The organism is Nocardia sp. Tas62D01 (genome assembly GCF_055232035.1).
Genome location: NZ_JBUYUZ010000001.1, coordinates 5,653,931 through 5,881,725, shown reverse-complemented (window position 1 = coordinate 5,881,725; position 227,795 = coordinate 5,653,931). Strand labels below are relative to the sequence as shown.

General features: G+C 66.1%; 210 protein-coding genes and 22 pseudogenes (2 of these 232 running past the window's edge). 90 read left to right on the top strand and 142 right to left on the bottom strand.

Annotation, left to right across the window (positions count from 1 at the left end; all coding sequences use genetic code 11):
* Positions 1-172 carry the 3' portion of a DUF2631 domain-containing protein gene (locus ACV7NQ_RS27935; RefSeq protein ID WP_463362339.1) on the top strand. It extends 98 nt beyond the left edge of the window, so 172 of the gene's 270 nt are visible here — the last part of the coding sequence; its start codon lies beyond the left edge, outside the window; the stop codon is at positions 170-172.
* 152 nt (positions 173-324) lie between these two features.
* Here ACV7NQ_RS27935 and ACV7NQ_RS27930 read toward each other — a convergent pair whose 3' ends face one another.
* A complete protein-coding gene (locus tag ACV7NQ_RS27930) occupies positions 325-1,251 on the bottom strand; it encodes a LysR family transcriptional regulator (RefSeq protein ID WP_463362338.1) in 927 nt (308 codons plus the stop codon).
* A gap of 126 nt (positions 1,252-1,377) precedes the next feature.
* Between ACV7NQ_RS27930 and ACV7NQ_RS27925 the strand changes: the two genes are divergently transcribed.
* Positions 1,378-1,791, top strand: a complete 414-nt coding sequence (locus tag ACV7NQ_RS27925) for a DUF5997 family protein (RefSeq protein ID WP_463362337.1) — start codon at positions 1,378-1,380, stop codon at positions 1,789-1,791.
* On the opposite strand, the gene ACV7NQ_RS27920 is transcribed toward ACV7NQ_RS27925, so the two are convergent.
* The gene (locus ACV7NQ_RS27920) at positions 1,730-2,035 is read right to left on the bottom strand and encodes an alpha/beta fold hydrolase (RefSeq protein ID WP_463362336.1); all 306 of its coding nucleotides are present in this window, start codon (positions 2,033-2,035) and stop codon (positions 1,730-1,732) included. The genes ACV7NQ_RS27925 and ACV7NQ_RS27920 overlap by 62 nt on opposite strands.
* A 22-nt stretch (positions 2,036-2,057) precedes the next feature.
* Positions 2,058-2,915 (bottom strand): SDR family NAD(P)-dependent oxidoreductase, encoded by an 858-nt coding sequence (locus tag ACV7NQ_RS27915; protein ID WP_463362335.1) that lies wholly within the window; start codon positions 2,913-2,915, stop codon positions 2,058-2,060.
* A 219-nt stretch (positions 2,916-3,134) separates the two neighbouring features.
* Here ACV7NQ_RS27915 and ACV7NQ_RS27910 point away from each other — a divergent pair, with 219 nt between their 5' ends.
* Positions 3,135-3,989 carry a helix-turn-helix transcriptional regulator gene (locus ACV7NQ_RS27910; RefSeq protein WP_463362334.1) on the top strand — a complete coding sequence of 285 codons (855 nt, stop codon included), beginning with the start codon at positions 3,135-3,137 and terminating at the stop codon, positions 3,987-3,989.
* Between the two features lie 68 nt (positions 3,990-4,057).
* On the opposite strand, the gene ACV7NQ_RS27905 is transcribed toward ACV7NQ_RS27910, so the two are convergent.
* Both ACV7NQ_RS27905 and ACV7NQ_RS27900 read right to left on the bottom strand, forming a co-directional pair.
* Positions 4,058-5,023, bottom strand: a complete 966-nt coding sequence (locus ACV7NQ_RS27905) for a sigma-70 family RNA polymerase sigma factor (protein ID WP_463362333.1) — start codon at positions 5,021-5,023, stop codon at positions 4,058-4,060.
* Between the two features lie 49 nt (positions 5,024-5,072).
* Positions 5,073-5,813, bottom strand: coding sequence for an SDR family oxidoreductase (locus tag ACV7NQ_RS27900; protein ID WP_463362332.1), 741 nt, complete (start codon positions 5,811-5,813; stop codon positions 5,073-5,075).
* Between the two features lie 185 nt (positions 5,814-5,998).
* On the opposite strand from ACV7NQ_RS27900, the gene ACV7NQ_RS27895 reads away from it, so the two are divergent.
* Positions 5,999-6,457: an SRPBCC family protein gene (locus tag ACV7NQ_RS27895; protein WP_463362331.1), complete on the top strand. Its 459-nt coding sequence runs from the start codon at positions 5,999-6,001 to the stop codon at positions 6,455-6,457.
* Positions 6,458-6,546: 89 nt separating this feature from the next.
* On the opposite strand, the gene ptsP is transcribed toward ACV7NQ_RS27895, so the two are convergent.
* From ptsP to ACV7NQ_RS27875, 4 genes are read right to left on the bottom strand one after another with little or no spacing between them, the layout of a single operon-like run.
* Complete coding sequence (gene ptsP, locus ACV7NQ_RS27890; protein ID WP_463362330.1) at positions 6,547-9,021, bottom strand: phosphoenolpyruvate--protein phosphotransferase; 2,475 nt, start codon at positions 9,019-9,021, stop codon at positions 6,547-6,549.
* Positions 9,018-9,638: a dihydroxyacetone kinase subunit DhaL gene (dhaL, locus tag ACV7NQ_RS27885; RefSeq protein ID WP_463362329.1), complete on the bottom strand. Its 621-nt coding sequence runs from the start codon at positions 9,636-9,638 to the stop codon at positions 9,018-9,020. The genes ptsP and dhaL overlap by 4 nt, the downstream gene beginning before the upstream one ends.
* A 2-nt stretch (positions 9,639-9,640) precedes the next feature.
* Positions 9,641-10,642: a dihydroxyacetone kinase subunit DhaK gene (gene dhaK, locus ACV7NQ_RS27880; protein ID WP_463362328.1), complete on the bottom strand. Its 1,002-nt coding sequence runs from the start codon at positions 10,640-10,642 to the stop codon at positions 9,641-9,643.
* A gap of 9 nt (positions 10,643-10,651) precedes the next feature.
* Positions 10,652-11,398: an MIP/aquaporin family protein gene (locus tag ACV7NQ_RS27875; protein ID WP_463362327.1), complete on the bottom strand. Its 747-nt coding sequence runs from the start codon at positions 11,396-11,398 to the stop codon at positions 10,652-10,654.
* A 112-nt stretch (positions 11,399-11,510) separates the two neighbouring features.
* On the opposite strand from ACV7NQ_RS27875, the gene ACV7NQ_RS27870 reads away from it, so the two are divergent.
* Complete coding sequence (locus tag ACV7NQ_RS27870) at positions 11,511-12,266, top strand: IclR family transcriptional regulator (RefSeq protein WP_463362326.1); 756 nt, start codon at positions 11,511-11,513, stop codon at positions 12,264-12,266.
* A gap of 496 nt (positions 12,267-12,762) precedes the next feature.
* Here ACV7NQ_RS27870 and ACV7NQ_RS27865 read toward each other — a convergent pair whose 3' ends face one another.
* Entirely contained in the window at positions 12,763-13,590 is an 828-nt protein-coding gene (locus tag ACV7NQ_RS27865) for a class I SAM-dependent methyltransferase (RefSeq protein WP_463362325.1), read from the bottom strand.
* A 73-nt stretch (positions 13,591-13,663) separates the two neighbouring features.
* Here ACV7NQ_RS27865 and ACV7NQ_RS27860 point away from each other — a divergent pair, with 73 nt between their 5' ends.
* Both ACV7NQ_RS27860 and ACV7NQ_RS27855 read left to right on the top strand, forming a co-directional pair.
* Positions 13,664-14,266: a TetR/AcrR family transcriptional regulator gene (locus ACV7NQ_RS27860; RefSeq protein ID WP_463362324.1), complete on the top strand. Its 603-nt coding sequence runs from the start codon at positions 13,664-13,666 to the stop codon at positions 14,264-14,266.
* 82 nt (positions 14,267-14,348) lie between these two features.
* On the top strand, positions 14,349-14,966 hold the full coding sequence (locus ACV7NQ_RS27855) for a recombinase family protein (RefSeq protein WP_463362323.1): 618 nt from the start codon (positions 14,349-14,351) through the stop codon (positions 14,964-14,966).
* Positions 14,967-15,016: 50 nt separating this feature from the next.
* Here ACV7NQ_RS27855 and ACV7NQ_RS27850 read toward each other — a convergent pair whose 3' ends face one another.
* The 3 genes and pseudogenes from ACV7NQ_RS27850 to ACV7NQ_RS27840 form a co-directional block, all read right to left on the bottom strand.
* Entirely contained in the window at positions 15,017-16,432 is a 1,416-nt protein-coding gene (locus ACV7NQ_RS27850; RefSeq protein WP_463362322.1) for a hypothetical protein, read from the bottom strand.
* Between the two features lie 101 nt (positions 16,433-16,533).
* A complete protein-coding gene (locus ACV7NQ_RS27845; protein ID WP_463362321.1) occupies positions 16,534-16,872 on the bottom strand; it encodes a helix-turn-helix domain-containing protein in 339 nt (112 codons plus the stop codon).
* Positions 16,869-17,098 (bottom strand): annotated as a pseudogene (locus ACV7NQ_RS27840) (tyrosine-type recombinase/integrase); the annotation flags it as partial. The gene ACV7NQ_RS27845 and the pseudogene ACV7NQ_RS27840, both read right to left, overlap by 4 nt.
* 23 nt (positions 17,099-17,121) lie before the next feature.
* Between ACV7NQ_RS27840 and ACV7NQ_RS27835 the strand changes: the two are divergent.
* From ACV7NQ_RS27835 to ACV7NQ_RS27825, 3 genes are all read left to right on the top strand, one after another.
* Positions 17,122-17,406, top strand: coding sequence for a tyrosine-type recombinase/integrase (locus ACV7NQ_RS27835; RefSeq protein ID WP_463362320.1), 285 nt, complete (start codon positions 17,122-17,124; stop codon positions 17,404-17,406).
* Positions 17,407-18,450: 1,044 nt separating this feature from the next.
* Positions 18,451-19,044, top strand: a complete 594-nt coding sequence (locus tag ACV7NQ_RS27830) for a transposase (RefSeq protein WP_463362319.1) — start codon at positions 18,451-18,453, stop codon at positions 19,042-19,044.
* The gene (locus tag ACV7NQ_RS27825) at positions 19,041-19,397 is read left to right on the top strand and encodes a hypothetical protein (protein WP_463362318.1); all 357 of its coding nucleotides are present in this window, start codon (positions 19,041-19,043) and stop codon (positions 19,395-19,397) included. The genes ACV7NQ_RS27830 and ACV7NQ_RS27825 overlap by 4 nt, the downstream gene beginning before the upstream one ends.
* A 256-nt stretch (positions 19,398-19,653) precedes the next feature.
* On the opposite strand, the gene ACV7NQ_RS27820 is transcribed toward ACV7NQ_RS27825, so the two are convergent.
* Entirely contained in the window at positions 19,654-20,274 is a 621-nt protein-coding gene (locus tag ACV7NQ_RS27820; protein WP_463362317.1) for an NADPH-dependent FMN reductase, read from the bottom strand.
* A 130-nt stretch (positions 20,275-20,404) separates the two neighbouring features.
* On the opposite strand from ACV7NQ_RS27820, the gene ACV7NQ_RS27815 reads away from it, so the two are divergent.
* Positions 20,405-21,292: a helix-turn-helix transcriptional regulator gene (locus tag ACV7NQ_RS27815; protein ID WP_463362316.1), complete on the top strand. Its 888-nt coding sequence runs from the start codon at positions 20,405-20,407 to the stop codon at positions 21,290-21,292.
* A gap of 189 nt (positions 21,293-21,481) precedes the next feature.
* Here ACV7NQ_RS27815 and ACV7NQ_RS27810 read toward each other — a convergent pair whose 3' ends face one another.
* From ACV7NQ_RS27810 to ACV7NQ_RS27755, 12 genes are all read right to left on the bottom strand, one after another.
* A complete protein-coding gene (locus tag ACV7NQ_RS27810) occupies positions 21,482-21,697 on the bottom strand; it encodes a hypothetical protein (protein ID WP_463362315.1) in 216 nt (71 codons plus the stop codon).
* Entirely contained in the window at positions 21,687-22,145 is a 459-nt protein-coding gene (locus ACV7NQ_RS27805) for a hypothetical protein (protein ID WP_463362314.1), read from the bottom strand. Before ACV7NQ_RS27805 ends, ACV7NQ_RS27810 begins: the two co-directional genes overlap by 11 nt.
* Before the next feature lie 524 nt (positions 22,146-22,669).
* Positions 22,670-24,421: a glyoxylate carboligase gene (gcl, locus tag ACV7NQ_RS27800; RefSeq protein WP_463362313.1), complete on the bottom strand. Its 1,752-nt coding sequence runs from the start codon at positions 24,419-24,421 to the stop codon at positions 22,670-22,672.
* Positions 24,418-25,305 carry an NAD(P)-dependent oxidoreductase gene (locus ACV7NQ_RS27795; RefSeq protein ID WP_463362312.1) on the bottom strand — a complete coding sequence of 296 codons (888 nt, stop codon included), beginning with the start codon at positions 25,303-25,305 and terminating at the stop codon, positions 24,418-24,420. The genes gcl and ACV7NQ_RS27795 overlap by 4 nt, the downstream gene beginning before the upstream one ends.
* Positions 25,302-25,589, bottom strand: coding sequence for a TIM barrel protein (locus ACV7NQ_RS27790; RefSeq protein WP_463362311.1), 288 nt, complete (start codon positions 25,587-25,589; stop codon positions 25,302-25,304). Before ACV7NQ_RS27790 ends, ACV7NQ_RS27795 begins: the two co-directional genes overlap by 4 nt.
* The gene (locus tag ACV7NQ_RS27785) at positions 25,586-26,380 is read right to left on the bottom strand and encodes a hypothetical protein (protein WP_463362310.1); all 795 of its coding nucleotides are present in this window, start codon (positions 26,378-26,380) and stop codon (positions 25,586-25,588) included. Before ACV7NQ_RS27785 ends, ACV7NQ_RS27790 begins: the two co-directional genes overlap by 4 nt.
* Positions 26,381-26,502: 122 nt before the next feature.
* A complete protein-coding gene (locus ACV7NQ_RS27780; protein ID WP_463362309.1) occupies positions 26,503-27,837 on the bottom strand; it encodes an MFS transporter in 1,335 nt (444 codons plus the stop codon).
* A gap of 67 nt (positions 27,838-27,904) precedes the next feature.
* On the bottom strand, positions 27,905-29,017 hold the full coding sequence (locus ACV7NQ_RS27775) for an acyl-CoA dehydrogenase family protein (protein WP_463362308.1): 1,113 nt from the start codon (positions 29,015-29,017) through the stop codon (positions 27,905-27,907).
* 13 nt (positions 29,018-29,030) lie between these two features.
* A complete protein-coding gene (locus ACV7NQ_RS27770) occupies positions 29,031-29,243 on the bottom strand; it encodes a formate dehydrogenase subunit delta (RefSeq protein WP_463362307.1) in 213 nt (70 codons plus the stop codon).
* A gap of 1 nt (position 29,244) precedes the next feature.
* On the bottom strand, positions 29,245-32,097 hold the full coding sequence (gene fdhF / locus ACV7NQ_RS27765; protein WP_463362306.1) for a formate dehydrogenase subunit alpha: 2,853 nt from the start codon (positions 32,095-32,097) through the stop codon (positions 29,245-29,247).
* Positions 32,094-33,695 carry a formate dehydrogenase beta subunit gene (locus ACV7NQ_RS27760; protein WP_463362305.1) on the bottom strand — a complete coding sequence of 534 codons (1,602 nt, stop codon included), beginning with the start codon at positions 33,693-33,695 and terminating at the stop codon, positions 32,094-32,096. The genes fdhF and ACV7NQ_RS27760 overlap by 4 nt, the downstream gene beginning before the upstream one ends.
* Positions 33,692-34,180 (bottom strand): formate dehydrogenase subunit gamma, encoded by a 489-nt coding sequence (locus ACV7NQ_RS27755; RefSeq protein ID WP_463362304.1) that lies wholly within the window; start codon positions 34,178-34,180, stop codon positions 33,692-33,694. Before ACV7NQ_RS27755 ends, ACV7NQ_RS27760 begins: the two co-directional genes overlap by 4 nt.
* Positions 34,181-34,424: 244 nt before the next feature.
* On the opposite strand from ACV7NQ_RS27755, the gene ACV7NQ_RS27750 reads away from it, so the two are divergent.
* Positions 34,425-35,177, top strand: a complete 753-nt coding sequence (locus tag ACV7NQ_RS27750) for a GntR family transcriptional regulator (protein WP_463362303.1) — start codon at positions 34,425-34,427, stop codon at positions 35,175-35,177.
* A gap of 515 nt (positions 35,178-35,692) precedes the next feature.
* A pseudogene (gene istA, locus ACV7NQ_RS27745) lies at positions 35,693-36,676 on the top strand (IS21 family transposase); the annotation flags it as partial.
* A 263-nt stretch (positions 36,677-36,939) separates the two neighbouring features.
* Here the strand turns inward: istA and ACV7NQ_RS27740 are convergent.
* The 6 genes and pseudogenes from ACV7NQ_RS27740 to ACV7NQ_RS27715 form a co-directional block, all read right to left on the bottom strand.
* On the bottom strand, positions 36,940-38,319 hold the full coding sequence (locus ACV7NQ_RS27740; protein WP_463362302.1) for an OFA family MFS transporter: 1,380 nt from the start codon (positions 38,317-38,319) through the stop codon (positions 36,940-36,942).
* 435 nt (positions 38,320-38,754) lie between these two features.
* Positions 38,755-39,021 (bottom strand): annotated as a pseudogene (locus tag ACV7NQ_RS27735) (hypothetical protein); the annotation flags it as partial.
* Positions 39,022-39,462: 441 nt separating this feature from the next.
* Positions 39,463-40,692 (bottom strand): formyl-CoA transferase, encoded by a 1,230-nt coding sequence (frc, locus tag ACV7NQ_RS27730; RefSeq protein ID WP_463362301.1) that lies wholly within the window; start codon positions 40,690-40,692, stop codon positions 39,463-39,465.
* Between the two features lie 128 nt (positions 40,693-40,820).
* Positions 40,821-41,678 carry a formate dehydrogenase accessory sulfurtransferase FdhD gene (gene fdhD / locus ACV7NQ_RS27725; RefSeq protein WP_463362300.1) on the bottom strand — a complete coding sequence of 286 codons (858 nt, stop codon included), beginning with the start codon at positions 41,676-41,678 and terminating at the stop codon, positions 40,821-40,823.
* A 79-nt stretch (positions 41,679-41,757) separates the two neighbouring features.
* A pseudogene (locus ACV7NQ_RS27720) lies at positions 41,758-41,889 on the bottom strand (pyruvate kinase); the annotation flags it as partial.
* Positions 41,886-42,884, bottom strand: coding sequence for a 2-dehydropantoate 2-reductase (locus ACV7NQ_RS27715; RefSeq protein WP_463362299.1), 999 nt, complete (start codon positions 42,882-42,884; stop codon positions 41,886-41,888). The pseudogene ACV7NQ_RS27720 and the gene ACV7NQ_RS27715, both read right to left, overlap by 4 nt.
* Positions 42,885-43,138: 254 nt before the next feature.
* On the opposite strand from ACV7NQ_RS27715, the gene ACV7NQ_RS27710 reads away from it, so the two are divergent.
* From ACV7NQ_RS27710 to ACV7NQ_RS27700, 3 genes are read left to right on the top strand one after another with little or no spacing between them, the layout of a single operon-like run.
* Entirely contained in the window at positions 43,139-44,230 is a 1,092-nt protein-coding gene (locus tag ACV7NQ_RS27710; RefSeq protein WP_463362298.1) for a Re/Si-specific NAD(P)(+) transhydrogenase subunit alpha, read from the top strand.
* Positions 44,227-44,562: an NAD(P) transhydrogenase subunit alpha part 2 gene (locus tag ACV7NQ_RS27705; protein WP_463362297.1), complete on the top strand. Its 336-nt coding sequence runs from the start codon at positions 44,227-44,229 to the stop codon at positions 44,560-44,562. The genes ACV7NQ_RS27710 and ACV7NQ_RS27705 overlap by 4 nt, the downstream gene beginning before the upstream one ends.
* Positions 44,559-45,947 carry an NAD(P)(+) transhydrogenase (Re/Si-specific) subunit beta gene (locus ACV7NQ_RS27700; protein ID WP_463362296.1) on the top strand — a complete coding sequence of 463 codons (1,389 nt, stop codon included), beginning with the start codon at positions 44,559-44,561 and terminating at the stop codon, positions 45,945-45,947. The genes ACV7NQ_RS27705 and ACV7NQ_RS27700 overlap by 4 nt, the downstream gene beginning before the upstream one ends.
* 52 nt (positions 45,948-45,999) lie before the next feature.
* On the opposite strand, the gene ACV7NQ_RS27695 is transcribed toward ACV7NQ_RS27700, so the two are convergent.
* Complete coding sequence (locus ACV7NQ_RS27695; protein ID WP_463362295.1) at positions 46,000-46,449, bottom strand: PAS domain-containing protein; 450 nt, start codon at positions 46,447-46,449, stop codon at positions 46,000-46,002.
* Between the two features lie 57 nt (positions 46,450-46,506).
* Here ACV7NQ_RS27695 and ACV7NQ_RS27690 point away from each other — a divergent pair, with 57 nt between their 5' ends.
* The 3 genes from ACV7NQ_RS27690 to frc (ACV7NQ_RS27680) all read left to right on the top strand — a co-directional run bounded on the left by ACV7NQ_RS27690 (position 46,507) and on the right by frc (ACV7NQ_RS27680) (position 50,613).
* The gene (locus ACV7NQ_RS27690; RefSeq protein ID WP_463362294.1) at positions 46,507-47,454 is read left to right on the top strand and encodes a LysR family transcriptional regulator; all 948 of its coding nucleotides are present in this window, start codon (positions 46,507-46,509) and stop codon (positions 47,452-47,454) included.
* Positions 47,455-47,561: 107 nt separating this feature from the next.
* Positions 47,562-49,295, top strand: coding sequence for an oxalyl-CoA decarboxylase (gene oxc / locus ACV7NQ_RS27685; RefSeq protein ID WP_463362293.1), 1,734 nt, complete (start codon positions 47,562-47,564; stop codon positions 49,293-49,295).
* A gap of 61 nt (positions 49,296-49,356) precedes the next feature.
* Entirely contained in the window at positions 49,357-50,613 is a 1,257-nt protein-coding gene (frc, locus tag ACV7NQ_RS27680) for a formyl-CoA transferase (protein ID WP_463362292.1), read from the top strand.
* A 423-nt stretch (positions 50,614-51,036) separates the two neighbouring features.
* On the opposite strand, the pseudogene ACV7NQ_RS27675 reads toward frc (ACV7NQ_RS27680), so the two are convergent.
* Positions 51,037-51,603 (bottom strand): annotated as a pseudogene (locus ACV7NQ_RS27675) (radical SAM protein); the annotation flags it as partial.
* A 138-nt stretch (positions 51,604-51,741) separates the two neighbouring features.
* On the opposite strand from ACV7NQ_RS27675, the gene ACV7NQ_RS27670 reads away from it, so the two are divergent.
* Positions 51,742-53,154, top strand: a complete 1,413-nt coding sequence (locus tag ACV7NQ_RS27670) for an ATP-binding protein (RefSeq protein WP_463362291.1) — start codon at positions 51,742-51,744, stop codon at positions 53,152-53,154.
* Positions 53,155-53,266: 112 nt separating this feature from the next.
* On the opposite strand, the gene ACV7NQ_RS27665 is transcribed toward ACV7NQ_RS27670, so the two are convergent.
* The 3 genes from ACV7NQ_RS27665 to rlmN all read right to left on the bottom strand — a co-directional run bounded on the left by ACV7NQ_RS27665 (position 53,267) and on the right by rlmN (position 56,500).
* The gene (locus ACV7NQ_RS27665) at positions 53,267-53,566 is read right to left on the bottom strand and encodes an AAA domain-containing protein (RefSeq protein WP_463365840.1); all 300 of its coding nucleotides are present in this window, start codon (positions 53,564-53,566) and stop codon (positions 53,267-53,269) included.
* 175 nt (positions 53,567-53,741) lie between these two features.
* The gene (locus ACV7NQ_RS27660; protein ID WP_463362290.1) at positions 53,742-54,638 is read right to left on the bottom strand and encodes an AAA domain-containing protein; all 897 of its coding nucleotides are present in this window, start codon (positions 54,636-54,638) and stop codon (positions 53,742-53,744) included.
* 743 nt (positions 54,639-55,381) lie between these two features.
* A complete protein-coding gene (gene rlmN / locus ACV7NQ_RS27655; RefSeq protein ID WP_463362289.1) occupies positions 55,382-56,500 on the bottom strand; it encodes a dual-specificity RNA methyltransferase RlmN in 1,119 nt (372 codons plus the stop codon).
* Positions 56,501-56,676: 176 nt separating this feature from the next.
* Here rlmN and ACV7NQ_RS27650 point away from each other — a divergent pair, with 176 nt between their 5' ends.
* Complete coding sequence (locus tag ACV7NQ_RS27650) at positions 56,677-57,009, top strand: LapA family protein (RefSeq protein WP_463362288.1); 333 nt, start codon at positions 56,677-56,679, stop codon at positions 57,007-57,009.
* A 5-nt stretch (positions 57,010-57,014) separates the two neighbouring features.
* Here the strand turns inward: ACV7NQ_RS27650 and ACV7NQ_RS27645 are convergent, their stop codons facing one another.
* The 5 genes from ACV7NQ_RS27645 to rpsB all read right to left on the bottom strand — a co-directional run bounded on the left by ACV7NQ_RS27645 (position 57,015) and on the right by rpsB (position 61,416).
* Positions 57,015-57,977, bottom strand: coding sequence for a phosphatidate cytidylyltransferase (locus ACV7NQ_RS27645; RefSeq protein ID WP_463365839.1), 963 nt, complete (start codon positions 57,975-57,977; stop codon positions 57,015-57,017).
* Between the two features lie 124 nt (positions 57,978-58,101).
* Positions 58,102-58,659: a ribosome recycling factor gene (gene frr / locus ACV7NQ_RS27640; RefSeq protein WP_463362287.1), complete on the bottom strand. Its 558-nt coding sequence runs from the start codon at positions 58,657-58,659 to the stop codon at positions 58,102-58,104.
* Positions 58,660-58,709: 50 nt separating this feature from the next.
* Positions 58,710-59,438 (bottom strand): UMP kinase, encoded by a 729-nt coding sequence (pyrH, locus tag ACV7NQ_RS27635; protein ID WP_463362286.1) that lies wholly within the window; start codon positions 59,436-59,438, stop codon positions 58,710-58,712.
* Between the two features lie 184 nt (positions 59,439-59,622).
* A complete protein-coding gene (gene tsf / locus ACV7NQ_RS27630; protein ID WP_463362285.1) occupies positions 59,623-60,447 on the bottom strand; it encodes a translation elongation factor Ts in 825 nt (274 codons plus the stop codon).
* A gap of 102 nt (positions 60,448-60,549) precedes the next feature.
* Positions 60,550-61,416, bottom strand: coding sequence for a 30S ribosomal protein S2 (gene rpsB, locus ACV7NQ_RS27625; protein ID WP_463362284.1), 867 nt, complete (start codon positions 61,414-61,416; stop codon positions 60,550-60,552).
* Between the two features lie 399 nt (positions 61,417-61,815).
* Here rpsB and ACV7NQ_RS27620 point away from each other — a divergent pair, with 399 nt between their 5' ends.
* The 3 genes from ACV7NQ_RS27620 to ACV7NQ_RS27610 all read left to right on the top strand — a co-directional run bounded on the left by ACV7NQ_RS27620 (position 61,816) and on the right by ACV7NQ_RS27610 (position 63,364).
* Positions 61,816-62,232 carry a hypothetical protein gene (locus tag ACV7NQ_RS27620; protein WP_463362283.1) on the top strand — a complete coding sequence of 139 codons (417 nt, stop codon included), beginning with the start codon at positions 61,816-61,818 and terminating at the stop codon, positions 62,230-62,232.
* A gap of 6 nt (positions 62,233-62,238) precedes the next feature.
* The gene (locus tag ACV7NQ_RS27615) at positions 62,239-62,769 is read left to right on the top strand and encodes a M23 family metallopeptidase (RefSeq protein ID WP_463362282.1); all 531 of its coding nucleotides are present in this window, start codon (positions 62,239-62,241) and stop codon (positions 62,767-62,769) included.
* A gap of 76 nt (positions 62,770-62,845) precedes the next feature.
* Positions 62,846-63,364 (top strand): DUF1990 family protein, encoded by a 519-nt coding sequence (locus ACV7NQ_RS27610; RefSeq protein ID WP_463362281.1) that lies wholly within the window; start codon positions 62,846-62,848, stop codon positions 63,362-63,364.
* 239 nt (positions 63,365-63,603) lie between these two features.
* Here ACV7NQ_RS27610 and ACV7NQ_RS27605 read toward each other — a convergent pair whose 3' ends face one another.
* The 7 genes from ACV7NQ_RS27605 to ACV7NQ_RS27575 form a co-directional block, all read right to left on the bottom strand.
* Positions 63,604-63,969: a GatB/YqeY domain-containing protein gene (locus tag ACV7NQ_RS27605; RefSeq protein WP_463362280.1), complete on the bottom strand. Its 366-nt coding sequence runs from the start codon at positions 63,967-63,969 to the stop codon at positions 63,604-63,606.
* Positions 63,970-64,122: 153 nt separating this feature from the next.
* Positions 64,123-66,024 carry an alkyl/aryl-sulfatase gene (locus ACV7NQ_RS27600; protein ID WP_463362279.1) on the bottom strand — a complete coding sequence of 634 codons (1,902 nt, stop codon included), beginning with the start codon at positions 66,022-66,024 and terminating at the stop codon, positions 64,123-64,125.
* Between the two features lie 47 nt (positions 66,025-66,071).
* On the bottom strand, positions 66,072-66,380 hold the full coding sequence (locus tag ACV7NQ_RS27595; RefSeq protein ID WP_463362278.1) for a DUF202 domain-containing protein: 309 nt from the start codon (positions 66,378-66,380) through the stop codon (positions 66,072-66,074).
* Entirely contained in the window at positions 66,377-66,742 is a 366-nt protein-coding gene (locus tag ACV7NQ_RS27590) for a YidH family protein (protein WP_463362277.1), read from the bottom strand. The genes ACV7NQ_RS27595 and ACV7NQ_RS27590 overlap by 4 nt, the downstream gene beginning before the upstream one ends.
* 523 nt (positions 66,743-67,265) lie before the next feature.
* Positions 67,266-68,186: a tyrosine recombinase XerC gene (locus tag ACV7NQ_RS27585; RefSeq protein WP_463362276.1), complete on the bottom strand. Its 921-nt coding sequence runs from the start codon at positions 68,184-68,186 to the stop codon at positions 67,266-67,268.
* 208 nt (positions 68,187-68,394) lie between these two features.
* On the bottom strand, positions 68,395-69,570 hold the full coding sequence (dprA, locus tag ACV7NQ_RS27580; protein WP_463362275.1) for a DNA-processing protein DprA: 1,176 nt from the start codon (positions 69,568-69,570) through the stop codon (positions 68,395-68,397).
* A 380-nt stretch (positions 69,571-69,950) separates the two neighbouring features.
* Complete coding sequence (locus ACV7NQ_RS27575) at positions 69,951-70,730, bottom strand: ATP-binding protein (protein WP_463365838.1); 780 nt, start codon at positions 70,728-70,730, stop codon at positions 69,951-69,953.
* On the opposite strand from ACV7NQ_RS27575, the gene ACV7NQ_RS27570 reads away from it, so the two are divergent.
* The gene (locus ACV7NQ_RS27570; RefSeq protein WP_463362274.1) at positions 70,716-71,981 is read left to right on the top strand and encodes a tyrosine-type recombinase/integrase; all 1,266 of its coding nucleotides are present in this window, start codon (positions 70,716-70,718) and stop codon (positions 71,979-71,981) included. The two genes, ACV7NQ_RS27575 and ACV7NQ_RS27570, sit on opposite strands and share 15 nt — an antisense overlap.
* A 506-nt stretch (positions 71,982-72,487) precedes the next feature.
* On the opposite strand, the gene ACV7NQ_RS27565 is transcribed toward ACV7NQ_RS27570, so the two are convergent.
* The gene (locus ACV7NQ_RS27565) at positions 72,488-73,009 is read right to left on the bottom strand and encodes a hypothetical protein (RefSeq protein ID WP_463362273.1); all 522 of its coding nucleotides are present in this window, start codon (positions 73,007-73,009) and stop codon (positions 72,488-72,490) included.
* Between the two features lie 216 nt (positions 73,010-73,225).
* Here ACV7NQ_RS27565 and ACV7NQ_RS27560 point away from each other — a divergent pair, with 216 nt between their 5' ends.
* The 6 genes and pseudogenes from ACV7NQ_RS27560 (at position 73,226) to ACV7NQ_RS27535 (ending at position 78,173) form a co-directional block, all read left to right on the top strand.
* Positions 73,226-74,482, top strand: coding sequence for a tyrosine-type recombinase/integrase (locus tag ACV7NQ_RS27560; RefSeq protein WP_463362272.1), 1,257 nt, complete (start codon positions 73,226-73,228; stop codon positions 74,480-74,482).
* A gap of 1 nt (position 74,483) precedes the next feature.
* On the top strand, positions 74,484-74,684 hold the full coding sequence (locus tag ACV7NQ_RS27555) for a hypothetical protein (protein WP_463362271.1): 201 nt from the start codon (positions 74,484-74,486) through the stop codon (positions 74,682-74,684).
* A gap of 81 nt (positions 74,685-74,765) precedes the next feature.
* Positions 74,766-74,975, top strand: coding sequence for a hypothetical protein (locus ACV7NQ_RS27550; protein ID WP_463362270.1), 210 nt, complete (start codon positions 74,766-74,768; stop codon positions 74,973-74,975).
* 532 nt (positions 74,976-75,507) lie between these two features.
* Positions 75,508-76,591, top strand: a pseudogene (locus tag ACV7NQ_RS27545) (tyrosine-type recombinase/integrase).
* Complete coding sequence (locus ACV7NQ_RS27540; protein WP_463362269.1) at positions 76,588-76,914, top strand: helix-turn-helix domain-containing protein; 327 nt, start codon at positions 76,588-76,590, stop codon at positions 76,912-76,914. Before ACV7NQ_RS27545 ends, ACV7NQ_RS27540 begins: the two are co-directional and overlap by 4 nt.
* A 620-nt stretch (positions 76,915-77,534) precedes the next feature.
* On the top strand, positions 77,535-78,173 hold the full coding sequence (locus tag ACV7NQ_RS27535; protein ID WP_463362268.1) for an integrase: 639 nt from the start codon (positions 77,535-77,537) through the stop codon (positions 78,171-78,173).
* Between the two features lie 408 nt (positions 78,174-78,581).
* Here the strand turns inward: ACV7NQ_RS27535 and ACV7NQ_RS27530 are convergent, their stop codons facing one another.
* Entirely contained in the window at positions 78,582-78,794 is a 213-nt protein-coding gene (locus ACV7NQ_RS27530; RefSeq protein ID WP_463362267.1) for a hypothetical protein, read from the bottom strand.
* Between the two features lie 18 nt (positions 78,795-78,812).
* Here ACV7NQ_RS27530 and ACV7NQ_RS27525 point away from each other — a divergent pair, with 18 nt between their 5' ends.
* Positions 78,813-79,073 carry a tetratricopeptide repeat protein gene (locus ACV7NQ_RS27525; protein WP_463362266.1) on the top strand — a complete coding sequence of 87 codons (261 nt, stop codon included), beginning with the start codon at positions 78,813-78,815 and terminating at the stop codon, positions 79,071-79,073.
* 100 nt (positions 79,074-79,173) lie between these two features.
* Here ACV7NQ_RS27525 and ACV7NQ_RS27520 read toward each other — a convergent pair.
* Positions 79,174-79,497: pseudogene (locus tag ACV7NQ_RS27520) on the bottom strand (helix-turn-helix domain-containing protein); the annotation flags it as partial.
* Positions 79,498-80,213: 716 nt separating this feature from the next.
* Between ACV7NQ_RS27520 and ACV7NQ_RS27515 the strand changes: the two are divergent.
* The 3 genes and pseudogenes from ACV7NQ_RS27515 (at position 80,214) to ACV7NQ_RS27505 (ending at position 82,299) form a co-directional block, all read left to right on the top strand.
* A pseudogene (locus tag ACV7NQ_RS27515) lies at positions 80,214-81,631 on the top strand (IS3 family transposase).
* A 23-nt stretch (positions 81,632-81,654) separates the two neighbouring features.
* Positions 81,655-82,104 carry a hypothetical protein gene (locus ACV7NQ_RS27510; RefSeq protein ID WP_463362265.1) on the top strand — a complete coding sequence of 150 codons (450 nt, stop codon included), beginning with the start codon at positions 81,655-81,657 and terminating at the stop codon, positions 82,102-82,104.
* A 36-nt stretch (positions 82,105-82,140) separates the two neighbouring features.
* Positions 82,141-82,299 (top strand): hypothetical protein, encoded by a 159-nt coding sequence (locus ACV7NQ_RS27505; protein ID WP_463366119.1) that lies wholly within the window; start codon positions 82,141-82,143, stop codon positions 82,297-82,299.
* Between the two features lie 26 nt (positions 82,300-82,325).
* Here the strand turns inward: ACV7NQ_RS27505 and ACV7NQ_RS27500 are convergent, their stop codons facing one another.
* A complete protein-coding gene (locus ACV7NQ_RS27500) occupies positions 82,326-82,814 on the bottom strand; it encodes a hypothetical protein (protein WP_463362264.1) in 489 nt (162 codons plus the stop codon).
* Complete coding sequence (locus ACV7NQ_RS27495; protein ID WP_463362263.1) at positions 82,811-83,287, bottom strand: hypothetical protein; 477 nt, start codon at positions 83,285-83,287, stop codon at positions 82,811-82,813. Before ACV7NQ_RS27495 ends, ACV7NQ_RS27500 begins: the two co-directional genes overlap by 4 nt.
* A gap of 752 nt (positions 83,288-84,039) precedes the next feature.
* Here ACV7NQ_RS27495 and ACV7NQ_RS27490 point away from each other — a divergent pair.
* The 3 genes and pseudogenes from ACV7NQ_RS27490 to ACV7NQ_RS27480 all read left to right on the top strand — a co-directional run bounded on the left by ACV7NQ_RS27490 (position 84,040) and on the right by ACV7NQ_RS27480 (position 86,308).
* Positions 84,040-84,324 (top strand): helix-turn-helix domain-containing protein, encoded by a 285-nt coding sequence (locus ACV7NQ_RS27490; RefSeq protein WP_463362262.1) that lies wholly within the window; start codon positions 84,040-84,042, stop codon positions 84,322-84,324.
* 143 nt (positions 84,325-84,467) lie between these two features.
* Positions 84,468-84,626: pseudogene (locus tag ACV7NQ_RS27485) on the top strand (IS256 family transposase); the annotation flags it as partial.
* 452 nt (positions 84,627-85,078) lie between these two features.
* Complete coding sequence (locus tag ACV7NQ_RS27480) at positions 85,079-86,308, top strand: IS110 family RNA-guided transposase (RefSeq protein ID WP_463365473.1); 1,230 nt, start codon at positions 85,079-85,081, stop codon at positions 86,306-86,308.
* Between the two features lie 705 nt (positions 86,309-87,013).
* On the opposite strand, the gene ACV7NQ_RS27475 is transcribed toward ACV7NQ_RS27480, so the two are convergent.
* From ACV7NQ_RS27475 to ACV7NQ_RS27435, 9 genes are all read right to left on the bottom strand, one after another.
* Positions 87,014-87,544, bottom strand: a complete 531-nt coding sequence (locus tag ACV7NQ_RS27475) for a YbaB/EbfC family nucleoid-associated protein (protein ID WP_463362261.1) — start codon at positions 87,542-87,544, stop codon at positions 87,014-87,016.
* A gap of 13 nt (positions 87,545-87,557) precedes the next feature.
* Positions 87,558-88,034 carry a DUF3558 family protein gene (locus ACV7NQ_RS27470; protein ID WP_463362260.1) on the bottom strand — a complete coding sequence of 159 codons (477 nt, stop codon included), beginning with the start codon at positions 88,032-88,034 and terminating at the stop codon, positions 87,558-87,560.
* Positions 88,035-88,074: 40 nt separating this feature from the next.
* On the bottom strand, positions 88,075-90,603 hold the full coding sequence (locus ACV7NQ_RS27465; RefSeq protein WP_463362259.1) for a TPR repeat domain-containing protein: 2,529 nt from the start codon (positions 90,601-90,603) through the stop codon (positions 88,075-88,077).
* Positions 90,600-90,887 (bottom strand): hypothetical protein, encoded by a 288-nt coding sequence (locus tag ACV7NQ_RS27460; RefSeq protein ID WP_463365837.1) that lies wholly within the window; start codon positions 90,885-90,887, stop codon positions 90,600-90,602. Before ACV7NQ_RS27460 ends, ACV7NQ_RS27465 begins: the two co-directional genes overlap by 4 nt.
* Before the next feature lie 153 nt (positions 90,888-91,040).
* Complete coding sequence (locus ACV7NQ_RS27455) at positions 91,041-91,748, bottom strand: ESX secretion-associated protein EspG (RefSeq protein ID WP_463362258.1); 708 nt, start codon at positions 91,746-91,748, stop codon at positions 91,041-91,043.
* Between the two features lie 8 nt (positions 91,749-91,756).
* Positions 91,757-93,010, bottom strand: a complete 1,254-nt coding sequence (locus tag ACV7NQ_RS27450) for a WXG100 family type VII secretion target (protein WP_463362257.1) — start codon at positions 93,008-93,010, stop codon at positions 91,757-91,759.
* Between the two features lie 80 nt (positions 93,011-93,090).
* Positions 93,091-93,771 (bottom strand): DUF3558 domain-containing protein, encoded by a 681-nt coding sequence (locus ACV7NQ_RS27445; RefSeq protein WP_463362256.1) that lies wholly within the window; start codon positions 93,769-93,771, stop codon positions 93,091-93,093.
* On the bottom strand, positions 93,768-94,151 hold the full coding sequence (locus ACV7NQ_RS27440) for a hypothetical protein (RefSeq protein ID WP_463362255.1): 384 nt from the start codon (positions 94,149-94,151) through the stop codon (positions 93,768-93,770). Before ACV7NQ_RS27440 ends, ACV7NQ_RS27445 begins: the two co-directional genes overlap by 4 nt.
* Positions 94,152-94,287: 136 nt before the next feature.
* Complete coding sequence (locus ACV7NQ_RS27435; protein WP_463362254.1) at positions 94,288-94,779, bottom strand: DUF3558 domain-containing protein; 492 nt, start codon at positions 94,777-94,779, stop codon at positions 94,288-94,290.
* Between the two features lie 176 nt (positions 94,780-94,955).
* On the opposite strand from ACV7NQ_RS27435, the gene ACV7NQ_RS27430 reads away from it, so the two are divergent.
* Positions 94,956-95,252, top strand: a complete 297-nt coding sequence (locus ACV7NQ_RS27430; protein WP_463362253.1) for a helix-turn-helix domain-containing protein — start codon at positions 94,956-94,958, stop codon at positions 95,250-95,252.
* 235 nt (positions 95,253-95,487) lie between these two features.
* Here ACV7NQ_RS27430 and ACV7NQ_RS27425 read toward each other — a convergent pair whose 3' ends face one another.
* The 4 genes from ACV7NQ_RS27425 to ACV7NQ_RS27410 form a co-directional block, all read right to left on the bottom strand.
* Positions 95,488-95,769, bottom strand: a complete 282-nt coding sequence (locus ACV7NQ_RS27425) for a hypothetical protein (RefSeq protein ID WP_463362252.1) — start codon at positions 95,767-95,769, stop codon at positions 95,488-95,490.
* A gap of 341 nt (positions 95,770-96,110) precedes the next feature.
* Positions 96,111-97,013 (bottom strand): alpha/beta hydrolase, encoded by a 903-nt coding sequence (locus tag ACV7NQ_RS27420; RefSeq protein ID WP_463362251.1) that lies wholly within the window; start codon positions 97,011-97,013, stop codon positions 96,111-96,113.
* 41 nt (positions 97,014-97,054) lie between these two features.
* Positions 97,055-97,915, bottom strand: a complete 861-nt coding sequence (locus ACV7NQ_RS27415) for an SDR family NAD(P)-dependent oxidoreductase (protein WP_463362250.1) — start codon at positions 97,913-97,915, stop codon at positions 97,055-97,057.
* 61 nt (positions 97,916-97,976) lie between these two features.
* Positions 97,977-98,726, bottom strand: a complete 750-nt coding sequence (locus ACV7NQ_RS27410) for an SDR family oxidoreductase (RefSeq protein WP_463362249.1) — start codon at positions 98,724-98,726, stop codon at positions 97,977-97,979.
* A gap of 994 nt (positions 98,727-99,720) precedes the next feature.
* Between ACV7NQ_RS27410 and ACV7NQ_RS27405 the strand changes: the two genes are divergently transcribed.
* A complete protein-coding gene (locus ACV7NQ_RS27405) occupies positions 99,721-100,044 on the top strand; it encodes a DUF3761 domain-containing protein (protein WP_463362248.1) in 324 nt (107 codons plus the stop codon).
* A gap of 125 nt (positions 100,045-100,169) precedes the next feature.
* Complete coding sequence (locus ACV7NQ_RS27400; protein WP_463362247.1) at positions 100,170-100,511, top strand: DUF732 domain-containing protein; 342 nt, start codon at positions 100,170-100,172, stop codon at positions 100,509-100,511.
* Positions 100,512-100,986: 475 nt separating this feature from the next.
* Here the strand turns inward: ACV7NQ_RS27400 and fxsT are convergent, their stop codons facing one another.
* Positions 100,987-103,200 (bottom strand): FxSxx-COOH system tetratricopeptide repeat protein, encoded by a 2,214-nt coding sequence (gene fxsT, locus ACV7NQ_RS27395; protein WP_463362246.1) that lies wholly within the window; start codon positions 103,198-103,200, stop codon positions 100,987-100,989.
* Between the two features lie 47 nt (positions 103,201-103,247).
* On the bottom strand, positions 103,248-103,736 hold the full coding sequence (locus ACV7NQ_RS27390) for a hypothetical protein (RefSeq protein WP_463362245.1): 489 nt from the start codon (positions 103,734-103,736) through the stop codon (positions 103,248-103,250).
* Positions 103,737-104,401: 665 nt separating this feature from the next.
* Here ACV7NQ_RS27390 and ACV7NQ_RS27385 point away from each other — a divergent pair.
* The 3 genes from ACV7NQ_RS27385 to ACV7NQ_RS27375 all read left to right on the top strand — a co-directional run bounded on the left by ACV7NQ_RS27385 (position 104,402) and on the right by ACV7NQ_RS27375 (position 107,052).
* A complete protein-coding gene (locus tag ACV7NQ_RS27385; RefSeq protein WP_463362244.1) occupies positions 104,402-104,911 on the top strand; it encodes an Ltp family lipoprotein in 510 nt (169 codons plus the stop codon).
* A gap of 729 nt (positions 104,912-105,640) precedes the next feature.
* Positions 105,641-105,934: a hypothetical protein gene (locus ACV7NQ_RS27380; protein ID WP_463362243.1), complete on the top strand. Its 294-nt coding sequence runs from the start codon at positions 105,641-105,643 to the stop codon at positions 105,932-105,934.
* A gap of 587 nt (positions 105,935-106,521) precedes the next feature.
* Positions 106,522-107,052 carry a DUF2510 domain-containing protein gene (locus tag ACV7NQ_RS27375; protein WP_463362242.1) on the top strand — a complete coding sequence of 177 codons (531 nt, stop codon included), beginning with the start codon at positions 106,522-106,524 and terminating at the stop codon, positions 107,050-107,052.
* A gap of 326 nt (positions 107,053-107,378) precedes the next feature.
* On the opposite strand, the gene ACV7NQ_RS27370 is transcribed toward ACV7NQ_RS27375, so the two are convergent.
* Positions 107,379-108,185 carry an SDR family NAD(P)-dependent oxidoreductase gene (locus ACV7NQ_RS27370; RefSeq protein WP_463362241.1) on the bottom strand — a complete coding sequence of 269 codons (807 nt, stop codon included), beginning with the start codon at positions 108,183-108,185 and terminating at the stop codon, positions 107,379-107,381.
* An 84-nt stretch (positions 108,186-108,269) separates the two neighbouring features.
* On the bottom strand, positions 108,270-108,773 hold the full coding sequence (locus tag ACV7NQ_RS27365) for an SRPBCC family protein (RefSeq protein ID WP_463362240.1): 504 nt from the start codon (positions 108,771-108,773) through the stop codon (positions 108,270-108,272).
* 136 nt (positions 108,774-108,909) lie between these two features.
* On the opposite strand from ACV7NQ_RS27365, the gene ACV7NQ_RS27360 reads away from it, so the two are divergent.
* From ACV7NQ_RS27360 to ACV7NQ_RS27335, 6 genes are all read left to right on the top strand, one after another.
* Positions 108,910-109,935, top strand: coding sequence for an RNA polymerase subunit sigma-70 (locus ACV7NQ_RS27360; RefSeq protein ID WP_463362239.1), 1,026 nt, complete (start codon positions 108,910-108,912; stop codon positions 109,933-109,935).
* 172 nt (positions 109,936-110,107) lie between these two features.
* Positions 110,108-111,160: a tyrosine-type recombinase/integrase gene (locus ACV7NQ_RS27355; RefSeq protein ID WP_463361954.1), complete on the top strand. Its 1,053-nt coding sequence runs from the start codon at positions 110,108-110,110 to the stop codon at positions 111,158-111,160.
* An 87-nt stretch (positions 111,161-111,247) separates the two neighbouring features.
* A complete protein-coding gene (locus tag ACV7NQ_RS27350; protein WP_463358528.1) occupies positions 111,248-112,084 on the top strand; it encodes a transposase family protein in 837 nt (278 codons plus the stop codon).
* Between the two features lie 71 nt (positions 112,085-112,155).
* Positions 112,156-112,482: a helix-turn-helix domain-containing protein gene (locus tag ACV7NQ_RS27345; RefSeq protein ID WP_463358449.1), complete on the top strand. Its 327-nt coding sequence runs from the start codon at positions 112,156-112,158 to the stop codon at positions 112,480-112,482.
* A gap of 161 nt (positions 112,483-112,643) precedes the next feature.
* The gene (locus ACV7NQ_RS27340) at positions 112,644-114,065 is read left to right on the top strand and encodes a hypothetical protein (protein ID WP_463358450.1); all 1,422 of its coding nucleotides are present in this window, start codon (positions 112,644-112,646) and stop codon (positions 114,063-114,065) included.
* Positions 114,066-114,514: 449 nt separating this feature from the next.
* Positions 114,515-115,045 carry a recombinase family protein gene (locus tag ACV7NQ_RS27335; RefSeq protein WP_463362238.1) on the top strand — a complete coding sequence of 177 codons (531 nt, stop codon included), beginning with the start codon at positions 114,515-114,517 and terminating at the stop codon, positions 115,043-115,045.
* 63 nt (positions 115,046-115,108) lie between these two features.
* Here ACV7NQ_RS27335 and ACV7NQ_RS27330 read toward each other — a convergent pair whose 3' ends face one another.
* Positions 115,109-115,504: an RICIN domain-containing protein gene (locus ACV7NQ_RS27330; RefSeq protein ID WP_463362237.1), complete on the bottom strand. Its 396-nt coding sequence runs from the start codon at positions 115,502-115,504 to the stop codon at positions 115,109-115,111.
* Positions 115,505-116,269: 765 nt separating this feature from the next.
* Positions 116,270-116,938 (bottom strand): hypothetical protein, encoded by a 669-nt coding sequence (locus ACV7NQ_RS27325; protein WP_463362236.1) that lies wholly within the window; start codon positions 116,936-116,938, stop codon positions 116,270-116,272.
* Positions 116,939-117,140: 202 nt separating this feature from the next.
* Between ACV7NQ_RS27325 and ACV7NQ_RS27320 the strand changes: the two genes are divergently transcribed.
* Positions 117,141-117,326, top strand: coding sequence for a hypothetical protein (locus ACV7NQ_RS27320; protein WP_463362235.1), 186 nt, complete (start codon positions 117,141-117,143; stop codon positions 117,324-117,326).
* 55 nt (positions 117,327-117,381) lie between these two features.
* On the opposite strand, the gene ACV7NQ_RS27315 is transcribed toward ACV7NQ_RS27320, so the two are convergent.
* The 3 genes from ACV7NQ_RS27315 to ACV7NQ_RS27305 form a co-directional block, all read right to left on the bottom strand.
* On the bottom strand, positions 117,382-117,618 hold the full coding sequence (locus ACV7NQ_RS27315; RefSeq protein WP_463362234.1) for a hypothetical protein: 237 nt from the start codon (positions 117,616-117,618) through the stop codon (positions 117,382-117,384).
* Positions 117,615-118,418 carry a hypothetical protein gene (locus ACV7NQ_RS27310; RefSeq protein ID WP_463362233.1) on the bottom strand — a complete coding sequence of 268 codons (804 nt, stop codon included), beginning with the start codon at positions 118,416-118,418 and terminating at the stop codon, positions 117,615-117,617. Before ACV7NQ_RS27310 ends, ACV7NQ_RS27315 begins: the two co-directional genes overlap by 4 nt.
* A gap of 496 nt (positions 118,419-118,914) precedes the next feature.
* A complete protein-coding gene (locus ACV7NQ_RS27305; RefSeq protein WP_463362232.1) occupies positions 118,915-119,088 on the bottom strand; it encodes a hypothetical protein in 174 nt (57 codons plus the stop codon).
* A 166-nt stretch (positions 119,089-119,254) separates the two neighbouring features.
* On the opposite strand from ACV7NQ_RS27305, the pseudogene ACV7NQ_RS27300 reads away from it, so the two are divergent.
* A pseudogene (locus ACV7NQ_RS27300) lies at positions 119,255-119,581 on the top strand (serine hydrolase domain-containing protein); the annotation flags it as partial.
* A gap of 504 nt (positions 119,582-120,085) precedes the next feature.
* Here the strand turns inward: ACV7NQ_RS27300 and ACV7NQ_RS27295 are convergent.
* Positions 120,086-120,313, bottom strand: a complete 228-nt coding sequence (locus ACV7NQ_RS27295) for an FCD domain-containing protein (protein ID WP_463362231.1) — start codon at positions 120,311-120,313, stop codon at positions 120,086-120,088.
* Positions 120,314-120,536: 223 nt separating this feature from the next.
* Between ACV7NQ_RS27295 and ACV7NQ_RS27290 the strand changes: the two genes are divergently transcribed.
* From ACV7NQ_RS27290 to ACV7NQ_RS27255, 8 genes are all read left to right on the top strand, one after another.
* A complete protein-coding gene (locus ACV7NQ_RS27290; protein ID WP_463362230.1) occupies positions 120,537-121,097 on the top strand; it encodes a hypothetical protein in 561 nt (186 codons plus the stop codon).
* Positions 121,098-121,655: 558 nt separating this feature from the next.
* A complete protein-coding gene (locus ACV7NQ_RS27285) occupies positions 121,656-126,815 on the top strand; it encodes a DEAD/DEAH box helicase (protein ID WP_463362229.1) in 5,160 nt (1,719 codons plus the stop codon).
* Positions 126,812-129,673 (top strand): helicase-related protein, encoded by a 2,862-nt coding sequence (locus ACV7NQ_RS27280; RefSeq protein ID WP_463362228.1) that lies wholly within the window; start codon positions 126,812-126,814, stop codon positions 129,671-129,673. Before ACV7NQ_RS27285 ends, ACV7NQ_RS27280 begins: the two co-directional genes overlap by 4 nt.
* Positions 129,670-133,761 (top strand): Eco57I restriction-modification methylase domain-containing protein, encoded by a 4,092-nt coding sequence (locus ACV7NQ_RS27275; protein WP_463362227.1) that lies wholly within the window; start codon positions 129,670-129,672, stop codon positions 133,759-133,761. The genes ACV7NQ_RS27280 and ACV7NQ_RS27275 overlap by 4 nt, the downstream gene beginning before the upstream one ends.
* A 310-nt stretch (positions 133,762-134,071) precedes the next feature.
* Positions 134,072-134,422 carry an ATP dependent DNA ligase gene (locus tag ACV7NQ_RS27270; RefSeq protein ID WP_463362226.1) on the top strand — a complete coding sequence of 117 codons (351 nt, stop codon included), beginning with the start codon at positions 134,072-134,074 and terminating at the stop codon, positions 134,420-134,422.
* Between the two features lie 66 nt (positions 134,423-134,488).
* A complete protein-coding gene (locus ACV7NQ_RS27265) occupies positions 134,489-134,872 on the top strand; it encodes a hypothetical protein (RefSeq protein WP_463362225.1) in 384 nt (127 codons plus the stop codon).
* Positions 134,873-134,875: 3 nt separating this feature from the next.
* Positions 134,876-137,338 (top strand): ATP-binding protein, encoded by a 2,463-nt coding sequence (locus ACV7NQ_RS27260; RefSeq protein ID WP_463362224.1) that lies wholly within the window; start codon positions 134,876-134,878, stop codon positions 137,336-137,338.
* A gap of 68 nt (positions 137,339-137,406) precedes the next feature.
* On the top strand, positions 137,407-137,682 hold the full coding sequence (locus ACV7NQ_RS27255; protein ID WP_463362223.1) for a hypothetical protein: 276 nt from the start codon (positions 137,407-137,409) through the stop codon (positions 137,680-137,682).
* An 82-nt stretch (positions 137,683-137,764) separates the two neighbouring features.
* On the opposite strand, the gene ACV7NQ_RS27250 is transcribed toward ACV7NQ_RS27255, so the two are convergent.
* A complete protein-coding gene (locus tag ACV7NQ_RS27250) occupies positions 137,765-137,965 on the bottom strand; it encodes a hypothetical protein (protein WP_463362222.1) in 201 nt (66 codons plus the stop codon).
* Between the two features lie 349 nt (positions 137,966-138,314).
* On the opposite strand from ACV7NQ_RS27250, the gene ACV7NQ_RS27245 reads away from it, so the two are divergent.
* The 3 genes and pseudogenes from ACV7NQ_RS27245 to ACV7NQ_RS27235 all read left to right on the top strand — a co-directional run bounded on the left by ACV7NQ_RS27245 (position 138,315) and on the right by ACV7NQ_RS27235 (position 140,730).
* The gene (locus ACV7NQ_RS27245; RefSeq protein ID WP_463362221.1) at positions 138,315-139,796 is read left to right on the top strand and encodes a DUF4158 domain-containing protein; all 1,482 of its coding nucleotides are present in this window, start codon (positions 138,315-138,317) and stop codon (positions 139,794-139,796) included.
* 266 nt (positions 139,797-140,062) lie between these two features.
* Positions 140,063-140,224: pseudogene (locus tag ACV7NQ_RS27240) on the top strand (recombinase family protein); the annotation flags it as partial.
* A gap of 122 nt (positions 140,225-140,346) precedes the next feature.
* Positions 140,347-140,730 carry a recombinase family protein gene (locus ACV7NQ_RS27235; protein WP_463362220.1) on the top strand — a complete coding sequence of 128 codons (384 nt, stop codon included), beginning with the start codon at positions 140,347-140,349 and terminating at the stop codon, positions 140,728-140,730.
* 211 nt (positions 140,731-140,941) lie between these two features.
* Here the strand turns inward: ACV7NQ_RS27235 and ACV7NQ_RS27230 are convergent, their stop codons facing one another.
* The 4 genes and pseudogenes from ACV7NQ_RS27230 to ACV7NQ_RS27215 all read right to left on the bottom strand — a co-directional run bounded on the left by ACV7NQ_RS27230 (position 140,942) and on the right by ACV7NQ_RS27215 (position 142,893).
* The gene (locus ACV7NQ_RS27230) at positions 140,942-141,235 is read right to left on the bottom strand and encodes a hypothetical protein (protein WP_463362219.1); all 294 of its coding nucleotides are present in this window, start codon (positions 141,233-141,235) and stop codon (positions 140,942-140,944) included.
* A 97-nt stretch (positions 141,236-141,332) separates the two neighbouring features.
* Positions 141,333-141,814 (bottom strand): annotated as a pseudogene (locus ACV7NQ_RS27225) (transposase); the annotation flags it as partial.
* A 226-nt stretch (positions 141,815-142,040) separates the two neighbouring features.
* Entirely contained in the window at positions 142,041-142,700 is a 660-nt protein-coding gene (locus tag ACV7NQ_RS27220) for a hypothetical protein (protein WP_463362218.1), read from the bottom strand.
* Positions 142,672-142,893, bottom strand: coding sequence for a hypothetical protein (locus ACV7NQ_RS27215; RefSeq protein WP_463362217.1), 222 nt, complete (start codon positions 142,891-142,893; stop codon positions 142,672-142,674). The genes ACV7NQ_RS27220 and ACV7NQ_RS27215 overlap by 29 nt, the downstream gene beginning before the upstream one ends.
* A 389-nt stretch (positions 142,894-143,282) precedes the next feature.
* Here ACV7NQ_RS27215 and ACV7NQ_RS27210 point away from each other — a divergent pair.
* From ACV7NQ_RS27210 to ACV7NQ_RS27190, 5 genes and pseudogenes are all read left to right on the top strand, one after another.
* Positions 143,283-143,552: pseudogene (locus ACV7NQ_RS27210) on the top strand (ParA family protein); the annotation flags it as partial.
* Complete coding sequence (locus ACV7NQ_RS27205; protein ID WP_463365836.1) at positions 143,546-144,103, top strand: ParA family protein; 558 nt, start codon at positions 143,546-143,548, stop codon at positions 144,101-144,103. The pseudogene ACV7NQ_RS27210 and the gene ACV7NQ_RS27205, both read left to right, overlap by 7 nt.
* Before the next feature lie 114 nt (positions 144,104-144,217).
* Positions 144,218-144,532, top strand: a complete 315-nt coding sequence (locus ACV7NQ_RS27200; RefSeq protein ID WP_463362216.1) for a hypothetical protein — start codon at positions 144,218-144,220, stop codon at positions 144,530-144,532.
* Between the two features lie 256 nt (positions 144,533-144,788).
* Positions 144,789-144,938 (top strand): hypothetical protein, encoded by a 150-nt coding sequence (locus ACV7NQ_RS27195; protein ID WP_463362215.1) that lies wholly within the window; start codon positions 144,789-144,791, stop codon positions 144,936-144,938.
* 42 nt (positions 144,939-144,980) lie between these two features.
* On the top strand, positions 144,981-145,142 hold the full coding sequence (locus ACV7NQ_RS27190) for a hypothetical protein (RefSeq protein ID WP_463362214.1): 162 nt from the start codon (positions 144,981-144,983) through the stop codon (positions 145,140-145,142).
* Between the two features lie 73 nt (positions 145,143-145,215).
* Here ACV7NQ_RS27190 and ACV7NQ_RS27185 read toward each other — a convergent pair whose 3' ends face one another.
* The 14 genes and pseudogenes from ACV7NQ_RS27185 to ACV7NQ_RS27120 all read right to left on the bottom strand — a co-directional run bounded on the left by ACV7NQ_RS27185 (position 145,216) and on the right by ACV7NQ_RS27120 (position 159,226).
* The gene (locus ACV7NQ_RS27185) at positions 145,216-145,749 is read right to left on the bottom strand and encodes a hypothetical protein (protein ID WP_463362213.1); all 534 of its coding nucleotides are present in this window, start codon (positions 145,747-145,749) and stop codon (positions 145,216-145,218) included.
* Between the two features lie 89 nt (positions 145,750-145,838).
* The gene (cas6e, locus tag ACV7NQ_RS27180; protein WP_463362212.1) at positions 145,839-146,819 is read right to left on the bottom strand and encodes a type I-E CRISPR-associated protein Cas6/Cse3/CasE; all 981 of its coding nucleotides are present in this window, start codon (positions 146,817-146,819) and stop codon (positions 145,839-145,841) included.
* Between the two features lie 6 nt (positions 146,820-146,825).
* A complete protein-coding gene (gene cas5e / locus ACV7NQ_RS27175) occupies positions 146,826-147,677 on the bottom strand; it encodes a type I-E CRISPR-associated protein Cas5/CasD (RefSeq protein WP_463362211.1) in 852 nt (283 codons plus the stop codon).
* Between the two features lie 59 nt (positions 147,678-147,736).
* Positions 147,737-147,919, bottom strand: a complete 183-nt coding sequence (locus ACV7NQ_RS27170; protein ID WP_463362210.1) for a hypothetical protein — start codon at positions 147,917-147,919, stop codon at positions 147,737-147,739.
* 377 nt (positions 147,920-148,296) lie between these two features.
* Positions 148,297-149,109 (bottom strand): annotated as a pseudogene (locus tag ACV7NQ_RS27165) (magnesium chelatase domain-containing protein); the annotation flags it as partial.
* The gene (locus ACV7NQ_RS27160; RefSeq protein WP_463365835.1) at positions 149,109-149,492 is read right to left on the bottom strand and encodes a YraN family protein; all 384 of its coding nucleotides are present in this window, start codon (positions 149,490-149,492) and stop codon (positions 149,109-149,111) included. The gene ACV7NQ_RS27160 and the pseudogene ACV7NQ_RS27165, both read right to left, overlap by 1 nt.
* A 117-nt stretch (positions 149,493-149,609) precedes the next feature.
* Positions 149,610-149,915: a DUF2469 domain-containing protein gene (locus ACV7NQ_RS27155; RefSeq protein WP_011210678.1), complete on the bottom strand. Its 306-nt coding sequence runs from the start codon at positions 149,913-149,915 to the stop codon at positions 149,610-149,612.
* A 43-nt stretch (positions 149,916-149,958) separates the two neighbouring features.
* A complete protein-coding gene (locus ACV7NQ_RS27150) occupies positions 149,959-150,768 on the bottom strand; it encodes a ribonuclease HII (RefSeq protein ID WP_463362209.1) in 810 nt (269 codons plus the stop codon).
* 42 nt (positions 150,769-150,810) lie between these two features.
* Positions 150,811-151,596 (bottom strand): signal peptidase I, encoded by a 786-nt coding sequence (gene lepB, locus ACV7NQ_RS27145; protein WP_463362208.1) that lies wholly within the window; start codon positions 151,594-151,596, stop codon positions 150,811-150,813.
* An 88-nt stretch (positions 151,597-151,684) separates the two neighbouring features.
* The gene (gene rplS / locus ACV7NQ_RS27140) at positions 151,685-152,026 is read right to left on the bottom strand and encodes a 50S ribosomal protein L19 (RefSeq protein ID WP_029893064.1); all 342 of its coding nucleotides are present in this window, start codon (positions 152,024-152,026) and stop codon (positions 151,685-151,687) included.
* 368 nt (positions 152,027-152,394) lie between these two features.
* Positions 152,395-153,264, bottom strand: coding sequence for a hypothetical protein (locus tag ACV7NQ_RS27135; RefSeq protein ID WP_463362207.1), 870 nt, complete (start codon positions 153,262-153,264; stop codon positions 152,395-152,397).
* A 31-nt stretch (positions 153,265-153,295) separates the two neighbouring features.
* Positions 153,296-155,734, bottom strand: coding sequence for a Tex family protein (locus tag ACV7NQ_RS27130; RefSeq protein WP_463365834.1), 2,439 nt, complete (start codon positions 155,732-155,734; stop codon positions 153,296-153,298).
* A gap of 139 nt (positions 155,735-155,873) precedes the next feature.
* A complete protein-coding gene (locus ACV7NQ_RS27125) occupies positions 155,874-157,520 on the bottom strand; it encodes an AMP-binding protein (protein ID WP_463362206.1) in 1,647 nt (548 codons plus the stop codon).
* Positions 157,520-159,226, bottom strand: coding sequence for an AMP-binding protein (locus ACV7NQ_RS27120; protein WP_463362205.1), 1,707 nt, complete (start codon positions 159,224-159,226; stop codon positions 157,520-157,522). The genes ACV7NQ_RS27125 and ACV7NQ_RS27120 overlap by 1 nt, the downstream gene beginning before the upstream one ends.
* 90 nt (positions 159,227-159,316) lie before the next feature.
* Here ACV7NQ_RS27120 and ACV7NQ_RS27115 point away from each other — a divergent pair.
* Positions 159,317-159,704: pseudogene (locus ACV7NQ_RS27115) on the top strand (helix-turn-helix transcriptional regulator); the annotation flags it as partial.
* A gap of 28 nt (positions 159,705-159,732) precedes the next feature.
* On the opposite strand, the gene trmD reads toward ACV7NQ_RS27115, so the two are convergent.
* The 12 genes from trmD to ftsY form a co-directional block, all read right to left on the bottom strand.
* Positions 159,733-160,425: a tRNA (guanosine(37)-N1)-methyltransferase TrmD gene (trmD, locus tag ACV7NQ_RS27110; protein ID WP_463362204.1), complete on the bottom strand. Its 693-nt coding sequence runs from the start codon at positions 160,423-160,425 to the stop codon at positions 159,733-159,735.
* 7 nt (positions 160,426-160,432) lie between these two features.
* Complete coding sequence (rimM, locus tag ACV7NQ_RS27105) at positions 160,433-160,957, bottom strand: ribosome maturation factor RimM (protein ID WP_463362203.1); 525 nt, start codon at positions 160,955-160,957, stop codon at positions 160,433-160,435.
* Positions 160,957-161,199 carry an RNA-binding protein gene (locus ACV7NQ_RS27100; protein WP_463362202.1) on the bottom strand — a complete coding sequence of 81 codons (243 nt, stop codon included), beginning with the start codon at positions 161,197-161,199 and terminating at the stop codon, positions 160,957-160,959. The genes rimM and ACV7NQ_RS27100 overlap by 1 nt, the downstream gene beginning before the upstream one ends.
* Positions 161,199-161,636, bottom strand: a complete 438-nt coding sequence (rpsP, locus tag ACV7NQ_RS27095; RefSeq protein WP_463362201.1) for a 30S ribosomal protein S16 — start codon at positions 161,634-161,636, stop codon at positions 161,199-161,201. The genes ACV7NQ_RS27100 and rpsP overlap by 1 nt, the downstream gene beginning before the upstream one ends.
* 354 nt (positions 161,637-161,990) lie before the next feature.
* A complete protein-coding gene (locus ACV7NQ_RS27090) occupies positions 161,991-162,974 on the bottom strand; it encodes an LLM class F420-dependent oxidoreductase (protein WP_463362200.1) in 984 nt (327 codons plus the stop codon).
* Between the two features lie 141 nt (positions 162,975-163,115).
* The gene (locus tag ACV7NQ_RS27085; protein ID WP_463362199.1) at positions 163,116-164,210 is read right to left on the bottom strand and encodes an amidohydrolase family protein; all 1,095 of its coding nucleotides are present in this window, start codon (positions 164,208-164,210) and stop codon (positions 163,116-163,118) included.
* A 288-nt stretch (positions 164,211-164,498) separates the two neighbouring features.
* Positions 164,499-166,073 carry a signal recognition particle protein gene (gene ffh, locus ACV7NQ_RS27080; protein WP_463362198.1) on the bottom strand — a complete coding sequence of 525 codons (1,575 nt, stop codon included), beginning with the start codon at positions 166,071-166,073 and terminating at the stop codon, positions 164,499-164,501.
* 113 nt (positions 166,074-166,186) lie between these two features.
* The gene (locus ACV7NQ_RS27075) at positions 166,187-166,519 is read right to left on the bottom strand and encodes a hypothetical protein (RefSeq protein WP_463362197.1); all 333 of its coding nucleotides are present in this window, start codon (positions 166,517-166,519) and stop codon (positions 166,187-166,189) included.
* A 118-nt stretch (positions 166,520-166,637) separates the two neighbouring features.
* Positions 166,638-169,100: a [protein-PII] uridylyltransferase gene (locus tag ACV7NQ_RS27070; protein WP_463362196.1), complete on the bottom strand. Its 2,463-nt coding sequence runs from the start codon at positions 169,098-169,100 to the stop codon at positions 166,638-166,640.
* 73 nt (positions 169,101-169,173) lie between these two features.
* Positions 169,174-169,512: a P-II family nitrogen regulator gene (locus tag ACV7NQ_RS27065; protein ID WP_039799550.1), complete on the bottom strand. Its 339-nt coding sequence runs from the start codon at positions 169,510-169,512 to the stop codon at positions 169,174-169,176.
* Positions 169,513-169,517: 5 nt separating this feature from the next.
* On the bottom strand, positions 169,518-170,900 hold the full coding sequence (locus tag ACV7NQ_RS27060; protein WP_463362195.1) for an ammonium transporter: 1,383 nt from the start codon (positions 170,898-170,900) through the stop codon (positions 169,518-169,520).
* 428 nt (positions 170,901-171,328) lie between these two features.
* Positions 171,329-172,888 carry a signal recognition particle-docking protein FtsY gene (ftsY, locus tag ACV7NQ_RS27055; protein ID WP_463362194.1) on the bottom strand — a complete coding sequence of 520 codons (1,560 nt, stop codon included), beginning with the start codon at positions 172,886-172,888 and terminating at the stop codon, positions 171,329-171,331.
* Between the two features lie 111 nt (positions 172,889-172,999).
* Here ftsY and ACV7NQ_RS27050 point away from each other — a divergent pair, with 111 nt between their 5' ends.
* The gene (locus tag ACV7NQ_RS27050) at positions 173,000-173,389 is read left to right on the top strand and encodes a DUF2237 family protein (RefSeq protein ID WP_364498746.1); all 390 of its coding nucleotides are present in this window, start codon (positions 173,000-173,002) and stop codon (positions 173,387-173,389) included.
* 366 nt (positions 173,390-173,755) lie between these two features.
* Here the strand turns inward: ACV7NQ_RS27050 and ACV7NQ_RS27045 are convergent, their stop codons facing one another.
* Positions 173,756-174,559, bottom strand: a complete 804-nt coding sequence (locus ACV7NQ_RS27045; protein WP_463362193.1) for a TetR/AcrR family transcriptional regulator — start codon at positions 174,557-174,559, stop codon at positions 173,756-173,758.
* Between the two features lie 118 nt (positions 174,560-174,677).
* Between ACV7NQ_RS27045 and ACV7NQ_RS27040 the strand changes: the two genes are divergently transcribed.
* Positions 174,678-175,595, top strand: a complete 918-nt coding sequence (locus ACV7NQ_RS27040) for an NmrA family NAD(P)-binding protein (RefSeq protein WP_463362192.1) — start codon at positions 174,678-174,680, stop codon at positions 175,593-175,595.
* Positions 175,596-175,811: 216 nt separating this feature from the next.
* On the opposite strand, the gene ACV7NQ_RS27035 is transcribed toward ACV7NQ_RS27040, so the two are convergent.
* The 4 genes from ACV7NQ_RS27035 to ACV7NQ_RS27020 all read right to left on the bottom strand — a co-directional run bounded on the left by ACV7NQ_RS27035 (position 175,812) and on the right by ACV7NQ_RS27020 (position 182,278).
* A complete protein-coding gene (locus ACV7NQ_RS27035; RefSeq protein ID WP_463362191.1) occupies positions 175,812-176,612 on the bottom strand; it encodes a hypothetical protein in 801 nt (266 codons plus the stop codon).
* Positions 176,613-176,740: 128 nt separating this feature from the next.
* On the bottom strand, positions 176,741-180,352 hold the full coding sequence (gene smc, locus ACV7NQ_RS27030) for a chromosome segregation protein SMC (protein WP_463362190.1): 3,612 nt from the start codon (positions 180,350-180,352) through the stop codon (positions 176,741-176,743).
* 372 nt (positions 180,353-180,724) lie between these two features.
* Positions 180,725-181,333 (bottom strand): hypothetical protein, encoded by a 609-nt coding sequence (locus tag ACV7NQ_RS27025; protein ID WP_463362189.1) that lies wholly within the window; start codon positions 181,331-181,333, stop codon positions 180,725-180,727.
* A gap of 339 nt (positions 181,334-181,672) precedes the next feature.
* Positions 181,673-182,278, bottom strand: coding sequence for a hypothetical protein (locus ACV7NQ_RS27020; RefSeq protein ID WP_463362188.1), 606 nt, complete (start codon positions 182,276-182,278; stop codon positions 181,673-181,675).
* A gap of 187 nt (positions 182,279-182,465) precedes the next feature.
* On the opposite strand from ACV7NQ_RS27020, the gene ACV7NQ_RS27015 reads away from it, so the two are divergent.
* Positions 182,466-183,551, top strand: coding sequence for an S-(hydroxymethyl)mycothiol dehydrogenase (locus tag ACV7NQ_RS27015; protein ID WP_463362187.1), 1,086 nt, complete (start codon positions 182,466-182,468; stop codon positions 183,549-183,551).
* 55 nt (positions 183,552-183,606) lie between these two features.
* Positions 183,607-184,233: an MBL fold metallo-hydrolase gene (locus tag ACV7NQ_RS27010; RefSeq protein WP_463362186.1), complete on the top strand. Its 627-nt coding sequence runs from the start codon at positions 183,607-183,609 to the stop codon at positions 184,231-184,233.
* Positions 184,234-184,510: 277 nt separating this feature from the next.
* Here the strand turns inward: ACV7NQ_RS27010 and ACV7NQ_RS27005 are convergent, their stop codons facing one another.
* The 8 genes and pseudogenes from ACV7NQ_RS27005 to ACV7NQ_RS26970 all read right to left on the bottom strand — a co-directional run bounded on the left by ACV7NQ_RS27005 (position 184,511) and on the right by ACV7NQ_RS26970 (position 192,357).
* Complete coding sequence (locus ACV7NQ_RS27005) at positions 184,511-184,960, bottom strand: DUF350 domain-containing protein (protein WP_463365833.1); 450 nt, start codon at positions 184,958-184,960, stop codon at positions 184,511-184,513.
* 50 nt (positions 184,961-185,010) lie between these two features.
* Positions 185,011-186,174 (bottom strand): annotated as a pseudogene (locus tag ACV7NQ_RS27000) (glutathionylspermidine synthase family protein).
* A complete protein-coding gene (locus ACV7NQ_RS26995) occupies positions 186,174-186,689 on the bottom strand; it encodes a hypothetical protein (RefSeq protein WP_463362185.1) in 516 nt (171 codons plus the stop codon). The pseudogene ACV7NQ_RS27000 and the gene ACV7NQ_RS26995 overlap by 1 nt, the downstream one beginning before the upstream one ends.
* Before the next feature lie 727 nt (positions 186,690-187,416).
* Complete coding sequence (locus ACV7NQ_RS26990) at positions 187,417-187,722, bottom strand: acylphosphatase (RefSeq protein WP_463362184.1); 306 nt, start codon at positions 187,720-187,722, stop codon at positions 187,417-187,419.
* A 232-nt stretch (positions 187,723-187,954) separates the two neighbouring features.
* Positions 187,955-188,422, bottom strand: coding sequence for an OsmC family protein (locus tag ACV7NQ_RS26985; protein WP_463362183.1), 468 nt, complete (start codon positions 188,420-188,422; stop codon positions 187,955-187,957).
* 98 nt (positions 188,423-188,520) lie between these two features.
* Positions 188,521-189,228: a response regulator gene (locus tag ACV7NQ_RS26980; RefSeq protein WP_463362182.1), complete on the bottom strand. Its 708-nt coding sequence runs from the start codon at positions 189,226-189,228 to the stop codon at positions 188,521-188,523.
* A gap of 55 nt (positions 189,229-189,283) precedes the next feature.
* On the bottom strand, positions 189,284-192,118 hold the full coding sequence (locus ACV7NQ_RS26975; protein ID WP_463362181.1) for a sensor histidine kinase: 2,835 nt from the start codon (positions 192,116-192,118) through the stop codon (positions 189,284-189,286).
* Between the two features lie 74 nt (positions 192,119-192,192).
* On the bottom strand, positions 192,193-192,357 hold the full coding sequence (locus ACV7NQ_RS26970; protein ID WP_463362180.1) for a hypothetical protein: 165 nt from the start codon (positions 192,355-192,357) through the stop codon (positions 192,193-192,195).
* Between the two features lie 380 nt (positions 192,358-192,737).
* Between ACV7NQ_RS26970 and ACV7NQ_RS26965 the strand changes: the two genes are divergently transcribed.
* The 4 genes from ACV7NQ_RS26965 to ACV7NQ_RS26950 are packed head-to-tail and all read left to right on the top strand — an operon-like array spanning position 192,738 to position 197,560.
* Positions 192,738-192,824: a potassium-transporting ATPase subunit F gene (locus ACV7NQ_RS26965; RefSeq protein ID WP_463365832.1), complete on the top strand. Its 87-nt coding sequence runs from the start codon at positions 192,738-192,740 to the stop codon at positions 192,822-192,824.
* A complete protein-coding gene (kdpA, locus tag ACV7NQ_RS26960) occupies positions 192,825-194,495 on the top strand; it encodes a potassium-transporting ATPase subunit KdpA (RefSeq protein ID WP_463362179.1) in 1,671 nt (556 codons plus the stop codon).
* 1 nt (position 194,496) lies between these two features.
* Entirely contained in the window at positions 194,497-196,668 is a 2,172-nt protein-coding gene (gene kdpB, locus ACV7NQ_RS26955; RefSeq protein WP_463362178.1) for a potassium-transporting ATPase subunit KdpB, read from the top strand.
* 1 nt (position 196,669) lies between these two features.
* Positions 196,670-197,560, top strand: a complete 891-nt coding sequence (locus ACV7NQ_RS26950) for a potassium-transporting ATPase subunit C (RefSeq protein ID WP_463362177.1) — start codon at positions 196,670-196,672, stop codon at positions 197,558-197,560.
* 188 nt (positions 197,561-197,748) lie between these two features.
* Here ACV7NQ_RS26950 and ACV7NQ_RS26945 read toward each other — a convergent pair whose 3' ends face one another.
* The 6 genes from ACV7NQ_RS26945 to ACV7NQ_RS26920 are packed head-to-tail and all read right to left on the bottom strand — an operon-like array spanning position 197,749 to position 205,732.
* Positions 197,749-198,420: a response regulator gene (locus ACV7NQ_RS26945; RefSeq protein ID WP_463362176.1), complete on the bottom strand. Its 672-nt coding sequence runs from the start codon at positions 198,418-198,420 to the stop codon at positions 197,749-197,751.
* Between the two features lies 1 nt (position 198,421).
* On the bottom strand, positions 198,422-200,956 hold the full coding sequence (locus tag ACV7NQ_RS26940; protein ID WP_463362175.1) for an ATP-binding protein: 2,535 nt from the start codon (positions 200,954-200,956) through the stop codon (positions 198,422-198,424).
* A 6-nt stretch (positions 200,957-200,962) separates the two neighbouring features.
* A complete protein-coding gene (gene kdpA / locus ACV7NQ_RS26935) occupies positions 200,963-202,612 on the bottom strand; it encodes a potassium-transporting ATPase subunit KdpA (protein ID WP_463362174.1) in 1,650 nt (549 codons plus the stop codon).
* A 2-nt stretch (positions 202,613-202,614) separates the two neighbouring features.
* The gene (locus ACV7NQ_RS26930) at positions 202,615-203,487 is read right to left on the bottom strand and encodes a potassium-transporting ATPase subunit C (RefSeq protein ID WP_463362173.1); all 873 of its coding nucleotides are present in this window, start codon (positions 203,485-203,487) and stop codon (positions 202,615-202,617) included.
* A 2-nt stretch (positions 203,488-203,489) separates the two neighbouring features.
* Positions 203,490-205,631 carry a potassium-transporting ATPase subunit KdpB gene (gene kdpB / locus ACV7NQ_RS26925; protein WP_463362172.1) on the bottom strand — a complete coding sequence of 714 codons (2,142 nt, stop codon included), beginning with the start codon at positions 205,629-205,631 and terminating at the stop codon, positions 203,490-203,492.
* Positions 205,631-205,732 (bottom strand): potassium-transporting ATPase subunit F, encoded by a 102-nt coding sequence (locus tag ACV7NQ_RS26920; RefSeq protein WP_463362171.1) that lies wholly within the window; start codon positions 205,730-205,732, stop codon positions 205,631-205,633. The genes kdpB (ACV7NQ_RS26925) and ACV7NQ_RS26920 overlap by 1 nt, the downstream gene beginning before the upstream one ends.
* A 408-nt stretch (positions 205,733-206,140) precedes the next feature.
* Between ACV7NQ_RS26920 and ACV7NQ_RS26915 the strand changes: the two genes are divergently transcribed.
* Complete coding sequence (locus ACV7NQ_RS26915; protein ID WP_463365831.1) at positions 206,141-206,539, top strand: D-aminoacyl-tRNA deacylase; 399 nt, start codon at positions 206,141-206,143, stop codon at positions 206,537-206,539.
* Positions 206,540-207,985: 1,446 nt separating this feature from the next.
* Here ACV7NQ_RS26915 and ACV7NQ_RS26910 read toward each other — a convergent pair.
* From ACV7NQ_RS26910 to ACV7NQ_RS26900, 3 genes and pseudogenes are all read right to left on the bottom strand, one after another.
* Positions 207,986-208,396, bottom strand: a pseudogene (locus tag ACV7NQ_RS26910) (WXG100-like domain-containing protein); the annotation flags it as partial.
* A 20-nt stretch (positions 208,397-208,416) separates the two neighbouring features.
* The gene (locus ACV7NQ_RS26905; RefSeq protein WP_463362170.1) at positions 208,417-208,737 is read right to left on the bottom strand and encodes a hypothetical protein; all 321 of its coding nucleotides are present in this window, start codon (positions 208,735-208,737) and stop codon (positions 208,417-208,419) included.
* A gap of 238 nt (positions 208,738-208,975) precedes the next feature.
* On the bottom strand, positions 208,976-209,242 hold the full coding sequence (locus ACV7NQ_RS26900) for a hypothetical protein (protein WP_463362169.1): 267 nt from the start codon (positions 209,240-209,242) through the stop codon (positions 208,976-208,978).
* Positions 209,243-209,318: 76 nt separating this feature from the next.
* On the opposite strand from ACV7NQ_RS26900, the gene ACV7NQ_RS26895 reads away from it, so the two are divergent.
* The 3 genes from ACV7NQ_RS26895 to ACV7NQ_RS26885 all read left to right on the top strand — a co-directional run bounded on the left by ACV7NQ_RS26895 (position 209,319) and on the right by ACV7NQ_RS26885 (position 210,554).
* Positions 209,319-209,453, top strand: coding sequence for a hypothetical protein (locus tag ACV7NQ_RS26895; protein ID WP_463362168.1), 135 nt, complete (start codon positions 209,319-209,321; stop codon positions 209,451-209,453).
* Between the two features lie 170 nt (positions 209,454-209,623).
* Positions 209,624-210,442, top strand: a complete 819-nt coding sequence (locus tag ACV7NQ_RS26890; RefSeq protein ID WP_463362167.1) for an SDR family NAD(P)-dependent oxidoreductase — start codon at positions 209,624-209,626, stop codon at positions 210,440-210,442.
* 34 nt (positions 210,443-210,476) lie between these two features.
* Positions 210,477-210,554 carry a 50S ribosomal protein bL37 gene (locus tag ACV7NQ_RS26885; RefSeq protein WP_463365830.1) on the top strand — a complete coding sequence of 26 codons (78 nt, stop codon included), beginning with the start codon at positions 210,477-210,479 and terminating at the stop codon, positions 210,552-210,554.
* 127 nt (positions 210,555-210,681) lie between these two features.
* Here the strand turns inward: ACV7NQ_RS26885 and ACV7NQ_RS26880 are convergent.
* The 5 genes and pseudogenes from ACV7NQ_RS26880 to ACV7NQ_RS26860 all read right to left on the bottom strand — a co-directional run.
* Positions 210,682-211,279: pseudogene (locus ACV7NQ_RS26880) on the bottom strand (DNA-binding protein); the annotation flags it as partial.
* A 45-nt stretch (positions 211,280-211,324) separates the two neighbouring features.
* Positions 211,325-212,767 (bottom strand): hypothetical protein, encoded by a 1,443-nt coding sequence (locus ACV7NQ_RS26875; protein ID WP_463362166.1) that lies wholly within the window; start codon positions 212,765-212,767, stop codon positions 211,325-211,327.
* A 26-nt stretch (positions 212,768-212,793) separates the two neighbouring features.
* Positions 212,794-215,001, bottom strand: a complete 2,208-nt coding sequence (locus ACV7NQ_RS26870; RefSeq protein WP_463362165.1) for a tetratricopeptide repeat protein — start codon at positions 214,999-215,001, stop codon at positions 212,794-212,796.
* Between the two features lie 171 nt (positions 215,002-215,172).
* Positions 215,173-215,307, bottom strand: a complete 135-nt coding sequence (locus ACV7NQ_RS26865; protein ID WP_463362164.1) for an ATP-binding protein — start codon at positions 215,305-215,307, stop codon at positions 215,173-215,175.
* 31 nt (positions 215,308-215,338) lie between these two features.
* Positions 215,339-215,674, bottom strand: a pseudogene (locus tag ACV7NQ_RS26860) (alpha/beta fold hydrolase); the annotation flags it as partial.
* Between the two features lie 241 nt (positions 215,675-215,915).
* Here ACV7NQ_RS26860 and ACV7NQ_RS26855 point away from each other — a divergent pair.
* The 6 genes and pseudogenes from ACV7NQ_RS26855 to ACV7NQ_RS26830 form a co-directional block, all read left to right on the top strand.
* Positions 215,916-216,092 (top strand): hypothetical protein, encoded by a 177-nt coding sequence (locus ACV7NQ_RS26855; RefSeq protein ID WP_463362163.1) that lies wholly within the window; start codon positions 215,916-215,918, stop codon positions 216,090-216,092.
* Between the two features lie 180 nt (positions 216,093-216,272).
* Positions 216,273-216,371 (top strand): potassium-transporting ATPase, encoded by a 99-nt coding sequence (locus tag ACV7NQ_RS26850; protein ID WP_463362162.1) that lies wholly within the window; start codon positions 216,273-216,275, stop codon positions 216,369-216,371.
* A complete protein-coding gene (locus tag ACV7NQ_RS26845) occupies positions 216,368-216,454 on the top strand; it encodes a potassium-transporting ATPase subunit F (protein WP_463365829.1) in 87 nt (28 codons plus the stop codon). Before ACV7NQ_RS26850 ends, ACV7NQ_RS26845 begins: the two co-directional genes overlap by 4 nt.
* Positions 216,455-218,125 (top strand): potassium-transporting ATPase subunit KdpA, encoded by a 1,671-nt coding sequence (gene kdpA, locus ACV7NQ_RS26840; RefSeq protein ID WP_463362161.1) that lies wholly within the window; start codon positions 216,455-216,457, stop codon positions 218,123-218,125.
* Between the two features lies 1 nt (position 218,126).
* A pseudogene (locus tag ACV7NQ_RS26835) lies at positions 218,127-218,818 on the top strand (P-type ATPase actuator domain-containing protein); the annotation flags it as partial.
* A 2-nt stretch (positions 218,819-218,820) separates the two neighbouring features.
* Positions 218,821-219,195, top strand: a pseudogene (locus ACV7NQ_RS26830) (potassium-transporting ATPase subunit C); the annotation flags it as partial.
* An 84-nt stretch (positions 219,196-219,279) separates the two neighbouring features.
* Here the strand turns inward: ACV7NQ_RS26830 and ACV7NQ_RS26825 are convergent.
* Entirely contained in the window at positions 219,280-219,615 is a 336-nt protein-coding gene (locus ACV7NQ_RS26825) for a winged helix-turn-helix transcriptional regulator (RefSeq protein WP_463362160.1), read from the bottom strand.
* A 193-nt stretch (positions 219,616-219,808) separates the two neighbouring features.
* On the opposite strand from ACV7NQ_RS26825, the gene ACV7NQ_RS26820 reads away from it, so the two are divergent.
* A complete protein-coding gene (locus tag ACV7NQ_RS26820; RefSeq protein WP_463362159.1) occupies positions 219,809-221,806 on the top strand; it encodes an APC family permease in 1,998 nt (665 codons plus the stop codon).
* Between the two features lie 108 nt (positions 221,807-221,914).
* Complete coding sequence (locus tag ACV7NQ_RS26815) at positions 221,915-222,196, top strand: hypothetical protein (RefSeq protein WP_463362158.1); 282 nt, start codon at positions 221,915-221,917, stop codon at positions 222,194-222,196.
* A gap of 16 nt (positions 222,197-222,212) precedes the next feature.
* On the opposite strand, the gene ACV7NQ_RS26810 is transcribed toward ACV7NQ_RS26815, so the two are convergent.
* Positions 222,213-222,641 carry an ATP-binding protein gene (locus tag ACV7NQ_RS26810; RefSeq protein WP_463362157.1) on the bottom strand — a complete coding sequence of 143 codons (429 nt, stop codon included), beginning with the start codon at positions 222,639-222,641 and terminating at the stop codon, positions 222,213-222,215.
* 128 nt (positions 222,642-222,769) lie between these two features.
* Entirely contained in the window at positions 222,770-223,006 is a 237-nt protein-coding gene (mbp1, locus tag ACV7NQ_RS26805) for a microaggregate-binding protein 1 (protein WP_463362156.1), read from the bottom strand.
* Between the two features lie 81 nt (positions 223,007-223,087).
* Here mbp1 and ACV7NQ_RS26800 point away from each other — a divergent pair.
* Positions 223,088-223,483: pseudogene (locus ACV7NQ_RS26800) on the top strand (STAS domain-containing protein); the annotation flags it as partial.
* A 32-nt stretch (positions 223,484-223,515) separates the two neighbouring features.
* Here the strand turns inward: ACV7NQ_RS26800 and ACV7NQ_RS26795 are convergent.
* The 4 genes from ACV7NQ_RS26795 to ACV7NQ_RS26780 form a co-directional block, all read right to left on the bottom strand.
* Positions 223,516-223,704, bottom strand: coding sequence for a hypothetical protein (locus tag ACV7NQ_RS26795; protein WP_463362155.1), 189 nt, complete (start codon positions 223,702-223,704; stop codon positions 223,516-223,518).
* Positions 223,705-223,814: 110 nt separating this feature from the next.
* Positions 223,815-226,007 (bottom strand): amylo-alpha-1,6-glucosidase, encoded by a 2,193-nt coding sequence (locus ACV7NQ_RS26790; protein WP_463362154.1) that lies wholly within the window; start codon positions 226,005-226,007, stop codon positions 223,815-223,817.
* Positions 226,004-227,104 carry a glycosyltransferase family 4 protein gene (locus ACV7NQ_RS26785; RefSeq protein ID WP_463365828.1) on the bottom strand — a complete coding sequence of 367 codons (1,101 nt, stop codon included), beginning with the start codon at positions 227,102-227,104 and terminating at the stop codon, positions 226,004-226,006. The genes ACV7NQ_RS26790 and ACV7NQ_RS26785 overlap by 4 nt, the downstream gene beginning before the upstream one ends.
* 495 nt (positions 227,105-227,599) lie before the next feature.
* Positions 227,600-227,795 carry the 3' end of a PstS family phosphate ABC transporter substrate-binding protein gene (locus tag ACV7NQ_RS26780; protein WP_463362153.1) on the bottom strand. 1,331 nt of this gene lie beyond the right edge of the window, so 196 of the gene's 1,527 nt are visible here — the last part of the coding sequence; its start codon lies off the right edge, out of view; it ends in the stop codon at positions 227,600-227,602.

Here is a 227,795-nt window from a genome sequence, read left to right as displayed (position 1 = left end):
CGAATCCCGCCGGACCTTCCGTGTCGCGGGCTGGGTCGTCGTGGTGATCCTGCTGGCCATGACGATCGGCAACCAGAAGGGTCACGTCGAAGACGTCTTCCTGGTCGGCTTCGCCCTCGCGATCGCGGGCATCCTCATCCGCGATTCGATCCTGCGCCGCAAGCCGCGCTAGCAGCGGCTCGCCCGTTCCGGCATCACTCCTTGTCAGCGGTGGTCAGCTGACAGTGGCCGTCGACACAAGTATGAGAGGGGCGAACGCGACGAAAGGATTCGCCGATCGTCGTCGATAGTTGAAGCCATCGCCACCTGGCCGACCGGCTCGGATCAGCGCCCTCGGCGCTTGGCGGGCTTCTGCTTGGCAGGGTTCGAACGGCCGCCAACCCGTTTGGCCGGGGTCTTGTCGGGCTGCTGCGGGGTTTTGGTGCGGACGGCCGGTGATCGGGAGCTGTGTTCCGAGCGGCCGCGTACCACTCCGACGAATTCTTCGACCAGGTCGGTGGTTTGCTCGTTCGGCCACGCCAAGGCGATCTCGGTGCTCGGCACGTCGGTGACGGTGCGGTAGACGAGGTCGCGACGGGCATGTAGGCGGGCGATCGAGTGCGGCACGATGGCGACGCCGACGCCAGCGGCGACGAGCTCGATGGTGCCCGCGATCGCGTCGATGTCGTCGGAATCCTGCATTCGCTCGTCCGCCAGTTCCGCCGTGCTCACCTGCTCGAACACCGAGATCGGGTGGTCCTTGGGCACCACGACGACGGGCAGCTCGCGATAGAGCGGGATCGCGCTCATGCCGTCGCGATCGAACGGCAGGCGGACGAAGCAGAGGTCGACACGGCCGTCGCGCAGCGCCGCCGACTGGTCTGCGGCCGGGACCGCGATCACTTCGAGCGGAGTCTCAGGGAACCGTTCACCCCAGATACGAGTCCATTTCGAAACGGTGACGCCGGGGACGAAACCGATACGGAGGGTGGTGGTTTCGGACGTAGCCGGCTCGGCCGGACGCTGATCGGCGCGGGCGATGATCTCGCGCGCCTCGCGCAGCAGTTCGTCTCCGTCCTCGGTCAACTGTGTCGGCTGCGCGCCCGGCACGAAGAGTTTCGTGTCGAGTTCGTTCTCCAGATCGATGACCGTGTGGCTCAGCTTCTGGCGCGAGATATTCAGCGATTTAGCCGCGCGCGCGAAATGCAGTTCCTCGGCAACGGCAACAAACCAGCGAAGGCGAGTGACGTCGATGGACTCGAACCGGCTCATTCGGTCAAGGGTATTGCCCGGCGTGATCAAGACCCGCGACGGGCCAGATAAGCGGTGGCCGAGGCTTCGCTCGTCCAAGCGCGGGGCTACGGAAGGACTCCGGCCACTGTGCCATAGGGTGTATCGGTGAGCCCGGACAAGAAACCGCAGACGATGAAGCCGCTGACGGCGGCGAACAAGCTCGGCATCTACCTCCCGGCAGCGCCCGAGGAGTTCCGTAACTCACCGATCTCCCGCGCCGACCTCGACGGGCTGCAGGCGAATCCTCCGGCCTGGCTGACCGAACTGCGCAAGAACGGCCCCTTCCCCCGTGACGTGGTGGCCCGCAAACTCGGAGTTTCCAACTCCGGCCTGGCCCGCGCCGAGGTCTCCGACTCCCTCACCGCCGACGAGATCGCCAACCTCCTGGCCGAGCAGCCGGACTGGCTGGTCCGTGAGCGCGAGAACTACGCCGCGGTGCTGCAGGAGAACGAGCGCATCAAGACCCAGCAGGCCGAGCGCCGCGCGGCAACGAACAGGCCCGCGAAGAATCGCCCCTAGCCGATTTCCTGGCCGCGGATGTCCAGGTGGAACGGCCCTGCCCGCGTAGTTCGACGGCGTAGACCTGGAATCGGTCGGCGAGCAGCCGCATCGCGTCCTCGTAGCCCCACCACGATTCGGTCTGCGCGGGGATGAGCAGTAGTGCGGGGTTGGACGCGTCGCCGGTCACGGCGTAGTTCATGCGGATTTCGCCCAGGTCGACGGTCTGCTCGGGCGAAGGCGTGCGGGACGAAGATACCGGCATGGTCGCTCGACTTCCAGGTAGCTCATCGGCCGACGCTGGTCAGTGCGGCGGTCGCCCGCCACAGGTTTGCGGCCTTGGCTTGGTCGAGGCCGGCCTTGCCGGGCTTGCGGACAGTGGGGTCGCCTTTGATGCTGCCGAAACCGTCCGGGCCGATGTAGGCGTTGCCGGGGACGTTCTGCGTCGCGGCGTACAGGGTGGGCAGGGCTCCGTGTTCGGGGTCGTTGATCAGGAACGTGAATCGGTTGACGACCTTCGCCGACGAGTGTGCGGCCAGCGAGGTCGCCGCGATGCCGGGGTGGGCCAGCACCGACAGGACCGGGCTGCCCGATGCGGTCAGTCGCCGCTGCAGTTCCAGGGAGAACAACACGATGGCGAGCTTGGAGTCGTTGTAGGCGTTCATCGGGTGGTATTTGCGTGAGCGCCAGTCGAAGTCGTCCACGTCCAGTTTGGACCGCCGGTGGAGTTGGCTGGTCACACTGACGACGCGGTCGGTCAGGTGTGGCAGCAGCAGGTTGGTCAGGACGAACGCGCCGGTGTAGTTCGTGGCGGTCTGCACGTCGAAACCGTCCGCGGTTCGCGTCGCCGGGATATCCATGACGCCGGCGTTGTTGATCAGGATGTCCAAGTCCCCGGTCCACGCCTGCGCGAACCGCCGCACCGACGTCAGGTCCGCGACGTCCAGGTGCTGGACGTCGAAGTCGCCGGGTAGTCCGGCGATTGCCCGGTGGCCTTTCTCTGCGTTGCGGATCGCCAGGACGACGCGGGCGCCGACGCGTCCCAGCTCTCGGGCGGTGATCAGTCCGATTCCGCTGCTTGCGCCCGTGATGAGTACCGACTTGCCGGTCATGTCGGGTAGGTCGGCAGCTGTCCACTTGGCCATCAGAGGGCCCCTTTCGCCTTGGTCATTGCGGTGTCGGTCGGTGCGAACCCGGTGCGTCGTTCACCGCAACCAGTGGACAGCACCCGGCAGCGTGGATGAAGGACGTGCTCAGCCGCGGACCGCTAGTCAGTGGCTGAGGTCGCTCGCGCTGCGAAGCTGTGGAGGTGAACGTCGGCGCTCGACCGGCATGGACAGGGCTCGACTGCTGAGGGAGGTTGCATGGGGCAGACGGTGGACCGCGCATCCCTGGGCCCATTTCTGCGCGCCCGGCGAGAGGCGCTGCAACCGGAAGATGTGGGATTGCGCCGCGGATCACGACGACGCACCCGCGGGCTGCGCCGGGAAGAAGTGGCCGAACTGTGCGACATGTCCGCCGACTACTTCGCCCGACTGGAACGCGGTACCGGAGCGCAGCCGTCGCAGCAGATGGCGGCGGCCATCGCCTGTGGGCTGCGGCTGACCCCCGACGAGCGTGACTACCTGTTCTTGTTGTGCGGGCACCGCACCCCACACCGGCAGCTGCGTGGCGAGCACGTCAGCCCGGGACTGATGCGGGTGCTGGACCGGTTACATGACACCCCGGCACAGGTCATGGGTCCACTCGGCGAGACGCTGCGGCAGACACCGCCCGCCGTGGCCCTGCTCGGGGAGCAGACCCACTACACCGGGGAATCCCGCAGCGCCCCCTACCGGTGGTTCACCGATCCCGCCGCCCGCCAGCGGTACCTGTCCGACGACCACGACCTCAACAGCCGGGTGAACGTCGCACTCCTGCGAGCAGCGGCTACCCGGGAAGGGCCCCGATCGCGGGCCGCCCGGCTCGTGGCGAGCCTGTTGCGCGACAGTACAGAGTTCGCATCGCTGTGGGACCGGCAAGAGGTCGGACTCCGCTGGAGCGACGCCAAACGATTCGTCCACCCACAGGTCGGGCGCATCGACCTGTTCTGCCAAAACCTGCACGACCCCGACCAGTCGCAGTCCCTGCTCATCTTCACCGCTACACCCGGCACCGACAGCTACGAAAAACTCGCCCTCCTGAATGTCCTCGGCTCGGACACCTTCCCTACCGGCTGACCCGCCGACGGGTTCCTCCCACGCGGTTCGCGGCCAGCGCCCACGACGCCGCCCAGAGCCACGTACGTTCAGGTCGCGGGAGCGCGGGTGGCGAGACCGAACGTCGGCACCAGGCTCGGGTCGTTGAACGCCGTGATGCGGGAGATCCGGGCGCCGATCAGAGTCAGGACCTGGACGCCGTATGCCTCGTACCGGTCCTCACCCGCGCGCGTATAGACGACGAGGGCGGGCTGTCCGTTGGCGCGAGTGGGCACCATCCGCCACCTGCCCCTGTGTAGAACGCGATTGGCCAGGAACCCGACGACGGCCCGCTGGCCGGTGAACCAGGTCGGGATCGGCGGCATCTCCAGTTCGACGTCGGCCCGCAGCAGATTCACCAGCGCGTCGGGGTCGGCCCGGGTGAACGCGCCGACGTAGCCGTCGAGGAGAGTGCGACGGGCCTGCTCGTCGGGCTCGGCCAGGTCGTCCTCGAGCGGTCCGGCCTCGGTCAGGCGGGCACGGGCGCGACGCAGCGCGCTGTCGACGGCCGCGGTCGTCATCTCCAGCATCTCGGCGACCTCGGCCGTCCGGAATGCCAGCACGTCACGCAGCGTCAGCACGGCCCGCTGCCGGGTGGGCAGTAACTGGAGTGCGGCGATGAAGGCGAGCCGCACTCCGGTCCTCCCTGCCACGATTGCCGCCGGGTCGTCGGCGCCGAACAGCGCATCGGGCGCCGGCTGGAGCCAGGCCACCAACGGTTCGCGAGGAGCCACGGCCACCCGGTGATCGTCCGAAGGCGCGCCCAATCCCGATGGAAGTGGTCGCCGCGAGCGCGTTTCCAATGCTGTCAGGCAGGCCATGGTGGCGATCTTGTACAGCCACCGCCGCACCGAAGAGCGGCCCTCGAATTGCCCGAACGCGCGCCACGCGCGCAGGTAGGTCTCCTGCACCAGGTCCTCGGCGTCGTGGATCGAGCCGAGGATCCGGTAACAGTGCGCGAGCAGCTCCGGCCGGAACGGCTCGGCCAGGGCGGTGAACTCGGCGTCCGACGGCATCGCGGCTTCTCCCGGGGGTGCGGTGAGATTCACTGTAGACGGCGGCGGCTCAGCTGATCGGGCGCAGTCCGGCGCCGCTGACCTGGTACTCCGGAGCGCTGTCGGGGTCCCCTGCGAGTTCAGCGACAGCCTTGCCTACCTGCTCGGGGGTGAGGATCGGCTGCAGCCCTTCGGCGAAGCTATCCGGGTCGACGCCCTGGCGCGCGGCATAGCCAGCGACCCCGACCGCGCCGAGGCCGGTGGCCGGGGTCAGCTGCGGAAGCAGCGTGACGAACCGGATGTTCAGCCCGGCCCGCTTCGACTCATCGGCCGCATACCCGCGGATGTAGCGGATGGCGGCCTTGGCACTGGCGTATCCGCCGCTGAGCGGGGATCCGGCCAGAGCGGCTCCGCTGGACATCGCGACGACCACGCTGCCGGGTGCGAGCGGCTCCCGCAACGCCGCCCGGGTCCAGGTGAAGACATGCCGGGTGTCGGTGTGCCAGTTGCGGCTGAAGGTTTCCCAGGTCTGCTCATGCACTGGGGCCATGTGCGGCGTGACCCCGGCGTTGAGGACGAGCAGGCTGGGACGGTGTGCACGGATCACGTCCTGCGCGAGCGCTTCATCGGTGGCATCGGCGGCGACGGGCGTGAAGCTCTCGCCGAGTTCGTTGCGTACGGCGCGCAACTGCTGTTCGTCGCGGGCGATGCCAACGACGTTGGCGCCTCCGGCTACGAGCGCGGCGGCGATCGCGCGCCCGAAGCCGCGGCTGGCACCGGTGACAACGGCGGTCTGGAAGACAGTGGACATCGGATCCTCCGGAGTGGTGGTCGGGTTCGTCCATATCAAGACCAGCCCCCGGAGGAAAAACCGTCGCCGCAGCCGACCACTGGAAAGTGATATAGGTCACATACGCTCGGCCGTGTTCGGCGCCGACTACGGCCGCGTGCCTTTTTGAATGGCGCAACTCAGCTGCTGGATGCTTCGATCAGTTCATGACCGACAACACCGAGGTTCCTCGCGTCGTGACTGCCAGCCGGGAAATCGCGGCCAGGCCGGAACAGGTTTTCGAGCTGATCGCCGACCCGTCACAGCAGCCTCAATGGGATGGAAACGAGAATCTGGCGGAAGCCGAAGTGGGACAACGCGTCCGAGGCGTGGGCGAGGTGTTCACCATGACGCTCACCAACGGAGTCGTCCGGGAGAATCACGTGGTGGAGTTCGAAGAGGGCCGTCGCATCGCCTGGCTACCTTCGGAACCGGACCACGAACCCCCTGGCCACCTGTGGCGCTGGGAACTCGAGCCCGTCGACGAAACACGCACTCGGGTCACACACGCCTACGACTGGTCACAGTTGACCGACGAGAAACGCATCGCCCGCGCCAGAGCCACCACCTCCGCCAAGCTCCGCGCCTCCCTCGACAAACTTGCTGAACTCGCCGAACGCCACTGACCCGACATACCGCAGGCAACTGCCAGACCGCCCGCTACGGTTGGCCCGGCTAACCGGAATGGCACGCCCAACGTATGAGCGCTGCGGGACTACGACGGCCGGGCGTGGGCGCTCGGTGCCGCCACGCGAACCTCGGCGGCGGACTCGCAGGTCAGCGCACGCGCGGCTGCCATGCGGCAGTCGGCCAGGTCCAGGTCCCGGACGGTCGCCTTGACCAACGGGATTGCCGGTGGGGCGACGCTGAGTTCGGTGACGCCGAGGCCGAGCAGCAGTGGGGCGGCGACTGGGTCGGCGGCCATCTCACCGCAGACCGCGACTCGGGTAGTGCCTGCGCCGCGGCAGACCAGGTCTATCAGGCGCAGCACCCCGGGGTCGAGAGGATCGGCGAGTTGGGCGACGGTGTCGTTGCCACGTTCGGCCGCGAGGGCGTACTGGGTGAGGTCGTTGGTGCCTATGCTGAAGAAGTCCACGTGGTCGGCGAATGCGGCCGCCTTGGCCGCGGTGGCGGGAACCTCCACCATGATCCCCACCTCCAGCGAAATACCCGGTGGTGCAACCTCTTCCAGAATGCGTCGGGCAGCGCGCACCTCGTCGAGCTGGGTGACCATCGGAAACATCACGCTCACGGGGTGGTCTGCGGCGACCCGGCAGATCGCCGCCAGTTGGTCCCGCAGCAGGTCCGGGCGAGCCAGCGCCAGCCGGATGCCGCGCAGACCGAGGAACGGGTTCGCCTCGCGTGGCTGCGCGATGTAGGGCAACGGTTTGTCACCGCCGACATCGAGGGTGCGCAGCACGACGCGGCGACCGTCGAAACCCTCCGCGATCGATCGGTACACCTGTTCCTGCTCGTCGATGGACGGTGCGCTGTCACGGCTGAGGAACAGGAATTCGGTGCGCACCAGTCCTGCCAGATCGGCACCGCTGCGCACGGCCTCCGCGGCGTCGGCGATATTGCCGACGTTCGCCGCGATATGCACGGTGGTGCCGTCGTGAGTGACCGCCGGCTGCCGCGCCCCAGCTTCGGCCGCCCGGCGCTGTTCGAGCTGTTCGCTTGCCCGCGTGGCGAATTCGGCGAGCGCCACCGGATCGGGGTCCACGACGAGTCGGCCGGTGCCGCCATCCAGCGCCACCATCGTCGCCTCGGGGATCGTCAGGACCTGCGGACCGGCCCCGACCACCGCCGGTATGCCACGGGAACGGGCCAGGATCGCACTGTGCGAGGTCGGGCTGCCCTGTGCCAGGACGATTCCGGTGACCAGTGCCCGGTCCAATCCGGCAGCCTGTGCCGGGGTCAGGTCGGCCGCCACGAGGATCCCCGCGCGGCTGATCACGTCGGTGGCGTATCCGAGCATCGCCGCAAGCACTTGATCGCGGACAGCCCGGATATCCGCGGCGCGCGCCCGTTGATAGTCATCCGGGAGGTGTTCCAATTCGACTGCGGCGCTGTCGAGTACGGTTGTCCACGCGGCGGTGGCGGAATACCCGTCGGCTATTCGCACACCGACCGCATCGGCCAATTCGTCGTCGTCGAGCAGCAGCAGATGCGCCTCGAATATGCCCGCTTCGGCCCCCGCATGGGTCCGGGTGTATTCGATCTCCTTACCCACCACCGAGATCGCGGCATCGAGCCGCCGTTGCTCCTCGTCAGGGGGACCCATCGGCTCCTCGGGTACACCGAGTTCGGCGGCGCCGAACCGCCACACCGGGCCGATACCGATGCCCGCTGATGCGGGCAGCGGCCCCGCGGACGGCGCCGTAATCGCTGATCCGGAACGAGAACCGAAGGACTGCGTGGCGCAGACAGCCGACACGGTCGCGGGAGCCTCGCCGAACCGGCGCATCGCCAGTGCGAGCACATGATCGACCGCGCTCTTCGCGCCGGGACCGCTTGCCGTGACTTCGATTTCATGACCCGCAAGCGCACCCAGCGCAGCGATCCGCGTAAGGTTCGTTCCCGAAGCAGGCCCCGCACCGGTCGTCAGGTTGCGCAGCCTGACCTGCACACCCAGACGACGCACCTCGGCGACCAGTCGCGCCGCCGGACGGGCATGCAGACCGTGCTCATTGGTTACGACGAAGGTATCCACTGCTTCCTGATCGACATCGGCATCCGATCCCGCAGGTGTCGCGGCCGCTTCGCGGCTATCTGTTGCGGCGGAGTCCGATTCGCCCAGCTGTGCGCGTTTGCCGAGGAGAGCATTCGCTGCCTCGGCCGCCACCTCATCCAGGTCCGCTCCCCCGGCGGCCGACACGGCGGCCGCGATCAGGCCCTCCACGACCGGAGCTCCGCACAACCGCACCCGGTGCGGCGAGTCGAGCAAGTCGAGGGCTAGTTCGGCCGAGAGCACCGCGCTGCCCAAGTCCATCAGGACGAGGACACCGTCGCCACCGTCAGCCGCGGCAATGGCGTTCGCGACGGCTACCGCGTCGGTGCCGAAGGTCTGCTCGTCGAGGCCGGCGGCCACCTCGATGCGGACCTGCTGGTCGTGCAGCATCTCGGTGGCCAGCGCGACGGCGGCTTGCGCGAGGGAACGGCTGTGCGAGACAACGACAATGCCGATCATAGAACCGCCTGCCGCGCCGCCCGCACCAACAGTGCGGTGCTGGTCGCACCCGGATCCTGGTGTCCGACACTACGTTCACCCAGATAGGACGCGCGGCCCTTGCGGGCGAGCATCGGGATCGTTGCGTCGCGGCCTGCCTCGGCAGCAGCCAGCGCGGCATCCAGCGCGTCGGCGAGCGAGGCGCCGGCAGACAGTCGTTCGTCCAGCGTGTCGGCGGCAGGAGCCAAGGCGTCGAACATGGTCTTGTCCCCGGCTTCCGCCTTGCCGCGGGCCACGATACCGTCGAGACCGGCTCGCAACGCCTTCGCGAAACCCGCTGCGTCAAGCGGTGTTTCGCCGGATGCCGCAGCCGCACGCAAGAAGAAGGTGCCGTAGAGCGGACCGCTCGCGCCGCCGACCGACCGGATCAACACCATCCCGGTCTGTTTCAAGACTTCTGCCGGGGTATCGGATGGAGATTCGTCGAAGGCGGCGACGACCGCGGCGGTACCGCGCTGCATATTGCTGCCGTGGTCGGCATCGCCGATGGCCGCATCGAGTTCGGTCAGTTCGTCGGTGTGCTCATTGATGAGCGCAGCGAAATCGCGGAGCCATCGGATCGGGTCAACAGCTGTCATCGTCACACTCCCCAGCGCAGGGCCGATGTATTCACCGGCGCATCCCAAAGATTCAGCAGGTCGTCGTCAACCTTGGTCAATGTCACCGAACACCCGGCCATCTCCAGCGATGTGATGTACGAGCCGACGAGAGATCGAGCGATCGAGACCCCGTGGCCGCGCAGAATGCGCGCCACCTCGTTGTACATCACGTACAGCTCGATAAGCGGGGTGCCACCCATGCCGTTGACGAAGCAGATCACGGCGTCGCCTTGGATGAACGGCAGGTCGGACAGGATCGGCTCCACCAGCATTTCGGCGACCTCGCGAGCCGGCGCCAACGGCACCCGACGACGGCCCGGCTCCCCGTGGATGCCGATGCCGATCTCCATCTCTGTCTCGCCCAGTTCGAAGGTCGGCTTGCCGGCGGCGGGCACGGTGCACGAGGTCAGCGCCATACCCATACTGCGCGAATTCGCATTCACCACTCGGGCTAGTTCGGCGACCTCGGCAAGCGGCCACCCCTGTTCGGCCGCGGCCCCGGCGATCTTCTCCAGCACCACTGTGCCGCCGACCCCACGACGCCCGGCGGTGTACAGGCTGTCCTGAACGGCCACATCGTCGTTCACTACGACGGAGACGACCTCGGTACCGGTTTCCACGGCAGCGAGTTCGGCCGCCATCTCGAAGTTCATGACATCGCCGGTGTAGTTCTTGACGATGTGCAGCACCCCGGCGCCCGCGTCGACGGCAGCGGTGGCAGCGAGGATCTGATCGGGCACCGGAGAGGTGAAAACCTCTCCGGCACAGGCGGCATCGAGCATGCCGAGGCCGACGAAACCACCGTGCATCGGTTCGTGTCCGGAGCCGCCGCCGGAGACGAGCCCCACCTTGCCCGCAACCGGTGCGTCACCACGCAATACGAGCCGGTTCTTCTCGTCGACCTTCAGTTCCGGATGGGCCGCGGCGATTCCGGCGAGTGCGTCGGCGATGACGTCGGCCGGATCGTTGATCAGTTTCTTCATCGAGTTCTCCTAGACGGTCGTGTCGACCGCGGCGCGATCCGCGCGGACGGCGTCGACGCGGGTCAATGCGTAGGCTGCCAGCGCGGCGGCCGCGCCGGCGAGGAATTCGGCGGCGAGATACACCGGCGCCTGACCCCACGACACGTGTCCGCCCCAGAGCTGTTGCACCAGCATCGGTCCCAGCGTGCGCGCCGGGTTGATCGACGCGCCGGTCGCGGGCGCCACCGGGATGATCGCCGCGAATACCACCAGGCCGATCGCGACTCCCGCGAAGCCCGGCGCCGCGGCCCGATGGATCACCAGCAGCACGGTCAGCACGAGAATGAAAGTGCCCACGAATTCGGCGATGAACGCCTGTCCGGCACCGACATTATGTCCATAAGCCGCGACACCGAGCCCGACCTCACTCGCCCGATCACCCAGCACCCCGACGATGGCGAACGATCCGAGCACGGCACCGGCCAGCTGCGCGGCAAGGTACGCGGGGACCTGCCGCCAGGGGAACTGGCCGGAGGCCGCAAGCGCGAGCGTCACCGCCGGGTTGATGTGGTTACCTGACACATGCCCGAAGGCATAGGCGGTCGCGACAACCACTGTCCCGAAGGCCAGCGAGATCATGCCGAGGTCAGCCATCGTGAACGGCGCGTTGCCGTTGACGATGGCTGTCGCAGGCACCGACCCGACTCCGATGAATACGAGGAATGCCGTGCCGAGCACTTCCGCCGCCAGTCGTTGCGGCGTGCGCAATCCATCCATGGGGAACTCCCGAGATAGTTTTCGAATCACATTCGACAATGTCGAATGATGTTCGTAGAATACAGAGATGTGGCGCACGCCACAAGGGGTGGCGCGAGAGAGAGGTTGCCGCGTGATCCAGTCGGTCGACAGAGCGGTCCGCATCCTGTTCGCATTACAGGGCGCGCGACGGATGACACTGTCCGAGCTGGCAGCCGAACTCGGGCTCGCGGCCACCACGGTGCACGGGATCGTCCGCACCCTCGTCGCACACGGCGTGGTGGTGCAGGAACACGGCGGTGGCCGGTATCAGCTCGGCCCGGCGGTACTGCGCCTGGGCAACGTCTATCTGGATACGCTCGAGCTGCGTGCCCGATCCCTCACCTGGGCACACGAACTCGCCCGGCAGACCGGCCTCGCCGTACGAGTCGGCGTGCTCTTCGGCGACGACATCGTGATCATCCACCACGAACCACGCCCCGACGGCAGTCGGCAGATGCCCGAGGTGGGTATCGAAATCCCCGCGCACGCAAGCGCATTGGGCAAGGCGGTGCTCGCCTTTCTGCCACGCACGGAGACCGGCCCGCTACGCAGCATGACCGGCGAAACGATCACCTCTGCCGAGGCCATCGCCGAACACCTCCAGGCAGTCGCGTCGTCCGGGCTCGCCCATGAGCGCGACGAAGCGGTCCTCGGCGAATCCTGTGTCGCCGGAGCAATTTTCGACCGTAACGGTGGTGTTGTCGGGGCAGTCGGTATCGTATTCCCCACGGCCGACTGGCCCGCCGCCGACAACACCATCGACGCGGTCCGCACTACCGCGCGGACCATTTCCCGGGAGCTCGGTTCCACACAGTGGCCCACACATCCCGAACCCTCGCCGACGTAGACCAGAGCGAACTCAGCCTGGGCGCGCTACCCACAGCAGCAGTCTGAACAGCGCGGAGGCAGCGGCGCTTCGGCTGCGCGAGGCTGATGCCGGTCTCGGCGAGCGCGCGGTGGTGCCGATACTGGGCGTCGTGCACGTCGACCTGTACGACGTCCGCGAGTGCCACCCGGTCCGAGTCGCCCATCAGCAGGGGTCCCGGTAGCAATGGCGGAAAATCCAACGAAGTTGCCTGTCGCCATGGATAGGGGCCTGTTATCCCCCGGCGACACCAGAACCGACCAGCGGCAACACCTCTCGCGCAGCGCGCGAGTCGACCCTGCTATCTGTGCCAGCCCCAGAGCGCTGAACAGGGGATACGTCCATTTCCGTTGTTTTTTGCGCGAAAACTACCGGTACCCCGTGTGGGCGCGGGTTTATCGTCGGTGCTGCACTCGCAGCGGTGTCGGCCGCCGCAGCCTTCGGCGCCCTGGACCGGCTTTGGTGCCGAGCGCGGCCGTCAGGAAGTGCCTGCGCGTGCGGCGGTCGCGGCCAGGGTGGTGTAGTCCATCGTGAAGGATCCGCCCAGAGAGTCGATGGCGTTGCCGACCTCGTCCAGTATCTCGGCCAGCTGATCAGGACGGAGTCGGGTGAGGCCACCTGTGGTGGGGAGCAACTCCAGCCATTGGTCGCGTGTATAGGACTGCTGCCAGTCGAATCGCCACTGTTCGGGATCTTTGAATTGTTCGGTCTCGCGGATCTGGTCGGCGATTTTCGCATATCCCGCTTGGTAGAGCTCGAGGTGACGTCGAGCCGGTTGGCCGCTGAGCGGGGAGTCCGGCGCCACCCGCCGGTAGGCGGCGGCGAACGGTTCTGCCACCTCGGCGGGTGGCTCGTACACGTAACCGAAGATCGCCAGCCGTCCCCCTGGACGCAGCACGCCGGCCGCCTTCGCGGTGCCGGCAACCGGGTCCACCCAATGCCACGACTGAGCGGCGATGACCGCATCGAACATCCGGTCACCCGGCTGCCACGCCTCGAAGGTTGCCACCTCGACCCGCAGGCCGCGGGCTCGCGCGAAGTCGGCCATTCGCGCATCGGGTTCGACGCCGAGCACCGTGCACCCTGCGGCCTGGAACTGGCGGGCCGCGATGCCGGTGCCGCAGCCCACGTCGAGCACGTCAGGCGCGGGGCTGCCGGCGACGATCCGCGCCACCAGGGCGTCGGGGTAAACGGGCGGGGCCTGGTCGTAGCGTTGCGCGTCCATACCGAACGACTCGGCCATCCGCCGGGCCTTGTGCGGCTGCGCTGGGGACGGTTCTGGTTGCTCTCGCGGTAGAGTGGGCATGCGCCCACGTTAATGGGCGTATGCCCACTAATCAACTGGTGCCGACTGGTTGACGTATCGAGAGGATCTGTAAGTGCCGACTGGAGTGCATTTGCGCGATGCGCGGCAGCAGCTGTTCGACGCTGCCGAACACGTATTGCTGCGGGATGGGCCGAACGGGCTGACCAGCCGGGCTGTCACCGACGAGGCGGGCTGCGCCAAAGGCGTTCTGCACCGGCACTTCACCGACTTCGACGCCTTCCTCACCGACCTTGTGCTCGACCGGGCCGCGCAGCTCGAAGCGCAGGCGAGTGCGCTGCGCGCCTCCGCCGGCGCCGGCACGGTGGCCGCCAATCTGACCAGCGCTCTGACCATTCTGTTCGGACCGGTTCCGGTGGCGATCATCCCGCTCATCACCTTCCGTGACGAGCTGCGCGCACGACTTCGGCAAGCCAGGCCCGGCGGCGGCATGGCGATCCTCGCCGAGGCGACGACCGCGATCTCCACTTATCTGACCGACGAGCGTGAACTGGGCCGCATCGCAGCCGACGCAGACATCGACTCACTCACCCTCTCCCTGGTCGGTGGCGGGCACCTGTTGTTCACAGACCGCGACCCCAGTCCACCGACTACATCAGCAGTCGAAAAGTTCGTGGCAGCGGTCATCTCCGACGCTGTGCAACGACGACCGGCCTGAGCCCTACCAGCGTCGAGAACAGCCGTAGAGGTGTTCCGCGAACTGTCCCGATGAACCCCCGCTATCCGGAACAATCCGGAGCATGGGTGAGCCATTCCGGGTGGGGTACTGCCGCTGTTCCACCGACGAGCAGGACGTCGAGATCCAGATCGAGCAGCTGCTCACGCTCGCGGTGCCGCGCGAGCGGATCTTCGTCGACAAGGGATTCTCCGGCACCACCAGTAAGAACCGCACCGGCCTGGACAACGCGCTGGCCGTGGTCACCTCGGCGGCAGCCACGGTCACCGGCCGCCAGGTCGTGTTGACCGCGACCAAGTTCGACCGGTTCGCCCGCGACATGGCCGAAACCAGCCAGATCCTGACCAGCCTGCGCGAGCGCGGCGTACTGTTCGGGCTCGGCAGCGCGGTCTACGACTGGGACGACCCGTTCGGCAGGTTGTTCCTGCAGACCTTGGCGATGGTCGCCGAGTTCGAAGCCAACCTGGGGCATCTGCGCACCCGCGAAGGCATGGCCAAGGCCCGCGCCAAAGGCCGACTCAAAGGCAAACAGCCGAAACTGCCGCTCGCAGCACGCAAAACGATCCACCGCCGCTACCACGACCCCGACGACGATGCGAGCTTGGCCGACCTCGCCGGGGAGTACAACGTCGGCCGCTCCACCATCCACCGCATCATCAGCGGCGACACACCACGGGTCTGATCAAGATCTCGCGGCCCACATCGGGGTACCGGACTGCTGAGGTCGCGTATTCAACAGTCGCGGGATCTATCTGGTTTCCAGCCCTTGGGTGATCGTGTGCGGGGGCCGGTGGCGTAGCGGGTCCAGACGCCTCCGGCCTGGGCGGCGAGCCGGGTTGTCGTCGTGTAGTGGTAGTTGAGGGCGTCGGAGACGACTGGGGCGGGCATTTCGAGGACGAACTGGCGGAGCGCCGCTGTGCGGGCCGCGACGTTGGGGATTCCGAGTTGGCGGACCGTGGCGGACAGGGTTTCCGGGTGCATCGGCTGGCCGGCTCGGCGGCCAGGGAACAACCAGCGTGATTCGCGGTTGGTCGCTGTGTTCATGTTGGTCCGGCTGGCGACCCATTCCAATAGCAGCTCCGCGACCGGGGCGGGGACCGGGGAGGGTGGCTCGCCGAGCCGGAGTAGGACCTGGTCGTTTTCGGTGATCACGTCCTCGATCGTGAGCCGGACGATGCGGGTGAACGGTTGGGCGTAGAGCAGCACGATCGCCGCTGCCGCGCGGGCGCGCAGGGGTTTGTCGTGCTCGACCAGCAGGCGCCCGAGAAGTTCGATGCACTGCTGCTGCGGCAACGGAATACCCTCACGTTTCAACGCGGCCGGGAGCCGGAATCGTTTGGTTAACTTGCGGTCCATGCACCAGGACAGGAAGGGGCGCAAGCACTTTCGGGCATGGACGCTGTGCTCGATGAACCAGACGTCGATGTCGGCTTGACCGCAGATCGCCAAGGTGAGCTCACGGTCGGCGAGCCAGCCGAGGAAGGCTGTGGCGTGTTTGATCTGGTCGCCGCCATTGCGGCGGATTGAAGGAGTCAGCGGTTTGTTCTCCGCGCGCCGCCGCAGGCGCGGGAGTACTTCCCAGGTGGCGAACTGGCGCACGAGTTGAGCGCGTTCGAGATCGGCGATGTCGGCGAGGTGCTCGGCGAGGTGCTCGGCGAGCCATCGTTCGAGTGAGCAAAGCTGTTTGTCGATGCGGGGCAGGATGCCGCAGGCCATCAGCAGCTCCCGCAGGTGTGCGGCAGCCCGCCAGGGTCGGAGGGCGTGAAACGCCTCGTGGGTCAGCTCGATCTCGCCGCGCCCGAGTTCCCGCAGCAGATCCACTGCCGTCCTGGCTCTACCCGCGCGCGGGTAGAGCCAGGTCAGGCCGGTCAGCGGATTGTTCATCGCGAGCAGATGTTCAGCGAGCGGGACGAGTGCGGGCCGGATCCGGCCGGTGCCGTCGTCGAGCAGTTCGGTGAGCTTGTCGGAGAGCGTGCAGCGGGTGCAGAGGCGGCCCGCATGCAGCTTGTCCTCATTCCCGCAGCGCGAACAGGTGAACGACTCCCTGATGCCCGCGCAGTCCCGGCAAATCGGTGCATTGTCGGCCAGTCGAAGGCCAGCCAGCACCCGATCGGCGCCGCAGCCGGGGCATCGGCCGCGGATCCTCAACGCCCGGTCGTGGCAGGTGCGGCAAACGTGCCCATCAGGCCGGCAGCCTGCGAGTGAGGCGGTTCGTCCGCATCGGATGCAGGTCGTCCAGTAGGCCGGGCTCATGCCTCGGGCAGGATGCGGGCTGCCCGCGGTCGCAGCTTCGCGACGTTCGCCGGGGCCGGGCCGGGTAGGTCGTCGGTGGCGGTGCGGCCGACTCCGATGTTCTCGGCGGTGGTAACGACCAGGTCGTCCGGGGTGCATCCGAGGATGTCGCAGAGCGCCGAAAGTACTTGCAGTGAAAGTCTTTCCGGTGTTCCCGAGACCAGGCGGTGAACCTGGGAGGCGGACAGGTTGATGCCACGTTCGTGGAGCAGCGGAACGAGTTCGGTGGCGGTGAACTTGCCGCGGGTGGCCATCAGTTCACGTAGGCGCCAGGTGTAGCCGACGGTGCGTTTCATGCGTGCCTCCCCTTCCGGGATTCCAGGGCGGCGGCAACGGTCGCGTCGAGCTGCCGGCGCAGGGTGCGGGTGCCGAAGCCCGAGGGTTGGTGTAGATCGAGGTCGTGGACGCGTGCTCGTGACCGACCTGTTCCTGCACGAACCGAGGATCCCAGCCGTCCTCGATGAGATGGGTCACGTAGGAACGCCTGAGCCCATGGAAATCGAGACCGGCGTCCAGTCCCAGCGCGTCACGGTGGGCCGGGGCTGGTGGCGGTCATCGGCGCGCCAGTGCGTCCGGACGCCGTCGCGGAGCTGATGGCCTCTGCGTCGCGGCGGGCCGGGCTCGACACCCCGGTCCGGCCGCATCAGCTGCGTCATGCCTTCGGCAGCAACGCTGTCGACGCCGGAGCCGGCATCGACGTGGTCGCTGACCTCATGGGACACGCCTCGATCACGTCCTCGCAGGTCTATATGCATCCCGACTCCTCCCGACTGCGCGCGGCCGTCGACGCCGTGCCCAGTCCCCGCGAACTCGGCGCGGTGAACCAGTGACCGCCGCCGCCGTGGCCCGCGCCGCAGGAGGGAACGGCCATGAGGCGATCGAGTTCCCGCATGTGCTCGCCGGTGTCGGTCTCGACGGCCCCGCCGCGATGCTGGCGCGAGCACTGGACAAGGAGCTGCTGGCCGAGGCCGGATGGGATCCGGCCAGCCGGATCCTGTTTCTGCCTGCCGAGCATCGCCTCCTCGGCCGGAAGGTATGCCGGGTCGATCAGTGCACCGGAACCGCCCACAACGATCACCCGGACATCTGCGTTCGATGCTCCACCAGGCTGAGCCGCATGGGCATGGCCATGGCCGACATCGCCGCGAGCGACAAGCTTCCCGCCGCGCCCGCGCCCGCGCCGCAGTGCGCGGTCCCTGAATGCCTGTGCGTGCCGGTCGTTCCGGGTGCGGAGTTGTGCGAACCGCATGCAGCCAACTTCCGCACCAGGCGCATTCGCGTGAGCGTCGCAGAGTTCGCGCGGCATCCACGTGTTCGGCCCCACCCACCGTCGCCGGACTGCTTGGTCGCGGCGTGCATCCGCGCAGCCGACGGGGCGGTCGGCTACTGCGGCACCCATTATCAGCGGTGGACGGTAGCCCAGCGCAACGATCTGGGTATCGACGAAAAATCTTGGCGGACAGGGGAATCGGGAGTAGCTGAACCAGGGCAGGTGAACCTGCGGGCACTGCTCGAGCTGGTGGTCACGGAGGTGCTGATCGGCTTGCAGACGCGCCTGCGCGACGGGTTGCGGCTCACCGATGTCGTGCTGCGGGCAGTTTGCGACACCCTGCGCCGCCACCAGGTCGCCACCATCCACGACTGCGACCCGAAACTGGCGCCTGCCCCGCGGCCGAGGTCGATCATGGCCTCGTTCGCCCGCGACGCCCGACGCATGCTCAGCGATCCTGGCACCGAACAGGCCAAGGACACTTGGGATCTGGCGGTCTTCGGTCATCCGGGGAGGCTGTCGTTCACCACGATCACCCAGCCCTGGTTGTCCAACGCGGCCAAGCGGTGGGCCGCCGAACAACTGCCGCACCATCGAGGCAGCGGTGCTGCGCGGGTTCGCGGCAAGATCAACAACATCGGGCGGCTGTCCGAACACCTCGCTCGACGGCCCGACCGCGGTCGACACCGTCACCGCACTCAGTTTCGACCGGCACGGCAACCGGATCTGGCGCGACGCGCGGATGCTGCTGGAATCCGAACGCGCCCGCCATGCCGTCGGCGAGGTCGCCGTCCCCTACGGCACCTGCACCGAACCGACCAACGTCACAGCCGGTGGCGGCGCCTGCCCGGTCCGGTTCCGCTGCGCGGGCTGCGACCACTTCCGCACCAACATCGCCTACCTGCCCGACCTGCAAGCGCACCTCGACGACCTGCTGCGCACCCGGGAACGCCTATCGGCCGCCATCAACGGAGTCGACGAGTGGGCCCGCGCCGACGCCACCCCGACCCAGGAAGAAATCACCCGCATCCGGCGGCTGATCAACCGGATCAAAAGCGACGTCGCCGACCTCGACGACGGCGAGCGAGCCCGCATCGACGAGGCCGTCGCCGTCGTTCGCCGTCACCGCGCCGCCCACAGCATCCCGCTGGGCATGCCGACTCTCACCACCACACCCACCACGGAGGTCAGCGCATGACTCCCATGAAATCCACTCGCGCGCAGCACATCACCAGTACTGAGCCGATGCTCAACGGTCGCCGTGACGACTCGATGCGCCGCCGCCAACGCGTCATCGCGATACTCGACAAAGCAGCGGCCGACGGTGAGCAGGTCAGCACTTCCGCCATCACTCGCGCCGCCGGGGTCGACCGCACCTTCCTCTACCGGCACCGCGACCTGCTGGAGAAAATCCATGCGCTGCAAGCAGATCCAGCCGCCAACGTCGGCAGCGGCACCGGGCCTGCGGTCACCCGCGCCTCGCTGCAAGCCGACCTGCTCGCCGCCCACGAACGCGCCGCCCGACTCAACACATCAACCCGCCCCGCGTGACACGCACAAATCCACCCTGGTGCTGCATCCGACATCGCCCAGAACCATCAGGCATTTCACGGGCGGCCAGCGGCTGATGATTCACCGCGACCGACGTGCCGGACGCCGACGACCGGCACGTCCAGCGTCATGGCCATTCACCAGGACCAACCGGTGAAAACCGCTCGATAAGCTGCAAGACAGGATGTCGGGACGCCGGAGCCGGTGCAGGCACGCAGGGCAACCGGCCGGAGCCATGGCGCGGCGTGCCCAAACGCTACAGCCTTTGCAGGACCGCCGGCGGCCGCGTTGGGCCCTCCGGGTACGGCTGGCCTGCGCGGGCCTCGCGCAGCGCCGTGCCCCACCAGGTCAGCTGGTCCAGCAGTACATTCGCTGCGGCTTCGGGCCTTTCGGGGTCCGACAACACACCGGCCTCGTCGAATCGCTCGGAGTGCCGGTCGAAGCTGACCGAGTCACGCACCGTCACCGCATGCAGTTCGGCGAAGATCGGCCGGAGCTGCTCGGTCGCGCGCAGGCCACCTCCGCGGCTGCCGTAGGAGACGAACCCGACCGGTTTGGCCTGCCACTCGGTGAAGTGCCAGTCGATCAGGTGCTTGAGTGCCGCCGGGAAGCTGTGGTTGTACTCCGGGGTGACGACGACGAACGCGTCTGCCGCCGCGAGCCGCCCGGACAGCGCCTGCTGCTGCGCCGAGCGCGACGCGACATCTCGCAAGGCGGCCCCGTTTGGCGGCAGTGCGGGCGGCAACACCACCTCGGCGATGTCGAGCACATCGATGTCGAACTGGTCGTACTCGGTGGCCCGGTCGGTGAACCACCGTGCGATCCGCGGCCCGTACCGCCCCTCACGGACACTGCCGATGATGATCACGAGCTTCATGCGCTACTCCCTCGTCGATGAGTCAACGCCCACAACACTGATGGCGGCGTGACCGGGAAGGAACACCGCGCCGAGACAGGTACTCGCAGGGCGACGATAAGCCGTCGCCACCCGCACTAGGCTCGACATCGTGAGCGACAACGAGCTCGGCGCTTTCCTGCGCTCCCGCCGCGAGGCCCTTCGCCCCTGCGATATCGGGCTGCCGTCGGGACCCCGGCGCCGCACCCCCGGCCTGCGCCGGGCCGAGCTAGCGACACTGGCCGGAGTCAGCGTCGAGTACCTGGCTCGCCTTGAGCAGGGCCGGGACCGGCATCCCTCGCGCCAGGTCCTCGCCGTGCTCGCGGATGCGTCGCGGCTCTCGAGGAACGACCAGCTCGAGCTCCGCCGACTCGTGAAGGCCGCGCGCGGTATCCAATTGCCGGCCGCCGAGCCGCCGCGGTCCGAGGTCCGCCCGACGGTCCGGATGCTGCTGGAGCTACTCGAACCCGCGCCGGCCGTGGCGATCAGCCGGTTGACCGACGTGCTCGCCTACACCAACGGGTTTGCCCGGCTGATGGCACCGATCGGTCTGCTCGACCCGACCCCCGCCAACCTCGTCCGCTTCACGCTCACCGACCCGCGCGCTCGCACGTCGTACCCGAACTGGGCCGCGATCGCCGACGCCAGGGTCGCGGCCCTCCCGCTCGCGCCACACCTGTCCGACCCGCACATCAACGAACTGGTCGATGAGCTGACCGCGCTCGCCGGTACGACATTCACCGGCCGCGCAAACGGTCCCTCGCGTACACCCGCGCGGTACGGCGTCGAAGAACTGCGCCATCCCGACGCCGGGGAGCTGCGCCTTGCGTTCGAGATGCTGAGCTTGCCCGACGCCGACGACCAGCAACTCATCGTCTACCTGCCGGACGACGAGAGCACCTCGACTCGGCTCGATGGCCTACTCAGGACCGGAACAAGCGCACCGCTGCCCTCGGCAGCCGAGGCCAGCGAGACCGTCTCGGCTGCCAGCAGCCCGTAGCCGAGGGATGATCCCAGCACGCGCAACCCGAAACGTGCTGTATCGGCTATGAGCTGTCACTCCGGCCTGGGGTTCGTCGGCCCCGGACCGGCGTCCTTATCGGAGGTGCGAATGCCTCGGAGTATCCACTTGCACCACATCTGTTGCGGCGAATAGCATCTCCGGTATCGACTTCTGAGCTGCACAAACTCACGGAATCGCACTGGCGCACAGGGCTTGGGCCCCGGAGAATAGGCCGAATGCATAGGCGGTTTTGAACAACGTCGCGTCCCGGAACGCGGGCAGCCAGCCTTTGCGGCCGAACGCGCGGATGCGTGCGACTTGGCTGTCGGCGTGCTCGAAGAAGGCGTGCAGCTCGGCTTTGGTGAATGCCCGCTTCTTCGGGTCGGACTCGTTATCCTGCACATGGACTGCGGTGTTCCACTCGTGGACCACCTGAATCGGGTGGGTGCCGAACCGGTCCTCGCACGTGGCCGGCCATTCGTAGAGCGGATCGGTGACGAAGTGGCAAGAACGATCGGACGGCTTCGGAGTACGAGCGGATCGTGGACCGCTTCAAATCCCGCAGCGACCGCAGGTCACCGAGCCATTCATCGACCATCGCCGCCGTCCACTGCCACGGGAAGGTGTTGACGTAGGCAGCGAAGGCCTTCACCGTGTTCTCCCGGCTCTCGACCATCGTCCGGGCCAGGTTCCGCGCGAGCTGCTGATTGGCGAACCCCGCCAGCATCGCACCGAACACCTGCTCATCCGGACGCAGCAGCGAGACGCCGTCGACCAGATGCAGCCGCGCCGCACCAGGCGCTCCGCCACCGTTCAAACCCACCGAACCACCACCCTCCGCCAGTCGCATCAGCGGAACCGCAGGTCACTGCTCGTCTACGGCATGTCGCACCCCATCGGCGGCCGCGACGCAGACTACCATCATGGTCGGCTAGTGAGACGAATTCCTTTGGCATTCAGCAACATTGCCGGGATTCACCACAGCGATTCGCATACTGTAGCGAGTTCGCATCTGATGCAATTGGCGGCGCTTGTAGTTTTCGCGCAAAAAACAACGGAAATGGACGTATCCCCTGTTCAGCGCTCTGGGGCTGGCACAGATAGCAGGGTCGACTCGCGCGCTGCGCGAGAGGTGTTGCCGCTGGTCGGTTCTGGTGTCGCCGGGGGATAACAGGCCCCTATCCATGGCGACAGGCAACTTCGTTGGATTTTCCGCCATTGCTACCGGGACCCCAGCAGGTGGGTATCGACACAGCACATACAGCGCCGATCTCACCAGCCCACGTTCCGGTCACCGGGCAACCAATGACGGGAACTCCGGTTCCACGACCGCAGTGACCCCCTTGAACTTGTCCGGCGCGACAACGACCGGCCTCAATCGAGGCCCCCCAGATAGAATTCGGAGTCGGCGAGTTCCTCGAATTCGACCACCCCGTCGATCTCCGCACCCATCGCGATATTCGTGATCCGTTCCAGGATCACCTCGACCACAACGGGCACCCGAAACTCGGCCATCAGCTTCCGCGCCGCTTCGAATGCCTCCGGCAGTTCCTCCGCCGCCCGAACCCGAATCGCTTTGCAGCCCAAGCCTTCCGCGACCTTGACGTGGTCCACGCCGTATCCGTCCAGCTCGGGAGAGTTGATATTGTCGAACGACAGCTGAACGTAATAGTCCATGTCGAAAGCGCGCTGGGCCTGCCGAATCAGTCCGAGGTACGAATTATTCACCAGCACTTGGATATACGGCAGATTGAACTGTGCGCCGACAGCCAATTCTTCGATCATGAACTGGAAGTCGTAGTCCCCGGACAACGCTACGACCGTCGCCTCTGGCTCGGCCACACAGACCCCCAACGCCGCAGGTACGGTCCAGCCCAGCGGTCCGGCCTGCCCGCAATTGATCCAGTGCCGAGGGCGATACACGTGCAGGAACTGCGCACCGGCGATCTGCGAGAGACCGATGGTCGAGACGTAACGCACGTCCTTGCCGAACACCTGGTTCATCTCCTGATAGACGCGCTGCGGCTTGATCGGCGCGACATCGAAGTCCGTGCGGCGGTGCATGGTTCGCTTGCGTTCCCGGCATTGGGAGACCCACTCCGTGCGATTCGGCAGCACCCGCTCACGCGCCGCGGCAATGAGCTGACGCAACGCCGCCGCGGCATCGGACACAATGCCGTAGTCCGGTGCGAACACCCGCCCGATCTGTGTCGGCTCGATATCTATGTGCACGAATTTCCGTCCGCGCGTGTAGGTTTCGATGCCGCCGGTGTGCCGGTTGGCCCACCGGTTACCGATCCCGAGCACGAAGTCGGACTCGAGCAGGGTGGCATTGCCGTAGCGATGCGAAGTCTGCAGCCCGACCATGCCCGCCATCAGCGGGTGATCATCCGGTATGGTCCCCCACCCCATCAGCGTCGGAATCACCGGGACGCCAACCAATTCCGCGAATTCGACCAGCAGATCGGCGGCATCGGCATTGATCACGCCACCGCCCGCGACTATCAGCGGACGTTCGGCGGCGGCGAGCAGATCCAGCGCCTTCTCCGCCTGCGCGCGCGTCGCGGCCGGCTTGTACACCGGCAGCGGCTCATAGGTTTCGATATCGAATTCGATCTCCCCGAGCTGCACATCCACCGGCAGGTCGATCAGGACCGGGCCCGGACGGCCGGACCGCATCAGATGGAATGCCTGCTGGAACGCGCCGGGCACCTGAGCCGGCTCCAGGACGGTCATCGCCATCTTGGCGACCGGCGCGGCGATCGCCGCGATATCCACCGCCTGGAAATCCTCCTTGTGCAACCGGGCGACCGGGGCCTGTCCGGTGATGCACAGGATCGGAATCGAGTCTGCCCAGGCGGAATACAGTCCGGTGATCATGTCGGTACCCGCCGGGCCGGAGGTTCCGACGCACACGCCGATATTGCCGCTCCGAGCCCTGGTGTAGCCCTCGGCCATATGCGCGGCGCCCTCGACATGCCTGGCCAGGATGTGGTTGATCCCGCCGTGCGCGCGCATCGCCGAATAGAACGGGTTGATCGCCGCGCCGGGCAGGCCGAACGTCTGCGTCGCGCCCTCCCGCTCCAGGATCAGCACCGCCGCGTCAACAGCTCGCATCCGTGTCATTTGGAATCTCCCGATCGACGACGGCCGGAAAGCTGCTCGACCTGAAGCAGCAACGCCGAATGATCGAGACCGCCGTAACCCTGCGCCCGCAGCGTGCCCATCAACTGCGCCACCGCGGCGCCGAGCGGGATCGCGACTCCGGCCTGCCGCGCCGCGGCGGTGACGATGCCGAGGTCCTTGTGGTGCAGGTCGACCCGGAAACCCGGCTCGAAGGTGCGGGCCAGCATGCCCGACGCCTTGCGGTCCAGAATCCGATTCCCTGCCAAGCCGCCCGCCAGAACCGCGACCGCGGTCGCGGCGTCCACGTCGTGCGCCTCCAGGAACACGATCGCCTCCGCGACCAGTTCGATAGTGCCCGCGACGATGAGCTGATTGGCCGCCTTTACTGTCTGACCCGAACCGACCGCGCCGACGTGCACGACGGTCGATCCGACCGCATCGAGCACCGGTTCGGCAGCGGCGAAGTCCTCGGCGGTCGCACCGACCATGATGGACAGGCTGGCCTCGATCGCGCCGGCCTCCCCACCGGAGACCGGCGCGTCTACGGCTCGAATGCCTTGTGCCGCAGCGACTCCAGCGAGCCGCACGCTCACATCTGGGCGGATCGTGCTGCTGTCGATCCATAGCGTGCCAGGTCCGGCGTGCGCGAAGATATCCTGCGCGACATCCTCGACATCGGGCGAGTCCGGCAATATGGTGAGGACAACATCGGCCCCGGCGACGGCCTCGGCGACCGAGTCGGCGGCGCGACCGCCCTGCTCGGTCAGCCGGGCCAGATGTTCGGCGCGAAGGTCGACGCCGACCACGTCGAATCCGGCCTTGACCAGGTTGGCGGCCATCGGTCCGCCCATGATGCCGAGTCCGATCACAGCTATGGATGTCATGTCAGGTCCTCCCCTCGTGCGGCCAGCCAGGCGAACGGATCGCCGGTGGTGGTCCGGTATTCCAGTGCGATATGGCCGCGGTAGCCATGGTTTTCGAGCGCGCTCAGCCAACGGTCCAGCGGCAGGGCGCCGGTGCCGGGCGCACCGCGGCCCGGCTCGTCGGCGATCTGCACATGGCCGATGCGGTCGCGCAGGCGGCTAGCGCCGCGCATCGAAGCCCGCCTTTTCGCCGCCGCCGGACGTTCCAGCAGAGGTAGGTCGGTGAGCAGGATGGAACAGTTCACCGCATAACGCACGGCGACTCTTGATCGGTTGTCGGAACAAGGATTTCGTTCAGGCAAGCGCCTCCCGGATCAGCTCGACGGGATGCCACGCCAGCAGGTGCACGCCGTGACCGATCTGGTGGCGACACCGGCTTCAGCCGCTCGACGTGCTTCGCGAGCTCGGCGAACTCCGGGACGCGGTGGTCGATGATGGGTGTCGGCGTGGGCCCGAGCACGGAGTCGGGCACGTTTTCTACCGCTGTACGAACTGCCGCAACACAACATCGCAGCAGGTTCGTGAGGACCGTATCGCGGTCGCAGCGGGCTCCCCGCGCGGCGAGCCCGGTGAGCCGACCGGCGATCGAGGGGGCTATCAGCCAGCGATAGGCGGTATCGGTGAGGCCGAGCGCGTCACCGCAGGCGACCAGCCATCGTGTGCGCCGATCCGGTCGAGATCCGTTCTGCGGCATGCGAACTCCGCGCTGTCCTGCGGTATCCGGGTGTCGCCTGCGCAGCAGGTACCGCGCAGTCCGCGCCGCCGCCAGCGCGCTGCGGCGCTGCCTGCTCGTGAGAGACCGGTGCGCATCGTCGAGGTCCAAAACGGTGTCCGCACACACCACGACCAGGTGTGCGGCCGCCACCGGACCGCCATCGACGGTTCCGATGAACAACGGAATCATGGGCACGAGCCGATGCCGGGCGGCGGCACTGCTCTCGTCGTTGACACGTCGCGCGATCGCGGCGAGCACCGGGTCGACACAGGTAGGCCGGTCGGTCCACAGTTCGCCTGCGACGTGGGCGGTCAACTCCATCAGGCACCCGCCATGCGCCGGTGTCCGATGCCATCCCCGCGCCACGGGAAGGAGGTGTAGCTGCCGCGACGGTACTCGGCCGGCCGGGTGCGCCGATCCGGCGCGAGAGCGCGCGGCCTCCCTCATGGCAGCACCACGGCGGGCCGGCCGGGCTGCTGCAGCCGACCGGCCACCACTGCGCCCGCGATGGCGAGGCAGGCGGTGACGGCCGGGGCGAGCGAACCCCCGCTGGTGACGGCCACCAACCCGATGCCGCAGACCGCGCCGATTGCCTTGGCGCTGTAGACGATGCCGAAGTTCTGCAGCGCGGTAGCTTCGCCGAAGTAGTCCCGCACGAGCGCCGCGCACAGCGGAAAACAACATCCCGCGGCCACTGCCGCACAGCAGATCCCCAGCAGAAACAGACCGGTCGAACCGTGGCTCGCACCGCCGAGCAGCGCGAACTGGGCCACGCCCCCGATGAGTAGCACCGCGGCGAGGACTTCCCGCCGACCCAATCGATTGGACAGCGCGCCCACGACCGCGCGTCCCACGACATTCGCACCGATCAGCGCGGCGAACGCCACCGCGATGGCCTGCGCGGAAAACACAGTGCCGGTTGCGATGGCCGCAAGGAACGCCAGATCGCACAGCCACACCGTGGACGCCACCACGAACAGCGCGAACACCACGGTGAATGTCGCATTGTGGACCGCTTCGCCCGGCCGGAAGGTCCGGATGGCAGGCCGGTTACGCGGCAGACTCCGGTTGACCCGCTTATCGAGCGCCCAGGCCCGCGGATCGATGTCGGCGGGCCACCATTGGGGCGGCGGTTCCCGCAGCAACGTCCCGCATGCCGCCGCCACCACGAGCACTACGGCGGCAACGACATCGAAGAGAATGGCGACGTTGTAGATGTCGATCGTCAAAAACAGGACGACGAACGGCACCGCGCCGCAGACGAAGGCCGTGGTGACCAGACCGATCCGCACCGCACTCTGTTCCGGGTACCACCGGGCAACGGCGGCAACACAGGTCGAGTACATCAGTCCGACGCCTGCGCCACAGCACCCTCCGTATCCGAGGATGACAACGGCGAGGCTGCCGGCGTGCGCCACGGTGACAAGTCCGGCACAGCACAGGACGCCACCGACGAGCACCGTGCCCCGCGTCGAGATCCACCCGCGATCACGCAGCCAGGCTGCAGGAAAGGCCACTGCGGCCTGGACGACAACAAATATGGCCAGCACGAACAATGCGCCGCCGAGACTCCAGCCGTGCGCCCGCGCCAGCGTTGCCACCAGTACGCCGTACCCGTATTGCGCCATACCTGCCGCCAGCATCAGCGCCGAGCACAGCCAGAACATCCAGCGCCGGGAGCGCCCGAGGAGTTCTCGGTCGCAAGCGCCCATGCGGTATCGGCGTCCGTAGAAGTCGGTCAGTTCCACGACCGTGCCGGAATGGTTCGACCGCGTCATGCTGGATCGCCGTTCTGGTCTGCGGGTGGGTTTCCACTCGGGGGATGGTGGGTGCGTCGCATCGGAATCAACCGGCCGTCATCGCGGCAAGCGCATCGTCGCGCGGCAAGCAACTCCCGAAGACGTCGAGCACCGCGCCGGTGGTCGGCTCCAGCGCCCGGGTGGCCAGCGCGTCCCGCAGCCTGCGTTCGATGCCGCAGTCCTGATGGAAGGTGGTTTCACCACAGGCCTTCATCGCGATATTCGTGCAGTCGACGACGGCCTCGTTCGCGGCGGCGTGCACCGCGAGCAGACGCCGCCGGGTGTCGTCGCAGTCCCACACCGCGGCGCCGACGGCATCGGTGAGCAGAATCCGAAGAGCATCCGCGGCAAGCCGTATCCGCCCGAGATCCGCGCTCTCGTGTGCTCGCGGCGTGCGCTCACGGCCATGTGCCAGATGCGCGAGGGTTCGATCGAGCGCGCCCTCCACCAGTCCCAGGCACAGGGCCGCGCGCAAAGCGAAATACCAGGGCAACGCCGTCTCCGTGATGATGTCCTGTCCCGCACCGTCCGGGCCTAGCCGGGCGCAGCGCGGGATGCGCGCTGGATCGGCGACGATGTCGGCGCAGCCACTGCCACGCAGCCCGACCATGTGGGATTCGGCGGGCACATGCAGCCCTGGCGCCGCACCCGAGACCAGCCACAGCGTCATGCGACCGCCCGCGTCGAGCGGACGGGTCGACCACACGTAGCTGTCCGCCTCTCCGGCGGAGACGACCCACCGCTTGCGGGAGCGCACATCGACCACCGCACTGTGGACGTGCGCCGTGCCGGTACAGGACCAGATGTCGGAGCCGCCCCCGACATCAGACATGGCCAGGGTGCTCAGATGCCGCCCCGCCGCGATCTCGGCACGCAGCGGCCGTCGTGCACAAACCTCGAGAACGGCAGTCGCGGCGTAATGCTGCGACAGTACGGCCGCGGTCGAAGGGCACACCCGCGCAACGCTTTCCACCACGTGGACGGCATCGCGGAGTCCCTTGCCCAAGCCGCCGACCTGGTCGGACACGGTGAGACCGAGAATGCCCGTCCGCCCGAGGGCGCGGACCGCGGCCCGCGGGTACCTGCCGTTGCCGACCTGCCGGGCGGCGGGGCCGATGTCAGTTCGAATCACCGCTGTGAGTGCATCGCGATAACTCATTGGTCGACCTCCATCACCGCAGCCGCGCTACCGCGGCCACCACGATCGGATCGAAGCCCGTCGGGTCGTCAGCGACCTCCGCCACCAACCGGGCCTTCATCCGCGGCTCCCAGAACTTGGTCAGGTGGTCCGCCACCGCTGCGGCCGCCTCGTCGGCCGGCAGATGGCAGAAGTGCACGGCGATCCTGCTGATCAGCCTGAGCTCGGGCGGAAATACGGACGACATGTCAGTTCACCAACTCATCGGTGACCACGCGATCGGCGGCCAACTCATCGGTGATCACGCGATCGGCGGACGACTCCCCCGATTGCCGGGAACCGGGATGGGCGAGGGTGACCTGCACGGCCGTCACCTTGTACTCGGGGCAGTTCGTCGCCCAGTCGGAGTTGTCGGTTGTCACCACGTTCGCACCCGTTACCGGGTAATGGAAGGTGGTGTAGACGACCCCGGTCGGCATCCGATCGGAGATCTGTGCGCGCAGCGTCGTCGTACCGACACGGCTCGCCAGCCGGACCTCGTCGCCGTCGCCGATGCCGCGGACCTCCGCGTCGTGCGGATGGATCTCCAGCAGGTCCTCGCGGTGCCAGGCAATGTTGGCGGTCCGGCGCGTCTGCGCTCCGACGTTGTACTGACTCAGGATTCGGCCCGTGGTCAGGATCAGCGGGAAACGGCGCGTACTGCGCTCATCGGTTGGCACGAACGGAGTCGGCACGAACCTGCCAAGTCCCCGGGTGAAGCTGTCCGCGTGCATGACTGGCGTCCCCTCGGGAGCCCGGTCGTCGCACGGCCATTGGATACTGCCGAGACGGTCCAGCTTCTCGAATGACACTCCGGCGAAAGTCGGTGTGACCGAAGCGATCTCGTCCATGATCTGACTCGGATGGTCGTAGTGCATGGGATAGCCCATGGCCGTTGCGATCTCGCAAACGGTTTGCCATTCGTGCTTGCCGCCCTTGGGCTTCAGCACGGCGCGCACGCGGTTGATCCGGCGTTCGGCGTTGGTGAAGGTGCCGTCCTTCTCCAGGAACGAAGCGCCGGGCAGGAATACGTGCGCGAACTTGGCCGTCTCGTTCAGGAACAGATCCTGGACGACCACCAGATCCATCGCGCCCAATGCCGCCGAGACATGTTGCAGGTTCGGATCGGACTGGGCGATATCCTCACCGTGGACGAACAAGCCGCGGAAAGCGCCGTCGACCGCGGCATCGAACATATTCGGGATCCGCAGGCCCGGATCGGCGACAAGCTTTGTGCCCCAGAGGTTTTCGAAAACCTGCCGGACCGCGTCGTCGGAGACGTGCCGATATCCGCTGAACTCGTGCGGGAACGACCCCATATCGCAGGCGCCCTGCACATTGTTCTGGCCGCGCAGCGGGTTCACCCCGACACCCTCGCGCCCGATATTGCCGCAGGCCATCGCGAGGTTCGCCATGCCCATCACCATCGTCGAGCCCTGGCTGTGTTCGGTGACGCCCAAGCCGTAGTAGATGGCTCCGTTGGCCGCCCGCCCGTACAGACGCGCGGCAGCGCGCAGCTGCTCGGCAGGCACACCGGTGATCGGTTCGACGGCCTCGGGGCTGTGCTCCGGGCGGGAGATGAATTCCATCCACTCCGCGAACCCCTCGCACCTGGAGGTCACGAACGCGCCGTCGACCATGTCCTCGGTCACCACCACATGCGCCATCGCGTTGACCACCGCCACATTCGTGCCCGGCTGCAGCTGAAGGTGATGGCTGGCCTCGATGTGCGGTGAACGCACCAGGTCGATACGGCGCGGGTCCACTACGACGAGCTTCGCGCCCTGGCGAATCCGGCGCTTCATCATGGAGGCGAAGACTGGGTGGCCGTCGGTCGGGTTCGCCCCGATGACGACGATCACGTCGGCCTGGGCCACCGAACGGAAGTCCTGCGTGCCTGCCGATTCCCCGAAGGTCTGCTTGAGCCCGTAGCCGGTGGGCGAGTGGCAGACCCGGGCGCAGGTGTCAATATTGTTGCTGCCGAAGGCCGCCCGGACCATCTTCTGGACGACGTAGACCTCCTCGTTGGTGCATCGGGAGGAACTGATCGCGCCGATTGCGTCGGGCCCGTATTGGTGCTTGATTGCCAGCATGCGGCGGGCGACCGTGCCGATCGCCTCGTCCCACTCGACCTCCCGCCACTCATCGGTGATCTTCTCGCGCACCATGGGGCGCAACTGCCGATCAGGATGCGTCGCATAGCCGAAGGCGAACCGGCCCTTCACGCACGAATGGCCCTCGTTCGCGCCACCGTCCTTGTGGGGGGTCATCCTGACCACCTCGTCACCGCGCAGCTCCGCCTTGAACGAGCAGCCGACGCCGCAGTAGGCACAGGTGGTGATCACCGACCGCGACGGCATCCCCAGCTGGACGACGGACCGCTCCTGCAGCGTCGCCGTCGGGCACGCCTGCACGCAGGCACCGCAGGACACACATTCGGAGTCCATGAACGATTCGCCTGCACCGGGGGAAACCTTGGAGTCGAAGCCGCGACCGGAAATGGTCAGCGCGAACGTGCCCTGGATCTCGTCACAGGCGCGCACGCAGCGGGAGCAGACGATGCACTTGGACGGGTCGAAGTCGAAGTACGGGTTGCTGTGGTCGGCGACCGCATCGAGGTGGTTGGCACCCTCGTATCCGTATCTGACCTGGCGCAGCCCGACCGTGCCCGCCATGTCCTGCAACTCGCAGCCGCCGTTGGCCGGGCAGGTCAGGCAATCGAGCGGATGGTCGGAAATGTAGAGCTCCATGACGTTCTCGCGGAGCCTGGCGACCTTCGGTGTCTGAGTCCGCACGACCATGCCGTCGGCCACCGGCGTCGTGCAGGACGCGGGGGTGCCACGGCGGCCGTCGATCTCCACCAGGCACAGCCGGCACGAACCGAACGGGTCGAGCCGGTCGGTCGCACACAGCTTGGGGATCTCGATGCCGGCGACCGCTGCCGCCCGCAGCACTGACGTACCCTCCGGGACCTGGACGTGCAGGCCATCAACCTCCAATGCGATCGACGCCGTGCCGGTGGCCTCCGGGGTACCAAAGTCGGGTTCGTGCAACAGGGTCATGCCATGTCCTCCCTGATCATGTTCGGCGCGGTTCGAATCCGCTCGGGCACTGCGGCTGCGAGAAAATCGTCAGGAAAATGTGTGAGTGCGCTGCGGACCGGCAGTGGCGTGAGCCCGCCCATCGCGCACAGTGAACCGTCGGTCATGACCTCGCAGAGATCCTCGAGCACGGCCAGGTTTTCGTCCCGGTGATCGCCGGCAATGATCCGATCGATCACCTCGACGCCGCGCACCGAGCCCACCCGGCACGGCGTGCACTTGCCGCACGACTCCGCGGCGCAGAACTCCATGGCGAAGCGAGCCTGACCGGCCATATCGACGGTGTCGTCGAACACCACGATGCCGCCGTGGCCGAGCATCGCGCCCGCGGCCGCGAAAGCCTCGTAGTCCATCGGCAGCTCGAACATCGACCTCGGCAGGTATGCCCCGAGCGGACCACCGACCTGCACTGCGCGCACCGCACGCCCGGAACCGGTCCCGCCGCCGTAGGTGTCGATGAGCTCGCCCAGCGTCACCCCGAAGGCGGTTTCGACGATGCCGCCATGGCGGATGTTCCCACCGAGTTGGAAGACCTGCGTGCCACGCGACCGCTCGACACCGAGTTCGTGGTACGCCGCCGCACCATCGGCGAGGATCGTCGGGACGGCGGCCAGCGTGAGGACGTTGTTGACCACCGTCGGCTTGCCGAATAGACCGTGCACGGCCGGGATCGGCGGCTTCGCGCGGACCATGCCGCGCTTGCCCTCCAGGCTGTCGAGCATGGACGTCTCTTCGCCACAGATGTATGCGCCGCCGCCGACCCGCACGTGCAGGTCGAAGCTCAGCGCGGACCCGAGCACCTGGCTGCCCAGCCAGCCCTGCTCGCGAGCGATATCGATGGCGGCGCGCATCGTGGCCACCGCGTCCGGATACTCGGACCGGATATAGATGTAGCCCTCGGTGGCGCCGACCGCGTACGCCGCGATTGTCATGCCCTCGATGAGCATGAACGGGTCGCCTTCCATGACCATCCGGTCGGCGAAGGTTCCACTGTCGCCTTCATCCGCATTGCAGCACACGAACTTCAGCCCGTCAGCGCAGTCGAGCACCGTCTTCCATTTGATGCCGGCCGGAAATCCCGCGCCGCCGCGCCCACGCAGCCCGGAGTCCGTCACTTCCGCGACCACCTCCACTGGAGGCATCGCCAGCGCACGGCGCAGTCCGGCCAGTCCGCCGTGCCGCAGGTAATCCTCGGGGGACAGCGGATCCGTGACGCCTATCCTGGCGAAGGTGACCCGTTGCTGTTTCGCCAGCCACGGCAGCTCATCGACCACACCCACCCGGGTCGGGTGCTCGGCGCCGTCGAAGAGGCCCGCCGCCACCAGATCCTCGACGTCGTCCGGAGCGATCGGCCCGTAGCCGATCCGTCCGCGCTCGGTCACCACCTCGATCAACGGCTCCAGCCAGAGCATCCCGCGCGACCCGTTGCGGACCACCCGCACCGGCCGCTGCTGGCGAATCGCGCTGCGCCGCAGCGCATCCGCCACTTCGTCCGCGCCAACGGATGTCGCCGCTGAATCCCTCGGCACATATACCGTCACCGATGTCGATGCGCTCATCGCACCCCCACCTCATCGAGAATCGAGCACAGGCGAACCTCGTCCACCCTTCCGTACAGTCGGCCGTTCACCTGCACCGCTGGGCCCAGCGCGCAGTTGCCCAAGCAGAAGACCTGCTCGACGGTCAGTGAACCGTCCGGGCGGGTCTCCCCGAGCGCCAGACCGTACCGGTCTCGTACGCAGTCCACCAGCTGCGCCGCACCGCGGGCCTGGCAGGCCTCGGCCCGGCAGATCCGCACCGCGCTCCGGCCGGCCGGCTCGGACCGGAAGTCGTGGTAGAAGCTCACCACCCCATGCACGTCCGCACGCGAGAGGTTGAGCTCGTCGGCCAACACCGGAATCGCCGCCGACGGGACGCAACCCAGGGCCTGTTGCACAGCGTGGAGGATCGGCATCAGTGCGCCACGGTCGGCGCGATGGGTCGCCGCGATCTCGCGGACCACCGCCTCGACCTCTCCGGTCGCCGGTCTCGTCGTCGGATTCATGAGCTCCTCCACGGGGACACCGCTGCAGTAATGTTCATTGTATACAGTCTACAGTATGTCGAACTCTCTCGTCGAGGAACGCCGTTGCGAAACGATGGATACGCCAGCGGCTTGACACAGAGAGAGATACGCCACATCACCCACTACGCAGATTGCATACGAAAAACGATATGCTCATACCGGGGGCAACCGCTACTCCCACAGGTCTCCGTTCCCAGCGCAGCAACTACTACGAGGTGAACAAGTGATCAACAGGACCGTGCAGCCGTCGACCAGCTCTTCGGGCAATCCGCGAAGAGTGCTGGCCGCGGCGTCCGCACGCCGCTTGACGCGTCCCGCTCCGCTCCGCGAAGGCGTCTACGAGACGTTGCTCGACCTGATCATCAGCGGATCCCTCCCTCCGGGACAGCACCTGATCGAGGGCGAACTCGCCGAAGCCCTCGGCGTCAGCAGGCAGCCCATCCGCGAGGCCCTCCAGCGCCTGCAGACCGACGGCTGGGTCGACCTCCGGCCCGCCCAGGGCGCCTTCGTCCACCAACCGACGCTCGAGGATGCCTGCCAACTGCTGCAGGTGCGTTCGGTACTCGAGACCTATTCCGCACGACTGGCCGCCGAGCACACGACACCGGAACACGTCGAACAGCTGAATGTGTTGCAGCAGGAGGGAATCGACGCGCTTTCCGCCGACGACGCGAAGCGCCTTGTTGCCGCGAACACCGCGCTACACAGCTACATCACCGGGATGTCCAGCAATACGGTGCTGCAGGAACTGATCTCTCAGGTGGAGCGGCGCGTCCGCTGGTACTACACCCCGATCGCCCGGCCCCGAGGCAAGGATGCGTGGACCGAGCACACCCAGCTCATTCAAGCCATCGCGGATGGGGACGCCGAACGAGCGAGCGAGATCATGCGCCGTCACACCGAACGGACCACCGAGTTCTACCGTGAGCAGATTGATTCGGCGGCCACCGGAGACGAGCGCTCCGATTCGGCATGACGGGCATCAGGGTCGGGTGGCCCGAGGGGATTGCACCCTCGGCGCTCCCGCAGATCCCGGCGTGAAAGTCTCCCTTCACCGGGCTCCTGCCGTCTTGATCATCAGCGGATGGGCCACCCAACGCCAGTGGGCGGTACTCGGTGGTGGTGCGTTCCCAGTACTCTCGGGCTTTGCGGCGTGGCCGTAACCGTTTGAACTTCTTGCGGATCCACCGCACCAGGTAAGTGTTGATGCGGGCCAGAAGGTTGGACAACGCCGACGGATAGAACTTCCCGGTTGAGTCGGGCCGGGGCGCGGTGCCGGCCTTGCGGTCAGCCCGTTTCCCCGACCCGCTCGCCGCACCCGGCGTGCGGCTCTCACCGCACCGGGCGCTCCACGTGTCTTACCCGTTGGTCAGCTGCCGGTGACGGCTGCTGCCTCTCTGGTGGTCCATGGGGTCGGAATGTTCCGACCGCGGTAACGGTAGCGGGTCACTTCGACGCTGGCCGCGCCGGTGAAAACGACCCCGTTGCAGGCGAATCTCCACCCCCCGTTTGGGTATGTGGTGGAACCCGGCCACCGGCTGGCGGGTCGCGGTCGAGGCGTTCGTGATGGTGCTGCCCTGCTCACGACACATGTTCGTGCGCCCGGTCATCAAGACCGATCAAACGGCGTGGTGCGCGGCGCATGTGGCGGCGTTCGAGTTCTTCGGCGGCGTCCCCGCGCGCCTGGTGCCCGACAACCTGAAGACCGGTGTCGACAAACCCGACCTGTATGACCCGAAGATCAACAAGGCATACGCCGAACTCGCCGCGCATTACGCGACGCTGGTCGACCCGGCGCGGGCACGGAAACCAAAGGACAAGCCCCGAGTCGAAAGGCAGATGCCATATATCCGCGATTCATTCTGGGCGGGAAGGGAATTCGACTCGGTCGAGCAGATGCAGGACGACGCGATCCGGTGGTGTCTCGAGGTCGCCGGGACACGACACAGTCGGGCGCTGGACGGCGAGGCGCCGGTCGCGGTTTTCGCCGCGATCGAACAATCCGAGCTGATTCCGTTGCCACGCACACCGTTCCAGCTGGCGGTGTGGTCGACCGGAAAGGTCGGCACCGACTGCCAAGATCGCCAAAGCGCTCTACTCGGTGCCGTGGCGGCTGATCGGGCAACAGGTCCACGCCCGCACCTGCGGCGATCTGATGCAGATCGTGCACGAGGGCACCGTCGTGGCCACCCACGTGCTGCGCCTGTCCGGCCGCGGCACCGACTTCGAGCACAGAACGCCGGAGAAGATCGCCTTCCACATGCGCAATCCCACCTGGTGCCGACGCGTCGCCGCCGAGGTCGGCCCGTCCTGCGCCGAGGTGATCGCCGGGTTCATGGAGGTCAACGCGATCGCCCGCCTGCGCAGCGCGCAAGGCGTGCTCGCGCTGCGCCGCGACGTCGGTGACACCCGCCTGGAAGCCGCCTGCGCCCGCGCGCTGACCGTCGGCGACCCCAGAGCTACCGCACCATACAGATCGCGGCCACCCTGTCGCGGCCAACGCCGCTCTGCACGTCTACGTGGTCCTCATGTCCGGCAACACCGTCCTGGCCGATCTCATCGCGTCGGTCGACCGTCGGGTGCGGTGGTGTTCCCTGCCCATCGCGGCGGACCCGCGGGAAGGGCTCGTGGGACGAGCACGCCGAACTCATCAATGCACTCGCCCGCCGGAACGCTCGGCGTGCCGGCGGCCTGATGCGCCGGCACGCCGAGCGCACCAGGAAGAACCACGAACGACGTCAGGAGACGGACGAGGGGGTGGCCTCCTGGGCTAACCCCTCGGCGGCCGCAGTCCCGCGGCGGCCCGGCTGCCGGAAAAGGCCCGCGATCCCGGCTGAGACCAGAGCGCTCGCCGCGGCGAGCCAGTAGGCGCCGGTGTAGCCCCACGCGTCGATGACGCTCGCACCGACGCCGATTCCCACGATCGACCCGAGCAGCTTGGAGCTGTAGATGAGGCCATAGTTGCTGGCGTTGTTGTTCTCACCGAAGTAGTCCGGGGTGATGGACGCGAACAACGGGTAGAAGGCGCCGCCGCCGAATCCCACCAGGAAGGCGAAGATGAGGAACCCGATTTCGCTCTTGCCCTCACCGGCGTAGAGCAGGCCTACCAGTGACAGGGCCGATACCAGCAGCACGATGAGCAGGGTCTGCTTGCGTCCGAACCGGTCGGATAGGGCACCGGTCACCGTGCGACCGGTGCCATTGACGATCGACAGCACACCGGCGGACGACGCCGCGATCAACGGGCCGAAACCGAGTTCCTTGGCGAAGGGAACCATGTAGCTGATGCCGAAGAGCGAGACTCCGGCGCTGAGTCCCAGCGACAGCCACATGAGTGGCAGCATGCCGGTCTTGATGGCCGCCAGTGGCGTGTACTGCCGGACTGCGGGCGGGTTCTTCCGCAGGCTCTCCGCGCCTTTCTCGCTGCTCGCCCACTGCGCAGGGTCGATCTCTGCCGGCCACCAGTTCTTGGGCGGGTCAACAAAAAATATTCCGCACACGGCGCAGACCACCAGCATGTACACGCCGACCGAGTCGAGGACCCAGACATAGGTGTTCGGATGCAGGACGTAGCTGAAGATGAAGATGAATGGCACTGCGCCGTAGGCGAATCCGCCGTTGACGAACCCCGTCTTGGCGCCTCGCCGCTCCGGGTACCACTTACCAACGATGTTGATGCACGTCGCGTAAATCAGGCCTGCGCCGATGCCTCCGCATGCGGAGAAGCCGAGGTAGGCGATGACCAGGCTGCCCTGGGTGATGCTGAAGAAGCCGACCGCCGACAGGACCGCGCCGACCAGCATGGCTACCCTGGCCGAGACGATCCCCTTCTCGCGGAGCTTTCCAGCGGGAAAGGCGACGAGTGCCTGGAAGAAGGCCCAGATGGAAAGCAACCAGAACGTCTGGGACAGGCTCCAGCCGTGCGCCTCCCGTAGGGACTTCGTGGCGGAGCCGTAGCCGTACTCGAAGACACTGACCGCCATCATGGCGGCCCACGGCAGCCACACCATCCACGCTCTTGAACGCCCCAGGATGTCCCGGTCGGTCTCCCCGATCCGGTACACCCTGCCGTTGCTGTCTACTACTTCTCGAAATCTCGGCTGCGCTGCCGCGTTCATCCTGCTCACATCTCCTAACGGTTCCCCTGTAACCCGCAAAGGACGTCGTCGCTAACCGGGCAGGGAAGTCGCCAGGCGCGCCGAAGTACAGGGAAACCAAGTGGGCCAAGGGTCGCGGGATTCGCGATTCCACGACCGGGGCTTACTTGTTGTGAACCCCCTCACTTCCGCTTTCGGTAGTGATCGGGGTCACGAGAGAAACGTATACTACATACAATCAATAATGCAAGATTTAACGATCTTAATTTCCCGGATCTGCAAGCGGCTGAACGGTGTTGGTGCCACGACATGTCCTGTGAGCGCAGCGGTATCGAACGCGGTTTCGGCAAGCACTCCGCGACATCCTCGATCTGCGGGACTCGTTCGCGGTGGCTGTCCGCTCGCCTGGTATCGCGGCTGCCGGGACTAGCTGCCCTGTTGCCTGGTGTAGCCGAGACCCGCCGGGCGGTTCACGAAATCGGACATGGTGGTGCCCGCGGTGCTCGTCGCCAGGATGGCGGTCCAGTACAGCGCCGGGTGAAACCGGTCGACTCTCCGCTGGGTGACCCAGGCTCATCACGAAGAGTCCGATGTACAGCGGCGAGCTCGCGGCGTAGCCGATGTTCAGGGTCTGCGCCAGCAGGTCACCGCCGCTCTCGCCGAGGGTGTCGCGGCGATCTTCATAACCCAGAACAGCAGCGTGACCTGCGGTAATTTCTGCATTGTCCGGGATGTTGGCGGGGCACTTGCGTTGGTGGCCTCGGGATCCTCGCCTAAGGTCTGCCTCATGTTCGGCACGCCGGACGGCCTGGCCGAGGCGTCCTGAAGATTTGCTGAAGTGCGCGTTACCCGGCAGCGACGGGTTTTAGCACAGGACTGTGGCGTAACGGTTTCGGCGGCGCAACGCGAGCACACCGCCATGCACGCCGACGACCTCTACGAACTCATCAGCGACCGCGCCGTCAACGGCAAACCACTCATCCTCACCAGAAATCGAGCCCCCAAAGACTGCTACAACCTGTTCCCCAAGCCCGTCCACTCCGCGGCTGGGTTGCCGGTGCTCGACAACCCAGCTCGCCGAACCATCACGCGCCGCAATCTGAAGAGGATCGTAGACTGTATACACTCAATTTTCCAGGAATGCAGATTTTTATCCGTCCTACGTCAAATCGCGCCGGCGCCGCGGAGTCGCTCGATCTCCTGCGGGGCGTACCCGAGTGCATCGAGCACCTCGTCGGTGTGCTCGCCGAGCAGCGGCGGACGCCGCACCGCGACCGGTGAATCCGACAGCCGCAGCGGGCAGCCGACGGTCTTGAAGCTGCCGCGCTCGGGATGATCGACCTCGATCACCGTGCCGAGTTCCGCCAAGGTGGTGTCCTCGATGAGCTCCTTGGTCGACAGCACCGGGCCGCAGGGGATGCCGTTGGCGTTGAGTCGCTCCAGCACCTCCCACTTGGTCAGCCCGCTGGTCCATTCCTCGATGAGCTCGAAGACCTTGTCCAGTCGGGGCAGCCGGGCCTCGGGGTTGGCCCATTCGGGATCCTCGGCAAGCTCCGGACGACCGATCAGCTCGGTGATCGGCTTCCAGCCGACGGGCTGGACAATGATGTAGACGTAGTCGTTGGGCCCACCTGGCGCGCACTTGACGGCCCAGCCGGGCTGGCCGCCACCGGAGGCGTTGCCCGAGCGCGGCACCTCCTCACCGAATATCTGGTTCGGGTATTCGGCGAGCGGGCCGTGCGCCAGCCGCTGCTGGTCACGCAGCTTGACCCGGCAGAGATTGAGGACGGCGTCCTGCATGGCGACATTGACGCGTTGACCGCGGCCGGTGTGGGTGCGCTGATAGAGGGCGGCGAGAATACCTGCGACGAGATGGATCCCGGTGCCGGAGTCTCCGATCTGCGCCCCGGTCGCGAGGGGCGGCCCGTCCGCGAAACCGGTGGTGCTCATCGCGCCCCCCATTGCCTGCGCCACAACCTCGTAGGCCTTGTAGTCCGCGTACCGACCCGGACCGAACCCCTTGACGGAGGCGTAGATCAGCCGCTCATTGTGCTCCTGCAGCTGCTCCCAGGTGAATCCGAAGCGGTCCATCACGCCGGGGCCGAAGTTCTCAACGAGGATGTCGCTGTCGCGGACCAGCCGAGCGAACACCTCCCTGCCCTCGTCCGTCTTCATGTTCAAGGTTATGCTGCGCTTGTTGCAGTTGAGCATCGTGAAATACAGGCTGTCCGCATCGGGCAGATCACGCAGCTGCTGCCGGGTGACATCGCCACGGCCCGGGACTTCCACCTTGACGACGTCCGCGCCGAGCCAACCTAGGATCTGTGTGGCAGAGGGACCCGACTGGACATGTGTCATATCGAGAACCCGGACTCCCGCGAGTGCGCTGCTCATCGTTTCTTACCTTTCGCCGCGTGGCGCCGTCCCGACCCAGTCGAATCGGCACCACGTATATTCCATATTGTATGCATTGCTGCGAGGAAATTCCGCCCGCGGATCGACAGGCGATCTGGGCGAACCGCTCAGATGTTCACGGCGCGGCTCGCGATGGTCTCGGTCATGCCCAGTCGCTCACCGCGTGAATAGACGTTCATGGACGTCCCCCGGACGAATCCGACCAACGTCAATCCCATCTCCCTGGCCAGGTCCACGGCCAGCGACGAGGGCGCCGACACCGCCGCAAGCAGCGGGATGCCCACCATCACCGCCTTCTGCACCAGTTCGAACGACGCCCGCCCGCTGACCATGAGGGCGGTGCCGGTCAACGGCACACGATCCGTGTCGAGCGCCCACCCGACGACCTTGTCGACCGCGTTGTGCCTGCCGACGTCCTCACGGATGCACAACAGCGCACCGTCGGCCGCAAACAGCCCCGCCGCATGCAACCCGCCGGTGCGATCGAAGACCCGTTGTGCCAGTCGCAGCGTGGCAGGCAGCCCGCTGATGAATTCCGGGGTCACCAGCAGCGGATCCTCGTCGACCGACCATCGACTGGTGGCGCGCACCGCATCGAGACTGGCCTTGCCACACAGACCACACGACGAGGTGGTGTAGAAGTTCCGTTCCACCGATGGATCGGGAGCGGCGACACCCGGAGCGAGCGTCACGTCGACCACGCTGAAGGTGTTGCCGCCGTCCGTGGTCGCGCCTGCGCAGTACCGGATCGCCGCGATTTCGGAGCCCTTCCCGACGACGCCCTCGCTGACGAGAAAGCCGCGTGCGAGGTCGAAGTCGTTCCCGGGCGTTCGCATGGTCACCGCCAGCGGTCGCCCGCCGACCCGAATCTCCAAGGGCTCCTCGGTCGCCAGCGTGTCCGGCCGGGTTGTCAGACTGCCGTCGGTCAGGCGCAGGATGCGGTATCTGCTGGTTATCCGTCCCATATGAAGTCCTCTTCCGGTGTCGGGTCTGCTGCGGCGATGTGCCGAGTCACCGTGCGGCGACCACCCTCCGACGGGCGAGGTGGTCGTCGCGCGTGCCGTGACTGAAATTCAGCCGCGCCACATCCATTCCGGCGTCCACGAGTTCCGCGAGTTGCGCTGCGGTGTCGGTGACAGGTCCCAGTGTGCAAATGATCTTGGTGCGCCGGTTCACAATGGTCCGCCCTGCTCGTTGGTTCTCGGGAGGCCATCGGGGGCGAGCAGGTCGATCGCCGCGTGGATGGTGCGCACGGTCGGGGCGGGTGCGCCGGTGATATCCGCCATCTCCACCACCGCCGCCAAGATGGCGTCGAGTTCCAGTCGCTTGCCCGCCTCGAGGTCCTGCAGCATGGAGGTCTTGTGGTGACCAACGTTCTCCGCACCGCGTAGCCGCTTCTCGATCGAAATGTCCGGTGTGCAACCGACTCTGGCGGCGATGTCGAGGATCTCCCCCATCATCTGCTCCACCAAGTGCCGGGTGCCCGGGTGGCGACAGATCTCGACCATGGTCGCTCTGGTGAGCGCGCTGAGCGGGTTGAACGCGGCATTGCCCATCAGCTTGATCCAGATGTCATTGCGGAGGTCGGCCTCCACCGGGGACTTCAACCCGCCGGCAATCATGGCCTCGCTCAACGCCTTACAGCGCTCGGACAGCTCCCCCGACGGCTCACCGATGGAGAAGCGGGTGCCCTCGAGGTGCCGGATCACGCCGGGCTCCTCGATGACGGTGGCCGGATACACCACACACCCGATGGCTCGCTGCGGCGGCAGCACGGCGCTGGTGGCACCGCCGGGGTCAACGGCCTCGATCCGGCGTCCCCGGTAGGGTCCCGGCAGTTCGTGGAAGTACCACCAGGGAATCCCGTTCTGTGCCGCCACCACCGCCGTGTGCTCGCCGAGCAGCGGTTCCACCAGCGGGCCGCAGGACGGATAGCTGTGCGCCTTGAGCCCGAGGAAAACGTAGTCCACGGCTCCGATCTCCTCCGGGTTATCGGTGGCATGTGGCGTTGCCACGAAATCGCCGCGCGGACTGAGTACCCGGATGCCGCGTTCCCGCATCGCGTGTAGATGCGCGCCGCGTGCGATCAGATGAACTTCGGCACCACCACGGTGCAACGCGGCACCCCAGTAAGCGCCGATTGCTCCAGCGCCGACAACTGCGATCCTCAATGCTGCCCCTTTCGTCATTGCATACAATATACACATAGCAGCCAGCCTGTTTCGGATTTGGCGGAATTCATGGCAAGCTGTCGGATATTGCATACAGTATTCAGTAGACCCACACGTTGGCCGCCTCGGGTATCGACGCCCGACCGCTGAGCGGCACAGTCTCGAGTCCCGTCGGGTCGTCCCATCCACCGGCCGCCCGACGGCGCTGCGGCCGGACGAACGCCGGCCAATCCCACTCGAATCAGGAGAGGAATATGACACTGATCGGAGTCCCCCGAGAGACCGCGGCGGGTGAGCGTCGCGTCGCGTTGGTACCCAAGGTGGTCGAGCGGCTATGCGCCACAGGCCTTTCCATCGTGGTCGAGGCAGGGGCCGGTGCCGCGGCGCTGATCCCCGACCAGCAGTACGAAGAGGCCGGAGCCACCCTCGGCGATCCCTGGCCGAGCGATGTCGTCGTCAAGGTGAACCCACCGACGGACGACGAGATCGACAGAATGCGGCCGGGCGCGAGCGTGATCGGATTCCTGGACTCACGCACCCGCCCCGAAATCGCGGCACGACTGCGGCTGGCCGGCATCACCGGCTTCGCGATGGAGGCCGTGCCGCGAATCTCCCGCGCGCAAGCCATGGATGCGCTCTCCTCACAGGCCAATATCGCCGGCTACCGGGCAGCGCTGCATGCCGCCGACTGCGCGACCCGCTTCTTCCCCATGTTCACCACGGCCGCTGGCACGGTGAAGCCGGCGGCCGTGCTCGTGCTCGGCGTCGGCGTCGCGGGATTGCAGGCGCTGGCCACCGCCAAGCGGCTCGGCGCGCGCACGACCGGCTTCGATGTTCGGCCCGAGGTCGCCGAGCAGGTGCGGTCGCTGGGCGCGCAGTGGCTGGAGCTGGGCGTGCGGGCCGGCGGCGACGGCGGCTACGCGCGCACCCTGACCGCCGCGGAACAGGAGGAGCAACAGCGGCGGCTGACCGACGCGATCTCCGGCTTCGATGTGGTGATCACGACCGCGCTGGTGCCGGGACGTCCGGCGCCGCGGCTGGTCACCGCCGAGGCCGTCCGCCGGATGCGGTCCGGCAGCGTCGTAGTCGATCTGGCTGGGGAGGCGGGCGGCAACTGTGAGCTCACCGTCCCCGGCGAGCGCGTGATACACCACGCCGTCACCATCACCGCGCCGCTGAACCTGCCTGCGACGATGCCCGAGCACGCCAGCGAAATGTACGCGCGCAACGTGGCGGCCCTACTCGAACTCATGCTGGCAGACGGCGCCATAGTGCCGGACTACTCGGACGAGATCATTGCCGACTGCTGCGTGACAACCAACCACAACCTGACGGAGGTCCGATGACCCTGCTGGCCAATGTGGCGATCGTGGTACTGGCCGGCTTCGTCGGCTTCGCGGTGATCTCCAAGGTGCCCAACACGCTGCACACCCCACTCATGTCCGGCACCAATGCCATCCACGGCATCGTGCTGCTGGCAGGCATGATCGTGCTCGGCCTGTCCGCGTCGGGCTTTGTCGACAAGCTACTGCTGGTGGTCGCGATCGCCTTCGGTGCGATCAACGTGGTCGGTGGGTTCCTCGTGACGGATCGGATGCTCGGCATGTTCAAGAAGACGCCGGAACGCCAGCGGGAAAAGACGCCGAGTGCAGACGAGATAAGGAATGGCCAATCATGAGTGAGCTGATCACTGTCCTCTACATCCTCGCGTTCGCACTGTTCATCTACGGCCTCATGGGCTTGACCGCACCCAGGACCGCGGTACGTGGCAATCTGATCGCTGGCGCCGGCATGGTGATCGCGATCGTTGCCACCTTGCTGACGCCCGGCATGTCGAACTGGCTGCTGATCGCGTTCGGCATGATCCTTGGCACCGTGGTCGGCGTGCCGACCGCGAAACGCGTCAAGATGACCGCGATACCGCAGACAGTCGCACTGTTCAACGGCGTGGGCGGCGGCGCGGTTGCCCTGGTGGCCTGGGTGGAGTTCCGCGACAGCCACGGCTACGCGACGGTGGCCGGCTATGTCGGTGTCACATCGTTGTTCGCGGCGATCGTCGGGTCGGTGTCGTTCTGGGGGTCGCTGATCGCATTCGGCAAGCTGCAGGAGTTGCTGCCGGGCAGGCCGCTCGGACTGGGCCGGGCGCAACAACCGCTCAACCTCGTCCTGCTGATCGCCGCCGTCGGGTGCGCGGTCGCCATCGGCCTCGGCAACGGATCCCAACTGCTGATCGTCGGCGTCCTGGTCTTCGCGGCCACGCTCGGGGTGATGGTGGTGCTGCCGATCGGCGGCGCCGATATGCCGGTGGTGATCTCGCTGCTCAACGCACTCACCGGATTGTCAGCCGCGGCAACGGGTTTGGCGTTGGAGAACACCGTGATGATCGTGGCGGGCATGATCGTCGGCGCCTCCGGCACCATCCTGACCAACCTGATGGCGACGGCGATGAACCGGTCGATCCCGGCCATCATCGCGGGTGGGTTCGGCGGGACGGCGGTGGCCACCGGCTCGGGTGGCGGCTCGGCCGATCAGACGATCAGGCAGACCAATTCGGCCGACGCGGCGATTCAACTCGTCTACGCCGAGCGGGTGGTGATCGTGCCCGGTTACGGCATGGCCGTCGCACAGGCCCAGCACGCCGTGCGCGAGATGACCGTCCTGCTCGAGGATCGCGGCGTGACGGTCCAACACGCCATTCATCCGGTGGCCGGGCGCATGCCCGGCCACATGAACGTGCTGCTCGCCGAAGCAGACGTGCCGTTCGAGCAGCTCAAGGAGATGGACGAGATCAACGGCGAGTTCAGCCGGACCGACGTGGCGCTGGTGATCGGCGCGAACGATGTCACCAACCCGGCGGCTCGCTCGAATCCGGCCTCCCCGATCTACGGCATGCCGATCCTCAATGTGGACCAAGCGAAATCCGTCATCGTGTTGAAGCGCTCGATGAATCCGGGATTCGCGGGAATCGAGAATGAGCTCTACTTCGATCCGCGGACCGCGATGCTGTTCGGCGACGCCAAAGCCGCCGTCGCCGAGATCACCCAGGAGCTGAAGGCGCTGTAGGTTGCTGTGCCGCGTGCGAACGGCCCCGCCTGTTCGCACGCGGCGGCGACCGTCAGCGCGTGGGCTGGGTCAGGCCCTGTTCGAGTTCGGCCAGTTTGGCGCGCAACGCCCGCTCGGCGTTACGACGGTCGCTCACCTCGCGGATGATCGCCGAGATTCCGATGATCCGATCGGCATCGTCGCGCAGCAAGGCCACGCTGAACTCGATCGACAGCCGACGGCCGTCCCGGTGCGTGGCAGGCACCTGCAACAGCGTGTCTCCATAGCGGGTGTGTCCAGTGGCCATCGTCTGCCGGTAGCCACGCCCGTGCCGCTCCCGTAACTTCTCCGGGATGATCAGGTCGAGACTGCGGCCGAGCGCCTCGGCCGCCGGGTACCCGAACATGCGTTCTGCGGCCCGATTCCACAGCCGAATGGCCCCCTCAGGATCGGTCACTACGATGGCCTCGGGCGCCTCACGTACGACCGCCCTGGCAACCCAGGTCTCGTCGACCTCACTCACAATGCTTCCCCTTTCACCAAGTAGCGTATATTGAATACAATAGACGAAGGAGGTGCTATGGAACTACGCCAGCTGGAGTACTTCGTCGCATTGGCCAGAGCGCAACACTTCGCACGCGCGGCCGAGGCCTGCTACGTGTCACAGCCCGCGCTCTCGACGGCGATCGCCAAACTGGAACGGGAACTCAACGTCACACTGATCAATCGCGGCCGGACCTTCGAGGGGCTCACCGCGGAAGGCGAACGGCTCTCCATCTCGGCCAACCGCATCCTCGCCGAACATGATGCGTTCAAAGACGAGGTGGCCGCGATGCGCTCCGGCATCACCGGCACGCTGCGGCTCGGGACCGGCCCCACCGTGTCGACGACGACCGCGCTTCCGGTGGCCGAATTCTGTGCCATGCACCCGCTGGCCAAGGTGCAGGTGTGCTCGCGACTGTCGTCCGCGGAATTACGCAGGCGGCTGCGCGGATTCGAGTTGGATGCCGCCATCGCGCACTTCGGTCCCGAGGACCACGAAGGTCTCGAGGTGGTGCCGCTGTACGAGGAACGGTACGTGCTGCTGGTGTCGGGCGAGCTGCTCGTGCCCGCGACCCGAGCCATCGCCTGGGCCGATGCGGGCCGGCTGCCGCTGGCGCTGCTCGCGCCGGAGATGAAGTTCCGCCAGTTCATCGATAAGGCGTTCGCGAGCAGCGGCGTCATGGCCGCCCCCCAGATCGAAACAGATTCCGTCGCTTCCCTTTACGCGCACGTGGCCACGGGGGCATGGGCGAGCGTCGTCCCGGATACCTGGCTACGCGTCATGCCGGTGCCCGAAGGGACGCGAGCCGTTCGCCTGATCGAGCCGGAGACCACGGCGCAGATTTCGGTAGCGATCCATGCGGGCACGCCCGGTTCGGTGGCCGCAAGGGCGTTCCTCAATGTGGCGGCGGGTCTGTCGCTGGACACCTTCTTCGCGCCGCGCGCCGGGATCTCGCGGTCGCCCGTTGATAAACCGCGTTTATGAACTGGTTGGCGAACGATCTTGGACGAGTCGATAGAAGACGTGAAAAGTAAAGAAAAGCAAAACAGCACAGGCAATTGATGGCAGAGCTGCCAGGGAGGAGCCCGACAATGACCGACGCTTCCAGTGAGGGGCCGGTGGCCGTCGGGGCGGCCGATCCGCACGCCCTCACCGACGGGATACACCTCGTCGTTGATGCGCTCTTGCGCAACGACATTCGGACCATATACGGCGTACCCGGCATCCCGATCACCGATGTAGCGCGCGTCGCACAGACATCGGGAATCCGTTTCGTCAGCTTTCGGCACGAGAGCGCGGCCGGGCACGCGGCGGCCGCCGCCGGGTTCCTGACGCAGCGGCCGGGCATCTGCCTGACGGTCTCGGCTCCCGGCTTCCTCAACGGACTGGTGGCGCTCGCCAACGCCACCACCAACTGTTTTCCGATGGTCCAGATCTCCGGGTCCAGCGAGCGCGACCTCGTCGATCTGCAGCGCGGCGATTACGAGGAGATGGACCAGCTGGCGGCGGCCAAGCCGTTCGTCAAGGCGGCCTACCGGGTGCACCGGGCCGAGGACATCGGTCGCGGCGTGGCCCGCGCGATCCGCAGCGCGATATCCGGCCGCCCCGGCGGGGTGTACCTCGACATCCCCGCCGCTGTACTCGGCGAAGTCATCGCTGCGGACAAGGGCGCGGCGTCGTTGTGGCGTCTGGTCGATCCGGCGCCTCGCCAACTGCCCGAGCCTGCGGCCGTCGACCGTGCGATCGACCTGCTCGCGGCCGCCGAACGGCCCTTGATCGTGCTCGGCAAGGGCGCTGCGTACGCCCGCGCGGACGAGCGGATCCGGGAGTTCATCGAGTCCACCGGCGTGCCGTATGTGCCCATGTCGATGGCGAAAGGTCTGCTGCCCGACGATCACCCGCAGTCGGCGGCCACCGCCCGGTCGCTCGCCCTGCGCGGGGCCGATGTCGTCATGCTCGTCGGTGCGCGGCTCAACTGGCTGCTCGGACACGGTGAGGCGCCGCAGTGGAACGCCGACGCCACATTCATCCAGATCGACATCGCGGCCAATGAAATGGACAGTAACCAACCTATCGCGGCGCCGCTGGTCGGCGATATCGGATCGGTGATGGACGCCCTCGTCGAGCGGAGCAAGCCCGGACAGATTACGGTCCCCGCACAGTGGCGAGAGGAGCTCTCCGCCCGCTCGATACAGAATGCCGCCAAAATGGCCGCCCGCTTGGCGGCGGCCGAGGCCGCGCAGCCGATGAAGTTCCTCGGCGCGTTGCAGGCTATACGCGATGTCCTGAAGGACAACCCTCAGGTCTATGTCGTCAACGAGGGTGCGAACGCACTCGACCTGGCGCGCAACACAATTGGCATGCAGGTTCCTCGGCACCGATTGGACTGCGGCACCTGGGGTGTCATGGGCATCGGTATGGGTTACGCGATTGCCGCCGCAGTCGAGACCGGCGACCCGGTCGTCGCCATCGAAGGCGACAGCGCGTTCGGGTTCAGCGGGATGGAGATCGAGACGATCTGCCGCTACCACCTGCCCATCGTCACCGTCATCCTCAACAACGGCGGCGTGTACCGCGGCGACGATCCCTCCCCCTCCAAGGATCCGGCACCGACCGCGCTGCGGGCGCGGCACGAGTTCTTGATCGCGGCATTCGGCGGAAAGGGTTACCGCGCAACGACTCCCAGTGAGGTCGCCACGGCGCTGCGGGAGGCTCTCGCCGCGCGGGTGCCCGCGCTGATCGACTGCGTGATCGATCCCGCGGACGGCACCGAGAGCGGCAATATCGCCCACCTCAATCCCAAGGGCATCACGGTCCAGCAGTGACCTGCCGCCCGACCGAACCACACGATTCGACAACACAGCAACCGATAGAAGAAAGGGCGTCATGACCGAACTGCCACTGTCCGGGATCAAAGTCATCGACTTCACCGGTGTCCAAGCCGGCCCGGCATGTACCCAACTACTCGCCTGGTTCGGAGCCGACGTACTCAAGGTCGAGCGCACCGCCGGCGGCGACGTGACACGTAATCAATTGCGCGACATCCCCGAACTCGACGCGCTTTATTTCACCATGTTGAACAGCAACAAGCGCTCACTGGCGATCAACACCAAAACTCCCGAGGGCCTGGAAGTCATGGAGAAACTGATCCGTGACTCCGACGTGCTCGTCGAGAATTTCGCCCCGGGCGCCATGGATCGCATGGGTCTGTCGTGGGACCAGATTCAGCAGTGGAACCCGCGACTGATCCTCGGCTCGGTCAAAGGTTTCAACGACGACTCGTCGTGGTCGGACCTCAAGGTCTACGAGAACGTGGCGCAGTGCGCCGGCGGTGGCGCCTCGACGACCGGTTTCTGGGACGGCCCGCCCACCGTCAGCGGCGCGGCGCTCGGTGACAGCAACACCGGCATGCATCTGCTGATCGGCATCTTGACCGCCATCATCGACCGTGGGAAGACCGGCAAGGGACAGAAGGTCGCGGTGTCGATGCAGGACGCTGTGCTCAACCTCTGCCGGGTCAAACTGCGCGACCAGCAGCGCCTCGACCGGATCGGCTATCTCGAGGAGTACCCGCAGTATCCGAACGGCGAGTTCACCGACGCGGTGCCCCGTGGTGGCAACGCGGGCGGCGGCGGCCAGCCGGGCTGGGTGCTCAAATGCAAGGGGTGGGAGACCGACCCCAACGCGTATATCTATTTCACGATCCAGGAGCAGAACTGGGCCCGTACAGCCGAGGTCATCGGCCGTCCCGAATGGGCAACCGACCCGGAGTACGCGACCGCCAGGGCCCGTCAATCGAAGATCTTCGACATTTTCGCCGAGATCGAGAAATGGCTGGCAGAAAAAACCAAGTACGAGGCTGTCGAAGTCCTGCGCCAATTCGAGGTGCCGTGCGCGCCCGTACTCAGCATGAAAGAACTCGCCGAAGACCCGGACCTCCGCAAGAGCGGAACCATCGTCGAGGTCGAACAGCAGGGCCGCGGGACATACCTGACCGTCGGGAGCCCGATCAAGTTCTCCGGCTTCAAACCCGACATCAAGGGGGCGCCGCTGCTGGGAGAGCACACCGACGAGGTCCTCGCCTCGCTCGGCTACGGTGCGGAGACCATCGCCTCGATGCGCGAAGGCCACGTCGTTTCCTGACCGAAACCCCGAGCGGATCGCCACCGCGCCGATCCGCCTACAACACGGGTGACCAGCATCAACCCTGCCCTGACGAACAAAAGGACAACCACCTCCGGGCCCGCGGAACCCGGCAGCCGACCCGCTGAACGATGCTTGAAGCGGCTCTGATATGTCGGCCGGTTTGTCAAGTGGCAGGTGAAAGCGGTCCCGGTAACGTCAGTTACCGGGACCGCTTTCGGTGTTGGTCGAGCGGTCCGCCTAGGGGGTTCGTGTCGTTGTTCGCGACGCGTGGTCAGACTGATATGCGCGGGTTGGTTACCGCAGGACGATCTGACGAGCCATCCATTTAGTTAGTTCTTCGTCGGGATCCGCTGAGGCGTCGCCTCACTGCAGACGTGCGGACTTTATCTGAGCCGCCAAGTCAGCGAGTTGCGCCTGTTCTCAGCCTTCCGCAGCCAACTGCCCGCAAGCCGCAGCGATCTCCTGACCACGAGTATCACGCACCGTACACGACACACCCTGCGCCTCGACCCGCCGAACAAACTCACGCTCAACAGGTTTCGGACTCGCATCCCACTTACTACCCGGCGTCGGATTCAACGGAATCAGATTCACATGCACCCGCGAACCCAGCGCCTTGTGCAACTTCGCCCCCAGCAGGTCCGCACGCCAAGGGTGATCATTCACATCACGAATCAGCGCGTACTCGATCGACACACGGCGCCCGGTCTTGTCAGCGTAATAACGTGCGGCATCCAGAACCTCGGCCACCGGCCAACGATTGTTCACCGGCACCAGAGTGTCACGCAACTCATCATCCGGAGTATGCAACGACACCGCCAATGTCACCGACAAACCCTCATCGGCAAGCTTACGAATCGCGGGAGCCAAACCGACCGTCGAAACGACTACGTTGCGCTGCGAAATACCAAACCCATCCGGCGACGGTGATGTAATACGACGAACCGCCGAAACTACGCGGCGGTAGTTCGCAAGAGGTTCGCCGATCACCACCCTTTTACAACACAGCGACCAGCCCTACGCGGACTCACCCCACTCAGACGCCCACCTACCAACAATGATACTATCGCATGCGATAGTATCATCTGCGAAAGTATCTGACCGTCGAGTGTAGGAGGGCACGACTTGGTCGACTTCATCGGACGACAACGTGAACTGAACGCACTCGGAGCCGCACTAGCCGGAGTGCAGGCGGAAATCGGAACGGCGCGGCCGGGACGCTGCCTGATCATGCGCGGGCGACGCAGGATCGGCAAATCTGCATTGGTAGAGGAGTTCGTGCATCAGAGCCTAGTGCCGAATGCCTTCTATACCAGCGAGATCGGCTTCGGCACCGATCCACTGGCTGAGTTCATCGACGCCGTGCGCGACTCCTCGCTGCCCGATGCAGGTATCTTCGCCGAAGCCCTACCCGGCAACTGGACAGCCGCGTTCCGCCAGCTCGCAAGCATCCTGCCCGAGGACCGGCCAAGTGTCGTGGTGCTCGATGAACTGCCCTACCTCATGGACCCCGCCGGAGCGTTCGAGAGTGTCTTGCAGCGAGCGTGGGACCGCGAGCTATCACGCAAACCGGTATTGCTGATCCTCATCGGTTCCGACCTCGCCATGATGCACGCACTCACATCATACGGCCGCCCATTTCACCAGCGCGGCACCGAAATGCGGCTCGGCCCCCTGAACCCGGCCGACGTTGCCACGATGACCGGCCTGGATTCCGCGTCGGCATTCGACGCAACACTGGTGACGGGAGGGCTTCCTATCATCTGCGCGCGCTGGCGCCCGGACGAGGATATGCCCGCATTCCTTACCCGAGAATTGGCAGATCCGGTGAGCCCACTGGTCGTCTCGGCTCAACTGTCGCTCGCCGCCGAGTTCCCGGATCAAACCCAGGCCCGCCAGGTCCTAGCCGCGATCGGCAGTGGCGAACGTACCTTCACCAATATCGCCCGGGCAGCTGGCGGAATCGCGCACTCCACCCTGTCACGCGCCACGGAACTACTAACCGAGAAGGGCATCGTCGCCGCGGAACTGCCGATCAGCCTCACACCGTCCAAGGAACGCCGGTACCGGATCACCGACCCATACCTACGCTTCTGGCTGACCTTCCTCGGCCCGCACCTCGCCGAATTGGACCGTATGCGCTCGGATCTCACACGCGAACGAATTCACCGTGGATGGACCAGCTGGCGCGGACGCGCCGTGGAACCGCTGGTCCGGGAATCACTGGCACGCTTGTTGCCCGCACAGGGCATTCCGGCCGTCCCCGCGATCGGCGGCTACTGGACCCGCAGCAACGACGTGGAAATCGACATCGTCGGCGCAGACCGCGAACCCATCGCGCACGAACTGGCCTTCCTCGGATCCATCAAATGGCTGGAAAACTCGCCCTTCGACAACCACGACCTGACCACACTCCAGCGCCACCGCCACCGAGTTACCGACGACCCGGTCCCTCTGATCGCCGTCACCCGGTCCGGAGCGACAACTGAACACCTCGACGCCGTATTTACCCCCGCGGACCTACTCGAAGGATGGTAGTCACCGAAGTAGCATTCGAGGCCTGTGCGGCGCCCACTGAAATGCCAGTGGTGATCGTGTAGCTGCTCGCAACACATTGACAGCCGTATCGCTGCTGGTCGGAAAATCTTGATCACTCGGGTGCGATCCACCCCGCAGGAGGCTCCGTGGATCCAAAGTCGGGATGGCCAGCCAGATCGGAGAAGTATCGATGTTTCGACCACGCCGCGCGGTTTCCGATCACGATAAGGCGCCGACGGGCACGGCTGACCGCGACATTGAGGAGGTTGGGGGACGCTGACGCCCAGTCGCGAGATCCGCGCTGTTTGTCCCTGGTCCCCAGGACGAGGATGACGGTGTCGGCTTCCTTGCCTTGGGTAGTGTGGACGGTCCCTACCCGGCTGTTGGGTAACCGACCCCTGGTGACCCTCAGTAGACCTGATTTGACCTCACGGATGGACTAATGACGAAAACGCCTCGAGCCATCCGAGAGCGCAGCTCAGCTTCCAGCGGATCGTCCTGCTCGGTGTCTTCCCGCTGCGTCGCCCAATCGGGCGGGACGTCGGCGGCGAGTTCCTCGCGGAGACGGCCGCGCAGCCGCGCCTCGATCAGGTCAAGTGACTTTGCCAGGACACGACCCTCCGCTGGGATCCACTTGTCCTGCGCCTCGGCAGATTGAACATCCATCCAGGCGTTCTTGGTGACGAGGGGATACGGGGCCCGTTTCCAGTGCCGAACACCATCATGCCGTCGTAGGCGACGGTGTTGCTGACCTCGAACATCGGGCCGTCGCATCGCCGATGAACTCGTAGCGGCGATCCTACCCAGACCGGTTCGCTGCCCTGGCTCGGCAACATAGTGCCGAAAATGGTGAGCCGATCTGCGAGGCATTGAACCGAGGTGCGGCCGGGGGCCCACTCGGTAGAGACCGAAAAGTGTCGACCGAGGCGTTGCTGGGCGGTCCACGGAAGAGTGACTACGGGCTCGAGCTGGAGCGGGTCACCGACCACCACGGCGCGACGTGCCCGCCAAATTGCTCCGACGACCTGCTGTGGCGCGGCTTGGCCGGCCTCATCTACGAACAGCCATCCCAATGATTCGACTTCCAGGCCGCGGAACATCCGACCGAGGGACGCGAAGGTCGTGGATACGACGGGCACGATGAGGAAAAGGAGCTGCCATACTGCCTGAATCTGGTGCGGCTTCATGTCTTTGGCAGGACCGCCGCTGATCACATCGATGGCCGAAAGCATGCTGGTGCGTATGAGCCTGGGCTCGGCAGCGAGCAGCGCCCGATGGAGGTCGAGGGCCGCCAGGAAGAGTTTGCTGCGTGCCGCGGCGTATTCCTCGTCCATCCATGGTGCCGATAGTTCCCGTGTCTCAGCAGCCGACCGATCGTCCGGGGCAGCGTCCCACTCGGCTCCGGGGACGGCGGATCCCCACTGGATGCGCGCCTGCTCCAGGGTCTGCAGGTCGGTGGCTCGATTGTTCTGCTCTTGTACCAACCGGCTGTGCGCCCGAGGCGTTCGGCCACCCAGCGGACCACCGCGGCGAGAGCGCGGATGTCCAGCGGCGTCGTGCCCAGCACCGGCGCAGCTGTCTCATCAGCATCTGCGGCCGGGGTCGTTCCCGAGATCTTGTCGACTACAGCCTGTTTGGCTTTGTCGACGGCGGCGGTAGCGGCCGCCTCGGCGGTTTTGTTGATAGCGCCCGCGACCACGGGGCCGAGAACAGGGCCGAGCGCTGTTGAGGCGGTTGTCGCAAGGGCTCCGATCCCGCCGGTGGCGGCACCCAGGACGATAATTGCTGTTCAACCCTTCTCGTGCAGTAAACCTGCGCCGACGAAGGACCGATTCCCAGTACCCACGTTACGAAGAGACCGCCCAACCGGTGACACTGCCCCTGTTAGCGGTTCCTTGATATGCCAGAAACCCTGCGACACCAATCTTTCACATCCCCACCTGACTGACCGCCAACCCTGCGCTGGGACCGTGGCCGAGGCCCCGGAATGCAGCAGACCGTCCGCCAGAACCGATCGATCGAAGGTCGCCGGCCTGGGTATGTGGGGGTTCGAATCAGGGTGTTCATGATTCGAGAAGGATGAAATCCACTACAGAGCAACCCCTTTCATGTCAATCTGCGTCCGTAGCTGGATTTGACCCGACGCAATCGCCTATCCATATAAAGCGGCGAACGTCGAATGGTCGATTGTGAACCAGAGTCGTGGTATTCGAGTAGCGGGGGGCAGCTACGAATCCCGGTCCTCCGCGGCCAGCTGCCCGCACGCAGCGGCGATTTCCTGACCACGGGTATCCCGCACGGTGCACGGCACACCCTGTGCCACCACCCGCCGAACGAACTCCCGCTCAACGGGTTTCGGGGAGGCATCCCACTTCGACCCCGGAGTCGGGTTCAGCGGGATCAGATTCACGTGCACTCGGGAGCCGAGGGCCTTGTGCAGCTTGGAGCCAAGCAGGTCCGCACGCCACGGATGATCGTTGATATCCCGAATCAACGCATACTCGATCGACACACGACGACCCGACTTATCCGCGTAATACCTTGCCGCATCAAGAACCTCGGCCACCGACCACCGACTGTTCACCGGCACCAACGTATCCCGCAGCTCATCATCCGGAGTGTGCAGCGACACAGCCAAAGTCACCGACAACCCCGTGTCGGCCAGCTTCCGGATCGCCGGCGCCAATCCCACCGTCGACACCACCACATTCCGCTGCGAAATTCCGAACCCATCCGGCGAGGGCGACGTAATCCGTTGCACCGCAGCAAGAACCCGCTTGAAGTTGGCCAATGGTTCGCCCATGCCCATGAACACGATGTTGGACAGGCGGCCCGGTCCGCCCGCGACATCGCCGTCGCGCATGGCCGCGGCCGCGGCGCGTACCTGGTCGACGATCTCGGCGGTGGACAGGTTGCGGTTCAGGCCGCCCTGGCCGGTCGCACAGAACGGGCACGCCATGCCACAGCCGGCCTGGCTGGAGATGCACAGCGTCGCACGATCCGGATAGCGCATGAGCACGCTCTCCAGCAGGGTGCCATCCCCCGCGCGCCACAGGGTCTTGCGCGTCTGGCCACCGTCGCACGCGACGTGCTTGACCACCGACATCAGCGGCGGGAACAGCGCCGCGCCGATCTTCTCGCGCACCGGGGCCGGCAGATCCGTCATCTGTTCCGGGTCGGCCTGCAGCCGCCCGTAATACTGCCTGGCGATCTGGTCCGCCCGGAACTTCGGTAGTCCCAGCTCCTCGATTGCCGCGCGACGCCCGTCGCCATCTAGGTCTGCGAGGTGCCGCGGCGGCATACCACGGCGCGGAGCATCGAAGACAAGCGGCAGGGAGACAGTCATAGTTTCTCCAGTGTCCCATCCCGCGTGGCCGCTGCCGCCCGAAGGTGACCATCACGACGCCCGACGCGACGAACGTCACGTTCACCCGACCAGTCGGCGGCGTTCGGCAGCCGCGGCGAGATGCGGTCCCCGTAGAAACGCGTGCGCGGACCATAGCCATCGGCAATGATCGGACCATGAGCAGCCACGCTGAGTCGTCGCCCGAGCCACAGCTCGGTCGGCCGACAGAACCTGCTGTCCCTCCCACACCGCCCGACGTATCGAAAACCCTGGAGAAGTCGCGGACCGGCTACACCTGGATCGGTCTCATCGCCGCGGCACTGATCGGCATCGTGGTGCTGATCTTCATCCTGCAGAACCTCGAAGGGCAACAGGTGCATCTGCTGTTCTGGAGCTTCTCGCTGCCGGTCGGAATCTTGGTGCTGCTGTCGGTGATCGCGGGCGCCCTGGTGATGGCGCTGGTCGGCGGCGTCCGCATCGTCCAGCTGCGCCGCGCCGTTAAACGCTAGGCAGATCAGAGCAGAGTGCTCAGCACCAGCCAGGAGACGAAGGCGCTGGGCAGCATCGAATCGAGGCGGTCCATGATGCCGCCGTGGCCAGGCAGCAGTGTGCCCATGTCTTTGATGCCCAGTTCCCGCTTGATCTGGGATTCGATGAGGTCGCCGACGGTCGCCACCAGCACAAGACCGACGCCGAGCACCACGCCGATCATCGAATTTGCGTCCAGCAGTAGGGTCACTGTCAGCAGGCCGCCGATGACGCTGAATACCAGCGAGCCGCCGAAGCCTTCCCACGACTTCTTCGGGCTGATCGACGGCACCATCGGATGGCGGCCGAACAGCACGCCCGCCACATAACCGCCGACATCCGAGCAGACCACCAAGATCATGAACGTCAGCACCCGCAGGTTGCCGTCCGGCTCGAGCAGCAGCAACGTCGCGAAGGATGCCAGCAGCGGAATCCAGGCCAGGGTGAAGACCGCGATCGCGGTGTCGCGCAAGAAGTTTCGTGGTGCGGTCTGCAGGCCGTGATCGAAGAGGCGCCACACCATGCAGATCAGCGCGGTGGCGGCGAAGGCGCCCGCGACACCGTTGGCGCCCCAGGGCCAGCCGAGCCAGAATACCGCTTGACCACCGACGATGAGCGGAATTCTCGGAACCAGGACATCGGCCTCACGCAGCCGCTTGGCGACCTCCCAGGTGGCCAAGCCGACACTGGCCGCCGCCACCCCGATGAACACCTTCGGCACGAACAGCAGAATGGCGATCAGCGACAGGCCGAGGCCGAATCCGACGGCCAGTGCGGCGGGCAGATTCCGGCCCGCACGCGATCCGGATGCCGCGGGGGCGGGCACCACCGGTTCGGCTTCGTGGACAGCCGTAGCTTCGCCGGCATATTCGGCGACCGCGGGGTCACCCTCGGTCTCGGCATCGCTCGTGCGCTCGTCCGACGCATCAGGTATGCCGTTGTCCGGCAACGGCTCCTGGGCCGCACCGGTCGCGGCGCCGTTCTCGGCCACGATTGTCCCGTCGCTCACTCGTCGTTCCGTTTCCCCCGCCCGGGCGGGCCTCTTCCCCCGCCCGGGGGCCTCGGATCTGGCGTCAGACCTCGAGCAGTTCAGATTCCTTGTGCTTGACCAGCTCGTCGATCTGGCCGACGTATTTCGCGGTGGTCTTGTCGAGCTCCTTTTCGGCGCGCCCGACCTCGTCCTCACCCGCTTCGCCATCTTTCTGGATGCGCGACAGTTCGTCCATGGCCTTGCGGCGGACGTTGCGAATCGAGACCTTGGCGTCCTCACCTTTGCTCTTGGCCTGCTTCACCAGTTCCCGGCGGCGCTCCTCGGTGAGCTGCGGGATGGAGATGCGGATGATGTCGCCATTGTTGGTCGGGTTCACCCCGAGATCGGAATTGCGAATCGCGGTCTCGATCGGGCCCATCTGCGCCTGCTCGTAGGGCTTGATCACCACCATCCGCGGCTCCGGCACGGAGATACTCGACATCTGGGTGATCGGGGTCAGCGAACCGTAGTAGTCGACGACGATCCGGGAGAACATGCCCGGATTCGCGCGTCCGGTCCGAATGGATCCGAGATCGTCTTTCGCAACCGAGACGGCCTTCTCCATTTTCTCCTCGGCATCGAAGAGCGCTTCATCAATCACGACCGTTTCCTCCACAGCGTCGTCAGCATCATTATCCGCGGGTCGCGGGGTCAGGACCGAACCAATGTGCCGATCTTCTCACCGGCGACCGCCCGGGCAATATTGCCCTTCGTCAACAAATTGAACACCAGGATGGGCATCTGGTTGTCCATACACAAGCTGAATGCCGTCGCATCGGCGACCTTCAGGTCACGCTCGATGACCTCTTTGTGAGTGATCTCGGTGTACATTGTCGCGCTCTCGTCCACCCGCGGGTCGGCGGTGAATACGCCGTCGACCGCCTTGGCCATCAGCACCACCTCGGCGCCGATCTCCAAAGCGCGCTGGGCGGCGGTGGTGTCGGTGGAGAAGTAGGGCATGCCCATCCCGGCGCCGAAGATGACCACGCGGCCTTTCTCCAGGTGCCGTTTGGCGCGCAGCGGCAGGTACGGCTCGGCGACCTGGCCCATGGTGATGGCGGTCTGCACCCGGGTGTCCACACCCTGCTGCTGCAAAAAGTCTTGCAGCGCAAGGCTGTTCATCACGGTGCCGAGCATGCCCATGTAGTCGGAGCGGGCCCGTTCCATGCCACGTTCCTCGAGTTCGGCGCCGCGGAAGAAGTTGCCGCCGCCGATGACCACGGCCACCTGCACACCGCTGGCGACCACCTCGGCGATCTGCTCGGCGACCGCCTGCACGACATCCGGGTCGAGCCCGACCCGGCCGCCGCCGAACATCTCCCCACCTAGTTTGAGAAGCACCCGGCGATATCCTGGGCGGTCGATCCCCGGGTCCGTCATGGGTGTGCTTCTCCTTCGGCGGCGGGTTCGGTTCTTCGGCAGGCAGGTCGGCAGGATAGCAACGTCGAGCGCCCCTATCCTGCCTTATTCGGATTCCGTGGTGATATAAGGCCCCCTCGGAACGGGCCGGGACAGCCGAAACCCCTCGCACGCCGTTGGCAGCACGAGGGGTTTCGAATCGATATCAGGCCTGACCGACCTCGAAGCGGGCGAAGCGGGTCACGGTGACACCGGCTTCGTCCAGCAGGGCCTTCACGGTCTTCTTCGAGTCGGTGACCGACGACTGCTCGAGCAGCACGACGTCTTTGAAGAAGCCGTTGACGCGGCCCTCGGTGATCTTCGGCAGCGCGGCGTCCGGCTTGCCCTCTTCGCGAGCGGTCTGCTCGGCGATTCGACGCTCGTTCTCCACGACGTCGGCCGGAACCTCGTCGCGGGTCAGGTACTTGGCCTTGAGCGCGGCGACCTGCATGCCTACGCCACGCGCGGCATCGGCCGCGGTGTCACCCTCGCCGGTGTACTCGACCAGCACGCCGACGGCCGGCGGCAAGTCCGAGGCACGCTTGTGCAGGTAGGTGGCGACCTGGCCGTCGAAGGCGACGACGCGACGCAGCTCGAGCTTCTCGCCGATCTTGGCGGCCATCGCCTGCACGGTGTCGTCGACGGTCGAGCCGTCCAGGGCCAGCGCCTTGAGCGTGTCCAGGTCGGCAGGCTTGGTTGCCGCGGCGGCGGTCACGATCTGGTCGGCGAGCGCCTGGAACTCGGCGTTCTTGGCGACGAAGTCGGTCTCGGAGTTGATCTCGACCATCACGCCGCCCTTGGCGGCGACCAAGCCCTCGGCGGTGGTGCGCTCGGCGCGCTTGCCCACATCCTTGGCGCCCTTGATGCGCAGCACCTCGACGGCCTTGTCGAAATCACCCTCAGTCTCGACCAGCGCGTTCTTGCAGTCCATCATCCCGGAGCCGGTGAGCTCCCGCAGCCGCTTCACATCAGCGGTGGTGTAGTTCGCCATCGGTGGCGATCCTCCTGTGTGTTGTCATGGGTGGTGAGACCACCTTGCCGACCTCTCCTACCCAGGAGAGGCCGGCAAGGTGAACAAAAGCCGTCGAGAAGATCAGAAGTCGGCCGGTGTGGTGGCCGGCGGGACCTCGGCGATCTCGGCCTCGGCTGCGGTCTCGACCGGGGCTTCGGCCTCGGCAGCGGCGGGGGCGGCCTGCGCGAGCAGCTCCTGCTCCCACTCGGCGAGGGGCTCGCCCGCGCCGGCTTCCGGCTTGTCGTCACCGGAGGAGACACCGGCTCGCGCCTGCACGCCCTCGGCCACCGCGGACGCGACGACCTTGGTCAGCAGAGCGGCGGAACGGATCGCGTCGTCGTTACCCGGGATCGGGTAGTCGACCAGGTCGGGGTCGCAGTTGGTGTCCAGGATCGCGATGACCGGAATGTTCAGCTTGCGCGCCTCGCCGACGGCGATGTGCTCCTTGTTGGTGTCGACGACCCAGATGGCCGAGGGCACCTTGGCCATATCGCGGATACCACCGAGGGTGCGCTCGAGCTTGTTCATCTCACGCGTGAGCATGAGGATTTCCTTCTTGGTGCGACCCTCGAAGCCACCGGTCTGCTCCATGGCCTCGAGCTCCTTGAGGCGCTGCAGGCGCTTGTGCACGGTGGAGAAGTTGGTGAGCATGCCGCCCAGCCAGCGCTGGTTGACGTAGGGCATCCCGACGCGAGTCGCCTCGGCCGCGATCGACTCCTGGGCCTGCTTCTTGGTGCCGACGAAGAGAACGGTGCCACCGTGGGCGACGGTCTCCTTGACGAACTCGTAGGCCTTGTCGATGTAGGTCAGTGTCTGCTGCAGGTCGATGATGTAGATGCCGTTGCGGTCGGTGAAGATGAACCGCTTCATCTTCGGGTTCCAGCGTCGAGTCTGGTGTCCGAAGTGTGCGCCGCTGTCGAGCAGCTGCTTCATAGTTACGACAGCCATAGCCCTCGTATCCTCTTTCATTGCCGGTTGACGCAGCAGATCGGCGATCTACTGCCCTGGCGCCTCCGAATCGTCGGACCCGACCGATGAGATCAGGACCAGCCGACGATTCCCTGCTCTGCACATGCACTGCCGCGAACGAGCGCTCTCTCGAACTGAGGCTCTATCCGAACAGCGCCATCACGAACAAGCACGGGTGGCGCGCGAAGTCGGTCCATGCACGCATAGACCGCTCGACCAGTCTACGGGCTGGAGGCCCTACCTCCTAAATCGACCTGGAAGGAACGGCCGCACAGACCGATACGCAGGTGAAATGGGCGGTGTCCACAGTCGTGGATGTTGTCCACAATCGGCGGATCGGGGATACCGCGGCCGCGCCGCTCGGATGACGGTGGACACATGAACCGCATAAGCACCTTCATCACGATGCTCATTCCGCTGTTGTTCGCGGGCTCCCTGGTCATGACGCCGAGCGCGACGGCCGCTCCGCCCGAAACTTCCGGGTCTGCCATGGCTGCCTCGCTGGATACCTTCGGTCCTGCGCCGGACTTTCCATTCCCCCCCGATCTCGCGCACCTCACGTCGCTCCTGCTCGAGTCGGTCCTCGCGGCGTGGCCCGGTTCAGCAGGTGTGTTGCCGTCCCCTGCCGGAGACTTCGCACGGGTGCCGGGCCTCCTGCGGCTCACCGCGGACCCGTTGGAAGCCGTTCGTCGGGAGAACATGGGTTCTGCGGATGCGTTGCCGCGCATCATCAGCGATCTGCTCCGGCTGCTGGAGCTGGTCCGACAGGTTCCGCTGCCGCTGCCACCGCACTGACCGCCGATGAATCACCTCAGCAGGGCGGTGGCGTCGATTGTTGTCGGGGTGGCCGTGTTGCTGGGGGCCGTTGCGGAGCGGCCGGTCGCGGCCGCACCGACGGGGCAGTTCGGGTGGCCGTTGCAGCCGCGGCCATCGGTCGAGCGGCGCTTCGACAAGCCGGAGCACGACTGGTTGCCGGGGCATCGTGGGGTCGATCTAGCGGGAGCGCCGGGGCAGGCGGTGCTGGCGGCCGGGGACGGGATCGTGGTGTTCGCGGGGACGGTGGCGGACAAACCGGTGGTGTCGATCGATCATCCCGGCGGGTTGCGGACTACATATGAGCCGGTGAAGGCGGTGGCGTCGGTGGGGAGTCGGGTCGGGCGTGGGAATCGGATCGGGACGTTGGAGGCCGGTCACGAAGGCTGTGCCGCCGCTGCGTGCCTGCATTGGGGCGCGCGGCGGGAAGCGGGTGGGCGCAGTCGCCGCGAATACGTGGACCCACTCGGGCTGTTGCATGCCGCTCCCCTACGGCTGAAGCCGGTGCATGTGTTGTGACGAACCGAGATGGATGGATTGCCGCGCAATCGGCCGGTCCCTTCCGAACGCCGGCGCATCCGGCGAAGATCGACCCATGGACAACGCGCTCGGCGACCCTCCGTTCACCTATTCCGAGGTCGGTGCCACGCAGGGGCCGCTGCCCGAGGGCTATCACCGGTTTCGGCTGCGGCGGCGCATCGGTCACGGGCGCGCTCTGTTCGAACATGCGGGTGCGGAGATTCTGGCGTACCGAATGCAGATGGGCACCGGCGTCTTTCATAAGGCCAGTACGCCGACCGCCGCGCCCGGCACCCGGCTGACAGTGCGACTCGGCTTGGGGCCCTTGGCAATTACGGCGCCGTGCCGAGTGGTGTACGTGCTCGATGAACCGGATCGGCGTGGGTTCGCCTACGGGACACTGCCGGGGCATCCGGAGATCGGTGAGGAACTGTTTGCGGTCGAGTACGACCCGGCCGACGACGCCGTGTACGGGCTGGTTACCGCGTTTTCTCGCAATGGGACCTGGTACGCGCGCCTTGGCGGTCCGGTGGTTCGGCTCATCCAGCGCGTTGTCGCGGGAAGGTACATCGGCGCACTGCCCACCACGGTCTGAGCTGTTCGACCCATTCGGGCGTCGCGGCTCGAAACGCACCATGGCGGCGGATCCACGCCGAATCCACCAACGCTTCCGCAGCGGCCATGGTGGGCACGCATTTCCGCCGCGTCGCGGTTCGAGCAGTCCTGTGGCTACATCGCGCAGCGGGCGAGCCACCGGCACGGACTGACGGGAGTTGAGCCCGCCGCCGCGCGTGCATCGAGACGACGTGGCGGCGAGCCAACAGGGACGACGACCTACAGCAGTGCGGTCAAGGCGGCCGCCTCGGCGCGCAGCACGTCGCGGCGGTCGGTACGACCCAGGCTGTCGTATTCGTCGGCGGCGGTGGCGCGGTCGGCGATCTCCGTGCGCACGATCTGTTCGATGTCGGACTCGCTGAGATCGCGGCGGCGGCCTTCGGCCGCGCCGAGGCCGACGGCGCTGGTTTCGATGGCGCCGGCCCGCGCGTCGGGGGTTTCGATGGCTTCGGCGTTGTCGATCGCGCCCAGTGCGGATCGCACTGCGGCGATGGCGTTGCGGTCACGTGCCTTCATCGCGGCGGGGAGAGCTGCGCGCAGCCGCTCACGGAGCGGCCCGGACCTGTCGATCGCTTCGGTGGACATGGTGGCCGACCGTACGCTCTGCGGGGTGGTCGGTCGACGGTTTTGCGCCAGAGACACGCGGATTCATCCGTTGCGGCGGCCACGGCAATCACCGCAGACGCGCCCGATTTCACCGGGCCGGGACACCGCGTTGCGGCCTGCGACGGAGAGTGATCACGGCGTGACGATGGCGAAATTCGGGTCCGGTTCGTCGAACACGCCGACGATCTCCGCGAGCTTGGTGGGATCGCCGCCCACACTGATGTCGCCGCCTGCGACGGCGGCCCCGAAATCTTCACCGGCCAGCAGGACCCGGATCAGAATCGGCCGGGTCAGGGTGAACGAGGCGTCCGGGTCGGGCATGGTCACGCCGCTGGGCAGGTCGTAGTGGGTGAGCAGACCGTTGCACAGTTCCAGGCGATGGATGCGGTTCTCGTCGCTGATGTGCCAGTCGGTGATCACCCGCTGGTCCCATGCCTTGGGACCGTCGACACGCAGCGCCATGGCGTCGAAGATCTGATCGATGGTGAGGGCGGCCAGCATGGTCGGAGAGCTGGATTTGGTCGGGGTGCCGAACGAGCCGTTGCGCAACTCGTAGGCGCCGCTGAGGTAGAAATTGCGCCAGGTGGCGTTCTCCGCGCCATAGCCGAGCTGTTCGAAAGTACTGGCCTGCAATGCTTTTGCGGCCTCGTTGGTCGGGTCGGCAAAGATGACGTAGTTGAGCACCTGCGCCACCCATCGGTAGTCGCCGGCGTCGTAGGAGGTCCGCGCCTTGCGCAGCACTTGGTCGGCGCCACCCATGAATTCCACGTGGCGCTTGGCGGACTCGACCGGCGGATGCTCCCAGAGGTGGGCGGGGTTGCCGTCGAACCAGCCCATGTAGCGCTGGTAGATGGCCTTCACGTTGTGGCTGACCGAGCCGTAGTAGCCGTGCGTGTGCCAGGCGTTCTCGAGGGCCGGTGGCAGCGCGATCATCTCGGCGATCTCATTGCCGACGTAGCCCCGGTTGAGCAGCCGCAGCGTCTGGTCGTGCAGGTATCCGTACAGATCCCGTTGCAGGGCAAGGAATTCCACGAGACGCTCGGTGCCCCAGGTGGGCCAATGGTGCGAGGCGAAGACCACATCGGAGTCGCGGGCGAACAGATTGATCGCCTCGGTCAGATACTTCGCCCAGACGTGCGGGTCACGCACCAGCGCACCGCGCAGGGTGAGCAGATTGTGCAGCGTGTGCGTGGCGTTTTCGGCCATGCACAGCGCCCGGTGATCCGGGAAGTAGAAGTTCATCTCGGCGGGCGCCTCGGTCCCCGGGGTGATCTGGAAGACGATCCGGACCCCGTCGACCGCCTCCTCCTGCCCCGTTGCGGTGATATCGACGGTCGGCGCGATGAGGGTCACCGTGCCGAGCGAGGTCGTCTGTCCGAGCCCGGCGCCCACCTGCCCGCGCGGGCCGCGGGGCAGCGCCGCACCGTACATGTAGGCGGCACGCCGTGCCATGGCGGTGCCCGCATAGACATTCTCGGCGACCGCGTGTTCCAGGAGTCCGGCCGGAGCCAGCACCGGGCAACGCCCTGCCCTGACATCATTGGTGGTTGTCACCCCCATCGAGCCGCCGAAGTGGTCGACATGTGAGTGGGTGTAGATGAGCCCGGTCACCGGCCGGTCGCCACGATGCGCGCGATACAGCGCCAACCCGGCGGCGGCGGTCTCCGCCGAAATCAGTGGGTCGACGACGATCACACCGGTATCGCCTTCGATCAGCGCCATATTCGACAGATCGAGGCCGCGGATCTGGTAGATCCCCGCGGTGACCTCGAACAGACCCTGTTTGATCACCAGCCCGGACTGCCGCCACAGGCTCGGGTTGACCGATACCGGACACGGCTCGCGCAGGAAATCGTAGGAGGCGTTGTCCCACACCACGGTTCCGTCCGAGCCGGTGACCACGGCCGGCTCCAGTGCCGCAATGAAACCGCGGTCTACATCCGCACGATCGGTGGTGTCCGCGAAGGACAGCGCAGCGGTCGCGCGCTGCTGCTCCGCGATGATGAAGTCGCTCGGCTCGGTCGCATTGCTCATATCCATCCTCCTGCGCTGTCACCGAAAGTGCCTGGACCGGAAGGGAATTAGAGTCGGGGATCCGTCACACCGATGGCGGCCGCGACACAGGCGACCGCTACCACCGCCGCCGCGGTAGCGGCGACCGCGCGTTTGGCATGTCCGAAGCGGCCCTCGTGCAGACTGCGATTGCGCAGGTAGCACATGCCCGCCACGGCGGTGAGGGTGACAGCGGCGCCGATCGGTGCGACCGCGGCCGCACGCAATCCGCTGGTCACGGCGTGATCGAGCAGCAGCACGGCGACGACCATCGCGGCGATCGCCGTACGTCGCCACGCCAACGCGGTCCGCTCTGCGGCAAGACCCGCCGGGCTCATCGCAGCAACACCACGCCGCACGCCAACACCGACACCACCGCGATGCCCGCCGAGAGAATCGGCACCATCACCGTGTGAGGCAGCGGCTCACCGCGCCGCATCGCCGCCCCGACCCGCCGCCAGTGCGCATAAGCGCCGACCGCGATAATCACCGCCAGCACAATGCAACTCAACGCTAGCGCCTGCCTAAAGCCCGACATACGAAGCGGCTGCACCAGCGTGTGCACTGCGACACCACCGGCGAGCAAACCCAGCGAGGTGCGCATCCAGGCCAGGAAGGTGCGCTCGTTGGCGAGGGTGAAACGATAGTCGACGATGTCTTCGCCGTCATCTGATTCCTCGGCGGGACTGGGAAGTGTCACACCGACTCGGCTCGGTTCGCGGGCTGCTCGGTGTTGCCGCGCACCCAGAGCCAGGTCACGGCGAGCATGGCCACCAGCGCGGTGATTACCACATGTACTCCCCAGAAGACGAACCACGCCAACGTGATTTGACTGTGCAGCCCGGTGGCCGGGTCGGCAGATTCGGCTGGTTCGAGCCGGACCCACCTGCACACCGTGTAGCCGAGGGGTTCACGGGCGCCACTCCATCTCTGGTCGGTTTCGTGCCGTAAGAAAACAATCCACTACGGCAGCGTAACCGCCACCCAGACGACCGTCCATGAACCTCGCTACGCAGCAGCGAAGCCGAAATGGCTTTTCTTCCTCACACGGGCGTGGCGTCCTGGAAGGTCATTACCAGTCGACGCCGGGGCGGGCCGCCAGATCGACGACCAGCTTGCCGCAAATAGCCGTTTCAGAAGACGCTGTCAGGCGGCACTGCGGCGGTGCCCGCGCCGCACCACCACCCCACGTGGTCATCGGAGGACGGGTCCGAGGTGCGACCTCACGCGCGCGGATGCGCCTGGTCGTGCACCTTCTTCAACCGCTCGATCGAGACATGGGTGTACAGCTGGGTCGTGGCCATGCTGGCGTGACCGAGCAGTTCCTGCACCACCCGCAGGTCCGCGCCGCCTTCCAGCAGATGCGTTGCGGCCGAATGCCGTAGGCCGTGCGGGCCCATGTCCGGCGCGCCGGGTATCACCGAAACCACCTCGTGCACAACGGTTCTTGCCTGGCGCTGATCGAGACGCTTACCGCGCCGACCCAGCAGCAGCGCGCGCCCAGAATTCACACTCGCCAAGGCAGGACGGCCATACCGCAGCCAATTCGCGATGGCCTCGTCGGCGGGCACGCCGAACGGCGCCGAGCGCTCCTTATTGCCCTTGCCCAGCACCCGAACCAGATGCCGTTCCCGATCGACGTCATCGATATCGAGCCCGCACAGCTCGCTCACCCGAATTCCGGTCGAGTACAACAGCTCCACGATCAACCGGTCCCGCAATGCCATCGGATCACGTTGCACCGCACCGGATTCCGCCGCGTCCATGGCGGCGACGGCCTGCTGGACGCCGAGCACCGCGGGCAACACCCGATGCGCCTTCGGCGACCCGAGCCGCAGCCCCGGATCGTGTTGCAGCCGATCGGTGCTGGTCAGCCACGCCGTGAAGGTCCGGGCCGACGACGCCCGCCGCGCCATCGTGGTGCGCGCAACCCCCGCCGTCGACTGCTGGGCGAGCCAGGACCGCAACAGCGTCAGATCCAGTTCCCGGACAGCGGAATCCGCCGACCGCGCATATAGGTGCGTCAGCAGCGACCGCGCGTCGCCCAGATAAGCCCGCACGGTATGCGCCGACCGATTACGTCCCAACCGCAGATGTCGCTTGTACTCCTCCAGCAACGCCTCGAGATCCTCCGGCAACTCCATCACTCCACCGTCTCCCGCGGCAGCACGCTTGGCAAGCCAGCGCGCCGCGATGACCACCGCGGACCCGGTTCCGAACGATCCTGCCGGGCTCTAACGATCACATACGATCGATCCCCGCTTCCGGATCTGCAAATCATCTGCATTGATGGGAGACCTCAAAGTGCTCTTCGGACCAACCTGCATGACGACCTGAGCGGCGCCGAGACCTTCAAACCTGGCTCTTTCCAACCGGATCGGTGGATCCCGGCTCAGGCGCCCGCCCGATTCGGTACCAGCCGTTTCCGTCCATGCCGACCATTCCGGTCAGCTCCAACGCGGGCAGGACGGCTCGGACCGTGGCCAGCGCCAGACCGGATTGGTCGGCGAGGTCCCGGGGCAGGCGAGAGCCAACTTTCGGCAGTGCGGCGAAGACCGCGGCTTCGTCGCCGGACAATCCGTCTCCTGGGTCGGGTTTCTGGTGGGTCGGTAGCGACAGCCGCAGTGGTCCCGCTTCGTCGATCACCTCCTCGGCGCGGGTGACAAGCACTGCTTCCCCGTCACGAATCATGTGGTGGCAGCCGACGGAGGATGCCGAGGTGACCGGGCCGGGAACGGCAAGCGCGGGGCGGCCGAGGCGACGGGCCCATTTGGCGGTGTTGCGCGAGCCGCTGCGCAGGCCCGCCTCCACAACCAGAACGCCGTCGGCCAGGGCTGCGATCAGTCGGTTGCGGGCCAGGAACTGGTGTTTGCGCGCGACCGCGCCGGGTGGGTATTCGCTGACGACCAGTCCGCAGTCGGCGATCTCCGCCAACAGTCGTGCGTGCTGCGCCGGGTAGGCGCGATCGACGCCGCAGGCGAGAACCGCGATGGTCGGGCCGTCCACCGCCAGTGCCGCCCGGTGCGCCATGCCATCGATCCCGAACGCTGCTCCCGAGACGATCGTCCAGCCCTGCGCCGCAAGGTCACCCGCGATTTCCCCTGTGACGCGGTCACCATAGCCGCTGCTATACCGCGCGCCGACCACCGCGAGGGCCCGCTCACTCGACTCCAACAACGACCGTGGACCCCGCACCCACAACACCAGCGGCACCGCACCATCCGGGTCCCGCCCCGGCTCGAGTTGACTCAGTCCCAACATCCGCCACGCCGGCCACTCGGGATCATCGGGTGTCACCACCCGACCACCGAGCCGCTCCATCACCTCCAGATCCCGTGCAGCACCGTCGATCCCACGCCGCTTCTCGGTAGGCCCACGCAACGACTCCGGCAGCGCACACTGCCGCACCGCATGCGCCGCCTCAACCACCCCCACCGACTCGATCAGCGAAGACAGCGCCGCACAAGGCCCTTCCACCACACGCGACAAATAAACCCACGCCAACCTCCGCTCATCCGCTACACCCACACCGCCCACCCCACCGGCGCACACAGGGCCAGATGTCGCACCCCGCACCACGCAACCATCACCACCCACCACCGACGGCACGGCGACTGAGACCGCCTCGGACACAGGATCTCCGTCATCGACCGACATCGACTGCCCGGCGGCGGAAGACCCTACTGCGCCGCGCTCAGCGGCCGCCGCCAACTGTGCAGCGGCGGAGGCCGCATCCACCGCACTTTCGTCGCCGACCACTGACAGACCAGGCGCAGCATGCCTGCCCGACGCACGGCTCCCATCGCTTCCGACCACCGATTGCGCAGCCGGAATGACCACATCGGACATCACACGGTCGTCCGGGCTTTCATCACCTGGTGTCGATGACCCGGCCGTCGTCAACTCGCTCACTGTGCGCCCCGCTGTCGAAAGTTCAACGCGGACATGATGTCCTGGGCGCTTGGGAAGTCACTGGCGCGAAGGTCGGAGATTGTCCAGGCGACTCGGATGGCGCGGTCGGCGCCGCGGGCGGACAGGCGACCGAGTCGCAAGGCGGCCTCGACGGGAGCCAGTGCTTCGCGGGGCAGTCGGAAACGTTGGCGCAGTATGTGTCCGGGGACCTCGGCGTTGGTCACCCAGCCGTATTCTTGCCAGCGCTGTACCGCGCGTTGGCGGGCCGCCGCTACTCGGTCGCCCACTACCGCACTGCTCTCGGCGGCTTCGGTTCCGAAGGCCGCGCCGACGTGGCCGTGCATTTGTACCCAGATGTCGATGCGATCCATCAGTGGGCCCGACAGCTTGCCCAGATAGCGGCGGCGCGCGAGTGGGGCACAGATACAGTCGATGTCCCGGGCCGGGGCGCACGGGCAGGGGTTTGCTGCCAGGATCAGCTGAAAGCGAGCTGGATAGCGTGCCACGCCGTCGCTGCGGGCGATCCGTACTTCGCCTTCCTCCAACGGGGTTCGCATCGCTTCCAGCACCTTGGTGCCGATCTCGGCGCATTCGTCGAGGAATAGCACGCCGCGGTGAGCGCGGCTGACCGCACCGGGACGGGCGGTGCCCGATCCGCCACCGATCATCGCGGCCACCGACGTCGAATGGTGCGCCGTATTAACTGAACTAACGCTCTCATCTTTGCAGGTAGAAGCTGTGTTCTGATAGCTTTCCGCGCCATGCGTGCTGAGGATTCCGAGCGGGATCTGTCGAGACTTGTTGTGCCGGAAATCGGTCGCCTCCAGGAGACCGGCGATGCGTGGATGCCGTTCCGGCTACTCGATGCGAACGGTGCGGTGATCCATTCGGCCGCAGCATATTTCGCTGAACTGCAGGCTCGGGACAAGCGGCCGTCCACGATTCGGTCGTATGGCAACGATCTGCTGCGGTGGTGGCGATTCCTCGCGGCAATCGACGTCGCGTGGGACAAGGTGACACCGGCGGAGGGACGTGACTTCGCGAGATGGATGCTGTTGGCGGACAAACCAGTTCGTGTCCATTGGCGGGAGAAAGCCGACGGCCAGCTCGTCGGACAACGACGCAAACTCGACCCGGGCGTCAACGCCGTCACGGGCAAACCCAGTCCCGGGCCGAAGTATTCGGCATCGTCTCGGGCACACGCGGAGACAGTGCTCCGGGCGTTCTACAACTTTCAGCTGGAGGACCTCGGTCAGGGTCCATTGATCAACCCGTTCCCGCTAGATCGCGCACGGCGGTCGAGCCGGACGCACGAACACCACAACCCGATAGACCCATACCGGAAGGAACGTGTGGGCCGCTATCGGCCGAAGGTCCCCAAGCGCATCCCGAAGAAGATTCCCGACGAACATTACGACAGGGTGTTCACCGCGCTGAAGTCGCATCGGGATCGCGCTCTGCTGGCGTTCTGGGTCTCGACCGGCGCCCGCGCCGAGGAACTGCTGTCTGCGCGCCAAGGAGACGAAGACCCCGGCCAGCAATTGATCGCAGTGACCCGCAAGGGATCTCGAGATGTTCAGCAGCTGCCGGTGTCTCCGGATGCGTTCGTCTGGCTACGGCTCTATCAGGAGGAGATCTGGCGAAAGGGCGCACCTCGCGGACGCCGCCATCCGCTCTGGTTCACCTTGCGCCGCCCCTGGCGGCCTCTGACCTATCACGCAGCCCGTGCCATGTTCGCTCGTGCTCAGCACGTGCTCGGCTCCAATTACTCGATCCATGCCTTGCGTCACACCGCTGCTTACCGCATGGCCGCCGACCCAGAGATGGGCATTACCGATGTCCAATGGGTCCTCGGGCACGCCTATCTGACCACCACGCAGCTCTACACGACCCCCACCCAGGACGAGGTGATCGCCAACGTCCTCGCTCACCACACCCGCCAGACCAAAGGCGCAGCGCCCGTGCCGGAATTACCTGCGCCGGGCTACAACCCCCGATCCCTCGACGTCCTGTTCGGAAGGTCGTAATGCCCGCAGCTACCGGAACAGCGACATCACAGATCAATTGGGCCAGTGGCAAGTACGAACGAGCGAAAGAAACTCGAGGGCTGCTCGCCGCGCAGGTCCTGACCCAGTTTCCCGCGCGTCCGTTCATATCTGGATCGCCCGAGATTCTGGCAATCGAGAAAACCGTCGAACGAATCGACATACCGCCGTTCCGTTCTGCGTTCGAAGGCACGCGGTGGCGCCGCCGACAGTCTGTCCGGAGGATGCTGAAGTGGTTGCAGACCTTCCCGGGCGAGACCTGGCAGCAGCGATGGGAGGCTACCGGCGCCGAGACCTCCGATGCACCGTGGACAGCGGCGGCAGCAGAGTGGCTTATCTCGCAGGACAGCAAGAGCAAGGCACCGGACCTGCAATGCGGGCTGATGATGCTGTCTATCGCCAAAATAATCTGCCCGAGTCAGGCCTTTCTGCTGACTGTGTCGAAGACCAGGCATTGGGCCGCAGCGATTGCACAACACACGGATCCGTCAGGCTTCGCCCTCCTCGACGCGAAGGCCGATCCCGAAATCTGGACACCACGGCACATGCCGATGACCCGATGGCAGATCTCCATCCTGATCTTGACGAAAGGCGGTGGCGTTCGTGACATCACAGTCGGAGACTGCATCGAACTGCGCAAACTGGAATTGAGCATCGGACTGGTCGGCCACCGCCGGTATCTGTTCTATGCCTTGCTCGAGTCGGCTGGCATCTTCCCATCCGGCGCACCGGCAACCTTGCGAGGAATTACGCACTTCGGTGGCCAATACGGCATCGAAAGACTGATAGACCGCTACGAGCTCGCCAATCGCGACGTTCGCGACCTGCTGGTCAGCTATCTGGCGGAGCGCCAGACCGCGCTCGACTACACCTCGTTGGAAGACCTCGCCCGCATACTTGCACTGCACTTTTGGAAGAACCTGGAAATACATCATCCAGGTATCGATTCGCTTCACCTCGCGCCTGAAGTCGCGCGGGACTGGAAACAACGCATCCGCACCAAGACCCATCGGAAGCGGCTTCCTGACGGAACCTCGGTCGAGGCCACAGCTCCTCGCGTCGGCTATCTCCAACTCATGACCACTGTTCGAGCGTTCTATCTGGATCTCGCACAGTGGGCCACCGAAGATCCCGCGCGATGGGCGCGATGGGCAGTTCCGAGCCCGGTCCGTGGGTCGGAAACCGCCACCGCTATGAGGAAAGCTGCTTCTCGGCGCAAGGCTCGTATGGACCAGCGCACCCGCGAACGGTTGCCCCTGCTCCCTCTCCTCGTCCAGACCGCCGAACGCCGCGTGGAGGAGGCCCGCCTGCGCCTCGAGGCAAGCTTGGACACCAAATCCGGCGAGTCATTCACCGTCCTGGGCGAGACCTTCACCAAGACCGCCGTGACCGGGCAGTTTCACCAAATCATGGGTGTCGTCGACTCGTCCGGTCGCCGCCGCCGCCTTCAGGCGGAGGAGCACCGCGCCTTCTGGGGCTGGGCGGCAGTGGAATTCCTTCGACACACCGGTGCCCGGATCGAGGAGATGCTCGAAACCAGCCACCACAGCATCGTCCAATATCGGCATCCCGAGTCAGGGCAGATCGTCCCCCTCCTGCAAATCGCGCCATCCAAGACCGACGAGGAACGCCTCCTGGTCATCAGTCCGGAGTTGGCCGATGTCTTGTCAACGATCATTGCCCGAGTTCGACAGAACGACGGAAAGATTCCACTGGTTCCCTTCTACGACCAGGCCGAACGTGTTTGGCTTGCACCAGCTCCGGTGCTGTTCCAGTGGGACCATGCTGGCCTCAAAAAGGCCGTCTCCAGCACGACAATCCGCAAAGGCATCAGGCAAATCTTCGAGGCCACCGCCCTGAAGGACGCTGACGGAGAGCCTATCTACTTCCAGCCCCACGACCTACGGAGAATCTTCACTACCGATGCAATTCTCAACGGCATGCCGCCGCACATCGCGCAAATGCTGTTGGGGCACAAGGATATATCCACCACGATGGGATACAAGGCCGTCTACCCCCAGGAAGCGATCAACGGGCACCGCGCGTTCATCGCGCGGCGTCGAGCAGTGCGACCGAGTGAGGAATACCGGACTCCGACTGACGCGGAGTGGGACGAGTTCCTCGGGCATTTCGAGCGCCGAAAGGTCGCTCTCGGCGAATGCGGCAGAGCATATGGAACAAGCTGCCAACATGAGCACAGCTGCATACGATGCCCGGTCCTGCGGGTCGACCCGGCCCAAAGCGGCCGGCTTGAGAAGATCCGCGACAACCTGGCCCTGCGCATCGCTGAGGCCGACCGCGAGGGCTGGCTCGGCGAGGCCGAAGGCCTCCGCGTCAGCCTCGCTGCGGCCAACGAAAAACTGGCCCAGCTCGACCAGCGCGCACGCCAGGCCGCCACCGTCTTCCTGAGCATCCCCGCCTTCCCCGAAGTTGCCAGCCGCACGATCGTCGCCCCAGAACTCGTCAACACCCCAAGGAACTGACATGCGCGAACCTCGCGAACTCCCCGTCAGCCCCGAGCATGCCACGATGCTCACCACACTCGACGAGTTCCGTCACTCTCGCGACCTGCCCGTTCTCCAGCTCCTGACCGAGGCGACCAACGGTCGCAAATACCCTGGCTTCCACGCCTGCAACCTCGGCACCCTTTTGCCCACGGATCCCCCGCCCGGCCAGGCCAGGTAGTCAGAACAACGCACGCGTTCGCTGGCAGAACGGGCATTCGCATGCCCAGACCAGCGGCGTCTGGATAGCGAACTGCCGGGCGTGGGCAGCGCAGAGGTCAGCACCACCCCAAGGATCGTCTACGAGATGGAGCAGGACCTCCCGGTCGGCGGGGCACCCCTCAGCCCGACAGGTGAACCCCGAATCGTCTCGGTCGGTCGCCATGGCTCGATTGTCGAGTTTTCCGACCGTCAAGAGGTGTTTGATGATGCTGATCTGCTGTTGGACGTCACGAACATGTTCGTGACGTGAAACAGGTTTGGTATCAGCTGTTGGATGTCACTCGTCAGTCGGCGAATCGGGGTAGCCCCGCCCGCCACCTTGGCCCCGTCGGACTGGAGGGGGTCATACTGAGCTTCGACGAACCGTCCTTGTTCGAGGTCACGCCGGCGGCGATAGGCGATCACCAGCGCAACCACACCACCGACACCGCCGACCACGGTCAACGCCAACTTGGTGACATCGATCGGCACCGCTGGCTCCGGCTTCACGCCCCCCGACGACCAACCGCAGAAGCCAATAGGCTGCGAACGTGATTCCCAGTACCAATAACGACCGCCAGCGCCACCGCCGGAACAGCGGAACCTGCCCGCGCTGGGTAATCAACAGTCGACGAGTTCCTGAGCCTTCCAGCCGTCCCCGACTTCCCTGAATCCTGCCTGGACCGGGTGATCCAGGCGCGTCCCCGCACCGAATACCGGTATTGAGACGACATCACCGGTGCTGACTGTATTGCGGCGCGGCTGATGTGGCTTCAGCCGGGATGAAGACGAGGAGGCGTGGGTTGGCTCTGGCGGCGGTGCGTGACCTTCGGGAGCTTCGGGCTCCAGCGACCGAGGACGAGATCGCTGCGTTCGAGACCGACGTGTTGTCGGGGTTCGTGCTGGCGCGGGCCTCGGCGGGCTTGGTGGATTCCACGATCCGCAACGACGTGAATCACCTGGAGCTGATCCGAGATTGGTTCGGTCGGCCACTGTGGGAGATGCAGCCTGCCGACGCGGACACCTACTTCGGCAAGGTGCTGCGCGAGGCGAAGCCGTCGACGCGGATCGGTCGCGCGGCAGCGCTGACGGTGTATTTCCACTTCCTGGAGTTACGGCACAAGGTCGAGTTGCACAACCTCATCGGTCGCGTCGTGGAGTGCCCGCTGGATGAGATCAACCGGCCGAAGGCGTCGGTGGATCCGCGGCTGCGGATCCCGCCGACCGCTGAAGAGGTCGAGCAGTTGTTCGCTGGGTGGCGGGCGGAGCTGGCGGCCTGCCGGAAGTTCGCCCCGATCGCCCGCAACTACGCCGTCGCCCGCTTGGTCGCCGACGTCGGCCTGCGGATCAACGAGGCCCGCATGCTCGACCTGGACGATGTGCGCTGGGAGCTGGGAGCTGGGCCGGTTCGGGAAGCTGAATGTCCGCCACGGCAAGGGATCTCGTCGCAAGGGCCCGAAACCGCGGCTGGTGCCGTTGATCAACGGCGCCGACCGCAGCGTGCGCTGGTTCGTCGAGGACGTGCTCGGCCAGTTCGATATCGACCCGCGCGGCCACGGTGTCCCGCTGTTTCCGTCCGAGCGCAAGAACATCGACGGGACCGGCCGGTGAGCGACCGCGGACGTGTTCCGCCGGGCCTTGGCCGAGGCCGTCGACCAGCACCTGCCGACCTGGTCGGGCAAGCTGACACCCCATGTTCTTCGGCATTTTTGCGCCAGCCAGCTCTATCTAGGCGGGATGAATCTGTTCGCCATTCAGGAGCTTTGTGGTCACGCCTGGACTGCCACCACTGCCCGGTATATCCACGTCCACGCCACTCATGTCGAAGACGCCTGGGTGAGCGGGCAGCGCCGGGTCGCCGATCGATGGAAAGGACTCGCCCAGTGAAGTGGAATCTGCGCCTGGCCGCGGCCAATCGCGGTATCTGGAAGGCCAGCGAGTTGCACCACAAGCTCGCCGATCGCGGCATGGTCATCAGCACCGGCAAGATGTCCGGGCTGTGGTCGGGCACCCCGAACGCGGTCAAGCTCGAAGAGCTCGACGTCATCTGCGCGGTCCTCGGCTGCGGTATCGAGGAACTGCTGATCCCCGAGCCCGACACCGTTGCAGCGCCCGCGCAGGCCGGTGAGGACGCTCCCGCCGTGGTCGGTGGTGAGGCCCGGCCGGTCCTGCCACGCACCCGCGACGGCCGATCCGTGCCGCCCAGATGAACTGCCAGCGGTGCGGCAAGGCATTGCCGGACAAGCGGCGGCGAAACCAAATCTATTGCAGCAAAGGATGTTCGGCTCTCGCGTCCTACTGGCGGCGCAAGAGGGGCGAACCGATCCCGCCGCGCTGGCAACACCCAGCACTGACCGCTGCCGACCCTGTGCTGCGGGCCGCCGCGCAGCACGCCCACCAGCTCGGCCAGGCCCGGGGCTGGAGCCCGTCCACGACGCTGCCTGCTCGACGGCCTGGTCACAGTCCTGGGCGGGCGGCCCGCAGGGCAGCGGGTGCCGCTCACCGAGGTCCGCTCCCGCCCGCACCGCTGGGTGTCACGCCCCCGCCTCGTCGAAGTCCTCACTGATCTCGAGCTTCTGGACGACGACTCGACAGCCACGATCCGATCCTGGATCGACTGCGTGACAACCGATCTCGCGTCTGGCTTTGCCAAGCCAGCCCGGCACTGGCTGACGGTTCTGCTGGACGGGACGCTCGTGCCCGGCCGCGCTCGACCTCCACCCTCTACGTCTATTTCGGTTGCGCCCGGCCGTTTCTCGATCAATGGGCCACCCGCTACGACCACCTGCGGGAAGTCACCCGCGCCGACATCACCGCCGCGCTGGCGCCGTTGACCGGCTCGCAACGCTCCAACGCCATCGCATCTCTGCGATCACTGTTCCGGTTCGCCAAGAAACGGGGCCTGATCTTCGCCAACCCGACCACCGGGCTCAAGGCCCGCCGCGCCGACTTCCCCCTGTTGCCGATGACCGACGAAGAGATCCACGCCGTCGAGCAACTGGCCACCGACCCCGCCTGGCGGGTCATCGTCGCCCTGGCCGCGGAAAACGCTGCCCGCACCGGCGCTATCCGGCGCCTGAAACTCACCGACGTCGATCTGGCCAACCGGCGCATCACCCTCGCCGGACGCCGTCAGCGCCTCGGCGACCTCGGTCACCGCGCCATCCGCCGCTGGCTCGATCACCGCCGCACGATCTGGCCGACCACCGTGAACCCGCACGTGCTGGTCAGCCCGAAGACCGTGCATGACACCGCGCCGATCAGCCAGATATTCGTCAACCTCCGCATACAGGCCACCGGTTGCACCGTCGACCAGATCCGCCGCGATCGCATCCTCCACGAGGCCTTCACCGCCGGCCCCGACCCGCTGCACCTGACGCTGGTCTTCGGCATCTCCCACAACACCGCCGCCGCGACCGTCGCCGAGCACCTGCTCAGCGACGAACTCGAACATCCGCCAGCCGACTGAGTGTCGCCTGCCAGCCTGGCAGCCGACAACTGAGCCGAGTCGGCAACCGCTAGACTTCCCCGAAACTCGCCGCGAATCTCGATGTCACACACGAAAATCCCGTGAGTTCCCGCTGAAAGTCCTTCAGTCCGCGTGAACCCACGGGAGACGTGCCAGTAAGGAACGTGTCACCAAGTACATGAGCGCCGTAGGCACTATGCCCGTGGCGTGGTGCCGCTGATGATGCGGTGGATGGTGGAGCGGCCGACGCTGTATTCCGCGGCGAGGTCGGCAAGGCTCGCGTCGTCGTGGGGGTTGTGGTATCGGCGGTGAATCGTTTTCCGCGCGGCCAGGGGAGTTTCGGCTGTTTGCCCTTGAGTCGGCCCTTCGCGCGGGCCTTGGCCATGCCCTCGCGGGTGCGCAGGTGGTTCAGGTTCGCCTCGAACTCGGCGACCATGGCGAGGGTTGCAGGAATAGCTTGCCGAACGGGTCGTTCCAGTCGTAGATCGAGCTGCCGAGCCCGAATAACACGTCGCGTTTGCGCAGGCCGGTGAGGATGTCGCCGGCCTCGGCCATGTTGCGGGCGAACCGGTCGAACTTCGTCGTGGCCCAGCACTCCGGTCCCACCCGAGGTACGAGCACGACTACAGCAGCCCGCCGGTGACCAATGAGCCATACCCTGATCGCGTACCTCCTGATTGGCGGGCTGGGCGCCTCGCCGTCGCCTACTGGAGAGCGGGGCGAGTGGATGAGGCGATCACACTGTTCGAGCAGACCTTCGCCGACTTCGTACGGGTTCTCGGGTCTGAGCACCGCGACATATTGACCGTAGGCGGCCGCCTTGCCGCCGCCTACGAGGAGGCAAGGCACTTTGGTGGCGACAGTGCTTGCCCCGACCAAGAGGCGGAGCACACCGACTAGCAGTTGAACGATCTTTTACATGCGGCAGCACCTCAGACCACAACCCGCCGGCACGGGTCAGCCCCCATTCTCGTGCCCGAAACCGGGGCCGCCTTCCCGGTCAGGCCCTGGTGGAGTCGGGGGCCCGCAAGTAGCTGTAGACAGTCTCGCGGCTGACGCCGAACTCCTTGGCCAGCGCGGCTTTCGACTCCCCGCCGGCCGCACGGGCGCGCAGCTGGTTCGCTCGCTCGATGGTGAGGGCGGGTTTGCGGCCGGTGTAGGCGCCGCGAGTCTTGGCCGCGGCGATTCCCTCACGCTGGCGCTCGAGGATCAAGGTGCGCTCGAACTCAGCGAAGGCACCCATCACGCTCAGCAACAGGTTCGCCATCGGCGAATCCCCCCCGGTGAAGGTTAGGGACTCCTTCACGAACTCCACTCGCACGCCCCAGAGCCGTCGCCGGCAGCGCACTGGCCTACGCCTCCGATGCCGAACTCGGTCTCGTCGTTCCTGCGGATCTGCTCGCCGCCTACCGCGATTCCACCGCGCATCCCACGGCCCGCACCGGTGAGCGCGCCGACGTAAAACCGGGTCTTGCGGCGCCGGACAAGGCAGCCACCGCGGCCGTCGGCGTCACAGCTGCGGTGGCCGCGCTGAATACGCCCAACGCCGTCACAGCGGGAGACGCGTTGCGGTATCTGGTCGCTACCCCACGCGATCACGGGCTGGCTGTCACCGCAACCAATATCGGGTGGGGCAACAGGATCAGTCCCGTTCTGACCGCCGCGCAGCTGGCGGCACTGGCCCGTTCCTCAAGCCCAGTTGCCAACTGCGGTATCGCACGACAACGTCGATGCCCAGCCGACCCGCACCGGGACCGAGTCGCGCGCAACAGCTCTCCCGCCGAACCCCAACGATGCTGTGGCCGTCGTGGTCACTTCCGCTGGCGGTTCCGGGTTGCTACCAGCGCCAGATCCGGCCCGCGGTGTCAGCCGCCCTGCTGTTGGTCGGGACACGAGTGCGGCTCGGCGCGGCCCTGCGTGTCAGGCTGAGTTGAGTCCACTGGTTCACAGCAAATCGGCCTGACGCAGGGCGAGATACGGATCAACTTCTTCATGACCACCAGCACGAGGACCTCAACGATCGGGGGCCACAATGGACGGATGGATTCACCGGGGCCACGAGCCGACGAGCCCAAGCGGCGCCGCGCGTTCAGCGCGGCCGAGAAGCTCGCTCATCTTCGGGCCTACGAGGCCGCTGTCGAGCACGGCGACGGCGGTGGGTATCTGCGGCGTGAGGGCCTGTACTCGTCGTTGATCAGCGAGTGGCGCAAGCAGCGTGACGCCGGGGTGCTCGCGGGCCGCAAGCCCAGCGACAAGATCGGCAAGCTGACCGCCGAGCAATCCGAGATCGCCCGGTTGACGCGGGAGAACGCCCGGCTGAACAAGCGCCTGTCGACCACCGAGGCCGCCCTGGATATTATGGGAAAAGCGCACGCTCTCTTGGAAAACCTTTCCGAGAGAGCGGATTCCGACGAGCAGCGCAAGAAGCGTTGACCGCCGCGTATACGGCGTTGACCGCCGTGGGGGTGCCCACCCGGCAAGCGGCGTCGTTGACCGGGCTGGTGCGTTCGACCGCGATCCGCCGGGGCAAGGCCGCCGCCGCGCTCACTGTGGTGGTGTCCACGACACCGCCTCCGGACCCGGTCAACAAGCTGACCGTCCTGGAACGAGCGGGCATTCTGGCGGTGCTCACCAGCGACCGGTTCGTCGACCTGGCGCCGCTGCAGATTTACGCCCAGCTGCTCGATGAGGGTGTCTACCTGTGTTCGGTGTCCACGATGTATCGGGTGCTGCGGGAAAACCGGCAAGTCGGCGAACGCCGACGACTGGCGCGACACCCTGCGAAGGTGTGTCCGGAGCTGGTGCGACCGCGTCCAGGCAGGTGTATTCGTGGGACATCACCAAGCTCGCCGGCCCGATCAAAGGCCAATATTTCGATGCCTACGTGATGATCGACATCTACTCCCGCTACATCGTCGGTGTCCATGTCCATACTCACGAATCCGGTGTTCTGGCAACGGAATTGATGAAGGAGATCTTCGGTGTCCACGCCCGTCCCGCAGGTCGTGCACGCCGACCGCGGCACCTCGATGACATCCAAGACCGTCGCAGCGCTGCTCGCAGACCTCGAGGTCACCCGGTCGCATTCCCGGCCGCGGGTGTCCAACGACAACCCCTTTTCCGAGGCGCTGTTCAAAACCTTGAAATACGGGCCGGAATTCCCTGAACGCTTCGGAACACTCACCGAGGCAAGACAATTCATGGATTCATTCGCCCAGTGGTACAACCACGAACACCGCCACACCGGCATCGGCTTACACACACCCGCCGATGTCCACTACGGGCTGGCCACCGGCAAAGCAGCCGACCGGCGCGGGGTGCTCGACGTGGCCCGCGCCCGACACCCGCACCGCTTCGCCACCACAACACCGCCGAAGATCCTCGACCTGCCCCACACCGTCTGGATCAACCGACCCGCCGACGACAACACCCAGGAGACCGGTACCGCAGCCGCATAACACACCCAGCGGTCTCATTCGGCTTGACAAATTCCGCGGCAACAGAACTGCTCGCCAGCCCACTTACCGGGCACGGAGTCTCCCGGGTGCTGCAGCTGCTCACCCGTCACGACGACAATGCAGCAATACGGTCCGCGCTCACTCGAATGGCGGACTTTCTCGCCGAACACGACACCCCGATCGACTATCAACGGCGACGGCAGCTCGACTACACAGGGCTGCTGCCCGACAACGAGTGGCGGAGGATCTGCCGTACCCCTGGCACGCCCGGAGCCACCGCCAACCGCGCGCGTATCGCGCGGCGGTACCTCTTCGAACAACTCAGTGGAATGCCCGCACTGGATGTCGCTGTACCTGGCGAGGCCATGGAACGGACACACATCGCGGACTTCCCGCAGTACCTGGCCCCGGAACTCGTGGACGCACTCGACCAATGCGGGATGGTCGGATACTTAGGGCGCGCGAGTAATTAAGTCGTAACATCCGCTGTTTTTGAGAGATGTTGTGGTATGCGCGATTTCGTGGTGACGGTTGAGGATCTGGCAGCGAAGCTCGCTGCGTTGTTGCCGCATTTGAATGAGCGGCAGCGTCGGCTGTTGCTGGGTGCGGACGCGCGGATGCAACCAACACAAGCCAACACGCCGCCAGCTAGCCAACATTACGTGTAATTTATTCGCGCGCCCTTATGGCTTCTTTACGGCTGACTGCTGCCGATGGTGGCGCAGACGTGAACCCCGTTGCCACCCATCTGTTCCCAGCGAAGCTCCCCGTTGTTGTGCTCGTTCTCGAAATCGCTGATCACTTCGAGCACGGTCTGCCCGGTGTCGCTCGCCCATTCCGCTGCGCAGGTCGTGATTTCTACTCCCTCGCAGCTGCGTAGCCGGATGGGGGTATAGGCCAGCAGTTCCAGGCAAAGCTCCGCAGACATGGGTGTCGCGTCGGGTTCGGACTCGGCGCCCGCCATGTCGGCGGCGATTTCGAAGGCACGCAATGGAAATCGCCACACCGGAACGCCGGCTGGCTTTTCACCGAGCGCCGCTACCCACTCTTTGACGCTGCGGATGACGAACCGATGCAGCTCCGCGTCGTCGGGGCCTATCCGTTCCTCATCGGCCTTCTGCAACGGTCGATCCTGCGACCGCGACGGCCGCAGGATCTCACTAACCCGACTGCCGAGCCTCATGCGCCGAATCCTACGGTTGACTTCACCGCAGTTGTTGTTCGAGCGCTGCGGCGCTTCGCACTCAGCTCGACGCGGCGGCGGGCTTCGGTTTTTGCGCGATCGCCGCGGCGAAGACAACCGTCGTCATCGAGACGTACCCACCCTTGGATGACCATCCAAAGCTGTTGTGCCTGAGCATCGGTGGCGTTGAAGAACAGCGGGACGCCCATCGGGTCGGTCGCAGATGCGGCGATGGCAGCCCACGTCGGACTGCAGTTGTCATTACTTCGGCGGTAGTTCCTGATGAACAGCGCGACAGCGTAGCCGACGACCTCGGGCGACATGCGCGAGACATGGTCACCGTAGAAGCGGACATAGAAGCGGCGACCGGGACACAATGAGCGTACGGTCCGGTTCGACGCGAGCCATCCCGCCCTGTGCAGCATAGCGAAAGCGATCCGCCCGATCGGTTTGAACGGTGGCGTGCTGCCCATCTGGGGCAGCCACCACTTGCTGACCGCATCGAACCCCCACGCTTGCTGCCATGTGGGGCCGTGATTGTGGTCGATTCGGTGCAGCGTGACAGCCGAGGACAGTTCGACACCCAGCGACTCGCCTTCGGCTTGCAAGATCCGTTCGGCGTGTGCGATTTCCTCGTCGCACGCTGTCTGTCTGGCTATGTCCCGACTGCTGTGAGAACTATGTGCCAGGGCATCGACTGCATCGGCGGTAGGAACTTGTTTGGCGCGAAGCAGATCGAGGACGATCTGAGTCCGGTCATCCGAAGAGGCCAGAACCAGCGGGCGCCGGACCCCGAAACCGTACCGGGCCGGTGCGATCACTCGAGACAGCTCTATGGCGGCCGGGTCGCCTGCCAGGTCGGTTGTCGCCAACCATGTTTCGGCCTTGGTATCTGTGCCTTTCGCGGCACCCTTCACGATCGACGTCGACAACTGCATCCCTTCCGGTCATTCGAACACCTGATGAGGTGATAGACGGTGGCCCCCGCGCCCCCCAGAAATCGACGCGTCACAGCCTGGCATCCTCCACTTCCCGCGAGTCGTATTTCCAGCCCGCGTGTTGCAACCATTTACATGCTGTTTGTATCGCGTGCGATATACTAAGCCCGGATGCACGTCTCGTTCCGCGCGGCTGATGCGGGGTCGAGGCGGGTATGCCGTGCGATGATGCGGCCATGCCCGTACCGGAAGCCTCGCTGTCTCCGCAACAAAGGAAGGTGCGCAAGATGAGGCGGGACGCGGTCGGTGCTGCGATTCGGCGAGCCCGCGAGGCGGCGAAGATGAACCAGGACGAACTGGCCGCCGCTTCAGGCGTATCCAGACCTGTCATCGCCCGTATCGAGCTGGGCAACAGTGGCGTACAGATCGATCGACTGTGGGACCTGGCAGAAGCGCTGGCAACCACACCGTCAGCACTACTCGCCGACGCCGAACAACACCTGACGGCCGACACGAGAGCCACCGGTTCACCGACGGTCCGGGCACTGAAGAAGCGTGGTACTCGCGGGTGAGTGGAACTGCCGGTTGTTGTCCGGCAGAGTGGTGTAGCAGCTCGCTGATCGAGCAGTGAGTGTCGAACCCCGGACATGAGGGTGGTCACCGCGTGATCCTTCAAGAGACCGACCAAAGTCACTGAAGGAACAAAGTCCACGAGATGTCCGATATTCAGCGTATCGACCCGAACTCCCTGTTGTCCGACCAATTGGCCTCGGCCAGCCCCGATCTGCTGCGCACCATGCTGTCGAGTTTCATCCAGACACTAATGGGCGACGAAGCCGACGCAGCCTGCGGTGCCGGCTACGGCGAACGCAGCGCGACGCTGCCGGAAGGGGCTACTTTCCGGAAATCCGTTGGAGCCGATGCACCCTTCTGACTTCACTCGGTGGAGCAGATGCTCACCATCCCCGCTCCGCGACCCTCCGGCAGGTCACGCACCAGGACATCATTGACTGGCTCGCCACGCGAAGCGATACCCAGCGCGAGGCGGTAGCCCTCCGAGACCTATTCAGGGTCCTAATGAGATGTAGCGGGTCGGTCGATCGGGCAGACTCGCTACTGGTAGCGGCTGGTAGGTGAGCACTGATTGGCCCCGGACTTCGAGTCCTGCTTTGAGATCGTGCCCCTGCCGGTCGGCCGGGAGAAATGGATCGCTGATGGGATGTCGTGCCTGCCGCATGACGGCGTGAGCACCGATTCATTAGGTCGCCGACGTTCTCCCGCACGCTGCCGGATTTGGTGTCCGACAACGATGAAGAGGGAACAGCTGTGCTGCTGGTCGGTGATGACTGGGCCGAGGACCACCACGATGTCGAGCTGATGGATGAGGCCGGGAAACGGCTGGCCAAGGCTCGATTACCGGAAGGGATCGCCGGGATCACCCGGCTGCACGCCATGATCGGTGAACACCTCGGCGACGACGCCGATGCCGCGCAGGTACGGATCGGGATCGAAACCGATCGTGGCCCGTGGGTCGCGGCGTTGATCGCGGCCGGCTACACGGTGTACGCGGTGAACCCGTTGCAGGCGGCCCGGTTCCGGGAACGCCGCAGCGTTTCGGGTGCGAAGAGCGATGCCGCCGACGCGCATACCCTTGCCGACATGGTCCGTACCGACGCGCACCAGTTGCGTCCGGTCGCCGGGGACAGTCCCGCCGCAGAAGCGGTGAAAGTTGTTGCGCGAGCACATAAAACGTTGATCTGGGAACGCACCCGCCACACGCAGCGGTTACGGTACGCGTTGCGGGAGTACTTCCCCGCCGCTTTGGAAGCGTTCGACGACCTCGACGCTCCCGACGCCCTGGAGCTGCTCGGCAAGGCACCCGACCCGGCCGCCGCGGCGCGGTTGTCGCTCAACCAGATCCGGGCCGCGCTGAAGCGGGCCGGCCGCCGCGGCGACCTCGACGCTAGAGCCGCCCGTATCCAGGCAATCCTGCGCAGCGAGCAGCTGGGCCGCAACCAGGTCATCGCGGCGGCCTACGCGGCAGGGACCCGCGCCGCGGTCGCGGTCCTGGCCACCCTCGACGAGCAGGTGAAAGTCCTGCAAGGGGAGGTCGAGGCCCATTTTGGCCGGCACCCGGCCGCTGAGATCATCTTGTCCCAGCCAGGACTGGGCAAGATCCTCGGCGCCCGGGTGCTCGCCGAGTTCGGGGACGACCCCACCCGCTACGCCAGCGCCAAGGCCCGCAAGAACTATGCCGCGACCAGCCCCATCACCCGCGCCTCGGGGAAAATGAAGGTCGTCGCGGCCCGGTTCGTGCACCAGGACCGGCTCGTCGACGCGCTGATGGCCCAAGCATTCAGTGCGCTCAACGTATCGCCGGGAGCCCGCGCCTACTACGACAAGCAACGCGCCCGCGGCCTAGCCCACCGTGCCGCCCTGCGTCAGGTCGCCAACCGGCTCGTGGGCATCCTCCACGGCTGCCTCAAATCCGGAACCCTCTACAACGAGACCACCGCCTGGACACACCACACCCAAGATCAACAAGCCGCAGCTTGACAAGCTAAGCCCTGGGATGTCTCAAAGCTCGGCGCTTGGTCTTCGCCGACCCAGCTCGCCGGGTCCGGCCGGGAACCAGCCCCGTCAAGCCGCCCGTCCCAGTCGCGGAGTCGCGGCTACGGCAGGTCGCTCTCGCCGCTGCGGGAAAACCCGCCCCTGCGGGCCGTTGTCGCACTCGCAGGCATCCACGCCTTCTTCGCCCGAGAGATCAGAACGCTCCTGGACAGCGACATCGACATGGGCGGCCGACGCTTGCACCACCGAGGCACCAGCCGACCACTGGACGACTTCACGGTGATGGCGCTCACTGAACTTCCCCACTGACGCTCACCGAAATTCCCCAATCGAGCACAAAGCTCGGCGTGCCTGTTCTCTGACTGCGGCTGGTGTTCGGAAAACGGACCCGTTTCCGAACGACGTCCAACGAACCAGTACTGCCTGGCGATGGCCCTATGGACTACTCGGGACGAGGCCTGGTGACCCTGCTGCACGCCTCTCATGGGGCCAACCCAACCACCAACTGCGAACCCGCACAGCTCTCCAAAAACCGTGAGTGCTGCGAGGGCGGCTAGGTGGTCTGCCGGTAGTGTCGTTTGTGGTGGTGTGATCATCGGGGTTGTTGTCGGCTGCCTCGGCAATCGCTTCGGTGAGTAACGACTGGCTGATCAGATCGCCAGTGCCCCAATGGTGCTGGCGCGTAGAGCTTCAGTACTCGAGCCATCCCTGTCGCCGCTTGCGCGCATAGTAGTCGTCGTCTTCTTCATCATCCCAGTCGTTGTCTGGGGTCGCGGCGGGACCCGTTGATGTTTCATGGACTGACGGAGGCAGTGGCGAATGAGGAGGACTGTCGACCCCCGATGTTGCCGTCGGAGTGGTCCAGTGTGGCTCGTGCCCGCCCGATTGCGGCGCCGAGGGCTGTTTTATCGGCAGGGCATCTGGCTGAACGGTCATATCCACCACCCGGGCGACCTGCGGATCGTCCATCAGTTCCTGCATGGCCACCGCAGCACGCGGTTCGGCATCCTGAACCGCTCGCCGGTACGCGTACAGGATCAGGTCGGATAGTCCGCTCGGGCCGGCGGCGACGGCTTGGGCATCTACCGAGATCGCCTGCAGGTGGCCTTTCGAATCGACCTCGATCGTCACGCCGCCGACTCGCGCCAACCCGCGGATCTGGGCCAGCGTCTGCTGTGCTCGCAGGACTTTGGCTCCGACCTCGTCGTAAGGACTCGCCACGATTAGCCTTCCGTCACTTGGCGGGTGGGATGTGTTTTTCCAGCACGGTTACTACGCGAGTCAAATCGCCGCATAGGTCTTTCAGGCCGCCGTAGGAGTCGATGAACTCGAACTCGACATATCCTCCGCGCACATCGAGTCTCATAAGGCAGGCGAACAGTCGAGTGTCGCCAGTACGGTGGTCCAGGTCGCCACGATGGTCGCCGATCGTTATCGACTGCAGGTCTCTGGGTTTACTCTTCTTCCATGCAGCAGCACCGTCCCCGGACTTGTACTGAATATTTATTGAGAAGGCCGGATCCGCGCTGAACAAAGTACATGTTTGCTCTGGAATCTGTGCTCTAGTCTTGTGCGCAGGATCCAGACCAGCTTCCGTTAGGGCGGCATCAGAAAAATCTGAGCAGGGATCCCATTTCGGGAGATCGGACACTGATGGATTATCTGCACCACACCCCGCCGAAAAGATTCCGAGCGCGACGGTCGCGACCACAAAAATGGGCGACCTTGTTCGCGGGCGAATCAATTGAACCTCATTTCCATTGATTGGCGGCGGTCGGCACCTTGTCGCCTCTGAGGACCGATACGAAGAGCTGTTGGTCGGCAGTAGTCATGTTGCCGCCGAAAACAATCTGGTTGACTTCATTGTCCCCGCTGTGGGCGTCGTCCATGTACTGGTTGAGGCGGTTCGGGTTTACTCCCGCGCCTTCAAGGATTTGCGGAATGAGCGTCGCGTCAGCGCTCTTGATTTGCTCGAACGGTTTGAGCGTGCCGTTATCGGCCAAGTTGCCCGGGAGCGCATGGGAATCAATACGGCCCGAGTCGACAAGCGCTTCGAGCATGGTGTATCGGCGTCCCGCGCTCGCTCGTGAGTCGGTTTGCACTTCGGTGAGGTCGAGGTTGTCGTAGTTGATCGCCGGGTAGGGGGTGGAAGGCTTGTCGTTGATCGCGCCGACCGTGGGGTCTTTGAGGAAGGCTTCGATGGAATTGGCCATCGGCGACCACACATATTTCTCGTACGGCAGTGTCTTGACGCCCAGGTTTATGTACTCCTTGGCGGTCATGAATCCGGCACCGAGGCGCTCTTTGCGGTGGTCGCTTGCCGATTGATCGTCGTAACCGTGGAGGCCGCTTTCGGCCGCGATGCCGCCCTCGACGAGACCACGTAAGCGCCCCGAGTCCAGAGCCAACTCTGGGCCGCCCTGTCCGAGGGCGAAGGCGCTGTCGAATTGGTGGGCTTGGGCGATGGCGGCGCCGTTGATGATGGCGGCAGCTTTCGGGTCGCCGTCGAGGAGGGTGAAGACACGGGTAGATTCAACTGGATTGAGCGTGCCGAATCCGTGTGTGCCGGTGAGGTTTTCCGGAGCGCCTGCCATGTTGCCGACGTACGGTGCGAGGGCGCCAGCGACATGCTGGGCGACTTGCGGGGTCATCTGCCCGCCGTGGGGCATCTTGACGTCCGCAGAGTTCTCGCCAGTCGACAGGACGTTGAAGTTGTTGGTGCCGTCGGAGGAATGGGTGGTGGACAAGATCTGCGACAGACCCTGCGCGGACCTCCCGGCAAGGTTGGCATTGTCGAGCTGCGACTGATAGTGCGGGTCCCCGGGAGGGACGGTGACTTGCGCGTCCTGGTGGATCCAGTCGAGCATCGAGTTGATCGCTGGACCGTTGGTTCCGTCGGGCCAATGCCGTTGCAGCAGCGGCATCACATCGGTGTCAGGATGGTAGCCACTTCCCAGTACTTCCGGGCCGCCTTGGCCGGTGAGGATGGCGGTGGTTCCTTCGTGGTTGCGGGAGGCGATCTCGACCGACTTGCTGATCGAATCGTCCAGCGGGTAGCCGGAATCCGGGTTCAGTTGGTTGTTATGGGTCTGCTGCCAGGCCAGGTGCGATCCCTGCCGGTACAGTTCGGTCGACGTTTTGGTGCCCGGTTCGATGCCTTGATCGGACATGCCCAGTGCGTCCAGGAACCTGTTCTGTTTGGTGAGGAACGCGTTCATATTCGCGCTCTCGGGGCGCTGTCCCATGTCGGGGTACTGCTGGGTATTGGCATCAGGCCCCTGAGTGCCCGCGCGGGTGGAGATCAGTTGCCTGACATCGGATGGAAGCCGGTCGTAGCTACCCGGCGAGGTGAGTTTGCCGCTCCCGTCGCGGCCGGTGCCGACCTTCTCATCCGACAACATCAGCAGTGCATTGCTCATCGCCGCCGCGCTGGCCTGTCCGCCAGGTCCCTGCGCCTTCAATTGCTCACTCGCGGCGATGAAGCCATCCGCGCCAGCACTGTTGAAGAACTGCTGGGTGAACTCCTGCGTCGCGGCCGGGATGGTCGCACCGTTGCCTTGGAGGTACGCGGCGAGCTGCTCGGGCGGGATACCGGAGGCTTTCATGTCCTCACCGAGTTCGGTCAGCAGCTCCGGGGGAATCGGCTGCCCCGAGGCGACCGCATCATGGATCTTCTTACCCAGGGCCGCGCCCACAGGCCCGCTCAGAGCGGTGCCGCCGCCATCCTTGCCCCCACCCGGGCCGCCATGGGCGGAGAGATCTGCCAGTCCGGCGGCGATAGTGGCTTTCGCGGCTGCGACAGCCGACCCGGCATTGGCCAACTGCTCTTTGAGGCGGGTCTGGTAATCGGCGGCGGCACGGTTCAGGTTGCCCTGCATGATGGCGGCCACTGCGTCGGTCTTGGCGTTCGGGAACTCCGGAGCGGTCACGCCACCGTCGGGCCACACCGACATGCCGGCACCGGTCGCTTCGCCATAGATCTTGACTACCGCGGCCTGGTACCCAGCAATAGCCGACCCAGCAGAGGTAAACGACTGCGCGACAGCATCAGCCGCCCGGAACGCCTTCGACGCAGCAAGGAATTCGGTAAGAGCACGCGCCGAGGCCGCCGATGCTGCGTTGCCCTGCCAATGCAACGCCGTATTATCAACTGCGCGTTGCGCTTCGGCCATCCGGTCGGAGAAGTTCTTCCCCGCGGCCTCCACATCGTTCCCGGCCTTAGTCAGGGTTTCGGGCTTCCAACTGAAGACCTGGGGAACGGTCGGAATCTGAATCGTCATAGCTGCGCCCGCAGCTTGTTCAGCTGATCGGTGAATGTTTGCTCAACGGCCTCATAGTCGTTGGCGCTGGTACCGGCCGCATCCGACATCGCCCGCAGACTGTCGGCCTGTCGTCCGAAGGTGGCACTGAACTTTTGTGCAACATCGGTGGCGATCTCGCCGAGATCGGTGTCGGGCATCACCACCTGCGCCAGACCGGGCATCGGTATGTGTGCGATCGCATCGGCCTTGCCCGACAAGTCCTGCGCCAAGCGGCGAAGCGCATCGAAGTCGGCCTCGAGCATTTCCCCCAACAGACTTACCTCTCCATCACGGATATCAGCCTCGGGCCGACGCTATCACAGCTATACGGAGCAAGCCCGGTGCGAGAACGCTCGTAAATGTGCGGCTATCACACCGGTGAGCTGGGCAAATTCAAGACACAGGCGTGCAGGTGGTCAGCGGATTCCGGCGAGATGAGTGATGTGCTGAGCGAGCTCGCTGTCACCGACTGGAGTGAGCGTCAAGTCGTGACCGATGGTGAGCAGGTAACGGCCGTCGCCGGTGAAGTCCAGCCACGTGCGGTGCCGTGGTGGCGGCGACATCGGGTCCCCTGGATTGGCTGTGATGGTGAGGTAGCCGCGGGCATCGATCGGGCGGCGCAGCACTTGCCGAAACCGCTTGGCGCGGCGGCTGTCCTCGGTCTCCTGCCACTGTCCGGGATCAGGGAACAACACCGCCTCCCGGGGCTCCCGCATCACCTCCAACGTGCCCACCGGCGCCGACCCGATCGCTGTGATCAGGTGTTTGGCGACGTTGCGAGCGTGACAGGACACCACGGTGACCGCATCGACGGTCGCGAGCACGGCCGCGCCCCAGTCGGAGAAGGCAGCCCCGAGAGCCAGGATCGGGTCGGGCAAACGCTGCCCGTCGGCGAAGCGGTCACCGAACACAGCGATCGTCGTGACATCGGTACGGGCGAGAAACTTCAATGTCCCAGTCAAGTCCGGGTCACCGTTGAGCGGGAACCGCTCGGCAAGTTTCAATGCGGCCCTAGCACTTTCGGTGCCCACCGTGCCCCGAGGCGCGAGATCGATCGGGTAGGGACGGCGATCGCGCCTGGTCTCGGTCGCCCAGACATGACCGAACTCGTCCGGGGTGAACACCCACCGCACTACCCATCCCCTCGCGGCCTATTGTCAGACCTCCTGGGTGGAGGTGGTGGCTCGTCATCGGTTGCGTCCCAACCGATCACGGCGGGCATCGTCGGATCGACCTTGCCCAGCTCTTCGTACTTGCGCCGCAAATAGTCCGGGCTGCCCTTGCTACGGTCGGAATCCGAACCCTGCCCGCGCCCGGCCCCCGGCATCCCGCTCATCGGCGCAGACGAGCTGCCCGTCGTCGGGCGCGCGCCAGCCGTGTTGACCGGGCTGGTTCCCACAGGTGACTGTGGTTGCCCCGGAACCGATGCCCCCGGTCCATTCGGACGACTTCCGGACGATCCTGGGACGCCACTGGCACCACGAGGAGAACCCGATACGCCGGAGACGGGCGAGCCCGGGGTGGAAGGCACCGCGCTCGCAGGTGATGCCTGCGTTTTGTCCACAGGGGTGGTGCCCGCAGAGGCCGTTGATGTGTTCGAGGTCGACGACGGTTTCGTTGCGGCGGGGTCATCCAGCGACGACGACTTCGTCTGCGTAGGCGTCGATTGGCTGTCTGGTTGCGGATTTTCGGCAGATGGCTGCTCAATCGACTTCCCGTCACCGGGCTCACCATTCTTGCCGTTCTCGCCGGGACTAGCGCCAACATCGACTTGGCCGGGGTCACCACCCGGCTGCTGACTTGCATCACTGGGGCTGAGCGCACCGGGGCCGGGCGGCAACGGAACGAACCGTGGAACACTGTCACCTGACGCAGGCAAAGTCGGGTTGTACACGAAGTTCATCGTGTCCTGCGCGGTCGCCTCGGCCGCGGCTGCCGCAACGTTGTACGCCGTGCGCCGGTCCGCCCCGTTCGCGGCTTCCATCGCCGGATCGGTATCTTCCTGATAGGGCGGGGGCGGCGGCGGGATCGCGGCTTTGACCGTTTGTGCGGCGCTGGAATTCAGGTCCATCAGGCGCTGAACCATCAGGGCTGTGTCGTGCTGTTCGCCTCCCGCGGTGACGAACGCGTCGGTCGACTGTTGGGCGGTGGAAGCGAATGTGCCCGACCAGGACGCGAATTCGCTCTTCACGTCCCGAGAGAATGTATCGAAGAGCTCGTGAAGCTTGTCGGCTCGTTTGCTCCACTCGCTTGCGATCTGTCCCATCGCACCCGGGTCCAGCTTCTCGTGCACCAGATCCCAGATCTGCTGGTGCCTATAGCTGTCGAACGACTCCCGATCGGGAACATAGGCCGGATCGACGCCAGACGATCCGAACCCACTCACATGAGCAAGCTGGCTCTGGTGCTGGCGAATGTCGTCAGCGATCTCTTTACTCGTCCGTCTACCCACGACGCCCTCCCAATTCAGCTGTCCCCGATACGCGGAATGATCCCATGCACCAAATCGACCATCCCCGAACACCTTTCGGGTGCCGGTCCGGCGAGGTGATCCGCGAAGATGACGCGGTCGAAGTCGATGTACCCCACCTTGGTCTGCAACAGAACAGTGCATCCGGTGCTAGGCATCTGCGGCCGCACGATCAACACAGCGTGACCATCGATCGTCGCGTCCTGGATCTGAGCGCTGTCGTCGGTGAACTTCGCGCGGCCCTCGTCCAAGGTGCGGTTACCCGACAGGATGCCCAGGGTGTATGCCTTGTCCGGTGACTTAAATGCACAGCCCAGGAACGTGTACTCGGCGTGGATGTCGGTCGACCGTTTGCGTGAGCGCGGGTCATATCCGAGATGGCTGATCGTGTCGTCATCGATCCAGGTGCAGGGGTCGAACGCGACGTCCGGGCGGTTCTGGTTCTGCTGCTTCGGTGGCTGCAGGTCGGGCGCGGTCAACGTCGGAAACGGCGGCCGGCCTGCCGTGCTCGCCGCGGTCGAGCCTGATCCGGAGGCCGTCGCGGCAGGGGAACTGGCCACCGGGTTTCCAACTCCTGACGAGGAGCATCCAGCTACCGTCAACGCGCCCAAAGCCAGAATCGAGGCAGCCGAAAAACGGCGAAAAATATTGGTTCGCAACGCTTTTACTACTGTCACGCGGGATCCTCGAGTTGGTCGGCCGCGACTTTGATCGCTGCGCGGTTCGCGGCGTCGGCGTCTTCGAACTGTTTTCCGGCCGCCAAATACGCCGCCTTGTACCGCAAGACCGTCTCCCGCAACGCGGTCAACGCGTCGATGTACTCGCGCCCTTTCGCGCTGAACCCCTTGGCCACCGCATGCCCGGACGGAAGATCGGGAAAGCCCGTCACGTTGGCCAGACTCCAGGCCGCCGCGATCTCGTCTTGCAATCCATCCGCCAGCGTGTCGCAGGAGGCTGCGAGCCGTCTGGCGCCGTCCTCGGGTACTTGAAACAGGTCGGCCTTGGCGGCATTGTAGGCCGCTTGGGCGTTCTTCTGCCCCTTGTCCGGTAGCGCCATGACCGCACACCCCCCTCCGGTCTCGGCCGCCGGGCATGGCTAACCCAGCTTCGGTGGGAAAAGCGTATCAGTGCGCGCGTGCCGACATTCGGCGCTGACCTACCGCCCAGATCGGGCTAGTTTCTCGTTCTCGTACTCAGCGCGGCAGCAGCGGGACCACGACGTTCGCGACCTCGATAGCGCGGTCGTGGGGCGCGACACCGCCTCGTAGCTCCAATCGCAGCACCTCAATGCTGAACGAGCCCAGGATAGAGGCGAAGATCAGGTTGCAGTGGTCGCCGGCCCTATCGGACGCCGGGCGGTACCGCAGGCCAGGGCGGCCCGCGATCCTGACCGGGACAAACTCGGCACCGGCTTCCTTACGTGTGAAGTCGTCGACTGTGTAGACCTGCGACCACACATCGACCGAGTAGGTCCGCGGATCATCGTGACCGCCGCATCGCGTGAACCCGTCGATCCGGTCGATGCCGCCGACGTCCGAGCTGAGTGTGGACGGGTCAACGCCGATCCGCCGCCAGACGTCGTCGCCGATCAGGGAGGGATCCCACAGTGCATCCGTAGCTGCCGTTCTGTCGGTAGCACTGCCGCGGGCGCCGAGGGCTGCGTTGAATTCTGCTTTGTCCCGCACGCCGCGCCTCCTATGTGTCGCCAATCCAGGAAGTTGGCAGTCCCATTGCCTGCCGACGAGAATATAGCCTAACGTGCAGTTTGTATCGCATGCGATATATTGACGCTATCGTACATGCGTCGTGCCGGACAGCGAGCTCACGGGATTGATCGGGTGGGGCGTGCGATGATGCGGCCATGCCCGTGCCGGAAGCGTCGCTGTCTCCACAACAGAGCAGGGTGCGCAAGCTGAGGCGGAACGCGGTAGGCGCGGCCATTCGTCGCACCCGCGAGTCGGCTGGGATGACCCGAGACGATCTGGCAAAAGTCTCCGGCGTATCGCAACCCGCTCTCGCTCGCATCGAGTTGGGGACCAGCAGCGTCCAGATCGATCGGTTGTGGGATATCGCCGAAGCGTTATCCACCACGCCGTCAACACTTCTGGCAGACGCCGAGAAGCACATGTCACCAACCGCCCCGACTGAACGCCATTGAATCTTGCCCGGAAGCCAGGGCGGCGACCGGTGACCTACCGTTCCGGGTGAGATCGCCCTGCCAGAAGCCGCAACTCGCCGTATCCGTCGATGGCGAGAGCACCATCGACGACGCTCGCCCGCCATCGACTGCAGCTGACCAAGCCCCGGCCAGACCACCGGCCGATCGGTATAGGGATCCGACTGACGGGCAACGAGAGGTAGTGGTGTTCGTGCTGCCGGGGCCGTTACCGCGGTTATGCGGCCGGATCAGCCTGCGCCAACAGCAGTTCCTCGACACCGACGCCCTGGCCATCGGCGCGCGCTTTGAGCCGACGGTAGGTCTTCAGCGGCATCCGCACAGTCAACGCCACCGGGACATCGTCCGGGTTGACTATCTGTGGCGGGAGCTCGATCGGCGTCGCGTCCGTATCGAACACCAAGTCGTCCAGAAATCGGTCAGGCCACTGCTCGCCATAGGCGTCGAGCATCTCGGCCCAAAATCGATACAGGGCCGCATCGGCTGCAGCGTCAGCCATGGCTCACCTCTTCTCACCCTAGTGAGGACGGATTTCTCGCAAACTCAAAGCTACCAGTGATGTAAGCCTCGCTAATGCCGCGCTGGGCGCGGTTATGGTGTTCCAGGTTAGCGCGCTCGATCGGCTGCGAGGTGATCGTCGGACAGATAGGCGATCCAGCGGATGGACAACGTCCTTCGGCCCGGCCTGGGCCAAGCCCTCGCCGCGGGAGGTGCCGGGCGATTGCGGTGACGGACTCGCCGCGGGCGCGGCGGCCAGGGCGATGGCTAGTGTTGTTCGACGGTCGGCATCATGCTCGGCCATCACACGCAACGGCCTGTCTCCCGTATGCGCCCGGTCCGTTAGACGGCCCGCCGGTCGAGGTGGGTGCGGAGGAAGGCTCCGAGCTGGTCCAGGGCCCGGGCGCCCTCGGGGAGGACGGCGGAGAACCCCTGGAAGACGTGGGGGGCACCTGGGAACGTCTGCAAGGTGGCCGCCACGTCGTCGTCGGCGGCCTTCGCGGCCAGCCGGACGGCGTCGTCGAGGAGGATCTCGTAGGTTCCGGCTTGGATGAGCAGCGGGGGCAGTCCGCGAAGGTCGGCGAACAGGGGGCTGGCGAGGGGGGAGCGGGGGTCCGCGCCCGCGAGGTAGTCGTCGGCGCGGGTGGACAGTGCCTGCCGGGTGAGGGCCGGGTCGACGGCGGCCTTGGTCTCGTAGCTGCGCCCGGACTGGGTGAGGTCCGCCCAGGGGGAGAGGACAGCGGCCGCTGCTGGCTGGGGGAGGCCGGCGTCCTTGATCGCGGCCAGGAGGGCCAGAGCGAGTCCACCGCCGGCGGACTCGCCGCTGACGGCGATCGTCTCTGCCGGGATGCCGTGGTCGAGCAGCCCGCGGTAGGCCGCGAGGGCGTCGTCGACCGCTGCCGGGAACGGGTCCTCCGGCGCGAGGCGGTAGTCCACGGTGTAGGCGGTGGTGCTGGAGCGGCGGGCGACGTCGGCGGCCAGGTTGATGCTGGTTGCGGCGGATCCGAGGGCGTAGCCGCCGCCGTGGAAGTACAGCACCGCTCCCGACGCCTCGCCGCCGCCTGCGGTGACCTCGATGGCGCTCACGCCGCCGAGTTCGACGGCTGTGGTGCGCACGTCTTCGGGGACGGGGTGGGAGCCGATCATTTCGTCGAAGACGATGCGCATCTTGTGCGGGTCGCCGCCCATGTCGAGCGGGGAGGTGCGCAGCAGGTCGGTGATCGCGGCGAGCTGGGACTCAGCCATGGTGGTCTCGCTTTCTCAACAGGTTCGCAAGGGAAGGGGTGTCAGGCGTGGCGCAGTTCGAGGACTTCGCCGAAGCCCATGCGGCGGACGAAGTCGGTGCGGGCCTCGGTGACGGCGGCGTTGGCCTGTTCGACCTTCGAGTTGGTGAGGTCGACGACGCTGCGGAAGGGGCGCTGGCCCTCGGCGACGACCACGGGGTCGGCCTCGGTGCCGGGGGTGAACAGGCTCGCGGTGGCCTCCTCGTTGCGGGCGACCAGCGGGTCCAGGATCTTGTACGCCTCGGCGACGGCGGTGTCGGCGGCGCGACCGGCCTTGGGGAAGTGGTCGGTGCCCTGGGTGAAGGCGCCGGGCATGACGATCACGGTCTCGATGCCGAGCTGGGAGACCTCGTAGGAGGTGACCAGGGCCAGCGAGTCCATCGCGGCCTTGGAGACCACGTAAGGGCCGAGGAAGGGCGGCGTGGTGATCGGGATGGTGCTGCCGACATAGAGCAGGGTGCCGCGGCCGCGTTCGCGCAGGTGCGGCAGGGCGGCGCGGTTGAGCCGCTGGACGCCCAGGGTGTTCACGTCGATGAGGTGGGCGATCTCCTCGGCGGTGAACGCCTCCACGTATCCGACCAGTAGGTGGCCGGCGTTGTGGATGACCACGTCGAGCTCGCCGCAGTCGGCGACCACCGCGTGGACGGCGTCGTCGGCTGACTCCTGGGAGGCGACGTCGAGTTCAACGACGCGGATGTCGGCACCTTCCGCGGCGGCGAAATCGCGCAGTTCCTGGGCCCGAGGGGCGTTACGGCCCTCGGGGGCGCGCATCGTCGCGTAGACGCGGTGCCCGGCGCGGGCGAGCGCCTTGGCGGTGAGGTTGCCGATGCCGGTGGCGGCGCCGGTGATGAGAACAGTGGACATGGGATCTCTCCGTCGTGCGGTGCGTGTTCTTGTCGGTTGCGGGTGGACGAGAGCCCGGCGGTCAGGCGACGCCGCCGTTGGCGAACAGGACCTGGCCGTTGACCCACCGGCCGCCGGAACCGGCCAGGAAAGCGACAGCGCTCGCGATGTCCTCGGGCGTGCCGAGCCGCTCCAGCGGGGAGGCGGCGGCGATCCGCTCGACCAGCTCGGGGCTCTTGCCGTCCAGGAAGAGCGGGGTCGCGGTCGGCCCAGGGGCCACGGCGTTGACGGTGACATCCCGGCCGCGCAGCTCGCGGGCGAGGATCAGGGTCATCGCCTCGACCGCGCCCTTGCTCGCCGCGTAGGCGGCGTAGGTCGGCTGCTGGAGCCGGGTGATGGACGTGGAGAAGTTGACCAGCGCGCCACCGGGGCGCAGCCGCCGGGCCGCGAGCTGGGAGACGACGAACGTGCCGCGCACGTTGACCCGGTGCATCCGGTCGAAGGCGTCGAGGTCCATCTCTGCCAGCGGGGCCAGCAGCATGATCCCGGCGGTGTTCACCACCACGTCGACACCGCCGAAGCGCTCCTGGGCGGTGTCGAACAGGGCCGTCATCGCTGCCTCGTCCGCGACGTCGCCGGATACGGCAACGGCCGCGCCGCCTGTCTCTTGGATCGAGGCGACGACCTTCTCGGCACGCTCGGCGCTGCCGGAGTAGTGCACGACCACGGACATGCCGTCGACGGCCAGCGCGTGCGCGACCGCACTGCCGATCCCGCCCGAACCCCCGGTCACGATCGCTACACGGGCGGCGGACTGCTCAATGGTGGTCATAGCGACCTCCCTCTCATCTTTGTGGACGATGAGTACACTAGCGCTACATGGACAAATAGTCCATGTACATGTGGCCATTGGGTCTATATAATTGTTGGTGGACGCCGCGCCAATCAGGCCGGTCGCGCCGGACGAGGAGGAGACAGGTGGAGCGAACAGACGCTGAGAAGCCCGGCCCGCTCAAGCCGGGGCGCGGACGCCGCCGGGCGGAGGACGTCCGCCACGCGACGCTGACCGCGGCAGCCGAGCTACTGCTCGCCGAGGGAGTCCACGCCTTGTCCTTCTCCAAGGTCTCCGCCCGCGCGGGCGTCAGCAAGATGACCCACGGTGAAAAAGATCGGAGGAAGGGCGGGATGGCTGCGGCGACATCCATGCCAGCGAGTGTTGCTGGCCTCCGTCGCAGCCGAACGCTCGATCCTGGTGGCCGACCTCATCCGACCGGCATCTGCCCTCACGAGCCAAAGCCGTGCGCGGTCGCCACGCCATAGGCGTGCACCGCCGCTACGAGTCGTACGTGAGGGAACTCGAGGCCCTTGGACTCATCTGGGTACGCTACGTGCCTTCATCCGATCGAGTCGTCGCTAGCGCCACGATGCGCGGCCGCAATGCGCTTTGCCGATTGAGATCCTTTGAACGGCAGCAACAATCGACAGCGCGATCCGATACCTGACGCGACACCGATGTCGCACAAGCCCTTCCGGCCGCACCTAGCACTGAGTTGTTGGTAGGTAGAGGGGTTCCGGGTGGCGATCGTGCACCAAGGCATCGAAAAATTCTCACCGATACGACCGAGCACCATGCGCGCCACAATCCGGCGTAGATGACCGCCTGCGCCGCCCCGGCGGGGTGGTAGATCCGATACCGGTCCGTTTATTACGCACGGCCCCTAATCGATGCGGAATGCGGACAGCCGGGATGGGTTCTGCGCTAGTCTCGGCTCTTGTGCTGGAGCTTCCTTCGGCCGAGAGTTGAACTGCTGTAGGGAGTCTCACAAATGAACAGCGACGCGGGCCGGCACAGCGGCCTTACCGGAACGCGCAGACCGCTGGCCCGTCGAGCCGCACTCGCGACCTGGTTGTTCGCCGTCGGCGTGGGTCTGGCTTCGGTCTTGGCCCCGCAAGCCGCCGCCTCCCCGGTCCTGATCGCCTGCGGCGCAGAGGAATACGAAAATGTCGACCACGTCTGCGTCCCGCGCCCGGAGCAGGCTCCTGCCGCGCCCGACGGGGCAACCGCCCAGTGCAAGGACGGCACCTACAGCTTCAGCCGCCACCGCACGGGCACCTGCTCGCACCACGGCGGTGTCGCCCGCTGGCTGTAGCCCTGCCCTAAAGAGGCTGCCGTAGAACTCGCAGAACTTTGAGCGTATTTGAAGCCCCCGCCCCGAATGGGTCGCCATAGCATCGGCGCCGCTCCAGACGCACGCTTTTTTCGAGAGGAATTTTGATGAGGGAAATTCACCGGCGGCTGGCTGTTGTCGCTGCCACCGCCACTTCGACCATGCTCGCTGCCGGGGTGTTCGCCGGGGTCGCGGCCGCGCACACGCCAACGGAGGAGTCGTTCCTGCAGAGGCTTGTGGCCCTCGGTGAGGACCCGGTTGTAGCGAAACCGAGGGTCGCGGACTCCAGTATCGGCCTCGGCTACGCCATATGTCAGGAGCTAGGAGACGGGATCAGCTCTACCGAGGTCATCGTGCAGGTGCACCGGAATGGTAAGGACATGAATTCTGCCGCTATCTGGGTCGTCGCCGCACAATCCGTTCTGTGTCCGCAGTACGAGGACCGGTAGCTCGGCTCGGCGACGCGCGCCAGTCGTACCGTGACACGGCGCGATGTTCCACCTGCGTGCACTCGACGGCCCGGACGGCCTGGTCTCGGCCCGTGGGGTCCAAGTCCGCCGGATCTGGCGGTAAGACGCCACCGCAGATAGTTTCGCGAGTCGGTACCACCTGCCGGGTGCATATGCCCAGGTCGCTGTTCGAGTTACCGCACATAGTGTGCGGTTATCCGTGGCGAGGCCGGAACCGATCTGCGGCAACACCCCTCACGCTGTGCGCGAAGCAGCTCCGTTATCCGTGGCAGCTCCACATCTCTGACCTGGGGCTACGGGCATATTCGTTGTTTTCCGCGCGATGACTACCGGAACCCCAAAATGCAGGTAGGAACCCTAAATAGACGAGATTCGTCACGGTGGGGACTGTGCAGTTGGGGACCCCAACACGACGCCAGAGCGAAGACACAACGAGATCGAGCCCCCCGTTAACTCAGGCCGGTTGATTACCCGCAGCGGCCAGTCGCTCGCGCACCCCGCGGACAATAGGAGCGTCGTGGTCGAACACCCGCTCCAAGAGAGGGAGCAGCCGCTCGTACAGGGTAATCGCCTCACCCACCCGCCCCACCGACTCGTAGGCGACGCCGAGGTTGTGGCGGGTGGTCAAGGTGTGAGGGTGCTCGGCACCCAGAATCCGCTCCTGATCGGTGAGCAGCCGCTCGTACAGGGTGATCGCCTCACCCACCCGCCCCGCCGACTCGTAGGCACCGGCGAGGTTGTGGCGGGTGAGCAAGGTGTCGGGGTGCTCGGCACCCAGAATCCGCTCCTGATCGGTGAGCAACCGCTCGAACAGGGTGATCGCCTCACCCACCCGCCCCACCGACTCGTAGGCGTAGGCGAGGTTGTTGCGGGTGATCAAGGTGCCGGGGTGCTCGGCACCCAGAATCCGCTCCCGATCGGTGAGCACCCGCTCGAACAGGGTGATCGCCTCACCCACCCGCCCCACCGACTCGTAGGCGTAGGCGAGGTTGTTGCGGGTGATCAAGGTGTGAGGGTGCTCGGCACCCAGAATCCGCTCCCGATCGGTGAGCACCCGCTCGAACAGGGTGATCGCCTCACCCACCCGCCCCACCGACTCGTGGGCGACGCCGAGGTTGTTGCGGGTGGTCAAGGTATCGGGGTGCTCGGCACCCAGAATGCGCTCCCGATCGGTGAGCACCCGCTCGTACAGGGTGATCGCCTCACCCACCCGCCCCACCGACCGGTAGGCGCCGGCGAGGTTGTGGCGGGTGAGCAGGGTGTGAGGATGTTCGGCGCCGAGGTGGTTTTCTGTGTCGAGGAGTGTTCGGCGGGTGTAGTCGATTCCCCGGGCGAGGTCGGCCGCCTCGGTCAGCTGCTCGCCGGCCCAGATTCGTGCGGTGAACAGACGGGCGGTGTTGTCGGGGTCGGTGAGTCCGGTGGCGGTGATGGCGTCGATGTGGTCGATGAGCTGAACGCCTTCGATCCTTCGCTGCCATGCTTGAGCGGGGTCGAACAGGTGGGGCTCGATCGCGTCGCAAGCGTTGCCGGCCAGCCGTGCTCGAGCTCGGTCGGTGTCGGCGCGCTCACGCAGGACGCGGGCGACGAGCCGATGCATTACCACGGTGGTGTCATCGGCAGACCAGGTCAGTAGCGAGCCCTGGACGCAACGTGCGATGGCTTCGTCGCGGCGGCCCGCGTATCCGGGCAGCAGATCGCGTGTCACACCGGCCGGGGAAAGCATCGCCACCAGATCCAGCAGATCGGTGACGGCGGTGGCCAGTTCAGGGTCGCCGGTAGAGGTTTCGATGGTTTCGATCGACAGCGCGATCGCCTTGTCCACCCGCTGCCCGTGCGGGTCGCCTGCCCGGCGGGTGAACGCGCGGGGCAACGGTTCGGTCAGCAACTCCCGATACCGGGCGTAATCGAGCCGGCGGGTTTTGATCGTGGTCGCGGCCTGGGTCAACGCCAACGGCAGATCCCCCAGATCCTGGGCTACCCGGGCGGCGCCGACATCATCGGGTGGTGTGGTGTGATGGCCGGTCGCGTCATGCAGATACCGCACCGACACCGCCCTGTCGTACACACCGAGATCCACCCCGGCACCCAACGTGGTGAAATCCTGGTCGGTACTGGTGAGCACAACCCTCGTACCACCATGAACCGGCAGAAACTCACCGACACGATCGGGGTCGGTGGCGTTGTCGAACACCAGCAGTCCCGACCCCGCACGCCCGCTCAGATGATCACGCAACCGCGCCGCCGACCGATAGGAATCACCCTCGGGATCGGCCACACCCACATGCGTAGCGATCGCGGCCAAACCCTGCATCAGGGTTGCGTCGGTTTCGGCGTCGACCCACCCCACCAACTCGCACTCCGGCATCGACAACGCAGCACGCGCGTACGCGGCAGCCAACTGGGTTTTCCCGACTCCCCGCATCCCGGTCACCACCGCCGTCACCCGCGACCCCGCCACCCGTTCGGCCAACTCTCCGAACTGCTCACGGACCACGAAATGCTGCGGCAGCGACGGGATCCGGCCCACTACCCGCCCCGCTGACACCACCGAGGACGTCGCCGCAGCGAGGACCTGGGTGATGTGCACAGTGACATCGACGTCTCCGCCCGCGGAGACGTCGGCCAGCGACACCAGCCCCGACCAACCAGCACCCGCGATCGTGTCCACCCCAGTTGTGGGTTCCCGCGGTGCGGGACGCGCGCCCGGGTCGGGGGTTACCGGCGCGCTGAGGGAGGGTCCTGCGGCTCGGGCCTGCCCGCTTTCACCGACTCGATCTCGATATCACCCTCGAACGTGCCACCGACCACCCGCACCCCGGTCCCGGTCGACTCCACCTCCCGGATCCGCAGCGCCGCCGCCGACACTCGCTCCAGATCCACACCCACCGCCACACCCGCAGCGGCCTCGTGCGCGCGGACCACCGCGATCAACGCTTGCGCCGCGGCCAGCAACCCCTGATCGCCCTCAGCGCCCGCGCGCTGCAGATCCTCGGCCAACACCGCGCGCCGAGCGACCGAATCAGGTTGCTGCTCCAGCGATTCGACACCGACCAGGCTGTAACGACCCGACACCAGCGCTTTGAGCTTCTGGTAGGCATCGACCACCGCCTGCTTGGCGGTATCGCCCAACCCCGCCACCGCACCCACCGCCACCGCTTCGGCAACGATCGCCGGCACCGTCTCCAACACGAGGTCCCCTCCCACCACCCCGCACCCCCCCATACCGGGCGCGGCCATCGATATTCTGACCGCCGGATTCTACGCCGCCCACACCCGCCACGCCGCCGATACCGAAACCAGCATCAATGCTCGAAAGACGCGACAAGCCAACACCATCCACACCAAACCAGGCACATACCAGACCTGTCCGAGCGCAGCCGACTTCGAACAGGGCCATGAGGAGCAGTGGCGCGGAATCCGGCGGTAGCGCGAATCGACCCGGGCGTTTGCCGTCGTCGACGAGTTCGTCGTACATCTGCCGCGCATAGTTTCCAGAGTCGACCCACCGCCAGCCGATCAAAACACCAGGTCGCCATCCGAGCTATCGCGCATAGCGAGTAACTATGCGCGACAACCCGTTAGCGCCACCTTTCTCGGCCCCGGACCGAACGGAGCGAAAGTCGTTGCTGTGCAACATATTCGAACTACCCTATCGGCTTACCGCCAGATCCGGCGAACTTGGACCCCACATGCCGACACTACGAAGTCGACAGTTGATTACGCGAGCCTGCCAATCTCACGGGCCGAAACAGGCCACTCTGCTTGTTCAGAGCCGCATTCCATCGGTGTCGGTGGGGTGTGACAATCTGTCGTGTTCTCGCATCTGCGGGACGCGTCGGCGACGACGCACCTTCTTCAAGGAGCACGAGATGACCGAGCTGTTCCCCGCCCCACAGCCCAGCTACCTGTCGGCCGCGACCGCGCCGAAGAAGCAGAAGAAGTGGCCGTGGCTGGTCGGCGCCCCGGTACTGGCTCTCGCCCTGGCGGCACCCGCATGGAACAGCGCTCCCGCGGCGGCCGACGTCGCTCAGCCGGACATCGCGGCGCTCGTATCGACAGTCGCGGTCGAATTCTCCCCTGCCAAGCAGGACATCACTTCCAGCCAGAGCAATGCCATCCGGTCCGCCCAGCAGTACCTTGAGTTCTCTGCCTTCTCCCGCAGCGGTCTGATCCACCAGCTCGAGTACGAAGGCTTCTCCACCGAGGACGCTACGTTCGCGGTGGACAGTCTGAATGTGGACTGGAACGAGCAGGCGGCACGCAGCGCCAAGCAGTACCTCAAGCACACCTCGTTCTCTCGGTCCGGACTGATCGATCAGCTGGTGTACGAGGGCTTCACGCGCGCACAGGCCGAGTACGGAGCCAATGCCGCCTACTGACAATCTCTTTCGGCGGTAGGCGTGCACACCGCACCACCCTCCTGGCTCCTCCCGCTCGACGGTGGGCACGGGGTCTGAGCGGGCGTGCGGGACGCTGCCCGGGGAGTGGGAGCCCGATCACGAATGGATCGACCCGCTCAACGACCGGCGCCCGGACATCCGGCGCTGGACGGAACCGATCCGGAGAGCGCTGCAACAAAGCGCTGCGATTGCTCGACGAGGCCGAGAAGCATCCCTGGCGCGGCTGAGTGTCGGTTTGGGGTTACTCACCGTCACCGGAGTCGACGACCCGGTGACGGTGAACTGTAATTCCCGTCTCCAGAGTGGCCTATCCCGACATCTGTCCGGCCACTCCTCAAGCCGCAGTCTGGCGTCCGATGTCCTGGCGTAGCCCATATCCGCCCAAAATTCGGCGAGTTCTACCGGGACCCATATCACCACCACACGCGGGGAAACGGCTGACTACGGATCAGAAGGTTGGGAGTCCAGCCGGACAGCGCCAGAATGACGCGGAAGGCACTTCAACCTGACGCCTCCGTGTCACAGTGATGACAGTTGGACGCCAGCCTGACATCGTCCAACACGAAAGACCTGCTCTGACCAGCATTTTCGTTGTATTTTCCGCCAGATGCTACGGCGTCCCCTGCGCGGTGCGTCGCATGCAGGGGTTGCCGCCGATAGCATCGTCGGGAGCGCTCGTCCGGGCGAAGTTGATTGTTGAGGAGCCCAATGCGTACTGCGGTTGTTGCCGTGGTGGCTGTTTCGGCAGCCGCGTTGTTCGGGACCGGGATGGCCGCGGCCGACCCGTCCACAGATAACCCGCCGTCGTGCACACAGTTTCGGGATTTCTACCACGCCTATACCAAGTTGTACCCTTCGGCGACACCGCAACAGGCCCTGCAAGCCGAGACCGACATAATTGTCCAGAATTCGCCCGGCATCACCCCACAGCAACAGCAATCCGTCGTCAATATGTTGACGCCGACCATGCGCGACTACGTCGCGGGCAAGTGTGGCAATTAACAACAGGCTGAACCCGAGTCGCGTCGCCCCCGACTTGTTCTTCGCCAGCCGCCAGTCGTTGCCGACCAGCGTCCACGACCTGATCAGATCCTCGGTCGACCACTCCTGACGCACGCCCGATCAGCCTGCGCGCGAAGCTACTTTGCGGCCTGGGCCAGCTTCAGGATTCCGGGGTTTCCCGTGGGTTCAGCCGGACTGAAGCGATTTCAGTGGGAACTCACGGCCTTTCGCGGCGTCATCGTTGGCTTTCCGGTGGGTTCGACGGAAGAGGGAGTGTATCCGCTGGTCATGACGAGGGCGGCGACTCAAGTTCGACCTGCGGAGTCTTGACTCCCTGGGTCGGGTTGGTGAACACCAGGCCGCGCCGTTTGGCGAACCGGAACAGCGATCTCAGAGAGTGCGGTTCCGTGCGCCGCTACACGCCAGATTTCTCAGATCTGGACCCCACGTGCCATCACCGGGCGTTCAGAACATCCGCTGTGCATACTCACTGGAGCACACCACGCACCGTGGCCGTGTTGATCGTGTCGGCGAGCCGCTGACAACAGATTCATCTGTACGAATTCTCTTGCCAGCTAGGACATCCTATGAACGCCAAGCCAATATCCGGTGCGAGGATCACTGCCCGCGTCCTGTTCGTTGTGACGGTCGCGTTGCTTGTCGTCGGCATCGGGCTTCTAGGGTTGCCGATTGATGCGACCGTCCCGTCGGCATCGGCGGGTGATGAGACCGTGGCATGCGGTGCTGTTGCCGCATCTAACGTCTACAAGCTGCGCCAGAGCGCATATGCCCGGGACATGACCGCCGCTGAAGATAACGCGAAGCGCGCAATCGCCGGCGAGCCCATCATCAAGACCGACAACGCCTATGCCGAGGTCAATGCATGCCAGGAAGCGATCAACGGCCGCAAATCCTTGGCGTGGGTGGTGTTCGGGCTGATGGTCTTGTCTCTCGTGGTCGCGATCACGATACGGGTATCGGCTTCGAAGTCGGACTTTCAGGCGCTTTCTGCCTCGCCTCCACCGAATTGGTATCCGGACCCCACTGATCGCACCAGAATGCGCTGGTGGGATGGGAAGAACTGGACCGAACGCACCCACCCCACCAGCGCATTCTGATGAACCGTCCTGGACTGGTTGGAGACTCCCGGTTTAGCAAGTGTGACTGACAGTCACATAGGTGCACCACGGAAGTTCGACGAGGAGACTCGGGTTCGACCGGATTCGTGAGCACGGTGGCTCGATGTCGGCCGCGCGCCGGATGTGGGTGCGTTGCTGGATATCAAGCCGGCGACGCTGCGGAACTGGGTCGAGAGGCCGAGCCACCGAACGGTTGCCATTGCCGCGCTATTCGATGCCCAAAGGCCGGAAGCTGGCCCACTTCGCGGGAAATCCACGCGGTGTCGTTCTGGGGTACACCCCAACTTGACAGATCCCATGAGAGTTCAGTCGGCGATGGCTCCCGCCGACGAGTTGAGCACTGTGCCGGTCATCATTCGAGCCCGGTCGGAGGCGAGGAAGGCGGCAGCTTTGGCGGTGTCGGCGGTGCGGGGGGCCACTTTCAGCATGGTTCGATCTTCGAGCTGTTGAATTGCCCCGTCTTCGGTGAGGTCCGATCCGCGGATCCTTCTTTGCATGGTGTCTCGAATCGTTCGGGTGTCCGGCATACCGGAGGATCGCAGACATACCACCCGCACGCCGGTGGGCCCGAGTTCCAGCGCGAGTTGCCGGGTGAAGTTCTCGATTGCGCCGAATGCGGCACCAATAGCGGACGAACCCGGCAGGTAAGGTCGCGCCGGGCTGCCGGTGATGAACATGATCACGCCCGAACGCTGCCGCGTCATGTGCCGAGCGGCGGCGCGCGCGGTGATGAACTGCGATCGCACGATCGTTGTCAGCGGGACCATGAACTCGTCGACGGCCAGATCGATAGCGTTCGTGCCGTTTCGGTAGTCGTCGGTGCGTGGCCCGATGGCGTTGAACACGACGTCGATGTGCCCGGTCTCCGCCGCGATGCCGTCGATATACGTATCGACGGCTGTCTCGTCGAGAGCATCCAGCTCCGTCGCCTCGGCATGTCCGCCGGTACGGGTGATCCGAGTGGCCACATCTTCGACGTTCGACTTCGTTCGGCCGGAGAGAAAAACTCGTGCCTCTTCGGCGGCGAACTCGTCGGCGACCGCGGCACCGATCGATCCTCCGGCCCCGAAGACCAGGGCGTGCTTGTTCAGAAGAAGGGATGCGCTGTTCATAAATACCTCTCTTGTGATGGTTCGTCGCAGCGTGATGGGGGCTGCGAGGTGTCCTTTGTGTGGTCGTCTCCGCTGTGCGTGTGGTCAGTTGAGGGGGTCGGCGCCGACACGGGTGCGCGGGTTGTCGGGTTGGAAGGGTGTGCCGGTCCCGGTTTCGCACAGTTGCCGCAGGCTGTTGAGGTAGTAGCCCCAACTGGAGTTTGCGCTGGCGACCGCGTCGGGGCCGACCTCACGCCCGAGGATGTGACGGAAACGCACCCGGGTCCTGTCTTCGATCGCTTCCAGTTCGAACCGGATCGTGGTCTCGGCGCCGAAGGGGTCGTGCCCGCCGACGCCCTGCCATTCGACCGCCCGGGCGGGGTCGTACTCGCGGATCTGCATTATGGGGTTGAACGGATCGTGAAAACCGAACTCGATACGCGCACCCACCGCCGCTGGTTGCGCCCGTACCGTCGTCGTCCACCACCCCGCCAGGCCCTCGGCCGTGGTCACCGCATCGAACACGACCTGCGGTGGCGCGGCGATCTCGAATAGGTGTCGCACGGTGTCCGCGGCCTGCTTGCCTGTGGTCTCCGGGTCTGGCGTCATTGCTTGGCTCCTTCGCTGGTATCCGCGCCGTCGTGGTCGGCGACCACGACGCTCGTCTGTACTGACACCGCCGAACGTGCGAATGGGGCGGCCCCAGTCCAGAAAATCCGGCAACGGGAATGCGAGGATGGCGGGTATGACCGCTGATCTGCTCGCCCGGGCACGCTCCGGCGACCAGAATGCTTTCGGTCTGCTGATCGACCCGTACCGGCGGGAGTTGCAGGTCCACTGCTACCGGATGCTGGGGTCGCTGCACGACGCCGAGGACGTCGTGCAGGAGACACTCATGGCGGCTTGGCGGGCGCTGCCCGAGTTCGCCGAACGCGCCTCGCTGCGGACCTGGCTCTACCGAATCGCAACGAACCGCTGCCTCAACGCGCTACGCGAAGCGCGCCGCCGTCCCCGCACGAGCACATCGGGGCTGGACCTCGACCGACCCGAACCGACCCGGCTGGTCCCGGTGCAGCGGATCGAACCGCTTCCCGACACCTTCCTCGACGAACTCGCCGACAGCCATCCTGGCCCAGGCGCCCGCTACGAAACCCGCGAAGCCGTCTCCCTGGCTTTCATGACGGCGCTCGATCTGTTGCCGGAGCGGCAGCGTGCCGTGCTCATGCTGCGCGACGTACTCGGATTCTCCGTCCGAGAAACAGCGCATATCCTCGACACCACCGAGCAAGCGGTCGCGGGAGCCCTCAAACGAGCCCGCGCCACCATGACTCGTCACCACCACACCACCAACCGGCCCAAACCCGCGCTGCCCGGGTCGGCGGCGGAAAAACAGCTCCTCACACGGCTGACCCGCGCACTCGAGAACGGCGACGTCGACGGCATCGTTGCGCTGCTGACCGACGACGCCTGGCTGCGCATGCCGCCCATGCCGTTCGAATACCAGGGACACGACCGGATCAGCCGATTCCTCACCACCGTCGCTTTCCGCGAGCACCACCGCTACCGCGGGGCCGCGACGCGAGCCAATGGTCAACCTGCACTGGCGATCTACCTCACCGACTCCAACACCGGCACCGCGCACCTCAACGGCTTGTGGGTGGTCACACTCGCCGAAGACCGCATCAGCGGCATCACCCGCTTCGACCACATCGTCCTCGCACCACTCCAGCTCCCGCCCACACTCACGGCATGGGGTGCAAGTAAGAGATAACCCGTGAGTCCAGCGATTGCTTACTGAGCACCTGTGGACCGCTCCGCCCCTGGACCTGGGGATTTTCGTTCTGTTCGGATGGGTTGGCGTGTCTTGACTGAAGTTCAGAATTAATGAAGTAGGTTCGGGCGATCCGAAGGATGATTGTCTGAGCTGAAGGTGGGGTCGCGGGTTGAGCCTGGCTGTGGTGCGGGATCTGCGCGATCTGCGGTCTCCGGCGACTCCGGAGGAACTCGCGGACTTCGAGACCGATGTGCTGGCGGGGTTCGTGCTGGCTCGTGCGTCGGCCGGGTTGGCGGACGGCACGATCAGCGGTGATGTGAACCACTTGGAGCAGGTGCGGGCGTGGTTCTGTAAACCGTTGTGGGACATGGAACCCGCTGACGCCGACGCCTACTTCGGGCAGGTGTTGCGCGGAGCGGCGAAGGGCACCCGTTTGGGGCGGGCACAGGCGTTGACGACGTTCTTCGCGTTCCTCGAACTGCGGCACAAGGTCGAAATCCACGCGATGACGGGCCGGGTTGTCGAGTGCCCCATCGATGAGATGAACAAGCCGCGCGGCCTCAAGCAGGCGGCGTTGCGGATACCGCCGACCGAGGCCGAGGTCAAGGTGCTGTTCGCTGGGTGGCGCGAGGAGTTGACGAGTTGCCGCAAGTTCGGCCCGACTGCCCGCAATTATGTTGCGGCCCAGTTGATGTCACAGGTCGGACTGCGCGTGAACGAGGCCCGGAACCTTGATCTTGCCGACATCAAATGGGAGCTGGGCAGGTTCGGCAAACTGCACGTCCGAATCGGCAAGGGCGCTCGCGGAAGCGGCCCACGGGAGCGGATGGTGCCGCTGATCAACGGCGCCGACCGGACAGTGCGTTGGTTCGTCGAGGACGTGTGGGGCCATTTCGACGACGACCACCAGCGGCCCGGTGCGCCGTTGTTCCCTTCGGAGCGCAAGAACACCGACGGAACCTGCCGCAGGGTGGGTGACGACGCCCTTCGTGCGGGCCTCGCCGGGGCAGCCGGCACGCACCTGCCGGGATGGGCTGACACCCTCACTCCGCACGTGTTGCGGCATTTCGCGGCGAGCCAGCTGTATTTGTCGGGTGTGGATCTGATCGCGATCCAGGAGCTGTTAGGGCATTCCTGGATCTCTTCGACTCTGAATTATGTTCACGTTCACCGGACCCGGAGGCTTATTCATAAGCCTGTCCCGCAATCGGCTGTGGCATAGCAACTCTCGTGGCCTGTGTGGCCGGTGAGACGGTGATCGCACTGCTTGATACGTCGGCGCGTCGCAGCCGAATTGGCAACGGCCCTCATGTATCTCAGTTCGTGGAGTTACGAAGTCTACGAGCGAGAACGAGGGCCGTTGCGGTACAAGGCTATTACGGGGCTGACCGATGGGCAACTGACGGAACTGACTGCCCGGGTACACGAGACCGTCGGCGGGTTCGAGTCGGCCGGTCGCCCTTACGCGTTGAGCTTGTTCAGGTCTGTCGCTTTGGTGGTGTCGTTGATGCGCAGAAACCTCGTCCAGGATGTCGCGGGCGCGTTCTTCGGGATCAGTCAGTCCACGGTGAGCCGCCGCTGGGATCTGCTGCGACCGGTGATCGCTGACGTACTCGAAGAGTTCGTTCCCAACCCCCGCGACGTCATCGGAGTCGGGTCCGTGCTGGTGGACGGCACAATCTGCCCGACCTGGGACTGGTCGGCGATCCCGGACCTGTTCTCCGGAAAAACCCAGTATCCGGGGTTCAACATCCAGATCGCCGCCGACCTCGACGGCAGGCTCGTCGCGGTCGGCATGACGATCGTGCACGGCGCCCGACACGACGCGCACGCATACGCCGCCTCCGGACTCGCCGACCTTCTCGCCGAGATCGACACTGTCGCCGATTCCGGTTACGTCGGTGTCGACGGAATCGATCTGGTGCCCTACAAGAAACCTCCGGGCCGCGAACTGCACGAGAGCCAGGCCGCGTTCAATACCGCACTCTCCGGAATCCGGGCCGCGGTGGAGCGAGCCGTCGCTCACCTGAAGACCTGGCGCATGCTCAGCGAGGAAGGCGGCCGCTACCGCGCGCCAGTCCACAAATTCCCCTCTGCCCTGAAAACGATAGTCGCACTGCACTTTTTCGCGGAGGCTTATGAATAACGCTCCCGGATCGAGGACGCCTGGGTCGCGGGCCAACAACGCGCGGCGCATCGCTTGGAAGGACTGCTGTCATGAAATGGAACCTGCGCCTGGCCGCCGCCAACCGCGGCATCTGGAAGGCCAGTGAACTTCAGCACCTGCTCGCCGCGCACGGCCTGGTGATCAGCGCCGGGAAGATGTCGGGCTTGTGGTCGGGCAACCCCGCGAGCATCAAGCTCGACGATCTCGACATCATCTGCGTGGTGCTGGGCTGCCCCATCGGGGAAATTCTTGTCCCCGAACCGGAGAAAGTCCAAAAACCTGGCACTGCAACGATTTCCAAAGCTGTTGCCGCCGGAAACAATGGCCCTGTCGTGACCCCGAAACGCCGCGACGGCCGCTCACTGCCACCGGAGTGACCGGCCGCGGACCCGCAGCGCGGACCTGCGCAGGCTGCTTGGCCTGGGGCAAATTCGGCCGAGGTCTGTGCGCGGCGTGCTACATGTTCACTCGCGACCACGCCGTCACAGAATGCGCCGGCTGCGCACGCATCGTCGCTTTGAAGAACAAGCACTGTCGATTGTGCTGGAATCAGGCCCGCAAACTCGCCCGAGAAGCCGACGGTCTGGTGCCGACCACCGCCGTCGACCACCTGCACGAGGTTCGTTACCACCAACTGTTCTTCGCCGATATGGGCTCGACCCGCGGCGCGACAACCGACCCGCCACGCCGCTACGCCCGGCGCGGCAGGCCCCTCAAACCGTCACCGTCACCAGCTCATCGGCCAGATACCAGCTGCATGCAGATGTTTCTGTTCGACAGTCCCGTGCGGGATTACCTCCGCTTCGATGAGCACGCCGACACCGACACCGACACCGACAACCGATGGCTGCGCTGGGCTCGCTACCTCGCCCACCAGACCGCCGAGCGGCGCGGTTGGTCACGCGGGGTCCGAGACGATGTCCAACGGTCGCTGATCATTCTGCTGTCGCGTCACATCGACGGCGATGTGGTGCATTACTCGGCGATGTTCGCGGCCCTGCGGGCACTCGACCTCACTGTCGATCATGTCGGCTACGTGCTGGGCGAGATGGGCATCCTGGTCGATGACCGGCAACCGTCGTTCGAGGATTGGCTGGAAGGCAAACTCGACGGCATCGCGGCGGGTATCGCCCAAGAGACCGAGACATGGCTACGGACCCTGCGGGACGGCGGCCCACGTGCTCGGCCCCGCAAGATCGGCACCGTCTGGACCTATGCGAACACGATTCGTCCCCTCCTGCTCGACTGGTCCGCCCACCGCGACCACCTGCGCGAGGTCACCCGCGACGATGTGATCGCCGCACTCGAGTCGTTGCACGGCTCGGCGCGACAGGGCACCCTGGTCGTGCTGCGGTCACTGTTCAAGCACTGCAAGAAAACCCGCGTCGTCTTCATCAACCCAACCAGCCGAATCCGGGTCGGCGACCGGGGCGCGAAGCTTATCCAGCCCCTCGACCCCGACCAGATACAGCGAACCGTCAACGGTGCCGCGCGCCCCGCCGATCGGCTGATAGTTGCACTGGCCGCCGTCCACGCCGCCCGCTCAGCAACGATCCGGGCTCTGCAACTCGACGACGCCGACCTCGGCAACCGGCGCCTGACCATCGCGGCCCATGTCCGGCCACTCGACGAACTCACCTACCAGCTGCTGCTGGAATGGCTCAACTACCGTCGAACCCGCTGGCCCTACACCGCCAACCCGCACCTGATCATCAACAATCAGACCGCCCACAAGCTCACGCCGGCCAGCGCGCACTGGATCGGTGACGGATTCCGTGGACAGCACGCCACACTCGAACGCTTACGTGTCGACCGCCAACTCGAGGAAGCCCTCACCCAAGGTCCTGATCCTCTACACCTGGCCGTCGTCTTCGGCTTGGACGAGAAGACCGCCATCCGCTACGCGGCCGCAGCGCGGCAGCTTCTGGAAGCCGAGATCGAGCGACATGCTCCGAGTTGAGACGAACCCACGGGTCGAAACAACTCGCAGACTGAACGAACCCTTGGGTTCCCGGTGAAGAACCCTCAGTTCGCTTGAACCCGCGGGAGCCCAGGGGGTAGAGGCTCATCGACCAGAAATCCGGCGGTAGCGAGCAAGGCTCATGGGAGTCCTACAACCCCGTTCGTAAAGCCCGGAACCGTCCAGGAAACTGGACACTTTAGCGGTGCTTGTGGGGCGATCCTTACCAACAGGGGTGCCGTTAAGGATGGCGTCACCCGGGGCATATGGCGAGAGAAAACCCAGGTAAAACGCCCATTATGTGATCTTGAATCGAGTTGTCGCTATCGACGTATTCGGTACCCCCCGGATGGCGTGGCGCTGCTGCGTGCAGCGCCCACCTGCGGAAACGCCCCACAGCCCAGAGCGTTTGGCGGACATTCGTTGCCGTCACGCCCCGATTGCCTTGTGTGGCGCGATTCTTACCGGCACCCCGCCAAGAGGGCCTGGACGTCGAGCGGGTGTTCACCGATCGCGCCTCGGGCAAGGACATCGCCCGCCCGGAGCTGGACGCGCTGATCGGGTTCGTGCGCGAGGGCGACACCGTGCGCGTGCACTCGATGGACCGCCTGGCCCGCAACCTCGAGGATCTGCGCCGGGTCGTTCGCACCCTGACCGGCAAGGGCGTGCGCGTGGAGTTCATCAAGGAGGGGCTGACCTTCACCGGGGAAAACTCTCCGATGGCCACGCTGATGCTGTCAGTGATGGGCGCCTTCGCCGAGTTCGAGCGCGCCCTCATCCTGGAACGCCAGCGCGAGGGTATCGCCGCCGCCAAGGCTCGCGGCGTCTACACCGGCCGCAAACCCGCCCTCACCGACGAACAAGCCCACCAGCTGCGCCAGCGCGCCGCCGCTGGAGAGAAGAAGGCGGCCCTGGCCCGGGAATTCGGGATCAGCCGCGAAACCGTGTACAGCTACCTCGCCGAGGCCGCCGACAACTGAAACGTAGAAAATCACGCTGAGCGCGTGCCGATAGCTGTGACAATCGGTGCGTCGCTTTTGCCGCTAGGACTTCCACAGGCGCAGTCCCGTCGATCCATCAGCCTGATCGATGAAGACCCAGGCCTCAGCCATGATGCTCTGTGTCGGCACGATCTCGACCGTTTGATGCACAGGAGGCGGCGTGAATTGCATCTCGCCTTGCATCACTCCGTGTGTCGTGTCGTAGAAGAGGCGGATGAACCGGCCGTCGCGCGCGGTATTGAAGGAAAAACTCTGATCCGCCTGGCCGCTATACGGCCTGACACTCACCCCGCCGGCGACGGTAGCGCTCAGCGCGACACCGTAGTACTTGTGGCGGATGCCCTTGGATCCGTCTGCCTGCGCGACGATGTCGAAGCTCTGATCCTGGGTGCCGTCGTACTGCCTGATATGAACGAAACCACCCGAACTCACCGACAAGACCCAATCTGACGCTGGCACTTCCCCACCTCCAAGCGCTCGGTCGAACGACAGCAGAGCTGATCTCCCGCAATCGAGTAAACCATGATCACCAGGGGCTGTACGACGAATCGCTTTACGACCGCATCCCCTCGGGCGGCGCCGAGTTCACCCACAACTTGGCGATCCGGCCATCAGGTGTGTGGGTTGCGCAGCGCCTCGAAGGCGGCGTTTCGGGCGGTATCGGTTCGCTCGAACCAGGCGCGTGAAGCTGACGCCCTGACATCTGCCGACCCGTGTAGAGGAGATGGGCGAGCTTATGTCGCACCCTGCTGGTCCGATCGGCTGCAGCCGACCAGTCGTCGTGTGGCCAGCGAATGTCGAAGTTCTCCGCAGCCTTCCGGATCTTGGCGGACAATTCCTTTTTCAACGGTGGTGCGCCGGGCCCCGCTGAATGGAAATAGGTGAAGTTCACCTCTGACACCAGCATCTGCCAGCAGCCGACCACGTTCCATGCGGTTCGTTCGAGCGTCCTGGCGGGGTGCCTAGCAGCGTTCTCCTTCTTCTGCCGCTCGTCGATCTCCCGAGCTACTCGCCTCAATTGCTCTGCGTGCGTTTCGTTCTCCACGCGCACACAGTAGGTCCGGATATCCGGGCGATGCGGCGTGATTTCCGCAGGTCGTGCGATGTCGTCATGCTCGGCACGCCGACCGGACACGCCGGTACCTTGCACTCCCTGACAGTTATAGGAGTTCCGGGCCGAGTCCGGCCGTGTGCTGGTTGAGGTCATGGTCGAGCTTTGAGGACTTCGGGGACACGGGTGCTGGCGTTGATCCACGCTTCGGCCGCCGGATCGACCCATCCGGCGGCGCGCAGCAGATCAGCGTGCCACGCCGAGTGGTCGATGGTGTGGATCGGTTCGTGGTGGGCGACGCGGTTGCGCAGGTCGTGGAGCCTGTTGATCGGGGTGTACACCGTGCCACGTTTCTGGGACCGCAGGTGCGGGAAGGCGCGGCGTAGCGCAGGCGCCCACAGGGTGTTCTGGTAGTGGGATGCGAGGATGTAGCGCCAAAATCCGAAGGTCAGTTCGGCGATGACCTTCCCATGGATTTCCGGGATCGAGCCTCGCCGGGTGGCCCGGCTGCGGGCTTCGCGGATCTGCTGGTCGAGTCTGGATCCTGCCCATGGCATGCCTGGCCCGGTGTACCAGTCGCCGTTCCCGGAGCGCACTCGCTTGTGGTAGGTGATCAGTTGTTTGTCCAGCGCGTTGCGTAGGACTACCTCGAACATGCCGAGCGTCTCATACCAAGCGCCGGCGATTCGTAGGTTCCACTCGTACAGCTGTTCCCCGGCCTCCTCGGAGCCCGTCGTGGTCACGTAGCGGTCGAATCGCCCTGGTGAGAGCAAGCGGCGCAGATCACCTGCCGACCACCCGGGGGTTGGGGAAGACGTCACGCCCGCAGACGCTATACTGGTGGACAGAAAACCCCGGAACGATCCCTACCGGCCGCATTTGTGGTCAGGCAAATCGCCGGGGTTACGTCTTTCCTGGGGCCTGCACGGTCTTGCCTGGGTGGCGGGCCGTCTACGCGCTGTCCCCGGACGTAGTCGCCGGGCGGCTCTGGTCTGTGTCGGTCGGGACACTGATACTCGGGACATGATCGGTAATTCGCTGTGGCTGGTGTGTGACCAGTCGGAGTGCCGCGAGATGATCGAGGAAGTCGGGGATCTCGCCACCGAGCACGCCTTGCACACGATCGCGAAGGGCCGGGGCTGGTTCCTGGGTAACCGGCACTACTGCCCGGCACACTGGCCGCGACCGCGCACCCACTACTTGCGCTGAACACGAGAAGGGGCCCCGCCGATCGGCGGGGCCCTTCTCGTGTGCGGGTAGAGGGTCAGGGGTAGTACTTGTTGGTGCCGGGGATCCGCTGTTCGCAGGTGTGGTGGCCGCCGTCGGCGTCGACGATCCGGCCGAGCGGGCCGGGGCCGAGCGCGCAGGGGGTTCCCACCGGGTAGAGGTGGAAGTCGTGGGCCCCGCTCGGCGGCTGCCTGGCCGTCGCGGGGGTAGCGGCGGCTACCAGCGCGACGGCAACGGCGACGAGACCGGACGGGATGAGCTGGCGGCGCATCACGCTCGGCCCTCCCGCCCGCGTTTGCGGCCCAGCTCCACGCCCGCGCCCTGGGAGGTGCGCCGGGCTTTCGGCGCCTCACCGGGGGCGGTGGCCGCGCCGCCGGGGCGGGCTTGGGCGAGGTCGGTGAGCAGCAGCGCGGTGATCTGCTCGCGGTCGACACCGAGCGCGGTCAGCTCCTCGACGAGCTGCTCGCGGCGTGACGGGCTGTCCCACCCCGGAACATCCGCCCGCGCTTTGGCCTGCTCGGCTTTCTGCCGCCGCACGGTCGCGGCCGCGGCGACGGACTCGGTCTCCAGGCGGGTCGTGGCCGCGGTGATCTGCTGGCGCGCTTCCCGATCGGTGACGCCGACCTGGTCCAGGGCATCCGACAGGGCGCGGCGGTGGGAGACCAGGGCGTCGGGCTGGACTTCGCCGTTGACGAACGCGTCGGTGGTGTCGCGGGTCAGGCGGGTGACCGCGTTCCACACCGGGTCGTACTTCTGCGCGTTGCCGTCCTCCACCTGGTGCCCGCCGCCCGCGAGCACGGTCACGACTGCCGCGCGGGTCGCCTCGGCGCGGCGCTCAGCCTCTTGGCGTGCCTCGTTGCGGCGGGCGCGGTAGGCCGATTCCTTGTCTGCCCATACGGTTTCCGGTTCCGGGCCGCTGCCGGGTGCGTCGGCGTCGGCCAGCGCGAGCTTGATCGCGTCGCGTTCGATCGGGGCCAGGGCGGAGCCCTTCGCCTTGGTGGCGGCCTCGATCTCCTCGCGCAGCTTCGCGGCGTTGGCCTGATCGGTCTCGATCTGGGAGCGCGCCGCGCGCACGTAGTCGGTGATCTTCTGCCCCAGCGCGTCCTTGTCGACCGCACCCGAACGCCGGTCGGTCGGGTGGTGGGCGCACGGGTGCAGCCGGTCGGCGGGCTAGAACTCGCAGCCAGTTGGGCGCGCGTTGGGCACACACAAGATCAGACCCGGTGAAAACCGGGTCTGACCTGGTGAGACGGTGGTGCGCGATACTGGGATTGAACCAGGTACCGCCGGTCCGTCAACAAGATCGTAAGACGACAGCTGAACAGCTTTGTATTTTGTCCTTTTGCTCGGCTGTGAACTGCATCTATGCAGTTCAGGGCAGCGTTCTCGGGAGTTGTACTCATAACATGTTGGTCGTGAGTGTTGTCGCTGGTAGTGACTGTTTCGGGCTCGGTGTCGATCGTGGGTGAACAGGTGCCGGATCTCATTGCGGGTCAACGAGATCAATCCTTCCGAATGTCAGCGGACACGTAATCTCATAGGCGGATAAGCTCCACGAGCTGCGCCCACCTCATATCAGCCGACGGGGCGGCGTCGGCGGAGCGGCAGGGGCGGTGGTGACGCCGATCGAGCCCGCCGCGATGGGCGTCGGCGGAGTGGCAGGGGCGGTGGTGACGCCGACGCCGATCGAGCCCGCCGCGAGCGCCGTGGCGAAGGCTGCGATGATTTTGTTCCGTTTGTTCATCGGTGGTGCCTTTCCCTTGGGTTCTGAGCTGCTATGGCTGACGGTTCCCACTGTGCTCGCCGATTGCTGAGATGATGCTGTCGCGGGCTGTGAGAACGCTGAGAACGCGCTCGGCCACTCAGCAAACTCGGTACGACCCCGACAATGCGGTGAACAACGCCGTCGCAAACTGGACGGTATCGTCTATGAGGTCGTGCAGTCGTCCGGCATACCTGGGATGGCCGTTGCCGTCGTGCACGGCGGGAGACGGTGTACGCCAAGGGGTTCGGCGTACGCGAGGTCGGCAAGGACGACAAGGTCGACGCGGACACTGGGTTCCAGCTCGCGTCGTTGTCCAAGTCCGTTGCCGCGTCCGTCGTCGCACACCAGGTGGGCACGGGATCAGTGACGTGGGATACCCCGATCGTGTCGAAGCGGCCCGGATTCGCGCTGAAGGACCCGTACGTCACGCAGAACGTGACGAGGCGACATGTTCGCGCACCGCTCCGGCCTCGTGCGTGGCGGCGGGCTCCGGGGCGGAGGTGCATCGCCATTGTGTCGTGCGGCCGGTATCGCCGACGACAACCGTCGTCGCCGACCTCCCGCCGGTGCCACGCGAACCCGCCTGGTCGTCGGTTCGCGGAGTTCTCCGGCGATTCGAGACGTGGGCCTGCACGCGCCGCAGGCCGTGCGACCGTCGTTGGGCAGGTAGTTTGGACATCGGGACGCTGAAAGTCGCTCCAGCGGCAATCGGGTGATCGGCCCGTCACCAGTGTATTTTATGATTACGGTTCGCCGTGAGCACTGTTTATGCAGGTCAGCACAGTGTTCGGAGTGTTTGAACTCATAATCCATTGGTCGTGGGTTCGAGCCCCACCCGCCCCACAGATGCCGGTCCTGACCTGCATTATCGTCAGTTCGGTTCGACACCGTTTCCCACTGCGACACGTGCTGGCGGAATCCGCGGTTCCTGCCCACCGAAGAGGTTCAGGATGCCCACCGGATCGGCGAGATGCCCTCAGTCACCGTTCTCAGCGCGCCAAGCTAACAGCTTGACATTACTGACAGTCTGGACATGGGCGTGCATGGCCTGTGCGGCGGCTCCCGGATCGCCGGCTCGGATTGCCTCCGCGATCCGGCGGTGCTGTTCCAGGGACTTCGGCGGCCGGCCCGGTTGGCGGCCACCATCCCCTTGGAGCTGGCCCGGAACACGCCTTTGCGGAGTCGCACCCCAACCAGACGGCATCGCTGGGTGGCCGGATCTCGTGCGGCGCCGCATGGAGGGCGGCTAGGGTCGCCGACGTGGATGAGCGCACGCCGAGCTTCCTCTTACCGCTACTTTCCGGGTCACTGTTCTCGCCCTGCCGGATTCGGGCCGTTTGGACCGCTACCCCTTGCCCGATGCCGGAAGACTTTCGGCCATAGGCTCTGCCACGGCGGGATGCGATTCGACGGTCGGAGGGAACTCGATGGAGATTTGGTGGATTGCCCTATTGGCGGGCGCTGTCGTGGGGCTGTCAGCATGTGACACGAAGCCTGACGCAGTCACTAACCACTCCGCGAGCGAAACGCGCTCTGCGGCTATCGCGGCGAGCACCTCTGCTGCACCGCCGGTCGCGCAGCCGTGCCCGGCCCAGCCTGCCGCCAATCCCGAGCCCGCTGACTTCTATCGAGAGCGGTTCTCCGGGGTGGTCGACAAGCTGAACAGAAATGTGCGGGCGTACGAGAACGCGGTCGGTGGCGACAACGACTCTGCGTCGCTCACTGCAGCTGCTCGGGCGCTGTCTGTCACCGTGAAGGCCGACGAGAAAGTGTTCAAGCTCGACGAATTCGGCTGTTACAGCCCCCAGCTTCTTCAGCAATTAGTGAACGCCTCCGACGAGCTGACCTCCGCGTTGGACCGGCTTGTTATCACCCCGGTCGAGCAGGTCGAGACAGAAGCGAGGACGATTCCCTCCCTGTATAAGGGGTTCGCTACAGCGTTCAATAGCTACGCCGACCAGTTCGGCGGCGAGCACGTCCTGACGTAGCAGCTCCGAGCCAACCGTGCAGCTGCCGTTCGGCCGCCCGCGGGTCCGGCACCACCTTCCACACCACCACCAGCTCAACGCTAGTCAGCCTCGCGGTCGCGTCCGCACTACGCGGATGGGACACGGGGTATGGCCACCTATCAGTGGCTGTGGTCGGGGCCGAGGAGGCTGGTGATACCGCGCATGGCTTGCGGTGAGGGTTTGAAGCCGCTGTTACCGACACCCCCCGATCCTGGCCAATAGGATTTCCTCCCTATTGCTCGTGTGGCCGGCATTCGCTGTAGCGCGGAGCATCAGCGGGACGATAAGCCCGCAGTTGACCGAGATCAGAGAACCAGAGGACCAGACGGCGGGTCTTGCCGCGCCCCACATCGCCCTCAGTCGCCCCGCAGCGACGAGGGTGTCGATGGCGGCGGCCTTGTCGGCGCACGTTTCGGTGTTGCAGCCGATGCGGTCCTTCCACACGTCGTGTGCTTCCGCGGCGGTGTACGGGACTTCTGGTGCGGCATGGCATTTCGCCTCATAGGGTGGGCGGGAGGTTGGGCAGAAGTCCAGTTTGTGAGGAGTCGTGTGGACGCGTTCGGTGTGCTGGGCAAGGTTCTGGACGACTACCAGTCTTTCGTGTCAGGGTTCCTGAACATCAAGGACCCTGAGGTCAAGCAGAAGGTCGAAGCGGAGATCGAGAAGGGTCTGCTGTGGCCCGAGCCATGGTTGGCGTTAAACCCCGCGTTTGAGCCGGGTGGCACCGTCAGCGAGCTCGTGGACCGCGCACTGCTGCACCCGGCGAACCGGGAGATCTTCCGGGCACGATCTGACGAAGACACGTTCGGCCGAGAGATCGCCTTCCACCGCCATCAGAGCGATGCGTTCGAGGTAGCTCAGCGCCGAGAATCGTATGTGCTGACCACCGGTACCGGATCGGGCAAGTCAATGGCGTACATCGTGCCGATCGTCGACCGGGTGCTGCGTGAAGGTTCCGGTGGCGGTGTCCGTGCGATCGTCGTGTATCCGATGAATGCCCTGGCCAACAGCCAGCTCGGTGAGCTCGAGAAGTTCCTGGGCAAAGACAAGCCGAAGGTGACCTTCGGTCTCTACACCGGTCAGGAGTCCCGCATCGAGCGTGAGGCGATCCTCCAGAACCCGCCGGACATCCTGCTCACCAACTACGTGATGCTCGAATTGATGCTGACCCGGCCGCGGGAACGCTCCGGGTTGATCACCAGCGCCGCGAACCTGTCGTTCCTGGTTTTGGACGAGCTGCACACCTACCGCGGTCGGCAGGGCGCGGACGTGGCGATGCTGATCCGGCGCCTGCGCGGCGCGGTCGGGGCGACGGCGCTGCAGTGCATCGGCACCAGCGCCACCCTCGCTGGCCCTGGCACCAAAGCTGAGCAGCGCCGTCAGGTCGCGGAGCTGGCCACCAGGATCTTCGGCATCGCGATTCCGCCGGAGAACATCATCGGCGAGACCCTCCGCCGCGCCACTTCCGGGGACACCGATCCGACAGCGTTGGCCTCCCGCCTGGCGGCGCCGACCCCCACGACGTGGGAGGCGCTACACGCAGATCCACTGGCGATCTGGACGGAGCGCACCTTCGGTTTGCGCGAAGACGACGAGGGCCGACTGGCCCGGCAGTTGCCTACAAGGCTGGCCGTCGCCGCCGACACACTCGCCGAGCAGACCGGCATCGCCCGGGCGATCTGTGAGGACAAACTGCGCGAGCTGCTGCTGGCAGGTTCGCGTGTGCGCGACGGGCAAGGACGTCCCCTGTTCGCGTTCAAGCTGCACCAGTTCATCGGCAAGGGCGACACCGCGTACGCGACGCTCGAGCGACCGGAGCACCGCTACCTGACCACCCAGTACCAGCGCAGCTCCCCCGTCGGCGAAACCGGGCAACCGCTGTTCCCCTTGGCGTTCTGCCGCGAATGCGGACAGGACTTCCTCGTGGTCAACCTCGACAAGGGCGGTGAGAACTTCAGCCCCCGGATCCTCAACGGCGCGCGGGGGGAGCAGGCCGAGACAACCGGACTACTGCTCGTCACCGACAAGCCGTGGCCGTCACCGAACGATCCGGCCCTGCTGGATTTGGTGCCCGAGGACTGGGTGGTCGAGACCGGCACTAGTCGTGTTCTGGATAAGGGCCGCCGTACCCGCCTGCCCGAGGCGTACCGGGTCGATGTGTTCGGCACGATCACCGACGACGGGCTGCCAGTCGCGTTCTTCGAGCGACTCGACTTCTGCCCCGGCTGCAAAACCAGCTACGAGAGCACACAGCAGTCGGAATTCTCCCGGGTGGCGAGCCTGGGCACCGAGGGCCGGGCCAGCGCCGTCACGGTCCTGTCGCAGGCGGTGGTGCGCACCCTGCGGCAGGAAACCGATCTCGACGATGTCGCCCGCAAGTTCCTGGCGTTCTCGGACAACCGGCAGGACGCGAGCCTGCAGGCCGGGCATTTCAACGACTTCGTCCTGGTCGGCCTGGTGCGTTCCGCGTTGTATCGCGCAGCCCGCGACCAGCAGGAACGTGACCCGGACGAACCGCTCGGGGACGAGGACCTGGGATCTCGCGTGGTCGCCGCTCTCGGTGGTGATCTCGCGGACTTCGCCAAGGACGCAGAGACCGCGCACGAGGCCGTCCCACGCCGCAAGATCACCCGGGCATTGCGCGATGCGGTCACCTACCGACTCTGGGCCGACCTGAAGCGGGGATGGCGCATCACGATGCCCAACCTCGAGCAGACCGGGCAGCTGCACCTGAGCTACTTCGGCATCGACGCCCTCGCCGGCAACGAACCCAAGTGGGCCGCGTCCGGTCAACCCCTGGCCGGCGCGCAACCACCGACCCGTCGGCAACTGATGCACGTCCTGCTCGACGAACTGCGGCGCAACCTGTGCATCGAATCGGAGTTCCTCACCGAAGAGAAGTACGACAGCGTCAAACGCGCCAGCCAGGACTGGTTGAAGGTGCCCTGGGCACTGTCGGAGGAGACCGGCGTGTATTCGGGCACCGCTTATCCCGGCAGTCGCCCGAAGTTCGAGGCCGGGTCCGGGGCGGATCTGTACCTGTCGGGACTGGGCGCATACGGACGGTGGTTGCGACGCCCCGACCGGTTCCCGCTGCACGAGGATCCGCTCAAGCCGGCAGATGCGGACACCGTCATCACGGCTTTGCTGAAGGTGATGGGCACCGCCGGGATTCTCGTGAAGATCGAGGAGAAAAACCGACGCACCGGCTACCGCATCCACTCGAGTCTGATCCAGTGGCGGGCCGGCACCGGAGAGTTCCGCGTCCCCGATCCGATCCGTGGCAACCAGACCCAAGGGCGGGTCAATCCGTTCTTCCGCCGCTTCTACACCGAGACCGCGGCCGGTCTGGTCGGCCTCGAGGCCCGCGAGCACACCGCACAGGTCGAGTCATCCATCCGGAAGAAACGGGAGGCGCGGTTCAGTGACGCGGAACTGCCGGTGCTGTACTGCTCGCCGACGATGGAGCTCGGCGTCGACATCAAGAGCCTGAACGTCGTCGGGATGCGCAACGTGCCCCCGACCCCGGCGAACTATGCCCAGCGTTCGGGGCGTGCCGGCCGATCCGGACAGCCTGCGGTGGTGTTGACCTATTGCGCCACCGGAAATGCCCACGATGCCTACTATTTCGGTCGCAGCCAGGACATGGTCGCCGGCGCGGTCGCGCCGCCGCGCCTAGAACTTGGCAACCAGGATCTCGTGCGCGCCCACGCCCACTCGATCTGGCTGGTGGTCTGCGATCTCGACCTCAAGTCCAGCATGGTCGACCTGCTCGAGGTCGCCGAACCCCGACAGCCGCTGCACACCGAGGTCCGCGCGGCCATCGAATCCTCGGTGAACCGCGACCGCGCCGTCCGGGCGATCACGACGGTCCTCGAAACAACCACCGAGGTCACCTCGGCGCCGTGGTGGACCGACAGCTGGGTCACCGACACCGTCGACAAAGCTGCCCAACGGTTCGACAAGGCCGCAGGCCGCTGGCGCAATCTCTATCGCGAGGCCCTGCTCGAACTCGACAACGCCAATGACACCCTCAAGACCATCGGTGCGTCCGAGGCATCCAAGCGTCAGGCCCGCGGCCGGATCTCCGAGGCCCGTGCCGCACTGGACCTGCTGCGCGGGCAGGTCGACGACATCAACCAGGGCGACTTCTACCCCTACCGCTACTTCGCGTCCGAAGGCTTCCTGCCCGGCTATTCGTTCCCGCGTCTTCCCTTGGCGGCGTTCATCCCGGCGGAGCGACGGACCAGAAACGGGCAGGGCGACTACGTGCAGCGGCCGCGGTTCCTGGCGATCAGCGAGTTCGGCCCGGGAGCGTTCATCTATCACGAGGGTGCCCGCTACGAGGTGAACCGGGTGAGCTTGCCCGCCCGCGAGGACGGCACCGAGGTGAATATCACCGAGATCAAGCGCTGCAACCACTGTGGCTACCTGCATGAGAGCAACGGCCCGACGAGCGTCGAAACGTGCGAACACTGCGGGGCCGCGTCGTTGGAGACGCTGGACCGGATGATGCGGCTGGTCTCGGTCAAGACCCGCCGTCGCGACCGGATCAGCGCCGACGAGGAAGAACGTCAACGCGCCGGCCACGAAATCGTCACCGCCGTGCGGTTCGTCCCGCACGGGGAACTTTCCGGCGAGCTGACCAGCACGATCACCGTCGACGGCGACGAGCTGGGCACCATGACCTACGGTGACACCGCGCTGATCCGCCGCATGAACGTCGGGCTGCGCCGCCGCAAGGACAAGGACACCAAGGGACATCTGCTCGACACCCTCGAAGGCCGGTGGGCGCGGGAAACGGACCTGGACAAGAACACTCAGGGGGAGATCCCCCGGATCCAGCGGGTCGTCCCCTACGTGGAGGACCACCGCAACGCACTGCTGCTGCACCTGGATCCGTCGATCCCGCCCGAGCAGCGGATGGCCGCGATGTACGCGCTCAAACGAGCGATCGAAGCAGTGTTCCAGCTCGAAAGCAACGAACTCGCCGTCGAACCCATGCCCGGCGGAAACAGTGACCAGGCGTGGTCGCGGCTGCTGTTCTTCGAGGCCGCCGAAGGCGGCGCCGGGGTGCTGCGCCGCCTGGCCACCGAGGACGGACAAATCCGTACTGTGGCCGCCAAGGCGCTGGAAATCTTGCACTTCGACCCCGACACCGGCCAGGACCGGCGCCGGGCCGATCACGCGATGGAGGACTGCGCCCAGGCCTGCTACGACTGCCTGCTCTCCTACAGCAACCAGTGGGACCACCAGCACCTCGACCGACACGCCGTCACCGATCTGCTGCGCCGCTTGACGCGCGCCACCGTGGCCGTCGGCTCCGGCGGCGAAGAACGCTCGCAGCAACTCGACCGCCTCGAAGAACAGAGCAACAGCCTCGAAAAGCGGTTCCTGACCCTACTCGAGGAACACGGCTTCCGGCTCCCGGACCAGGCACAGCAACTGGTCGAGGGCTACTACGTCCGCCCCGACTTCGCCTACCACACAGGTGGAATGGACGTCGCGGTGTTCATCGACGGCCCGGTCCACAACTCGCAGCACCAAGCAGAGAAGGACGAGCAGGCCCGCATGAAGCTCGAAGACGAAGCCGGGTGGCTGGTGCTGCGGTTCCACCACACCGCCGCCGACGCCGGTTGGCTACAGACGATCACCACGAACACCGACGTGTTCGGGCCCGGAAGGTTCGGCGCATGACCACCACCGAATACCCCGCCGGCACCCTGGTCCACGCACGGGGACGGGACTGGCTGGTGCTGCCCGGCGCCCCCGAGGGAATGCTGCTGGCCCGCCCCCTCGGCGGCCGCGAAGACGAAACCACCGTCCTGCTCCCCGAATTCGACACCCCCCACCCGGCGGTGTTCACCCCACCGACCGTTGAAGACCGCGGTGACGCCGCACGCGCCCGCCTGCTCCGGGATGCGCTGCGGCTGTCGTTCCGCGCGACCGGCGGCCCGTTCCGCTCGTTCGGCAACCTCGCTGTCAGCCCCCGCAACTACCAGCTGGTGCCGTTGATGATGTCCACCGCACAGGACACCACCCGGCTGCTCATCGCCGACGGTGTCGGTGTCGGCAAGACCATCGAGGCCGGCCTGATCGCCTCCGAACTGCTCGCCACCGGTGAGGCCCAACGACTGGCGGTGCTGTGCTCACCGCAGCTGGCACCGCAGTGGCAGGGCGAGCTACGCGCCAAGTTCGGGATCGAGGCGCAGTTGCTGCTGCCGTCCACGGTGAACCGGCTCAAGGTGCCGTGGGGATCGAGCATCTACGAGCACTACCCGTATCTGGTGATCTCCACCGACTTCATCAAGCAACGCAGCCGGCGCGACGAGTTCGCCCTCAACTGCCCCGAACTGGTGATCGTCGACGAGGCCCACACCTGCGTCGCCGCGGCCGCTGTCGGTCACACCCAGGCGCACCTGCGGTACACGCTGCTCCGCAAGATCGCCGACGACCCGACCCGGCATCTGCTGCTCCTGACAGCGACCCCCCACAGCGGCGACGACGGCGCCTGGCAATCGTTGATCGGGCTGCTCGACAACCGGCTCGGCGCCTTGGCCGCGGACCTGTCGGGTCGGGAACGCGAAGACGACCGCAAGCTGCTCGCGAAGTTCATGATCCAGCGTCAGCGCGCCGACATCCGCGAATACCTGCACGAGGACACCCCGTTCCCCACCCGGAAAACGACTGAAACCAGCTACAAACTCACCCCCGGCTATCGCGCACTGTTCGACGACGTCATGGCGTTCGCCCGCGAACAGGTGACCGACCCGAAACTCAACACCGTGCATCAGCGGGTGCGCTGGTGGTCGGCGATCGCGTTGCTGCGCTGTCTGGCCTCGAGTCCCGCAGCGGCCGAGCAGACCCTGCTCAACCGCTCCGCACTGACCACTCTCGCCGCCGCCGACGACGTCGACGCGATCGCCGCACCCCGGGTGCTCGACACCGACCTCGACGACGTCCTCGAAGGCGACGACACCACCCTGGGCTCGGACATCTCCGATCCGCAGACCTCCACCAGCGCGACCCGCCGTCGACTGCGTGAACTCGCCGCCGCCGCCGCGGCGCTCAAGGGCCCCAAGACCGACGCCAAGCTCAAGCGGCTGATCCCGCTGCTGCAGGATCTGATCGGCGAGGGCTATCACCCGATCGTGTTCTGCCGCTACATTCCCACCGCCGACTACCTCGCCGAACACCTCAGCGCCGCCCTGTCCAAGAAGAATCCGGGTCTGCGGGTCGAGGCGGTCACCGGCACCCTGCCCCCGGAGGAACGCGAAACCCGGGTCACCGGGCTGTCCGAGCACGACGGTCCGCGGCTGCTGGTGGCCACCGACTGCCTGTCGGAGGGCATCAACCTGCAGGACGGGTTCACCGCGGTGGTGCACTACGACCTGGCATGGAACCCGACCCGGCACGAACAGCGGGAAGGTCGCGTCGACCGATTCGGCCAACGCGCCGACACCGTGCGCACCCTCACCTACTACGGCGAAGACAACGGCATCGACGGGATCGTGCTCGAGGTGCTCATCAAGCGCCACGAAAACATCCGCCGCAGCACCGGCGTATCAGTGCCGGTCCCGGTCGATTCGACGACCGTGATGAAAGCGATCTGGGAGTCGCTGCTATTGCGCGGCACCGACACCCAGCAGCTCACACTCGACTTCGCCGATGCCACCTCCACCTCGCTCGCCGACGCCGTGGACGTGCAATGGATCGACGCCGCGGAGCGGGAGAAGGCATCGCGGTCACGGTTCAGGCAGGCCGGGCTGCAACCCGACGCCGTCGCCGCCACCCTGGCACAGGTCCGTCGCTCGCTCGCAGGCCCCGCCGACGCCGAAACCTTCACCCGCGACGCCCTGTCGTTGCTGTCGGCACAGATCGCCGACACCAGCGATGGGTTCACCGCCCGTATCGACACCGTGCCGGCCGCGGTGCGCGACCAACTACCCCCCGCCAAGGACCATCGTCTGGTGTTCCACCGCTCCTTCCCGGTCCCCGCAGGTCACAGCGTCCTCACGCGCACCGACCGGACCGTCGAGGCACTGTCGCGGTATGTGCTGGACTCGGCGCTCGACCCGGATCTCGATCCCGCGCTGCGGCCGGCCCGCCGAGCTGCAGTGATGCGCACCCGCGGGGTGGACAAGGTCACCACCTTGCTGGTGGTGCGCTTCCGCCTCGAAATCGTCCTGCCGGGCGCACGCACCACGATCACCCAGGTCGCCGAGGACGCGCAGTTCCTCGCCTACACCGCCGCCGGGGACGAGTTGACCTGGCTCGAAACCGACCGTGTCGACGAGTTACTGCGGATCCCGCCGACCGGCAACGTCGCCGACGCGCTGGCCCGCACCCAACTCGACCGGGCCCTGGGCCGCCTCGACAGCGTGCAGGACCACCTGCTCGAGCGTGGCCATCAGGTCGCCGAGAACATAGTCACCGATCACCGCGCCGTCCGGTCTGCGTCCAAAACCGGTAGTCGCGGCGTCAAGGCCCGGCTGCTGCCACCCCCGGATGTGTTGGGTGTGTATGTGTTTCTTCCAGACAGGGGTGCCTCGTGAGCGGGCTGTCATCGTTCCGGTCCGTCCACACCGTCGGCACCGTCCTGCCCAGCGAAGCCCTCACCCGCGGCGTCGAACTGCGGATGCCCGGCCAAAGCGCCACCGAATACCAACTGCCGCCGGGCATGGCGATCGACGCCGCAATCGCCCGGGCGTGGGAGGCGATGCTCGCCACCCACCACGAATGGCAGCACGCCCTGGGGCGTCTGCCCGAGCACGACCCGGCCATCAAGGTCACCCGGGAGAAGTGGCTGCTGCCGCTGCTCTACGAGCTGGGCTGGGGACGCCCCGAGGTCATCAGCGGCGGCCTGGACGTCGCCCCCGGACTCGGGGAGACCACGGCGCCGCACTTCCCGATCTCGCACCGCCTGTCCTGGCCGGACGCATCCGCCCCGACGGTGTGGGTGCCGCTCCACCTCGTCGGCGCCGGCATCGATCTCGACACGAAAACCGCAGGACACACCGCCCGGGCACCGCAGTCGATGCTCCAGGACTACCTCAACCGTGAGGACCGGGCGTTGTGGGCGGTCCTGTCCAACGGCCACATCCTGCGGCTGCTGCGCGACGCCTCCACCCTCTCGCGCCAGTCCTACGTCGAATTCGACCTCGACGACATCTTCACCAACCAGCGCTACGCCGACTTCCGACTGCTGTTCCTCACCGTCCACGCGAGCCGGTTCGCCCCACGGCTGAAGGAGACCGCGAAGAAGACCGCCCCCGACACCGACGAGGCGGAGGAGGACGCCGACACGCCCACGATGCTGGCGAAGAACTGCTGGCTCGAGAAGTGGCGGACCACCGCGATCGACGACGGCGCCCGAGCCCTGCTCACCCTGCAACAGGGCGTCGCGGTGGCGCTGCAACACCTCGGCACCGGATTCGTCGCCCACCGCAGCAACACCGCGCTGCGCGAAACCCTCGCTGTCACACCGGACGCGGCTCGTGACCTGCATCGGGCGCTGCTGCGTATCGCCTACCGGCTGATCGTGCTGTTCGTCGCCGAAGACCGCGACCTGCTGCACACCTCCACCGTCGACGACACGGCGAGGGAGTTGTATGCCGAGCACTTCTCCACCGCGAGACTGCGCCGCATGGCCACCGCCCACGCCGGCGGCCGACACACAGACCTGTGGGAGGCCCACCAGATCGTCACCGACGCCCTCGCCGGCGACGGCCTGCCCACCCTCGGCCTCAGCGGCCTCGGCGCCACCCTCTACTCGAGGGAAACACTGAGCATCCTGGGCGGTGCCCGGTTGCCCAACCACTCATTCCTCGCCGCGATCCGGGCCCTCGCGCAGATCGACGACCCGGTCACCGGCACCCCCCGCCCGGTCGACTATCACAACCTCGACAGCGAAGAACTCGGCGGCATGTACGAGGGACTGCTCGCCTACACCCCCCGCTACAACGCCGACGCCCGCACCTTCACCCTCGACATCGCCGCCGGCAACGACCGCAAGAAATCCGGCTCCTACTACACCCCATCCGCCCTGATCGACCTCGTCCTCGACGAAGCCCTCGACCCACTCATCGACGAAGCCCTGCGCACCCCGGACCCGGAAGGCGCACTGCTGGCTCTGACGGTGGTCGACCCAGCCTGTGGCAGTGGACATTTCGTCGTGGCTGCTGCCCGACGGCTCGCGTCCGCGCTCGCAACCGTCCGTACCGGGGATACCGAGCCGAACCCGATCGCGCTGCGGGCTGCTACCGCCGATGTCATCGAACGCTGCGTCTACGGCGTCGACCTCAACGACCTGGCAATCGAGATCACGAAGGTCGCCTTGTGGCTCGAAGCATTCGACGCCGAGCGTCCGTTCCCGTTCCTCGACGCCCACTTCCGCGTCGGTAACGCTCTGCTCGGTACTACGCCCAAGCTATTGCGCGACAACATTCCCGACACCGCCTTCGCGGTGCTCGGCGACGACGACAGAGAGTGGACCAGCAAACTCAAGGCCCGCAACAAGACCGAGCGAAACGCCGATATCGATCAGCTGACGTTGAGTTTCGGCCCCGAAACCCTCGACGTCGAAACCACCACGTTCACCAAGAAAGCCCGCGAAGCTGACGCCAGCCACGCCGGAGGCCTGCGCGAGATGCGGGCCCGCGCCGACGCTTGGCGCGCCCTGGAGACCGACCCGGATCTTGTCGCCGCCAAACTCGTCGCCGACGCCTGGTGCGCCGCCTTCGTCCAACCCAAGACCGAGGACTCCGGCCAAGGCATCACCCACGACACCATGCGCCGCCTCACCGAGGATCCCGGCTCCGTGCCCGACACCATCACCGGACAGATCAACTCGCTCGCCCGTCAATACCGGTTCTTCCACTGGCACCTCGAGTTTCCCGGCATCTTCACCGTCCCGGCCGACGGCGGCAGCGACACCGCTACCGGCTGGACCGGCGGGTTCTCCTGCGTACTCGGCAACCCACCGTGGGAGCGAGTGAAGACCCAGGACAAGGAGTTCTTCGGCAACGTCGGCCGCACCGACATCGAAACCGCCGCGACCGCCGCGATCCGCAAGACGATGATCACGAAACTGGCCGAATCGGATCCCGCCCTCTATCACCAGTACCGAGACGCCATCCGCCAATCCGACGGCACCGCACACCTGCTCCTCAAGAGCGGCCGGTACCCGCTCACCGGTCAAGGTGATGTCAACACCTACAGTGTGTTCGCTGAAACTCTGCGCACGGTTCTCGGGCCGACAGGTACCGCTGGCGTTATCACGCCCACAGGTCTTGCTACCGACAAAACCACTGCACCATTCTTTTCCGACACCCTACGCACTAATCGACTGTTCGCGTTCTATGACTTCGAGAATGAAGCGAAGATCTTCCGGGATGTGCACCACGCTTTCCGATTCGCGGTCACCACTATGACCGGCAGAGAGCGAAAAGTCGAGCGATCTCGATTCGGCTTCCTTATCCGCCATATCGCGGACGTACCCTCACGCAGGTTCGAACTCGCCCCTGACGAAGTCCTTGCGATGAACCCCAACACCGGTACCCTGCCCATGTTCCGATCCCGCACCGACGCGGACATCACCCTCGGTATCTACCGTCGGCACCCTGTCCTCATCCGCGACGACGATCCCGACGGCAACCCCTGGGGTCTTTCATTCGGCACAATCTTCCATATGGCGAACGACTCGGGCCTGTTCCAACAGCCCGATGACCTGACGGATGCGCACTTCAACGGATGGTCCTACGAACGCGATGGTAAAGAATACGTTCCGCTGTATGAGGGAAAGATGCTATGGCATTTCGACCACCGCTTCTCCACCTACAAGGACGCCACAACCGCGCAGCTCAATATGCAAACGCTGCCACGAATATCCGACGCACAACATGACGACCCAGGAGCCGAACCACTAGCTCGCCACTGGGTTCTACGCTCTGATGTGTCGCAGAAACTGGGCGAAAAGTGGGATCGTTCATGGCTTCTCGGATGGAGGGACATCACCGGAATCGAAAAGGTACGGACCTTCGTACCTTCGGTACTGTCGGCTTCTGCAGTTGGCGATAAGTTCCTGCTTGCATTTCCTGCGGAGCGTCAGAGTGGGCCACTCCTGCATGCCATTTGGTCGAGCATGGTGTTCGATTACGTTTCGCGCCAGAAGGTTAGCGGTACTTCGATGAAGTACTTCACTACCAAGCAGCTCGCCTGCCCCACACCCTCCACGCTTGCACAGCCCGCCCCATGGCAGCCGCAACTCACTGTCGCCCGATGGGTTCGCCCCTATGTTCTCGAGCTCTCCTACACCTCATGGCGATTGAAGCCGTACGCGACCGAGCTGGGTGACGACGGCGCACCGTTCCGATGGGATGTCGAGCGTCGAGCGCTGCTCCGCGCCGACCTCGACGCCGCATTCCTCCACGTCTTCGGACTGTCCCGCACCGAGTCCGAGCATGTACTCGACTCCTTCCCCATTATCCGAAAATACGACGAACGAGACCTCGGCGAATACCGCACCCGCCGCCTCGTCCTCGACGCCTACGACCGCATGGCCACCGCTGCCTCGAACGGAGGCAACGGCTGGAAGCCTCTCGCTGCCATGTCCGCTGGAGAAGGGACTCGTCACGCTGTCTGACATCCGGCGACGGTCTCGGCAGGCCACGGCCTTGTTGCCAATTCGGGAGCTTGCGCCACCGCTCGCGAGGCGCGGCATCTGGTTTGGGAGCACCTACGTAGTTGAAGCTCCCTCGAAACAGCTCGCAGCACTTCGCAAGTCGCATATCAGGAGTGTCGTCAGGGTCGGCGATGTATCTGGCGCGACTGGCGTACTCGGCCGTGCTGCGGGCGAGCGTCGCTGTTACCGACACCCCGAATCGGCCTACCACCCGGGCCGCCGGTCGCCGGTGTGGATCAAGACCCCGATCCGCCGAACTACCGAGGCGATCGTGACCGGGTGGACACCCGGGACCGGGATGATTTCGCGCACCTTCGGGTCGCTGGCGTTGGGTGCCTACGACTCCGACGGTCGCCTCGTCTACATCGGCAACGTCGGAACCGGGTTCACGATGGCGGCCCGCCGCAGCCTGAGGGCACGACTCGACGAACTCGCCACATCGGAAAGTCCGTTCGACACGCCTCTCGGTGGTCGCGCCCGCCCCGCAGCGGTGCGCTGGGTACGGCCGGAGCTGATCGGCGGCATCGAATACCGCGAATACACCGGTGAAGGGCTGCGACACCCGAGCTGGCGGGGCCTGCGCAGCGACAAGGAACTTGCCGAGATCACCCTTCCGGGCTAGTCGGGCTAGTTAGTCTTGGTGTGCAGTTGCCATCGGGGCGGGAAGGGGACGATTGTGTTGGAGCCGGTGTCGTTAGGAATTGCGGCCGCAGCGTTGTTGGCGTCGAAGTTCGGTGAACGCTTCGCGCAGGACGCGGGGGAGAGTACTTGGAACGCGGTCAAGCGGTTACGGGAGGTAGTCGCGGCCAAGTTTCGGGGCGACAGCGAAACCGAAAGCGCGGTAACGACTTTGGTGGAGACCCCGACGAACGAGGCGAACGAGGCCAGAGCGCTCGTCGCGACGCGAATCGCCGAAGCCGCGAAGACGGACTCCAGTTTCGGCGCTGAGCTCGAGCGGTTGGTGACCCTCGCCCGGCGAGACCGGACGGTGGAAAGCTTCCTGGCGCAGGCCTTCGACAACGCCAAGCAGGTCAACTTTCGCGGCGATAACCTCGGTCAGATCAACCTCTGACCGATGATGTCGGAGTTCCATCCCGGCGCTAACGATCAAGCGCGACAAGCGAATATCGCTGGCGACAACTACGGTCCGATCAACATGCAGGTGGCTGCGGCGCCGCGATACGCGGTGACCGACACCTTGCCGCGGGATGTCTCGACGTTGGTCGATCGGGAAGAGGAACTCCGGTGGATCGTCGATGCGGCGGGACCGGACCGCACTGTGTCGGTTTGTGCTGTTGACGGTATGCCAGGAGTAGGCAAGACCGCACTGGTCACCCGTGCCGCACATCGGCTGGCCGATCAATTTCCCGACGGCCGTTTCTTCGTGGAGCTCCACGCCCACACTCCAGGTCAGGCCCCGGCGGAGCCCATCGATGTGCTTGCCGGGCTGCTCACCAATCTCGGTGTCGATCCCCGTGCCATCCCTGAGAGTCTGCAAGACCGCCGCAGTATGTGGCGAGATCGCTTGGCAGGCAAACGTGTTCTGCTCGTCCTCGACGACGCCAAGGACAGCGCGCACATCGAGCCGCTCTTGCCGACCGGACGCCAGTGCTTGACTTTGGTAACCAGCCGACGACGGTTGATGGCCCTCGACGGCGCGATGCCGGTACCTCTGGACCCATTGGCACCTCGAGCTGCGACCGAGTTGTTCTGCATGCTGGCCCGACGCGGGCATACCGACAGCGACCTGGCCGCGGCGCGCGAGATCGTGTGGCGGTGCGGGTATCTGCCCTTGGCGATTGTGCTGCTCGCCGGACGCCTCGCCCACCATCCAGCGTGGACAATCGCCACGATGGCGACCGAATTCGCCTCCGCGCAAGACAGACTCGGTGAACTCGACGTTGGAGAGCGTGCGGTCCGTGCTGCGTTCACGATGTCCTACCAGGATCTTCCAGCCCATCGGCAACGCCTGTTCCGGCGACTGGGGCTACATCCTGGCGCGGACCTGGACGCCTACGCTGCCGCCGCCCTGGACGACATCCCCGTTTCGACGGCACGGCGGGAACTGGATGCCCTGTACACCGATCATCTCGTCGACGAGACGACTGTAGGTCGCTACCGGCCGCACGACCTGTTGCGCGACTACGCTCGCACTCTGGCCGACGAGGACCCAGACCATGACCGGTCTCGAGCGATCGACAGGCTACTCAACTACTACCAGCACACCGCTCAGCTGGCCGGCCGTCATCTGGCACGGGTCACCCGGCCGGAGGCGGCGTCGGTGGAATCCCCACCGACGTCAGTACCAACACTTGCCGGCCACCTGGACTCAGCGGCATGGTTACGCGCCGAGCAAGTCAACCTCTTGGCCTGCCTGGACCACGCCGTTGCAAACAGGCTGGCTACACGGGTGATACAGCTGACCAGCGGACTGGCAGATCTGTTCGAACTGGCGGGCCAATACTCCGAGCCCGCCGCATTGCACCAGCGTGCCGCCACAGTCGCACACGACATCGGGGACAGTCTCGCCGAAGCCAACGCCCTCTTCGACCTTGGCACTATTCGGCTTTGGACTACTGACTACCCGGCCGCGACCAACCTGTTCGAGCGGACTCTGGACATCTATCGACGTGTCGGCGACCGTGTCGGTGAGGCCAACTCGCTCAGCAATCTAGGGTTTGTCCAGCATCAGACCGGCGATTCCCCGGCGGCAACAGACCTCTTTCAACAGGCAGTCGCGATTTACCGCGAAATCAATGATCGCCTCGGCGAAGCCACCGCGCTCAACGAGCTGGGTCGGGCACGGCAGAAGACGAGTGACTACATAGCCGCAGCCGACTTATATCAGGAGGCAAACGCTATCTACCGGGAAATCGGCAGCACCGTCCACGAAGCCGCCACCCTCACCAACCTGGCATGGGTTACATCCTCGACCGGCGACTACTCGACTGCCATAGACCTATACGAGCAGGCACTCGCGATCCACCAGGCCATCGGTCACCGCCACCGAGTAGCCAGCATCCTCAGCTCCTATGGCCTCATCAAATGCCTCACCGGGGATTACCCGGCCGCGATCGTCCTGCTAGAGGAGGCGATCGCGATCTACCGCGAGATCGGCGAACGCCTAGGTCAAGCCAACGCGCTCAGCCATCTAGGCTGGGTCCGACATCTCACCGGTGATGACCCAGCCGCGATGGACCTTCTTCAGCAAGCACTCGAAATGCACCGGAAAAGCGGGGTCCGCGTCGGTGAAGCCGAAGCGCTCAACCGCATCGGCACAGTCCTGATCCAATGCGGCGAACTACAGGAAGCGCTGACAAGTTACACCACCGCATTACGACTGGCTCGTGAAATCCGCAACCCAATGGAACAGGCGCGAGCTCTTGAAGGCAGCGCCCGCAGCCGGGCACGTCTAGGCGACCGGACAGCCGCTCTGGCCGAGCTACAGGAAGCGACAGCAATCTACCGGCGCATCGGCGCAGCCGAAGCCGACACAGCCGCAACGCATCTCGCCATCCTTCAACAAGCCCCGGCGTAGCTCTACGACAGTGGGTGCCCTGGGACCCTATCTCGCCAGACCGACCGGTACGTGGGATTATCGAAAGCGTGTTCGATCGCGTGGTGTATCGGCTGCGGGATGGCCGGGTGGTCGCGCCGGGTCGCCTCTACCGGGTGCGCGGCGGGCTCTGGGCCGAACCCGCACCTGCGGCGTGCCCTGCGTGCGGACGGCAGTTCGGTCCCGACGCGGTGCTGGTCGGCTCGATGGGCTGCCAGCAGGCCGGCGGTCACCACCGCCTCCACGTCTGCACCGCATGCGGTCACGTCGTCTACACGCCACCGATCACCAAAGACTGCGAGCACCCGACGACGCGATCGACCTGATCGGGAACGGTGCGAGGCGCGCCCCCGGCCGTGAGGGGGACCTTAATTCGGGCGGGAATATTTATTCGGCCACCAGGCGCGCTCACCTGGCGATCTCGAGGAGATAGGTGGGCGGGTCGTCGTCTTCAGCGGCGCCGCAGTAGCAGGTCTCGGTGCAGGCCGTGCACGTCGAGCAGCCCAGACACGCGGTCAGGTGGTGGCCGCATTCCACGTTCCATTCGTCGTCGAGGGTGGCCGGGTGCGGGATGAGCGGGCCGCCCTGGTCGTACGAGCGAGACTCCATACCTCGAATGGTCACCCCAGGCACCGACAAGTCGCGGTTTCCCGGGTCGGCCGGTGGCCGCGGACACACCACCCTCCGTCCTTAGAACCCGAAAACTATGTCCGAACTCCGCAACCAGGGGTCGCGGTAGCGCTCGCCGAAAATCGGGCGCATTTACGCTTCGCCGCTGGCAAGGCGTCAGGCGCATCGGCAACCGCGACTAGCTGACGTCGCCGCGTACACGGCAACCGTTACGCTCCAACCTGCGGAAACGCCCTGCGCCGGAACGTGTCTCGCGAACGACTCCCGGACATCCCGTGCGTAGGCCCATATCCGCCCAGAATTCAGCCGATGCTACGGCGACCCCGTGATGAGGGAGCTGGACCAGGACGAGCTGATTGACCGGTGGACGCTGCTGGGCAAGGAACCGGAGTTGGTCGCTACCAAGCGGGGTGCGGCGAAGCTCGGATTCGGGTTGATGTTGCGGTTCTATACCGAGCGGGGTCGGTTTCCGCGCGGACGTGCTGAAATCCCCGATGCCGCGGTCGATTACGTCGCACGCCAGGTAGGTGTGGAGCGGACCGAGATCGCGTTCTATGACTTCACCGGCCGTACCAGCAAGGCGCACCGGGCGCAGATCCGGGAGTCGCTGGGGTTTCGGGAGTGCAGCGTGACAGACGCCGACGAGATCGTGGGGTGGCTGGTCGCGCATGTGACCCAGCGTGAGCGCAGTGGCGATAGGGTGCGGGAGTACCTGTTGGCGCGTCTGCGTGAGGTGAAGGTGGAGCCACCTACGGTTGGGCGGATCGAGCGGATGGTGCGTTCGGCGCTGCACCGCGGTGAGGAGCTGCTGTTCGCGCAGGTCAGCGTCAGACTGCCGGAGCTGGTCAGAGCACAGCTGCTGGCGTTGATCGCACCGCCCGGTGTTGGTGGCGAGAAAACCCTGGACGGTGACGCCGAGGGCGGGCGGGCGGTGCTGGCGGCGATCCGGTCGGATTCGGGCAACGTCAGCCTGAACACGATGCTCACCGAGATCGCCAAGCTGGAGGCGGTACGCGCGGTCGGAGTATCGGGTGATGTGTTCGCCGATGTCGGGCCGAAGATCGTGACCGGCTGGCGCGGGCGCGCGGCGGTGGAATCACCGAGCCATCTGCGGGAGCATCCACTGGAAACGCGGCTGACTCTGTTGGCGGCGTTGCTGTACTGCCGGTGCCGGGAGATCACCGATACCTTGGTCGAGTTGCTGAATTCCACGGTGCACCGGATCAACGCCCGCGCGGAGGTGCGGGTCACCAACGAGCTGATCAAGGAGTTCAAGCGGGTCACCGGTAAGGAGAACCTGCTTTTCAAGGTGGCGGAGGCGACTGTCGACGCGGGTGACAAGCTGGTGCGTGACACGGTGTTTCCGGTCGCGCCGCAAGGGGTGTTGCGGGATCTGGTGGCCGAGTTCAAATCCTCGGGGCCGACATATCAGCGCACCGTGAAGGCCACGCTGCGCTCCTCGTACACCAACCATTACAGAGCCGGGCTGATCAAACTGCTTTCCGTGCTGGAGTTCTGCTGGCGATTTATGCCTACGGCACGAACACCGGGATCAAGTCGGTGGCAGGCGCCGCCGCTACTTGAACGCCGAGGCGGCGCGCGGCGAATCGCGATCGAGATCGCGAACGCCACCTTCGCCGGCCGCGAGCCGTCCATTTGGGGTGAGTCGTCGACTGCGTCGGACTCGACCCATTTCGGCGCCTACGACCAGAACATCTTCACCGAGCATCACTCCCGCTACTCACCTAACCGCCTCACTTCGTTGGAGACGTGCGACCGGAGTACGCCAGAAAGGGGCAATGAGGTCTGACTGCGCTGGTCAACATCGAGTAGCTGATGGCCAAGTCCTACCTCGAAGCGGGACTGGAAGCGCTCGGGATACATCGGGACTGAAGAGTGCCGGTCAGCGCGGCCGGGGAGCAGCACGCTCAGCGCCATGCTGGCAGTTTCGCGATTGGTGTGGAGCTTTGCGCCTCGTAGGGTGTTCCGTAAGCTGATCGGCCAACGGAACACCACAGCCGCAGGATTCCGGCCCAGGTCACAGTGTTCCGTAGAGGTGTTCCGCGAACTGTTCCGATGATCCCCCGTCATATGGAACGTCGGGCGGTGATCGAGCCCTTCCGTGTCGGATACGTGCGCTGCTCCACCGACGAACAAGACATCGAGATCCAAACCGAGCAGCTGATCGCCCTCGCGGTACCGCGCAAGCGGATCTTCATCGACAAGGGATTCTCCGGCGCCACCCGCCGCAACCGCATCGGCCTGGACAACGCGCTGACCGCGGTCACCTCCGCCGCGGCGGCCGTCACCGGACGGCAGGTGGTACTGACCACGACCAAGTTCGACGGTTCGCCCGCAACATGGCCGAGGCCGGCGACATCCTCACCGGCCTGCGCGAGCGCGATGTGCTGTTCGGGCTTGGCAGCCAGGTCTACGACTGGGCCGACCCGTTCGGCAAGCTGTTCCTGCAGACCCTCGCCATGGTCGCCGAATTCGAGGCCAACCTGAACCATCTGCGGACCCGCGAGGGCATGGCCAAGGCCCGCGCAAAAGGCCGCCTCAAAGGCAAGCAGCCGAAACTGCCTCTCGCCGCACGGAAAACGATCCACCGCAGATACCACGACCCCGACGACGCCACGAGTCTCGCCGACCTCGCCGAGGAATACAGTGTCGGTCGCTCCACAATCCACCGCAGGAGCCACCCCACGGGCCTGACTGGCTGGTGGGGCTCATGTACCAGGTGACACGGTTCTTACCGGCACCCCGTTACGCAGAGCCACGAACGGCGTGTGTCCGGTACCGCCCCCCGGCTAGGTCCGGTGCCCGGTCGCGTCTAGAGAGGCAAGGAGAAGGGAGACGGGTACGGGCATCGGTGAGCCGGTCCCGTCCCGTCCCGTACCGAGCAACTGATGGCAGGTGCCTGGCCGGCCCGGGCACGCTCCGGCTGGGCAAGGTTCAGCAGGCGTTGATCAGTTCGATGATGGCGTCCAGTTTCGCGTCCAGCTGGTCGAACCGGCGGTCGTGGTCGGCAAGCTTGCCGCCGAGTGCATCGAACCGGCGGTCGTGCTGGTCGAACCGGCGGTCGAGTACATCGAACCGGCCGTCGTGCTGGTCGAACCTGCCGACGAGTTCGGCGAAACGGCCATCGTGGAACCGGGCGACGAGTTCGGCGAGCTTCGCGCGGACGTGGCCGAACTCGTCCATCACCGCCTGGTGCCGTGCGGCGGCGTGGTCCTCCGGTGCGAGCATGCGCGGGAGTCTATTCGGGGCGGGGCTTGGCGCACGCTGTACAGCCCCAAAAAGTGCCTCTGACGCGAAGATTTCTCTCGTGGCGGGTACTTGGTCGTCAGCCGATGTGGTCGAGCGTTACGTGGTAGCCGAGGGTTTGGAGTTGGTGGACTGCGCGGGTTTTTGCTCGGTTGGGGTGGAGCCGGTTGAAGTAGTCGCCGCCCGGATCGAGATAGGGCGCGTCGGTGGATCCCATGTGCCAGATCGCGAGTGCATGGAGTGCTGGATCGCCACGTTGGCTTTCTGGGGCCCGCGCCGGGAGGCGATCCGGCGGTAGCGGGCTCCGAGGTAGGTTCGCGGGTTCTGGGCGCAAGCCATCGCGGCGGCCCCGAGTGCTCCCTGTAGGTAGGGGTTCCCGGGTCGGGTCCGGGTCGATTTGACCCGACCGGCGGAGGCGTTGCTGCCGGGGCAGGTGCCGGCCCAGGAGGCGAGGTGTCCGGCGGTGGGGAACCGGGTCATGTCGGTACCGGTCTCGGCGACGATCACATCGGCGGTAATGGGGCCGATCCCGGGGATGGTGCAGATCAGTTCCCGGCCCCACGTCGTCACGGTCTCACGTCCGATGCGCTGGCCTGGAAAGCATTCCGGGCGAGTGGTGCCGAGTGGCAGTCGCAGGCCGGTAACTCGAACGTCAACACCCCGGCATCGGGTACGGCGGAACTGTCCATTGACGAGCTGCGCGAGCGGCGACGGGACCGCAAAGACCGGGGTGTCCGGTCTGTCACCACACGCAGCGTTTCAACACCGATCCCTGACAGCTGGTGAGTTAACCAGAAGGGCGGCGTCGTGCCGCAGCGCTGACACCGCGCACCTGGCGGCCGAGCTCGGCGAGCCGGGTGCCGAGCTGCCTGCCGACCTCGGCGAGCCGGGTGCCGCAGCCACACCGGCCGTGCTCGCCGAGCCGGGTGCCGCACCCCGGCCAAGCTCGGTGCCGCACCCGCCCGCCTCGGCGAGCTCGGTGCCCGGCACTCGGCCTGCCTGCCGATCGGCCTGCCTGCCGAGTGCCGTTCGCCGCGGCGGCCGCACGTGCTGCCGCACCGGGTGCGGCAGGTGCGGCACCCGGTGCGGCTGCGCCGGTTGGCCGGTCAATCCGTCGTCGTATCCTAAGCTGATCGCCCAGCACTGCTGTCCGCGTCTGGTATTCGTCCTGGGTGAGCTCACGCACCTCGAACCCTGGGGTGACCTCGAGGCCGTCGCGGTGGCGCTGGGCCATCTCCCATTGCTGAGCCACGTAGGCGGGATCGTGCATCCGCTTATCGGACTCGGCGACCAAGCGCTTGATCGCGTCCTCGCGATCGGTGCCTGTGACGTGCCAGTCCTCGCCAGGGTAGTAGGCGCGGACCGTGCCATCGGACTGTGACACGAACTGCGGGCGCCGCATCACGTGGACAACGGGCTTAGGGGTTGGCTGCGGGTCCGGGTGCATAGAAGATCTCCATCGAACCGTCGTCGTGGTGGACATAGCAGATGTACTGCATCCCAGGATGGTCTACGACCGGCCCGGAATACACACAATTGATCGTCGAAGCTTCCGCCGGCGTCGCCGATATCGCCAGCGGGAACACGGTCAGCACTCCGGCTGCGGCGACCGTCATCATCCTTTTGACACTCAGCGTCATCGTGTTGCCCCCAAATCTGTGGCGTTACACAGTGATTGGACGCGGCACGCCCCCGATTCGGTTCCACCCGAACCGGGCCGCCCCTGCCCCCGTCCTGCCGCACGCTGCCGGTCGGCACCTGCGGCACGCTGCCGCACCACTGTCGCTCCGTGCTCGGTCACTGCCAAAAACGCCCGGCAGGTGCCCGCACCACCAGCGCCGCACCTGCCGCACCCCCTGCCGCATGTGCCGCACCCTGCCGCCGCACCCTGCCGCATGTGCTCGCCACTGTCCGATCCGACCGCCCATGCTCCAGCCCGCGCGGCCGGGCGCACGCGCGGATAATACGGCTGCACAAACACTCCCCCGAACCTGTGCCCGATGAGCGTGTCCACTCGCCATGGGCCGCAATGTGCGACCGTCCTACCATGGCGCGAGTAGTCGCAGTGTCGAACCAAAAAGGCGGCGTCGGCAAGACCACGGTCACTATCTGCTGCGCACGCGCCGCGCGTATCTATCACGGTGCCCGCGTGCTGGTCATCGACATGGACTCACAAGGCAATGCGACCAGTAGCCTCGTCCGCGACGACCTGGCGGCCGATGACGTGACCGTCGCCGACGCGATCACCCCCGGCGCCGATGTGACGCTGCGTGAGGTCATCGTGCCGACGATCTGGGAGGGCGTAGACTTGGCCCTGCCGGGGAAACCCTCGCGGTCGCCGAAGCGAAGATCGCGGCGTCACAGTTCGGGCGTGAGCACCGACTTCGCGAAGCGCTCTCCCCGGTGCTCGTCGACTACGACCTGGTGCTCATCGACAACGCTCCGTCACTCGGGTTGCTGCTCATCAACTCACTTACCGCGGGTGACGCCGCGGTCCTGGTCAGCGAGGCTGACCTGGGGTCATCCGACGGGCTCGCGCTGCTGGGTAAGACACTGACCGGGGTCCGCAACTATCACAACCCGCGGCTTGAGATCGTGGGAACGGTGGTCAACAAGTGGCGCGGCACGGCGAACGAAGCACGGACCGCAGCCGAGATGGTCGACGGTATGGCGCGGCATTTTCCCGGTGTCCCGGTGTGGATAGAACACCGCATCCCGCTGTGGGTCGGTATCAAGGACGCCATTGATGACGGGCTCGGCCTGGACCAGTCCGCGACAAAGCTCCGTGTCCTCGGTGACGACGCGTTCCGGCCGATCACCGCGCATATGTTGCAAGGGGTAGTCGCGTGACGCCGACGCCCCGGAAGAAGTCGACGCTCGCCGGCGAGCATCCCGCGTGGGCCGCGCCAGCGCACCCGGTCACGGACAACACGCCGCCCTCGACGCCCGAACTGGGTGCCGAGCGTGCAGCTGCACGACGCGGCCGCTCGCGGAATCTCGCCGAAGCGCGCGGCCGCAAACACGCCCCGGCTCGACCACTCCGGCGCCAGCCACATGGTCCGTGACGCTGCCGCTGCCGGCTATCTCATCCGAGTCGGCTCGGTCCGCGATCGACGCCGGGTGGTTCTGCAGCTCAGCGACAGCGGTCGGCGTCTGCTCACGGGATCCCGCGAATGGCAGCGGCGCTGCTTCCATCAGCTCACCGCAGCCAGGGATGAATGGGACGGCCACCAGTTCGCCACCTACCTGCAGCGACTGGCCGATGAAACGACCACCTGAGCCGCTGAAAGTCACGCCCTCGCCATCCAGCACATCTCTCCGGAAGAACGACGCATTCCCGGCCACCCCCAAGTGACGCTATTTTTCGTCTGGATTGAGTGCCCTTCAAGGTATCCGGTGACGCTCAAATTCGTCTGGAATCGACGCCAGAATCCACCTGCCTAGCCACCCCGACCGAACGCCGAAGCGCGACGGGCCCGTATCTCTCGGTGTCGCTGCCTTCAGCCTTGACCCGCAGATCACCTGGATACCCGCTATGCAGTTCGCTTGGGCGAGAATGCGTTTCGGCACCATGATCATCTGGTTCGGTGAGGTCGCTATCGACGTCCGCACCCACAACGGGCAGGTCGGGGTCACGCTGCGTCAATGGGTGCCGCAAGATGGAATCCGGCCTGCCGCGAAATAGCCTCGCATGGACTGGTCGCTTGATCGGGTTAGTCTGCGGAGCGTGAATGTAGGGGATCGAGTCCGGATCGGCGCGCAGGGAGTTTCGGTCTTTACCGTGGTAGAGATCGACGACGGCCGCGCCCTGCTGCAGCCCGTCGCCGAGAACGTTGGCTACCCGTTCCCGATGCCCGTACCCGCGCTCGTGCCAGCCGACACCGAATAGGCCTCTGCGAGAACCGACGCGCTCAAATGCCGGAGCCGAGGGCTCCGCTTCGAACCGACGCGCGTGCCTCGTCTCAATGGAAGCGGGGGATGGCCGGTCGATCGAGACGCAAGAGCTTTGACCAGGTGTCGGCCCCGCTCGAGGAGTAGATCTCAAACGCGACGGACGCCGGTGCATCACTTTCGAGATCGACCCGCCATATGGCGTATTCGCTTTTCCGGACGCCGCCGTGTTCGGCTCGCTTGATGGGCGCTGGCGCGCTTGGGTCGACGCCGACCTGACTGTGGGTGAAAGTCACTCCAGGCGATTGGATCTCAACTGCCACGTGATCGACTTCTCCAGATGCCAGTTTCAGACGGAGATGAAAGACCGAGTGGTCATTGCTGGTTTCGATGACGCCTTCCCATTCGGGTTCTCGCTCGGCCTTGAAGCGGGCGGCCTCGATCTGTGCGAGCTGCGCCGCCGCGCCCGCTGACGCTTTGGCAGCGTCCGCCGCTCCCTCTGCTGCTGCCACTGCTCTTTTTGCGATGCGTGCTTGCCAGAACGCGAAGGCGCTGCTGAGAAATGCTCCGACAGCAGCAACGACCGACACGATGAAAGTGACCATGGCGCGACATTACGCGGTGGATCCGGACCGTCAGGGCGGAAAGCCCCGGAGCGCATCGGCTCCGAAGATGTAATGTCCGACAACATGTCTCACGCTTCCGAGCGCCTGGACCGGTGGATCAGCCAGTTCCCCATGCTCGAACCGCAGAGGATCCCGTCCGCCGAGTAGGTCAACACCCCGATTGGAACGGGTAGCACCCATGGCTGGGCCGGGGTGGTGACGTCGGCCTTACACGCGCGCGGATGGCTCCACATCAGCCGGGCTGTAGGCCGGGCGGCCACGTCGGGTCGTGTCAACGTCTTTCGAGCGGTTGCGAGGGTAAGCAGGCCGCATCCGTAGGCTTTGGATGGGCCGATGCCGTGCAGCAGGTGCTGGGTGAACTGTTGTGCGTCGGTGATTTCGAGTTGGCCTTCGAAGGTGGCGGTGTGTACGACGACCGGTTTGTCGGTTCGCGTTTTCATGCCGGGCTCGGCTTTGCCGAAGGAATGGCGGTTGCGGGCGGTGATGTGGACCTCTTTGCTGGGTACGACCGCGATCGCGACCGCCTCGTCGTCGTGTTGTAGACCTGGGGCGGAGGTGTCCGTTGCGGCGTCTGGGATGTGGAAACCCCAGCGTTGGGTGCGGTCGAGGAACCAGCCGAGTTGGGCGGCGGCGGTGCGGTGACCGATACGGAATGAGCGACGGTTCCCGTCGGCGCGGCGTTCGGCTTGGTTTTTGGTGGGGGTTGAGGTGTTCTGCACCGGGCTGGCGGTGATACGGAAGGCGTACCGGTCACCGGTGCGCAGGCGGTCCAGCAGTGGGGTGTAGTCGGCGACGGCGGCGTGTTCGCCGTCGGCGTCGGGCCAGCCTGCGGTTTCGACGAGGTGCGTCCAGTCGGGTTTGGTGCGGGTGAGGACATACAGCACGGGCCGGTGTGGGTTGTCGGAGTCCAGTCGCCACAGGATGCGTTCGTCGAGCGGCTGATCAGGAATGCCGTGCAGGACCGCGCTGCGCATGGCGCGTGGGTTGGCCAGCAGGTTACGGCTGTCGCGGCGCAGCGGGTTGATGCGAATTCGGGACAGATAGGTCATGGGTCCTCACCAGTCCAGCAGGGCGAACGGGTCATGATCGGTGCCGGCATCTTGCGGGTCCGGGTGGGGTAGACCGCTGGGCGCCCGCACCGAGACCCGACGCACGCGGCGCTCGGCGAAGCGGCGGTCACGGGGGTCGAAGCTGATGGGTAGGTCGTGGCGCACTTCGTTGCCGTGGTCGTCGTCGATGGTGACCGGCAAGTCGAGGTAGGCGGGCCGATGCTTACGACGCCGCACGAAGGCATCGCGTGCGGATTCGGAGGCTTGCCAGGGTTCGGATTCGAGCACCTGGATCAGGGTGCCGTCGCGCAGTCCCAAGTTCACCGGCTGTGTCGGTGGGCAGCTACGCCGCCCGAGGGCGAGCGGGAAGGCGGGGCGGGCCAGAGCCTGTGCCAGGGCATGCAGCAGTGGCGGCGGGCCCGCGACTGCTGCCAGGAACGCTGCGTCTTGCAGGTAGTAGCGCCAGGTTTGATGGGTGTGCTTGGCTGGTGAGGTGAACTTCTGGGTGCCTTTGGCGTTGACCCCTGCTTGTCGCAGCGGAACCCCGCGGTAGTCGCTGAGGGTGTGGTAGTCGCGCAGAAGGCTGCCCGGTTGATCGACGCGGATCCCTAATTGCAGCTGTCTCAGGTCGGTGAGGTCCGCGTCGCGGGGGCGGCCGAGCGCGGCAGCGAGCAGGCCGATGATCCCGGACTTGGTGGGTTCGGGGCGGGTGTCGCGGCGGTTGAAGCTGCCTGCCTCTCCCCACGATTGCAATGGTGCAGCCAACCGCAGCAACAGCACCGCCGCGTCGCCGTCGTGGTCGTGTCGACTGGCTGGTTCGACAGGGCCGGGCAGCGTCTCCGGTGGGGAGCTGTCCACGGCCCGAGCCCCGCGTCCACTATCGGGCGGCACGGACGACCCTGCTGCGATCGAGTCGCTCATCGCTTCAGTTGCTCCCGCAATCGGCCCTGCAATTCTTCCCTCAGTTGCGGGAAGGCCACCGGCGTACCGAATGCGGCTGTCAGCCCGGACGCTGCGGGGGAGTCGGTGGGGAATCCGTGGGTGAGGGCGGTGTGCAGCGGTGTGTCGCCCAGCGGTCGCCGGAACGTACGCGACCGCACGCACCGGTCGCCTCGTTGCCCTCCAGGCCACCTGTCTACCTCACTCGTTCTGTGCCGCCCACGCGGTGGGGAATGTCTGTGGCACAGTAGTTCTCGCAGCTGCCGTGCAACGCACGCGGAACGGTCGATCCGGAAATTCGGGTGAAGAACAACGCGTCGATGATGGCGCCGTCCAGGACGGGAGCTGCACCAGGCGAGCGCCAGCACCAAGCTGGCCATGAACGTTTCGCCCCCGGACAGAGTTGGAGCATAGCGTGGCTGGCCGGAATCCCGGTCCATGATCATTAAGTCGTCGAGGAAGGCGGTTTGGTCAGCGCTGAGCAGTTCGCCATCTGTCTTGCCAGGGCCGGAACTCGAGCATCCAGGTAGTTCAGAGAAGGGGCGACGAACGGCGGCATGGTGATCAACGGTTGATCGCCGGATAACGCACCGGCCACCGAGTGGATGGCCGTCACCTCCAGCGCCTCGGACTCCGACAGCGGCGGCAACAGGCCCGGAAGGCGTTGCGCGAGCATCGTTTTACCGATGCCGGGCGGACCGGTCAGCAGCAGATGATGCCCACCGGCGGCCGCCACCTCCAGCGCCCACCTGGCTTCTTCCTGTCCCACCACCTCGCTCAGATCACCGCAGGACCGAACAGTGTCGGGCAGCACGCCGTCCGGCTCCGCCAGCGTGCCCTCCCCACGCAGCCACGCGACCAGGGTGCGCAGGCTCTCCGCCCCGTACACCGCGATCCCGTCCACCAACCCTGCCTCAGCCATGGCGGATTCCGGCACGACCACGGTCGACCAGCCCGCATTACGTGCGGCGATCACCGCGGGCAGGATGCCGCGCACCCGCCGAATTCGTCCATCGAGTGCGAGTTCCCCGAGGAAGACGGTCTTGGCCAGTCGCTCCGACGGGATCGCACCCGCCGCATCCAGAACCGCTACCGCCAAGGCGATGTCGTAAACGCTGCCGATCTTCGGCAGCGTCGCGGGCGACAGCGCCAGAATGACCCGCCCATCGGGCCACTTCTCCCCCGTGTTCGCCACCGCGGCACGCACCCGGTCCCGCGATTCCTGCAATGCGGTGTCCGGCAGCCCGACCAGATGCACCGAGGGCAACCCCTGCCCGATATCGGCCTCGATCTCGACCAATTGACCGTCCACTCCGGTCACGGCGACGGAATGCGCCCGGCCGAGCGCCATCAGAAGACCGCTTTCAGATGATCGATGACCGGCTGGTGCCCGCGGGTTACCAACACCCCGACGACATCGAATCGGATGTGCCGCCACGGACCGTCCTGTTCGGCCAGCCATATCAGGGCCAGCCGCCGGATCCGTTGTCGTTTGGTGAAAGTGACCGCCTCGGCGGGCGTGCCGAAATTAAGCCCGGAGCGGGTCTTCACCTCGACGAAAGCGGTGACGCGAGTGTCCTGCGCGATCAGGTCCAGTTCGCCGTACTTGCACCGCCAATTCCTGCCGACGATCTCCATCCCGGCGGCCTGCAGGAACTGTGCTGCCAACTCTTCCCCATGTGCGCCGAGCGCCTGTTTGTCTGTCACCCGGCCAGCGTGCTCGATAGAGCGCATCATTCATGGGGTCCGACCTGGGCCGACACAAAACCTGTTGATAGCGGCTCAGCCTGTGGATAACGCGAACCAACCGCCGCACCAGCACCATCGATGTCGGTGCCCAGTGCTAGCTACCTACTCCGGCAGGCGCAGGTCGGGCTTCTCCAGCTCTTCGATATTGACGTCCTTGAAAGTGATCACCCGCACGTGCTTCACGAAGCGGGCGGGCCGGTACATGTCCCAGACCCAGGCGTCGCTCATGCGCACCTCGAAATACACCTCGCCGTCGGCGTTCTGCGGCCGCAGCTCGACGGAATTGGCCAGGTAGAAGCGGCGCTCGGTCTCCACCACGTACGAGAACTGACCGACGATGTCCTTGTACTCGCGATATAGCGAGAGCTCCATCTCGGTTTCGTACTTCTCGAGGTCCTCGGCACTCATCGGGTGGGACGTCCTCCTTCTCGCCGCATTGCGTGTGCTGACATCATCGCGCATGGGCAGCGTCGGTAGCCACTCGGCTATCCGGATCCACGGCCTGGGGATCTTCGGGAGGCAGGTCATCGGTGCCTGCCACGAGCACCGCGTCGGCGTAGGCGGACGCGCTGACGCCGGGTCGCAGGCCCGCAGCCTGGCGCACATTGCGCCAAGACCGCCGATGCTCGCTGCTCGGTCCGAGGCGATTCAACGCGGCCGTGTGCTCGGGCGTGTTGTAGCCCTTGTGAGCCGCGAGACCATACCCCGGAAACCGCTCGTCCAGCTCCACCATCATCCGGTCCCTGGTGACCTTCGCCAGGATGCTCGCCGCCGCGATACAGGCCGCGGCCGCGTCACCACCGATGACCGGCAGCGACGGCACCGCAATACCCGGCACCCGGAATCCGTCGGTAAGCACGTATCCGGGGGTCTGCCCGAGTCCGGCGACGGCGCGGCGCATGCCCTCGATATTGGCGACGTGGATGCCGATCGAGTCGATCTCCCAGGCCGGGATGACGACGACCTTCCAGGCCAGTGCCAGCCGGGTGATCACCGGGTAGAGCTCCTCACGCACCGCCTCGGTGAGTTTCTTGGAGTCGTCGAGACCGGCCAGCTTGTCGTAGGACTTGGGGGCCAGCAAGCAGGCGGCCACCACCAGCGGCCCCGCGCACGGTCCGCGCCCGGCCTCGTCGACACCGGCGACGGGCCCTAGACCACTACGGATCAACGCCGCCTCCAGCGTGCGCAGCCCGCCTGCCCGGCGCATCACGACACGCGGAGGCCAACCATTGGTCGGCGTCCCGCCGTTAGCCTGTGCCACTCGATCCTGCCCCACCGTTCAATTATCCTGCGGCCGCACCGATCAATTCGTTTGGGGATTCTGGGCGCGGACCGGACCGATCCGCCCGGGCGGCCAGATCTTGAACACGGCCTGGCCGCGCAGATTGTCCACCGGGACGGTGCCCTGCAGGTCGTCGGAGACGTGGGCGCGCGAGTCGGCCGAGTGGTTGCGGTTGTCACCCATCACCCACAGATTGCCCGCGGGCACCTTGATCGGGCCGAACACCCGGCCCGCCGGGTAGGTCGCGTTCTGCTGACCGGGGTTCCACGGGAAGTCACTCTTGATATACGGCTCGTCCAACGGCTTGCCGTCCACCAGGATTCGGCCCTGCGCGTCACAGCACTGCACGGTCTGGCCGCCGACAGCGATCACCCGCTTCACCAGATCGTTCTCGTCCGGTGGCACCAGGCCGAAGAAGGAGAAGAAGTTCTGCACGCCGCGCACGGCTACGTTGCTCGACCGGATCGACTGGTAGCGGGTGTTCCAGGACGGCGGGCCCACGAACACCACGACATCACCGGGCGTCGGATCGCCCCAGTAGTAGCTGAGCTTCTGCACGTAGATGCGGTCACCGGTGCAGCCGGTGCAGCCGTGCAGGGTGGGCTCCATCGATTCGGACGGAATCACATACGGGCGCCCGACGAAACTGACCGTCAGGGCCGCGATGACCGCCGCGATAGCGATGAGAATCGGCAGCTCCTGCCAGAAAGGCCGCTGCTTCTTCTTGGCCCGCCGCCTGCCGCGATGGCGACCCGACCCCTCGTCGTCCGACTTGGACACCGTCCTCGATTCACTTTCGTCTGCCACGCCGAACAGATTAGCCCGGCACCACAATCATCTGCGTAGTGCCGGGCTATTCGAGTATTCGATCGCGTCCGCTGTCAGGCGGAAAGATTCAGCGCTTTTCCTTGATCTTGGCGGCCTTGCCACGCAGATCGCGCAGGTAGTACAGCTTGGCCCGGCGGACGTCACCGCGGGTCACAACCTCGATGTGGTCGATGTTGGGGGTGTGCACCGGGAAGGTGCGCTCCACGCCGACACCGAAGGACACCTTGCGGACCGTGAAGGTCTCGCGGATGCCACCACCCTGGCGCCGGATCACGACGCCCTTGAAGACCTGGATGCGCTCCTTCGAGCCTTCGATGACCTTCACGTGCACGTTGAGAGTGTCACCCGGCCGAAAGTCGGGGACGTCGCTGCGCAGCGACTTCTCGTCTACGAAGTCAAGGGTGTTCATTTCCATCCTTCTGATGTTTGCGCGAACAGAGGACCCTGGCGGCACACGACGTGCTCGACCGGTTCATGCTCCGAATTAAGGGGGTGCGCCAGGTCGACAACCACCCAGGGCAACCTGAGCATTGTGCCAGATCAGCGGGCGCTACGAAAATCGACCCCGGTCGACGCCGCGATCGGGCCCGTTGACGACGCAACCAAGAACAGCCTACCCGCGGGCGCAATGGTGCAATACCGCCGCCAACCGGTCGTTTTCCGGAGCGGAGAAGCCGAAGCCGGCGCGTCGGCGGGTGTAGCCGTAGGACAAGCCGCTGTGCGGGTCGGCGAATCCGGTCGAAATTGCTGTTCATGATTGGTGTGCCACTCGTGGGCTCAGCGGTCGGACTCGTGCTCCGCGGACCACGGGAGGTGATGGCGCAGCGGTGCGGGTGGCGCGGGCACCACCGTCCTGGTCAGCTCCTCCTCGGCGGCGGTGCGGACATGCTCCACGTCGGGTTTGCCCGCCACCAGATCCTGCACGAAGATCTTGGCCCGGATCACGGGGCGGCGATAGCGTCGCTCACGGACGATGGCCCGGTACATCATTCGCCGCCGGTCGCCGTAGCGCCAGCGCGCCCACGGTGCACCCGGCCTGCTCAGCCGCAGCGCACCGATCACGAGCAGCGGCAGGAAGAACATGCCGAACAGGCCGGTCCAGATCTTGCCCTTGGCGATGACGATGGCCGCAAGCGCCAGGTTCACCACCGAGAAGGCAATGACAAAGAGCCGGACCTCGAGGCTGGGATCGTGACGGAAGTTGTTGATATCCAACAGCCACAGCGGGTGGAAGCCGAGCAGCAGCAACCCGGTCACCGCGAGCGCGACGAACACCGCGTCCACCGACGTGCGGCCCTGTTCCTCCCAGTACACATCGCGCAGGTAGAAGATCAGCGCGAATTCGTCGAGGGTCAGGGCCGCCCCGACACCGAAGGCGACCGCGAGCACACTGGCGGTCACCGCGCTGGCGCTCTGGTACAGGGTGACCATCCCGATGCCCGACAGCAGCACCAGGATGACCCCGAACACCATGTGATGGATGTGCACACCACCGGAGCGCACGTTGCCCGGCCACCACCGCACCTTCTTGCGGATCATCCGGACGCTGAGCCGGATCAACAGGAAGCCGACGATGAACCCGAGCAGGAAGCACAGCAGCGGAAGTCGGCCCTGCGCGATTACATCGTCCCGAAGCCACCGTCGCATGGCCGCCTACATACCTCCGCCTGTTATCGTCCTACTGCCCGAAACCGGCCCGGCGCAACGCATCCGCCATCGAACCACTCGGCGCAGGCGCGTTGCGGCGCTGGTTTCCGCCCTGGCTCTGGTTGCGACCTTGGCCCTGGTTCCGTCCCTGGCCCTGGTTGCCGCCCTGACCCTGCGGCCTACCCTGACCATTCTGCCGTGGCCTGCCGCCGTCGGAGCCGCCGCGGCCGCGATCAGCCTGACCGCGGTCGCCCTGGCCCCGACCGCGACCGTCGCCGCCCTTGGCGCCGGTGCCCGGCTCGTCATCCAGGCGCAGCGACAACCCGATGCGCTGCCGCGCGACGTCGACCTCCATCACCTTTACCTTGACCACGTCGCCGGACTTGACCACCTCGCGCGGATCTTTGACGAAGTTGTGCGACATCGCCGAGACATGGACGAGACCGTCCTGATGCACGCCGACATCGACGAACGCACCGAACGCGGCCACGTTGGTGACCACGCCCTCGAGCACCATGCCAGGCTCCAGGTCGGCGACCTTCTCTACGCCCGCCGCGAATTCGGCGGTCTTGAACTCCGGGCGCGGGTCACGGCCCGGCTTCTCGAGCTCGGTGATGATGTCGGTGACGGTGGGCACGCCGAACTTCTCGTCGGTGAACTCGGCGGCCCGCAGGGCGCGCAGCACGCCGGTGTTGCCGATCAGTTCCGTGACGCCCTTGCCGGTCGATTCCAGGATGCGCCGCACCACCGGGTACGCCTCGGGGTGCACCGCGGAGGTGTCCAGCGGATCCGCACCGCCGCGGATCCGCAGGAAGCCCGCGCACTGCTCGAAGGCCTTCGGGCCCAGCCGCGGCACGTCGAGCAACGCGGTGCGGCTGCGGAACGGGCCGTTCTGATCTCGGTGCGCCACAATGCTTTCCGCCACCGATCCAGCGATGCCGGACACCCGCGACAGCAGCGGCACCGACGCGGTGTTGACATCGACGCCGACCGCGTTCACCGCGTCCTCGACCACCGCGCCGAGTGACCGGGCCAGCAGGGTCTCGGACACGTCGTGCTGGTACTGGCCGACGCCGATGGACTTCGGGTCGATCTTCACAAGTTCGGCGAGGGGGTCTTGCAGGCGGCGCGCGATCGACACCGCGCCGCGCAGCGACACGTCCATATCGGGCAGTTCCTGGGTGGCGTAGGCCGACGCGGAGTACACCGAGGCGCCCGCCTCGGAAACCACGATCTTGGTCGGCTTGTTCTCCGGGATCCGCGAAATCAGTTCGACGGCAAGGGCATCGGTCTCACGGGAGGCGGTGCCGTTGCCGATCGCGATGAGCTCGACGCCGAACCGGGCCACAAGCGCGCCGAGCACAGCGAGGGACTTCTCGGTCTGGCCGTGCGGCTTGTGCGGGTAAATGACCTCGGTGGCAACGGCCTTGCCGGTGGCGTCCACGACGGCCACCTTCACGCCGGTGCGGTAGCCCGGGTCGAGGCCCATGGTGGTCCTGGTGCCCGCGGGGGCGGCAAGCAGCAGGTCGCGCAGGTTCGCCGCGAACACGTCGACGGCGTCCTTCTCGGCCGCCTGCCGCAACCGCATCCGGGTGTCGATGCCAAGGCTCACTTGCAGTTTGGTCCGCCACGCCCAGCGCACGGTGTCCAGCAGCCAGTTGTCGGCGGCGCGACCGCGATCGGCGATGTCGAACTTCCGGGCGATGCGGCCCTCGTAGATGCTGCGCTCGCCGGGCTCGAGTTCTTCGGTATCCGGTTCCAGCTGCACCGAGAGCACGTCCTCCTTTTCCCCGCGCAGCAGCGCGAGAATCCGGTGCGAGGGCAGCTTGGTGAACGGCTCGCTGAACTCGAAGTAGTCGGCGAACTTGGCGCCCGCCTCCTCCTTGCCCGCACGCACGGTCGAGGCGACCTGGCCGCGGTTCCACATCAGCTCGCGCAGCTCGCCGACCAGGTCGGCGTCCTCGGCGAAGCGTTCCACCAGGATGGCGCGGGCGCCGTCGAGCTGCTCGGCGGTGTACTGCGCGGGATCGGTGGTGGGATCGGTGATCAGCGCGTCGGCGACGGGCTCGTGACCGGCCTCGCGGGCGATCTGCGCCTTGGTGCGCCGCTTCGGCTTGAACGGCAGGTAGATGTCCTCGAGCCGGGCCTTGGTCTCGGCCAGCATGATCTGCTGGTGCAGCGCAGGCTCTAGTTTGCCCTGTCCGCGGATCGACTCGACGATCGCGGCCCTGCGCTCGTCGAGCTCACGCAGGTAGTGCAGCCGCTCGTCGAGCTGGCGCAGCTGCGCGTCGTCGAGACCGCCGGTCACCTCCTTGCGGTAGCGCGCGATGAAGGGCACGGTCGAGCCTGCGTCGATCAACTCCACGGCGGCGCGAACCTGGTTCTCGCGCACGTCCAATTCGTCGGCGATGCGACGGTTGACGCTGGCTTGGCTCGCGATGTCGGAACTGGTCGTCGCGGGTGGGACCAGGGTGGGTTGGGACTCTGCACTGGCGGTCTCGGGCGCTGTCGTCACGTTCGCAGACACTACCGTCGCCCGCTGACAGTGCGTCCGCACCCAGGTGAACGGCCTCGTACGCGGCGGGTCCCGTGGCGGTCGCGGCCGCCGATCACGGCTGCTCGGGCGTGGCCAGCATGGCTTTCGCCAGCTCGCGCATCTCGGCCTTGCGAACCTTCCCGGTGACGGTCATCGGGAACTCCTCGACCACATGCACGTAGCGCGGGATCTTGAAGTGCGCCAACCGGCCCGCAGAGAACTCACGCAAGGCAGCGGAATCCAAAGGTGTTGCGCCATCCCGCATTCGGATCCACACCATCAGCTCCTCGCCGTATTTCGGGTCGGGGACGCCGATCACCTGCGCGTCGAGGATGTCGGGATGGGCGTACAGGAACTCCTCGATCTCCCGGGGATAGATGTTCTCGCCGCCGCGGATGACCATGTCCTTGATCCGGCCGGTGATGACGAGATACCCGTCGTCGTCCATCACCCCGATATCGCCGGTGTGCATCCAGCGGGCGGCATCGATCACCTCGGCGGTTTTCTGCGTTTGCTCCCAATAACCGAGCATCACCGAGTAGCCGCGGGTGCACAGCTCCCCTGGCTCGCCGCGCGGCACCGTCAAACCCGTTGCCGGATCGACGATTTTGACCTCGAGATGCGGCCCGACCCGGCCGACCGTCGCGGTGCGCCGCTCGATGCTGTCGTCGCGGCGGGTCTGGGTGGACACCGGCGAGGTCTCGGTCATTCCGTAGCAGATGCAGACCTCGCTCATGCCCAACCGATCGATCACCCGCTTCATCACCTCGACCGGGCACGGCGATCCGGCCATGATGCCGGTGCGCAGAGTCGACAGGTCCGGCGTCGCACCTGATTTGTCCGGGTCGCCGCCCAGGGCGGTGAGCATGTCGATGAACATGGTCGGCACCCCGTACAGGGAGGTGCACCGCTGCTCGGCGACCGCGTTCAGCGTGGCGACCGGGTCGAACGACGGCGCCGGAATCACCACTGCCGCACCGTGGCTCGTGCTGGCGAGGTTGCCCATCACCATGCCGAAGCAGTGATAGAACGGCACCGGCACACAGATTCGGTCCTGCTCGGTGTAGCCGCAGAGTTCGCCGACGAAGTAGCCGTTGTTGAGAATGTTGTGGTGGCTGAGCGTGGCACCCTTCGGGAAACCCGTTGTGCCGGAGGTGTATTGGATATTGATCGGGTCGTCCATGGACAACGTCGCCGCGATCTCCCGTAGTCGGTCCGCATCGATATCGGTCCGCGCCACCGCATCCCATTCCGACGTGCCGAGCACTAGCACCTGCTCGAGACCCGGACAATTCGGCCGGACCTGTTCGATCATCGCGGCATAGTTCGACGACTTGAACTCACGCGCCGCGACCAACATTCGCACACCGGCCTGGCGCAGCACGTATTCCAGTTCGCTCGTGCGATAGGCCGGATTGATATTGACCAGGATCGCGCCGAGCTTCGCCGTCGCGTACTGTACCAGGAACCATTCCGGACAGTTCGGCGCCCAGATACCGACCCGGTCGCCCTTGCCGATGCCGAGCGCCGCGAGACCGGTGGCCAGCGCATCGATGGCCTCGGTGAGTTCACGGTATGTCCAGCGTCGATCGGATGGACAGTCCACCAACGCTTCTCGGTCGGGGTAGGCGGCTGCCGTTCGATCGAGGTTGCCGCCGATGGTGTCACCGAGCAGCGGGGTGCCGGAGATACCGGACGCGTAGCTCGGCAGCGGCGACATCACTTGCTCCCCTGCTGCCGCAGCACGAATCGCTGCACCTTGCCGCTTGGCGTCTTGGGCAGGCTGTCCACGAAATGCACCTGACGCGGGTAGGCGTGCGCGGCGAACTTCTCCTTAACCAGGATCTGCAACTCGGTGGCCAGTTCGGCACTGCCCGCCGAGCCGTTGCGCAACACCACGAATGCCTCCAGCACCTCGCCGCGCAGTTCGTCGGGCATGCCGACGACGGCGGCCTCGGCGACCTGATCGTGCAGTACCAGCACGCTCTCGACCTCGAACGGGCCGATGCGGTATCCGGCCATGATGATCACGTCGTCGTCGCGGGCGGAGAAGTGGAAGAACCCATCCGGGTCCCGCGATCCGGCGTCGCCGGTCAAGTACCAGCGTCCGTCGGCGGTGTAGCGCTGCGCGGTCCGGTCGGGGGCGTCGAGGTAGCCGAGGAACCACAGCAGCGGGCTGCGCTGGGTGTCGATGGCGACCCGGCCCATCGTGGCCGCGGCGGCCTCCACATCGGCGTCGTCCTCCAGCACCGCACACGACCAGCCCGGCAGCGTGTGACCCATCGAACCCGCGGGCGCGTCGACATCGAGGAAGTCGTGCCACGCGTTGCAGATCACCATGCCGTGCTCGGTCTGCCCGTAATGGTCGCGGACGGCGACGCCGAGGGTGTTCGCGGACCAGGAGACGACCTCCGGGGTCAGCGGCTCGCCCGCCGAGGATGCCCTCCTCAGCTTCAAACCCGTTGGGGCAGTGGCGCTGTCGGAGCGCAATGCACGGTAGACAGTCGGTGCGGCGGTGAAATTGGTGACGCCGAATCGTTCCATCACCTGCCAGGTCAGCGACGGCGAGAACCCGGCGTGCAACAGCAGGCTGCGCGTCCCGGACGCGAGCGGGCTCAAGATCGCCCAGTACAGCCCGTAGGCCCAACCGGGATCGGCGGCATTCCAGTACACGTCATCGGGACCGACATCCAGCGCGAACTCCTGATACGCGTGAAAGGACGCGAGCGCGCGGATCGGAATAGGCACGCCCTTCGGGGTACCGGTGGTGCCGCTGGTGAACAACTGCACGAGCAGCCCGTCGCCGCCGCCGACCACGGCGGCCGCCCGCGGATCGTCCGCGGAGTGCGCAACGAGCAGGTCGGCGAACCGCAGCGTCGCAGCTGCATCGTCGACCGCCTCCACAACGGCGCCCACTCGATCGACCGTCTGCGGACCAGAATTCGGCTGATCGGCCGCCACGTCGCCACCGGCGACGATCACCCGCCACGGCGCATCGGGCGGTATGTCCTCGCCCGGCGCCAGCTTGCCCGCTTGATCGGCATCCGCGATGACGATCGCCGCCCGACTCGCCGCCAGCCGGAACGCGATGGCGGGTGACGCGAACGCGGTGAACAGCGGGACGTGCACCGCGCCGCGCCGCCAGATGCCGAGCAGCGCCACCACCAGATCGGCCGACTTGGACATCAGCGTGGCGACTCGATCGCCCGGCCCGACGCCCAGCTCGGCGAGCGCCACCGCGAACCGAGCCGAGCGTTCGCGCAGCTCCCCGTAGGTGAGGTCGGTCGAGGACAGGTCGGCGTCGACGATGGTGAACGCGACCCGGTCGGCCGGATGCCCGTCGCACAGCAGCTCCGCCGCGCACGCGTCGGGTCCGTCGTAGCGTTCCAGCAGTTCGCGTACCCGCACATTCAGGTCCGTGCTCATCTCGCCTCTCCTCATCCGTGATCCACCTCACCCCGTATCGAATAGGATGTGGGTCACACCGTGTTCGCCGCTACCCCCGAAAAGGGGTGAATTCTTGACTCCCACCACCCCGCGCTGCTGCGCCCTCGCGACGGGGACGCGCTGCGCGCCGAAATCCGCTGGGTAGCGACCAAAGCCGGGGTGCCGGTGGTGTTCGGCGGCGAGGTGCACGACGCTCACGGAGTTCGTCGGCACCGTGGCCAAAGGACTGCGCGGGCTGGCAGTACTGCGCACCTCCGGACTCGGCGGCCGCGTGATGGACATGCGCCGGCCCGCCTCGGTCGCGGACTACCGCAACGCCTCGTCCATCACGCACCACTACGACGGTCCGGTCTCCGGCGAACGCATCCGTTCCGTGGTCGCGGTGCCCGTGGTCGTGGACAACCGCCCGCGCGCGGTCCTCTACGCCGCGACCTGCGGTGGCAGTCCGCTCGGTGACGGCGGATAAACCAACGCCGCATGGGGTTTCAATTCTCGTCGCGCTCGGGAAGCAGATCGGGCCTGCGCTCTCTGGTGCGGGCCATGGACTGCTCGTGGCGCCAGGCGGCCACCTTGGCGTGGTCGCCGGAGAGCAGGATCGGGGGAACTTCGAGGCCCCGCCAGCTGACCGGGCGGGTGTAGCTGGGGCCTTCGAGTAGGCCGTCGGAGAACGAATCCTCTTGGTGGGACTGTTGATTGCCCAACACGCCGGGGAGCAGACGCACCACCGCTTCGGTCATCACGAGAACCGCGGCCTCGCCGCCGATCAACACATAGTCGCCGATGCTGACCTCCTCGACGCGGACGCGACGGGCGGCGTCGTCGAAGACGCGTTGATCGATGCCTTCGTAACGGCCGCAAGCGAATACGAGGTGGTCCTCGGTGGCCCAGCGTTGCGAGGTGGCCTGGGTGAAGGGCACACCCGCGGGGGTGGGGACGACCAGCAGAGCGCCGTCGGGACAGACCTCGTCGAGCGCGTCGCCCCAGACGGTCGGTTTCATGACCATGCCGGGGCCGCCGCCGTAGGGCGAATCGTCGACGGACTTGTGCACGTCATGCGTCCAGCGGCGCAGGTCGTGCACGTCGAGGGAGATCAGGCCCTTGTCGATTGCCTTGCCAAGCAACGCCGTTCGCAGCGGTTCCAGGTATTCCGGGAAGATCGTGACGACATCGAGTTTCATGCCGACCTCATTCCGGATCGAGGAGACCTTCGGGCGGATCGATGACGACGAGACCGTCGGCCAGCGACACCGTCGGCACGATGGCGTTGACGAACGGGATCAGAATCTCCCGACCTTCATCGGCGGCACGCACCGAAAGCAGTTCCCCCGCAGCGGAATGCAACACCTCGGTGACCGTGCCGACGACCGTGCCGTCGATGAGCTGAACGGTCAGCCCCTCCAGCTCGTGGTCGTAGTACTCGTCCGGATCCTCCGACGGCGGCAGGTCCTCGCTGTCGATGACGAACAGCGTGCCGCGCAGCGCATCGGCGGCGGCGCGATCGCTGATCCCGGCGATATGCACGAGAAGTCGGCCCGAATGTTCCCGGGCCGACTCCACGGTGAAGTCACGGACTTCCTTGGACCGCGCCGAACGCCCACGCAGTTTCACGCCGGGCGCGAAACGTGCCTCGGGCTCGTCGGTGCGAACCTCGACGACCAGTTCGCCACGCACGCCGTGCGACTTGGCGACCCGCCCTACGACGAGTTCCACTAGGCGTCGGTGTCGACCACGTCGACCCGGATGCCCCGGCCGCCGATGCCGACAACGAGGGTGCGCAGCGCGGTCGCGGTACGACCGCCGCGTCCGATCACCTTGCCTAGGTCCTCGGGGTGCACGTGCACCTCGACGGTGCGCCCGCGCCGGCCGGTGATCAGCTCGACGCGGACGTCATCGGGATTGGCGACGATGCCGCGAACCAGATGTTCGACAGCATCGGCGACGACGGCGCTCATTACTCGGCGGCCTCGGTGGCGGGCGCCTCAGCGGCGGCCTCTTCCTTCTTGGCGGCCTTCTTCTTGGGGGTGACGGCGTCGGCGACCGGCCCGTTGTCGGCGGCGGCCAGCGCGGCGTTGAACAGGTCCAGCTTCGAGATCTTCGGAGCCTTGACTTTCAGCGTGCCCTCGGCGCCCGGCAGGCCCTTGAACTTCTGCCAGTCGCCGGTGATCTCCAGCAGACGCTGCACGGCCTCGGTCGGCTGCGCGCCGACACCCAGCCAGTACTGCACGCGATCGGAGTTGATCTCGATCAGCGACGGCTCTTCCTTCGGGTGGTACTTGCCGACGGACTCGATGGCCCGGCCGTCACGACGGGTGCGGGCGTCCGCGATGACGACGCGGTACTGCGGGTTGCGGATCTTGCCGAGGCGGGTGAGCTTGATGCGAACAGCCATGTGTGCTGATCTGCCTTTCGATAGGTGTGGTCACGGCGCAATTCAGCGACCCGCACGGTCTGCGAGCCCGGTTTTGCACATGGAGTGTGTGACCGCCGCGCGGTACGTAACCGGAGACGGGCTGACACTTGTCCAGGAAGGACGGTGGTCCATTCTGCCAGACCGCCCCGGTTACCCCGAAATCGGCTCCTCCCCGCGCACCGGCCGGTACCGCAACAGCACCACCCCGGACCGGAACGCTCGACTCTCGACGAGCCGCAATCCCGGGACGGCGGTCACGTCCGCGAACAATCGCGCACTGCGCCCGACGACGACCGAGCGCCAACGGCATTGGCGCCGAGAACAAACCCGCTGTCAGTGCACCAGCGGCGCCAGGGTGCGACCGGCCAGATCCACCGCTCCCGGCTCGTGGCCGTTGGTGACCATATTGACGATGAGGCCCTGCACGCCGTGGTCGAGCACCCGGGTTTGCAACTGCTCGGCGACCTCGGCGGGGGTGCCGACGAACTGGCGGTCGGCCTGGGTTTGCCTACGCTCCTCCTCCGAGATGGCCGACAGGTCGACGCCGATACCGCGCAACATGTCCTGCTGCTGTTTGCGGGCGCGGTCGCCGTCCTCGTCGATCATCAGGAAGCACAGGAAGCTGACTTCCAATGTCTCTGGGTCGCGGCCGATTTCGGCGCAGCGCTCGTGCAGTGCCGCGATCTTGCGCGGCAGTTCGGAGGCGTTGCTGATGATGTTGAGGTGATCGGCGTAGCGGGCGGCCAGGGCGAAGGTCTTCTTCTCACCACCGCCGCCGAGCAGGATAGGCAGGTCGTCGCGAATTCGCGGCTCGTTCATGGCGTCGTCGGTGTTGTACCACTTGCCGTTGAAGGTCGAGTGTTCGCCGCGCAGCATCGGGTGGATGATCTGCAACGCCTCGTCGAGTCGCTCGAAACGTTCGGTGAAGGTGCCGAATTCGAACCCGTAGGACTTGTGTTCCAGCTCGAACCAGCCGGCGCCGATGCCGAGCACCGCGCGACCCCCGCTCACCACGTCCAGCGTGGTGACGGTCTTGGCGAGCAAGGGCGGATTGCGGTAGGTGTTGCCGGTTACCAACGCGGACAACTGGATTCGTTCGGTGGCCGTGGCCAACGCACCCAGCGTCGTGTATGCCTCCAGCATCGGCGCGTCCGGCGCACCGAGACCTGGCAGCTGATAGAAGTGATCCATCACGAAGACGGTGTCGAAGCCTGCGGCTTCGGCCTCCCTGGCCTGCGCCATCACGGTCGGAAACAACTCCCGCACCGGCCGACCGTAACTGAAGTTGGGCATCTGATAACCGAGGCGAATCGTCACATCAATCGACCATACGCGCCGCGATGGGCCGAACCGAATCGTCATGCACCTCGACCGGCTCTCGGCTCCGCCCTGACCGGTTCGCCGATCGGCAGTTACCGGCGTACCGGGGAAAGACCGGATCCGCCTAGCGGGCACCGGTCAACGATGCCCGGTCACCGGGTTGTGTGTCTTCACCACCCGACCACGCAGGATTACCAGGTAGGGATTGGCGAGAGCCTCCGGGCTGACGCGCGGATCTTCCTCGTACACAACGAAATCCGCTGGGGAACCGGGTTCGATGCTGGGGCGGCCGAGCCAGGTGCGGGCGTTCCAGGACGCGGCGCCGAGCGCGTCGTGTGCCGACAGACCGGCACCGGACAGCGCGGCGATCTCGTCGGCGATGCGGCCGTGGCGGATAGGGCCACCCGCGTCGGTGCCCGCGAAGATGGGCACGCCCGCGTCGTGGGCGTGCCCGACGGTGTCGCGGACGCGGCGGTGCAGGTCGCGCATGTGGGCGGCGTAGGTGGGGAACTTGCCCGCGCTGTCGGCGATATCGGGGAAGGTGTCGATGTTGACGAGGGTCGGCACCAGGGCGGTGCCGCGCTCGACCATCAGTTCGATGGTGTCGTCGGTGAGGCCGGTGCCGTGTTCGAGACAGTCGATGCCCGCGTTGATCAGGCCGGGCAGCGCGTCCTCCCCGAAGACGTGCGCGGTGGCGCGGGCGCCATTGGCGTGGGCGGCGTCGATGGCTTCCTTCAGGATGGCGTCGCTCCACAGCGGGCGCAGATCGCCGACGGAACGGTCGATCCAGTCGCCGACGATCTTCACCCAGCCGTCGCCGAAACGGGCCTGCTCGGCGACGGTCTCCGGGAGGTCGCGTTCGTCGTCGAGTTCGATACCGAGTTCGCGGATGTAGCGCTTGGGCCGGGCGATGTGCCGTCCCGCCCGGATGATTCGCGGCAGGTCCTCGTGATCATCGATGAAGCGGGTATCGATCGGCGAGCCCGCGTCGCGCAGCAGCAGCGCGCCGATGTCGCGTTCGGTCTCGGCCTGCGCGATCGCGCCGTCCCGATCCTCGTCTCCGCCACCGTATTTGATACCCACGTGGCAGTGCGCGTCGACGAGACCGGGGACGATCCAGCCCGAGGTGCACAGCGTCTCCACGTCGCGGACCGGCTCGAACGAGACCAGCCCGTCGCGCACCCATACATCGCGCACTTCGGCGCCGGGTAGCACCACGCCCCGCAGATGCAAACCGACCTCCGATCTAACGCCGACAGTGACAACCTGGCTTCCGCGCGACAACACCGCTGCCACTGTGCCGAACGAAGTCCCATCACCATCATCGCCGACGGCGCCCTGCGGTCAACTCCAGCCCGTATCGACCACCGTGATGTCGCCGCGCACCCGGCATACTGCCCGCACCGCCGCCAACTCCGCCGCGATCATGGGATTACGTGACGTGAACCATCACCCCGCGCAGACAACGGTGCGCCGCACACGAATTCGTGTGCGGCGCACCGGGTCACGTGCAGCGGCGACTTACTTCTTCGGGAACTTCAGCTGAGAGAGGTCGACGCCTTCGAGCCCGGGCGGCAGCTGGTCGAGTCCGGCGGGCATGCCCGACAGGTCCGGCATCCCAGCGGGCATACCGGGCATTCCCGGCATACCGGCGGGCATACCGGGGAAACCGCCGCGCACCTTCGGCGGCGTCGGTCCACGACCGCCCTTCTTGCCCTTCTTGCCTTTCTTGGCGTTGGCGCGTCGCGATCCGGGCAGACCCATCTGGCGGCCCATCGCGGCCATCATCTTCTTGGCCTCGAAGAAGCGGTCGACGAGCTGGTTGACCTCGGAGACCTGAACACCGGAGCCATTGGCGATGCGCAACCGTCGGGAGGCGTTGATGATCTTCGGATTGTCCCGCTCGGCCGGGGTCATGCCGCGAATGATGGCCTGCACCCGGTCGAGCTGCTTGTCGTCGATCTGGGCCAGCGCGTCCTTCATCTGACCCGCGCCCGGCAGCATGCCGAGCAGATTGCCGATGGGGCCCATCTTGCGGATGGCCAACATCTGGTCGAGGAAGTCCTCGAGGGTGAGCTCGCCGCTGCCGATCTTGCGCGCGGCATCCTCGGCCTGCTGCGCGTCGTAGACCTGCTCGGCCTGCTCGATCAGGGTGAGTACGTCGCCCATGCCGAGGATGCGGCTTGCCATCCGGTCGGGGTGGAAGACGTCGAAGTCTTCGACCTTCTCACCGGTGGAGGCGAACATGATCGGCACGCCGGTCACATTGCGGACCGACAGCGCCGCGCCACCGCGGGCGTCACCGTCGAGCTTGGTGAGCACCACGCCGGTGAAGCCGACGCCGTCGCGGAATGCTTCGGCGGTGGTGACCGCGTCCTGACCGATCATGGCGTCGAGCACGAACAGGGTCTCGTCCGGCTGCACCGCGTCACGAATGCCCGCGGCCTGCCGCATCAGCTCGGCGTCGATACCGAGGCGACCCGCGGTATCGACGATGACCACGTCGTACTGCTTGCCGCGCGCCTCGGCGACACCGGCGCGGGCGACCTCGACCGGGTCGGCCGCGGTGACACCGAGCGCGTTCTCGCCGCCACCGATGGAGGTGCCCGGATGTGGTGCGAATACGGGCACACCCGCGCGCTCGCCGACCACCTGCAGCTGCGTGACAGCGCCGGGGCGCTGCAGGTCACAGGCCACCAGCAGCGGCTGATGTCCTTGTCCCTTCAGCCATTTCGCGAGCTTGCCCGCGAGGGTCGTCTTACCCGCACCCTGCAGACCGGCGAGCATGATCACCGTCGGCGGGTTCTTGGCGAGGGTCAGCCTGCGGGTTTCGCCGCCGAGGATGCCGACGAGTTCCTCGTTTACGATCTTGACGACCTGCTGCGCGGGATTGAGCGCCGCGGAAACCTCGACGCCCTTGGCCCGTTCCTTGATCTTCGCGATGAAACCGCGCACGACGGGCAGCGCGACGTCCGCCTCGAGCAGAGCAAGACGGATCTCGCGACAGGTGGCGTCGATGTCGGCCGGTGACAGACGCCCCTTACCGCGAAGATCCTTGAGGGCACCGGTAAGCCGGTCGGACAGGGATTCGAACACCGATCGCGCTCCTGATCTCGAGGGACTTCACTTTGATATCTTGATATCCCAGGGTAATGGGACCGTCCACGTGTTCGCGCAGGCGGTGTGTCCTTCGAGGTAGGAGAGCTCTGCTATTCGCGGAGCGGCGGTTCGAGGGAACGACGGCGCGGTTTGGCCGTCTTGCGGTAGTCGTGGTTCTCCTCGGCCACCATGAAGACCGCCTCGCGGGCGGTCAGGCCCAGGTCGAGGGCCAGATCGTCGAGCATGGCCCATTCGGCCCCGGCCGGCACGTCGTGGGTGGCGGCAACCGTAATGGCAATCGTCATCGCGGTCACGGCTTGCTGTCCGGTGAGGGTCCGGCCCGGTAGCCACGAGACGACCCACCGATCTCCGCCTACACACCGCGCCATGTGCGTGGTCTCGTCACTCGTCATCGTCGACGCCGAAACGACTTCAATTGCCACCGACCTGCTCCCCTCATGCTAGCGATAGCCAGACGCTCTGATAGTAGGGCGCGGCAACCCCCCTGCATATGGCTTCCAGCAAATTCTCTGCAACAGATTGGTCGTTCGGTCGACGGCGTCAGGAAACCGTCCCTGAGGCGGGCGGACCGACACCCTCCTTCGGCTTCGGCGCGGGCTGCGGAACCACGTCCATAATCGCCTTTTCGACGGCTTCGCGGCGTACCGGTCCATCGTCGGTGCCGAGGTCGAGACAGAACGCGTCGACCACCGCGGAACCCATGGTGACCACCTTCGCCCAGCGCACCTCGGCGCCGCAGCCGGACAGCGCGGCGGCCAGCCTGTTCAGCAGCCCGATCCGGTCCTCGGCGCGCAGTTCGAGGATCACCTGGCCCGGCACCGACGTGCCGGACCAGATCATCCGCGGTTGCGCCTGCGCATAGGGCCTCGGCGCGACCACGACGGCCTCGCGCTCCCGCTTGGCGAGCAGGGCGGGCAGATCCAGGTCACCCGCGATGGCGCGAATCAGATCCTGGCGCAACAGCCCGGCATCCGGCGGGTCACCGAATTTGGGCGACACCACGAAAGTGTTGACGGCCGAGGCACCTTCGCCACCGAGTGCGGCCGAAAGCACCCGCAGCGAGTGCAGCGCAAGCACACCCGCGGCATCCGACAGCAGACCCGGGGTATCGGGGGCGATGACGGTGACGGTGTAGATGTATTTGCCCTCGCCTGGCCGCAGATCGACGTGCACCCCGCCCGACGCGGCCTTGGCGAGCAGCTGCGGCGCGATCGGCTCGGGCGTGGGCAACTGACCACCCGCCATCACCAATCGGCAGCGGCGGACCAGTTCACCGATCAGCGAGGCCTTCCAATCGCCCCACACGCCGGGGCCGGTGGCCAGCGAATCGGCTTCGGCGAGGGTGTGCAGCAGTTCCAGCAGCTGTACGTCCCCGCCGAGCGCGTCGACGACGAACTGCACCGTGTCGGGATCGGCGAGGTCGCGGCGGGTCGCGGTGTCGGGCAGCAGCAGGTGGTGGCGCACGATGGCGCTGAGGGTCCGCACGTCCGAGGGCCACAGCCCGAGGCGACGTCCGATGTGGGTGGCCAGCTCGGCGCCGACCACACTGTGGTCGCCCGCGCGGCCCTTGCCGATGTCGTGCAGCAGCGCGCCGAGCAGCAGCAGGTCCGGGCGGGCGACCCGGGTGCTCAGGGCGCTCGCGTAGGCGACCGCCTCCATCAGGTGCCGATCGACGGTCCAGGTGTGCATGGCATCGCGCGGCGGCAGGTCGCGCACGGCGCCCCATTCGGGAAGTAGCCTGCCCCACAACCCCGTTCGGTCCAGTGCCTCGATGGCGTCGATGACGCCGCGGCCGGTGCCGAGCAGCACGAGCAGGTCGTTCAGCGCGTCCTTCGGCCACGGCTCGCGTAGTTCCGGCGCGCCTTCGGAGAGCCGGTTCAGCGTGGTGGCCGACATCGGCAGCCCGGTCTGCGCCGAGGCCGCGGCGACCCGCAGGATGAGCCCGGGGTCGCGCTGCGGGCGCGCGTCCCGCGCCAGCACGACCTCGCCCGCATGCTCGACCACGCCCTCATCGAGTGGTCGACGCACCGGAATCCGCCGCAACCGGGCCAGGCCGCGCCGCGGCAGCGCGTTGGCGGCGGTCCGCAACCCGACATCTACGGAGTAGCTCACCGTCCGCGCGGAATCGCTCAGGGTGCGGGCCAGATCGAAGCGGTCACCGATGCGCAGGGCGCTGCCGATCTCGTCGGCATCCTGGGCGCGCAGCTGGTCCCTGGCTCGACCCGCCACCCGATGCAGCTCCGTGCGAACATTCAGCAAACGTCGGTGCGCCTGCTTGAATCCGCCGCCGGGCACGTCGGGACCGAGCCCCGGCATGGCGTCGGTCAATTGGGCGATGGCCAGCGCGTCGAGCAACTGGATGTCGCGCAGGCCGCCGCGCCCGTTCTTCAGATCGGGCTCGGCGCGGTGCGCGATCTCACCGCTGCGCTGCCACCGTGCCTCGGCCTGCGCGATCAATTCGTCGAAGCGAGAACGGATTCCGGTCCGCCATCCGCGCCGCACCCCGCCGATGAGCAGGTTGCTCAGTTCCATATCGCCGACGATGTGCCTGGCCTCGAGCATGCCGAGAGCGGCAATCAGATCGTCGGCGGCGACGCGCAGTGCTTGCGGGACCGTCCGCACACTGTGATCGAGTTTGATGTGGGCGTCCCACAACGGATACCAGAGCTGATCGGCGACCTCGGCGACACGGGCCGGGTCCACGTCATCGTGCAGCAGCACCAGATCCAGGTCGGAGTACGGCAGCATTTCCCTGCGGCCGAGGCCGCCGACGGCCACCACGGCCAGACCGCTGTCGCGGGTGATGCCGAGTTCGGTGCCTTTGCTGGTGAGCCAGAGTTCGTAAAGGTCGACCAGCGCCTGCCGCAGCGATTCGGCATCCAGTCGAGGATTGCGGGGCAACCCGCCGTCGAGCAATTGGGTTCGCGCGCGGACCAAATCGGCCGCGCCGTTGGAAACTCTTCCGCCTACTGCGTCCTCACTAGCCACAAACCCACCGCCCATTCAATAACGTGCGGCTCCGCCCCGACCGGCAATCCGGTGGGAGCGGAGCCGCCGCTCAATTCGATTCCCGTTGTTACAGAGCGTCGGTACCGCGTTCGCCGGTCCGGACCCGGATGATCGCCTCGACCGGAGTCACCCAGACCTTGCCGTCACCGATCTTTCCGGTGCGAGAGGCCTCGACGATCACCTCGACTACCTTGTCGACCGAGGCGTCGTCCACGACAACCTCGACCCGAACCTTCGGAACGAAATCCACGGAGTACTCGGCACCGCGGTAAACCTCGGTGTGGCCCTTCTGGCGGCCGTAACCCTGCACCTCGCTGACGGTCATACCCAGCACGCCTGCCTGCTCGAGCCCGCTCTTAACGTCCTCGAGAGTGAACGGTTTGACAATTGCGGTGATCAGTTTCATTGTCGTCATGCCTCCTTGACGGCCGTACGTGCCATGCCACCCACAGCAGCGAAATCGTATGCCGTTTCAGCGTGCTCGGACTCGTCCATGCCCACCGCCTCGGCTTCCTCGCTGGCGCGCAGCCCAATGGTGAACTTCACGATATAGGCAATGATCAGCGAGGCGATGAAGGAGAAGGCCAGAACCGCGCCCGCGCCGACGGCCTGCCGCCACAGCTGATCGACACCGCCGCCGTAGAACAGACCGGTCTTGCCCGCACCCGCCTCCGGCGCGGCGACGAAGCCGATCATCAGGGTGCCGACGATGCCGCCGACCAAGTGGACGCCGACGACGTCGAGCGAGTCGTCGAAGCCGAGCTTGAACTTCAGGCCGACCGCCAGCGCGCACAGCGCACCCGCGACAAAGCCGATGATGAGAGCGCCGAGCACATTGACCGAGGAGCAGGACGGGGTGATGGCGACCAGACCGGCCACGATGCCCGAGGCGGCGCCCAGCGAGGTGGGCTTGCCGTCGCGGAACTTCTCCACCAGCAGCCAGGCCAGCATCGCGGCACAGGTCGCGAAGGTGGTGGTGATGAAGGTGGAACCGGCCAGACCACCGGAGGTGACCGCGGAACCGGCGTTGAAGCCGAACCAGCCGAACCACAGCAGACCGGCGCCGAGCATCACGAACGGCAGGTTGTGCGGACGAAACGGCGTCGTGGGCCAGCCCTTGCGCTTACCGAGCACCAGCACCAGGGCCAGGCCCGCCGCACCGGCGTTGATATGCACCGCGGTACCACCGGCGAAGTCGATCGCCTTGAGCTGGTTGGCGATCCAGCCACCGTGGTGGACGATCTCGCCGCTGGCGGGATCGGTCACGTCGAAGTCGAAGACCCAGTGCGCGACCGGGAAATAGACAACCGTGATCCAGATGCCCGCGAACAGCAGCCAGGCACCGAACTTCATACGATCTGCAACTGCACCCGAGATGAGGGCAACCGTGATGATCGCGAACATCAGCTGGAACGCGACGAACACGCTCATCGGAATCGTGCCCGCGAGCGGAATGTTCACGGCCGCGGTGGTTACGGCGCCGCTGGCGTCCTTGACCTCCGCAACCGAGTTGCCGCCGATCAGACCCTTCAGGCCGAAGAACTGGGACGGATCGCCCATCACGCCGAGCTTGTTGTTGCCGAAGGCCATCGAGTATCCGTACAGAGCCCACAGCACGCCGACGAGCCCCATGGCGCTGATGCTCATCATGATCATGTTCAGCACGTTCTTGGAACGCACCATGCCGCCGTAGAAGAATGCCAAACCCGGCGTCATCAACAGCACGAGTGCTGAACTTGCCAGCATCCATGCGGTGTCACCGGTGTCCGGTGCACCGGTAAGGGGAAATGCCACCTTAATGTCCTCCTCATCTCGGGCCCAGCCGACTCCGGCAAATGGACCTGAACGAAAGGGTCCTCATTCGGTGTTTCATCCGCGACGCTGTCGTGTTTCGCCTAGGTGAACGCATGACGCAGTTGTGTTGCTAGCACATTTCGTGGTGTACACCGGGCGTGCTGCCGGGGTGATGGGGTGCGTGTCGAGGACTCGGCACGCGGCTACCGATGAGTAGGACTGGCTGACATCCCGCTCGCGCCGGGTCGACAGGGCGACGTTCCCGCCGACACGACCGCCATGCGCGAGCCTTACGAGCGCCGTTCGCGACCGATTCGCGTCCGAGTGGCCGAAGCGCATGCGACGAAATCGCGAGTCTCCACCGCTCGGACGCGGACCTTCGGAGCCGCGAACCCGCAACGCCGCAGGCGCCGCGAATCACACACAGCTCATCCGAGAAGTGCGTCCACGAATGCGCCCGGTTCGAAGGGAGCCAGATCGTCGGCGCCCTCGCCGAGACCGACCAGCTTTACCGGCACCCCGAGCTCATGCTGCACCTGGAAGACGATTCCGCCCTTGGCCGTACCGTCCAGCTTGGTGAGCACCACACCGCTGATGTCCACCACGTCGGCGAAGACGCGGGCCTGCATCAGCCCGTTCTGGCCGACGGTGGCGTCGAGCACCAGCAGCACCTCGTCGACTGCGGCCTTCTTCTCGACGACGCGCTTGACCTTGCCCAATTCGTCCATCAGGCCGGTCTTGGTGTGCAGTCGGCCCGCGGTGTCGATCATCACCACGTCGACACCGCGTTCGATGCCCGCGCTGACGGCGTCGAACGCGACGGCGGCCGGGTCTGCGGCCTCGCGGCCACGGATGGTGTCGGCGCCGACGCGTTCGCCCCAGGTCTGCAGCTGATCGGCGGCCGCGGCGCGGAAGGTGTCGGCCGCGCCGAGCAGCACGCGGCGGCCGTCGGCGACGAGCACGCGCGCCAATTTGCCGGTGGTGGTGGTCTTTCCCGTGCCGTTGACGCCGACAACCAGCAGGATCGACGGGTGATCCGCGTGCGGCAGTACGCGGATCGAGCGGTCCAGTTCCGGGCGCAGCGCCTCGATCAGCACCTCGCGCAGCACGGCGCGGGCCTCGTTGGTAGTACGCACGCTGCGCGAGGCCATCTCCTCGCGCAGCCGCGCCACGATCGCGGCGGTGCTCGCGGTGCCGAGGTCGGCAAGGACCAGGGTGTCCTCGACCTCTTCCCACGAGTCGTCGTCGAGATCGCCGCCGCCGAGCAGGCCGAGCAGGCTCTTGCCGACCGCGTTCTGGGAGCGGGACAGGCGGCCGCGCAGGCGGACCAACCGGCCCGCGGTGGGCTCGATCTCCTCCAGGGTGGGGGCGGACGCTTCGACGAGGTCGGGCTGGGCCGCGGTGTCGAGCGGCGGGGCGGTTTCGGTCGGCGTGGCGGGCGCGGTGTCGACCGGCGCTGCGGGCGCGGTCGGTGCGGTCTCGGTCGGTGCGGTCTCGACTGGCGCGGCTGCCTCGGCGGGCGCGGTCGGTGCCGCGTCAGGAGCTTCGACCTCGGGTTCGGCTACGGCCGTGTCCGATTCGGTCGGGGCGATATCAGCGGCGGCGGGCGGCGGTTCGGTCTCGGTGGGCTGCTCGGGTTCGAGCAGGTCTACGTCGCCGTCCGGCAGCGGGATGTTGGTGATCCCCCGCTTCGGCGCGTCGCGCGGAAGCGCAGCGTCGTCGCCGACGTGCGGCTGCCCGTCGGTGTCTGTGCGTTCGATCGGCGCCGGTGCGGGGCGTGTCGGGGTGGCCGTGCCACCCTGGCTGAAGCTGAATCCTCCCGACGCCGCATAGCCACCGGACCGGTCGGTCAATTCTTTCTCGGCGACAGGTGGAGTCAATGTGACGCGACGGCGTTTGTACAGGACGAATCCAGCGACAAACGCCACCACCAGCAGGGCGGCAACGACGGCAATCAGGATCCACGCTTCGGGACTCACGCGGACCATCCTTGCAGAACCAGTCGATCCGCATTACCACGCGGCCCGGGCCCCGACACACAACCCCCGAGATTTCTTGTCCTGCGGAACTTCTCGCGTAGGGACAATAGGATCGGCGACGTGACCGATCGAAACGTGCTTGGGGGGCCGCTGGAAGAGTGCGGCACCGATCCTCTCACCGGCTTCTACCGGGACGGCTGCTGCAGCACCGGGCCGGAGGATCTCGGTAGCCACACCGTGTGCACTGTCGTCACGGCGGAGTTTCTCGAACACCAGGCGTCCATCGGCAACGATCTGAGCACGCCGCGCCCGGAAAACAGTTTCCCGGGCCTGCAGCCAGGAGACCGGTGGTGCGTGGTGGCCGTGCGCTGGCTGCACGCCCATGAGGACGGTGTCGCAGCACCCGTCGTACTGGCGGCCACCCATGAGAACGCCCTGGAAGTGATCTCCATGGACATCCTGCGCAAATACGCCGTAGACGTACCCGACGACGTCAGCGACCTCCTCTAAGCACTCTTCCAACCCGACAACCCGATAAGCACTCTTCCAACCCGACAACCCGACAACCCGAACGTCCTCAGGTCGTCCGGATACCCTCGCGCTACGGCGCTCACACTCTCCCCGCAGCGATGCCCCGATCAGCGCCCGGGCTGTCGGCGCTTCCCTCCCGGCCGCTCTGCATTGTGGACAGCCGTCTGGCCGCTGACCCAGCCTCGACGGAGGACAGTGAAAGCTCAGCTCGAAGGGTTTGCACAGCCCCGATGTCGGACTCACTGACAGTTCGAGCTGGACTGCATCTTGGTGCACTCGTGAAGTGGGAATTCGAGGACTACCAGCCTTGAACGGTAGGCCGATGTTCGACCGGATCGACCACGCTCAGCCATCGAGTGCGAATCGGGTCAGTGCGGTGCGGGCGGTGCGTTGGCGGTGGGCTTTCTGGCGGCAGGCGGGTGAGCAGTAGCGGGCGGGGCGGCCGGTGCCGGTGTGGCGGATTGCCGAGCCGCAGATCGGGCAGTTGGAGTCATCTGTTGTTTCGTTACGCTGGCTTATTTCGTTACGGTGGTGCGGCTCGAGGTCGAGTTTCGTTACGGGGGTTGTCCCGGGGGTCGCGCGCATGGCGTCGAGCACGAAGGCGGCGGCGCGGACCAGGGTGCGGTCGGGGCGCTGGTGTCGTTGGATCGCAACGCATCCGGTGAAGATATCGAGGACGTCGGCGAGGGTGATGTCGGCGCAGACCGCGCCTTGCTGTTGCGCGGCGTCCAGCAGCGCGCCGAGTGACTGGTGGAAACGCACGCCCGCGCTGCGCAGCAGGGCCTTGGGCCAGCCGTCGTCGGACTGGACCATGTCGCACAATGCCTGGTTGCCGGGGGTGGACACGACCACCTCGGTGCACACCGCGAAGAAGGCGGCGCCCGGATCCGGCGCGTCGAGATGATCGGCCGCCAGCTTGGCGAGCCGGTCGACGCGCTGTTGCATAACCGCTTCCAGCAGATCGGTCTTCGTCGGGAAATGCCGGTACACGGTGCCCGCGCCGACGCCGGCCCGACGCGCCACCTCGGCCAGCGATACCGAGGTGCCCTGCTCGGCGAACGCCCGTTGCGCGGCGGCAAGCACCAGCGCTCGATTGCGGCGGGCATCGGCGCGGGCGGCGGTGCCGAGAGGTAGGTGCGGAGCAGACATTCGTTACGGCCTTTCATTCCTGACCTGGCCAATCGGGTTACGACACCCGTATCGTTCGAATGCGGGTCGTCCGACCCGATTCTATCGAGCAAAGTTCGATCGAGCAGAGAAGGCAAGAATGTCCCCTCAGCAGAACCCCATCCTGATCACCGGAGCCACGGGCAAGCAGGGCGGTGCCACCGCGCGCCGACTGCTGGCCGACGGCGTCCCGGTGCGCGTGCTGGTGCGTGATCCCGGGGCACCGGCGGCACGATCGTTGGCGGACACGGGCGCCGAATTGGTGGTCGGCGACTTCGACACGCCAGAGACGCTGGACGCCGCCGTGGCAGGCGCGCGCGGCATATTCCTCGTTCCCCCCGCGGCTTTCGGCCCGAAGGGCTGGGATGTCGAACTGGAGGCCACCCGCGGTATCGCGCTGGTCGACGCGGCCAAGCGCGCGGGCGTCGAGCAGATCATGTTCACCGGTGTCGCCTCGATGAGCAATGACCCGGCCTGGGGCGCGAGCGGAAAGCGGCACATCGAGGACGCCGTCGCGAACAGCGGCCTGCGCTACACCCTGTTGCGTCCGGTGCGGTTCATGGAGAACTATCTGATGCGCGGCATGCCCGTCGACGGCATCGGCGACGGTGTGCACCGGCATCTGTTTCCGCAGGACCGCCCGCTGCAGATGATCACGGTGGCCGATATCGCCGCTTTTGCCGCCCTTGCCTTCGCCGATCCGGATCGCCTCCATGGCCGGACCCTCGAATTGGCAGGCGACGCCATCACACCCGTAGCCGCGGCGGCCGCAATCAGTCGCGTTACCGGACACGCGGTGCGGTACCACGAACTGACCGAGGCCGAGGCGGATGCGCTCGGCGAGCAGATCGGCAACACGTGGCGCCTGACCCGCGACACCGGCGGCTGGCACGCCGACCTCCCGGCACTGCGCGAGATCTACCCGGGCCTCGCGAACCTCGAATCCTGGCTTGCCACAACCGGAGCCGCCAAGATCAAAGCGCTGCTGGACAGCGACGCGGTCGGCACACCGCACTGACCGGCGCCCGGCGCTGGCCCGGCGCACCCGGAATGCCCCCGGCACCGGATCACCTCGGCCGGGCGAACGCCGAATCCATCCAGGTCACCACGGCATGACAACAGCTTTCGATGCGATCGCGGCCGATTTCGTTCGATGCACCAGCCAGATCGTGTGATGCACAGGCACTACGGTGAACAGCGATGGCCGCCTGATCAGCCAGGCATCCTGACGTGATCAGCCGCGGATGTCGTTGATGCAGTAGCCCTCTGGGCCGATGGTCAGCATGAAGGCCACCGGCTGTGTCACGCCGGATGAATTCGTCACCGGAACCGACACCTCGACGTCGGCGAGGCCGGTCGGTTTCGATGTCATCTCGCTGTCGGTGAATGCTGTGGTGCCGGTGAGTCTTCCGGGGTTGTTGGCCAGCACGGATCCGGGACAGGCGAGCGGGTACTTGCCCTCGGTGTCGTCCGGATTCACCGGCTTTCCGATCCACCGGGACAGGTAGCGATGGACGGTGTATCGGGCGTCGGCCTCGTTGAAGCCCGCGTCCGATCCGGTCGGGGCGACCCTCGGGCACGCGTACCCGGAGGCGATTTCACTGCGCTTCACGCTGACCGTCTCGGTCGGCCCCTTCCAGATGATCGCGAACTGGCCGTCGACGCCGGGCTGCGCGATCGCGGCGAGAATGCCGTCCTTGTCGGCGTACATATCCCTGGCATTCTTCGGGTCGATGGTCCAGCACTTGCGGACCAGTTGGTCGATATCGTTGGCGACCAGGTCCCGCACCCACGGTTGCAGGGCCTTTGCGGCATTCGCGTTACCCGGCACCTCGCCGATCGGCACCGAAGCCGTCGGGGCTGCCGCGGTACTCGTCGAACTCGACTGCGGCACTGTGGATGTCGCGGTCCCCGGCTGATGCGAGTCGGTCGCCGAGTGGCCGGCGTGCTGATCTTCGGCGCCGCATCCGGTCAGCAACGCGCACGCGGCGATTGCGGCAAGACCACCTGTTTCCAGCCTTCGACTCATGATCATGAGCACGACAGTAGCCCAAAATCATCTCGGCACAGCCGCTTTCGACCCGTGCCTCGCGCCTGCGCTGCGATGGCCCATGCCGACCGGCGACCAATATGCCCAACCTGCCGAAGCCAGATTCTTCCGACTCAACCAGCCGGTGCCAGGTTCGCCCGGCTCAACCGCTGGCTGATCACCTGGGTGATGCCATCGCCGCGCATGCTGACGCCGTAGAGCGCGTCGGCGATTTCCATGGTCGGCTTCTGGTGGGTGATGACGATCAGCTGGCTCTTCTCGCGCAGCTGCTCGAACAGGCCGATCAGGCGGCGCAGGTTGGTGTCGTCCAGGGCCGCCTCGACCTCGTCCATCACGTAGAAGGGTGAGGGGCGGGCACGGAAGATGGCCACCAGCAAGGCAACCGCGGTCAGAGACTTCTCGCCGCCGGACAGCAGCGAGAGACGCTTGACCTTCTTGCCGGGCGGGCGGGCCTCCACCTCGATGCCGGTGGTGAGCATGTCGGAGGGATCGGTGAGCAGCAGCCTGCCCTCGCCGCCGGGGAACAGTTTCGCGAACACACCCACGAATTCGCGCTCGACGTCCTCCCACGCCTCGGTGAACACCTGCAGGATGCGTGCGTCCACCTCGGCGACCACGTCGAGGAGGTCTTTTCGGGCACTCTTGACATCCTCGAGCTGGGTGGACAGGAAGTTGTAGCGCTCCTCGAGCGCCGCGAACTCCTCCAGCGCAAGGGGATTCACCTTGCCGAGAGTGGTGAGGTCCTTTTCGGCGCGTTTGGCGCGGCGCTCCTGGGTCTGCCGGTCGTAGGGCATGGGTGCGGGCGCGGTGACCTGTTCGCCGCGTTCCTTGGCCTGCTCGTATTCCAGCCATTCCAGATCCGACGGCGGCATCGGCACGTCTGGTCCGTATTCGGCGATCAGATCGTTCAGCGCGATGCCGAACTGCTCGGAGATGGTCGCCTCCAGCTGTTCGATGCGCAAGGCCGCCTGAGCTTTTGCCACCTCGTCGCGGTGCACCGCGTCGGTGAGCTGGGCCAGCTGGGTGGCCAGGGCGCGGGCGCGCTCCTTCACCTGATCGACCTGTGCGGCGCATTCGGTGCGGCGGCGCACCAGATCGTCGCGGCGGGCGGCGGCCTCGGCGACAACGGCCTCCAGTTCGGCGGCGACCCGGGCACCGGACTCGGCGACGGCGGCCGCCACCTCGGCGGCCTTGCGACGCGCGGCATACGCGCGTTCGGCGCGTTCACGGGCCTCCCGCTCGGCACGAGCGGCCCGGCGCAGCGAATCCGCTTTGCCGCGAACCGATTCCGCGCGTTCCTCGGCGGTACGCACCGAAAGCCTGGCTTCGACTTCCATCGAGCGCGCTTCGGCCAGTGCGGCGGCGGCCTCCTCGCGGTCCCGGCCCGCGGATTCACTACCCGCCGCGCCGATGCCGTCGTCATCGATGTCGGCATGCTCGAGTTCGGCATTGCGCAGCCGGCCCTCGAGATCGGCGAGCGAGGCCAGGGATTCCTCGCGGCCGGCCTCGGTGTCGGCGCGCTGGCCGGTCAGCTTTTCGACATCGGTCTGCGCGGAGCGTGCGACCTGGCCGAGCCTGCCGAGCCGGTCGTAGATCGCCACCAGCGCCTGGTCGCTTTCGTGCAGTGCGAGCAGCGCCTGATCGACGGCGTCCTTGCGGTCGGCCTGTTCGGCCAGGGCGCCGGAGAGCGCGGCTTCCAGTTCCTCGGCGCGACGCTGGGACGCGACCAGGTCGGCCTTCGCGGCATCGATATCGGCCTGAATCTCCAATTGGCTCGGTGCGCGGTCGGATCCGCCGAGCACCCAACCGGTCCCGGTGAGATCGCCGTCGCGGGTGACGACGCGCAACTCCGGCCGGGCCGCCAGCAGCTCGACGGCGGCGGTCAGGTGATCGACCACCGCGACACCGGCGGTCAGCGCGGTGAGGGCGCCGCGCACGGAGTCGGGGCCGTCCACGACATCCGACAGCCAGCGCGCGCCGCCGGGCAACGCTCCGGCCTGCGACGTCGAACTGTTGGTCGCACCGAACACCAGGGCGGCGCGACCGCCGTCGGCGTCCTTCAAGGCCCGCACCGCCGCGTGCGCGTTCGTACCGCTATCGGCGGCGACCGCGTCGGCCAGCGGGCCGAGGGTCGCGGCGACCGCGGCTTCGAACCCGCCGTGCACCCTGATCAGTCCGGACAGCGGGCCGAACAGACCCTCGGCCCGATGCTCGACGAGCCATGCCGCGCCGTCGCGGCGAGCGAGTCCCATGGCGAGCGCTTCGATGCGCGCGGTCAGCGAGGCGACCCGCTTGCCCGCGTCGCGATCCTGTTCGCGCAGTTCATTGACACGCTGATCGGCCAGCGCCAGCGCCTGCACGGCGTGCTCGTGCTGCGCGTCCAGACCCGCCTCACCGGAATCCAGTTCGCTGAGTTCGGTTTGTACCGTGTCGAATTCGGCCTGCGCCGCATCGCCGCGATACCGGGCTTCGGTGATCGCGACCGACAGCCGGGCGATCTCCGCGTCCACCGAATGTGCCCTGGTGCGCAGGGTGTCGACCTGCCCGGACAGCCGGGCCAAACCCTCGCGTCGATCGGCGATCGCCCGGACGGCGGCCAGATGCGCCTGCTCGGCGGCCTTCGCGGCGTATTCGCGTTCGGCGAGCTGATCGCGCGCGGCCTCCAGGGTCTCGACCGCGATCTCCACCGCCTCGCGCAGCTCGGCATCCTCGGCCTCGACCCGCTGCGCCTCGGCCTCCAGTTGGTCCGGGTCGCGACCGGTGCCGACCGGTGTTTCGGTGTCCAGGTGGCGGGCGCGGTCGCCCGCGATGCGGATAGTGGCGTTGACCCGCTCGGCGAGCGCGGAGAGCTGGAACCAGATCTGACCGGCGGCCTCGGCGCTCGGGGTGAGCCGGAAGAGCTGGAATTCCTGCTGTGCCAGTGCGGCATTGGCGGCGTCGAACTCGGACTGGACATTGATGTGCTGCTCGCGGGCGTAAGCCTCTTTGCTCTGCTGGCTTTCCAATTCGCCGCGCCGGGTGACCAGGTCGTCGGCGGCCAGACGCAGTCGCGCGTCACGCAGGTCGGCCTGCACGGTCTGCGCGCGGCGCGCCACCTCGGCCTGTCTACCGAGCGGTTTGAGCTGGCGACGCAGCTCGGTGGTCAGGTCGGTGAGCCGGGCGAGGTTGGCCTGCATCGCCTCCAGCTTGCGGACCGCCTTCTCCTTGCGCTTGCGATGCTTGAGCACGCCCGCGGCCTCTTCGATGAAGGCGCGGCGGTCCTCGGGCCGCGATTCCAGGATGGCCGAAAGCTGGCCTTGCCCGACGATGACGTGCATTTCCCGGCCGATGCCGGAGTCGCTGAGCAGTTCCTGCACGTCCATCAGTCGGCACGAGCTGCCGTTGATTTCGTATTCGCCCGCGCCGTCACGGAACATGCGCCGGGTGATGGACACCTCGGCGTAGTCGATCGGCAGCGCACCGTCGGAATTGTCGATGGTCAGCGTGACCTCCGCGCGGCCGAGCGGCGCGCGGCCGGAGGTGCCGGCGAAGATGACGTCCTGCATTTTGCCGCCGCGCAGCGCCTTCGCGCCCTGCTCCCCCATCACCCAGGTGAGCGCGTCGACCACGTTGGACTTGCCCGAGCCGTTGGGACCGACCACACAGGTGATGCCCGGCTCGAACCGCAGCGTCGTCGCAGACGCGAAGGACTTGAAGCCCTTCAACGTCAGGCTCTTCAGGTGCAAATTCGACGACCTTTCCGTGCACTGGTCGGACACTCGTCCCCGCCGCGGGGCGACCAGCCATGGTATCCGTCGCTCACCGATTACCAGTAGGTGGGCGGGCACCGCGCGGGCCGACATACGTAGGTTATCGAGTCGTCCCAGGATATCCAGTATTTTGATGTGCTCCAGGTTTGCCGGACCGGGTCACGGTCGGGCGGTCACCATGGTTCTGAAGCGTCGATCTCGTCGCGAAGCCACAGATACGCCTCCGCATGCGCCAACCTGGCGATTTCATCAGAAGATTCGAGCGGAACGTGGTGCACAGCAACATCACAGTTCCCTACGGCACCTTCCTCAACTTCAACGGCACTCTCACACCGGTCACCTGATCGATCACTCCCGGTTGCCGCTTGTGCTGCACTGACGTGGGCCGCCGCATACGATCCACTCTGATCGCTTGCCGGAATGTTTGTTTGGGAGCACAAGAGGATGCCAGCCGCGTCGGCCGGAAATATATTGGCGCTGCGGCTTGCCCGGATAGCCGCGCTGGTGGTCGGCAGCCTGCTGTTCCTGTACGCCTGCGAGTTCGGTGACGGCTCCAGATCGACGACCTGGTGGGTCGAAATCGGGGTCGCCACCGGGTTGGGGATCATCGGGCTGGGGGCCGGATGGTTCCAGATCACGCTCACGCACCGCGCGGAGCAGCGCGAATACCTGGTCGCATCCGACGGCAGGTACATCCGCGTCCTGATCAGCCAATCCGGCAACCTCGTCTTCCACGGACACGACCTCGGCGACTCCCACCCGGGATACGAGTGGTCCTGGACCTTCCGCCCCAACACCTTCCCCGCCATTCGGGCGGCACTCGGCGACGAAGAGGGTGATCTGCTCGAGCTCCTCGAAGAGACCGTGTCCGAACTGGACGTGCACAGCCGCCACGATCCGGGAGCCTGGTTGCGCGAGCACGGCATTCCGGCCCGCTACCGCGAAAAAGGCGACCACCCGACGCAAACCACCCGCGAACTTCCGGTAATCACACCGGGACTCCCGCCCGCCGAGCCGCCCCGCAGCAGTCGCTCCACACGGTCGCACCGTAATCGCACCGCAACGTCACGCCGCGATCAGTCACCGTTCCATGACGATCCGCGTGCGTCGCGCCCCGACGAGACACCACCGTCCCGTCACAACCGAACCGCACGATCACATCGCGAACAGCCCCCCACGCCACACCGCGACCGGACCTCCGTCTCGGACCGCGACCAGACATCAGCGTCAAATCTCGACCAGTCGCCACCGTCGCACCGCAACCGAACCCCCCCATCACACCACGATCAGTCGCCCTCACACCGCGACCGAACCCCTGCGGCGCACCGCGACCAGGCACCACCCTCGCGCCGAGAGCAAACACCAGCATCGCACCGCGAGCAGACAACGCCGACCTATCGCGACCAGACACCCCCGTCGCGCGGACGGCCGGGCAGCCGTCCCAGGGGTGGACCGCGTCCAGAGGAATACGACACGGAGTTTCCCCCTGGCCATGCGCCGAGCCGCACCGGTGGGCGACACCGGTGAGGGCGACACCGTCAAGCTGGGACCGGGGGTGCCCTGTGGTGACCAGGCCGTGTGCGTCGTGAGCAATCCGCGCCGCCAGAGTTCGATCAGGGGGATGCCGAGGGCGGTGGGGGCTAGCCAGGCGATCAGTTGACTCGGGCCGGTCAGTGGGCCGTCTATGGCGAAGCTGACCACGATGGTGGCGGTGACCAGCGCAATGTAGGAGCCGCCCTGGCCGTGTACGTAGGCGTGGCTCCAGCCGGTGCCATGTCGGGTAAGTGCGTGGCGCGCAAGCAAAGCCAGTGCGACCGTGAGGGCGGAGACCGGGATGAGCCACCACAGATCGATGCGACGCACCAGCACCAAACCCGTTGCGGTGACGCAAACGACGAGCACGGTCCACGCGTACGTCAGACCCGATGTCCGAGCTCGGGGCCACCTGGCTGTCCGCACCGTCCCTTGCCCGGGCCTGCGAACTCTTCGCGTTCGACACGACACGACACGGCGCGCCGTAGCGTCCCGCAGCCCGGTCACGGCAATATGGACAGGTGCCGCAGCCCGCAGGCAAACCGAGGAGGTATTCGTGTCCGAAACCGTGCGTGGCGTCATCGCCCGCAGCAAAGGCGCGCCGGTCGAGATCGTCGATGTCGTCATCCCCGACCCCGGACCCCACGATGTCATCGTCCGCGTCCAAGCCTGCGGCGTCTGCCACACCGACCTGCACTACCGCGACGGTGGCATCAACGACGACTACCCCTTCCTCCTCGGACACGAAGCCGCAGGCATCGTCGAAACGACCGGCGCTGCCGTCACCCATGTGGCTGAAGGCGACTACGTGGTGTTGAACTGGCGCGCGGTCTGCGGCGAATGCCGCGCCTGCAAACGCGGCCGCCCCTGGTACTGCTTCGCCAGCCACAACGCCAGCGCCACAATGACCCTCACCGACGGCACCGAACTCTCCCCCGCCCTCGGCATCGGCGCCTTCGCCGACAAAACACTGGTCCACGAAGGCCAGTGCACCAAGGTCGACCCCGCCACCGACCCCGCCGTCGCCGGACTTCTCGGCTGCGGCGTCATGGCCGGACTCGGCGCCGCCATGAACACCGGCAACATCACCCGCGGCGACACCGTCGCCGTCATCGGCTGCGGCGGCGTCGGCGACGCCGCCATCGCGGGCGCCCGATTGGCCGGCGCGAAAACCATCATCGCTATCGACCGCGATCCCCGAAAACTCACCTGGGCCACCGAATTCGGCGCCACCCACACCATCAACGCCTCCACCGAACCCGTCGTCGAGAAAATCCAAGAACTCACCGACGGCTTCGGCGCCGATGTCGTCATCGACGCCGTCGGCCGCCCCGAAACCTGGAAACAAGCCTTCTACGGCCGCGACCTCGCGGGCACCGTCGTCCTGGTCGGCGTCCCCACCCCCGACATGATTCTCGACATGCCCCTGATCGACCTCTTCTCCCGCGGTGGCGCGTTGAAATCCTCCTGGTACGGCGACTGCCTACCCGAACGCGACTTCCCCACCCTCATCGATCTCTATCACCAAGGACGGTTACCGCTGGAACGCTTCGTCACCGAACGCATCACCCTCGACCAGGTCGAGAATGCATTCGATGCCATGCACACCGGTGACGTCCTGCGCTCGGTAGTAGTCCTATGAGCATCCGCATCGACCAGATCTCCTGCGGCAATGCGCTGCGCTCGGCGGTGATCCGGTGAGCCTCCGAATCGACCGAATCATCACCTCCGGCACCTTCACATTGGATGGCGGCACCTGGGATGTCGACAACAACGTCTGGCTGATCGGCGACGACACCGACGTCATCGTCATCGACGCGGCCCACAACGCCGACCCGATCGTCGACGCCGTCGGTAACCGCAACGTCGTCGCTGTGGTGTGCACCCACGGCCACAACGACCACGTCACCGTCGCACCAGAACTCGGTAAACGTCTCGACGCCCCGATCCTGTTGCATCCCGGCGACGAGCCCCTATGGCGGATGACCCACCCGGATGTGGACTACCAGTCGCTGGCGGACCTGAAACGAATCACCGTGGCGGGCACCGACATCGACATCCTCCACACTCCCGGCCACTCCCCCGGCTCAGTGTCACTGCATCTGCCGGAACCCGCCGCTTTGTTTACCGGCGACACACTGTTCTCGGGAGGCCCCGGCGCAACAGGGCGGTCGTATTCCGACTTCGACACGATCATCGACTCGATCCGAGACCGACTCCTGACCCTGCCGGAGGAAACCACCGTCCACACCGGCCACGGCGACACCACCACCATCGGCACCGAAAAACCCTCGCTCGCCGACTGGATCGCCCGCGGCCACTAAAGCCCACCCCAATCGAAACGCCGATCACGCGATTGACATCCTCCCCGCCCTGAAGTGAAGGCCGGAGCACTGGCCCACTTCCCGGTAGCCGCAGCGTCAGCGCTGGAGATGACGACTACCCACGCACGGGACACAGCCCCGGCAAACACCGAGAAGCCCCCTCGATCAAGTCCCGCTCAACAGTTCGCACTCCCCACACGAGCCCATCTCCGGCGAGTGGCAGATGATTGTGGGAAACGCCGAGAGGGTTCCTCCGTCATACCCACTCGCGGATCAGCTAGAGGATGGCGAAGGCGACGACCAGGCCGAGGGCGAAGTGGGCGGCGGCTACTACCAGGACTTCTGTTGTGTAGGTGTCGGATTGGAGGGCGGTGCCGATGTCGATGCCGAGGGCGCGTTCGATGACGCGGACGGAGATGACCTGCGCGACGATGCCGACGAAGCCGTACACGCTGGCGGCGACGAGGCCCTCGGAGAGTTTGCCCGCCGAGGCATAGGTGGCGAGGACCACGATGAAGGCCATGCTGACCATGCCCGCAGCGGTGACGATGATCGCGTTGGGCTTGCCCTGCGCCACCAGTCCACGCAACTTGCCGGGGGTGGTCAGATCGATGGCGTAGAAGCCGATCAGCATCAGAACCAGACCGACCATGGCGTAGAGGATGATCGCCCCCACACCCGCGCCGAGCGAGTTCCAGTACCCCGATTCGAGGGCGACTGCGGTCATCATGGTCCTTCCGAGGTGAGTTGCGTGCTGGCTGAGGTGAATCCGGGCGGCTACGTGACGATCCGATGCGGGACGAAGGCCGAGCCGTCGTCGGTGATCAGACCGGCGGTTTCGCGGATGCCGAGCCCCGCGGCGTTGTCGCCGACGATCCAGGCGCCGAGGACCGGCCGCATATCATCGAACTCCGGTAGCGGGTCCAGCAATTGGTAGACGTAGCCCTCTTCGCCGTAGATGCCGCCGGTGGCCGTTTCCATGCCGGCGCCGACGATGGTCATGTTGGCGCCCTCGCGGCCCAGCTTGGGCTTGCGAATGTATTCGGTGAGCTCGTTGGGCTGATCGAGGTAGGCGGGCAACAGGTTCGGGTGGCCGGGGTACATCTCCCACAGCACCGCCAGGATTGCCTTATTGCTGAGCAACGTCTTCCACAGCGGCTCGATCCACATGGTCTGCGGCAGGCTCTCTACGACCCGTTTGCCGAAGTCGTCGTCGAGCGCCCACTCCCACGGGTAGAGCTTGAAGATCGCGTCGATCGGGGCCTCCGCCAGATCCACGAACCGGTCGAGGTCGGTATCGATACCGACCTCTTCGATCGGCAGCGCGATGGTGTCGAACCCGGCTTCGGCGGCGGTCTCCTGCATGTAGGCGGTGGTGACGTTGTCCTCGCCGGTGGCGTCCGCGGACGATCAGGTGAAGTGCAGCTGCGGTGACGGCAGGATGTCGCGCAGCTCGGTCCAGCGCTCGACGAGCTTCTCGTGCAAGGAATTCCACTGGTCGCCGCCGGGGTACAGCGCGGTCAGCCAGTGCCACTGCACAATTGCCGCCTCCAACAGCGAGGTCGGCGTATCGGCGTTGTACTCCAACAGTTTTGCCGGGCGTCGGGCGTCGTAGCGCAGGTCGAAGCGGCCGTACACGTGCGGGTCGTTACGCCGCCAGGATTCGGCGATCGGGCCCCAAGTCCATTCGGGCAGACCGAAATCCTTGAAACGCTCGGTGAGCACGATGTGTTCGACCGCGTTCAGGCACATCGAGTGCAGCAGCTCGACATCGGCCTCCAGTGCGAGGATTTCCGACATCTCGAACTCGTAGTGCACCGATTCGTCCCAGTAGGGCCGGGGTTGGCCGCTGGCATCACGCCCCGGCTCACCGTAGACGAGACCCTGGCCCTCGATGATCTGCTGCCAACCCGGCCTCGGTGCGCTGCGCGCGCGCCGCATTACGAGCCACCACCGCTCTTGCTGCCGAGGCCACCGCGCTGAATGCTGGTGCCGCTCTTGGTCTTTATCTCGGCGCCCTTGGGTTGGACAGTGCCGCCGCCCGTCGGCGGTTTGCCGACGGTATTGGTGCCGCCGTAATAGTAGCGGTACTGGCTGCCGTTGTAGATGAAGATGCCGTTGCCGCCGCCGTATCCGCCGCCCGAGCCGGAATCCGAGCTGGCGAAAGCCTTGTCGCACAGATCGTCGTTCACCACGACCTCTTGGCCGTTCTGATCGATCTGGGTGCAGTACGCGGTCACCTCATCGGGTTTGGTGAGCGCCCGATAGGCGAGGTATCCGCCGCCGACCAAACCGGCGACACCCACGATGGCGACACCGCCGATGAGTATCCGCTTACGTTTGCGTTTCTTGGACTCCGCCGCGGCCGCGGCGACCCGCTGTTGTTCCTCGGCACGCTTGCGCGCCTTGTCCCGCGCCCGCGCCTCGGCTACCGTCGGCGGCCTCGGCTGCGTCACCCCCGGCTCCTGCCGCTGAATACTGCCCGGCCGCGGCGGTATCGAGAAGCGACGCTGCTGGTCCGCTGGGGCGTTCGCACCCGTCGCACCCGGTGCACCCGGCACCGGCGAATCCGCATCCGACACTACAGATTCCGCTCCCAGAGATAGCGGCGAGGTCGACAGCGGTTCCGTGTATTCCGCCAGAGTCGGCACATCCGGCTGCGACGCAGCCCCTTCCGGCGCTGGTGGTTGCGATCCAGACGGGTCCTGCCGGGTGGACGCAGGTTCCGTGTGTTCCACGATGGTGGGCGGATCAGGCTGTGGCGCAGCCACTTCCGGCGCGCCCGATTCCCGTCCAGGTGATACCGACGACGTCGGCGCGGGCTCGGTGTCCTGTGCGAGAGTCGGCATATCCGGTTGCGGTGCGGCCGCCCTCTGTGTCGCTGGTTGCGATCCAGGCGGGACCGACCATGTCGATTCGGGGTCGTTGTACTCCGCGAGCGTGGGCTGATCGGGCTGTGGTGTGGACACGTCCGATTGCGATCCGGGCTTCGGCGCGGATTCGGTAGCGTCCGAGTCAGGGGTAGGTGCGGGTCGTTGCGGCCGAGTGCGGTCCGCGGGTTCTTCGGGCGTGGGACGGCCGGAGGCCGGATCGGGTTCGCCGGAGCCGCGCCGGTCCCTGTTATCTCCGGCGCCCGGGTCCTGCGTACTCAACGATCGCTACCCTTGGTCGCCGCTCCCACCACTAACGCTCCTCGAATCCGGTCAAATCGCCCCGCGCGACGTCCCAGCTTTCCACAACCAGGTCCACCCGGCCAGGCGTGTCCCCGGAGCGCAGCAGATCGAGCAGTCGGGCGCAGTCGCGCCGCGGTCCCTCGGCCACCACGTGTACGCGTCCGTCGCGGGCATTGGTGGCGTGCCCGACCAGGCGGAGTTCCATGGCGCGGGCCCGCGTCCACCAGCGAAATCCGACGCCCTGCACCCAGCCGTGCACCCAAGCGCTGAGCCGGACCACGTCCGATCCCGCCTCGGCGTGCGATGTCTCACCCATCAGGCCCCGTTCAGCGCTGTCCGGTCCACTCTCATCACGCCTCCGACGTCATGCGGGACACCCCTACTCGGTCCATGCCGATAGTCGCTGCGCAATCATCCCCCGCCACACCTGCGATGCCGCGCGCGACATCCATACGGCCGCCGCCCGTCAACACTGGCCAACCGCCCCCACCGCACCAGCGACGCCTCGCGCGACCCAGCCGCCGCCCACGAAAGCCGCGGAACTGTCTTCACGAGTCGACGTCGAACGACAGTGTCACCTTGGTGCCCGCCTTCAACGTCCGGCCGACGGTGCAGACCTTGTCGATCGCGCGCTGCACGGTCACCAGCAACCGCCCGCGGGCCTCCTCGTCCAACCCGCTGAGGTCGAGCTCGAAGACCTCGTCCAGTTGCGGGTACACCTCGTTCTCGCGATCGGCGTCGCCGGAAACCCGGATGGTGGCGTCGAAGTTGTCACCGAGCTTGCGCGAGAGCGGGAAGTCCGCGCTCAGCCCCGAGCACGCGGCCAGTGCGATCTTCAGCAGCTCACCCGGGGTGAATACTCCCGGCACGCCCTGTGATCCGATCAGCACCTCGGCGCCGCGCGAGCTGCGTCCGGTGTAGGCCCGGGTCCCGGTGCGCTCGACCCACAGGCTGGTCTCGCCCGGTGTGGTCGGTGCGGAAGTCGGGGTCACGGATGCAGCGGTCTGATCAGCCATGGTTTCGATCCTGCCATCATCGTCGGAAACGGAGCACGCCTGGCAACGCCCCGACGCCCGCCCGCATTCCGCGGGGCAACCGCCCGACCCCGGCGCGGCTATTCCTGGAAGCGGTAGCCCATGCCTGCTTCGGTCAGCAGGTGCTTGGGGTTGGAGGGATCGACTTCGAGTTTGCGGCGTAGTTGGGCCAAGTAGACGCGGAGGTAGTGGGTTTCGGTGGCGTAGGACGGGCCCCAGACTTCGCGGAGGACTTCCTTGCGACCGACCAGTTTGCCGCGGTTGCGTACCAGCATTTCGAGCATGCCCCACTCGGTGGGGGTCAGGTGGACGGTCTCGCCGTTCTTGGTGACCTTCTTGGCGGCAAGGTCCACGGTGAACGAGGAGGTCACCACCACCGGGTCGGCCGCGTCGGTGTCGGTGGCGCCGCGGCGGACCGCAGCGCGCAGCCTGGCCAGCAGTTCGTCCATGCCGAAGGGTTTGGTGACGTAGTCGTCGGCGCCCGCGTCCAGCGCCTCCACCTTGTCGGTGGAATCGGTGCGCGCCGACAGCACGATCACCGGTGTTTGGGTCCAGCCGCGCAAGCCGGCCAGCACCTCGATGCCGTCCATGTCGGGCAGGCCGAGATCCAGGATCACCACGTCGGGATGCTTGTCGGCAGCGGCACGCAGCGCCGCCGCACCGGTCCCCGCGGTGATCACCTCGTATCCGCGCACCGACAGGTTGATCCGCAACGCACGCACGATCTGCGGTTCGTCGTCGACCACCAGCACCTTGATCGCCGGTGCTTCCTCTTTCTTGTCGGTCATCGGATCTTCCTGTTTCGTGCGAGATGCTCCGCCACCCTCAACCATGGTCATATCATCATCGGCTTCCAGTCTCGTTTTCGTCGGCAGGCAGACCGAAACGTGTCGCGAGCCGGTCGACCGGAACCCGTTCGGCGGGCGCCCCACCCGGCTGCCCGACCTTTGCGTCCTCGGATGTCGGACTGAAGCCCATCCCCGACCCGGTCTCCGAATTCAGTTCGCCGGACACAACACCCGAGCCGCCGACATCGGTCGCCGGGTCGACGCGCACCTCCGATTCAGCGACCGAGTTCGGTTCGGTCTGGGCCTCTGCGGCCTGGGCCACCCTGGCACCATCAACAGCTGTCGCCGACTCGGCGGCAGCGGCCGATTCCTCGGTCGACGCGTCACTCGACTCCGCGGGGCTGTTGTCGTCGGCGGGCAGATCGGCCAGCATCGTCAGGCCGCCGCCCGGTGTGGGTTCGGCGCGCACGGAGCCGCCCATTGCCTCGACGAATCCGCGCACCACCGAGAGGCCGAGGCCGACGCCGGTGGTGTTGTCGCGGTCGCCGAGCCGTTGGAACGGTTCGAAGAGCTGTTCTTCGGTACCGGCGGGGATGCCGGGGCCGCTATCGATTACCGCGATCGATACGCGATCGCCGGTTCGTTCGGCGGTAACTCGGACCGGGGTGTCGCGGGGTGAATGCCGCAGCGCGTTGTCGATCAGATTGGCGAGCACTCGTTCCAGCAGGCCACCGTCGGCCAGCACCGAGACATCGCCGACCTCCACCTTCACCCGATCCATCGCCGCGCGCCGCAGTCCACGCGCACCCATTCCGACGCTCACCAACGCCCGGTGCGCCACCTCGTCCATGTACACCCGACGCAGCTGCGGCGAGACCACGCCCACCGCAAGTCGCGACGAATCGAGCAGGTTGCCGACCAGCGCGGTCAGCTGATCCACCGATTCCTCGATGGTTTCCAGTAATTCGCCGGTGTCCTCCGGCGAGAACTCGATGTCATCGCTGCGTAGGCTGGAGACCGCGGCCTTGGCCCCGGCCAGCGGGGTGCGCAGATCGTGGCTGACCGCCGAGAGCAGCGCCCGTCGCAGTCGATCGGCCTCGAGCAGCGCCGCCGCCGCGCTCGCTTCCTCAGCCAGCCGCGCCTGACGCACCAACCCGGCCGCCTGATTGGCGACCGCGTTGAGCACCGGCCGGTCACCGGATTCCAATGGCCGCCCGTCCAGCAGCAGCCAACTCGACGCATCCCCGGCCTCGATCACGGTCTCGGCGTCGGCCAAGCGCTTGGGCGGGTCCACGCCCACCGCGGCGAGTACCTGCTCACCGCACAGCAGGCTGACCGCCCGCAGGGCGTAAGTCTCCCGCACCTGTTCCAACAGGTTGGTCAGATCCGCGCCGTACAAGACGGCGCCGGCGAACATGGTGAGCAGCTCGGCCTGCCGAGAAGCCTTGCGCGCCTGGCGAGTCAGCTTCGCCGCCACGTCCACCAGTGCCGCGACCGCGACCGCGACGATGAGCAGCACCACCACCGTGACGAAGCTGTTCGGCTCTGCGATGGTAAGGCTGTAGCGGGGAGCGGCGAAGAACCAGTTGAGCAGTACTCCCGACAGCAGTGCAGAGAAGGCCGCGGGCACAACGCCACCCAGCAGCGCGACGGCGACGACACCGACGAAGAACACCGCGCTGATACCGCCGAGATCTAGGTGCCCGTCCAGGAACGCGGCGCTGATCGCGCACACCAGGGCGGGGACGGCCACCGCGGCCAGCCACGCCATCACCGGTTGGCGCGGGCGTAACGAGTGCCTGCGCAAGCCGTGGTTGGCCTCCTCGTGGGTCACCATGTGCACGTCGATCTTTCCCGACCGCTGCACCACGGTGGATCCGATGCCCTGATCGAAAATGCGCGCCCACCGCGAGCGGCGAGAAGTGCCGAGTACCAACTGCGTCGCGTTCACCTCCCGTGCGAATTCCAGTAGCGCAGTGGGCACATCGTCACCGGTCACGGTGTGCAGGCTGGCGTCGAGGCTGGCGGCGAGGTCACGCAGGCGAGCCAGCCGTTCGGTCGAGACTCCGGCCAACCCGTCGCCACGCACGACGTGCACGAGCTTCAGGTCCGCGCTGGATTTGGTGGCGATGCGGCTCGCCCGACGTACCACGGTTTCCGACTCCGGACCGCCGGTCACCGCGACGACGACCCGCTCACGGGCCTCCCATAAGTCGGTGATCTTGTGGTCGGCTCGGTACTTCGACAGCGCCGCGTCGACCTGGTCGGCCAGCCATAGCAGCGCCAATTCCCTTAGCGCGGTGAGGTTTCCGGGTCGGAAGTAGTTGCGCAACGCCGCGTCGACCTTGTTCGCGGTATAGACGTTGCCGTGAGACAGCCTGCGCCGCAACGCTTCCGGGGTGATGTCGACCAGCTCGACCTGGTCCGCGCCGCGCACCACCGCGTCCGGCACAGTCTCGCGCTGCTGGATGCCGGTGATCTGCTCGACGACGTCATTGAGGCTTTCCAAGTGCTGCACGTTGACCGTCGACACCACGTCGATGCCCGCATCGAGCAGCTCTTCGACATCCTGCCAGCGCTTTTCGTGCCTACTGCCCGGAGCATTGGTGTGCGCCAACTCGTCGATGAGCACCACGGCGGGCCGCCGCTGCAACACGGCTTCGACATCGAGCTCGGGCAGCACGGTACCGCGGTATTCGACCATCTTCGGCGGTAACCGTTCGATGCCTCCGAGCAACTCGGCAGTCTTGGATCGCCCGTGCGTTTCGACTACCGCAGCTACCACGTCGCGGCCCCGTTCGAGCCGTCGGTGTGCCTCGCCGAGCATCGCGAAGGTCTTACCGACTCCTGGCGCCGCACCGAGGTAGATGCGCAGTTGACCGCGTTTCACTCTTCCATCATCGCGCGCCGCAGTCCCCTGCGGTGCACCCGACCTGGGTCGAGTCGGCAAATTGGATTCGATTTTCACTCATCGAATACCCTCGACTCCGCCGCGCGCTGCCACCGACCCCGGCGGGTATCGACAACAACGCGCTGTGGGCGGCGCTCGTCCTGCCGTGCCCCCAGGGCTCGGATGACCATCGCGCAGCACACGAACCCGACGATGACGGCGACTGTGACTGCCGACATTGTGTTCCCTCTCCATGACCGATGCGAACCACCGGTTGCGCTGAACTCTCCCGCTGGCCGGATTTGTCGTTTCTACCGCCGCCACCAGGAATCCTGTCGATCTTTACGGAGTGTTGACGGTATCGCCGCCGACTTTGACGGCATTCTTTCAGCTATCCCAGGCCGGGGTGTAAACGAACCGCAAATGCGGGTGCGGGTCGCGCTAAGGAGTCGTAAGGAACCTCGGCATGGGCCCGAATGGACGCTTGACTCGGCCTGGCGCGTCCCACGGATGGGACGCGGTATGGAGGTTGTAAAAACATGTCTGTCGTGGTGTTCACGGTGCTCACCGTGGCGATCTTCGCGCTGCTGGGCCTGATCCAGCGGGGGGTGGAAAAACTGTGATCGCGAACCTGATCGGTCTGGTGCTGGGCGTCCTGGTCGCGGTTTACATGGTCGCGGCTCTTCTTTTTCCCGAGAGGTTCTAGGTGAACACGACAACAGCGGGGATCGCCTTCCTGGCGTCCCTGATCATCGCGCTCGCCCTGGTGCATGTGCCGCTCGGCGACTACATGTTCCGGGTGTACAACAGCAAGAAGAACTCCCGTGCGGAGCGGGTGATCTACAAGGCCATCGGCGTGCAGCCCGAGGTCGAGCAGACCTGGGGCGTGTATGCCCGCAGTGTGCTGGCTTTCTCCGCGGTCAGCATCCTGTTCCTCTTCTTCTTCCAGTTGCTGCAGGGCAAGCTGCCGCTGCACCTGAACGATCCGGGCACGCCGATGACTCCGGCGCTGGCCTGGAACACCGCGGTCAGCTTCGTGACGAACACGAACTGGCAGAACTACTCCGGTGAATCGACCCAGGGCCACCTGGTACAGATGGCCGGTTTCGGAGTGCAGAACTTCGTGTCGGCGTCCGTCGGTATGGCGGTGGCGGTCACGCTGGTGCGTGGCTTCGCCCGCAGGCACACCGGTGATCTCGGCAACTTCTGGGTGGATCTGGTGAGGGGAACCATCCGTATCTTGCTGCCGCTGTCGATCGTGTTCGCGATCGTGCTGGTCGCCGGTGGCGCGATCCAGAACTTCCACCTGCACGACCAGGTCGCGCAGACCCTGGGCGGCACCCAGCAGACCATCACCGGCGGCCCCGTCGCCAGCCAGGAGGCCATCAAGGAACTCGGCACCAACGGCGGCGGCTTCTACAACGCCAACTCAGCGCATCCGTTCGAGAACCCCACCACCTGGACCAACTGGCTCGAGATCTTCCTGCTGCTGGTGGTCAGCTTCTCGCTGCCACGCACCTTCGGCCGGATGGTCGGCAGCCGCAAGCAGGGCTACGCGATTGTCGCCGTGATGGGCACGATCGCACTGTTCAGCGTGACGTTGAGCAACTTCTTCCAGCTGCAGCACCATGGCACCGTGCCGACGGCGATCGGCGCGTCCATGGAAGGCGTCGAAACTCGCTTCGGCGTCGCCGACTCGGCGACGTTCGCCACTGCGACGACGCTGACCTCGACCGGCGCGGTCGACTCGTTCCACGACTCCTATACCAGCCTCGGCGGCATGATGACGATGTTCAACATGCAACTCGGTGAAGTCGCACCCGGCGGTACCGGATCGGGTCTCTACGGCATGCTCATCCTCGCGGTGATCACCGTCTTCGTCGCAGGCCTGATGGTCGGTCGCACGCCGGAGTATCTCGGCAAGAAGATCACCCCGCGCGAAATCAAGCTGGCCGCGACGTACTTCCTGATCACCCCACTGATCGTGCTGACAGGCACCGCCATCGCAATGGCACTGCCGGGTGAGCGCGCATCGATGGCCAACTCCGGGCCACACGGATTGTCGGAAGTGCTGTACGCGTTCACTTCTGCGGCGAACAATAACGGCTCCGCGTTCGCGGGCCTGAGCGGCAACACCGAGTGGTACAACACCGCACTCGGCCTCGCCATGGTGTTCGGCCGGTTCCTGCCGATCATCTTCGCTCTCGCACTGGCCGGTTCACTCGCCCAGCAGGGCACCACCCCCGAGTCGATCGGCACGCTGCCGACACACCGGCCGCAGTTCGTCGGCATGGTCGTCGGTGTCACCGTGATCCTGGTCGCGCTCACCTTCCTGCCCGCACTCGCACTCGGGCCGCTCGCTGAAGGAATCCACTGAAATGACCAGTCCCACTACTGAATCGACCGGTTCCGCCGCCGTGTCCGAGGATCCGAAAAAGCAGGCCGAGCACAAGGGCGGCCGGGTCCCCCGCGGCGCACTCGACCCGAAGATGCTGCTGACCTCGCTGCCGGACGCCGCGCGCAAACTCGACCCGCGCACCATGTGGAAAAACCCGGTGATGTTCATCGTCGAAATCGGCGCCGTCTGGTCGACCATCCTCGCGATCGCCCACCCCACCTTCTTCGCCTGGGCGATCGTGGTGTGGCTGTGGCTCACCGTCATCTTCGCCAACCTCGCCGAAGCAGTCGCCGAGGGACGCGGCAAGGCACAGGCTGACTCACTGCGTAAAGCCAAGACCGACACCATGGCTCGGCGTCTCGTCGATTGGTCGCCCGGCGCCCGGGTGGTCGAGGAGAAGGTCGCCGCACCAGCACTGCAGCGCGGCGATTACGTGGTCGTCGAGGCGGGCCAGGTCATCCCCGGTGACGGCGATGTCGTGGAAGGCATCGCGTCGGTGGACGAATCGGCCATCACCGGCGAATCCGCACCGGTCATCCGGGAATCCGGCGGTGACCGCTCCGCGGTAACCGGCGGCACCACGGTGCTGTCGGACCGGGTCGTCGTCAAGATCACCCAGGAGCCCGGCGCGAGCTTCATCGACAAGATGATCGCTCTGGTCGAGGGTGCGAGCAGGCAGAAGACCCCCAACGAGATCGCGCTGAACATCCTGCTCGCCTCGCTGACGATCATCTTCGTGTTCGCTGTGGTCACCCTGCAGCCGCTGGCGATCTTCTCGAAGGCGAACAACCCGGGCGTGCCCGACACCCAGGCACTCGACCTGAACGGCATCACCGGCATCGTCATGGTCTCGCTGCTGGTCTGCCTGATCCCGACCACCATCGGCGCATTGCTCTCGGCCATCGGCATCGCGGGCATGGACCGGCTGGTCCAGCGCAACGTGCTGGCCATGTCCGGCCGCGCCGTCGAGGCCGCGGGCGACGTCAACACCCTGCTGCTGGACAAGACCGGCACCATCACCCTCGGCAACCGGCAAGCCTCGGAATTCGTCCCGGTGCCCGGCATTCCGGATGACGAATTGGCCGACGCCGCACAGCTTTCCAGCCTCGCCGACGAAACCCCCGAAGGTCGATCCATCGTCGTCTACGCCAAGCAGGCGTACAACAAGCGCGAACGCACCCCCGGCGAACTGACCGGCGCGACCTGGGTGGAATTCACCGCCCAGACCCGAATGTCGGGTGTCGACCTGTCCGACGGCCACCAGCTACGCAAGGGCGCCGCCAGCGCCGTCACCGAATGGGTGCGCACCCAAGGCGGCACCGTGCCCACCGAGGTCGGCGTGACCGTCGACGGCATCTCCGCCTCCGGCGGCACCCCGCTGGTCGTCGGTGAGGTCAACGACGGCACAGCACGGGTACTCGGCGTCATCCACCTCAAAGACGTCGTCAAGCAGGGCATGCGGGAACGCTTCGACGAGATGCGCCGCATGGGCATCCGCACCGTCATGATCACCGGCGACAACCCGTTGACCGCCAAAGCCATCGCCGACGAAGCAGGCGTCGACGACTTCCTCGCCGAGGCCACGCCGGAAGACAAGCTGGCGCTGATCAAGAAGGAGCAGGACGGTGGCCGACTGGTCGCGATGACCGGCGACGGCACCAACGACGCACCCGCCCTGGCCCAAGCCGACGTCGGCGTCGCGATGAACACCGGCACCTCAGCAGCCAAAGAAGCCGGAAACATGGTCGATCTGGACTCGGATCCGACCAAGCTCATCGAGATCGTGGAGATCGGCAAGCAACTGCTCATCACCCGTGGCGCGCTGACCACCTTCTCCATCGCCAACGACATCGCCAAGTACTTCGCGATCCTGCCCGCGATGTTCATCGCGATCTTCCCCGGCCTCGACAAGCTCAACATCATGCGACTGGCCAGCCCGCAGTCTGCGATCCTCTCAGCGGTCATCTTCAACGCACTGGTCATCATCGCGCTGATCCCGCTGGCGCTGCGCGGCGTCAACTACACCCCGACCAACGCGTCGAAACTGTTGAGCCGCAACCTGACGATCTACGGCCTCGGCGGCATCATCGCGCCGTTCATCGGCATCAAGCTCATCGACCTCGTCGTCCAACTCCTCCCCGGGATGTCCTGATATGCGTATGTCAACCTGGATCCGGCAGCACCTTGCCGCGCTGCGTGCGCTACTGGTGCTCACCGCGATCACCGGAATCATTTATCCGCTGGCGATCTTCGCGATCGCTCAGCTGCCCGGCCTGCACGACAAAGCCGAAGGCTCACTGATCACCGTCGACGGAAAAGTCGTCGGCTCCAGCCTCATCGGGCAGTCGTTCACCGACAAGGACGGCAATGCACTGGTGCAGTACTTCCAGAGCCGCCCGTCCGCGGCAGGCAGCAACGGCTACGACCCGACGGCCACCGCGGCATCCAACCTCGGCCCCGAGAACATCGTGGACACTCTGGACGCCGATCCGAAAAACGTGAAGCTGAGCCTGCTCTCCACGGTGTGCTCGCGCAGCAAGGCGATCGGCGACCGTGAGGGTGTCGACGGCAGCCGTCCGTTCTGCACCAAAGACGGTGTCGGTGCGGTGCTTTCGGTGATCGGCCCGCGCGACGCCAACGGTGGCATCTCGCACCCGGTGCAGGTCGTCAGCGTCAACGAGGCGTGCCCGACGCAGCCGTTCCTGTCCACCTACGAGGGTGTACAGGTCGAATGCGCCAAACCCGGCGAGGACTACTCGATCGGCCGGATCGTCCCGATCTACGGCGACGCCTCCACCGACACCCCCGTCCCCACCGACGCCGTCACCGCCAGCGGCAGTGGCCTGGACCCCCACATCTCCCCCGCATACGCGGCCATCCAGGTAGCCCGAATCGCCCAGGCCCGCAGCATCTCCGAGGACCAGGTGCGCCAACTCGTCGACGCCCACACCAACGGCCGGACCCTCGGCTTCCTCGGCGAACCAACAGTCAACGTCGTCGAACTCAACATCGACCTCGACAACAACTACCCATTCCTAGGCTGACCTCGGCGGGCCGGAGGCCATTCATCGAATAGTCGACGGCCTCCGGTGCCTTCCGGCGTCAGTCGACGGATCACTGAACGGCGAGGGCCGGTGACCTCAGGTCACCGGCCCTCGCCGTGTTCACCGTCATGAGAACTGCAGGGCCGCAACGGAAGACAGCCGATCGCCGACCACGCGCCCCGAGTGCACTAACCTTCGGGCTGATAGCGGTAGCCCATGCCCGGTTCGGTGAGCAGGTAGCGCGGGTGGGACGGGACGGGTTCGAGTTTGCGGCGCAGTTGGGATAGATAGTGGCGCAGGTATTGGGTTTCGGTGCTGTACGACGGGCCCCAAACCTGCTGCAGCAGCTGGCGTTGAGTGACGAGTTTGCCGGAGTTGCGGAGCAGGACTTCCAGGATCCGCCACTCGGTCTTGGTCAGACGGACCGCGGGGTCGGTGCGGTGGCCTGCGAGATCAATTGCGTACATACCGATTCGAGCACTCACATCGGATTCGATGGGTGACTTGCGGCGGGTGATCGCTCGGATGCGGGCGAACAGCTCGTCGATGTCGAACGGTTTGGTCACGTAGTCGTCGGCGCCCGCGTCGAGGGCGACCACCTTGTCGGTCCGGTCGCCACGCCCGGACAGCACCAGGATCGGCACGTCGGTCCAACCGCGCAGACCACTGATCACCTCGAGGCCGTCCATATCGGGCAGGCCGAGGTCGAGCACGACCAGCTCCGGGTGACGATCGGCGGCGGCGCGCAGCGCGGCCGCCGCGTCGACGGCCAGATGGGTTTCGTATTTGCGGGCGCGCAAATTGATGGCGAGTGCGCGCAGCATCTGGGGATCATCGTCGACCACGAGAACCCGGGTCATATCAACTCCAAGGCAGGGTGACGATCATCGTAAGCCCGCCGCCGGGAGTGTTCTCGGGAATGATCTTGCCGCCCATGGCTTCGGTGAGCCCGCGGGCGAGCGCGAGGCCGAGTCCGACCCCGTTGGTGTGGAATCGATCGCCCAAGCGCTGAAACGGCTGGAATGCCCGTTCCCGATCAGCCTCCGGAATGCCGGGGCCGTGATCGACGATCCTGATCTCGATCTGGTTGTGCTGTCTGTCCGCTGTGACCGCAGGGGGTTGGTCGGATGGGCTGTAGCGCAACGCATTACCGATCAGGTTCACCAGGACACGCTCCAGCAGCGCGGGATCCGCGCGGACGGCGGGTAGATCGTCCGAGACGCGCAGCTCGACCGTGGTGCCCTCAGCACCGAGTTCATCGATGACCCCAGGCATTACCTCTTCGACGCCGATATCCTTGAGATGCACACCGAGTGCGCCCGCCTGTAGCCGGCTCAAGTCCAGCAGGTTCACCACCAACCGGTTCAAGCGGTCCAGCGACTCCTCCGCAGTAGCCAGCAGACTGTCGCGATCCTCCGCGGAGAACTCCACATCGGTCCCGCGCAGGCTCGCGACTGAGGCTATCGCCGCGGCCAGCGGGGTGCGCAGATCGTGGCTGACCGCCGAGAGCAGCGCGGTGCGCATACGGTCCACCTCTTCCAGTGGCGCCACCGCGGCGGCTTGTTCGGCCAGGCGCTGCTGGTGCAGGGCTACCGCGGCTTGGGTGGCGAAGGCGGCAACGATCCGCTGTTCGGCGGCGAGCAGCGGACGCCCGCGCAGCACCAGCGTCAGGTTGTCGTCGGCGGGCACCTCCACATCGCCCTCGTCCGGTGCGCGGCTGGGTTGTTCGCCGCTGGTCGCCACGATGCGCCAATTATCGGGATCGCGTTGCAGATCCGGCCCCGGCCCGGCGTCCGGATGACGTTCCAGCAGGGTCACGTTGGTCATGGCGAAGGTCTCGCGCAGCCGGTTCAACAGTGCGGGCAGCGCGGAATCCCCGCGCAGGACGTTGCCCGCCAGGGTCGACAAGGTGTCGGACTCCGCGCTTGCGCGTGCCGCGTCCGCGGTGCGCCGGGCAGCGACCTCGACCGCCGTGCTCACCGCGACCGCCACGAGCAGAAATACCGCCAACGCCACCAGATCCTGGCCATCGGCGATAGCGAAGCTGTGAATCGGCGGCGTGAAGAAGTAATCCAGCAGCAGGAATCCCGCCACGGCGGCGGCCACCGCGGGATACAACCCGCCGATCATCGCGACCGCGATAACCGTCGCGAGCACGAGCACGATGTCGGTGCCCAAGCTCACCTCGCCGCCCGCCGGAACGAGAACGGCGAACAGCAGGCCCAGCCCCAGCGCCGCGACCGCGAATCCGCTCACGCGGCGGCGCCTGCTGAGTACGGATGTGCCGGATCGTGGACGGCGGGTCTCGGCGGTCGCTTCGTGGTGCACCAGGTGCACATCGATGGCACCCGACTGCGCACTGATGGACCTGCCGACGCCGGCCGAAAGTCGCGCCGCGATCGGCCCGCGCCTGCTGGCACCGATCACCAACTGGGTGGCGTTCACCCCGCGCGCGAAATCCAGTACGGCGGTGGCGATGTCATTGCCCATCACCTGGTGATACGTGCCACCCATGCCTTCGACCATGGCCCGCTGCCGGATCAGGTGGCCGGGCCCGGCGTCGATCAGGCCGTCACTGCGCGCCACATGCACGGCGACCAGTTCGGCGCCTGTGGTGCGTTCGGCGATGCGGGCCGCCCTGCGCAGGATGGTGTCACCTTCGGGGCCGCCGGTGAGGGCGACGACGATACGTTCGCGTGCCTCCCAGGTGCGGGTGATGCCGTGCTCGGCGCGGTATCGGTCGAGCTGATCGTCGACCTTGTCCGCGAGCCAGAGCAGGCCCAGCTCACGCAGTGCCGTGAGGTTGCCCGCCCGGAAGTAGTTCCCGAGCGCGGCGTCCACCATGTCGGATGCGTAGATATTGCCGTGTGCCATCCGGCGGCGCAGCGCTTCCGGTGTCATATCGACCAGTTCGACCTGCTCGGCCGCTCGCACGACCACATCGGGCACGGTCTCGCGTTGGACCACTCCGGTGATCTGGGTGATCACGTCGTTGAGCGATTCGAGGTGCTGGATGTTGACCGTGCTGAGCACGGTGATCCCGGCGTCGAGGAGTTCAGCGACGTCCTGCCAGCGTTTGACGTTGCGGGAGCCGGGGACGTTGGTGTGCGCGAGCTCGTCCACCACCGCCACTTGCGGCTTTCGGGCCAGGATCGCGTCGAGGTCCATCTCGGTGAACTCGGCGCCCCGATGGTTCACGGTCCTGCGGGGCACGAGTTCCAGGCCGTCCAGCAGGGCCGAGGTGTGGGTCCGGTTGTGTGTCTCGACCAGACCCAGCACCACGTCGGTCCCGCGCGCGGCCCGGCGGTGTGCCTCGTCCAGCGCCCGGTAGGTCTTGCCGACGCCCGGTGCGCAGCCGAGGTAGATCCGGAGTTCGCCGCGTTTCACATTTTCCATTGTCGGCTATCCGGTCATGGCATCCGCCAATGATGCGAGTGACAGGGCGGGCAGGAAGTTCAGCAGCGCCAGGATCAACGCACCACCGGTGGCCAGGACCACGAAGCTGACACCGTGTGTGCGCAACGTGCCGACAGTGACCGGCATGGGCTGCTGTTGCACCAGCTTGCCCGCCAGCGCCAGCACGAAGACCATCGGCAGGTAGCGCCCGATCAGCATGCCCACCGTCATGGTGAGGTTGAAGAAGGTGGTGTTGCCGTTGAAACCGGCCATGGCGCTGCCGTTGCCGTTGACGTTGCTGGTGAACGCGTACAGCAGTTCGGTGAACCCATGGGCTCCCGCATTGGTCATCGAGGCACGGCCGTCGGGCAAACCGATCGCCAGCGCGGTCAGCGCCAGGATGGCGGTCGGGGCGACCAGCGAGTACAGCACGACGTAGCGCATCTCGCTGAAACCGATGCGTTTACCGAGGAATTCGGGTGTGCGCCCGACCATTAGGCCGCCGAGGAACACCGCGACCAGCACCACCATGAGCAACCCGTACAGGCCGCTGCCGGTGCCGCCCGGGGAGATCTCGCCCAGCATCATGGCCGCGGTCAGTACGCCGCTGCCCAGGCTGGAGAAGCTGTCGTAGGAGGCGCTCGCGGCGCCGTCCGCGCTGGCGGTCGCGGCGACACCGAACAACGTGCTGCCCGGCACCCCGACCCGCGTCTCGGTGCCCTCCATATGACTGCCCACCGCGGCGGCAACGGTGCCGGTATCGGTTTCCTGCGCGATGGTGCCCGCGCCGAGCAGCGCCGCGAACAGGATGCCGACCACGACCAGCAACGTCCAGCTCAGCTTCAGGTTGCCCGTCATCCGGCCGAACGTGCGGATGAACGCGGTCGGGATGAGCAGCATCAACAGGATCTCGATCGCATTGGCGAACGAGTTGGGGTTCTCGAACGGGTGCGCACTGTTAGCGTTGAAGAAGCCACCGCCGTCACCGGACATCAGTTTGATCGGCTCCCACGACCCGACCGGCCCGCCGATCAGAGTCTGCGAACCGCCCGCGACGGTGCCCACGCTGTCCGCACCCGCCAGGTTCTGCTGCACACCGAGGGCGATCAGCACGATGCCGAAGACGATCGACAGCGGCAGCATGACCCGGAAGATGCTTCGGCACAGGTCGACCCAGAAGTTTCCGACTTCCTGACCACCCCTGCGAGCAAGCGCACGCACCAGAGCGAGGGCGACACAGATGCCGACCGAACCCGACGCGAAGGCCTGCACCCCGAGCCCCGCCATGACGGCCAGGTGTCCGGTCGCGCTCTCCCCCGCGTAGTTCTGCCAGCTGGTGTTGGTGGTGAAGCTGACCGCAGTGTGCAGTGCCTGCTGCCAGGTCATCTCGTGGCCGAGGGATAACGGAAGGTGCGGCTGCATGGTGAGCAGCGCGAACAGCGCCACGATACTGATGAACGAGAACGCCAGCAGCGCGAAAATGTAGTGCCGCCAATCTTGTTCACGATCCGGGTCGACACCGCAGAGCCGATAGAGCCGACGTTCGATCGCGAAGTGATGGTCTCCGTTGAGCGCCTTGGCCATGTAGTCGCCGAGCGGGACGTGCAAGATCAGCACGGCGGCGAGGATGACGAGCGCTTGTAGCCAGCCGTACATGATCAGTGCTCCCGGTCGAGGGCGAGATTGAGTTCGAGGACGTTCACGACGGGCTCACCGAGGAACCCGAGGGCGCGACCGCTGGTGTGCTCGTGCACGATCGCGGTCACCCGGTCCAGGGGTATGTTGCGTTCGGCAGCCACCCGTGGCGCTTGAAGCGCTGCATATGCGGGCGAGATGTGCGGATCCAGACCGCCACCGCTGGCCGTGACGGCGTCGGCGGGCACTTTCGGTCGTGCGGGCGCGTCACCGCGAACGGGCACGATCAGTGCGGCGCTGTAATCCTCACCGGGACGGCCACATTCGACCGCGACACCGTCGTAGGCGGCGACGAACGGCGTCGCGGGGCAGGCCTGGTTCAGGCTGACCACGCGAGTTGCCTTGCCGGTCAGCCCATCCGCACGAAATACGCCGAGTACGGCGCCCACGCCGTCGGCCGTGCAGAACGGCCGCGATCCGTCGACGCCTTCCAACTCGCCGACCGCCTTACTCCTCGTGCACACCTGCGTGAGCAGACCCGGTTTGCCGGAGTCGGGCGTTGCCGGATCCGGCAGCACGTCGACCACGCTTTCGGTCCCCAGATTGCTCGCGCCGGATGCGGTCGGGTCGTACCCGTCGCCCGCCGCGGACGGCCGACTCTGGAAGTACTTCTTGATCGGATTGCCGTCGGAGTCGGTGAAGGCCTGTCCGATCAAACTGCTGCCGATGTCCTTGCCGTCCTTGGTGATTCGGGAGCCGTCGGCCTTGTCGCCGAATACGACCTGGGCGATGCCCACCATCACCAGCGGATAGATCAGGCCGACGGTCACCGTGAGCACGATGACGACACGCAAGGCGGCCACATGCTGGGCGACCCACTGCGGAAGACGAGTCATTGTCAGATCCCTGGAATGAACTGGACGACAAGGTCGATGGCCTTGATCGCGAAAAACGGAACGACCACGCCGCCGAGGCCGTACACCCACAGGTTGCGAGTGAGCAGCGCCGACGCACTCGAAGGTCGGTAGCGAACCCCTCTGAGCGCCAACGGAATCAGCGCGACGATCACGATCGCGTTGTAGATCACCGCGGACAGGATCGCCGAGAGCGGCGAATGCAGCGCCATGATGTTCAGACCCGCGAGGCCCGGATAGATCACGCCGAAGATGGCGGGCAGGATCGCGAAGTACTTGGCGATATCGTTGGCGATCGAGAACGTGGTCAGCGCGCCCCGCGTGATCAGCAATTGCTTACCGATCTCGACGATTTCGACGATCTTTGTCGGGTCGGAATCGAGATCGACCATATTGCCTGCCTCTTTGGCGGCGGTCGTCCCGGTATTCATCGCGACGCCGACGTCGGCCTGCGCGAGCGCGGGCGCATCGTTGGTACCGTCACCGGTCATCGCCACCAAGCGGCCACCGGCCTGCTCCTTACGGATCAGTGCAAGCTTGTCCTCGGGCGTGGCCTCGGCCAGGAAGTCGTCGACGCCGGCCTCCTCCGCGATGGCGCGGGCGGTGAGCGGATTGTCGCCGGTGATCATCACCGTGCGGATGCCCATCCGCCGCATCTCGTCGAAGCGCGCCCGAAGACCCGGCTTGACAACGTCTTTGAGATTGATGACGCCCAACGCACGGGCGGGTCCGCGGGTGCGCAGTTCGGCGACCACGAGCGGAGTACCACCGGCGGCGCTGATCGCGTCCACCGTCTCGCCGACGTCCTCGGTCGGATGACCGCCGTTGTCGCGCACCCACTTCATCACCGCGGTCGCGGCACCCTTGCGAATCTTCCTGTCCCCCACGTCCACTCCGGACATGCGGGTCTGCGCGCTGAACGACACCCACTCGGCCCTACCGACCGCACCGGGCTCACGTTCACGCAGGCCGTACCGGGTCTTGGCATAGACGACGATCGAGCGGCCTTCCGGGGTCTCGTCGGCCAAGCTGGCCAGCTGGGCCGCTTCGGCCATCTCGTCTTCGGTCACCCCGGCCACCGGCACGAACTCACTCGCCTGCCGGTTGCCGAAGGTGATGGTGCCGGTCTTGTCGAGCAGGAGAGTGTGCACGTCACCCGCCGCCTCGACCGCGCGGCCGGACATGGCGAGCACATTGCGCTGCACCATGCGGTCCATGCCCGCAATGCCGATGGCCGACAGCAGCGCGCCGATGGTGGTCGGGATCAGGCAGACCAACAGCGAGACAAGGACTATCACCGCGATGCCGCTGCTGCTGATCGCCAGCGTGTCGGGCGCGGCGGCCATGATCGCCTTGGCGTCGATCGCCATCGGCTGGAGGGTCACCGTCGCGATCAGGAAGATGAAGGTCAACGCGACGAGCAGCAGATTGAGCGCCAGCTCATTGGGAGTCTTCTGCCGTTTGGCGCCCTCCACCAGAACAATCATCCGATCCAGGAAGCTCGCACCCGGCTCCTGGCTGATCCGCACCACGATCCGATCGGAGAGCACCTTGGTGCCCCCGGTCACCGCACAGCGGTCGCCACCCGCCTCGCGGATAACGGGCGCCGATTCACCGGTGATCGCGGACTCGTCCACGCTCGCAGCGCCCTCTATCACGTCGCCATCACCGGGAATTAGCTCGCCCGCCTCCACCCACACGATGTCACCACGCTGGAGTTCACCCGCGGCGACGGTCTCTTCGTGGAGGTCCGATATGTCCTCGGTCCAGCCGATCAGCCGCCGGGCAACGGTCTGCCGGCGGGTTCGGCGCAGCGTATTCGCCTGGGCACGACCACGACTCTCCGCGACCGCCTCGGCCAGGTTGCCGAAAAGCACGGTCAGCCAGAGCCAGCCAGTGATCAGCCAGCCGAACAGCGAAGGGTGCACCACGGCCAGCACCGTGGTGATCACAGCGCCGACCTCGGTCACGAACATGACCGGATTACGCCACAGAGTTCTGGGGTCGAGCTTGCGCAGCGCCTCTGGCAGCGCGGGCAGCAAGTGCTTGCGGTCGAGCACACCGCCCGCGACGCGTCCAATCGTCTGCGGCTGTTCTTGGTTGCGTTCCCGCGTAATGGTGGTCATCAGAATCGCTCCGCATGGCGAATAGCGACGATGAGGTACACCGCCAGCGCGAGTGCGGCGATGAGGCCGAGAATGTTTTCGATTGTCACTGGGGATTTCACCGGGTTCTCACGTTCGGAATGTCGTTCCACATCGAACGCGCACCCCGGCATACCGGGCAACGGCCTTAACGTTTTGTCCACGCGCTGTCCCGGCGGTAGCCACAAGATCCGAACATCTTCGAAACACCTCGCACTTCGGTAGGTGTGCGACGCGAGACCATTGCAAGGATGCGTGCTGTGAGCGGGCGCGCCCGCAACAGCCGTGCCAGCAACTCGGTGAGCAGGTGCGCGAGCTCGCCCACGTCGCGGCGACAACGGGCAACGACCCGACGCTGGATGCGCTGATCGTGCGGCTGCACATCGAGACGGCCTGCCGCCGGGGTGCCGCGCTACAGCTGGGAGTGCGTGATCTCGACGTCGAGGACTGCCTGGTGAAGCTGCGCGAGAAAGGCGGGGTCCTGCGCTGGCATCCGATCTCACCGATACTCATGCACCACCTGGTCGGGCACGTCGCACACGTGGCGGCCCCGAGGCCACCGAGGCGGTGCTGCGATGGACGAGATGACCGCGAAGGCATTGGCCGACAAGCTATTCCGGCTTCGGATTCTGGACGGTGAACGCTCCGCCGCTGACCTGCACGCTCCCATCCTGGTGATCAGTCAGTTCACCCTCCACGCCGACACCGGCAAGGGGCGTCGGCCCTCCTGGTCCGCTGCTGCTCCCGGCCCGATCGCTGAACCTCTGGTCGACCGATTCACCGCGACCCTTCGTGACCTGGGCGCCACCGTTGCGACCGGGCGGTTCGGTGCCCACATGCACATCACGCTGGTTAACGACGGCCCGATCACCATTCTGCTGGAGGGCTGACGCACCTGCCGGAACTGCCGCACCGCCCTGCGGTTGCGCCGACGTCGGACCGGGTGCCCCGCCCAAACCCCGCCAGAGGTCGGGCGCCAAGTCTGGTGGCGCGGTGAAGGAGTCGGCCGATGGCGTCGGGAAGAACCGCGGCGTGTTGGGCAACTCCCAACTTGTGCCCCATGGTGTTGGCATAGGCGCCTCGGTCGGCGTGGCCGGTTCTGTCGGCGTAGTCGGCGTAGTCGGCGTAGTCCGCGTAGTCCGCGTAGTCCGCGTAGTCGGCGTAGTCGGCGTAGTCGGCGTGGCCGGCTCGATCGGCGTAGTCGGCGCATTCGACGCGGTCGACGGCACGGATTGGCCCTGGCCGGAACCGATTTCGTGGGTACCGCCACCCGATACCGAATGAGGATTCAGCGGCTCCAGAGTCCAGCCCGGATTGAAACTCTGACTCAACTGGTCCGCGAGCGGCCCGTATCCACCCGCCGACCCGGCCGGCTGGCTGTTCCCGCCGCGCTGTCCGACCGGAAGATCCTGTGACACCACAGGATCGGAGTGGCTGGTCACACTCGGCGGCCGCGAAGAGTTGCTGCCGGAAAGCACCGAGGAGCCATCGGACGAGGGAACATCGACGCTGCCGGGCCGAGGGCCGGTGCCGCCACCTGATACCGAATGCGGATTCAACGGCTCCAAAGTCCAACCCGGATTGAAACTCTGACTCAACTGGTCCGCGAGCGGCCCGTGCTCACCCGCCGATACAACCGGCTGGCTGTTCCCGCCGCGCTGTCCGACCGAAAGATCCTGTGACACTCCAGATTCGGAGTGGCTGGTCACACTCGGCGGCCGCGAAGAGTTGCTGCCGGAAGAAACCGCGGACCCGTCGAACGACGGAACGTCCACGCCGCCGGGCCCGGGAATGCGGCTGGCGCCCCAGCTATTTGCCCCGGCCTTGAATCCGCCCGCCAGGCCACCGGCGGAGGCGCCGGAGGTAATTGTTTGGTTGCCCCAGTTGCTCTTGATGTTGTCCCCGAAATTGGTGCCGGTAATCGCCGAATACACCCCGGTCCCCATAAGGTAACCCGCACCGGCGCCTGCCATGCCGGACACGGCACCCGCCACCAACCCCTTACCGACATCGGCAACGGGGGCGAACCGAGTGGGTGACGGGATGTAGTGGAACCCCTTGTCCACCAGCTTGCCCACCACCCCACCGGCCGCGCCTGCGGCGGCGGCGCTCGCTGCCGTGATACCGACCTGCTGCCAGTTGATGCCGCCCTTTCGGTGACCGGCCGCGACCTGGCCCGCCTGAATCAGCAGATCCTGCGCCGAGCCGAGCAGGGTGCTCAGGGCGACATGACGCACCAGAAACGAGGCCAGCCGCTGTCCGAGCACCTTGCCCAGCAGCCTTTCGATGACGCCGATCGTCCGGCTGTAGACGAGGCGCAGGATGGCGCGGGTGCCGGCCACGGCTGCCGCTTCGACCGCGGGTGCGGTCGGCGGAAAGATCCACGCCAGCAAGATCTCGAACGCGAGCTCGGCCAGCGAGGTAATGATCATGAGCTTCATGTATTCGATCTCGGTGCCCATGCCGTCGGCAGCGTCGCCCATGTTATTCAGCAGATCGGCCAGGTGCGGGATCGAGTTGTCGCCATCCGCCAGCTTGTTCAGAGCCGTCGAAATCTGATCCCTGCCGTCACCGGACGGGTAGGCCTTCAAGGCAGCCGTAATCGCGCCGTGCAGATCGGGCAGGAGAGTCTGCAGATCGTCGTGGGCCTGATACCACTGCTTGGCCAACGACCACATCTGATCCTCGTCGCCCTGCGGCCACGCGGAGCCGGCAATATATCCGAGCCACTGCAGCTCCGGCGGCATGTTGATCGACACGTGCTACCTCAGACACGCAGGCTGTCGGCGGATGCCAACTCCTGAGCCCGCAGTGCGTCGGCAGCGTCGAGCATTCCTTGCGCGTACTCCCGCACCGTCGTAGTCATGTTTTGCAGACCGTCGATCAGCCCCTTTCGGCCGGCCTTGTACCCCGATGTGTCATCGCCGAAAAACGAGCTGCCGTAGCTGTCGCCACCCCACGGCTCGTTCGACCCGTCGACCTGGCCGCTCAGCGTCTTGTTCACCCGATCGATAGCGGAGTACAGCTGAAACATCAGATCGCCTGCGTTCCGCAGCTGGTCTGGGTCGACCTCGAGCTGATTGACCACTTGTTTCCTCCTGACACAAACCCCCGATGACGATCACACGTACGAGCTGTCCGAGTCCAGATCCAGCCGACAGATTTGATGGGAACCTGATACATGCCGGAGTACAACAACATTCGCCGGCTATGGGTGCGGATTGCCGAACCGAGCACATGTGCTGGTCGGCGAGCGACTGGGATATAACGCAGGAATACGTTGCAGCAGACGCAATTACATGCTCTTTACACTGTTACCCCGGCCGCTACCTGCCCGGGCCCGCGAACAACCGGGAACGCCGCAGGTCATTTGCGAGCACATCACGAACGAACAAGCCGACATCGCCGTCGGCCGGCAGGTTCGGATACAGCACCTCCCACAGCGGCATCCCGCTGGACAACACCCGGAACCGCGATGACTCGGCCGCCTGCTGCCACTCTACCGTGATACCGGGCTGGTCCAGGTTCACCGACCGAGTGCCGACACGCAGTATCAGCCCGAGCCGATCCCGATAGAACGACGCCTCGATCAACGAAATCTGCTAGGAATCCGTCAAAGACAGCGCGCAGCACTTGTCCGCGATGCGTGCGATGGGTTTAAATCCCGGTATGACCGCAACTTTCGGCACTCATCGCGCCTTGCGCAGAGTCGCCGATGTTGCCCGCCACCGCGTGGAGCGCATGCCGTCCACCCTGGAGCTGTTCGGCTTCGGGAGCGAGGACGAGCCGCCGAGTCCGGTATAGCCGGTCCACCGATCTGAGTGCCGTTCGGCTGATCTGTGCCGTGCGGTGTCGCCACTGACCCTGCGACGTTCCACCTTTCTCCGCGACGTCTGATCGCGAGCCTTTTCGCGTACGTCCCGCGCCTCGCCTTGTGCGGTGCCGGACGTGCGCGCTCATCTGATGGGAGAACTATGTCCACAATCTCGCCCGCCGCCCGTACCGTACTGGTGACCGGTATCGACGGCCGCCTGGGCTTCGCCACCGCGCAGCGGCTGATCACCGATGGCGCCACCGTCATCGCGCATGTCCTGCACAAGGACCGCGCCGACGAGACAATGCAACGATTGACGGCCGAGACCGAATCCGGTCGGGTCCGCATGGTGCACGCCGACTTCGCCCGCCTGACCGAGGTCGATGAACTCGGCCGCGCCCTCGCCGCCGAACTACCCCGCCTCGATGCGCTGGTCAACACCGCGTCCATCGCGGCCCCGCAGCGACGCACGCACACCGAGGACGGGCACGAATTGACCTTCCAGGTCGATTATCTCGCGCCGCAGCGCCTCACGATGGCCTTGGTTCCCGCCATCGCGGCGGCCCGCGGCCGGGTGGTCACGGTGACCTCGAAGCTGCATGCCGGTGGCAATATCGACTACTCGGACCTGGACCGCAACCGCGGCATCTACACCCCGATCGCGATCTACGCGCAAGCCAAGCTGGCGCTCACCATGTTCGGCCGGTCACTGGCCGAGACCGGGCCGGAGAGGCTCACCGCGGTGAGTGTGCACCCCGCCGACTTCGAGATCGACGTGCCGCAACTGCGCAGCCATCGAACCGCTTCGCTCGAGGCGGCCGCATCGTTGCTGGCGGCGCTCAGCGCGCCAGAAACCCCGGTCGTCAACGGCGGCTACTACGAGGGCCTGGAGCTGGCTAAACCGGCTGCACTGGTGCGTAACTCGCGCGCTCGCACCCGACTCGCGGCGTGGAGCAATCAGCTCGCGTTCGCAGCCTGAACACTAGAAACCCAGAGCAAGGAAACACACGACATTGTCCAAACGAGCCAGTAAGAAACGTGCCCGTCGCAAGAAGAAGGCGAACCACGGCCATCGGCCCGGACGGCGCTGACCGGCCTCGGCGTACCCGTCATCGAGCAGCGTGGGTACGCCGGGATATCGGAGCCGCCGCGGCACCCGACCAGGGGCCGCGGCGGCTTTGTAGCTCGACCACGCATACTCTGCTTCCGCCGCGATGACTACTGTCGATCGAAGCGCGAACCTGTTATGCCTCTTCGTATTTCGCCGAACCGGTGGTCTTCCCGCGACAGGTCGCGGTCCCTCGAGGATCGCAGCTGGAACGGCACACTGGTCACCATGACGCCCGGTTCGAAGAGCAGCCGTGCCTTCAGCCGCAGTGAACTCTGGTTGTGCAGCAGGTTTTCCCACCAGTGGCCGACGACGTATTCGGGGATGGAGACGCTGACGACGTCGCGTGGCTGGTCGCGGCGGAGGCGTTTGATGTAGTCCAGGACCGGGCGGGTGATTTCACGGTCGGGGGATTCGATCACCTCGAGCGGGATGGTGACGTTGTGGCGGTCCCAATTCTGGTGTAGCAGACGGGTATCGGTGTCGTCGACGTTGACGGTGATTGCGGTGATTGCGGTGATTGCGGTGATTGCGGTGATTGCGGTGAGGGTGTCAGGGCGAGTGGCGCGAGCGAACTGCACGACGCGCTGGGACGCCTTCGTCCAGCCCGACACCAGCACGATGGCGTGCACCTCGGCTCGGCAAGGTTTCCTCGTTACCCTCATCGATGTCGAGTTCGGCACGGACCAAGGTGTAGTGGCGGTGGATGAGGTACACCGATGGCCCGGCACACCCGAATCTGCCTGTGCCGCTTCACCGATACTCGGCCAGGCGCGGCCGGATCCCGGCGCCGATCAGTACCACAACGATGACCGCACCGCCGTAGGGCAGCACGGCGGACCAGCCGCCGATCGCGTTCACGCCATCGGAGATCGCCGAGTCGAATGCACGCTGATTGATGTCGATGACCGCGGACAGCGCGTCGTCGTAGCGGCGGAAGTCCTCGTTCGAGGTTCCGGTGGTCACCGTGATCGCGGCACGACGGTCGGTCTGGGCCAGCCGCCGGATGACTCGGTCGTCTTGCTGGTACTGCTGGAATGCCGTGAGCGTCTGGGCTGCGGCCTGACCTTCGCCTGCGAAGATGATGTTGTGCAGCTCGGTACCGAAGAATCCGCCGATCCGTATGTCGGCGTTGTTCATACGGTAGGCGCTCAGCGCCGCGTCGAGTGCGTCGGCGTAGGCGCCGATTCGATCGGCGCGCACATCGGCCAATGAATTCGATTTGTCCAGGAAGGCTTGCTCGTAGCGCGCGGCGCGATCCGGGTCGACGAGGTAGCGGCTCTCGTCGGCGTTGGCGTCATAGCTCACCGCGCGCGCCTGACGCAGGGCAAGTAGCGAGTCGAAGGCGTCCTTCTTCGCGACACGCAGGTCGTCGGACACCTCGCCCACCGCGGCGAAAGCGCCGACGATCAGTCCGCCCGCGACGAGCGTGGCGACCACCAGTGCCGGATTCAGGCGCCGGTGAGTTTTCACGCGGAGCAGGATCTGCAGCCCTGCCAGGGTGGCGAGAACCAGTGTGCCCAGGACCGCGAGCCAGATCCTGGCGCTACCGGCAGCGTGTTCGGTGTCCTGATAGGAGCGCTCGAGCGCCGCGCCATTGGTGCCACTGAGCTGGTGTGCGGACTCGAGGGTGGGCCGCATCAGATCGGTGGCCTCCCGATACGAGGCGAGCACCTCGGGCGAGGGCGCGCCCGCGGGGTTGCGGGCGAGATCGACGCGCAGCATCGTCTCCGCCGCCAACGCCTCATATCGTCCGAGCCGATCGAGAATGTCGCGAATCGTGCGCTGGGCCGACTGGTCGGCACCGGCCACCATGGTTGCCTGCTGCAGGTCGGCATCGGCCTGCAGGCGGCGCGTCTCGTACTCCGCCAGTGCGTCGCCGCGGGTCTTGGCCAACGCCGGATCACCGCCTGCTAGAACGATATTCGCCAACTGAGCGTCCATATCCGAGAGTGCGAAGTACAGGTCCTCGGTGGCGGTGACCTGCGGGGCGGTGCGGTGTCCGATCGAGTCGAATCCGGACCGGACCGTCCCCGCCGCCGCGGCGAGCAGCAGGAAGAACCCGATCGCCCCGCCCGCAGCCAGAACGGCGACCACACGGATCCACCCCGGAACGTCGGAACGATCAGGCAGCCACGACCGCAAGCGCGGAGCCCGCGCCCGCCCGAGATCGGCGCGCGCCATCGTTACGGCCATCGGCCCCTCCCTTTTCTCCGCAAGGCTCACACCCAGGTCACTGGACGAATCGCGTTTGCACGGTTGATCAGCGCGCGACGCTCGGCCTTGTCTCGCGCCAGCCGAGCCAAGGTTCGGTACTGTCGCTCGAGTCCGCCGCGCACCGATCGTTCGTCCAGCGTGCAACCTAGAACTGTTGACCCGTTGAACATCGCCGGGGACTGCGACACCATGTGCCGGGCGGCATCGAGGACATGGATACTCGTCAACGCCAACTGCTCGGCGTCGAGGTCAAGCGCCGCCAAGATCGCACCCGCCTCAACCAGATAACGTTCGTCGGCTCCCCCGGCGACTCGAGACCGAATCGCCACCAACTGCGCGGCGAGGTGGAAATTCGAACTGGCCGGAACGGATTCGGCCACCGCGACCGCACCCGCGATGTCCCGCAACGCCAACCGAGTACGGGCCGCACCGAACGCCGCGCTGACGTAGCCGTGATCGGTGCGCCACACCGCTTCATACAGCGACGCCGCCGCCGCGTAGTCGGCGCAACACTCACACGCCGCCGCCAGCGCGAGTTTCGCCGCGGGTTCGCCGGGCAGCGTGCTGTAGCTGATGTCGAACTCACGCTGCGCACCGCGGGTGTCGCCCATAGCCATGGCGGCGAGCCCGCGGTACCAGGTGATCCGCCAGTCGGCGTTCTCGGTCTGCTCGAGCGCGTCCAGCTCTGCACGCGCCGTATCGAATTCGCCGACCTCGATCCTGGCTCGGATCAGCGCGAGCGCGACTTCCACGGAGCCGGGCATGGTCGCCGACGCCGCTTCGAGCTGTCGCGGATCCGAGGTGGTCACGGTCGCCAGAAAGCCGGCCGCCGGATCCTGGATATCCACCAGCGGCACAGGGAGCGCCGACGCCACCACGCGTGACCTCAGCGCCGCGGGCCAGATGTCGAGCTCCGCACCGAACACCGCGCGCTCCGTGCCGAACACCGAGGACGGCGCGGGTTTAGGCACACCGTCCTGCGCGGCGGCCACCTCGCGCAGCACCCCGGTTACCTGTTCAGCCATCTCCCCCGCCGAGCCGAACCTCACATTCGGGTCCGCTGCGGTGGCGCGCGTAATCAGCCGGTGGAAGGAGGGATTCGCCGCGAGCAGCGGCACCTCCGTGGCCTCGGGCAAGGTGTAGCGGAAGCGGTGTCGAAAGTCGAAATTGAACGTGAGCACGGCCAGCGTGCGTCCGACGGTGAAGAGATCGGATTCGACTGAGGCGCCGTCGGATTCGAGTTCGGGAGCGCAGTAGCCGTCGGTCTTGTAGCCGGCGCTGTCTTGGTCGTCGTGCCTGCGGACCGCGCCGAGGTCGATCAGCTTCAGCTGCTCTTCGCTCTGAATCACGTTGTCCGGCTTGAAATCGCAATACAGCAGGCCCTGCTCGTGCAGATAGCCGAGGGCGGGCAAGATCTCGAGGATGTAGGCCAAGCCCTGCGCAAGGGGCAGCGGCTCCAGCCTGCCGTCGGCCGCGGTGCGCGAACGCAACTCCTTCAGGGAGTTCCCTCCGACGTATTCCATGACGATGTAGCCGACCGGCTTGCCTGTCTTCGGATCAGGATGCTGGACGAAGTTGTAGATCTTGACGATGTTCGGGTGTTCGACCGAGGCGAGGAACTGGCGTTCGGCCGCTGCCGAGGCCATCGCATCCGCGTCTCCGATGTCGAGCAGACCCTTGAGCACCACCCACCGGTCGTTGACATTCCGGTCGCGGGCCAGGTAGATCCAGCCGAGGCCACCGTGCGCCAAACAGCCGAGCACGTCGTACTGCCCCGCCACTACGTCACCGGCGACGAGCTTCGGCTCGAACGAATACGCGGTGCCACAGTGCCTGCAGAACCCTTCGACCCGACCGGGCAGTCCACCGTTCGCGCGCCCCACCGGCTTCTCGCAGTTGCCGCAGAAGCGATGCTGCTCAGCTACTTTCGGCTCCGCCATAATCGCCGAAGACGGATCGCGGTAGGGCACCGGCGCCACCGTGACCAAACCGGCGCCCAGCCGTCCGCGGCTCGATCGTGCCGACCGTGACGACGACCTGCTCGAGCCGCGCCTGCTGGCCCGCCCGGACAACATCGGACCCGGGATCGAACGGGCCGACGCCCCGGACTGCTCGGGATCAGCAGGGGCAAGGCCGCATTCGTCGCAGAAGCCATCCAGTACTGTGCCGCCACACCCAGGCTCCGTGCATGCCCTCGTCGCGCCTTCCCCCACGTAATCACCTGTCCCGCAACCGCTCCAGTGGAAACTCTCCCGTATGTGAATAGTGCCAGAGGAGAACGTAAAGAAGCCGTTAGGAATTCAGCCGCTCGTATTCGCGAGCGCGCAGGTTGATGGCGAGCGCGCGCAGCATCTGCGGGTCGTCATCGACCACCAGCACACAGGTCATGTCCACGGCAATGTGACGGTCACGGTGAGTCCGCCACCCGGAGTGGTTTCAGGAGTGATCGTGCCACCCATGGCTGCGGTGAGTCCGCGGGCGAGCGCGAGGCCGAGCCCGACGCCGAGCGCGCCGACCACGACGGCGGCGCGAACGGTTTCTCGACCACCTGACGCGTGTATCGGCGGGCCGGTAAGGGGTGAATCGAGTCAGGCGCATACCGATCCTGACGCCGACGCTGTTGAGGGACTCCCGCATCCGTGCCGCATCTTCCACGAGCGGCTCGCTGATCGGGACCGCACCGTCGACGAGTACAAGACCCGCCACCACACCAGGATGCGCGGCGGCGTATTCGACTGCGAGGTCGGCGCCCATCGACCAGCCCACGACTATCGGACTGTGTGATCCGACAACAGCCATCACGGCCTGGGCATCGCTGAGGAACCCCTCGACAGTGTATGTGCCTGCGGGAGATGCCTTGCCGTGACCGCGGCAATCAAACGTGATCGTTTCGTAGGCGCAGCCGAGCTCGGCGATGACCCGCTTCCCGACCGCGCTATCTGTTCACCCAGCGAATCAGCAATCTGGCCGGCGAAAAACCTTATGCCGCCCGCACCGACAACCGACTCTTGAACAGATTCAGCGATCTCGTCCAGATCAGCGACAGCAAGGGCAGGCTCGTCCGACTGGGTCCAACCGGACGCTGCACCCGGTCTGTCGCAACATCGGTCGGCTAGGAATCGTGCGCGTGTCCGTTTCTCCGGGCTCCGAGCGCGCGAATGAGCAACGCGCAGCAACCGAACCCGGCAAGGACGGCGACCGTGACAATGGGCATATCGGTCCTTTCCGCATCCGGTGGGCGCTGGTTGCGCTGGAGTCCTCGCCTGGCCTGTGGCAACTTTTCTACGCCCCGATCGAGCACTGAACTCGATCTCTACGGTGTGTTGACTCCTTGCTTGCCTTCCTTGACGGCATCCTGTCACCCATACCGGGCCTAGCTGTAAGTGAAGCGTCAATCCTGATCTGCGAGGCGCTAGAAGGAGCTCGGCACGGGCCTGGATGGCCGCTTGACTCACCCTGGAGCGCCCGACAGCGCGGGCGCGATATGGAAGGTGCACTCATGTCTGTCGTGGTGTTCACGGTGCTGACCGTGGCGATCTTCGCGCTGCTCGGCCTGATCCAGCGGGGGGTGGAAAAGCTGTGATCGCGAATCTGATCGGTCTGGTTCTGGCCATTGTCGTTGCGATTTACATGGTCGCGGCGCTGCTGTTTCCTGAGAGGTTCTAGGTGAACACGACCACAGCGGGGATCGCCTTCGCGGCGTCCCTGATCATCGCGCTCGCCCTGGTGCACGTGCCGCTCGGCGACTACATGTACCGGGTGTACAACAGCCACAAGCACTCCCGTGCGGAGCGGATCATCTACAAGGCCATCGGCGCACAGCCCGAGGTCGAGCAGACCTGGGGTATGTACGCCCGCAATGTGCTCGCGTTCTCCGCCGTCAGCATCCTGTTCCTCTTCTTCTTCCAGCTACTGCAGGGCAAGCTGCCGCTGCACCTGAACGATCCGCCCACCGAGATGACCCCCGCCCTGGCGTGGAACACCGCGGTCAGCTTCGTGACGAACACGAACTGGCAGAACTACTCCGGTGAATCCACCCAGGGCCACCTAGTGCAGATGGCTGGGCTCGCGGTGCAGAACTTTGTCTCCGCGGCGGTCGGCATGGCCGTGGCGATCGGCCTGGTGCGTGGGTTCGTCCGCAGGCACACCGGCGATCTCGGCAACTTCTGGGTCGACCTGGTGCGCGGCACCCTGCGCATCCTGCTGCCGATCGCGTTCCTGTTCGCCATCGTGCTGGTCGCCGGTGGCGCCATCCAGAACTTCCACCTGCACGACCAGCTCGCGCAGACCCTGGGCGGCACCCAGCAGACCATCACCGGCGGCCCCGTCGCCAGCCAGGAGGCCATCAAGGAACTCGGCACCAACGGCGGCGGCTTCTACAACGCGAACTCTTCGCATCCGTTCGAGAACCCAGGCACCTGGACCAACTGGATCGAGATCTTCCTCCTACTGGTGATCAGCTCCTCGCTGCCGCGGACCTTCGGCCGCATGGTCGGCAGCCGCAGGCAGGGCTACGCGATCGTCGCGGTGATGGGCACGATCGCCCTCGCCAGCTGGACGTTGACCAGCTTGTTCCAGCTCCAGCACCACGGCACTGTGTCGACGGCGATCGGCGCGTCGATGGAGGGCGTGGAGCAGCGGTTCGGCGTGCCCGACTCGGCGCTGTTCGCCGCCTCGACGACGCTGACCTCCACCGGCGCGGTCGACTCGTTCCACGACTCCTACAGCAGTCTGGGCGGGATGATGCTGCTGTTCAACATGCAACTGGGTGAGGTCGCACCCGGCGGTACCGGCTCCGGCCTGTACGGCATGTTGATCCTCGCGGTGATCACCGTCTTCGTCGCAGGCCTGATGGTCGGTCGCACACCGGAATACCTCGGCAAGAAGATCACGCCGAAGGAGATCAAGCTGGCCGCGTCGTACTTCCTGATCAGCCCGCTGATCGTGCTGGTCGGCACAGCGACCGCGATGGCGATGCCCGGCCAGCGCGCCGGGATGCTGAACTCCGGCCCGCACGGCCTGTCGGAAGTGCTGTACGCGTTCACCTCCGCGGCCAACAACAACGGCTCGGCCTTCGCCGGTCTGAGCGGCAATACCGAGTGGTACAACACCGCGCTCGGCCTGGCCATGGTCTTCGGCCGGTTCCTGCCGATGATCTTCGTGCTCGCGCTTGCCGGTTCGCTGGCACAGCAGGGCACCACTCCCGAGTCGATCGGCACGCTGCCGACGTACCGGCCGCAGTTCGTCGGCATGGTCGTCGGTGTCACCGTGATCCTGGTCGCGCTCACCTTCCTGCCCGCGCTCGCGCTCGGGCCGCTGGCCGAGGGAATTCACTGACATGTCCCGCTTCGACAACCGAGATCTCCGGGCCCGCCCACGCGAGCACAAGGGCGACCACGTACCTCGCGGCGCACTCGACCCGAAGATGCTGCTGACCTCGCTGCCGGACGCCGCGCGCAAACTCGGCCCGCGCACCATGTGGAAAAACCCGGTGATGTTCATCGTCGAAATCGGCGCCGTCTGGTCGACCATCCTCGCGATCGCCCACCCCACCACCACCCCACCTTCTTCGCCTGGGCGATCGTGGTGTGGCTGTGGCTCACCGTGATCTTCGCCAATCTGGCCGAAACGGTCGCCGAGGGACGTGGCAAGGCACAGGCTGACTCACTGCGTAAAGCCAAGACCGACACCATCGCTCGGCGCCTCGTCGAGTGGTCGCCTGGTAGCCGGGTGGTCGAGGAACGCATCGGCGCACCGGAACTGCGGCGCGGCGACTACGTCGTCGTGGCGGGCCAGATAATCCCCGGCGACGGCGACGTCGTGGAAGGCATCGCGTCGGTGGACGAATCGGCCATCACCGGCGAATCCGCACCGGTCATCCGGGAATCCGGCGGTGACCGCTCCGCGGTAACCGGCGGCACCACGGTGCTGTCGGACCGGGTCGTCGTCAAGATCACCCAGGAACCCGGCCAGAGCTTCATCGACAAGATGATCGCTCTCGTCGAGGGTGCGAGCAGGCAGAAGACCCCGACAGCGTCAACGAGGCGTGCCCGACGCAGCCGTTCCTGTCCACCTACGAGGGTGTACAGGTCGAATGCGCCAAACCCGGCGAGGACTACTCGATCGGCCGGATCGTCCCGATCTACGGCGACGCCTCCACCGACACCCCCGTCCCCACCGACGCCGTCACCGCCAGCGGCAGTGGCCTGGACCCCCACATCTCCCCCGCATACGCGGCCATCCAGGTAGCCCGAATCGCCCAGGCCCGCAGCATCTCCGAGGACCAGGTGCGCCAACTCGTCGACGCCCACACCAACGGCCGGACCCTCGGCTTCCTCGGCGAACCAACAGTCAACGTCGTCGAACTCAACATCGACCTCGACAACAACTACCCATTCCGCGGCTGACTCCAACCGGTTACCAACACAAAGGCCCGCCTGTAAGGCGGGCCTTTGTCGTGCCGATGCGCTGTATCCGGACGCGCGGTCCGTTCATCGGTCTCGAACGTGATCGGTATCCTCGTATAGCGCCATCCAGACGGTGAGGCTCGACAGGGCTTCGACGGTCTGTCTGCCCCGGTCGGTCAGCTGGATAACGTCGGTCGGGGCGTGCGGATGATCCCAGCTGCCACGCCGGTCGGTCATGATCAGCCCACGTGCGGCAATCACGCGCAGTGCGTGCGCCAGCGCGCGCTGGCTGCCCCGAACGGTCGCGGTCAGCGCGGCGATGCCGCAAGGCCCGCTCGACAAGGCGTCGAGGGTCTCCACGACGTATCGGTGGTTGAGCACCTCGCGTAGGTACGCGATGTCGTCGGGTCGGTCGTTCATCGTCGGTCGTTCATCGGGGGGCGCTGCCTTGTCATTCGTGCCTCGTGCATAGATCAGGCACAGATGGTAGCGACGCATTCGCTCGTCCGACCTGGCCTTGATGATATTTTGCGGATTTGCGCGCAATTATTTACAGAATCCATACGGCTCGGGGGAGGCCGGATTCCGCCAGGCGGCCATAGGCTGGCTCATCGTGGTTTCACCGATCGACGTGGCAAAGCGTCTAGTTCTCGGGCGCCCGTTTCGCAGCGATCGGCTCAAAGAGCAGTTGCTGCCGAAACGGGTCGCGCTGCCGATTTTTGCCAGCGACCCCTTGTCATCAGTTGCGTATGCGACACAGGAAATCCTGCTTATCCTGACCCTCGGCGGGCTCGCCTACATTCATTTGGCGCCGTGGGTCGCGGGCGCGGTCGTTGTCCTACTGGCCGTTGTGGTGCTCTCCTACCGGCAGGTGGTGCAGGCCTACCCCTCCGGCGGCGGCTCGTATGAGGTGGTCGCGACGAATCTCGGACCCATTCCTGGACTGGTGGTTGCGGCCGCATTGCTCGTCGACTACATAATGACCGTGGCGGTGTCGGTCGCCGCTGGCGTGGACAACATCATCTCCGCGATTCCCGACTTGAACCCGCACCGGGTCGCGATCAACATCGGGTTCATCGCCATCTTGACCGCAGTGAACCTGCGCGGCGTGCGTGAGTCCGGACGGGCCTTCGCCGTGCCGACATACGCGTTCGTCGTCGGCGTAATGGTGATGATCGTGGTGGGAATCGGCCAGTCGTTGTTCGGGAATCCTCCGGTCGCCGAGAGCGCGCACTACGAAATCCATGCCGAGCAAGTGGGTCTCAGCGCGGCCGCGCTAGCCTTCCTGGTGTTGCGCGCGTTCTCCTCCGGATGTACCGCCCTGACCGGAGCCGAGGCGATCTCCAATGGTGTTCCGGCCTTCCGTAAACCCAAGGCGCTCAACGCGGCCCGCACGATGTCGGCCATGGGCATCATCTCGATCGCGATGTTCTCCGGAGTGACCGCACTGGCCATGATCTCGAAAACGCGCGTCACCGAGAACGCCTGCGACCTGATCGGTTTCCCCGGCGACTGCCACAACGACCCACAGAAAACCGTGATCGCCCAGATTTCGGCGGCGGTGTTCGGCGGTCACAGCGTGTTCTTCTACTACATCATGGTGACAACCGCGTTGATCCTTATCCTCGCGGCGAACACTGCCTACAACGGATTCCCGCTGCTCAATTCGATTCTCGCCCAGCACAGATACATGCCGCGCCAACTACACACCCGCGGGGACCGGCTGGCGTTCTCCAACGGCATCATCCTGCTCGCCGTTATCGCCGGCGTGCTCATCTACGCATTCGACGGGTCTGCGACCCGCCTGATCCAGCTGTACATCGTGGGCGTGTTCACCTCGTTCACGCTGTGCCAGGCCGGGATGGTCCGGCATTGGAATCGCGAATTGCGGGATGCGACAACGCCCGCCGAGCGGCGCCGTATCCATCGCGCCAGAGCGATCAACGCCTTCGGCGCGTGCTTCACCGGCATCGTCCTCGTCGTCGTCATGGTCACCAAATTCACGCACGGCGCCTACATTGTGGTGTTCGCAATGCCGGTGCTCGTCGGGCTCATGTACCTCATTCACCGCCACTACCTGGCGGTTCGCGCCGAGCTGGACGTCGAAGAGGACGACGACGAAACACTGCCGAGCCGGGTACACGCGATCGTGCTGGTGTCCGGCTGGACCAAGGCCACTCAGCGCGCAGTGCAATTCGCCCGCGCTACCCGGCCCGATACCCTCACCGCGATCACCGTCAATGTCGACGATGCCGAAACCCGTGCGCTGACCGAGGATTGGGAGCGGCGCGAGGTAGGCATTGCGCTGCGGGTGATCGAATCTCCGTATCGAGAGATCACCCGTCCGGTCGTCGACTACATCAAACGCCTGCACCTGTCCGGATCCCGCGACGTCATCAGCGTATTCATCCCGGAATACGTTGTCGGCCACTGGTGGGAGAATCTGCTGCACAATCAGAGCTCGCTGCGACTGAAGGCCCGCCTACTGTTCGAACCGAGCGTGATGGTGACCAGCGTGCCGTGGCAGCTGCGGTCGTCGACGGCACGGGATCTCTCGCGCGTCGAGCACGGCCCCGGCGAAATCCGCAGAGGCATCACGGACTCGCGGTGAATGTGCACGACGCAGCCGAGTCGATCGAAGAGTAATGCGGTCCGCACGGTGCGCCGAATCATGCCGGAGCGCTGGACGTATCGCTATACGCATACATATAATATGCAGATGTTCGATCCTGTTAGCTTGGCCGTCGGTGCGGCCATCGCCGGAGCGGGCTGGGCAACGGGCCGGTTCAGCCGTCGCAAGAAACCGGCCGACTCCCCGGCACCCTGCGGCTGTGGCCACGACCTGGCCCTGCACGATCCGCAGGACGGTGTCTGCCACGCCGACATCGGCCGCAAGAACAGCCACGGTCTACGCGAGTGGGTCCTTTGCGGCTGCCGCCGCTATACGGGCCCCAGCCCGATCGAGGACTACTTCACACGTCCGATCCTGCCGTCGCCGTAGCGATTCCCCACCGCCGCTACTCCTGCGCCGATATCGGTCGTTCCCAACTGAATTCGACCTCGGTCGGGTACCCGCCGATGCCGGCATCGAAGGCCGTCTGCGACGCGGACAGCGACTCGGTGAGGGTGGCGACGACATACCAGCCCAACTGATTGGGCCCGGCCTCGGCTTCGGATACCGCGGTGGAGCTGACGCGGACCACCACACGATCGGCGCTGTAGCTGAATGTGCATCCGATCGTCGAACCGGGAACCGCGTCGAGAATCAGCGCCGTGGCAACCTCGTTGAGCGCGAGCCGGATATCGGCCACCTCCTCCAGCGTGAAGTCCGCGTGGAGCGAGACGGTTTCACCCAATGAACGCACTATCGGCAATTGATCCAGGCGGGCCGGGACCCGAAAACCGACCTTTGTCGTTTCCGCGAGTGCTCCGGAAATCAATTTCACTATGCTCACCACCCTTGCTTCACTATCCAGGACGGCCCGACTGGCCAGGACCTGCCGCCCTACCGAAAAAGGGTGGGCAACCCGGTGTGCACCAGGTAGCCCACCCTGCCCATGCGGGGCCACCTGGATTACTGGTAGCCGCGCTGCCGCATCTCGTCGAGATCGGCTTCGGCACGAGCCTTCTCCGCTGCGGCCTCCTGTTGTGCCGCGTCACGCTGGGCTTTGGCCTTGTCCTGCTGGGCCCGGCCCTCGCCCTTCAGGGCGTCCTTCCCGGTGACGATGCCGGCGGCCTCCTTAATTTTGCCCTTAGCGTCTTCTACGACGCCCTCGACACCTTCGCGGGGTCCGCTTTCATGCTTGGGCACGATAATCACCTCCGAAATATCGGGTTTGTCGACTGACACTGGCCGCGTACCCCCAACCGGCGACCTCAACCCGGCGCGGGCGTCCGCGAGCTGTCCACCCCGGTGTTACAGGTGCGCGAGCAGTTGCTGATCCTGCCGATCATCGGCGTCCTCGACGCCAACGCGCCAGACAGCTGACCGAGCAGCTGCTCGGTGCGATCCGGGTCAACCGCGCCAAGGTCGTGGTCATCGACATCACCGGCGTCCCGACCATCGACTCCACCGTCGCCAACCATCTGGTGGGAGACCGTCGAAGCCTCCGGCCTGATGGGCGCGAGCCTCATCATCACCGGGCTGTCCTCGGAGATCGCGCTCACTCTGGTCACCATCGGCCTCGATCTGTCGAAGATGAACGCGGTCGGCGACCTGCAGGGCGGCATCGAAGAAGCCGAGCGACTCCTCGGCTACGAGGTCAGCCGTTCCACCGACCTCAACTGACCGGCCGTCGTGCCCGCGAAAAGTGTTGCGGGTCAGGTATCTTCGGCGGAATCGAAACAGTAGGCCGCGGCCGCCAGGTACTGGTGGCAGTCCGGGCCGTGGCCCGCATGGGTACTGCAGATGAACCGTGCCCGGTCGAGATCGAGATCCATGGTCGGCTCGGCGCCGCAATCGCGATGCTGTGTGCTCCACAGGTCTCTGGTATCCAGTGATGTCTGCATCGTGCACCTCCAGCCTGCGTGTTTCAGTGGAGAGGCATGCCAATGTCGTTACGCCGAAGGAATACCCGAACTCCGGCGATTCATCCCGTTTGTTCGTGATCGTGTCGGCGTCATCGACTGACCAGCTGCCAGTCGTCGGGCAGGCGCGCGGCGGTGATCTGACTGCCCTCGGCCTCCAGATCGACGGTCACCGAACCCAATCGCAGATCACGGAGACTGATCTTGCCCCACTGCGGCGGCAGGTGCGGACACACGGCCAGCGTGCGCGCCGGCACGTCCGGCTCGAGCCCGAGGAACGACCGCACCAGCAATAGCGGAGCCGCACTCGCCCAGGCCTGCGGTGAGCAGGAGGTCGGGTAGGGCACCGGTACCGCGAACTGATCACGCGGAAACCCGCAGAACAGCTCGGGCAGTCGACCACCGAAAGTCGCTGCCGCGTCGAGCAATCCGCCCGCGAGCCGGGTCGCCAGCTCGACCGCGCCCGGCAAGTGGCGATAGCGCAGCAGACCGGCGACGGCGATCGCCGTGTCGTGTGGCCACACCGACCCGCAGTGGTAGCTCATCGGGTTGTAGGCGCCCATCGATGACGCGAGGGTGCGCAGCCCGAAACCGGAGTCCATCTCCGGGCTCGACAGCCGCTCGATCACTTCGGCCGCATGCTCGTCAGTAGCGATACCCGACCAAAGACAGTGGGCCACATTGCTGGTCAGCGCATCGACCTGACGCTTGCCGCCATCCAACGCGACCGCGTACCAGCCCCGGTCCGGCAGCCAGAACTGCTCGGCGAACTTGCCGCGCAGTTCGGCGGCGCGCTCGCGCAACCGAGTCGCGGTCCGCTGCTCGTCGAACGCCTCGGCCAGCTCCGCCCGCGCCAGCAGTGCGGCATGCACGTACCCCTGCACCTCGCACAGCGCGATCGGCGCCTCCGCGAGATGCCCTGTGGCGTCGTTGATTCCGTCGAAGCTGTCCTTCCAACCTTGATTGATCAGACCGCGATCGGTGGCGCGGCGATACTCGACGAAACCGTCGCCGTCCCGGTCGCCGTAGTCGGTGATCCACCGCACCGCGGCGTCGGCGGCGGGCAGCAGCTCCTTGATCACCTCCGGATCCGCACCCCACCGATGACATTCGGCCAGCAACATGATGAAAAGTGGTGTGGCATCGACGGTTCCGTAATAGGTACTGCCGCCGAGCACCTGTCCACTGGCCGGCCCGCGGCGCATCTCGTGCATGATCCGCCCCGGCTCCTCCTCGGTGAGCGGATCGACTGCCTGCCCTTGCAATTCGGCAAGCTGCTGCAAGGTGCCCACCGCCAGATCGACCTCCAGCGGCAGCGCCATCCAGGCGGTCAGCAGGCTGTCGCGGCCGAACAGGGTCATGAACCACGGTGCGCCCGCGGCCACGAAGGGCCTGCCCGCGCCGGCCTCGTCGTGAATCTGCAGGGCGCCCAGGTCACTTTCCGAGCGCCGCAGTATCTGGGTGAGCGCCGTGTTCGCCGCGATAATCGTCGTCGCGGTATCGCGCCACGCCTCGATCTTGCGACTCGGCGCGCTGAGCCCGTGGTCCTCCCCAGGCTCCAACGGCGCCTGGACTCGCTGATTGCCGACCGTCGGCTGTGCGACGACCTCGGTCTGCCAGCGCCGCCCCGGCGGTACCACGACCCGCCACACCAGCGTGCCCGGCAACACGGTGGGTTCGACGCTCGCCGAGACCGACAGTCCGCGCATTCGATCGGTTCTGTCGTGCAGCAGCAGCTCACCTTCGGCCACGGTCACCTCGGCCCGCCCGTGCCCGTGCCCGGACCGGCCCTCCTTGACCGCGAAGAGGTCAACGAAGTCGGCGTCGACGTGCAACTCCAGGCAGACCGCGGTGGGTTCGCGCCCCATGTTCTCCAGCGTCAGGATCTCGTGCATCCCGTCGGCGACGAGCCGTTCGCGCACCACAAGCAGGGTGCTGTCGGCCACCCCGGCCTGCGGTGGCCTGCGCAGCACGAACCTGGCGGCGAACGCCTCCGGGCTGAGCACCGACAACGCCTCGGCGGGCTTGCCGTCCACCAGCAGTTCCCAACGGGACAGGACGCGCGCGTCCCGGAAGAAAAGCCCGTGCGGTCGGCCCGGCTCGACGTCGCCGAGGCGGTTCGACAGGCAGAAGGTTCCGCCCTCGACCAGCGTGACGGAGCCGTTCCAGCCACCGAGCGCCGTCGGCTGCCCGGCATTGAATGGCGTCGGGCTCGCCGAAGTCGCGCTCGATGGCGCGGAGTTCGGCGCCGCGGGTTTCTCTGGGACGCGCGCGTCGGCGGTCATGCCAGTTCGCTCGCTGGGACGCGGACGGGCACGGTCTCGTCTAGCCAACGTTCGGCGCGCGCCCGCCGCGACGGCCGCAGTAGCCGCTGATAGACGTGCTCGTAGCCGCGTCCGAGCGTCTCCGCGCCGAAGTGCGCTTCGACATGCGCCCGGCAGACGGCCGGATCCAGTCGTCGCACTTCGGCAATCGCGGCGGGCAGCTGGGCCGGGTCGTCGCAGATCCGGCCGGTCACCCCGTCGAGGATCACCTCGGCCACCGCGCCACCGCGTAGCGCGACCACCGGGGTGCCGCAGACCATCGCTTCGATCATCACCACGCCGAACGGTTCCTCCCAGCGGATGGGGAACAACAGGCAGCGCGCACCCGCCAGCAGCTTGCGCTTGGCCGCCGCATCGGCGAGCCCGAAGACGTGATCGTGCTCGGTCAGCAGCGGACGGACCTCTTTCTCGAAGTACGCCAGCTCGGCGGGTTCACTGCACTTACCCGCGAGCACTAAAGGAATACCAGCCTCGTGCGCGGCCCGCAACGCCAGGTGGGGTGCTTTGCACGCGTTGAAGCGGCCGAGGAACAGCGCGTAGTCCCCTTTGTCCGCTTGGAAGGGCCACTGCTCCACATGCAGTGCATTGTGTACTCGCCCAACCCAGTTCAGATCCGGGGCCAGTTCGCGTTGCCGGTCGCTGATCGCGACGAGCGCGACATCTTTGCCCAACTCCCGGTAGTACTGGTAGGAGTCGTCCTCGACCGGGCCGTGCACGGTCACCACCGTCGGCAAGCCCAGACCGGCGTAGGCCTGTGCGTTGAGGGGTCCGGCAAAGGTGTGGTCGTGCACCAGATCCACACCGGAGGTGGCGGCAATCCTTTCGATGGCCCTTCGCACCTTCAGCGCGTGCACGACCTCGGGAAACGGATCGCCGAGTCGCTCGGGCAAGGCCCGGTCCCAGACCGGCACGAACTTGGCCTTGGTACCCGGTTCACCCGCGCCGAACAACGTCACGTCGTGACCGCGGGTGACCAGCGAATCGACCAAATCGGCGACGACGGCCTCGACGCCGCCGTACGCCTTGGGTGGTACGTCGAAATAGGGCGGAACAACCATGGCGATGCGAAATCGTTCGCCGACATGATCGATCGACAACAAATCCGACGAGGAAATAGGCGCCGCAATCGGCGCGGATAACCGTGCGCTCATGACCATCCTTCCAAGCAACCGTTGGCTCTGGCATCCACCCAGCACTCGGAGCGCTGGGCGCCGAACGTGGTGGCCGCCGCGGCGGAGGTGGAGACAATGCCTACACCGCCGTCCATCAGGGCTTGGTTGGCCTGGGCACGCCGTGGCGTGCACAGGGGGGCCGAGAGAAACGTACCTCGTGACACACACTTCAAACCGTCAGTTGGTCCAAAACTTTTTCGCCCGGCCGACGCTCACCCGGTCGAGCGCAGGGCGTCAGACGATCCAGGGTTGCATCCGCAGCCGTACCCCGATGCGATTCCACAGGTTCATTCGTGACACGGTGTTCGTCCTTTCCTCGGCGCTACTCCTGCACGAGGGAGACCAGATAGCGACCCGCCATGTGACATCGCCGTGTAGCACTCACGAGTCCGGCAGGCACCGCGGCCGATCGGGCAGGTCGCCGCAGGGGGCGTTGCCATGCGAGCTCAGCACGTCCTTGCCCGCCTGATCGGTCAGGAAGCGCAGGAAGGAGGTGGCCAATGAGTCGCCGGGCAGGTCACCGTAGGTGTAGGCATACTCGACGCCCCAGAAGGGATACGTGCGGTTGATCGCGCCG

What these genes read in the sequence shown, in the direction of transcription:
- ACV7NQ_RS27930 (WP_463362338.1), bottom strand. Translation starts at nt 1,251, where the DNA reads ATGAGCCGGTTCGAGTCCATCGACGTCACTCGCCTTCGCTGGTTTGTT.
- ACV7NQ_RS27920 (WP_463362336.1), bottom strand. Translation starts at nt 2,035, where the DNA reads ATGCCGGTATCTTCGTCCCGCACGCCTTCGCCCGAGCAGACCGTCGAC.
- ACV7NQ_RS27915 (WP_463362335.1), bottom strand. Translation starts at nt 2,915, where the DNA reads ATGGCCAAGTGGACAGCTGCCGACCTACCCGACATGACCGGCAAGTCG.
- ACV7NQ_RS27910 (WP_463362334.1), top strand. Translation starts at nt 3,135, where the DNA reads ATGGGGCAGACGGTGGACCGCGCATCCCTGGGCCCATTTCTGCGCGCC.
- ACV7NQ_RS27905 (WP_463362333.1), bottom strand. Translation starts at nt 5,023, where the DNA reads ATGCCGTCGGACGCCGAGTTCACCGCCCTGGCCGAGCCGTTCCGGCCG.
- ACV7NQ_RS27900 (WP_463362332.1), bottom strand. Translation starts at nt 5,813, where the DNA reads ATGTCCACTGTCTTCCAGACCGCCGTTGTCACCGGTGCCAGCCGCGGC.
- ACV7NQ_RS27895 (WP_463362331.1), top strand. Translation starts at nt 5,999, where the DNA reads ATGACCGACAACACCGAGGTTCCTCGCGTCGTGACTGCCAGCCGGGAA.
- ptsP (WP_463362330.1), bottom strand. Translation starts at nt 9,021, where the DNA reads ATGATCGGCATTGTCGTTGTCTCGCACAGCCGTTCCCTCGCGCAAGCC.
- dhaL (WP_463362329.1), bottom strand. Translation starts at nt 9,638, where the DNA reads ATGACAGCTGTTGACCCGATCCGATGGCTCCGCGATTTCGCTGCGCTC.
- dhaK (WP_463362328.1), bottom strand. Translation starts at nt 10,642, where the DNA reads ATGAAGAAACTGATCAACGATCCGGCCGACGTCATCGCCGACGCACTC.
- ACV7NQ_RS27875 (WP_463362327.1), bottom strand. Translation starts at nt 11,398, where the DNA reads ATGGATGGATTGCGCACGCCGCAACGACTGGCGGCGGAAGTGCTCGGC.
- ACV7NQ_RS27865 (WP_463362325.1), bottom strand. Translation starts at nt 13,590, where the DNA reads ATGCCCACTCTACCGCGAGAGCAACCAGAACCGTCCCCAGCGCAGCCG.
- ACV7NQ_RS27855 (WP_463362323.1), top strand. Translation starts at nt 14,349, where the DNA reads ATGGGTGAGCCATTCCGGGTGGGGTACTGCCGCTGTTCCACCGACGAG.
- ACV7NQ_RS27845 (WP_463362321.1), bottom strand. Translation starts at nt 16,872, where the DNA reads ATGAAACGCACCGTCGGCTACACCTGGCGCCTACGTGAACTGATGGCC.
- ACV7NQ_RS27825 (WP_463362318.1), top strand. Translation starts at nt 19,041, where the DNA reads ATGACTCCCATGAAATCCACTCGCGCGCAGCACATCACCAGTACTGAG.
- ACV7NQ_RS27820 (WP_463362317.1), bottom strand. Translation starts at nt 20,274, where the DNA reads ATGAAGCTCGTGATCATCATCGGCAGTGTCCGTGAGGGGCGGTACGGG.
- ACV7NQ_RS27805 (WP_463362314.1), bottom strand. Translation starts at nt 22,145, where the DNA reads ATGCGACTGGCGGAGGGTGGTGGTTCGGTGGGTTTGAACGGTGGCGGA.
- gcl (WP_463362313.1), bottom strand. Translation starts at nt 24,421, where the DNA reads ATGACACGGATGCGAGCTGTTGACGCGGCGGTGCTGATCCTGGAGCGG.
- ACV7NQ_RS27795 (WP_463362312.1), bottom strand. Translation starts at nt 25,305, where the DNA reads ATGACATCCATAGCTGTGATCGGACTCGGCATCATGGGCGGACCGATG.
- ACV7NQ_RS27785 (WP_463362310.1), bottom strand. Translation starts at nt 26,380, where the DNA reads ATGGAGTTGACCGCCCACGTCGCAGGCGAACTGTGGACCGACCGGCCT.
- ACV7NQ_RS27780 (WP_463362309.1), bottom strand. Translation starts at nt 27,837, where the DNA reads ATGACGCGGTCGAACCATTCCGGCACGGTCGTGGAACTGACCGACTTC.
- ACV7NQ_RS27775 (WP_463362308.1), bottom strand. Translation starts at nt 29,017, where the DNA reads ATGAGTTATCGCGATGCACTCACAGCGGTGATTCGAACTGACATCGGC.
- ACV7NQ_RS27770 (WP_463362307.1), bottom strand. Translation starts at nt 29,243, where the DNA reads ATGTCGTCCGTATTTCCGCCCGAGCTCAGGCTGATCAGCAGGATCGCC.
- fdhF (WP_463362306.1), bottom strand. Translation starts at nt 32,097, where the DNA reads ATGACCCTGTTGCACGAACCCGACTTTGGTACCCCGGAGGCCACCGGC.
- ACV7NQ_RS27760 (WP_463362305.1), bottom strand. Translation starts at nt 33,695, where the DNA reads ATGAGCGCATCGACATCGGTGACGGTATATGTGCCGAGGGATTCAGCG.
- ACV7NQ_RS27755 (WP_463362304.1), bottom strand. Translation starts at nt 34,180, where the DNA reads ATGAATCCGACGACGAGACCGGCGACCGGAGAGGTCGAGGCGGTGGTC.
- ACV7NQ_RS27740 (WP_463362302.1), bottom strand. Translation starts at nt 38,319, where the DNA reads ATGAACGCGGCAGCGCAGCCGAGATTTCGAGAAGTAGTAGACAGCAAC.
- frc (WP_463362301.1), bottom strand. Translation starts at nt 40,692, where the DNA reads ATGAGCAGCGCACTCGCGGGAGTCCGGGTTCTCGATATGACACATGTC.
- fdhD (WP_463362300.1), bottom strand. Translation starts at nt 41,678, where the DNA reads ATGGGACGGATAACCAGCAGATACCGCATCCTGCGCCTGACCGACGGC.
- ACV7NQ_RS27710 (WP_463362298.1), top strand. Translation starts at nt 43,139, where the DNA reads ATGACACTGATCGGAGTCCCCCGAGAGACCGCGGCGGGTGAGCGTCGC.
- ACV7NQ_RS27705 (WP_463362297.1), top strand. Translation starts at nt 44,227, where the DNA reads ATGACCCTGCTGGCCAATGTGGCGATCGTGGTACTGGCCGGCTTCGTC.
- ACV7NQ_RS27700 (WP_463362296.1), top strand. Translation starts at nt 44,559, where the DNA reads ATGAGTGAGCTGATCACTGTCCTCTACATCCTCGCGTTCGCACTGTTC.
- ACV7NQ_RS27690 (WP_463362294.1), top strand. Translation starts at nt 46,507, where the DNA reads ATGGAACTACGCCAGCTGGAGTACTTCGTCGCATTGGCCAGAGCGCAA.
- oxc (WP_463362293.1), top strand. Translation starts at nt 47,562, where the DNA reads ATGACCGACGCTTCCAGTGAGGGGCCGGTGGCCGTCGGGGCGGCCGAT.
- frc (WP_463362292.1), top strand. Translation starts at nt 49,357, where the DNA reads ATGACCGAACTGCCACTGTCCGGGATCAAAGTCATCGACTTCACCGGT.
- rlmN (WP_463362289.1), bottom strand. Translation starts at nt 56,500, where the DNA reads ATGACTGTCTCCCTGCCGCTTGTCTTCGATGCTCCGCGCCGTGGTATG.
- ACV7NQ_RS27650 (WP_463362288.1), top strand. Translation starts at nt 56,677, where the DNA reads ATGAGCAGCCACGCTGAGTCGTCGCCCGAGCCACAGCTCGGTCGGCCG.
- pyrH (WP_463362286.1), bottom strand. Translation starts at nt 59,438, where the DNA reads ATGACGGACCCGGGGATCGACCGCCCAGGATATCGCCGGGTGCTTCTC.
- tsf (WP_463362285.1), bottom strand. Translation starts at nt 60,447, where the DNA reads ATGGCGAACTACACCACCGCTGATGTGAAGCGGCTGCGGGAGCTCACC.
- rpsB (WP_463362284.1), bottom strand. Translation starts at nt 61,416, where the DNA reads ATGGCTGTCGTAACTATGAAGCAGCTGCTCGACAGCGGCGCACACTTC.
- ACV7NQ_RS27620 (WP_463362283.1), top strand. Translation starts at nt 61,816, where the DNA reads ATGAACCGCATAAGCACCTTCATCACGATGCTCATTCCGCTGTTGTTC.
- ACV7NQ_RS27615 (WP_463362282.1), top strand. Translation starts at nt 62,239, where the DNA reads ATGAATCACCTCAGCAGGGCGGTGGCGTCGATTGTTGTCGGGGTGGCC.
- ACV7NQ_RS27610 (WP_463362281.1), top strand. Translation starts at nt 62,846, where the DNA reads ATGGACAACGCGCTCGGCGACCCTCCGTTCACCTATTCCGAGGTCGGT.
- ACV7NQ_RS27605 (WP_463362280.1), bottom strand. Translation starts at nt 63,969, where the DNA reads ATGTCCACCGAAGCGATCGACAGGTCCGGGCCGCTCCGTGAGCGGCTG.
- ACV7NQ_RS27600 (WP_463362279.1), bottom strand. Translation starts at nt 66,024, where the DNA reads ATGAGCAATGCGACCGAGCCGAGCGACTTCATCATCGCGGAGCAGCAG.
- ACV7NQ_RS27595 (WP_463362278.1), bottom strand. Translation starts at nt 66,380, where the DNA reads ATGAGCCCGGCGGGTCTTGCCGCAGAGCGGACCGCGTTGGCGTGGCGA.
- ACV7NQ_RS27585 (WP_463362276.1), bottom strand. Translation starts at nt 68,186, where the DNA reads ATGGAGTTGCCGGAGGATCTCGAGGCGTTGCTGGAGGAGTACAAGCGA.
- ACV7NQ_RS27570 (WP_463362274.1), top strand. Translation starts at nt 70,716, where the DNA reads ATGCGTGCTGAGGATTCCGAGCGGGATCTGTCGAGACTTGTTGTGCCG.
- ACV7NQ_RS27565 (WP_463362273.1), bottom strand. Translation starts at nt 73,009, where the DNA reads ATGGGTCTTGGTGCGGATGCGTTGTTTCCAGTCCCGCGCGACTTCAGG.
- ACV7NQ_RS27560 (WP_463362272.1), top strand. Translation starts at nt 73,226, where the DNA reads ATGGACCAGCGCACCCGCGAACGGTTGCCCCTGCTCCCTCTCCTCGTC.
- ACV7NQ_RS27555 (WP_463362271.1), top strand. Translation starts at nt 74,484, where the DNA reads ATGCGCGAACCTCGCGAACTCCCCGTCAGCCCCGAGCATGCCACGATG.
- ACV7NQ_RS27505 (WP_463366119.1), top strand. Translation starts at nt 82,141, where the DNA reads ATGCGCGATTTCGTGGTGACGGTTGAGGATCTGGCAGCGAAGCTCGCT.
- ACV7NQ_RS27500 (WP_463362264.1), bottom strand. Translation starts at nt 82,814, where the DNA reads ATGAGGCTCGGCAGTCGGGTTAGTGAGATCCTGCGGCCGTCGCGGTCG.
- ACV7NQ_RS27495 (WP_463362263.1), bottom strand. Translation starts at nt 83,287, where the DNA reads ATGGGCAGCACGCCACCGTTCAAACCGATCGGGCGGATCGCTTTCGCT.
- ACV7NQ_RS27490 (WP_463362262.1), top strand. Translation starts at nt 84,040, where the DNA reads ATGAGGCGGGACGCGGTCGGTGCTGCGATTCGGCGAGCCCGCGAGGCG.
- ACV7NQ_RS27465 (WP_463362259.1), bottom strand. Translation starts at nt 90,603, where the DNA reads ATGACGATTCAGATTCCGACCGTTCCCCAGGTCTTCAGTTGGAAGCCC.
- ACV7NQ_RS27460 (WP_463365837.1), bottom strand. Translation starts at nt 90,887, where the DNA reads ATGCTCGAGGCCGACTTCGATGCGCTTCGCCGCTTGGCGCAGGACTTG.
- ACV7NQ_RS27440 (WP_463362255.1), bottom strand. Translation starts at nt 94,151, where the DNA reads ATGGCGCTACCGGACAAGGGGCAGAAGAACGCCCAAGCGGCCTACAAT.
- ACV7NQ_RS27430 (WP_463362253.1), top strand. Translation starts at nt 94,956, where the DNA reads ATGCCCGTGCCGGAAGCGTCGCTGTCTCCACAACAGAGCAGGGTGCGC.
- ACV7NQ_RS27425 (WP_463362252.1), bottom strand. Translation starts at nt 95,769, where the DNA reads ATGGCTGACGCTGCAGCCGATGCGGCCCTGTATCGATTTTGGGCCGAG.
- ACV7NQ_RS27420 (WP_463362251.1), bottom strand. Translation starts at nt 97,013, where the DNA reads ATGGCTGAGTCCCAGCTCGCCGCGATCACCGACCTGCTGCGCACCTCC.
- ACV7NQ_RS27415 (WP_463362250.1), bottom strand. Translation starts at nt 97,915, where the DNA reads ATGTCCACTGTTCTCATCACCGGCGCCGCCACCGGCATCGGCAACCTC.
- ACV7NQ_RS27410 (WP_463362249.1), bottom strand. Translation starts at nt 98,726, where the DNA reads ATGACCACCATTGAGCAGTCCGCCGCCCGTGTAGCGATCGTGACCGGG.
- ACV7NQ_RS27405 (WP_463362248.1), top strand. Translation starts at nt 99,721, where the DNA reads ATGAACAGCGACGCGGGCCGGCACAGCGGCCTTACCGGAACGCGCAGA.
- ACV7NQ_RS27400 (WP_463362247.1), top strand. Translation starts at nt 100,170, where the DNA reads ATGAGGGAAATTCACCGGCGGCTGGCTGTTGTCGCTGCCACCGCCACT.
- ACV7NQ_RS27385 (WP_463362244.1), top strand. Translation starts at nt 104,402, where the DNA reads ATGACCGAGCTGTTCCCCGCCCCACAGCCCAGCTACCTGTCGGCCGCG.
- ACV7NQ_RS27380 (WP_463362243.1), top strand. Translation starts at nt 105,641, where the DNA reads ATGCGTACTGCGGTTGTTGCCGTGGTGGCTGTTTCGGCAGCCGCGTTG.
- ACV7NQ_RS27375 (WP_463362242.1), top strand. Translation starts at nt 106,522, where the DNA reads ATGAACGCCAAGCCAATATCCGGTGCGAGGATCACTGCCCGCGTCCTG.
- ACV7NQ_RS27370 (WP_463362241.1), bottom strand. Translation starts at nt 108,185, where the DNA reads ATGAACAGCGCATCCCTTCTTCTGAACAAGCACGCCCTGGTCTTCGGG.
- ACV7NQ_RS27365 (WP_463362240.1), bottom strand. Translation starts at nt 108,773, where the DNA reads ATGACGCCAGACCCGGAGACCACAGGCAAGCAGGCCGCGGACACCGTG.
- ACV7NQ_RS27360 (WP_463362239.1), top strand. Translation starts at nt 108,910, where the DNA reads ATGACCGCTGATCTGCTCGCCCGGGCACGCTCCGGCGACCAGAATGCT.
- ACV7NQ_RS27350 (WP_463358528.1), top strand. Translation starts at nt 111,248, where the DNA reads ATGTATCTCAGTTCGTGGAGTTACGAAGTCTACGAGCGAGAACGAGGG.
- ACV7NQ_RS27345 (WP_463358449.1), top strand. Translation starts at nt 112,156, where the DNA reads ATGAAATGGAACCTGCGCCTGGCCGCCGCCAACCGCGGCATCTGGAAG.
- ACV7NQ_RS27320 (WP_463362235.1), top strand. Translation starts at nt 117,141, where the DNA reads ATGATCGGTAATTCGCTGTGGCTGGTGTGTGACCAGTCGGAGTGCCGC.
- ACV7NQ_RS27305 (WP_463362232.1), bottom strand. Translation starts at nt 119,088, where the DNA reads ATGAACAAACGGAACAAAATCATCGCAGCCTTCGCCACGGCGCTCGCG.
- ACV7NQ_RS27295 (WP_463362231.1), bottom strand. Translation starts at nt 120,313, where the DNA reads ATGCCGTCTGGTTGGGGTGCGACTCCGCAAAGGCGTGTTCCGGGCCAG.
- ACV7NQ_RS27290 (WP_463362230.1), top strand. Translation starts at nt 120,537, where the DNA reads ATGGAGATTTGGTGGATTGCCCTATTGGCGGGCGCTGTCGTGGGGCTG.
- ACV7NQ_RS27280 (WP_463362228.1), top strand. Translation starts at nt 126,812, where the DNA reads ATGACCACCACCGAATACCCCGCCGGCACCCTGGTCCACGCACGGGGA.
- ACV7NQ_RS27260 (WP_463362224.1), top strand. Translation starts at nt 134,876, where the DNA reads ATGATGTCGGAGTTCCATCCCGGCGCTAACGATCAAGCGCGACAAGCG.
- ACV7NQ_RS27250 (WP_463362222.1), bottom strand. Translation starts at nt 137,965, where the DNA reads ATGGAGTCTCGCTCGTACGACCAGGGCGGCCCGCTCATCCCGCACCCG.
- ACV7NQ_RS27245 (WP_463362221.1), top strand. Translation starts at nt 138,315, where the DNA reads ATGAGGGAGCTGGACCAGGACGAGCTGATTGACCGGTGGACGCTGCTG.
- ACV7NQ_RS27235 (WP_463362220.1), top strand. Translation starts at nt 140,347, where the DNA reads ATGGCCGAGGCCGGCGACATCCTCACCGGCCTGCGCGAGCGCGATGTG.
- ACV7NQ_RS27230 (WP_463362219.1), bottom strand. Translation starts at nt 141,235, where the DNA reads ATGCTCGCACCGGAGGACCACGCCGCCGCACGGCACCAGGCGGTGATG.
- ACV7NQ_RS27220 (WP_463362218.1), bottom strand. Translation starts at nt 142,700, where the DNA reads ATGCACCCGGACCCGCAGCCAACCCCTAAGCCCGTTGTCCACGTGATG.
- ACV7NQ_RS27215 (WP_463362217.1), bottom strand. Translation starts at nt 142,893, where the DNA reads ATGACGCTGAGTGTCAAAAGGATGATGACGGTCGCCGCAGCCGGAGTG.
- ACV7NQ_RS27195 (WP_463362215.1), top strand. Translation starts at nt 144,789, where the DNA reads ATGCAGTTCGCTTGGGCGAGAATGCGTTTCGGCACCATGATCATCTGG.
- ACV7NQ_RS27185 (WP_463362213.1), bottom strand. Translation starts at nt 145,749, where the DNA reads ATGGTCACTTTCATCGTGTCGGTCGTTGCTGCTGTCGGAGCATTTCTC.
- cas6e (WP_463362212.1), bottom strand. Translation starts at nt 146,819, where the DNA reads ATGACCTATCTGTCCCGAATTCGCATCAACCCGCTGCGCCGCGACAGC.
- ACV7NQ_RS27160 (WP_463365835.1), bottom strand. Translation starts at nt 149,492, where the DNA reads ATGCGCTCTATCGAGCACGCTGGCCGGGTGACAGACAAACAGGCGCTC.
- ACV7NQ_RS27155 (WP_011210678.1), bottom strand. Translation starts at nt 149,915, where the DNA reads ATGAGTGCCGAGGACCTCGAGAAGTACGAAACCGAGATGGAGCTCTCG.
- rplS (WP_029893064.1), bottom strand. Translation starts at nt 152,026, where the DNA reads ATGAACACCCTTGACTTCGTAGACGAGAAGTCGCTGCGCAGCGACGTC.
- ACV7NQ_RS27135 (WP_463362207.1), bottom strand. Translation starts at nt 153,264, where the DNA reads ATGCGACGGTGGCTTCGGGACGATGTAATCGCGCAGGGCCGACTTCCG.
- ACV7NQ_RS27125 (WP_463362206.1), bottom strand. Translation starts at nt 157,520, where the DNA reads ATGTCGCCGCTGCCGAGCTACGCGTCCGGTATCTCCGGCACCCCGCTG.
- ACV7NQ_RS27120 (WP_463362205.1), bottom strand. Translation starts at nt 159,226, where the DNA reads ATGAGCACGGACCTGAATGTGCGGGTACGCGAACTGCTGGAACGCTAC.
- trmD (WP_463362204.1), bottom strand. Translation starts at nt 160,425, where the DNA reads ATGAAACTCGATGTCGTCACGATCTTCCCGGAATACCTGGAACCGCTG.
- ACV7NQ_RS27100 (WP_463362202.1), bottom strand. Translation starts at nt 161,199, where the DNA reads ATGAGCGCCGTCGTCGCCGATGCTGTCGAACATCTGGTTCGCGGCATC.
- rpsP (WP_463362201.1), bottom strand. Translation starts at nt 161,636, where the DNA reads ATGGCTGTTCGCATCAAGCTCACCCGCCTCGGCAAGATCCGCAACCCG.
- ACV7NQ_RS27070 (WP_463362196.1), bottom strand. Translation starts at nt 169,100, where the DNA reads ATGGGCGGTGGGTTTGTGGCTAGTGAGGACGCAGTAGGCGGAAGAGTT.
- ACV7NQ_RS27065 (WP_039799550.1), bottom strand. Translation starts at nt 169,512, where the DNA reads ATGAAACTGATCACCGCAATTGTCAAACCGTTCACTCTCGAGGACGTT.
- ftsY (WP_463362194.1), bottom strand. Translation starts at nt 172,888, where the DNA reads ATGGTCCGCGTGAGTCCCGAAGCGTGGATCCTGATTGCCGTCGTTGCC.
- ACV7NQ_RS27045 (WP_463362193.1), bottom strand. Translation starts at nt 174,559, where the DNA reads ATGTCTGCTCCGCACCTACCTCTCGGCACCGCCGCCCGCGCCGATGCC.
- ACV7NQ_RS27040 (WP_463362192.1), top strand. Translation starts at nt 174,678, where the DNA reads ATGTCCCCTCAGCAGAACCCCATCCTGATCACCGGAGCCACGGGCAAG.
- ACV7NQ_RS27035 (WP_463362191.1), bottom strand. Translation starts at nt 176,612, where the DNA reads ATGATCATGAGTCGAAGGCTGGAAACAGGTGGTCTTGCCGCAATCGCC.
- ACV7NQ_RS27005 (WP_463365833.1), bottom strand. Translation starts at nt 184,960, where the DNA reads ATGACCGCAGTCGCCCTCGAATCGGGGTACTGGAACTCGCTCGGCGCG.
- ACV7NQ_RS26990 (WP_463362184.1), bottom strand. Translation starts at nt 187,722, where the DNA reads ATGGGTGAGACATCGCACGCCGAGGCGGGATCGGACGTGGTCCGGCTC.
- ACV7NQ_RS26985 (WP_463362183.1), bottom strand. Translation starts at nt 188,422, where the DNA reads ATGGCTGATCAGACCGCTGCATCCGTGACCCCGACTTCCGCACCGACC.
- ACV7NQ_RS26980 (WP_463362182.1), bottom strand. Translation starts at nt 189,228, where the DNA reads ATGACCGACAAGAAAGAGGAAGCACCGGCGATCAAGGTGCTGGTGGTC.
- ACV7NQ_RS26970 (WP_463362180.1), bottom strand. Translation starts at nt 192,357, where the DNA reads ATGTCGGCAGTCACAGTCGCCGTCATCGTCGGGTTCGTGTGCTGCGCG.
- kdpB (WP_463362178.1), top strand. Translation starts at nt 194,497, where the DNA reads ATGACCAGTCCCACTACTGAATCGACCGGTTCCGCCGCCGTGTCCGAG.
- ACV7NQ_RS26950 (WP_463362177.1), top strand. Translation starts at nt 196,670, where the DNA reads ATGCGTATGTCAACCTGGATCCGGCAGCACCTTGCCGCGCTGCGTGCG.
- ACV7NQ_RS26945 (WP_463362176.1), bottom strand. Translation starts at nt 198,420, where the DNA reads ATGACCCGGGTTCTCGTGGTCGACGATGATCCCCAGATGCTGCGCGCA.
- ACV7NQ_RS26940 (WP_463362175.1), bottom strand. Translation starts at nt 200,956, where the DNA reads ATGGAAAATGTGAAACGCGGCGAACTCCGGATCTACCTCGGCTGCGCA.
- kdpA (WP_463362174.1), bottom strand. Translation starts at nt 202,612, where the DNA reads ATGTACGGCTGGCTACAAGCGCTCGTCATCCTCGCCGCCGTGCTGATC.
- ACV7NQ_RS26930 (WP_463362173.1), bottom strand. Translation starts at nt 203,487, where the DNA reads ATGACTCGTCTTCCGCAGTGGGTCGCCCAGCATGTGGCCGCCTTGCGT.
- kdpB (WP_463362172.1), bottom strand. Translation starts at nt 205,631, where the DNA reads ATGACCACCATTACGCGGGAACGCAACCAAGAACAGCCGCAGACGATT.
- ACV7NQ_RS26895 (WP_463362168.1), top strand. Translation starts at nt 209,319, where the DNA reads ATGACCGCAACTTTCGGCACTCATCGCGCCTTGCGCAGAGTCGCCGAT.
- ACV7NQ_RS26890 (WP_463362167.1), top strand. Translation starts at nt 209,624, where the DNA reads ATGTCCACAATCTCGCCCGCCGCCCGTACCGTACTGGTGACCGGTATC.
- ACV7NQ_RS26875 (WP_463362166.1), bottom strand. Translation starts at nt 212,767, where the DNA reads ATGGCCGTAACGATGGCGCGCGCCGATCTCGGGCGGGCGCGGGCTCCG.
- ACV7NQ_RS26850 (WP_463362162.1), top strand. Translation starts at nt 216,273, where the DNA reads ATGGAAGGTGCACTCATGTCTGTCGTGGTGTTCACGGTGCTGACCGTG.
- ACV7NQ_RS26825 (WP_463362160.1), bottom strand. Translation starts at nt 219,615, where the DNA reads ATGAACGACCGACCCGACGACATCGCGTACCTACGCGAGGTGCTCAAC.
- ACV7NQ_RS26815 (WP_463362158.1), top strand. Translation starts at nt 221,915, where the DNA reads ATGTTCGATCCTGTTAGCTTGGCCGTCGGTGCGGCCATCGCCGGAGCG.
- ACV7NQ_RS26795 (WP_463362155.1), bottom strand. Translation starts at nt 223,704, where the DNA reads ATGCAGACATCACTGGATACCAGAGACCTGTGGAGCACACAGCATCGC.
- ACV7NQ_RS26790 (WP_463362154.1), bottom strand. Translation starts at nt 226,007, where the DNA reads ATGACCGCCGACGCGCGCGTCCCAGAGAAACCCGCGGCGCCGAACTCC.
- ACV7NQ_RS26785 (WP_463365828.1), bottom strand. Translation starts at nt 227,104, where the DNA reads ATGGTTGTTCCGCCCTATTTCGACGTACCACCCAAGGCGTACGGCGGC.